Source organism: Cellvibrio sp. UBA7661, from assembly GCA_002483365.1.
Lineage (GTDB): Bacteria > Pseudomonadota > Gammaproteobacteria > Pseudomonadales > Cellvibrionaceae > Cellvibrio.
This window is the reverse complement of sequence record DLHT01000018.1, coordinates 251,425-482,110: the sequence shown is the minus strand read 5'-3', so window position 1 is coordinate 482,110 and position 230,686 is coordinate 251,425. Positions and strand designations below refer to the sequence as shown.

At 45.7% G+C, this 230,686-nt stretch carries 200 protein-coding genes and 3 tRNA genes (2 of these 203 running past the window's edge); 156 read left to right on the top strand and 47 right to left on the bottom strand.

Translation table 11 applies throughout. The features are described from left to right. The 6 genes from cysB to B2739_RS17260 form a co-directional block, all read left to right on the top strand. Positions 1–3 carry the 3' portion of an HTH-type transcriptional regulator CysB gene (gene cysB, locus B2739_RS17285; protein ID WP_331347082.1) on the top strand. The gene continues 972 nt to the left of window position 1, outside the view, so the window shows 3 of its 975 coding nt (coding positions 973–975); the start codon falls outside the window, past its left edge; it ends in the stop codon at positions 1–3. A 247-nt stretch (positions 4–250) separates the two neighbouring features. Then, a complete protein-coding gene (locus B2739_RS17280) occupies positions 251–1,210 on the top strand; it encodes a DUF523 and DUF1722 domain-containing protein (RefSeq protein ID WP_331347081.1) in 960 nt (319 codons plus the stop codon). Continuing rightward, positions 1,210–2,133 (top strand): MerR family transcriptional regulator, encoded by a 924-nt coding sequence (locus B2739_RS17275; protein WP_331347080.1) that lies wholly within the window; start codon positions 1,210–1,212, stop codon positions 2,131–2,133. The genes B2739_RS17280 and B2739_RS17275 overlap by 1 nt, the downstream gene beginning before the upstream one ends. 9 nt (positions 2,134–2,142) lie before the next feature. Next, a complete protein-coding gene (locus tag B2739_RS17270) occupies positions 2,143–2,577 on the top strand; it encodes a nuclear transport factor 2 family protein (protein ID WP_331347079.1) in 435 nt (144 codons plus the stop codon). Then, a complete protein-coding gene (gene phrB, locus B2739_RS17265; RefSeq protein ID WP_331347078.1) occupies positions 2,574–4,004 on the top strand; it encodes a deoxyribodipyrimidine photo-lyase in 1,431 nt (476 codons plus the stop codon). The genes B2739_RS17270 and phrB overlap by 4 nt, the downstream gene beginning before the upstream one ends. Before the next feature lie 118 nt (positions 4,005–4,122). After that, entirely contained in the window at positions 4,123–4,878 is a 756-nt protein-coding gene (locus B2739_RS17260) for a hypothetical protein (protein ID WP_331347077.1), read from the top strand. 90 nt (positions 4,879–4,968) lie between these two features. Here the strand turns inward: B2739_RS17260 and B2739_RS17255 are convergent, their stop codons facing one another. The 3 genes from B2739_RS17255 to B2739_RS17245 all read right to left on the bottom strand — a co-directional run bounded on the left by B2739_RS17255 (position 4,969) and on the right by B2739_RS17245 (position 8,107). Beyond that, positions 4,969–5,769: a sulfurtransferase gene (locus B2739_RS17255; RefSeq protein ID WP_331347076.1), complete on the bottom strand. Its 801-nt coding sequence runs from the start codon at positions 5,767–5,769 to the stop codon at positions 4,969–4,971. A 180-nt stretch (positions 5,770–5,949) separates the two neighbouring features. Then, complete coding sequence (locus B2739_RS17250) at positions 5,950–6,237, bottom strand: EscU/YscU/HrcU family type III secretion system export apparatus switch protein (protein ID WP_049632227.1); 288 nt, start codon at positions 6,235–6,237, stop codon at positions 5,950–5,952. Between the two features lie 7 nt (positions 6,238–6,244). Then, entirely contained in the window at positions 6,245–8,107 is a 1,863-nt protein-coding gene (locus tag B2739_RS17245; protein ID WP_331347075.1) for a flagellar hook-length control protein FliK, read from the bottom strand. Between the two features lie 259 nt (positions 8,108–8,366). Here B2739_RS17245 and ccmA point away from each other — a divergent pair, with 259 nt between their 5' ends. From ccmA to B2739_RS17210, 7 genes are read left to right on the top strand one after another with little or no spacing between them, the layout of a single operon-like run. Next, positions 8,367–9,095 (top strand): cytochrome c biogenesis heme-transporting ATPase CcmA, encoded by a 729-nt coding sequence (gene ccmA / locus B2739_RS17240; protein ID WP_331347074.1) that lies wholly within the window; start codon positions 8,367–8,369, stop codon positions 9,093–9,095. Further along, complete coding sequence (ccmB, locus tag B2739_RS17235; protein WP_331347073.1) at positions 9,088–9,786, top strand: heme exporter protein CcmB; 699 nt, start codon at positions 9,088–9,090, stop codon at positions 9,784–9,786. Before ccmA ends, ccmB begins: the two co-directional genes overlap by 8 nt. A 55-nt stretch (positions 9,787–9,841) precedes the next feature. Next, complete coding sequence (locus B2739_RS17230; RefSeq protein ID WP_331347072.1) at positions 9,842–10,594, top strand: heme ABC transporter permease; 753 nt, start codon at positions 9,842–9,844, stop codon at positions 10,592–10,594. A 2-nt stretch (positions 10,595–10,596) separates the two neighbouring features. Then, entirely contained in the window at positions 10,597–10,803 is a 207-nt protein-coding gene (ccmD, locus tag B2739_RS17225; RefSeq protein WP_331347071.1) for a heme exporter protein CcmD, read from the top strand. Positions 10,804–10,835: 32 nt separating this feature from the next. Further along, the gene (gene ccmE, locus B2739_RS17220; RefSeq protein ID WP_331347070.1) at positions 10,836–11,300 is read left to right on the top strand and encodes a cytochrome c maturation protein CcmE; all 465 of its coding nucleotides are present in this window, start codon (positions 10,836–10,838) and stop codon (positions 11,298–11,300) included. 10 nt (positions 11,301–11,310) lie between these two features. Further along, positions 11,311–13,296: a heme lyase CcmF/NrfE family subunit gene (locus tag B2739_RS17215; RefSeq protein ID WP_414633241.1), complete on the top strand. Its 1,986-nt coding sequence runs from the start codon at positions 11,311–11,313 to the stop codon at positions 13,294–13,296. Then, positions 13,289–13,834 carry a DsbE family thiol:disulfide interchange protein gene (locus B2739_RS17210; protein ID WP_331347068.1) on the top strand — a complete coding sequence of 182 codons (546 nt, stop codon included), beginning with the start codon at positions 13,289–13,291 and terminating at the stop codon, positions 13,832–13,834. Before B2739_RS17215 ends, B2739_RS17210 begins: the two co-directional genes overlap by 8 nt. 335 nt (positions 13,835–14,169) lie before the next feature. Here the strand turns inward: B2739_RS17210 and B2739_RS17205 are convergent. Together B2739_RS17205 and B2739_RS17200 are read right to left on the bottom strand one after the other, a co-directional pair. Next, positions 14,170–14,246: transfer RNA gene (locus tag B2739_RS17205), tRNA-Asp, on the bottom strand. A 38-nt stretch (positions 14,247–14,284) separates the two neighbouring features. Next, positions 14,285–14,360 (bottom strand) — tRNA-Val (locus B2739_RS17200). 246 nt (positions 14,361–14,606) lie between these two features. Between B2739_RS17200 and B2739_RS17195 the strand changes: the two genes are divergently transcribed. The 12 genes from B2739_RS17195 to B2739_RS17140 all read left to right on the top strand — a co-directional run bounded on the left by B2739_RS17195 (position 14,607) and on the right by B2739_RS17140 (position 32,050). Further along, positions 14,607–15,125, top strand: coding sequence for a cytochrome c-type biogenesis protein (locus tag B2739_RS17195; RefSeq protein ID WP_331347067.1), 519 nt, complete (start codon positions 14,607–14,609; stop codon positions 15,123–15,125). Further along, positions 15,122–16,402 (top strand): c-type cytochrome biogenesis protein CcmI, encoded by a 1,281-nt coding sequence (ccmI, locus tag B2739_RS17190; protein WP_331347066.1) that lies wholly within the window; start codon positions 15,122–15,124, stop codon positions 16,400–16,402. Before B2739_RS17195 ends, ccmI begins: the two co-directional genes overlap by 4 nt. A gap of 297 nt (positions 16,403–16,699) precedes the next feature. Next, positions 16,700–20,209 carry a chromosome segregation protein SMC gene (gene smc / locus B2739_RS17185; protein ID WP_331347065.1) on the top strand — a complete coding sequence of 1,170 codons (3,510 nt, stop codon included), beginning with the start codon at positions 16,700–16,702 and terminating at the stop codon, positions 20,207–20,209. Positions 20,210–20,239: 30 nt separating this feature from the next. Next, the gene (zipA, locus tag B2739_RS17180) at positions 20,240–21,436 is read left to right on the top strand and encodes a cell division protein ZipA (protein WP_331347064.1); all 1,197 of its coding nucleotides are present in this window, start codon (positions 20,240–20,242) and stop codon (positions 21,434–21,436) included. A 106-nt stretch (positions 21,437–21,542) separates the two neighbouring features. After that, on the top strand, positions 21,543–23,597 hold the full coding sequence (gene ligA, locus B2739_RS17175; protein ID WP_331347063.1) for an NAD-dependent DNA ligase LigA: 2,055 nt from the start codon (positions 21,543–21,545) through the stop codon (positions 23,595–23,597). Between the two features lies 1 nt (position 23,598). Next, complete coding sequence (locus B2739_RS17170; RefSeq protein WP_331347062.1) at positions 23,599–24,207, top strand: transglycosylase SLT domain-containing protein; 609 nt, start codon at positions 23,599–23,601, stop codon at positions 24,205–24,207. A gap of 47 nt (positions 24,208–24,254) precedes the next feature. Beyond that, the gene (locus B2739_RS17165) at positions 24,255–24,680 is read left to right on the top strand and encodes a hypothetical protein (RefSeq protein WP_331347061.1); all 426 of its coding nucleotides are present in this window, start codon (positions 24,255–24,257) and stop codon (positions 24,678–24,680) included. Between the two features lie 21 nt (positions 24,681–24,701). After that, positions 24,702–25,676, top strand: coding sequence for a porphobilinogen synthase (hemB, locus tag B2739_RS17160; RefSeq protein ID WP_331347060.1), 975 nt, complete (start codon positions 24,702–24,704; stop codon positions 25,674–25,676). A 55-nt stretch (positions 25,677–25,731) separates the two neighbouring features. Further along, the gene (locus B2739_RS17155; RefSeq protein WP_331347059.1) at positions 25,732–26,103 is read left to right on the top strand and encodes a DUF3012 domain-containing protein; all 372 of its coding nucleotides are present in this window, start codon (positions 25,732–25,734) and stop codon (positions 26,101–26,103) included. 25 nt (positions 26,104–26,128) lie between these two features. After that, positions 26,129–27,649, top strand: coding sequence for a Wadjet anti-phage system protein JetA family protein (locus B2739_RS17150; protein WP_414633235.1), 1,521 nt, complete (start codon positions 26,129–26,131; stop codon positions 27,647–27,649). Then, a complete protein-coding gene (locus tag B2739_RS17145; protein WP_331347057.1) occupies positions 27,642–28,394 on the top strand; it encodes a DUF4194 domain-containing protein in 753 nt (250 codons plus the stop codon). Before B2739_RS17150 ends, B2739_RS17145 begins: the two co-directional genes overlap by 8 nt. A 2-nt stretch (positions 28,395–28,396) precedes the next feature. Then, a complete protein-coding gene (locus B2739_RS17140; RefSeq protein WP_331347056.1) occupies positions 28,397–32,050 on the top strand; it encodes an ATP-binding protein in 3,654 nt (1,217 codons plus the stop codon). A 92-nt stretch (positions 32,051–32,142) separates the two neighbouring features. On the opposite strand, the gene B2739_RS17135 is transcribed toward B2739_RS17140, so the two are convergent. Further along, a complete protein-coding gene (locus B2739_RS17135; RefSeq protein WP_331347055.1) occupies positions 32,143–32,799 on the bottom strand; it encodes a response regulator in 657 nt (218 codons plus the stop codon). Positions 32,800–32,917: 118 nt separating this feature from the next. Here B2739_RS17135 and B2739_RS17130 point away from each other — a divergent pair, with 118 nt between their 5' ends. The 5 genes from B2739_RS17130 (at position 32,918) to B2739_RS17110 (ending at position 39,148) form a co-directional block, all read left to right on the top strand. Continuing rightward, complete coding sequence (locus tag B2739_RS17130) at positions 32,918–33,778, top strand: ATP-binding protein (protein ID WP_331347054.1); 861 nt, start codon at positions 32,918–32,920, stop codon at positions 33,776–33,778. Positions 33,779–33,910: 132 nt separating this feature from the next. Then, the gene (gene ovoA / locus B2739_RS17125; RefSeq protein ID WP_331347053.1) at positions 33,911–36,115 is read left to right on the top strand and encodes a 5-histidylcysteine sulfoxide synthase; all 2,205 of its coding nucleotides are present in this window, start codon (positions 33,911–33,913) and stop codon (positions 36,113–36,115) included. Beyond that, positions 36,115–36,561 carry a hypothetical protein gene (locus B2739_RS17120; RefSeq protein WP_331347052.1) on the top strand — a complete coding sequence of 149 codons (447 nt, stop codon included), beginning with the start codon at positions 36,115–36,117 and terminating at the stop codon, positions 36,559–36,561. Before ovoA ends, B2739_RS17120 begins: the two co-directional genes overlap by 1 nt. 268 nt (positions 36,562–36,829) lie before the next feature. Beyond that, positions 36,830–37,996, top strand: a complete 1,167-nt coding sequence (locus B2739_RS17115; RefSeq protein ID WP_331347051.1) for a glycerol-3-phosphate dehydrogenase/oxidase — start codon at positions 36,830–36,832, stop codon at positions 37,994–37,996. Positions 37,997–38,131: 135 nt separating this feature from the next. Continuing rightward, positions 38,132–39,148 (top strand): aspartate carbamoyltransferase, encoded by a 1,017-nt coding sequence (locus tag B2739_RS17110; RefSeq protein WP_331347050.1) that lies wholly within the window; start codon positions 38,132–38,134, stop codon positions 39,146–39,148. 95 nt (positions 39,149–39,243) lie between these two features. On the opposite strand, the gene B2739_RS17105 is transcribed toward B2739_RS17110, so the two are convergent. Together B2739_RS17105 and B2739_RS17100 are read right to left on the bottom strand one after the other, a co-directional pair. Next, on the bottom strand, positions 39,244–40,527 hold the full coding sequence (locus B2739_RS17105; RefSeq protein WP_331347049.1) for a diguanylate cyclase: 1,284 nt from the start codon (positions 40,525–40,527) through the stop codon (positions 39,244–39,246). Positions 40,528–40,806: 279 nt separating this feature from the next. Further along, positions 40,807–41,226, bottom strand: a complete 420-nt coding sequence (locus B2739_RS17100) for a YchJ family protein (RefSeq protein ID WP_331347048.1) — start codon at positions 41,224–41,226, stop codon at positions 40,807–40,809. 130 nt (positions 41,227–41,356) lie between these two features. Here B2739_RS17100 and B2739_RS17095 point away from each other — a divergent pair, with 130 nt between their 5' ends. The 5 genes from B2739_RS17095 to B2739_RS17075 all read left to right on the top strand — a co-directional run bounded on the left by B2739_RS17095 (position 41,357) and on the right by B2739_RS17075 (position 46,589). Further along, positions 41,357–42,508: a 1-acyl-sn-glycerol-3-phosphate acyltransferase gene (locus tag B2739_RS17095; protein ID WP_331347047.1), complete on the top strand. Its 1,152-nt coding sequence runs from the start codon at positions 41,357–41,359 to the stop codon at positions 42,506–42,508. Continuing rightward, complete coding sequence (dinG, locus tag B2739_RS17090) at positions 42,502–44,640, top strand: ATP-dependent DNA helicase DinG (RefSeq protein WP_331347046.1); 2,139 nt, start codon at positions 42,502–42,504, stop codon at positions 44,638–44,640. Before B2739_RS17095 ends, dinG begins: the two co-directional genes overlap by 7 nt. Before the next feature lie 26 nt (positions 44,641–44,666). Continuing rightward, complete coding sequence (locus tag B2739_RS17085; RefSeq protein WP_331347045.1) at positions 44,667–44,993, top strand: YqcC family protein; 327 nt, start codon at positions 44,667–44,669, stop codon at positions 44,991–44,993. 469 nt (positions 44,994–45,462) lie between these two features. After that, entirely contained in the window at positions 45,463–46,164 is a 702-nt protein-coding gene (locus tag B2739_RS17080) for a hypothetical protein (RefSeq protein WP_331347044.1), read from the top strand. Between the two features lie 32 nt (positions 46,165–46,196). After that, complete coding sequence (locus B2739_RS17075) at positions 46,197–46,589, top strand: hypothetical protein (RefSeq protein WP_331347043.1); 393 nt, start codon at positions 46,197–46,199, stop codon at positions 46,587–46,589. Positions 46,590–46,807: 218 nt separating this feature from the next. Here the strand turns inward: B2739_RS17075 and gcvP are convergent, their stop codons facing one another. Beyond that, positions 46,808–49,717 carry an aminomethyl-transferring glycine dehydrogenase gene (gene gcvP / locus B2739_RS17070; protein WP_331347042.1) on the bottom strand — a complete coding sequence of 970 codons (2,910 nt, stop codon included), beginning with the start codon at positions 49,715–49,717 and terminating at the stop codon, positions 46,808–46,810. Between the two features lie 199 nt (positions 49,718–49,916). After that, complete coding sequence (gene ltrA, locus B2739_RS17065; protein WP_331347041.1) at positions 49,917–51,653, bottom strand: group II intron reverse transcriptase/maturase; 1,737 nt, start codon at positions 51,651–51,653, stop codon at positions 49,917–49,919. Positions 51,654–52,714: 1,061 nt separating this feature from the next. Here ltrA and B2739_RS17060 point away from each other — a divergent pair. Further along, a complete protein-coding gene (locus B2739_RS17060; RefSeq protein ID WP_331347040.1) occupies positions 52,715–54,409 on the top strand; it encodes an ExeA family protein in 1,695 nt (564 codons plus the stop codon). Positions 54,410–54,411: 2 nt separating this feature from the next. Then, positions 54,412–55,296: a general secretion pathway protein GspB gene (locus B2739_RS17055; RefSeq protein ID WP_331347039.1), complete on the top strand. Its 885-nt coding sequence runs from the start codon at positions 54,412–54,414 to the stop codon at positions 55,294–55,296. Between the two features lie 99 nt (positions 55,297–55,395). Here B2739_RS17055 and bfr read toward each other — a convergent pair whose 3' ends face one another. After that, positions 55,396–55,872 (bottom strand): bacterioferritin, encoded by a 477-nt coding sequence (gene bfr, locus B2739_RS17050; RefSeq protein WP_331347038.1) that lies wholly within the window; start codon positions 55,870–55,872, stop codon positions 55,396–55,398. A gap of 152 nt (positions 55,873–56,024) precedes the next feature. Beyond that, positions 56,025–56,237, bottom strand: coding sequence for a bacterioferritin-associated ferredoxin (locus tag B2739_RS17045; RefSeq protein WP_331347037.1), 213 nt, complete (start codon positions 56,235–56,237; stop codon positions 56,025–56,027). 372 nt (positions 56,238–56,609) lie between these two features. On the opposite strand from B2739_RS17045, the gene B2739_RS17040 reads away from it, so the two are divergent. The 7 genes from B2739_RS17040 to B2739_RS17010 all read left to right on the top strand — a co-directional run bounded on the left by B2739_RS17040 (position 56,610) and on the right by B2739_RS17010 (position 66,370). Then, entirely contained in the window at positions 56,610–57,212 is a 603-nt protein-coding gene (locus B2739_RS17040; RefSeq protein WP_331347036.1) for a peroxiredoxin C, read from the top strand. A 72-nt stretch (positions 57,213–57,284) separates the two neighbouring features. Then, positions 57,285–57,974: a uracil-DNA glycosylase gene (gene ung / locus B2739_RS17035; RefSeq protein WP_331347035.1), complete on the top strand. Its 690-nt coding sequence runs from the start codon at positions 57,285–57,287 to the stop codon at positions 57,972–57,974. A 357-nt stretch (positions 57,975–58,331) separates the two neighbouring features. After that, complete coding sequence (locus tag B2739_RS17030; protein ID WP_331347034.1) at positions 58,332–61,322, top strand: TonB-dependent receptor; 2,991 nt, start codon at positions 58,332–58,334, stop codon at positions 61,320–61,322. 83 nt (positions 61,323–61,405) lie between these two features. Continuing rightward, entirely contained in the window at positions 61,406–62,119 is a 714-nt protein-coding gene (locus B2739_RS17025) for a SapC family protein (RefSeq protein ID WP_331347033.1), read from the top strand. Positions 62,120–62,174: 55 nt separating this feature from the next. Next, entirely contained in the window at positions 62,175–63,665 is a 1,491-nt protein-coding gene (locus B2739_RS17020) for a tryptophan halogenase family protein (protein ID WP_331347032.1), read from the top strand. A gap of 101 nt (positions 63,666–63,766) precedes the next feature. Further along, complete coding sequence (locus B2739_RS17015) at positions 63,767–65,326, top strand: tryptophan halogenase family protein (RefSeq protein WP_331347031.1); 1,560 nt, start codon at positions 63,767–63,769, stop codon at positions 65,324–65,326. A gap of 12 nt (positions 65,327–65,338) precedes the next feature. Further along, complete coding sequence (locus tag B2739_RS17010) at positions 65,339–66,370, top strand: cupin-like domain-containing protein (RefSeq protein WP_331347030.1); 1,032 nt, start codon at positions 65,339–65,341, stop codon at positions 66,368–66,370. Positions 66,371–66,470: 100 nt separating this feature from the next. On the opposite strand, the gene B2739_RS17005 is transcribed toward B2739_RS17010, so the two are convergent. Continuing rightward, entirely contained in the window at positions 66,471–67,325 is an 855-nt protein-coding gene (locus tag B2739_RS17005; RefSeq protein WP_049629953.1) for a pirin family protein, read from the bottom strand. Between the two features lie 59 nt (positions 67,326–67,384). Then, complete coding sequence (locus B2739_RS17000) at positions 67,385–67,984, bottom strand: FMN-dependent NADH-azoreductase (protein ID WP_331347029.1); 600 nt, start codon at positions 67,982–67,984, stop codon at positions 67,385–67,387. Positions 67,985–68,122: 138 nt separating this feature from the next. On the opposite strand from B2739_RS17000, the gene B2739_RS16995 reads away from it, so the two are divergent. Then, positions 68,123–69,061 carry a LysR family transcriptional regulator gene (locus B2739_RS16995; RefSeq protein ID WP_331347028.1) on the top strand — a complete coding sequence of 313 codons (939 nt, stop codon included), beginning with the start codon at positions 68,123–68,125 and terminating at the stop codon, positions 69,059–69,061. Between the two features lie 58 nt (positions 69,062–69,119). Here B2739_RS16995 and xthA read toward each other — a convergent pair whose 3' ends face one another. The 4 genes from xthA to B2739_RS16975 form a co-directional block, all read right to left on the bottom strand. Next, positions 69,120–69,929 (bottom strand): exodeoxyribonuclease III, encoded by an 810-nt coding sequence (gene xthA, locus B2739_RS16990; protein WP_331347027.1) that lies wholly within the window; start codon positions 69,927–69,929, stop codon positions 69,120–69,122. Between the two features lie 97 nt (positions 69,930–70,026). Next, positions 70,027–72,129, bottom strand: a complete 2,103-nt coding sequence (locus B2739_RS16985) for a carboxy terminal-processing peptidase (protein WP_331347026.1) — start codon at positions 72,127–72,129, stop codon at positions 70,027–70,029. A gap of 306 nt (positions 72,130–72,435) precedes the next feature. After that, positions 72,436–72,834, bottom strand: coding sequence for a hypothetical protein (locus tag B2739_RS16980; protein WP_331347025.1), 399 nt, complete (start codon positions 72,832–72,834; stop codon positions 72,436–72,438). 236 nt (positions 72,835–73,070) lie between these two features. Beyond that, entirely contained in the window at positions 73,071–74,147 is a 1,077-nt protein-coding gene (locus B2739_RS16975) for a 3-deoxy-7-phosphoheptulonate synthase (RefSeq protein ID WP_331347024.1), read from the bottom strand. Positions 74,148–74,533: 386 nt separating this feature from the next. On the opposite strand from B2739_RS16975, the gene B2739_RS16970 reads away from it, so the two are divergent. The 3 genes from B2739_RS16970 (at position 74,534) to B2739_RS16960 (ending at position 80,790) form a co-directional block, all read left to right on the top strand. Next, the gene (locus B2739_RS16970; protein WP_331347023.1) at positions 74,534–76,756 is read left to right on the top strand and encodes a patatin-like phospholipase family protein; all 2,223 of its coding nucleotides are present in this window, start codon (positions 74,534–74,536) and stop codon (positions 76,754–76,756) included. 345 nt (positions 76,757–77,101) lie between these two features. Further along, positions 77,102–79,993, top strand: coding sequence for a di-heme oxidoredictase family protein (locus tag B2739_RS16965; protein ID WP_331347022.1), 2,892 nt, complete (start codon positions 77,102–77,104; stop codon positions 79,991–79,993). A gap of 98 nt (positions 79,994–80,091) precedes the next feature. Continuing rightward, a complete protein-coding gene (locus tag B2739_RS16960; RefSeq protein WP_331347021.1) occupies positions 80,092–80,790 on the top strand; it encodes a PEP-CTERM sorting domain-containing protein in 699 nt (232 codons plus the stop codon). A 131-nt stretch (positions 80,791–80,921) separates the two neighbouring features. On the opposite strand, the gene B2739_RS16955 is transcribed toward B2739_RS16960, so the two are convergent. Continuing rightward, positions 80,922–81,854: a D-hexose-6-phosphate mutarotase gene (locus tag B2739_RS16955; protein WP_331347020.1), complete on the bottom strand. Its 933-nt coding sequence runs from the start codon at positions 81,852–81,854 to the stop codon at positions 80,922–80,924. 166 nt (positions 81,855–82,020) lie between these two features. Here B2739_RS16955 and rapA point away from each other — a divergent pair, with 166 nt between their 5' ends. Both rapA and B2739_RS16945 read left to right on the top strand, forming a co-directional pair. Beyond that, complete coding sequence (rapA, locus tag B2739_RS16950) at positions 82,021–84,969, top strand: RNA polymerase-associated protein RapA (RefSeq protein WP_331347019.1); 2,949 nt, start codon at positions 82,021–82,023, stop codon at positions 84,967–84,969. A gap of 15 nt (positions 84,970–84,984) precedes the next feature. Beyond that, complete coding sequence (locus tag B2739_RS16945; RefSeq protein WP_331347018.1) at positions 84,985–85,266, top strand: hypothetical protein; 282 nt, start codon at positions 84,985–84,987, stop codon at positions 85,264–85,266. A gap of 103 nt (positions 85,267–85,369) precedes the next feature. Here the strand turns inward: B2739_RS16945 and B2739_RS16940 are convergent, their stop codons facing one another. After that, complete coding sequence (locus tag B2739_RS16940) at positions 85,370–87,802, bottom strand: TonB-dependent receptor (RefSeq protein ID WP_331347017.1); 2,433 nt, start codon at positions 87,800–87,802, stop codon at positions 85,370–85,372. 304 nt (positions 87,803–88,106) lie between these two features. Here B2739_RS16940 and B2739_RS16935 point away from each other — a divergent pair, with 304 nt between their 5' ends. Beyond that, on the top strand, positions 88,107–88,886 hold the full coding sequence (locus tag B2739_RS16935) for a hypothetical protein (RefSeq protein ID WP_331347016.1): 780 nt from the start codon (positions 88,107–88,109) through the stop codon (positions 88,884–88,886). A 121-nt stretch (positions 88,887–89,007) separates the two neighbouring features. Here B2739_RS16935 and B2739_RS16930 read toward each other — a convergent pair whose 3' ends face one another. Next, positions 89,008–90,825, bottom strand: coding sequence for a DEAD/DEAH box helicase (locus B2739_RS16930; RefSeq protein ID WP_331347015.1), 1,818 nt, complete (start codon positions 90,823–90,825; stop codon positions 89,008–89,010). 567 nt (positions 90,826–91,392) lie between these two features. Here B2739_RS16930 and B2739_RS16925 point away from each other — a divergent pair. Genes B2739_RS16925 through B2739_RS16915 form a run of 3 tightly spaced genes read left to right on the top strand, consistent with a single transcriptional unit; the run spans position 91,393 to position 93,442 of the window. Further along, a complete protein-coding gene (locus tag B2739_RS16925) occupies positions 91,393–92,250 on the top strand; it encodes a 4-alpha-glucanotransferase (RefSeq protein WP_331347014.1) in 858 nt (285 codons plus the stop codon). Between the two features lie 22 nt (positions 92,251–92,272). After that, positions 92,273–92,692 carry an HIT family protein gene (locus B2739_RS16920; protein ID WP_331347013.1) on the top strand — a complete coding sequence of 140 codons (420 nt, stop codon included), beginning with the start codon at positions 92,273–92,275 and terminating at the stop codon, positions 92,690–92,692. Between the two features lie 42 nt (positions 92,693–92,734). Continuing rightward, the gene (locus tag B2739_RS16915) at positions 92,735–93,442 is read left to right on the top strand and encodes a hypothetical protein (RefSeq protein ID WP_331347012.1); all 708 of its coding nucleotides are present in this window, start codon (positions 92,735–92,737) and stop codon (positions 93,440–93,442) included. A 29-nt stretch (positions 93,443–93,471) separates the two neighbouring features. Here the strand turns inward: B2739_RS16915 and B2739_RS16910 are convergent, their stop codons facing one another. Then, positions 93,472–94,044 carry a TMEM165/GDT1 family protein gene (locus B2739_RS16910; protein WP_331347011.1) on the bottom strand — a complete coding sequence of 191 codons (573 nt, stop codon included), beginning with the start codon at positions 94,042–94,044 and terminating at the stop codon, positions 93,472–93,474. A 472-nt stretch (positions 94,045–94,516) separates the two neighbouring features. On the opposite strand from B2739_RS16910, the gene B2739_RS16905 reads away from it, so the two are divergent. Together B2739_RS16905 and B2739_RS16900 are read left to right on the top strand one after the other, a co-directional pair. Then, the gene (locus B2739_RS16905; RefSeq protein ID WP_331347010.1) at positions 94,517–95,917 is read left to right on the top strand and encodes a sensor histidine kinase; all 1,401 of its coding nucleotides are present in this window, start codon (positions 94,517–94,519) and stop codon (positions 95,915–95,917) included. Positions 95,918–95,963: 46 nt separating this feature from the next. Further along, positions 95,964–97,523, top strand: coding sequence for a sigma-54 dependent transcriptional regulator (locus tag B2739_RS16900; RefSeq protein WP_331347009.1), 1,560 nt, complete (start codon positions 95,964–95,966; stop codon positions 97,521–97,523). A 145-nt stretch (positions 97,524–97,668) separates the two neighbouring features. Here the strand turns inward: B2739_RS16900 and B2739_RS16895 are convergent, their stop codons facing one another. Both B2739_RS16895 and B2739_RS16890 read right to left on the bottom strand, forming a co-directional pair. Continuing rightward, positions 97,669–98,271, bottom strand: coding sequence for a hypothetical protein (locus tag B2739_RS16895; RefSeq protein ID WP_331347008.1), 603 nt, complete (start codon positions 98,269–98,271; stop codon positions 97,669–97,671). An 85-nt stretch (positions 98,272–98,356) separates the two neighbouring features. Further along, the gene (locus B2739_RS16890; RefSeq protein WP_331347007.1) at positions 98,357–98,557 is read right to left on the bottom strand and encodes a hypothetical protein; all 201 of its coding nucleotides are present in this window, start codon (positions 98,555–98,557) and stop codon (positions 98,357–98,359) included. Positions 98,558–98,795: 238 nt separating this feature from the next. Between B2739_RS16890 and fliE the strand changes: the two genes are divergently transcribed. From fliE to B2739_RS16730, 32 genes are all read left to right on the top strand, one after another. Further along, entirely contained in the window at positions 98,796–99,173 is a 378-nt protein-coding gene (gene fliE, locus B2739_RS16885; protein ID WP_331347006.1) for a flagellar hook-basal body complex protein FliE, read from the top strand. A 93-nt stretch (positions 99,174–99,266) separates the two neighbouring features. After that, positions 99,267–100,970 carry a flagellar basal-body MS-ring/collar protein FliF gene (gene fliF, locus B2739_RS16880; protein WP_331347005.1) on the top strand — a complete coding sequence of 568 codons (1,704 nt, stop codon included), beginning with the start codon at positions 99,267–99,269 and terminating at the stop codon, positions 100,968–100,970. After that, complete coding sequence (gene fliG / locus B2739_RS16875; RefSeq protein ID WP_331347004.1) at positions 100,963–101,997, top strand: flagellar motor switch protein FliG; 1,035 nt, start codon at positions 100,963–100,965, stop codon at positions 101,995–101,997. Before fliF ends, fliG begins: the two co-directional genes overlap by 8 nt. A gap of 47 nt (positions 101,998–102,044) precedes the next feature. After that, the gene (locus B2739_RS16870) at positions 102,045–102,923 is read left to right on the top strand and encodes a flagellar assembly protein FliH (RefSeq protein WP_331347003.1); all 879 of its coding nucleotides are present in this window, start codon (positions 102,045–102,047) and stop codon (positions 102,921–102,923) included. Between the two features lie 2 nt (positions 102,924–102,925). Then, positions 102,926–104,311 (top strand): flagellar protein export ATPase FliI, encoded by a 1,386-nt coding sequence (gene fliI, locus B2739_RS16865; protein WP_331347002.1) that lies wholly within the window; start codon positions 102,926–102,928, stop codon positions 104,309–104,311. A gap of 14 nt (positions 104,312–104,325) precedes the next feature. Then, positions 104,326–104,781 carry a flagellar export protein FliJ gene (gene fliJ / locus B2739_RS16860; protein ID WP_049629926.1) on the top strand — a complete coding sequence of 152 codons (456 nt, stop codon included), beginning with the start codon at positions 104,326–104,328 and terminating at the stop codon, positions 104,779–104,781. Between the two features lie 101 nt (positions 104,782–104,882). Next, positions 104,883–105,188, top strand: coding sequence for an STAS domain-containing protein (locus B2739_RS16855; RefSeq protein WP_331347001.1), 306 nt, complete (start codon positions 104,883–104,885; stop codon positions 105,186–105,188). Between the two features lie 114 nt (positions 105,189–105,302). After that, on the top strand, positions 105,303–107,012 hold the full coding sequence (locus B2739_RS16850) for a fused response regulator/phosphatase (RefSeq protein ID WP_331347000.1): 1,710 nt from the start codon (positions 105,303–105,305) through the stop codon (positions 107,010–107,012). A gap of 80 nt (positions 107,013–107,092) precedes the next feature. Then, complete coding sequence (locus tag B2739_RS16845; RefSeq protein ID WP_331346999.1) at positions 107,093–107,425, top strand: Hpt domain-containing protein; 333 nt, start codon at positions 107,093–107,095, stop codon at positions 107,423–107,425. A gap of 115 nt (positions 107,426–107,540) precedes the next feature. Next, entirely contained in the window at positions 107,541–109,106 is a 1,566-nt protein-coding gene (locus B2739_RS16840) for a flagellar hook-length control protein FliK (protein ID WP_331346998.1), read from the top strand. Between the two features lie 237 nt (positions 109,107–109,343). Then, entirely contained in the window at positions 109,344–109,898 is a 555-nt protein-coding gene (locus tag B2739_RS16835) for a flagellar basal body-associated FliL family protein (RefSeq protein WP_331346997.1), read from the top strand. Between the two features lie 10 nt (positions 109,899–109,908). Continuing rightward, positions 109,909–110,985, top strand: a complete 1,077-nt coding sequence (gene fliM / locus B2739_RS16830; protein WP_331346996.1) for a flagellar motor switch protein FliM — start codon at positions 109,909–109,911, stop codon at positions 110,983–110,985. Beyond that, the gene (gene fliN / locus B2739_RS16825; protein ID WP_331346995.1) at positions 110,975–111,379 is read left to right on the top strand and encodes a flagellar motor switch protein FliN; all 405 of its coding nucleotides are present in this window, start codon (positions 110,975–110,977) and stop codon (positions 111,377–111,379) included. The genes fliM and fliN overlap by 11 nt, the downstream gene beginning before the upstream one ends. A 15-nt stretch (positions 111,380–111,394) precedes the next feature. Next, the gene (gene fliO / locus B2739_RS16820) at positions 111,395–112,093 is read left to right on the top strand and encodes a flagellar biosynthetic protein FliO (protein ID WP_331346994.1); all 699 of its coding nucleotides are present in this window, start codon (positions 111,395–111,397) and stop codon (positions 112,091–112,093) included. A 182-nt stretch (positions 112,094–112,275) separates the two neighbouring features. Beyond that, positions 112,276–112,974 carry a flagellar type III secretion system pore protein FliP gene (gene fliP / locus B2739_RS16815; RefSeq protein WP_197085589.1) on the top strand — a complete coding sequence of 233 codons (699 nt, stop codon included), beginning with the start codon at positions 112,276–112,278 and terminating at the stop codon, positions 112,972–112,974. A 13-nt stretch (positions 112,975–112,987) separates the two neighbouring features. After that, positions 112,988–113,257, top strand: coding sequence for a flagellar biosynthesis protein FliQ (gene fliQ / locus B2739_RS16810; RefSeq protein ID WP_049629918.1), 270 nt, complete (start codon positions 112,988–112,990; stop codon positions 113,255–113,257). Positions 113,258–113,275: 18 nt separating this feature from the next. After that, complete coding sequence (gene fliR / locus B2739_RS16805; RefSeq protein WP_331346993.1) at positions 113,276–114,061, top strand: flagellar biosynthetic protein FliR; 786 nt, start codon at positions 113,276–113,278, stop codon at positions 114,059–114,061. A gap of 17 nt (positions 114,062–114,078) precedes the next feature. After that, positions 114,079–115,233, top strand: coding sequence for a flagellar biosynthesis protein FlhB (flhB, locus tag B2739_RS16800; RefSeq protein WP_331346992.1), 1,155 nt, complete (start codon positions 114,079–114,081; stop codon positions 115,231–115,233). A 109-nt stretch (positions 115,234–115,342) separates the two neighbouring features. Beyond that, positions 115,343–117,571 (top strand): flagellar biosynthesis protein FlhA, encoded by a 2,229-nt coding sequence (flhA, locus tag B2739_RS16795; protein ID WP_331346991.1) that lies wholly within the window; start codon positions 115,343–115,345, stop codon positions 117,569–117,571. 21 nt (positions 117,572–117,592) lie between these two features. Then, positions 117,593–119,242 carry a flagellar biosynthesis protein FlhF gene (gene flhF, locus B2739_RS16790; protein ID WP_331346990.1) on the top strand — a complete coding sequence of 550 codons (1,650 nt, stop codon included), beginning with the start codon at positions 117,593–117,595 and terminating at the stop codon, positions 119,240–119,242. 173 nt (positions 119,243–119,415) lie between these two features. Then, positions 119,416–120,240, top strand: coding sequence for a MinD/ParA family protein (locus B2739_RS16785; protein ID WP_331346989.1), 825 nt, complete (start codon positions 119,416–119,418; stop codon positions 120,238–120,240). 115 nt (positions 120,241–120,355) lie between these two features. Beyond that, on the top strand, positions 120,356–121,075 hold the full coding sequence (locus B2739_RS16780) for an RNA polymerase sigma factor FliA (RefSeq protein ID WP_304413532.1): 720 nt from the start codon (positions 120,356–120,358) through the stop codon (positions 121,073–121,075). 199 nt (positions 121,076–121,274) lie between these two features. Then, complete coding sequence (gene cheY / locus B2739_RS16775) at positions 121,275–121,658, top strand: chemotaxis response regulator CheY (protein ID WP_039914554.1); 384 nt, start codon at positions 121,275–121,277, stop codon at positions 121,656–121,658. Between the two features lie 34 nt (positions 121,659–121,692). Further along, positions 121,693–122,496 carry a protein phosphatase CheZ gene (locus B2739_RS16770; RefSeq protein WP_331346988.1) on the top strand — a complete coding sequence of 268 codons (804 nt, stop codon included), beginning with the start codon at positions 121,693–121,695 and terminating at the stop codon, positions 122,494–122,496. A 26-nt stretch (positions 122,497–122,522) separates the two neighbouring features. Further along, the gene (locus B2739_RS16765; protein WP_331346987.1) at positions 122,523–124,847 is read left to right on the top strand and encodes a chemotaxis protein CheA; all 2,325 of its coding nucleotides are present in this window, start codon (positions 122,523–122,525) and stop codon (positions 124,845–124,847) included. 80 nt (positions 124,848–124,927) lie between these two features. Beyond that, positions 124,928–126,061: a chemotaxis response regulator protein-glutamate methylesterase gene (locus B2739_RS16760; protein WP_331346986.1), complete on the top strand. Its 1,134-nt coding sequence runs from the start codon at positions 124,928–124,930 to the stop codon at positions 126,059–126,061. Next, positions 126,061–126,807 carry a flagellar motor protein gene (locus B2739_RS16755; protein WP_331346985.1) on the top strand — a complete coding sequence of 249 codons (747 nt, stop codon included), beginning with the start codon at positions 126,061–126,063 and terminating at the stop codon, positions 126,805–126,807. The genes B2739_RS16760 and B2739_RS16755 overlap by 1 nt, the downstream gene beginning before the upstream one ends. A gap of 41 nt (positions 126,808–126,848) precedes the next feature. Continuing rightward, a complete protein-coding gene (gene motD / locus B2739_RS16750) occupies positions 126,849–127,736 on the top strand; it encodes a flagellar motor protein MotD (protein ID WP_331346984.1) in 888 nt (295 codons plus the stop codon). A gap of 188 nt (positions 127,737–127,924) precedes the next feature. Then, a complete protein-coding gene (locus tag B2739_RS16745; RefSeq protein ID WP_331346983.1) occupies positions 127,925–128,761 on the top strand; it encodes a ParA family protein in 837 nt (278 codons plus the stop codon). Next, positions 128,758–129,756, top strand: coding sequence for a chemotaxis protein CheW (locus B2739_RS16740; RefSeq protein WP_331346982.1), 999 nt, complete (start codon positions 128,758–128,760; stop codon positions 129,754–129,756). Before B2739_RS16745 ends, B2739_RS16740 begins: the two co-directional genes overlap by 4 nt. A gap of 93 nt (positions 129,757–129,849) precedes the next feature. Next, positions 129,850–130,335, top strand: coding sequence for a chemotaxis protein CheW (locus tag B2739_RS16735; RefSeq protein ID WP_331346981.1), 486 nt, complete (start codon positions 129,850–129,852; stop codon positions 130,333–130,335). Between the two features lie 52 nt (positions 130,336–130,387). Beyond that, positions 130,388–130,774, top strand: coding sequence for a DUF2802 domain-containing protein (locus B2739_RS16730; protein WP_331346980.1), 387 nt, complete (start codon positions 130,388–130,390; stop codon positions 130,772–130,774). An 84-nt stretch (positions 130,775–130,858) separates the two neighbouring features. Here the strand turns inward: B2739_RS16730 and B2739_RS16725 are convergent, their stop codons facing one another. Genes B2739_RS16725 through B2739_RS16710 form a run of 4 tightly spaced genes read right to left on the bottom strand, consistent with a single transcriptional unit; the run spans position 130,859 to position 134,385 of the window. Beyond that, a complete protein-coding gene (locus B2739_RS16725; protein ID WP_331346979.1) occupies positions 130,859–131,611 on the bottom strand; it encodes a YciK family oxidoreductase in 753 nt (250 codons plus the stop codon). Positions 131,612–131,652: 41 nt separating this feature from the next. Further along, on the bottom strand, positions 131,653–132,327 hold the full coding sequence (locus B2739_RS16720) for an HAD-IA family hydrolase (protein ID WP_331346978.1): 675 nt from the start codon (positions 132,325–132,327) through the stop codon (positions 131,653–131,655). Continuing rightward, positions 132,327–133,031: a bifunctional 2-polyprenyl-6-hydroxyphenol methylase/3-demethylubiquinol 3-O-methyltransferase UbiG gene (gene ubiG / locus B2739_RS16715; RefSeq protein ID WP_331346977.1), complete on the bottom strand. Its 705-nt coding sequence runs from the start codon at positions 133,029–133,031 to the stop codon at positions 132,327–132,329. Before ubiG ends, B2739_RS16720 begins: the two co-directional genes overlap by 1 nt. Before the next feature lie 28 nt (positions 133,032–133,059). Continuing rightward, the gene (locus B2739_RS16710) at positions 133,060–134,385 is read right to left on the bottom strand and encodes a TRZ/ATZ family hydrolase (protein WP_414633234.1); all 1,326 of its coding nucleotides are present in this window, start codon (positions 134,383–134,385) and stop codon (positions 133,060–133,062) included. 363 nt (positions 134,386–134,748) lie between these two features. On the opposite strand from B2739_RS16710, the gene gyrA reads away from it, so the two are divergent. The 15 genes from gyrA to B2739_RS16635 all read left to right on the top strand — a co-directional run bounded on the left by gyrA (position 134,749) and on the right by B2739_RS16635 (position 153,667). Further along, a complete protein-coding gene (gyrA, locus tag B2739_RS16705) occupies positions 134,749–137,388 on the top strand; it encodes a DNA gyrase subunit A (protein ID WP_331346976.1) in 2,640 nt (879 codons plus the stop codon). Positions 137,389–137,407: 19 nt separating this feature from the next. Then, positions 137,408–138,517 (top strand): prephenate dehydratase, encoded by a 1,110-nt coding sequence (pheA, locus tag B2739_RS16700; protein WP_331346975.1) that lies wholly within the window; start codon positions 137,408–137,410, stop codon positions 138,515–138,517. A 6-nt stretch (positions 138,518–138,523) separates the two neighbouring features. Next, positions 138,524–139,438 (top strand): prephenate dehydrogenase/arogenate dehydrogenase family protein, encoded by a 915-nt coding sequence (locus tag B2739_RS16695; RefSeq protein ID WP_331346974.1) that lies wholly within the window; start codon positions 138,524–138,526, stop codon positions 139,436–139,438. 138 nt (positions 139,439–139,576) lie between these two features. After that, entirely contained in the window at positions 139,577–140,485 is a 909-nt protein-coding gene (gene cysD, locus B2739_RS16690) for a sulfate adenylyltransferase subunit CysD (protein ID WP_331346973.1), read from the top strand. Positions 140,486–140,531: 46 nt separating this feature from the next. Beyond that, positions 140,532–141,953, top strand: a complete 1,422-nt coding sequence (gene cysN, locus B2739_RS16685; protein WP_331346972.1) for a sulfate adenylyltransferase subunit CysN — start codon at positions 140,532–140,534, stop codon at positions 141,951–141,953. Positions 141,954–142,128: 175 nt separating this feature from the next. After that, complete coding sequence (locus tag B2739_RS16680; RefSeq protein WP_331346971.1) at positions 142,129–142,446, top strand: ComEA family DNA-binding protein; 318 nt, start codon at positions 142,129–142,131, stop codon at positions 142,444–142,446. A 112-nt stretch (positions 142,447–142,558) separates the two neighbouring features. Then, positions 142,559–143,260, top strand: a complete 702-nt coding sequence (pyrF, locus tag B2739_RS16675; RefSeq protein WP_331346970.1) for an orotidine-5'-phosphate decarboxylase — start codon at positions 142,559–142,561, stop codon at positions 143,258–143,260. Between the two features lie 33 nt (positions 143,261–143,293). After that, on the top strand, positions 143,294–143,965 hold the full coding sequence (gene cmk, locus B2739_RS16670) for a (d)CMP kinase (RefSeq protein ID WP_331346969.1): 672 nt from the start codon (positions 143,294–143,296) through the stop codon (positions 143,963–143,965). Between the two features lie 126 nt (positions 143,966–144,091). Beyond that, complete coding sequence (locus tag B2739_RS16665) at positions 144,092–145,444, top strand: phosphomannomutase CpsG (RefSeq protein WP_331346968.1); 1,353 nt, start codon at positions 144,092–144,094, stop codon at positions 145,442–145,444. Between the two features lie 24 nt (positions 145,445–145,468). Continuing rightward, positions 145,469–146,353 carry a UTP--glucose-1-phosphate uridylyltransferase GalU gene (gene galU / locus B2739_RS16660; protein ID WP_331346967.1) on the top strand — a complete coding sequence of 295 codons (885 nt, stop codon included), beginning with the start codon at positions 145,469–145,471 and terminating at the stop codon, positions 146,351–146,353. A 98-nt stretch (positions 146,354–146,451) separates the two neighbouring features. Further along, a complete protein-coding gene (locus B2739_RS16655; protein WP_331346966.1) occupies positions 146,452–147,864 on the top strand; it encodes a mannose-1-phosphate guanylyltransferase/mannose-6-phosphate isomerase in 1,413 nt (470 codons plus the stop codon). A gap of 26 nt (positions 147,865–147,890) precedes the next feature. Further along, positions 147,891–149,231 (top strand): UDP-glucose/GDP-mannose dehydrogenase family protein, encoded by a 1,341-nt coding sequence (locus B2739_RS16650; protein ID WP_331346965.1) that lies wholly within the window; start codon positions 147,891–147,893, stop codon positions 149,229–149,231. A gap of 298 nt (positions 149,232–149,529) precedes the next feature. After that, complete coding sequence (gene rpsA, locus B2739_RS16645) at positions 149,530–151,209, top strand: 30S ribosomal protein S1 (RefSeq protein ID WP_049632213.1); 1,680 nt, start codon at positions 149,530–149,532, stop codon at positions 151,207–151,209. 159 nt (positions 151,210–151,368) lie between these two features. Then, the gene (gene ihfB, locus B2739_RS16640; protein ID WP_331346964.1) at positions 151,369–151,662 is read left to right on the top strand and encodes an integration host factor subunit beta; all 294 of its coding nucleotides are present in this window, start codon (positions 151,369–151,371) and stop codon (positions 151,660–151,662) included. A gap of 118 nt (positions 151,663–151,780) precedes the next feature. After that, positions 151,781–153,667 carry a nucleoside-diphosphate sugar epimerase/dehydratase gene (locus B2739_RS16635; protein WP_331346963.1) on the top strand — a complete coding sequence of 629 codons (1,887 nt, stop codon included), beginning with the start codon at positions 151,781–151,783 and terminating at the stop codon, positions 153,665–153,667. On the opposite strand, the gene B2739_RS16630 is transcribed toward B2739_RS16635, so the two are convergent. Continuing rightward, positions 153,668–154,672 (bottom strand): glycosyltransferase family 4 protein, encoded by a 1,005-nt coding sequence (locus B2739_RS16630; RefSeq protein ID WP_331346962.1) that lies wholly within the window; start codon positions 154,670–154,672, stop codon positions 153,668–153,670. Positions 154,673–155,067: 395 nt separating this feature from the next. On the opposite strand from B2739_RS16630, the gene B2739_RS16625 reads away from it, so the two are divergent. After that, positions 155,068–156,354 (top strand): ammonium transporter, encoded by a 1,287-nt coding sequence (locus B2739_RS16625; protein WP_331347113.1) that lies wholly within the window; start codon positions 155,068–155,070, stop codon positions 156,352–156,354. A 74-nt stretch (positions 156,355–156,428) separates the two neighbouring features. On the opposite strand, the gene rlmB is transcribed toward B2739_RS16625, so the two are convergent. From rlmB to B2739_RS16595, 6 genes are read right to left on the bottom strand one after another with little or no spacing between them, the layout of a single operon-like run. Continuing rightward, the gene (gene rlmB / locus B2739_RS16620; RefSeq protein ID WP_331346961.1) at positions 156,429–157,205 is read right to left on the bottom strand and encodes a 23S rRNA (guanosine(2251)-2'-O)-methyltransferase RlmB; all 777 of its coding nucleotides are present in this window, start codon (positions 157,203–157,205) and stop codon (positions 156,429–156,431) included. A 28-nt stretch (positions 157,206–157,233) separates the two neighbouring features. Beyond that, on the bottom strand, positions 157,234–158,004 hold the full coding sequence (locus B2739_RS16615) for a pyridoxine 5'-phosphate synthase (RefSeq protein WP_331346960.1): 771 nt from the start codon (positions 158,002–158,004) through the stop codon (positions 157,234–157,236). Then, on the bottom strand, positions 158,001–158,648 hold the full coding sequence (locus tag B2739_RS16610) for a peptidylprolyl isomerase (RefSeq protein ID WP_331346959.1): 648 nt from the start codon (positions 158,646–158,648) through the stop codon (positions 158,001–158,003). The genes B2739_RS16615 and B2739_RS16610 overlap by 4 nt, the downstream gene beginning before the upstream one ends. A 15-nt stretch (positions 158,649–158,663) precedes the next feature. Next, entirely contained in the window at positions 158,664–159,323 is a 660-nt protein-coding gene (locus tag B2739_RS16605) for a TIGR04211 family SH3 domain-containing protein (RefSeq protein WP_331346958.1), read from the bottom strand. 53 nt (positions 159,324–159,376) lie between these two features. Then, positions 159,377–159,676 carry a YciI family protein gene (locus B2739_RS16600; protein WP_331346957.1) on the bottom strand — a complete coding sequence of 100 codons (300 nt, stop codon included), beginning with the start codon at positions 159,674–159,676 and terminating at the stop codon, positions 159,377–159,379. Positions 159,677–159,722: 46 nt separating this feature from the next. Then, on the bottom strand, positions 159,723–160,460 hold the full coding sequence (locus B2739_RS16595; protein WP_414633240.1) for a VC0807 family protein: 738 nt from the start codon (positions 160,458–160,460) through the stop codon (positions 159,723–159,725). A gap of 66 nt (positions 160,461–160,526) precedes the next feature. Between B2739_RS16595 and B2739_RS16590 the strand changes: the two genes are divergently transcribed. From B2739_RS16590 to rluB, 5 genes are all read left to right on the top strand, one after another. After that, on the top strand, positions 160,527–161,363 hold the full coding sequence (locus B2739_RS16590; RefSeq protein WP_331346955.1) for a PHP domain-containing protein: 837 nt from the start codon (positions 160,527–160,529) through the stop codon (positions 161,361–161,363). A gap of 70 nt (positions 161,364–161,433) precedes the next feature. Then, the gene (locus B2739_RS16585; protein ID WP_331346954.1) at positions 161,434–162,060 is read left to right on the top strand and encodes an L-threonylcarbamoyladenylate synthase; all 627 of its coding nucleotides are present in this window, start codon (positions 161,434–161,436) and stop codon (positions 162,058–162,060) included. Positions 162,061–162,261: 201 nt separating this feature from the next. Then, a complete protein-coding gene (locus B2739_RS16580) occupies positions 162,262–163,101 on the top strand; it encodes a ScpA family protein (protein WP_331347112.1) in 840 nt (279 codons plus the stop codon). Beyond that, the gene (scpB, locus tag B2739_RS16575; RefSeq protein ID WP_331346953.1) at positions 163,098–164,042 is read left to right on the top strand and encodes an SMC-Scp complex subunit ScpB; all 945 of its coding nucleotides are present in this window, start codon (positions 163,098–163,100) and stop codon (positions 164,040–164,042) included. Before B2739_RS16580 ends, scpB begins: the two co-directional genes overlap by 4 nt. A 286-nt stretch (positions 164,043–164,328) precedes the next feature. Further along, on the top strand, positions 164,329–165,219 hold the full coding sequence (gene rluB / locus B2739_RS16570; RefSeq protein ID WP_331347111.1) for a 23S rRNA pseudouridine(2605) synthase RluB: 891 nt from the start codon (positions 164,329–164,331) through the stop codon (positions 165,217–165,219). Positions 165,220–165,332: 113 nt separating this feature from the next. Here rluB and acnB read toward each other — a convergent pair whose 3' ends face one another. Further along, positions 165,333–167,951: a bifunctional aconitate hydratase 2/2-methylisocitrate dehydratase gene (gene acnB / locus B2739_RS16565; RefSeq protein ID WP_331346952.1), complete on the bottom strand. Its 2,619-nt coding sequence runs from the start codon at positions 167,949–167,951 to the stop codon at positions 165,333–165,335. Between the two features lie 394 nt (positions 167,952–168,345). Between acnB and B2739_RS16560 the strand changes: the two genes are divergently transcribed. The 5 genes from B2739_RS16560 (at position 168,346) to B2739_RS16540 (ending at position 173,675) form a co-directional block, all read left to right on the top strand. After that, positions 168,346–169,398 (top strand): SMP-30/gluconolactonase/LRE family protein, encoded by a 1,053-nt coding sequence (locus tag B2739_RS16560; RefSeq protein ID WP_331346951.1) that lies wholly within the window; start codon positions 168,346–168,348, stop codon positions 169,396–169,398. 57 nt (positions 169,399–169,455) lie between these two features. Next, complete coding sequence (locus B2739_RS16555; RefSeq protein ID WP_331346950.1) at positions 169,456–169,938, top strand: DUF1289 domain-containing protein; 483 nt, start codon at positions 169,456–169,458, stop codon at positions 169,936–169,938. 10 nt (positions 169,939–169,948) lie between these two features. Continuing rightward, positions 169,949–170,566, top strand: coding sequence for a tRNA-(ms[2]io[6]A)-hydroxylase (locus tag B2739_RS16550; RefSeq protein ID WP_331346949.1), 618 nt, complete (start codon positions 169,949–169,951; stop codon positions 170,564–170,566). A gap of 100 nt (positions 170,567–170,666) precedes the next feature. Continuing rightward, a complete protein-coding gene (locus B2739_RS16545) occupies positions 170,667–173,165 on the top strand; it encodes a glycoside hydrolase family 9 protein (protein ID WP_331346948.1) in 2,499 nt (832 codons plus the stop codon). 120 nt (positions 173,166–173,285) lie between these two features. Further along, positions 173,286–173,675, top strand: a complete 390-nt coding sequence (locus B2739_RS16540; RefSeq protein WP_331346947.1) for a LiaF transmembrane domain-containing protein — start codon at positions 173,286–173,288, stop codon at positions 173,673–173,675. A 70-nt stretch (positions 173,676–173,745) separates the two neighbouring features. On the opposite strand, the gene B2739_RS16535 is transcribed toward B2739_RS16540, so the two are convergent. Genes B2739_RS16535 through B2739_RS16525 form a run of 3 tightly spaced genes read right to left on the bottom strand, consistent with a single transcriptional unit; the run spans position 173,746 to position 176,838 of the window. Continuing rightward, entirely contained in the window at positions 173,746–175,545 is a 1,800-nt protein-coding gene (locus B2739_RS16535; protein ID WP_331346946.1) for a class I SAM-dependent methyltransferase, read from the bottom strand. Positions 175,546–175,584: 39 nt separating this feature from the next. Then, positions 175,585–176,307, bottom strand: coding sequence for a UDP-2,3-diacylglucosamine diphosphatase (lpxH, locus tag B2739_RS16530; protein WP_331346945.1), 723 nt, complete (start codon positions 176,305–176,307; stop codon positions 175,585–175,587). 39 nt (positions 176,308–176,346) lie between these two features. Continuing rightward, positions 176,347–176,838: a peptidylprolyl isomerase gene (locus B2739_RS16525; protein ID WP_049629872.1), complete on the bottom strand. Its 492-nt coding sequence runs from the start codon at positions 176,836–176,838 to the stop codon at positions 176,347–176,349. 121 nt (positions 176,839–176,959) lie between these two features. Between B2739_RS16525 and tmk the strand changes: the two genes are divergently transcribed. Continuing rightward, positions 176,960–177,583, top strand: coding sequence for a dTMP kinase (gene tmk / locus B2739_RS16520; protein ID WP_331346944.1), 624 nt, complete (start codon positions 176,960–176,962; stop codon positions 177,581–177,583). A 10-nt stretch (positions 177,584–177,593) separates the two neighbouring features. Here tmk and B2739_RS16515 read toward each other — a convergent pair whose 3' ends face one another. Further along, the gene (locus tag B2739_RS16515; RefSeq protein ID WP_331346943.1) at positions 177,594–178,232 is read right to left on the bottom strand and encodes a pseudouridine synthase; all 639 of its coding nucleotides are present in this window, start codon (positions 178,230–178,232) and stop codon (positions 177,594–177,596) included. A 95-nt stretch (positions 178,233–178,327) separates the two neighbouring features. Between B2739_RS16515 and B2739_RS16510 the strand changes: the two genes are divergently transcribed. The 6 genes from B2739_RS16510 to B2739_RS16485 all read left to right on the top strand — a co-directional run bounded on the left by B2739_RS16510 (position 178,328) and on the right by B2739_RS16485 (position 184,439). Next, positions 178,328–179,353 (top strand): DNA polymerase III subunit delta', encoded by a 1,026-nt coding sequence (locus B2739_RS16510; RefSeq protein WP_331346942.1) that lies wholly within the window; start codon positions 178,328–178,330, stop codon positions 179,351–179,353. A 68-nt stretch (positions 179,354–179,421) separates the two neighbouring features. Next, entirely contained in the window at positions 179,422–179,775 is a 354-nt protein-coding gene (locus B2739_RS16505; RefSeq protein ID WP_049629868.1) for a PilZ domain-containing protein, read from the top strand. 91 nt (positions 179,776–179,866) lie between these two features. Further along, complete coding sequence (locus tag B2739_RS16500) at positions 179,867–180,658, top strand: TatD family hydrolase (RefSeq protein WP_331346941.1); 792 nt, start codon at positions 179,867–179,869, stop codon at positions 180,656–180,658. A gap of 56 nt (positions 180,659–180,714) precedes the next feature. After that, positions 180,715–181,332: a dUTP diphosphatase gene (locus tag B2739_RS16495; protein ID WP_331346940.1), complete on the top strand. Its 618-nt coding sequence runs from the start codon at positions 180,715–180,717 to the stop codon at positions 181,330–181,332. Between the two features lie 447 nt (positions 181,333–181,779). After that, positions 181,780–183,246, top strand: a complete 1,467-nt coding sequence (locus B2739_RS16490) for a dihydrolipoyl dehydrogenase (protein WP_331346939.1) — start codon at positions 181,780–181,782, stop codon at positions 183,244–183,246. Positions 183,247–183,455: 209 nt separating this feature from the next. Further along, the gene (locus tag B2739_RS16485) at positions 183,456–184,439 is read left to right on the top strand and encodes a malate dehydrogenase (RefSeq protein WP_049629864.1); all 984 of its coding nucleotides are present in this window, start codon (positions 183,456–183,458) and stop codon (positions 184,437–184,439) included. Between the two features lie 86 nt (positions 184,440–184,525). Here the strand turns inward: B2739_RS16485 and B2739_RS16480 are convergent, their stop codons facing one another. Both B2739_RS16480 and B2739_RS16475 read right to left on the bottom strand, forming a co-directional pair. Continuing rightward, positions 184,526–185,284 carry a TIGR04219 family outer membrane beta-barrel protein gene (locus B2739_RS16480; RefSeq protein WP_331346938.1) on the bottom strand — a complete coding sequence of 253 codons (759 nt, stop codon included), beginning with the start codon at positions 185,282–185,284 and terminating at the stop codon, positions 184,526–184,528. Positions 185,285–185,395: 111 nt separating this feature from the next. After that, a complete protein-coding gene (locus B2739_RS16475) occupies positions 185,396–186,271 on the bottom strand; it encodes a LysR family transcriptional regulator (protein ID WP_331346937.1) in 876 nt (291 codons plus the stop codon). Between the two features lie 154 nt (positions 186,272–186,425). On the opposite strand from B2739_RS16475, the gene leuC reads away from it, so the two are divergent. From leuC to B2739_RS16380, 19 genes are all read left to right on the top strand, one after another. Beyond that, positions 186,426–187,844 (top strand): 3-isopropylmalate dehydratase large subunit, encoded by a 1,419-nt coding sequence (leuC, locus tag B2739_RS16470; protein ID WP_331346936.1) that lies wholly within the window; start codon positions 186,426–186,428, stop codon positions 187,842–187,844. A 15-nt stretch (positions 187,845–187,859) separates the two neighbouring features. Next, positions 187,860–188,507, top strand: a complete 648-nt coding sequence (gene leuD / locus B2739_RS16465; RefSeq protein ID WP_331346935.1) for a 3-isopropylmalate dehydratase small subunit — start codon at positions 187,860–187,862, stop codon at positions 188,505–188,507. A gap of 48 nt (positions 188,508–188,555) precedes the next feature. Beyond that, positions 188,556–189,632 (top strand): 3-isopropylmalate dehydrogenase, encoded by a 1,077-nt coding sequence (gene leuB / locus B2739_RS16460; protein WP_331346934.1) that lies wholly within the window; start codon positions 188,556–188,558, stop codon positions 189,630–189,632. 31 nt (positions 189,633–189,663) lie between these two features. Continuing rightward, positions 189,664–190,770 (top strand): aspartate-semialdehyde dehydrogenase, encoded by a 1,107-nt coding sequence (asd, locus tag B2739_RS16455; protein ID WP_049629858.1) that lies wholly within the window; start codon positions 189,664–189,666, stop codon positions 190,768–190,770. A gap of 373 nt (positions 190,771–191,143) precedes the next feature. Continuing rightward, positions 191,144–194,338, top strand: a complete 3,195-nt coding sequence (locus tag B2739_RS16450; protein WP_331346933.1) for a FimV/HubP family polar landmark protein — start codon at positions 191,144–191,146, stop codon at positions 194,336–194,338. 85 nt (positions 194,339–194,423) lie between these two features. Then, positions 194,424–195,311, top strand: a complete 888-nt coding sequence (truA, locus tag B2739_RS16445; RefSeq protein ID WP_331346932.1) for a tRNA pseudouridine(38-40) synthase TruA — start codon at positions 194,424–194,426, stop codon at positions 195,309–195,311. A gap of 137 nt (positions 195,312–195,448) precedes the next feature. After that, entirely contained in the window at positions 195,449–196,075 is a 627-nt protein-coding gene (locus tag B2739_RS16440; RefSeq protein ID WP_331346931.1) for a phosphoribosylanthranilate isomerase, read from the top strand. A 37-nt stretch (positions 196,076–196,112) separates the two neighbouring features. Beyond that, on the top strand, positions 196,113–197,339 hold the full coding sequence (gene trpB, locus B2739_RS16435) for a tryptophan synthase subunit beta (RefSeq protein WP_331346930.1): 1,227 nt from the start codon (positions 196,113–196,115) through the stop codon (positions 197,337–197,339). A gap of 64 nt (positions 197,340–197,403) precedes the next feature. Then, positions 197,404–198,213 carry a tryptophan synthase subunit alpha gene (gene trpA / locus B2739_RS16430; RefSeq protein ID WP_331346929.1) on the top strand — a complete coding sequence of 270 codons (810 nt, stop codon included), beginning with the start codon at positions 197,404–197,406 and terminating at the stop codon, positions 198,211–198,213. A 78-nt stretch (positions 198,214–198,291) separates the two neighbouring features. Beyond that, positions 198,292–199,152 carry an acetyl-CoA carboxylase, carboxyltransferase subunit beta gene (accD, locus tag B2739_RS16425; protein ID WP_331346928.1) on the top strand — a complete coding sequence of 287 codons (861 nt, stop codon included), beginning with the start codon at positions 198,292–198,294 and terminating at the stop codon, positions 199,150–199,152. Positions 199,153–199,162: 10 nt separating this feature from the next. Next, a complete protein-coding gene (folC, locus tag B2739_RS16420) occupies positions 199,163–200,446 on the top strand; it encodes a bifunctional tetrahydrofolate synthase/dihydrofolate synthase (RefSeq protein ID WP_331346927.1) in 1,284 nt (427 codons plus the stop codon). Between the two features lie 46 nt (positions 200,447–200,492). Further along, on the top strand, positions 200,493–201,086 hold the full coding sequence (locus B2739_RS16415; RefSeq protein ID WP_331346926.1) for an SPOR domain-containing protein: 594 nt from the start codon (positions 200,493–200,495) through the stop codon (positions 201,084–201,086). Positions 201,087–201,161: 75 nt separating this feature from the next. Next, positions 201,162–201,683, top strand: coding sequence for a CvpA family protein (locus tag B2739_RS16410; protein WP_331346925.1), 522 nt, complete (start codon positions 201,162–201,164; stop codon positions 201,681–201,683). Positions 201,684–201,731: 48 nt separating this feature from the next. After that, positions 201,732–203,261, top strand: coding sequence for an amidophosphoribosyltransferase (gene purF / locus B2739_RS16405; protein ID WP_331346924.1), 1,530 nt, complete (start codon positions 201,732–201,734; stop codon positions 203,259–203,261). 37 nt (positions 203,262–203,298) lie between these two features. After that, the gene (locus B2739_RS16400; protein WP_331346923.1) at positions 203,299–204,510 is read left to right on the top strand and encodes an O-succinylhomoserine sulfhydrylase; all 1,212 of its coding nucleotides are present in this window, start codon (positions 203,299–203,301) and stop codon (positions 204,508–204,510) included. A 101-nt stretch (positions 204,511–204,611) separates the two neighbouring features. Further along, positions 204,612–204,688, top strand: a tRNA-Val gene (locus tag B2739_RS16395). Between the two features lie 175 nt (positions 204,689–204,863). After that, positions 204,864–206,765, top strand: a complete 1,902-nt coding sequence (htpG, locus tag B2739_RS16390) for a molecular chaperone HtpG (RefSeq protein WP_331346922.1) — start codon at positions 204,864–204,866, stop codon at positions 206,763–206,765. Positions 206,766–206,889: 124 nt separating this feature from the next. Beyond that, positions 206,890–207,351, top strand: coding sequence for a methylglyoxal synthase (locus B2739_RS16385; RefSeq protein ID WP_331346921.1), 462 nt, complete (start codon positions 206,890–206,892; stop codon positions 207,349–207,351). A 222-nt stretch (positions 207,352–207,573) separates the two neighbouring features. Then, positions 207,574–207,789 (top strand): cold-shock protein, encoded by a 216-nt coding sequence (locus B2739_RS16380; protein ID WP_049629846.1) that lies wholly within the window; start codon positions 207,574–207,576, stop codon positions 207,787–207,789. 61 nt (positions 207,790–207,850) lie between these two features. Here B2739_RS16380 and B2739_RS16375 read toward each other — a convergent pair whose 3' ends face one another. Both B2739_RS16375 and mfd read right to left on the bottom strand, forming a co-directional pair. Next, on the bottom strand, positions 207,851–208,762 hold the full coding sequence (locus B2739_RS16375; RefSeq protein ID WP_331346920.1) for a CsiV family protein: 912 nt from the start codon (positions 208,760–208,762) through the stop codon (positions 207,851–207,853). Positions 208,763–208,793: 31 nt separating this feature from the next. After that, a complete protein-coding gene (gene mfd / locus B2739_RS16370; protein WP_331346919.1) occupies positions 208,794–212,252 on the bottom strand; it encodes a transcription-repair coupling factor in 3,459 nt (1,152 codons plus the stop codon). 571 nt (positions 212,253–212,823) lie between these two features. Here mfd and B2739_RS16365 point away from each other — a divergent pair. The 8 genes from B2739_RS16365 to sthA all read left to right on the top strand — a co-directional run bounded on the left by B2739_RS16365 (position 212,824) and on the right by sthA (position 220,494). Then, positions 212,824–214,167: a Na(+)-translocating NADH-quinone reductase subunit A gene (locus B2739_RS16365; protein WP_331346918.1), complete on the top strand. Its 1,344-nt coding sequence runs from the start codon at positions 212,824–212,826 to the stop codon at positions 214,165–214,167. Positions 214,168–214,170: 3 nt separating this feature from the next. Beyond that, entirely contained in the window at positions 214,171–215,373 is a 1,203-nt protein-coding gene (locus B2739_RS16360; RefSeq protein ID WP_331346917.1) for an NADH:ubiquinone reductase (Na(+)-transporting) subunit B, read from the top strand. Further along, the gene (locus B2739_RS16355) at positions 215,366–216,145 is read left to right on the top strand and encodes a Na(+)-translocating NADH-quinone reductase subunit C (protein WP_331346916.1); all 780 of its coding nucleotides are present in this window, start codon (positions 215,366–215,368) and stop codon (positions 216,143–216,145) included. The genes B2739_RS16360 and B2739_RS16355 overlap by 8 nt, the downstream gene beginning before the upstream one ends. 2 nt (positions 216,146–216,147) lie before the next feature. Then, positions 216,148–216,816: an NADH:ubiquinone reductase (Na(+)-transporting) subunit D gene (locus B2739_RS16350; protein ID WP_049629841.1), complete on the top strand. Its 669-nt coding sequence runs from the start codon at positions 216,148–216,150 to the stop codon at positions 216,814–216,816. Beyond that, complete coding sequence (gene nqrE, locus B2739_RS16345; RefSeq protein ID WP_049629840.1) at positions 216,816–217,424, top strand: NADH:ubiquinone reductase (Na(+)-transporting) subunit E; 609 nt, start codon at positions 216,816–216,818, stop codon at positions 217,422–217,424. The genes B2739_RS16350 and nqrE overlap by 1 nt, the downstream gene beginning before the upstream one ends. Positions 217,425–217,446: 22 nt before the next feature. After that, a complete protein-coding gene (gene nqrF, locus B2739_RS16340) occupies positions 217,447–218,670 on the top strand; it encodes an NADH:ubiquinone reductase (Na(+)-transporting) subunit F (protein WP_331346915.1) in 1,224 nt (407 codons plus the stop codon). Positions 218,671–218,759: 89 nt separating this feature from the next. Next, a complete protein-coding gene (gene nqrM / locus B2739_RS16335; RefSeq protein WP_331346914.1) occupies positions 218,760–219,014 on the top strand; it encodes a (Na+)-NQR maturation NqrM in 255 nt (84 codons plus the stop codon). Between the two features lie 64 nt (positions 219,015–219,078). Further along, positions 219,079–220,494, top strand: coding sequence for a Si-specific NAD(P)(+) transhydrogenase (sthA, locus tag B2739_RS16330; protein ID WP_331346913.1), 1,416 nt, complete (start codon positions 219,079–219,081; stop codon positions 220,492–220,494). Positions 220,495–220,544: 50 nt separating this feature from the next. Here the strand turns inward: sthA and B2739_RS16325 are convergent, their stop codons facing one another. Further along, complete coding sequence (locus B2739_RS16325; protein ID WP_331346912.1) at positions 220,545–220,901, bottom strand: hypothetical protein; 357 nt, start codon at positions 220,899–220,901, stop codon at positions 220,545–220,547. Between the two features lie 15 nt (positions 220,902–220,916). Next, complete coding sequence (locus B2739_RS16320) at positions 220,917–221,489, bottom strand: PilZ domain-containing protein (RefSeq protein ID WP_331346911.1); 573 nt, start codon at positions 221,487–221,489, stop codon at positions 220,917–220,919. 151 nt (positions 221,490–221,640) lie between these two features. Between B2739_RS16320 and B2739_RS16315 the strand changes: the two genes are divergently transcribed. The 3 genes from B2739_RS16315 to B2739_RS16305 are packed head-to-tail and all read left to right on the top strand — an operon-like array spanning position 221,641 to position 224,824. Then, positions 221,641–222,879, top strand: coding sequence for a lipoprotein-releasing ABC transporter permease subunit (locus B2739_RS16315; protein ID WP_331346910.1), 1,239 nt, complete (start codon positions 221,641–221,643; stop codon positions 222,877–222,879). Positions 222,880–222,915: 36 nt separating this feature from the next. Next, positions 222,916–223,602, top strand: a complete 687-nt coding sequence (lolD, locus tag B2739_RS16310) for a lipoprotein-releasing ABC transporter ATP-binding protein LolD (RefSeq protein ID WP_331346909.1) — start codon at positions 222,916–222,918, stop codon at positions 223,600–223,602. Continuing rightward, positions 223,595–224,824, top strand: coding sequence for a lipoprotein-releasing ABC transporter permease subunit (locus B2739_RS16305; RefSeq protein WP_331346908.1), 1,230 nt, complete (start codon positions 223,595–223,597; stop codon positions 224,822–224,824). Before lolD ends, B2739_RS16305 begins: the two co-directional genes overlap by 8 nt. Before the next feature lie 77 nt (positions 224,825–224,901). Here the strand turns inward: B2739_RS16305 and B2739_RS16300 are convergent, their stop codons facing one another. Continuing rightward, a complete protein-coding gene (locus B2739_RS16300; protein WP_331346907.1) occupies positions 224,902–225,435 on the bottom strand; it encodes a DUF2062 domain-containing protein in 534 nt (177 codons plus the stop codon). Positions 225,436–225,624: 189 nt separating this feature from the next. Between B2739_RS16300 and B2739_RS16295 the strand changes: the two genes are divergently transcribed. From B2739_RS16295 to kdsB, 5 genes are all read left to right on the top strand, one after another. Continuing rightward, the gene (locus B2739_RS16295; protein WP_331346906.1) at positions 225,625–228,015 is read left to right on the top strand and encodes a DNA internalization-related competence protein ComEC/Rec2; all 2,391 of its coding nucleotides are present in this window, start codon (positions 225,625–225,627) and stop codon (positions 228,013–228,015) included. 170 nt (positions 228,016–228,185) lie between these two features. Beyond that, positions 228,186–228,779: a MotA/TolQ/ExbB proton channel family protein gene (locus tag B2739_RS16290; RefSeq protein WP_369799055.1), complete on the top strand. Its 594-nt coding sequence runs from the start codon at positions 228,186–228,188 to the stop codon at positions 228,777–228,779. Positions 228,780–228,796: 17 nt separating this feature from the next. Then, the gene (locus B2739_RS16285) at positions 228,797–229,219 is read left to right on the top strand and encodes a biopolymer transporter ExbD (protein WP_331346905.1); all 423 of its coding nucleotides are present in this window, start codon (positions 228,797–228,799) and stop codon (positions 229,217–229,219) included. A 94-nt stretch (positions 229,220–229,313) separates the two neighbouring features. Then, positions 229,314–230,378 carry a tetraacyldisaccharide 4'-kinase gene (lpxK, locus tag B2739_RS16280; protein ID WP_331346904.1) on the top strand — a complete coding sequence of 355 codons (1,065 nt, stop codon included), beginning with the start codon at positions 229,314–229,316 and terminating at the stop codon, positions 230,376–230,378. Positions 230,379–230,404: 26 nt separating this feature from the next. Then, positions 230,405–230,686, top strand: the 5' portion of a protein-coding gene (kdsB, locus tag B2739_RS16275) for a 3-deoxy-manno-octulosonate cytidylyltransferase (protein ID WP_331346903.1). Its footprint extends 480 nt past the window's final position; the window shows 282 of its 762 coding nt (coding positions 1–282); it begins with the start codon at positions 230,405–230,407; the stop codon falls past the right edge of the window.

The following is a 230,686-nucleotide window of genomic DNA, read 5'->3' as shown; positions in this document are numbered from 1 at the left end:
TAACTGCGGTGCCTAAAAAAGCCGGACAAATGTCCGGCTTTTTTATTGTTAAGTGTTTTATTATCAATGAGTTACCGATACTTTCTCACTTATTCCCAAGGTTTTCCCTCTGCTATTTCAATCGCCCACTAAGCGGCGATCCCCCAGTAAGGTATTCATTGCTCTGAAAATATTTGTACAAAATATTTGTGATGTATAACTTTGTGGGCAATACTTATACAGTCTTAAAAAAATGTATAGGTTTTTATATATGGGCAAGATTCCTGTGGGTGTAAGTCAGTGTCTTTTGGGTGAAAAGGTTCGCTTTGATGGTGGCCATAAACGCAGCCGTTATCTGACAGATGTATTGGGCGAATATATGGAATTCCGGCCGGTATGCCCTGAAGTCGCTATTGGCTTGGGAATCCCGCGCAAACCTATTCGACTTGTGGTGATTGGCGATGAAACACGTGTGCGCGGTGTTGAAAATCCGGATCTTGATGTGACCGATGCGCTGGTCGCACAGGCAGAAGCAGCTGCGCAGCAAATGCCGGATATCTGTGGCTATGTGTTCATGCAGAATTCCCCGAGTTGCGGTGCCTACGGTATGAAACGCTATCGCACTAATGGATATTCGATGGATAACAAAGGGCGTGGCGCTTACGCCAAACGCTTTATGGAGTTAATGCCGCTTTTGCCCGTGGAAGAAGCGGGGCGGTTAAATGACGCGGGCTTGCGTGATAACTTCCTCTCGCGAGTGTTTGCTTACCATGATTTTAAAACCCATGTCGCACCTGCGCCGACCGCTAAAAAGTTGATCGAATTTTATTCCCGCTACAAATATCAGGTAATGGCGCACCACGTACCCAGCTATTTTTCGATTGGCCGTTATCTTTCCAATCTTGCTGGCCATGACATCCAGGCAAGTAGCGAAGAGTTTTTCCGCCTGTTTATGGAGGCTTTATCCCACCACGCCACGCGCAAAGGCAACACCAACGCGATGATGCATTTACGTGGTTATCTGAAAGAAGTCATCAGCACGGTAGAAAAACAGGAATTGTCGCAGTTGATCGATTCTTACAAAGCTGGTCTTGTGCCTTTGGTGGTGCCTTTAACTTTGCTGAAGCATCACTTGCTCAAGCTCGATAACCCTTACTTGAAATCGCAAACTTTCTGGTCTCCGCATCCAGAACGTCTGGGTTTACGTAATCACATTATCGAGAACGTCTGATGTCCGCAGCAGATAAAAAAATTGCATCGCCAGCGCAAGACGATTGGGTACCTATTCGGGAGATTTCGCGCGTGACCGGTGTGAATACTGTGACATTGCGTGCATGGGAGCGGCGTTATGGTTTGTTGGTGCCACGCCGCACGGAGAAAGGGCATAGGTTGTATAACCGCGATGATATTTTGCGTGTCCAGGAAATTCAGCGTTGGCTCGGGCGCGGTTTGGCGATTGGTAAAGTGAAAGCGCTGTTAGCTAATGCGGAGCGGGAACACGAATTTCCGCCTATCGACTCTGTGTGGTTAACGTTAGTAGAGCAATTTTATATCGCATTGGGGAATTTCCAGCGTCATTCGCTGGAGCGTTTGATCGAGGAAACCTTCGCGTTGTATCCAACCGAAATGCTGGCTGATTATGTGGTGCAACCAGTGTTGCAGGCGCTTCAGGGGGATGAGCCGGGCAAGGCTGCGCAGCGAGCGTTTTTTACTGCTGTTTTGCAGGAGTATCTTGTGGCAGGGCAGCAGCGTTTGCGCCAGTCGGCACAGCGTGCTGGTGTCGTGTTGGTTTCGATTGGTGCCAATGAGAATCCCTTGTTGCTGCATACCCTCAATTACAGTTTGCTTGTTCATCAGTATCAGGCCGAATATCTGGGATATCTTGAATGGCGTGATATCCAGATATGTACAGAGGCGTTAAGTGCAAAAATACTTGTGATTATCGGCTATGAAAACCTGAATGCTGGCGGTCTCAAGCTACAATTAGAGGTATGGCGGGAAAGATCCGGTATTCCTGTGATTGTGGCTGGTAATTTGGCGCAGGTGTTTGATACGTCGGTTACTGACCCGGTTTCAGGAGTATTGACCTGTGAACATCATCAACAGGTGCTGGCCGCCATAAAACAATTATTAAAAGCTGATCAAAAGGGATGAGTCATTTATATGGCGCTCACTGTTCCGCAAAAGGTACGTAATTTGTACCAACGTTTTGATAAGAAAATTCTCAAAACGATGCCGGATGTCTACAGCAACGATATCCAATTCCGCGATCCTCTCCATGCATTGAATGGCTTGTCCAATCTCACTGAGTATCTCTCAGGCATGATGGATGATTTGCTCGAGTGTCGTTTTGAGTTTCATCACTCAATGGAACTTCCCGAGCGTGGAGAGGCGTTATTATTTTGGACGATGCACTATCGCCATAAAAAATTAGCGGGAGGGAAGCAATTGGAGCTCACCGGTAATACGCATATTTTATTTAAGGATAAAGTTTATTATCACCGCGATTATTTTGATGCGGGCTCAATGTTATATGAGCATCTTCCGGTAATGGGTTTTGCTATCCGACAAATTAAGAAAAAAGTAGGCGCTAAATGACGGCATTGGTGTGGCTGAGGCATGACTTGCGTGTGCGGGATAATCCTGCGTTATTCAAAGCAGCAGAGTTAGGTCAGGGCGTTGTGGCAGTGTATGTACATTGCGAAGCCTATGTGCGTTTGCACACTGTTGCGCCAGTGCAGTTGGATTTTATTCGCCGCCATTTGCATGTTATGGCAAACAGTTTGGCAGAGCTTAATATTCCCCTCGAATTAATCTGCGTTAAATCGCCAAAAGACATTGCGCCTGCATTGCTACAGCTCGCGCGCAAATGGAAAGTGGAACATTGTTTTTTTAATGCGGAATATCCGGTTAATGAATTAAATCGCGATCTGGCAGTGAATCAACTTTTACGCGATGAAGGTATTTTGGTTAAGCGATGTCATGACCGTTGTGTTGTACCGCCGGGCATGATCCGCAATGGACAAGGCGAGCCTTATAAAGTCTTTACTGCGTTTAAAAAGAAATGGCTGCAAACGGTGATGCCAGTGAGCATGGCTCCGCTGGGTTTGCCAGCAGTCCAGTCCGGTGTATCTGTTAAGCCGCACGTTATTTCTGTTGCTGAAATTGATGCGTTATTTGCAGCGCATGAGTTGCGCGACTTGTCATCCCTGTGGCCAGCTGGCGAACAGGAAGCGAATCAACGGTTGGATTTTTTTATCGAAAGCGCAATCAATCATTATCAAGAGCGGCGTGATTTTCCGGCAATTGCTGGAACATCCAGCCTTTCACCGTATTTTGCTGTAGGTTCGCTGTCGCCGCGTCAGGCGATATCCGCTGTGCTTGTGCACACACAAGGGGAGTGGGAGGGCGGAAATGCTGGCGCGAGTTGCTGGATCAGTGAGTTGATCTGGCGCGAGTTTTATCAGCATGTGGTGGTGGATTATCCCAAAGTCTGTAAACGCAACGCCATGCAAAGCCATACAGAAGCATTTCCCTGGCAATATGACAAAGCGTTGTTTGCCGCATGGTGTGAGGGTAAAACCGGAATTCCGATTGTTGACGCCGCCATGCGTCAGCTAAATGCGACAGGTTGGATGCACAATCGCCTGCGCATGGTGGTAGCGATGTTCCTGACCAAGAACTGCCAGATTGATTGGCGTTGGGGTGAAGACTATTTTATGTCGCAATTAATTGATGGCGACTTCGCAGCCAACAACGGTGGTTGGCAGTGGAGTGCTTCCACCGGGACAGACGCCGCGCCGTATTTCCGCATTTTTAATCCTATTAGCCAATCAGAGCGCTTTGATCCTGAGGGGGCGTTTATTCGCACTTGGGTTCCCGAGTTAGCGCATCTGTCAAACAAACAGATCCATAATCCACCTAAACAGCTGCATTATCCTGCGCCTATAGTGGATTTATCGGCAACGAGAAAATCTACCATCGCATTGTTTGCGCAATTGCCACCTGAACGAGTAGCTGAATAAGCGGCATTAGCGCTGGCTTGATTGTTAAGCTTCTTTTTATAATAGCCAAGTTCTTAAACAGCGGTTTTATTCGCTAGCGCACCAGCAAACCGTTGTTCCTGATATGAGGATGCCTATTATGTTGACATTATTGCAGTTGAATTGTGCGTTTCGGGTTCGCCGTTCTTTTTTGTGGGTGAACAGTTTGCTGTTGTGTTGTGCTGTTGGTGCCCATGCACAAGATAATTATGTAACGGCAGGTACCGCTTACAGCCTTAATACCAATGAATTACTTTATCGCGAATTATTCACTGGATTGGATGAAAACAAAGCGGTGCGGGTTGATTACACATCACCAGATGGCAATGTATTTGCTTCCAAGACCCTGGTTTTTCAGGGCGAACCGTTCCAGCCAACAGTGAATCTGGAAGATAGCCGCGATAATGAATTCGCCTCTGCGCAATTTCAGGGCGCGCGTTTGGTGTTGACGCACGGAATGAATAATGACCAAAACGAAAAAATTATTTATGACAATGCACGCACCGTAATTGATGCAGGCTTTGATGCGTATATCCAATTAAATTGGGACAAATTAATAGCGGGTAAACAATTAAAGTTTGATTATGTAGCACCTGCCAGCTTGAGCAGCACACAGTTGGAAGTGCGTAAATTAAAATCGACCAGCTCTCCGCTGTACAATGCCGACTATGGGCGTAACTGGATTTATTTCCGCATCACGCCAGCGAAAAAAATATCGTCATTATTTTCGGATGCAACCTATCTTGCGTACGACCCTAATGGAAAATACCTGATGCGCTATCAGGGCCGCGCGAATATTGATGATGATCGCGGCGGTCCGTGGGATGTACGGATCGAATACGAATATACCAATTGATCTGTGCGTATTTGAGTATCGAAAAAAAGGGCAATCAAATGATTGCCCTTTTTTTTGGTAAAAAATAGTGATGAGTGCAAATGCTGTTTGTTATTTAGGAAGATACGAACACCAATCACTCCAACTGCCGGGGTAAAGTACAGCGTCTATTCCACTTGCCTCCAGCGAAAGCAAATTGACGCATGCGGTGACACCTGATCCGCAATAGACCGCAATTTTTTTGTCTCTCGGTAAATCAATCCAGCGCTGTTGTTGTTCGCTTTTTGATTTGAAAAATCCTTTTTCATCGGTTGCATCTTGCCAGAAAAAATTTAATGCGCCGGGAATATGCCCTGCGACAGGATCAATGGGTTCTTCTTCCCCGCGATAGCGCTTACTGTCGCGCGAATCAATGAGTGTGAGTTGTTCTGCTTGCGCACAAATTGCATCGCGATCCAGGGTCCAATCTTGCTGCACGGTTGCTTTGAAATTTCCCTGCTTGATGGCAGGCTCACGCCTATCGATGGCGCCACCAGCATTGACCCAGCCCGTGTATCCGCCATCCAGAATGAATATATTTTGATGGCCACAGAAGCGTAATAGCCACCATGCACGTGCGGCATACGCCATGCGTGAATCGTCGTAAACCACAATAGTGGATTGCTGATTAACACCCGCTGCACGCAGTTTTTTACTGAAGGTTTCGATATCGGGTAGCGGATGTCGGCCGCCATGCTGGCTTACCTCTCCAGAAAGATCTTGTTCAAGATCCAGATAATACGCACCGGGAATATGTCCGGCGCGATATTGTTCGCTGCCCACTGTTTTATTCATGAGATGGAAACGGCAGTCAAAGATAACGACTTTGCCCAGCTGTAACTTGAGGTTTTCGCTTGTGATGAGGTGATTCATTGAGGTTGGTTGCGATATTGGATTGTCGGAAAAATCGTTATTAGTGACTGATACTTAATGAGGGCTTTAAGATCGTCAAAAAAGTGACGTCATAATCGCATTAATTGCCTGACGTTGGGAAGGGTGATAACTGAGCGGTTTGTGTGTTTTTTGTAAAACTTTGCGCGAGTTTGTTCAGGTTTATTGCCAGGCGTCGGGCACTTTTCCTTCCAATTGGTAAGCAAATGCGATGATGTAGGCGACGGCGATATACAGGTTTTCGGGAATTTCATCACCTAATTCCAGGGTTACCAACAAATCAACCAGCGAAGGGTTATCGCACAGTGGAACGCCGTGCTCTTCAGCTATTGCGATAATCTGTTCGGCAACTGCCCCTGTGCCTTTGGCGCTGACATGAGGTGCGTTGGTACCGTCGTAATAGAGGGCGACGGCTTTTTGTAATGCATGTGGCGGGTAATCGGAACTCATATGCGCCTCAGGTTTTAACATCGACTAATGAATAACTCAGGTTCAGTTTGGGCTTGGGTGGCAAGCCGGGAATACATTGCATTTGTGTCACGTGAATTCCCTCTCGCTCTAATTGTGTTTTGAGTTCATCCATTTTGTTTTTTGCGGCGACCAAAGTGTTTTCATTTTCCGCCCAAAAGCGGGTGGATAATTGATCGCCCAGTAGGGTGAGTTGCGCATAAAACTGGCCAATTACGGGCAAGTTAAATCCCAGCATCACATTCCATTGGCGCACGCGTGTTGCTGTTTGTGCTTTCTCGTCGGATTGGTCTTCAATCCATTGCTGTTCAAGATGGATCTGCAGTGGCGTGACGTCTTGCCCTGATCGAACCGGTATTTCAAATTGCCAGGATTGTGTTGGCTGCGCGATGTCATTGCCTTGGGTAATTTGATGATTGAGCGTGTGAGCTTGTTGTAATTGAATTTTTGCAAGGCTTCCCAGCGTGTATTGGTGCATTAGCATGACTAATTGTGTGCGCAATTGCTTTTGACTTAACTCGCCTTGCTGTCTGTGCATGAGCATGCCTAAAAATTGCGGCAGAACGTTGGCAAGTTGTGTTTTGCTGAGTTCGCTGGACGTACTGATACTTGTTGCTAGCGGAGAGGTAGTTTCCAATTCTCCATCCAGTTGATGCAAAACGCTTAGCAGCGCACCTTTTAAGTCCTGATTGGCGATGTGTGCAACGGGCTTTTGACCCATTAACTTTTGTTCAAGCGCGGCTTGTGATAGCACATTTTTCTGAATCTGGTTGGTTAAACCTGACGTTACTCCCGCAGTAGGCGTATTGGTTTTCGAGGTGGATGCAGTGGCAGTAGATGAGGTTCCTGTCGCTGCAGTGGCGGCTGCCTCCGGACTTTTAATCGCCAATTGCGCCAGTTTGTGTTCAAAACCTTGACCATTGTTTTTTAATGCCATTTCAACCAACTTTGGATTGCTCAATTGGTCGGCGGTACGTATATGGTTTGCTAATGTTTTTAGCGATTGTTGTAGCTGGTTTGATATCCATTCCTTGCGTTCAGCAATGGGCAATTGCTGGATAAATTGGGTGATTTTCGGCAGGGCAGTCATTAAATCCTGCCCTTGGTCTTTTTGAGGTAATAGTCGGCGTAAAGTATCGCCAATGGCCTCCATCGCTTGAGGTGATACAGCCGGTTTGGCTGTCACTGTGTTGTTATCACCATGTTGAAGCGGGTTGACTGGAGGGCTGCTTGCCATACCTGCCAGAGTGTAGGTCAATGTTCCAGTTGTTGATGGCGAAGAAGTCCCCGCAGGAAGATTCACAGGGGAGGGTGTAGATAAGAGTGCTGTGCCAGCCGATGCGCCCTGTGGATTGCTGGTTTGCAAAAGAGTGGCAACAGCGGCGGCTTCTGATTTAGTGAGGACTTGCAATATTTGCAAGCGCTGGCTGTCTGCAAGTTGCATCAGAAGTGTTTGGCCTGACTGCAGTGGCAGGCTGGTGTAGCTGAGTAATTGTATGGGTACCGCCGGTGTTGTTGCGGTATTGGGAGCTGATGTGGTTGGCGCGGTGATTGTCAGATTAACCAGCTTAACCCCTGGGGTTTGCGCGAGATTTTTCTGCTCCAATAACTGGTTTACCAGCGCTTTAATCGCAGGTGCGGCTGAGTTTCGGTTGACTTGTGCCAGATTTGCCTCGATCGCCTTCACTAACTGCGCGCGCTCTTCTGGTGAGGCTTGGGTTGCTTTGCCCACATCGGCCAGGAACTGGCTGCCAGTTTTTAACCCCAGTACTTTGGTTATCGCCACTATGGACTCAACCTGCGCACGCTGGAGGTTTTGTACCAGTTTGTCAGTGATTGAACTCAGTTCCATGACGTGTCCTGGGGTGGCAATAATGGCGATATTAAGTTGATCAAAAGCGTAAATAGAGGTGCGATGCAGCGCGGCAGACCGCTATAATCGCGAGCGTTTTTAGCTGCTCCAGCACGGTGCGATTGCCAATTTATCCGGTATCACGCTTGGCGATGTGTTGAGTATAGCGGCTGCTAGTCGATTTCCTGTAGCTGTACTCATTGGGCGATTAATTAATGGTAATGGTTCTGAACGCTGGAACGAAAGGCAAACAATAAGCATGTCTGAATCGCTTGATGCGGCATCTGAGCCGTTACTTGAACTTCTTGGGCTTGGATGTGAGCGCGATGAGCGTTTGCTTTTCTCGGGTCTTGATCTGCGTCTTTTTGCCGGTGATGTGGTTCAAATCGGTGGGCCTAACGGCGCTGGCAAAACCACCTTGCTGCGCGCCATCGCGGGTATCAGCACGGATTATCATGGGCAAGTCCGCTACCTCGGCCAGGCCTTGCCGGCAGCAGCGTGGGAATTTGCGGGCGATAGTCTTTATTTGGGGCATTTGCCCGGCATCAAAAAAAGCCTTACACCAGCTGAAAATCTTGCTTGGTACCAAGCGCAAACTGGCGCTGTGGTGTCAATTGATGAGGCTCTGCGGTTGGTCGGTCTGTATGGCTATGAAGATACACCTTGTTACCAGCTATCGGCAGGGCAGTTGCGCCGTGTTGCCTTGGCTCGCCTGCATTTAAGTCGCGCGCGTATCTGGATTTTGGATGAACCTTTCACTGCCATCGACAAGCTCGGCGTGAGTCAATTGGAGTCTTTGATTGCGCAGCAATCATCAAAAGGAGGCGTTGTAATACTGACCTCCCATCAGGATCTGAACTTGCCGCGGCTGCGTTTGGTCAACTTGCAAGATTATCAATCAGGTTTATCCGGAGCGGGGCTATCTGTAACAGATCTGTCTGGGCGTGCAGTTTCGGATGGGCAGCAGCAGGTGCAGTATCATGGCTGATCTATCTCCGGCAGCAGGTTTGTTCGGTGGATTTGTCGCCAGCTTCCGGCGCGATCTGCTTATTGCTGCGCGCCACAAGACTGAACTTGCTAATCCACTGGTGTTCTTCCTGATCGCTGTAACCTTGATCCCATTGGGGGTCAGCCCCGAAAAAAATGTATTAGCATTGCTCGCCCCCGGAATTGTGTGGGTGATGGCATTGCTCGCGACACTTTTATCGTTGGATGGCTTGTTTCGCAGCGATTACGATGACGGCTCTCTGGAACAAATGCTGATCAGTCCCCAATCGCTCTATTTCACAGTGATGGCAAAAGTGCTGGTGCACTGGTTGGTGTCTGGGCTGCCTGTCACGTTGCTTGCGCCTCTGTTGGGGCTCATGTTGAGTTTGCCAATCGAGGGTTATTTACCTTTGTTGATTTCGCTTGCGTTAGGAACAGCTTCCATGAGTTTGATCGGTGCTGTGGGAGCTGCTCTGACAGTTTCATTGCGTAAAGGCGGATTGTTGCTGTCACTCATCGTGATGCCGCTGTATATTCCGGTGCTGATATTTGGCGCAAGCGCAGTACAGACGGCTATTCAGGGTGGGGCAATTGGTATGCAAATCGCAGTGTTGGGAGCATTTCTTGCGTTAGCGCTGGTTCTTGCTCCGATTGCAGCACTGGGTGCTTTGCGAATCAGCACTGATGGTTAATTTATATCAATAATAACGAGATTTTTGATCACAACAGCGAAAGGTCTTCACTACTATGTCATGGCAATGGTTTCATCGTTTGGGTTCGCCCCGCTGGTTTTATGAAAAAACCACCCCTTGGTTACCTTGGTTAACGGTATTCAGTTTTGCATTGATTATTACCTCGGCTATTTGGGGGTTGGCATTTGCACCAACCGATTTCAAGCAGGGCAACAGTTATCGCATTATCTACATCCATGTACCGGCTGCGTTTTTGGCGCTGGCGGGCTATTACATCATGGCCATCTCCGGGGCTGTCGGCCTTATTTGGAAAATGAAATTACCGTTTATGGTGATGAAATCTGCTGCGCCCATAGGTGCATTGCTCACGTTTGTGTCGTTGGTGACCGGCTCTATCTGGGGTAAGCCTACATGGGGTACATGGTGGGAATGGGATGCCCGTATTACCTCTATGTTGATTTTGTTCTTTTTATATCTAGGCATGATCGCTCTGCAACAAGCGTTTATGCATCGCGATACCGCTGATAAGGCCAGTGCAGTTCTCGCATTAGTAGGGATGGTGAACATCCCGATCATTTATAAGTCTGTCGATTGGTGGAATACCTTGCATCAACCCGCCACGATCAAATTCACAAGCAAGTCCACCATCGATCCTTCTATGTTATATCCACTATTGCTAATGGTGATTGGATTTTATTGTTTTTACGCGCTGGTGTTATTGCTATACACCCGCGTGGAAATTTTACGTCGTGAACATCGTACCCAATGGGTAAATGATTTAATCAGCGCATCAGATAAACGAGGTTGATCATGAAGTTTCAATTTGAATCTTTTGCAGAGTTTATGGCGATGAATGGCCATGGCCCGTTTGTATGGTCGGCTTATGCGATCACATTTGCAGTGATGGTGTTTTTATTTGTTAGTCCCATTCTGCAAAAGAAAGCATTCATTAAACAGCAGAGAAAACAGCAAAAGTTGGCGCAGACCAATAGTGCCAGTAATGGCGTAAGCAATTAAGTTTTTACCATTAGCCGAAGAGCGCAATATCCATGCATCCGTTACGTAAACAGCGTTTAATGATAGTCGTATTCATCGTGGTGTTTTCCAGCTTGGCCGTTGGGCTTATGGCCTATGCGTTGCGCGAAAATATCAATTTGTTTTATCCCCCAAGCAAAATTGCATCGGGTGACGTGCCACACAACACTCGTATTCGGGCGGGTGGATGCGTAAAGCCAGGTAGTGTCCAACGCGCAACGGATTCACTGCAAATTCATTTTTTGATTACAGACGGCACGGCAGATGTCAAAGTGAATTTTAATGGCATTTTGCCTGATCTTTTTGCCGAAGGCGAAGCGGCAGTCATTAATGGAATCGTCACTGAATCAGGCGAAATTAACGCAAGTGAGGTGCTTGCCAAGCATGATGAAAATTATGTTCCACCAGAGGTCGCTGAAGCGATGAAAGACAAAGGTGAGCATCAAAAAACCTGCGAGGGATTAAAGTATGGTGTTTGATCTCGTTCAGCTGGCTCCAGAGCTTGGCCAATTCGCATTAATTTTGTCGCTATGCTTAAGCGCTGCGTTATTTGTATTGCCATTGATTGGTGCTCACTACGGTAGCCACGTGTTGATGCAGTCTGGCCGTTCTCTTGCAACCGGATTTTTTGTTTTCGTTTTTTTCTCATTTTTGTGTTTGGTTTACTCCTTCATCAATGATGACTTTTCGGTAAGTTATGTTGCATCCAACTCCAACTCACTGTTGCCGGTTTATTACAAAATCAGTGCGGTATGGGGCGGACATGAAGGCTCCTTATTGTTGTGGATTTTAATGCTGGCAGGTTGGACCTTGGCGGTGGCGGTATTCAGCCGTTCATTACCACTGGATATGCAGGCGCGAGTGCTTGCTATCATGGGGTTTGTTGCGGTCGGGTTTTTATCTTTTATCTTGTTTACCTCCAATCCGTTTGATCGAATATTGCCTGTACCTCCTACAGATGGCAGCGATTTAAATCCACTGTTGCAGGATATCGGGTTGATTATTCACCCGCCTGTTCTGTACATGGGATACGTTGGTTTCAGTGTGTGTTTTGCCTTTGCAATTGCTGCTTTGTTAACAGGCCGTCTCGATAGTGCATGGGCGCGCTGGTCTCGTCCATGGGCAACAATGGCTTGGGGCTTTTTATCGGTTGGTATTGCGCTGGGCAGCTGGTGGGCCTATTACGAATTGGGTTGGGGCGGCTGGTGGTTTTGGGATCCGGTTGAAAATGCCTCTTTCTTGCCCTGGTTAATTGGCACTGCGTTAATTCACTCGCTTGCTGTTACGGAGAAGCGCGGTTTGTTCAAGAGCTGGACAATTCTGCTCGCAATTTTTACCTTCTCCCTGAGTTTGCTCGGTACTTTCCTTGTTCGTTCCGGTGTTCTTACATCAGTGCATGCTTTTGCCAATGATCCGGAGCGCGGCGTATTTATTCTTGGCTTTTTATTATTGGTGGTTGGTGGGTCGCTCACGCTGTATGCGTTGCGTGCACCTGTTGTAAAAAGTTCAGTCGGATTTAGCTTGTTATCGCGTGAGGCATTATTGTTGGGCAATAATATTTTGCTCACCATTATCATGATCATGGTGTTGCTGGGTACTTTGTATCCATTAGTCGCCGATGCATTGGGATTGGGAAAAATATCGGTAGGCCCACCGTACTTCAATATGTTCTTTTTGCCCTTGATGGGATTGCTGTGTTTGTTGATGGCATTTGGGCCGATATCAAATTGGAAACGCACATCCACTTCCCAGTTTATCGCCTTGTTGTGGAAACCTTGGGTAATTAGTTTGGTAATTGCATTGATATTCCCGCTTGTGTATCGCGATAAATATGAAATTCTTGCTGCAGTTACCGTATTTGTTGCGTCATGGATTGTCACTGCGCAATTAGCTGACCTGATTTATCGTTTACGCAATAGTGATTCGTTCTTACAGGGCCTTAAAAAATTAAGCTTGAGTTACTACGCCATGCTTATTGCCCACGCGGGAATAGCGGTTACTACCGTTGGTGTGGGTTTGACGAGCATCTATACCGAGCAGCGCGATGTGCGTATGGAAATAGGGCAGCATGTCACAGTTGTGGAATATGAATTTATCCTCAACGAGTTGGTGCATATTGATGGCCCTAATTACACCGCCGAACAAGCCAATATCACTGTGCTAAAAAATGGACAATTTTTGCGTGAAATGAAACCCCAGAAACGCCGTTATCTGGCGTCGGGTAGCGTTATGACAGAAGTGGAATTGGATGTAGGGCTTTTCCGTGATTTGTACGTCGCTATGGGGGAACCATTGACGGAAACAGCATGGGCAATGCGCGTGCATTTAAAACCTTTCGTGCGCTGGATTTGGTTGGGCGCTTTGATGATGGCGTTTGGTGCTGTGCTTGCAGTTGCTGATAAGCGTTATCGCAAAATCCAAAAACAGGAATCACCTGTGGTTGAGGCAGTAGCAGGAAAATTAGCAAATGAATAAAAAGCGGTTGTTTCTATTTGTACCTTTGGCGATTTTTATTGTGCTGGCAGTATTATTTTGGCGCGGACTTTCGTTGGATCCGACTGAAATGCCATCGGCCTTATTGAATAAACCTGTACCAGTATTTGAATTGCCTGTATTGCCAGCGCCAGAAAATCCGGCGGGTCTCTCGGTCGCAAATCAGGATGTATTTAAAGGGAAGGTCAGTTTGCTGAATGTGTGGGCGACCTGGTGCGTGACCTGTCGCCAGGAACATGAATTTTTAAATCGCCTGAAAGCCCAGGGTGTACCGATTTATGGTATCAATTACAAAGATAATACCGAGGATGCGCAGCAGTGGCTTGCGGAATTGCATAATCCTTATGTGTTCAGTGTGATTGATTTGGACGGCCGCTTGGGGCTTAACTTGGGTGTATTTGGTGCACCCGAAACCTATGTGATCGATAAAGGCGGTGTTATCCGTTATAAACATATCGGCGATGTAAACGCTCGTGTGTGGCAAGAAACGATTAAACCAATTTTCGACAGCCTTAAATAAACAACAGATAGTTCTCCTAAGTTGCACAAAACAGCGGGGCTTGATCAAGATCAACTCCCGTTTTTTCCTCTGGCGTAAACTGAATCTATCAGGACAAACGTGGAGGCTCCTATGTACATTGATTCAATCGTTCTTTATGGTTTAGTGATAGTGACCCTGACATGCATCATGTTGGCTTACGTGGGATTCTATGCTTACAGACACATCAAAGAAGATTCAGCAAAAGCTGATGAGGGTGCAAAAAACAACACTGTGTGATGTTATTGGGAAGGCGATAGGCGATACAAGCATGCATAAAAAAAGCCCCAGATGTGGGGCTTTTTCATTTCAAATAATGGCGGACCGGACGGGGCTCGAACCCGCGACCTCCGGCGTGACAGGCCGGCATTCTAACCAACTGAACTACCGGTCCGCGGCAGTCAAAAACCACGATTACCTTATGAGTAAGAGTGGTGGGCGGTACAAGACTCGAACTTGTGACCCATGCCTTGTAAGGGCATTGCTCTACCAACTGAGCTAACCGCCCAAGATTTCACGCTTTTCAGCGCTCACCTTGTTGGTGGCGCGTATTCTAATCATGTAAACGTCTCGGTCAACCTTTTTTTAAAAGAAATTTATCTTTTTTGTTTTAAATGCAGAAAAAGGTTGGAAAACAAACACTTGTGAACGGTTTTTGTTCATCCGGGCAAAGTTACCCGCAGCTGCATATGAGTTGTTATACTCGCGTCAATTTTTTGATCCCATAGGTACTCATTCTATGTGTGCAGCTTTCATGCGATTTTGTATTCGCTTTTGTATGTGTTTAAGTGTGTTGATTCCGTTATCGAGCTTTGCTGCGATTGAAGTGCATGAGTTCGATAATGAGCTTGATCGTAAGCGTTACCAAAGTTTTATCGAAGAAATGCGTTGTCCTAAATGCCAAAATCAGAATCTTGCCGGCACTAATTCGCCTATCGCGGTGGACTTGCGCCGTGAACTTGAAATGATGATTAAAGAAGGTAAGTCCGATAAAGAAATTATCGACTTCATGGTGGAGCGTTATGGGGAATTCATTTTGTATCGCCCACGATTGTCATCTTCGACCATTTTGCTATGGTCTGCGCCGATTATTTTATTATTGCTTGGCGTGATGACGTTGCTGTTGATTGTACGCAAGCGTCGTCGCATTGAAGCTGACATGGGTTTGTCATCGGAAGAGAAAGAGCGCTTGGCGAATTTATTGTCCTCATCAGAAGATCGTTTTGCGGTTAAAAAAAATAACGAAGCGGGCTCGCAGGAGAAAGTTCAATGATGTCCTTATGGATGGGGGTAATGCTTCTGTGTATTTTGGCGGTGGCATTTGTTTTATGGCCATTTGTTCGTTACGGCAGTCGTGTGACTGAAAATACAGAAGAACAGACCGCAGATCGTTTAGCTGAAAATATCCGTCTGTTCCATGAGCATATTGCGGAGTTGGAGCTGCAATTGGCTGCAGGTCGTATTGATCAGGGGCAATTTGACCTACTGAAGTTGGAACAAGAGCGGGCTTTACTTGCGGATGAAGCGGATATTCGCACACTAAAACACAATCGCATCGTGCGTGTTGGATTCAAAACATTATCAGTCATTGCGATTGTAGTTATCGCGGTAGCATGGGGTCTTTATGGGCATCTGGGAAGTAGTGCAGATGTTGAAATTCGTCAGGCGCAAGAGCGCAAGCTCGCCCTTGATGAGGCGGATTATAAGGCCGGTCGTACCCCAGACCCTGTGCGCGCGCGCGAATTGGCACGCTTGATTAAGGAGCGTTTGGCGGATAATCCTGAGCAGCTGCAATACTGGTTCTTTCTTGCGCGTATGCAAATGGAAGTCAATGATTTTGCCTCTGCAGTAGAGGCATACCAGCAGGTACTGGCTCGTGATCAGGAGTCACCTATGGTGATGGCGGAACTTGCACAGGCTACGTTTCTGCGTGATGGTAATAAAATGAGCCCGGCTGTAAGTGATCTGGTTGTAAAGGTGCTTAGAGTAGACCCAAACAACACCATGGCTCTTGGTCTTGCTGGAATAGAAGCATTCGGCAAACAAGATTACATAGGTGCGATTAAATCTTGGCAGCGCACTATCCATCTAACAGGTGCGGACACCTCTGGTAGTCAAGCGCTGCAGGCGGGTATAGAGCGGGCTACTGGGCTTTATCTTGCTGCGGGTGGGACAAAAGAATCCTTGGTCGAAGCGCTTGCAGGTCGTCAGGTGATTGTTAGCGTCAGCCTTGGTGATGGTGTTGATGTCCATCCGGATCAGGTGGTGTTTGTGTACGCGCGTGCATGGCAAGGCGCCAAAATGCCGTTGGCGATTACACGTGTAAAAGTGTCTGAGTTGCCCAAACAAGTCCTGCTAACTGAGTCAATGGCGATGACGCCTGAAATGAGTCTTGCTTCGGTTGATTCAGTAGAAGTGGTTGCTCGTATCTCCCAAAACGCCTCGGCCATTGCCCAGCCAGGAGATTGGCAAGGTTCATTTGGCCCAGTTGATATGAAATCTTCATCTGATGTGGTGAGTGTGAAAATCGACCAAAAACTAACGCAGTAACATCAAATAACTGCCACATAAAAGGTAAGCTGATTTTGAGTGGTGATTGAAAGTTGGTCAGTCTTGACGGGGCAGTTATTTTTGCATGACAGGGCGGGTGTAAAGCGCTACGCAAATGTGTAGAATCCACGCCTTAATGGTTTTTTTGACGGCAAGCCAATATTAATTAATCTCAAAAATACCAAGAAAATCAAACAGCTGGATGGCAAGTGCCGCCAGACATAATTTTTTGAACAGGCAAGTCGGGGAGGGCGCTCCAACTGTATAAGCCTGCAGCAATATGAGTGATATGGATCTATGCGGCTAAAGTGCATCAAGCTGGCTGGCTTTAAATCGTTTGTTGATCCTACAACGGTCAACTTTCCCAGCAACCTATGCGCTGTTGTTGGCCCAAATGGCTGTGGGAAGTCCAATATTATTGACGCTGTTCGCTGGGTTATGGGGGAATCCTCCGCTAAAAACCTGCGCGGCGAGAATATGACTGACGTTATTTTTAACGGTTCAAGCGGTCGCAAGCCGGTTGGTCAAGCCTCTATCGAATTGGTATTCGATAACTCGGACGGCACCCTTCTAGGGGAATACGCAGCCTTCACTGAAATCAGCATCAAACGTAAAGTTTCCCGCGATGGCGATAACAGCTATTACTTGAATGGCACCAAATGTCGCCGCCGGGATATTACCGACATTTTCCTTGGCACAGGTCTTGGCCCTCGCAGTTACGCGATTATCGAGCAGGGGATGATCTCTAAACTGATTGAGGCCAAACCGGAAGATCTTCGTGTCTATATCGAAGAGGCGGCAGGCATCTCCAAATACAAGGAGCGTCGTCGTGATACCGAAAGCCGCATGCGTCGCACCCAGGAAAACCTTGAGCGTTTGACTGATATCCGCGATGAGCTTGAGCGCCAGCTTGCGCGTTTGCAGCGTCAGGCTCAGGCAGCTGAGAAATATGCAGAATATAAAAAAGAAGAGCGCTTACTCAAAGCACAATTACAAGCTCTTAAGTACCAACAGTTGGATCTGCAAGCCAAGGCTAAACAGGCCGGTATTCGCGATCTTGAATTGCGCATGGAATCCTTTGTTACTGATCAGGTTAACAAAGACACCCAAATCGAAAAGTACCGCAGCCAGTACACTGAGCTTGGCGATAAATTCAATGAGGTTCAAGGTCGCTATTATGCGATAGGTGCAGAAATTGCCCGTCTTGAACAAAGCATTCAGCACGCAAATGAGCGTGCTCGCCAGTTGCAATCTGATTTGGATCAAACCACGCGCGATAGCAAAGAAGCTGAAGAAAATTTATTAATTGACACGCAAAAAACCGAAGCTTGGGAAGCTGAACTTTTAGAGCTTGAGCCGGAATTGGAATTGGTTAAAGCGGCTGAAGAAACTTCTGGGGAATCGTTAATCGATGCGGAAGAGGCAATGCAGCGCTGGCAAAACGACTGGGATAGTTTTAATCAGCGAGCGGCTGAGCCACGTCAACGGGCTGAGGTTCAGCAGTCACGTATTCAGCATCTTGAGCAGGTGCAGCAGCGTTTATTGCAGCGCATAGAGAAATTGCGCGAAGAAAAAAATAACTTACAAGACGCTAATGAAGATGACTCTATCGCCCAATTGACAGAGCAGCTTGCTGAACTGGATCTTGTTGCTGATGAAAAGCGTATGCAGTTGGATACGTTTACAGAGCAACTGGATACTACTCGCAATACTAACAACCAGTTAATTAATGAGCTTGACCAAGCACGCAGCAAGCTTCAAACCATGCGTGGCCGACATGCTTCGCTTGAAGCTTTGCAGCAAGCTGCACTAGGTGAGAAAAACAAAGCGGTTACCCAATGGCTCGAACACAATAATTTAACCGGCAATTCACGTTTGGCCGAGTCAGTTTCTGTTGCAGATGGCTGGGATAAAGCATTGGAAACTGTACTCGGTAACACGCTGCAAGCGGTTTGTATCGATCAAGTAGATGCTGTTGCCGGCTTGTTAGAAAATCTTACGCAAGGCGAAGTGGTATTGTTTGATACCCACGCTCAATCTGCAGTAGAAGCATCCACCAAAAGTACGTTATTAAGCTCGAAAGTGACTGCTACCTGGGATGTCAAAGGATTGTTAGCCGGCATTTATATTGTCGATGATTTGTCTGCAGCACTTTCATTGCGTAAACAGCTTTCTGCCAATGAATCGGTTATTACCCGTGATGGTATTTGGATTAGTCCGCATTGGGTTCGCGTTACGCGTGACACCGATGCGAGTTCAGGCGTGATTGCTCGCCGTCAGGAATTGGAAGAGTTGAGTGCATCGATTGCTGATGCGGAACAAGAGATCGAGTTGTTAAGTGAACAGCTCGAAGAAGGGCGTACAGCAATCAAGCGTTTGGAACAAGACCGCGAAAACCTACGCCGCGATGTAGATGAGCAAAACCGTAAACACGGCGAACTGCGTTCACAGTTAAGTGCCAAGCAAGTGCGCATCGAACAAATGAACATGCGTCGCGAACGTGCAGATAATGAAATCCGTGAAGCGCGTGAGCAAATGGAGCAGGAAGCAGAGCATCTATCTGAAGCACGGATGATCCTTAGCGAAGCGATTGAAATGATGGAGCAGGACACGGATTTGCGTGAATCGCTTTTGCAGCAGCGCGACGACATCCGTACCGGCTTGGATAGCGCCCGTCAGCGCGCCCGACATGACAAAGACAAAGCGCACGAAATTGCAATGCGCTACCAGTCTGTTAAAACTCAATTGGATTCTATCCGTTTAGGTATTGGGCGGCTGCGTGAGCAGACATCGCGTTTACAAGAGCGTCGCGAACAACTTCTTGCGAATATTGCTGATAATCGTGATCCAGTTGAAGAATATAAGCTGGAATTGGAAGCGTCTTTGGCAAAACGCCTTTCCGTTGAGGCATCGCTTACCGAAGCGCGCCGTGCGCTTGAAACGGTGGAGCATGAGCTGCGTAATTCAGAGCAGGCACGTAATCGTGCAGAACAAGAAGTCCAAGCCGTCCGCGCGCATTTGGAGCAAGAGCGTTTGGCTGCACAAATGTTCGAAGTTCAGCGTGCCGGTATTGTTGAGCAGCTTGAGGAAGAAGAGCTAAATCTGGATCTTATTTTGGCGGAAATGCCGGACGGTACGGAAGTAAAACCGCTGGAAGAAGAGCTTGAAAGTCTTGCCGGTAAGATTGCTCGTTTGGGGCCGATTAACCTGGCGGCAATTGATGAATATAAAACAGAGTCCGAGCGGAAAAATTATCTTGATGCACAAAATGCAGATTTGATGGAAGCGCTTGAGACTTTGGAAAATGCGATAAAGCGTATTGATCGTGAAACCCGTACTCGCTTTAAAGAAACTTTTGATCAGGTTAACAAAAGTTTGCAGGAATTATTTCCTAAAGTATTCGGCGGCGGTCATGCTTATTTGGAATTGACCGGAGAGGAGTTGCTCGATACTGGCATTACGATTATGGCTCGTCCACCGGGCAAGCGTAATAGCACCATTCATTTATTATCGGGTGGTGAAAAAGCATTGACTGCGATTGCGTTGGTGTTTTCAATTTTCCGTTTGAATCCAGCACCTTTCTGTATGCTGGATGAAGTAGATGCGCCATTAGATGATGCGAACGTAGGTCGCTATGCACGCATGGTTGAAGAAATGTCATCGCAAGTGCAGTTCATTTACATCACACACAATAAAAATGCGATGGAAATGGCTCACCAGCTATTAGGCGTTACTATGCACGAGCCTGGTGTTTCGCGTTTGGTAACAGTAGATGTGGATGAAGCTGCAGAATTGGCTGCGGTTTAACATTGAACTCATTTTATTACGGATAACCTTATGAAAGATTTGGTCATCATCATAGGTACCTTGCTAATCCTGTTGATACTGGTGGACGGGATCAGGCGTAAGCGCAATGAGCGTAATGGCAACATCAAAGTTTCCCGTTCATTGAAGAAAAATATAAAGCAGCCATCAGATTATGATGACGCAGATGAAGAGGCTCCCAGTTATACCAGTGAGCTTCCTAACGGTGGTGCCAGAGTGATTGGCAAGCGTGACATATCATCACCAATTCCTAGTATTGAAAAAAAAGCGCAAGCCAAATCTTATTTGGAAAAGCGTCAGTCAAAAGAGCAAGATGTTATTGCTCCTCGTGTACAGCGTGAGCCGCAACAAACCAGTTTAAATCTGGGGCAGGCAGTGCCTATGTTGATGGAGTCGGTTGATGACAACAAAAACCGCTCTCTGCCATTGCAAGATCGTATTGAGCCGAGTTTTTCTGCTGATCGGGAAGCTGATCTTGAAGAAGATTATGATGATCAAGAAGATGACGTGCAAAATCGTTATGAAGCTGAAGATTATGATGAAGAGTATCGTGAAGATTACGATAGCAATGCTGAATATGAGCAAGATGACGAGATTGATGATGATCTGGACGATACAGAAGTATTGAATCCAGAAGATGATGATGGTTATGAAGATGATGGTTACGATGAGGACGAATATGATGATGAAGAATATTCGGAAGATCGCGAGTATGAGCATGCTTCTGGTAATTCATCGCAACAACAATTTGCAGAAAAGCAACCCGCTGAACCGGAAGAAGTACTCATCATTAATGTTATGGCTCACAAAGGTGGGATGTTCAATGGTGGTGAGCTGTTAGATATTGTTTTGAAATGTGGTATGCGCTACGGCAGCATGGATATTTTTCATCGTCACAGTGATACAAAAGGTGAGGGTGCATTGTTGTTCAGTATGGCGAATATGGTTAAGCCCGGCACGTTTGATCTTGACGCTATGGATGACTTTGAAACACCGGGTGTTAGTCTGTTTATGACATTGCCAATTAATGCAGACTCAATGCAATCATTTGATTTGATGGCGGATACAGCTCGTGCTATTGCAGAAACACTCAATGGTGAATTAAAGGACGAGCAACGTAGTGTAATGACTCGTCAAACCTTGGAACATTGCAGGCAACGTATTCGCGACTTTGAGCGTATGCGTTTATTCCGTCGGCCGCCTCGTTAATTCATTACATATGAACTTTTATCGTCACAAGGAGGTGCGAGAAAAATTGCAAGCTAAGGCATGAATCGCGCATCGCCCCAAGCCGAATCATCAGGTATTTTTATTCATGTCTACTCTCTCATTATTTGACAACATTCCCACTGGCATTGAGCAGGAAATTGCGGATTTACGCAAACAACTCCAACATCACAATTACCGCTACTACGCGCTTGACGATCCCCAAATTACCGATGCTGAATACGACCGTATGATGCAGCGGTTGCGCGAATTGGAGGAGCAATATCCTGATGCGGTGACTCCGGATTCTCCCACACAACGAGTCGGTGCAGCACCTTTGTCTGCATTCCAGACAGTTATTCATGAAATGCCTATGTTGTCTCTCGACAACGCCTTTGATGATGAAGAGTTATTGGCATTTAACCAGCGCATTTTAGATCGATTGAAAATTACGGGCGATATTGAGTATGCCTGTGAATTAAAACTCGATGGTATTGCGGTGAGTTTGCTGTATCGCGATGGTGTACTTGTCCGTGGTGCTACGCGTGGCGATGGTACAAATGGCGAGGACATTACCCAGAATGTCCGTACGATTAATTCAATTCCGCTTCGCTTGATGGGAGATGGCTTTCCTTCTGTATTGGAAGTTCGTGGCGAAATTTACATGCCTAAAGCAGGCTTCAATGCGCTGAATGAAAAAGCCCGTGCTGCAAATGAAAAGCTTTTTGTAAATCCACGTAATGCTGCTGCAGGTGCACTGCGCCAACTGGATTCAAAAATTACCGCAAGTCGCCCCTTGGAAATGTGTGCTTACTCTGTTGGCTGGGTAGAGAATGGCCAGCTACCTGATACCCATAGTGGTGTATTGGCATCATTAAAAGCATGGGGTTTTTTGACCAATCGCGAAACAGAAGTCGCTAATAATATCCAGCAAGCGATGGAGTTCTATCGCCGTGTTGGGGATAAGCGTGATCAGTTGCCATACGACATTGATGGTATTGTTTTTAAAGTCAATTCGCGCAAGTTGCAAGAAGAGTTAGGTTTTATTTCCCGCGCACCTCGTTGGGCGATTGCTTACAAATTTCCAGCACAGGAAGAATCAACCATTCTGCTGGATGTTGAGTTTCAAGTGGGAAGAACGGGCGCTGTAACCCCTGTTGCACGGTTGCAGCCAGTGTTTGTTGGTGGTGTAACTGTTTCCAATGCAACCTTGCATAATCGTGATGAAATCCAACGCTTGGGTTTAAAAATTGGCGATACTGTTATCGTACGTCGCGCAGGTGATGTAATTCCACAAATCGTCCAAACAATTGAATCAAAACGTCCCGAATATGCTCGCGATATTGTGTTTCCCGAACGTTGTCCTGTTTGTAATTCTCCCGTGGAGACAGTTGCTGATGAAGCTGTAGCACGTTGTTCCGGTGGTTTGGTGTGTGCCGCACAACGTAAAGAAGCAATAAAGCATTTCGCAGCCAGAAAGGCGATGAACGTTGAGGGGCTTGGCGATAAGTTAGTTGAGCAGTTGGTAGATTTGGGGTTGGTGAATACGCTTGCTGATCTTTATTCTCTGACGCGAGAACAATTGGCTGCGCTTGATCGCATGGGCGAAAAGTCGGCTGATAATATTCTGCTTGCACTCGAAAACACTAAAAAAACAACTCTGGCAAAATTTATTTTTGCGTTGGGCATTCGAGAAGTTGGTGAAGCAACTGCGCGCAATTTTGCTAATTATTTTGGCAGCCTTGAGGCGCTTGCGGCAGCTGACCAGGAAGCACTACAGAAAGTGCCTGATGTGGGGCCGGTGGTTGCGCATTTTGTCGCTGAGTTTTTTTCACAAGAATCCAATCAAATAGCGGTGAAGAAACTACGTGATGCCGGAATACATTGGGATAATATTGATGTTGCATTACCAGAAGAGCTACCACTTAATGGTTTGACCTATGTTTTAACAGGGACACTTGAATCTATGTCGCGCGATGATGCAAAAGCGCATTTGCTTGCATTAGGAGCAAAAGTCGCTGGCAGTGTATCGGCAAAAACAGATTATGTTGTCGCAGGTCCCGGGGCGGGCTCCAAACTGACAAAAGCAGAAGAGTTAGGTTTAAATATAATGGACGAAGCAGCGCTACTTGAATTGCTGCATGAGTATGGCCGGGTAATTTAAGATGTATTTAATTGCCAAATTATTATTGGTTGTTAGTTTGTTAGCGGTTGTGGGTTGTTCAACCACCAGACCATCAAATCCTAATAACTTATGCGATATTTTTGACGATAAACCATCCTGGTATAAAGATTCCAAAAAAGCGGAAAAGCGTTGGGGATCTTCTGTACCGGTTATGATGTCCATCATGTATCAAGAATCGCAATTCAAACACAATGCGCGTACACCGCGTACCAAAATATTGTGGGTGATACCAGGGCCGCGCAAAAGTGATGCCTATGGTTACCCACAAGCAAAAGATAATGTGTGGAATGAGTATCAGGATCAGAGTGGTAATGGTTGGTCGAGACGCGATAATTTTGCTGATGCGATTGATTTTATTGGCTGGTATAACAAACAAAGCCAGAAACGCAGCGGTATAGGCTTGAATGATAGTTATAACTTGTATTTGGCTTACCACGAAGGACATGGTGGATATAACAGGGCAACCTACCGTCAAAAAAACTGGTTGATGAATACGGCAAGCAAAGTAGAAAGTCGCGCGCAGCAATATCAGGCGCAATTGCAAACATGTGAAGAGCGCTTTAAAGGAAGTTGGTGGTGGCCATTTTAACTGGCAGTGATTAACGATTTTATTGCAAAGCAAATAGCGGAGTGATTATGGATCAAGAATCAATTGTTTACGGTTGTATCAAGGATATATCACCGTCTATGGTGGAGTCAGAGCGTATCCGGACAAATCGTGAAGCAATGTTGTCATTACCTCATGCAGATGAGTGGCCATTTTTAAGCCAAGAAATGTTTTCGATTCCCAGTGTGGATTCTCCGTTGTTTAATTATCAAACGGAGGTCATGCACTTTGGTGCATCTTATAAAGCAGTAGAATACGAATGGGATCAATGGATTGCCCAGTTTGAATCGTTGTTGAGCCGTATGTATTGGGTGTCTGCTACTGTGCATTTGGAAACTGAATTGTCAGGTACACACACATTTACGTGGGAGGCGAGTGGCAGTTACCACAAGCCCGGATCGGGTGATATGCGCGTACGATGTGAATGGAGCCATGAAGGCTCGTTGAATATTTAATTAATTTTCCAGGTTTTCTCTATGTTAATAACACCGGATTTCCGTTTTCGTCGTTTGCGTAAAACCACCGCTTTACGCGCGTTGGTACGCGAAACCCAAGTGTCGATGAATGATTTTATTTTGCCTGTCTTTATTGAAGAGGGAATTACTGCACCAGTCGCCATTAAATCGATGCCTGATGTATATCGCTACCCTGAGTCACACTTGGCAGAAATTGTTACCCGTGCATGGAGCAAAGGTATTAAGGCGGTTATTTTATTTGGTGTATCAACCCATAAAGATCATGAAGGTTCCGACACCTGGTGTGAACACGGGTTGTTGGCGCGCATGATACGCATCGCGAAACAAGCACAGCCGGATATGCTGGTGATAAGTGATAATTGTTTTTGCGAGTACACCGAGCACGGGCATTGTGGTGTGGTTTATGACAATGATGTCGATAACGATAAAACGCTTGTGAATTTGCAAAAACAAGTTGTGCAAGCTGCTAAGGCAGGAGCTGACATGATTGCACCATCGGGCATGATGGATGGAATGATCAGTGCTATCCGTCAGGCATTGGATGATGCCGGTTATACACATATACCCGTTATGTCTTATTCCACCAAATTTGCGTCAGCTTTTTATGGGCCATTCAGGGATGCGGTCGATAGCAGTTTCAAAGGCACACGCAACACTTATCAAATGGACCCTGCTAATGGGCGCGAAGCTCTCGCTGAGTCTTTGCAGGATGAAGCAGAAGGCGCTGACATTTTAATGGTCAAGCCTGGTATTGCCTATTTGGATGTGCTCGCGCATATCCGGGCAAACTCTGCTCGTCCATTGGCGGTTTATCATGTGAGTGGCGAATACGTCATGATTAAAGCTGGTGCAGCAGCTGGTGTGATTGATGAAAAAGCTATTGTGCTCGAAACCATGACAGCATTTAAACGTGCGGGTGCCGATTTGATTATTACCTATTACGCTGAAAAATTGGCTGATTGGTTGCCGGCATAAATACCGTCATTATTTTCTTCTTAGATTTTCCACTGTTCTTTATTTCGGATTCCCTATGTTAAATTTTTTTCGTGAAAACAAGCTTATTGCAGCATTGTTTATCAGTAGTTTTCTGGTCATTCTCCTTGGCGTTGCTTTGCTAATGTATTCAAAGTATCAAATAGAGCAGCAAGAGAAAGCGGAAGTCCAACTGCAAACGCTAACAAAAATTGCACAAGAAGCTGAATCACATTTAATGCAAACTGTCGCGAATCCTGATGTGCCTATCGCCGATGTTATTCCAGAAGAGTCAGTTGCCAAAGTTGAGGCAATGAAGAATAAAAACCCGGAAGCGGGGGCTGCTGACTGGTGTGAAGTGATGATGGTAAAGCCATCCAAAGAATGGACTGTTGATGAGCAAAAAGTCTTTGCTCAACACTGCATTTAATTGTTTGTCGTTGTGACAAGTCCTGATGTTTTTTAGCGATTCTCGCCAGCATTTTTTTAATCCGCTCACAGGCAAATATCGTGAGTTGGTTTCTGAGTGCTTACGGCTATTATACCAACGACTCTATACTGATTTGCGCGATTATGGTCATGCTATGAATCGCGAACAATTGGTGGATATCTTCAAAGAAGCTATTGCGCGCGCGCCGATCCTTGACGCAGACACTGATACGGAGTCAGGTGAAAGTGAAGATGCCAACGAAGGCCGATTCAAAACCCAGCGCGATCTTGCCAGTTTTATTATCAATCGCTTGATTGAAAATGGCTGGCTGGAAAAACAGGTCGATGAAACCAGCTTGCAAAGTAGCTATGGTTTCAGCCGTATGGGGCGTTTGTTTACGCAGCCCTTTGCCGATAACGATGCCAACCAATTCCGTACGCGTAATCGCAACACCCGCAATACCCGCAACAGTTTGCAGGCATTTTATGATCAAGGTGAAATAAATGACTTGCTCGATGCCTATGAATATTCAGAACGCATTATTAGCGACTTCACGGATGTAATTGCCGAATTAGAAGAGCGCAAGCGTCAATTGGTGCGTGAGGTTGAGTCTCGCCAACTGATTCAACAGGCGAGCGATGAATTTTTTGATTTTATGGAAACCGTGTTCAAGCCGGATCTTGAGGTACGTTTATCAGCAGATAGTGTTGAAAAGTACCGAGATCAAATCGCGGATATCATCACTAAAATTCGTCGCAAACGTAAATACGGTCAAGGTGATGCAGAGACAGCGGCAAAAGATTGGCGTGCTGTTATGGAAATTCGTCTGCGCAAGGCTCTTCCACAAAAAGTCGTTCCTGGTATTTCCCTTTTGGAAACGCTACTGCAAACCATTGATTCGCGTTTAAAAAATGCATGCGACATTATGTTGCCGGCACTGCGTCGCGCCCTTAATACATTTACCCAGCGTGCCGATATCATCATTCGCCAGCTCAGTTACATTAACAGCCGTGGGCAAGATGATTTAATGGATATATATCATGTATTAGGAAAATTAAGTGGCGAACAACAAGATCAATTGTTACTTGAACAGGGTGAATCGATTGCGAGTATTAATATCGGTTTTGTTGATCCTGCACAAATTCAATTGCGTGCACCGCGAACCATTCATGTGGTGCGCTCGATGCTGGATGATGATAAAGCCTTGGATGTCGAAGCACAGAAAAACCTGTTTATCCAGCAGGCGTTGGATAAGGCGTTTATTTTACAGTCCAGCAGTTTGCGTGATTATGTGCATGCCGCACTTATTGAGAAAGGGCATATTCGCAGTAGCGAGTTAAAAGCGAATTCTATGCAAGAACTATTAAATTTATCCCATGCGATAGAAGTGGGTGCTGCTGCGAACCTTTCATCGCGTTATCGTTTTGAAGTTGATCAACAGGCTTCGTGGTTACAAGGATCGCCACTAGTTTCGACGGATAATTATTTTACACAGCGCGATGAATTTATTATTCGTCTGATTGATGATGGTGCAGATCATGAGTAACCCATTAAGTGTATTGCTACAGGAGCAGCTGGATAAACATAATTTGAGTCTGGATAACTGGCGCGAGCTGGTTCAGCGTCTTTTGGATTATGGTGTGTTGTGTCGTGATGATAGCCAAGTCGAAGCAGAATTATATGACCGTTTTGTGCGTATTCCTGAGTTGATCAATGATTATTTTAGTCTGATGGGAATTCGCTTCCAGCATGACAGCCATTTCCGCTTTGTGCGGGTTCTCCCGCCTGGAGCGCGCCTTCCAGGTATGGATGATGAAGCAGATGAGTCATTTAATACCGGTCTGCGCAGCCGATTGAATCAACATGAAGTGGCATTGGTGTTGGTGTTGCGGGCGGAATATGACAAGGCTTTACGCGAGGGCAGTATTGATGAGCAGGGGTGTGCCACCTTGTCATTGGAAGCAATTGCCTTAGCGATGAAAAGTTTATTGCGCCGTAGCTTGCCTGAAAATATAGGTGAGCGCCGCCAGGCTTTTAAACGTTTACGTCAACTGCGTTTGATCAATTTTTTTGCCGAAGCTGACATTGATTCCGGGGAAAGCTGGATCAAAATTCGCCCATTGATTATCAGCTTGGTGAGTAATGAATGGCTTGAGCAAATTCGTAATCATCTTGCCGGAAATTTGTTGCTGGTAGACGAAGAAACTGATGAACAACAAGACAATAGCTCGCCATCTTCAAAAAAATCATCTCCTCATTTAAATCGTTCGCTTTTTGCAGCGGAAGAATAATTATGTATTTGAAAAAATTTATCTATGTGAACTGGGGAAATGTTCCCAATACAGAATTTGATTTTGGTCCAATCAATTTGTTTTCGGGCGGTAACGGATCTGGAAAAACAACAGCAGCTGATGCTATCCAGACGGTGATGACGGCAGCGCATGATAATTTATTTCATTTTAACCCCGGGCAGGATGAATCCAGCCAGCGTGGGCGCGGCGGAAAGCTCGTCCGTACACTGGCTTCTTATGTATTGGGTTGTGACGATGGTGCGTATGCGCGGCCACAGGGTTGTGATGGCTATTTGGCGGCGGTTTTTTATCCTACTCAAGGTGAAAACAGTGAGCCATTTACCGCATTAATTGGCATGCGTGCATTTTTGGAAACCGCAGGGCAAGGTACATCACTGCAAAAAGTGGCGCGTCTGGATGATACTCAATTCTATATTTTGAGTGATGTCGCGCTCAGCCTTAATGATCTTCTAAAAGAAGAAAAAAAGCATAAATATGTAGTGCCGCTTGATAAGCTTTATGCAGGGTTACGTCGTCAATACGGACAACAACAAGTCGAAAAATACGATAAGAAAAAAACTTACTTATGTCGTCTATACGGCATTCTGCGTGGTAAAAAAGACGCCGTATCCGAGCGCGAAGCCATGAATGCTGCACGTGCATTTTCCCGTTTTATGGCATACAAACCCATTAAAGGTATAGATGAGTTTGTTGCCAATGAAATCCTGGAGTATCGCGATTTAGGTGAAGCTATTCGTACGGTATCCACCATGCTTAAACGTATCCACATGATGGAGGCGGATGCGCGCACTTTACGCCAAGGTATTGAGCGTATGGCGCAAGGGCGTGAGCAAGCAGATAAATTTATTGCTAGTTGGCTTGAGCAACAGGTACTGCAATATTCATTAGCTAAACGGCGCTACAGCGAATCGCAAAAACTGTATTTGGAGGCAAAACATAAACAACAATTGTTGCGCGAGGCCTCAGCAGCACATCAACAGACATTGGCTACATGCGAAGCGCAACGTGAAGAGATTAATCAACTCATCCTTGCAGCAACAGCCCGTCGTTTGGGGGTACCTGCGCTGCGCGATAAAGACCAACTTGAGCAGGAAAAAAATAATCAAGAAAAGCAGCTGCAAGCTTTAGTGCCTGAATTACGTAAACAACATCAGCAAATGCTGGTTAATCTGGATGCTGCACAGCAATTTTCCCTGGCACTGCGTCAGACATCTATTGCTCTTGAAGTGCCTGCATTAAAAGAAGCTGGTTTGTCTGCGCTAGTGAAAGATCTTTGTTCGGAAACAGAATTATTAGACATCCATCAGCTGTTAAATCGCGATTTGATTGATGTCAGCCCATTGGAGCCGCAACTCAAAAAAGTAATCGCAATACAAAAAAACCATAACGCTTTTGTCGCTCATTTGTTTGATATTGATGCCAGTGCCATGCGCGCCAATTTGCGCGATCAACTTGCACAAGAGCGCGATAAACGAAAAACACAAGCAGAACGCTTGCAGAAGCAGACAGATACGAAACGGCGCGAAATACAAATATTGGAATCACATCAGGTGAGTTATCCCGGTTTTGTGCGTGCTGCATTGGACGCAATTGCGGCCCAGTGCCCCAAAGCTGATGCACGGGTTTTATGTGATTATGTCGATGTGGTTGATCGTGAATGGCAAGCGGCTATAGAAGGTTACATAGGTGCAGCGCGTTTTGGCATTATTGTTGAGCCTGCCTTTGAGGCAGAAGCGATTGCAATAGTACGTAACATGGCGGGGCAGGGGAATCGTGCGCGTATTATTCAGGGAGAAAAGGCGCGTAAAGATTTGGATAAATCAGGTGAGATTGCGCCCAATTCTATCATTCAAGTCATGAATTTTTCCCATGCAACGGCTGAGGCCTATATCAAAGCCAGCTATGCCAATGTGCAGCGAGTTGATAATGCCAAAGAATTAAAGAACACCCGTCGTGGTATTACCAAAGATGCGATGGGTTCCGGTAATTATGCGATGTTTCGCTGTGATATGGCCGATTCTGACTTGGTGTTTGGGCAAGGTGCGCGCGAGCGTGCGTTAGAGGCCAAACGTAACGAGTTTCACCATCAGGTCAGTGAATGGCAGGCCGCTGCGAAATTCGCGGAAGAAGCGCAAGATCTTCTTATTGCATTGGATAAATTAAAACCGCTGCAATATGCCGATGTTTTACAGTCAATGTTTGCGACACAAAATAAAATTCAAGCAATAGATTCCAAATTGCAGCAGCTGGATCTGACAGATACCAAGGCACTTGAATTGGAGTTAGAGCAATTACAAATACGTTTGCAAACGCAGAACCAGGAATATGCACGTCTGAATAATACGCAGGTAGATTGCCGGGCAGAATTAAAACTTGCTGATAACTTATGCCAAAAACTCGACACCGAACAAGAAAAAACACTTGAACAAGCTGATATATGTGAGTCGAATGTTCAAGGTATTGCTGCCTACTGGCCTGACTTTGATGCAGATGTGCGATTGCAGGCCGCAGATGAATCTGTGCATGTACATGGAACAGCATATTACGAAGCGCAATTGGCTGGCGTTAATGCAGAATTGAAAACTATATTGCATCGTCTTCAGCAGGCAGCGATGGTTCACAACCAATTTTGCTCGACCAGCGACTCTATTCTGGTTGATCTTGATTACACGGATGATTTGGGTAGTGAGAACTTTCGTGCAATCTGTGATATGCGTCGCCAGTTTGATGCGCTTTACAATCGCGACAAAAATCATATTTTGGCGCAGCGCCATCAAGAGATTGAATCCTTACGTGAAAGTTTTAATAACGCGTTTGTAACCAATTTGTGCCATTCCATTTATCAAGCGATTAACGATGGTAAAAAAATTCTTGAAGATTTGAATAAAGAACTGGAGCACCATCGATTTGGTGCTGACCGTGAGAGCTTCCGCTTTGACTGGGAATGGGTGCCAGAATTTAAAGAGTACTGGCAATTTTTCAAAGCCGTTATTGATAGCCCTAGTCTTGATGAAGGCGAAAACCTGTTCAACATGAAGCTGGATGATAAGCACCAGCGCGTCCGCGAACGTTTAATGAATATGTTGCTTGATGAAGATGAGCAAAAAGCGCTGCGCGAACTAACGCGTATTGCAGATTATCGCAACTATCGCCGGTATGAAATTTTCAAGGAACCTGAGGGTAAAGCACCCATCGCGCTCAGCCAATACGGAACAGGGTCGGGTGGTCAGCTGGAAACGCCAGCGTATATTATTCGGAGTGCTGCAATTACTTCAGCATTTCGCTTTAATGAAGGCAACAGTCATTTACGCATGGTATTGGTAGACGAAGCGTTCTCGAAAATGGATGAGCATCGGTCGCGCGAAGTCATCAATTATCTAACCGAAAGTTTGGGCTTGCAGTTGAACTTTATTATGCCAAGCAGTAAGTCCGGCCCCTTTATGGATTTGATTTCAAACCAGTTTGTTTTTAGTAAATGCCCAACAGTAGAACCAGTAGGTGAATTGAAAACGCGTGTGATGTTAGATCGGCAAGTATGTGATCAGGAGAAAATTAAAAAGCTGATGGCCAATCATCGCCGTGCGATACGCCAACAGGCGGCATTGGATTTTATGGCAGAAGTTGAAGTGGGTTAAATATAAATTTTTGCATGAGGGCTTGCTCGCGCAAGCTCTTTGTATGTTTTTCCCGATCTATTCCATTGTTTTCAAGCCAGAGTTTTAAGCGTTTATTGTTCAAGCTTTACTTGTGGAAAAAACCGGGCAATTTTTTTAATTAACTTATCATGCTCAATCGGTTTCACCACGTAATCATCTACGCCATCTTCGATGGCCGAGCGGATCTGTTTGGCTTGGCTTACGGCGGTTACCAGCATAAAAACTGTACCCAGATATCGTTCTGCTGCACGCATTGCATTATGAACCTCTATGCCTGATTTGCCGGGCATATTCCAATCGCACAGCACCAGATCATAAATTGGGTTGGTGTCATACAGCATGCTAATACCTCGCATGCCATCGTTGGCGAAATCAATTAAGTAAATTCCTGCAGTATTTAGATAGGCTGCCACCAATTCACATATCACCTGATCATCATCAACCAGCAGCACGCGGATTTGCCCTGGGGCTAACTCTTGCCGACGCCCAAAAGCGGCTTGGCGGATAGGGGAAACCGATTTTTCTGAAATGTAGTGGTTAACAGTATTTTTATCGGCGGCAGGTGCTTTGAATTGTGTCGATATTTTTTGTAAAACCGATTCAATTGTTTGAAGGCTTTGCTCCAACTCGGCTTTATTCAGCTCGCTATTGTTGATGTTTTTAGTGATCCAAGCGCGCTTTTGAGCCAGCGTTTGACCAATCACTTGTAATTCCTGTTTAGTAAACATACATACCCTAAACTTGTGCATCAAAGAAACTTCTTACAATATAGACCAGTCTCTCTTCTTGGCTAATAACCTTTTATTAGCGTAAGTCTTATTTTTTTATAACATTAGGAATTTTAGCGTGTCAGATTTTGAGCAATTCATTTCCCGGCTTGAGCAACTGGTTGATCGTGTAGAAGCTGTTCTACCTGCCCCCACAAAAGCACCTGATTGGTCTGCCAGTGCTTTTCGTTGGCGTGTGCAAACCAATGGTTCTGGCTATTTGCAAGCCGTTAAACATCCTCATTATGTAGACTTGGATGCCTTGAAAAATATCGATACCCAAAAGGATTCTATGGTGCGTAATACCCGCCAATTTGTGGCAGGGCGGCAGGCTAATAACGTATTGCTCACCGGTGCGAGAGGGACGGGTAAATCGACTCTGGTGAAAGCGGTATGGACAGCCTTTGCAAAAGAAGGTCTGAAGATTATTGAGGTTGATAAAACCGACCTGTTGCATTTGGCCGACATCGTGGATCTGGTGGGAGAGCGACCTGAAAAGTTCATCATCTTTTGCGATGATTTATCGTTTGAAGAAGGTGAGATCAGCTATAAAGCATTGAAATCTGTATTGGATGGATCTATTTCTGCGCCGACTGCGAATATGTTGTTCTATGCCACGAGCAACCGCCGCCATCTGCTCCCGCAGAAGATGCGTGATAACCTCGATGTGGTCAGTTACGAGGATGGCGAAGTCCGCCCTAATGACAGTATCGAAGAGAAGGTATCACTGTCAGAACGTTTTGGTCTCTGGTTAAGTTTTTATCCCTTTTCCCAAGACGATTATTTGACGGCTGCCCAATATTGGGTGACAGAACTTGGCGGAGCCTGGGACGATAATGCCCGTGATGCAGCGCTCTTGTGGCATAGAACGCGCGGTGCACGCAGTGGCCGGGTTGCATGGCAATTTGCCAGAGATTATGTGGGCCGTTATCAGGCCTGATAATGTTGCTGTCTTGCTTTTGTAACTTTGGGGTTGTGCTGCATCTTTATCACTTGTGGGGCGATGTCATTGCCGAGGCGGCTTTCTCCCCTTATGTCACCTAACGAATAGGAACAGATCAGGAGCTTAACGATGTATTCAGGACAATCCTTGCGTAAAACTGCCCAGTCCCCATCACCACAATTGATGTCGTGCGTTGAATTTGTTCATGGGGATAAACCGTTGTTGTCGCGCAATCCGCTATTTTCCCGAACTCCGAATTTACGTGATGGTGATGAGACCAGTATGCGCAACAGTTTGCGCAATTATTTTTTAGATACGTTCACCACTTACGAATCCTTGTTTGAATGCCTTGCTAACGAGCAGGCGTTTTACACCAAGCCGATTACTCTGCGCCATCCACTCATTTTTTATTACGGCCACACTGCGACATTTTTTGTTAACAAATTATTACTCACGCGCATGATCAGTGAGCGGTTGAATCACCGCTTTGAATCCATGTTTGCAGTAGGCGTGGATGAAATGAGTTGGGATGACCTGAATGATGCGAATTATCAATGGCCTACACCTGCAGAAGTAAAATCGTACCGTGACCAAGTGCGTGCAATGGTGTTGGATCTGATTGATAACGCGCCGCTGCAATTACCAGTTGACTGGAATAACCCCTGGTGGGCGATCATCATGGGTATTGAACATGAGCGGATTCATTTAGAAACATCATCTGTATTGATTCGCCAGCACAAACTTGAGTTTGTTAAGAGCTCACCCGACTGGAAACCCAATCGCATTAGTGGTGTTGCGCCGGAAAATACGCTAGTGAATGTTAGTGCAGGGCAAGTGCGCCTCGCTAAAGATAAAACCGATGCGTTTTATGGTTGGGATAATGAGTACGGTACTCATACGGCAGATGTGCCTGCATTTGAAGCAGCGAAATTTTTGGTGAGCAATCAAGAGTTTTTGCAATTCGTAGAAGCAGGCGGTTATTTGAATTCTCATAACTGGGAAGAAGAGGGTAAAGGCTGGCTTGCTTACACTAAAGCGCAATATCCAACATTTTGGGTAAAAAAAACCAATGGTTGGTATTTACGATTAATGACAGAAGAAGTGCCTATGCCGTGGGATTGGCCGGTAGAAGTGAATTACCACGAAGCAAAAGCATTTTGCAATTGGAAAAAATCTGAAACCGGTTTGGCTGTACGTTTGCCAACGGAAGACGAATGGTATCGTCTGTATGATGCTGCTGGTTTGCAGGATGTATCTGGCAATGCAGCTGACGCCAATATCCATTTGGATCACGGCGCGTCGTCATGTCCGGTAAATTACTTTGCCCACGGTGATTTTTTTGATGTGGTAGGTAATGTATGGCAATGGACTGAAACACCTATTTATCCTTTTGACGGTTTTGAAGTTCATGCAATTTACGATGATTTCACTACACCCACATTCGATGAGCGCCACAATCTGATCAAAGGTGGTTCATGGATTTCCTGCGGCAACGAAAGTTTGCGTTCATCGCGCTATGCATTTCGTCGCCATTTTTTCCAACATGCGGGGTTCCGTTATGTTGTTTCCGGAGAAATAAAACCTGTGCCAAATTCTTATTATGAAACCGATAAATTAGTATCGGAATATGCCGAATTTCATTACGGTGATGAATATTTTGGCGTGCCGAATTTTTCCAAAGCATTGGTGGATTTAGCTGTAACCCAGTTGATTGATAAACCCAAGCGCAAAGCGCTGGATCTTGGTTGTGCTACTGGCCGTGCATCATTTGAATTGGCAAAACATTTTGACAGAGTGACAGGTGTTGATTTTTCGGCGCGCTTTATAAATGTGGGCGTGCAGCTCGCTGCCGGAGAAATCCTGCGCTATACATTGGCACATGAAGGTGAACTTGTATCCTATAAGTCACGCTCATTGGCTGAGTTGGGTTTGACTGAAGTCAAAGATAAGGTGGAGTTCTCACAAGGCGATGCCTGTAATTTGAAATCTGTTTTTACCGATTATGATTTTATTCTCGCCGCTAATTTAATTGATCGCCTCTACAATCCTGCAAAATTCCTTAGTTCTATCCATGAGCGTTTACAGGTGGGTGGCATTCTTATGCTGACATCACCTTATACCTGGCTCGCTGAACATACACCGCGTGAAGACTGGATTGGTGGGTTTAAAAAAGATGGTGAAAGTTTCACGACGCTTGACGGGCTACACTTCCATCTTGGAAAACATTTCCGTCTGATAAACGGCCCGCAAGAAGTGCCTTTTGTGATCCGCGAGACCAAGCGCAAGTTCCAGCATACGTTGTCGGAAGTGACGATGTGGGAACGGATTCGATAATGAGTTATGAAGCACTGGATGCTATTGCGGATACCTATATTCCACTTTTATTAATTGTATTTTTACTGGGTGTTTTTGGAAAAACCTATCGCTTGTGGCCTGATTATCGCGGGCCACTTACCGGTTTCCTCTATTTTGCAGGCTTGTTGGTTATCGCTTACGGTTTGATGTTTTTTGATAAGGCTGTGGGCCTCTGGCCGACGCTGGGATTGGATTACAGCACCCACACCGCAGTGGCACTATCTTTGGTATTTGCACTTTGCAATATTTTTCCCGATCGCTGGCGGTGGCTTGTAGTTTCCATGTTGGCTTATGCTGGTTTAATGCTGTACCAGCAGTACCACTCTTTGCTTGATATTATCTCCACATCGGTAGTTCTTGCTGCTATTGCTTTGCTCTTTAATCGGTATATTGCCAGGCAAAAAACAATAAAAAGCTTCATGTAATTATTTTGCTATATCTGGCGCTGCGCAAAGACGTTTCTGCTATAGGCTTATCTACTCCTGCACTCTTTCTTGTCGAACATTTTTACAACCCTGATCTATACTTCCGATGTCTTTCCTCGTGAGCATCAAACATGACAGCGGAATATCAAATATCAGTGGCGCTACGAGACACAACAAGAAATGCGGAACAACGAAAAAACACGGAACAACGAGAAAACACGGAACAACAAAAAATGCGGAACAACAAAAAAAGCGCGGAACCACAAGAATGAAATATGACATTGTCGTCATCGGGGCTGGGATTCAGGGAGCAGGAGTTGCTCAAGCGGCAGCTGCAGCTGGTTATTCGGTGTTAGTTGTCGAGCAAACAGCACCAGCGGCAGGTACGTCGAGCAAGTCTTCAAAACTGATTCACGGCGGTTTGCGCTACCTGGAATCTGGCCAATTTGGATTGGTACATGAAAGCCTGCGTGAGCGTACACTGCTGTTGAAGTTGGCTCCTGAGTTAGTAAAGTTGCAACCATTGCACATTCCCATCTATGAAAACTCCTCTCGTTCGGCTTTGACCATCCGTGCAGGTCTTAGTCTGTATGCGTTACTGGCTGGTTTAAACAGTAATTCTTTATTCCGTCAGTTATCCCGTAAGGAATGGCAAGGCCTTGAAGGCTTGCGTCAGGATAACCTCAAGGCAGTGTTTCGCTATCAAGAAGCGCAGACCGATGATGCAGCACTGACTCGCGCTGTTTTGCAGTCCGCTATTGTTTTAGGGGCTGATGTAATGATGCCGGCTAAATTTCTGGGGGCAGAGCGTAATGGTCAATGTTGTAAAGTTGATGTTGAAGGTGCAAGCGGCATCCAATCAATCAGTTGCCGCGTATTGGTCAATTGCGCAGGACCATGGGTAAATCAAGTATTGGCAAAAGTAACACCGGCTTTGCCATTGCCTGCAATTGAGTTAGTGCAGGGGAGCCATCTGCTGTTGCCTCCCTTGTTGGATCAATACTTTTACGTGGAGGCCCCGCAGGACAAGCGCGCTGTGTTTGTGTTGCCGTGGGAGGGTAAGTTAATGGTGGGCACCACAGAGAAAGTCCATCAGGGCGCTCCGGAGCAAGCGGCGTGTTCGGAGGATGAAAAGCGTTATTTAGTGGCAACCCTGTCGCATTACTTCCCACATCTGTCGATTCCAACAGAGGTTGAGTCATTTGCGGGTTTAAGGGTGTTGCCCAAGAGTGATAAAACAGCATTCTCACGTCCGCGTGAGGTCATGTTTTCAGTGGATGATGAGGCAAAACCGCGGGTTTTGTCGATCATGGGGGGAAAGCTCACCACGTATCGTGCGACGGCAGCGGCGGCTATGGCTCGTCTTATGCCATCCCTGCCAACCAAAGAACGGCGTGCAGATACTGAACTGATAACACTGATTCCACTCGATTAGGCGTTTTTTTTCGTCGATGCCGTTGGTATCGCTTCACTCTGCCGCTAAAATGTCGCCCGTTTTATCTCTTACCTGTTTGTTTTCTACCTTGGGCTAATGCCTTTCCTGGCCAGCGGTCTCCGCTAAGGAATTCTTGTGAATTTTACCGGCGCACATATTCTCTCTATTACCCAGTTTGAGCGTGCTGATATCCAGCGCATTTTTGATGTGGCAGATGCCATGGAGCCCTATGCCTTACGCCGCAAGGTGACGCGGGTGTTGGAGGGTGCCATTCTGGGGAATATGTTTTTTGAGCCTAGCACCCGCACCCGGGTGAGTTTTGGCTCAGCGTTTAATCTTTTAGGCGGAAACGTCAGGGAAACAACCGGGTTTGAAAGCTCATCGCTCACTAAAGGCGAATCATTGTTTGATACCGCACGCGTGCTATCGGGGTACAGCGATGTGATTTGCATGCGCCATCCGCAATCCGGCTCAGTGGCTGAATTTGCCGAGGGCAGCCGTGTTCCAGTGATTAATGGCGGCGATGGAGCTAATGAGCATCCCACTCAAGCCCTGCTGGATTTGTATACCATCCGCAAAGAGCTGCGCTCAAAAAATCGCACCATTGATGGTTTGCGTATTGCGATGATTGGCGATTTAAAACATGGACGTACTGTGCATTCGCTGTGCAAATTATTGTGTGTATTTAACAATATCAGTTTGACTTTGGTGTCTCCCAAAGAGTTGGCGATGCCCGAGTACATTGTTGAATATTTACGTAAAGCAGGGCACTCTGTGGTGATTACCGATGACTTGCACAAAAGCATTGGCAGTATCGATATTGCTTATTCAACCCGAATTCAGGAAGAACGTTTTGCGAGCAAAGATGAAGCTGATTTGTATCGCGGCCGTTTTCGTTTGAACCAATCGATTTACACTCAGTACTGCGAACCGAATACCGTCATTATGCATCCGTTGCCGCGTGACTCGCGTGCCGATGCAAATGAATTGGATAATGATCTAAATGCAAATCCCAATCTCGCAATTTTCCGTCAAACGGATAATGGTGTTTTGGTGCGCATGGCATTGTTTGCATTGGTATTGGATGTGGCAGATCAAGTCGATAAATTTTCACGCGATGTCAATTGGTATAACTCGCTACGTTCCAAATAAGATCAGTAAAAATAATCTATAAAAAAATCCGCCGTCACTGGGTGACAGCGGATTTTTTTATTTCTTGTCTGTGAGTAGTTATTCGGCTGGGATTGCTAACGCAATATTTGAATTATTTTATTCAGCAGCGCAGGTCCGGTCATTTGCTTGTTAAGGTGATGCTCAATACCAATATGTTTTCCTAGTTCGATATCTTGGGGCGTTGTTAATTCACTGACCAACGATAATGTAATACTCGCGGTTTTGGGAGTTCGTGCCAAAATTTTGCACAGTTCAGCACCTGCTTCAGTATTGGCAATCCCTGTGCCCAATAAAATTAAATCCGGGTGCAACTCGACTGCCAACTCCAGGCATTCACGCTGTGAATCGGCAACAAGCAAATTAAAATGGGTTTGTAAATGATTGCTGAAATAACTAACCAAATCCTGATTGTTATCGGCTAATAACAAGGTTTTGTGTGTAGCTACTTCATCCACCCAACTGCGATTTCGCCCTGCACGTTTGGCTTTATAAAGTGCCCGGTCGGCATTCTTGATTAGCTCTTCCAAATCATGGCCTGTGGTACGCAAACAGGTAGCGCCGCCAATACTCGCAGTCACAAATTGGCTGGTGGGAGAAACGTCGTGGCGAAGTTCCAAGGTTTCCAGCGCTTCGCCGATGGATTGTGCAACACGCATTGCACCTTTGGCGTCGGTTTCGGGCAAGAGCACGATAAATTCTTCGCCGCCATAGCGCCCCAAAATATCGGTACTTCTATGTAAACAGCTTTTGATTGCCTGCGTGACCTTCTTTAAACAGGCATCGCCTGCAGGGTGGCCATAGTGATCATTAAATAATTTGAAATGATCAACATCAATCATCAGGGCGCTAATGGATTGTTGGTGACGTTTTGTCTGCATCCATTGTTGTTGTGCCAATTCATTGAAGGTGCGGCGATTATAAATTTGCGTCAGGCTGTCTAGTTGGCTTAATGCTTCCAACTCAGCATTGAGCTGATTCAATTGGTCGCGCATTTCTGCAATACGTTCCATTGCACGAATTTTCGCCTTTATGATCATGAAGCTAACAGGTTTGATTAAATAATCGTCTCCGCCTGCTTCGATCCCCTCGCGATAATCTTCATCTTCATTCAAACCGGTGACGAAAATAATGGGTATCCAATGACCAGCGAGCCACTCGCGGATCAAGCGTGTAGTTTCAAAACCATTTAGCCCCGGCATTTCAACATCCATGATGATCATATCGACAGGCGTATTTTCTAATAGCTGTAACGCTTCTTCACCACTGCGCGCCAATAAAGGTTCGTGGCCCGCATCAATAATGTAATTGCGCATGGCATAACGGAGTGTTGCACTGTCTTCTACCAGAAGAATTTTCATAGGCGTGATATGGATACTGATTTGCGATAGAAATAAAAATGAGTTTAGCCTTTTTTATTGGATTTGCTGCGCTCAGGCAGCAGTTATGGCTTGGCGCGCAGTGTAAGTAGAGACGGCCTGTGAGTCGAATACCCAAATCGCATAACGGTGTTTTTTTGTCCGGATCGTTGCTTATGTCACATTCTCTTGTGTTATATCAAACAGCTATCCAACAAAGAACCATCTACTAAAAAGCTAGCAAATACTGGAAATTGGCCGCGAAAGAAATTAAGAGCAGTCTTACGCTTGGTGATCGACATACAGCCATTTGCCCAATACTTTCCTGAACAAGGAGCGTTCATGATGTTGCTGTAACTGCCCTTGGCTACGGAAAACAGCAATAAACTCAACGATTCCAGTATCATCTTCTGCGCTTCCTTTTTCAGTAGACAATATCTGTAGCCCCATCCATTCACAGCTTTCAGCCCAGGCTTGTATATCGTTTGGCGATGAGCGCAAGCGTTGCTCCGGGCTCCAGGTATTCCAAAGATAATCAATCGCCAGCACGACATGGGCGCTATAGCGCGAGCGCATCAACTGCTCGGCACTATCCGGCGCGCGCTGTCCATCAATAAAAGGGCGGCAGCATTCGCCATAGGTTTTCTGCGAGCCGCAAGGGCATAATGAGGTGGCAGCGTGAATCCGTGTTTTTGGTGGCATTTTCGGGCTCTTTTCGGTATTTTGTGCGCCTATTTTCTCTGGCTAAGGCCAGTATGCCAAGCCTGTTTTACAGGTATGTTATCGCGCTTGGTCGCCTGTGTTGTTTCACCTTCGAGTAATGATCTCCGCTATGACTGAATTTGATGATATTCGCCCTTATCGCGACGACGAAGTTCGTCCAACCCTGGACCGCCTGCTGGCCGATCAGGAGTTTATCGATGCGGTTACCCGCCTGAAGTTTCCCGCACTGCATAGTTGGTTGGGGTGGTTATTAAAACCATTGGTGCGCAGCAAATTGACCCAACAGTTGTCAGGCATTCAGGATGTACAGGGATTCCAATCGGTCGTAGAAAAGTACATGTCCAATATGATGGAAACCTGTGTAAAAGAGCTGACATTTTCCGGCTTGGAAAAATTGGACAAACACAGTGCGTATTTATTTATCAGCAACCATCGTGATATTGCGATGGATCCTGCATTTGTGAATTGGGTGCTTTACCACAATGGCTGCAATACCTTGCGCATTGCGATTGGCGACAATTTGCTGACTAAACCGTTTGCTTCTGATCTGATGCGCCTTAACAAAAGTTTTATTGTTAACCGTTCCGCCAAAGCACCGCGTGAAAAATTAAAAGCAGCAAAACATTTATCGGCTTACATACATCATTCGATTGTGAATGAAAACTCAAACATCTGGATTGCGCAGCGTGAAGGGCGTGCTAAAGATGGTAATGACAAAACCAACTCGGCAGTGTTGGGGATGTTGATGCTGAATAAGCCTAAAACAGAAGAATTGGCAGATTACGTCAAAAAATTGCGCATTGTGCCTGTGTCCATTTCTTATGAGCTTGACCCGTGTGATGCAGCCAAAGCGCGCGAGCTGTATTTGCACCGCACCGAAGGCAGTTATCAAAAAGAAGAACACGAAGATGTGCGCAGCATTGCAATGGGAATTGCCGGTAACAAAGGTAATATCCATTTGGCTTTTGGTGATGTGCTGAATGACGATTATCAGAATGCCGATGAATTAGTTGCTGCATTGGATCATCAAATTCTGGGCAATTATGTATTGCATGCAACGAATTGCATCGCCTATGAAATGGTATACGGTAGAGTGCCTGCGGTTAATTATGGCGCAAACAATACTCCCTATGATCCAACAAAACTGATAGCAGAACGCACAGCGTTTGAGGTGCGTATGAATGCAATTCCTTCCGGACAGCGTGAAATTGCGCTGGGTATCTATGCTAACCCCGTTGTGAGCAAACTGGCCGAATGCTAACCGATGCGCTGAAGAAACAAATTCAAGGCGCATACAGCCAGTTTCTTGAAAGCAAGGGGCTCAAACCCCGTTATGGCCAAAAATTGATGATTGCCGAGATTGCAAAAACACTTGGCAATATTTCATTGGATGATGAAAACCATCGCATTCCCGATGAACATGCGGGCAAGCATATTTGTGTAGTAGAGGCGGGCACAGGTACAGGAAAAACCATTGCTTATTTGTTGCCCGCTATTGTTATGGCCAAAGCGCTGGGTAAAAAACTCGTCGTCTCTACTGCAACCGTCGCGCTACAAGAACAAATCGTCAATAAAGACTTACCGGAGTTACATCGCAATAGCGGTTTGTCATTTACCTTCACGCTTGCCAAAGGCCGCGGCCGTTATTTGTGTTTAAGCAAACTGGATAATTTGATTGCGGAATATCAAAGCGGATTGAATCCAACACGTGCGCTTTATGAGGACGAATATCCAAGCGTATCAGCACACAGCTTTAAACTTTACGAATCCATGGTGGATGCGTTGGCTTCCAATAAGTGGAACGGCGAGCGCGATACCTGGCCGCAAGCGTTGGAACAAAATGAATGGCAAATTATCACCACTGACCATCGTCAATGTACTGGCCGTCGCTGTTCCAATGTATCGGCATGCAGCTTTTTTAAAGCGCGTGATTCCATGCACTCGGTGGATTGCATTGTCACTAATCACGATTTAGTGCTTGCTGATTTAGCTTTGGGTGGTGGCGCAATATTGCCAGCACCGGAAGATACTATTTTTGTTTTTGATGAGGGGCATCACTTGCCGCAAAAGGCACTTAGCCATTTTGCGCATCACAGCCGCATGCTTTCTACCAGCAAATGGCTGGACCAATGCAATAAATCGCTTGGCGCTATGCTCGGTGTTATCAGTGGCGCGGGAAATGTGGATCGCTTTGGTGAGCAGTTACCTGCCGCGCTCATCGATTGCAAACAGCGTTTGGATCAGTTGTATCCTGTATTTGAGTCACTGGCGCAGGCGATTGCGCTTGATGACCGCCAATCGCATTACCGTTTTGATGGTGGAGTGGTGCCACACGATTTACTTGTGCCCTGTGTCGAGCTGTATAAGGGTTTTGATCGCCTGACAGATTTATTGAAAAAAATGATCGATGAAATTAGTCAGGCAATGGAAGATATGCATTGTCCCGTACCAAAAGTCGATCTGGAAAATCATTATCCCATTCTGGGCGCGTGGCAAACGCGTGCAGAAGCCAACCGTGATTTATGGGCAAGTTTTGCTACGCCCGATTCTGCGAATAGTGTACCGAAAGCCCGCTGGTTAACGCCGGTGGATAACAGCGGTAACATGGATCTTGAAGTGTGCTCCAGCCCCATTTTAGCGGCTAAAACATTGGAGTTCAGTCTGTGGGAAAAAGTCTGTGGTGCGGTGATCACCTCGGCTACTTTAACCGCGCTGGGAAATTTTTACCGTTTCCAAATGCGTGCAGGTACTCCATCTGATTCAAATTACCAGGTTGTGCCCAGTCCCTTTAATTTTCAACAAGCGACATTGGAGATTCCGGCGCGCACGGTTGAGGCAACCAATGCCGATGCGCACACGCTGGCCATTATTGATGACTTACCTAATTTAATTAATTCGTCAGAAGGTACGCTTGTGCTTTTTTCATCGCGTAAGCAAATGCTCGATGTGTTTGAAGAAATGCCGCAAGATCTGCGCGATATTATTTTAGTGCAGGGCGATAACTCCAAACAGGAAATGTTGACCCAGCATAAAAAACGAATCGACGCAGGTGAGGGCAGTGTGCTCTTTGGTTTGGCAAGTTTTGCTGAAGGTGTGGATTTACCTGGAAAATATTGCACGCACGTTATTATTGCCAAATTACCTTTTGCTGTACCGGACGATCCAATTGAAGCGGCGTTATCGGAATGGGTTGAGGCACGTGGCGGTAATGCGTTTATGGAAATCACTGTGCCGGATGCATCGCTCAAATTAATCCAGGCCTGTGGGCGTTTATTGCGCACTGAAACGGATACGGGGAAAATCAGTCTGCTTGATAGGCGCATCATTACCAAACGCTATGGCAAGGCGATCCTGAACTCTTTGCCACCATTTACCCATGTTATCCATAAGTAACATGACTACTTTTATTGATTACCATCATGAGCCAACTTCATATTTCAATTGCTGAAACATTAATCGATATTGAAAAAGAATTGCGCGACTTGCGCTTGTGGGAAGCTGAGATGATTTCAGAGTCTGCCTTGGCCAGTGTTCAACCTTTCGCGGTGGATACCATGACTTTTCCACAATGGTTGCAATTTATATTTTTACCTAAGATGTATATGTTGATCGAGCAACAGGCGCCTTTACCTTCCAGTTGCAGTGTCTCACCTATGGCAGAGCATTACTTTTCAGTCATGCGTTTACCTACGGTTGCGTTGCTGGATCATTTGAAAAACATAGATGCTTTGTTGTCGCAACAATAAAGCGATAATAAAAATCCATTAAAGTCAATTTCATTAAAATAAATACCCTTAAAATAAAAAAGGATGCCAGTTTTGCTGGCATCCTTTTTTAAATGTGAAAATAAGCCTTGTAAGGGGACAATTAAAAGCCAGACAAAACGTCTTTAAAGCCCCTGGTTTTTTGGTCTAGTTTAGGGGCTTTCAATGCATTAAAAAATCAGACAATTATAAATTTCTGATTTATAAGGAAAAAATATATTTATGCTTTGTTTGAAAATTTTGGTGTCTGTTGTTGAATTTCGCCTGCTTGTAAGAAGGGGAGCATGAATAATTTATTGCAAGGAAGTGAGCGATATTGTGAGTAAAAACACCTAGCCGCTCTAAGCACTGCTCAAAAACGATAAGTGTTGGCATTTTTGGGGCTGTGACCCTAGGTGAATCCAAAACAGCCAGCGCGGCCCATTAAATATTCAGAATAAAGGAGATAGCTATGCGTTTAATAAATCTATTAAGTTTGTGTTTGTTGTTTATTGCGGCTCTATCGGGGTGTAGTGATAACCAAGTTAAAAAAGATATGGAGTTTTCTAAGGCAAGCCCTGATTCATTATTGGTGTTTGGGTTGTTGTTAAATACACCGTTTCCAAATCCTGAATTTACGTTTAGAAAGTACGATCCATTGACAGGGACGCCATCGTTAAAGGAAACATTCAAGGCTCAACCACTGGGTAGTAATTGGTTGGCAAGTGGCGGTATTGGGCAGTACAACGTGCAAAGTTATTTCGTGCTTAATATGCCTGCTGGGCACTGGTTTCTAGAATGTATTAGGGTCGGCAAAGTGGATAGCGTGAGTAGCTACAACCATATACTTTGCCCAAGTAATGACACGTTAGCATTCAAGCTTATCCCGGGTGAGACCAGTTATATTGGTGAGTATTATTTTTATGCGGAGACAATGGGAATTATACAGTTTGATTTAATCGGAAGTGATGTTGAACGAGCGAATCAAAAAATTGGTGAATATAAAAATATTACATCATCATTAACGGTTCAAGTACCTAATTCAGCTAAATATAATTGCGTGAAAAAACGTGTTGGGCTGATTGGTTATGAGTGCGATATGAAAGTTGCCTCTGTGAAAGAAAGTGGGTTGAAAACTGTTCGTCAGCCTAGAGATTTTGATAAAAAACATTAAGTTTAAATTGATTCGTAAAATGGAGGTTTCTGATGCTGATTAGAACGATTTTTTTAATTTTTTTTCTATTCCCGGCTACTTGCTATTCATACAGCGGGGATCTTCCTCGTTATTTTGCCATTTTTGCAGGAGAAAAACTGGTTCAACTTGGTGAGTGTGATGACATTGAGCATTGTAGGAATAATCGACGCGTTCTATTTAGCGAGGGATCGGAGGGCTTTCATTTAACCTTTTATGGGGTTAGTGATGTAAAAAAAATCCAATCCTTAATTGCATTAATGGTTGATGAATACGATAAAAAAGCTCTAAAAATAAAAATGAGCATCTCATTTAGTAAAGAAATGCATATGCCGAATAAGGGCTTTTTGACATTCAAGCAACGAAAACAACCATATATCTATTTTGTAATCAATCAAGGAGCTTAAGATGAATCAGCCTACATATGAGATTTTTGTGGATGTAATTGAAGCACCAACTGGAGGTAATTCCCAATTACACATCCGTCAGCCACGAACTTTATTAAATTCCCATAAGATTGTCCGGCTTTTAATGTTCTAAAAACAGAAAACCCCAGCTTTGCGCCGGGGTTGGTCTGATTTTTAATGTATTTGTCCGGTTTTGTAATATCCGATTACACCTGCATTTATTCCATATATGTATCGATACTTGGGCATGAGCAAACGAGATTGCGGTCGCCATACACGTTATCGATGCGATTTACGCTAGGCCATACTTTATGGTTTTTCAGCCAGCTCGCGGGGCGGCCAGCAACTTCGCGTGAATAAGCGCGCGTCCAATTTTCTTCCAGTACGTCATCTTGAGTGTGCGGTGCATTGTGTAATGCACTGGCTTCCACACTGATTTCACCATTGATGACCTGGTCGATCTCTTTACGGATAATCAGCATCGCTTCGATAAATTTATCCAGCTCGATTTTGGATTCTGATTCAGTTGGCTCAATCATGAGTGTGCCCGCCACCGGGAATGACATAGTGGGTGCGTGGAAACCAAAATCCATCAAACGTTTGGCAATGTCTTCTTCGCTGATGCCGCTGGCTTCTTTCAATGGACGCAAATCCAACAAGCATTCGTGCGCAACAAAACCGTTAGTGCCTTTGTATAAAATCGGGTAAGCCGCTTCCAGTTTTTTTGCGACGTAGTTTGCATTGAGCATCGCAAATTCAGTCGCTTGGCGCATCCCAACCGCGCCCATCATTTTGATGTACATCCAGCTAATCGGAAGAATGCTTGCAGAACCCCAAGGTGCCGCAGAAATAGTGCCGTTGTTGACATCAGTGCCCGGAACTGCCTGCACCGGGTGCGCCGCGAGGAAAGGTTCCAGGTGTTTGCCTACACCGATTGGCCCCATGCCTGGGCCGCCACCGCCGTGTGGAATACAGAAAGTTTTGTGCAAATTTAAATGGGATACATCGCCACCGAATTTACCCGGTGCAGCAACGCCTACGAGCGCATTCATGTTCGCACCGTCGATATACACTTGGGCACCTACCGCATGAATCATATCGCACAGTTGGGTGATGCCTTCTTCAAATACGCCGTGCGTGGATGGGTAAGTCACCATGATGCAGGCAATTTGTTTGTCGTAGGTTGCGATCTTTGCAGCGAGATCTTCAAGATCAACGTTACCTTTGTTATCGCAGGAAACCACGACGACTTTATAACTCACCATTTGTGCAGAGGCAGGGTTGGTGCCGTGCGCAGATGCTGGAATTAAACAAATATCACGCTGGGTTTCGCCTTTGCTTTCAAAATATTTTTTGATCGCAACAAGGCCTGCGTATTCACCCTGCGAACCGGCGTTAGGTTGCAAGCTGATAGCATCGTAACCGGTACAGGCTTTGAGCATCTCTTGCAATTCTTCGAATAATTGTTTGTAACCTTCTGCTTGATCAATTGGTGCGAACGGATGCAGCTTGCCAAATTCCGGCCAGGTGACGGGAATCATTTCGGCGGTAGCATTTAATTTCATGGTGCAAGAGCCGAGTGGAATCATCGCGTTGTTCAGGGCGATATCTTTAGATTCCAATCGTTTCAAATAGCGCAACATTTCGGTTTCGCTGTGATAGGTATTGAACACGGGGTGCGTCAGTACCGCATCGCTGCGCAACAAATCGGTTGGGATTGCATTATTTGCAGTGATATTTTTTCCGGCGAGAATTTGCTCATCAATCGATGCCAATTCAATTCCGCTAACACCAAATACAGCAAGCAATGCTTCCAGATCAGCAGCAGACGTTGTTTCATTGAGGCTGATACCTAATGAATCACTGCCTACCAAACGTAAATTGATTTCGGCATGTAATGCAGTTTGGTAAATGGCTTTCTGGTTATCGCCCACATTGACGGTAAAGGTGTCAAAGAACTGGCTGTTAGCGATACCGAAACCTTTTGCTTTTAATGCGGCTGCAGTAATCGCAGTCAAGCGGTGAATGCGGTTAGCGATACGTTTCAGTCCATCCGGGCCGTGATAAATCGCATAGAACACACTCATGACTGCCAGCAATACTTGTGAGGTACAAATGTTGGAGTTGGCTTTCTCACGGCGGATATGTTGCTCACGGGTTTGCATTGCCATGCGCAATGCCTGTTTGCCGCGCGCATCAATTGATACACCAATAATGCGGCCGGGGGCTGAGCGTTTGTAGGCATCGCGGAAAGCAAAGAAACCGGCGTGTGGGCCACCAAAGCCCATAGGCACACCAAAACGTTGGCTGGTGCCCACAACAACATCAGCACCCATAGCGCCCGGCGATTTGAGCAGCATCAGCGACATCAAATCCGAGGCAACTGTCACCAGTGCATTGTTGTTGTGTGCGGTTTCGATTAATGCCGTCAAATCGCGCACCTGACCACTAGAGCCAGGATAAGAGAGCAGGGCACCGAAGTAATCACCATTGGCGAGTTCATCCGCTTTGGCGACAGTCACTTCAAAGCCAAAATGTTCGGCGCGGGTTTTCACTACCGCGATGGTTTGCGGGTGGGTATCGGCATCCACAAAAAATACATCGGATCTGCTCTTTTTGTTTTGACGCTTACACATCGCCATGGCTTCGGCGGCGGCGGTACCTTCGTCCAACACCGAGGCGTTGGCCATTTCCATGCCGGTGAGGTCGATGATCATTTGTTGGTAATTCAGCAGCGCTTCCAGGCGACCTTGGGCGATTTCTGGTTGGTAGGGCGTATAAGCAGTGTACCAACCGGGATTTTCCAGCACGTTGCGCAAAACGACGAGTGGCACATGGGTGTCGTGGTAGCCCATGCCGATGTAGTTCTTGAATATCTTGTTTTTACTGGCGATAGCTTTGAGCTGTGCCAGTGCGTTTGATTCGCTAACCGCACCGCCTAAATCGAGTTCAGTTTTCAGGCGGATATTGTCTGGCACTGTTTTATCGATCAGCTCCTTGACTGAGCTGACGCCCAGCGTTGCCAGCATCGCGGCAGTTTGTTGGGCATCCGGGCCGATATGACGTTGTACAAATTCGTCATGATTGGCCAATAAGGATAGGGAAGCTGAACGAAAATCAACTGACATAGAAACTCTCTATAGTGTGGAAAGTGATCAAATTGGCGGGGAACTACAGTCAGGCGGTGCCTGTTTAAGTCGGGTAGGAACAGGTCATTACTGACCCATTCCCCCCTAAGAACCGTGCGTGCGACTTTCATCGCACACGGCTCAAGCTTACATCAAGCCAGATTCGTTCTGGCCAGCGACAACAGCAAAAGCGCGAATTTTACGTTTCCATGCCACTGTATTGCAACTTATCTGTACAGCCTCGGCTATGAACCAAGGCATGACAGTTAGGGTGAAGCAAAACACGGTTATCTTTGCGATCTGACCCGCCATCAACACGTCTTACGAGGTGATGATCATGCCAGCCACTTTGCATTGATATTCCGCCGCCACAGTAAGCACACAAGCCCAGTTGTCTGGCAAATAGCGACCAGACTTCTTTGCGGTAGCGCAGTTTATGCCGCATCCGCTGGAATCGTAGAGCCTCCCATTTTTCCTCGTGCTCCGTGTCATAGGGCTGATACTCGCCCGGCAAACGTTTATGTCGCACGATAGGGGTGCTCGCTAACCCATAGAGTCGGCGATACCTCACCTCACCTGATTGCAGTATTTTGGCTGAACCAAAGACCCAACTTTGCCCATTAATAGATTTGAAGTATCGCTTCCTAATCCATTCGAGGGATTTGTTGGGGTGTCTGTGTTTTGCCCACCGCCATATTCGCCAGAAAATAAGATGCTCCAGCTTGCTGAAGGTTTGCTTTGCCACCACCGGAGAATGGTATTCCGCCCATCCCCGCAACACCGGATTCAATTGGCCAATTAACGCATCCTGCGTCAGTGCTCCGCTGTTGTTAATTATCGCTGCCACTTTCTGATAAAACGCTTGCGCATTTTTCTTGGATGGCTTGATAAACAGCTTGGCCTTTCGATACGGTGACTTGGGTACATACTTTCTGAAGTTCCACCCCAGAAAATCAAAGCCGGTGTTGATGTGAGTAATACGCGTTTTCTCCTTTGATAATTGAACCCCTCGTACCGACAAGAATTCCTCTACCCAAGGCTTCACTTCGTTTTCCAGCAATTCTTTCGAATAAGCTGTAATCACAAAGTCATCCGCATATCTCACCACCTGTAACCCAAGCCGCTTGGATTTGGTTAACCCAACCTTGGCTACAAAATGAGCCTTTAGTTTGACCTCCAATCCATTCAGTGTGGCGTTAGCCAAGCAGGGCGAAATTATCCCACCCTGCGGTGTTCCTGCCTTCGTTTCTGCAAACTGGTGCTTGTCGATCACACCGGCCTTTAACCATTTGTTTAACACCGATTTGTTCATGGGAACATTACGGCACAGCCACTCGTGGTTAATGTTGTCAAAGAAGCCCTTGATGTCACCTTCCAAAATCCAAACCGGCGCCGTTTGGGGCGCCAGCAAGTGGAAAAGCTCCACCATCGCATCAGTGGTTGATCGGTCAGGCCGGAAGCCATAACTTTTCGGGTCGCTGGTGCTTTCTACAACAGGCTCCAATCCTTGCAGGTAGAGCGCTTGCATTGCCCGATCCAACATCGTCGGGATGCCTAGCGGACGCTTTTCTTGCTTGCCGGGTTTGGGTATCCATACCCGTTTTAGCGGTTTTGGTTGATAACCCCGCTTATGTGACAAACGCTTCACGGCATTCCATTTGGCGGTTGGCGTACTCCATGTTTCACCATCCACGCCCGGTGTCTTGCGACCCCGGTTCTCCGTTACCCGCTTGACGGCCATACAGCGTCCGTAAAACGAGTGAGCCAGCAATCGTTGAAGTCGAAATACTCTTCGCCAATCACCAGCTTGTGTCGCCTGCGCGATTTTCAATTGCGTCTTCCGAACAAAACGATAAGCCTTTCCCCAGTTGATCTGGTGCCAGCCTGTCGTCTCGCCGGAGGACGCAGCGTGCATCGTTTCCGATGGTAGATTCATACAGTCCTCCTGAGTGGATAGAAATAACTACCCGTCAAGCGGACTACTCCCCCGAAGGGCAGTGTCTACCCTTCAGGTGAGTTAATAGATTGAAATCAGCAAACGTTCACGCGCGTGTAAACCAGATGTACGTCAGCCAGGGTTGCCCCAGTCGGTAATATTTCAACCGCTATACCCCTCATTACAAGGAGTCATTCGCTTCTTACATCCTCCCATTCCCCACACCCATCAGCACCCCTTGCGAGTTGCCTGCCTGTACCGATGTTCTGGCCGTTGGCGAGTGGTCGGGATTGCCACGTTCCCCGTTTCGTACCGATTCCCTGTTTAGGCTTCATCTTTCCCCCGGTAGTTGTCTGGTGCCGCTACACATGCCCTTATTGTGTAGACCAACTACGATGCCGTTTTGGCTGGGGCCAATAATTGCCGTAGGCCCGTTCATTGTCACGAGGGTTATAACGATGATTCACTTAGGTTAGCCATGCAGGTATTGTCACTAGCCTCTTCAAATCCGTGCAATTCGGACTTAAACCAATCTTGTTGCCAAGATTCAGCACCAGCGAGCTGGTAGAAACATTGTCAATCGAGCTTCACACGCAGGAGTTAGCCTCCGACGCATGTCGATCTAGTGAGCTGACAGACACATGTCAGGCTTGATACTCCGATATTCTGGAGCCAAGCATTACGAAACGAGACATTCTCATGCCTCCGTAGATTGAAGATGGGCAGGAACTGTTAAATAACAGCAAGCTCTTGTGGATACCTCTCTCGCTTGTATGCGGGAGAGCCGGACCCGTGCGGGCAGACTCCCGCAGGGGTGGATATTTGAAGGTAGGATCAGGCTTTCGCCTCGCTACCTAAGAGTAAAAACTCCGCAGACCTGTGGGTAGCATTTCAAGGGAGACACGTCAGACGTGTCGCACAAAGGCGGCAATGGTATCAATTTGGGGCTTTTCGGGCAATCGCTCTGGTGCATGGAACAAGAGAGTAACGGCGCGATCTCAGGCCTGTTATGATTCAGCACCGCTCAAGGCGGCATCCTAATAACAGTGTGTTGATTAGCTATGTACCACGAATTTTTCGGGCTTAAAGAGCCTGCATTTTCCATCGCCGTAAACCCGCGCTATCTCTTTATGAGTGACCAACATCGAGAGGCGTTGGCGCATTTACTCTATGGTATCCAGAATGGCGGTTTTGTGATGCTGACAGGCGAGGTCGGCACCGGCAAAACGACAATCATCCGCTGCTTATTAGAGCAACTGCCGTCTAACACTGATATTGCCATTATTCTTAATCCGATGGGCAGTGCCCCGGAACTGTTATCAACCATTTGCGATGAGTTGGGTGTGGTTTATATCGCAGATGAATTGACTGTTAAAAATTTGACCGATGCACTTAATCAATTCCTGTTGGAAAATCATCGCAAAGGGCGCAAGACCGTTTTGTTAATTGATGAAGCACAATTATTGAAAGTGCCGGTGTTGGAGCAGATCCGGTTATTGACCAATCTTGAAACCACTACTGAAAAATTATTGCAAATTATGTTGGTAGGCCAACCAGAGTTAAAAAAATTATTGGCCAGACCCGCATTGCGACAATTATCACAGAGAATTACCGCGCGTTTTCATCTTGAAGCCTTAAATTTGGCAGAGACAAAAGCGTATATAACGCATCGCCTTAAAGTGGCGGGTTTGCCTGAACATGTGCGGCCGTTTAGCGATTCAATGATCAAAAAAATACACCGCTTTAGCGGTGGCGTTCCCCGATTGATTAATGTGCTTTGTGAGCGATTATTATTGGGCGCTTATGCACAAAACCAGCATCATATTGATAAATCTATTTTTGCTGCTGCAATCAAAGAAGTTGCGGGTACCAATACGCAACAGGAAGAAAAATTGGCAGCGTCGCGCACATCCTGGCACGCACTGTTCGTTGTGGCGGTGGTTGCTATCATGCTTACCGTTTGGTTTTGGGTTCCGGATGAAGCATCCACTTCGGTAGCGCCTGTTGCTGTTCAGAGTTCATCAACGCCCGCTTCAGTATCTGCATCATCAAACAGTTCTGCCGTGGTAGTACATTCCCTCAGTGAAATGCGCACTCTTGCCAAACCTCCTGTGCCAGAAGTTATCAATTTGGCGACGCGGGATTTAGCGGCGGCACAGTTAGGGTTGCTTAGCTATCTTGGGTTGACGGCCAGGAATAATAACTCTCCTTGCCTGCTTGCCCAGGGAGCCAATTATGTTTGCGAAAAAGTCCGTATTCATTCGTGGGATGAGCTGAAAGAAATTAATCGCCCAGGACTTGTTACGCTGGCTACACCCGATAAAAAATGGGTCTATGGCTTACTGATTGGTTTGAGTGAAAATCAGGTCATGCTGCTGGTCAATGGTGAGTATAAAACCTTGCCATGGAATGATATCGCTGATTTATGGAATGGGGATTTTTTGTATATGTGGTCGCGACCGCAAGATTTTAATAGTGATTTGCGCGTGGGTGATAAAAGTGATCTGGTGACCTGGATTGCAGAGCAGTTCGCACAACTTGATCAGCAACCAGCGCCTCTGACGCGGCAATTTTTTACTGATCGCCTGAAAAAACGCGTAGAACTTTTTCAATCGACACACAACATACTTCCGGATGGCGTTATCAATGCACAGACATTGCGTCGTTTGAATGAAGCATTGGGGATTGATAAATCGCTCATTGAATTAAACGAAGGGCAACCGGTTGTTGCTCCATTGGATATGCAGGGGCTGTAGTAATGTCGTTAATATTAGATGCCCTGAATCGCGCTGAAAGTGAACGGAAAAACCAAAATGCAGTTCCAGATATTAGCACCCTACATATGTCAGGTGAGTTGGTTCGTGCATCGAACTCACCCCGTTACAAGCGGATATCAATTGTTGCAGTGTTGATTGTTTTCTTATCATTTATTGCTGCAGCACTGTGGTGGTTTAAGCGGAGTGATGCATCATTAACTATTACACAAACGGAGCCGGTTGCTGTTATAGAGCCAACTGTTGCTCCGATAAGTGTAAATGAACAAAATGCATCCCAACTACCAGTGCCTACGAAAGACGCTCTGAGTTCTGTACAAAATCAATCCATTGCAGCAGAGTTAGCGACTACAACACAATCAACAACTACAACATCAACACCTGCTGTAGCTAATGCTAATACTGGTGCAGCAGTGAGCGCCGACGTGAATCAACTCTATGAAACGCCAGAGGTGGCGGCACCAGGAATTGATGCTGATGTAAATGAGCTGTATGCGGCTGAATCTTCAACTGGTTCCGCTTCTGTTGTTGATCCATTTGCAACAGAGGAAAACGTAAGTAATGTTGTGGCTGAGGAGACAGAATCGGATATTCCACCGCGCACCTTCGCGAGTATTACCAATATTCCTGACTTCAATGCGCTACCTTGGAATATGCGCCAGTCGATCCCAACAATTACTTATTTGCGGCATAACTTTCTAGCGAATGGTGTCAGCAGTGTGGTTATTAATAACCAGACTGCGGGTGTAGGAAATATTATTTCTGTTGGACAATTTGTGGTGCAGGAAATTTATGTCGATGGGGTAGTGTTAAAACACGGCAATACCCAATTCAAATTGCGTGCATTAAATGGTTGGATCAATATGTAATGGCTGACGCCTATTTTTTTATCGCTCTAAAAATGCACCGACAATAAAAAAGGAACTTGTAGTTCCTTTTTTATTGTCTCGCTGAAAAGCATTGTCAGATCAAGACGAGGATGCCATTTTCGATTGCAGATAATTTTGAATACCTACTTTATCGATCAGTGATAATTGGGTTTCAAGCCAATCAACATGTTCCTCTTCTGATTCAAGAATGCTCTTCAGTAAATCGCGGCTTACAAAATCGCGCACACTTTCACAAACCAAGATGCCATCGCGCAAATCCGGAATCGCTTTTAATTCGAGCTTCAGATCGGATTTCAACATTTCCTGTGTATCTTCGCCTATGTGCAATTTGCCGAGATCTTGCAAATTCGGTAGCCCTTCCAGAAACAAAATGCGCTCGACCAACGCATCTGCGTGTTTCATTTCATCAATTGATTCATGGTACTCATGGTCTGCCAGTTCTTTCAGTCCCCAATCTTTGTACATGCGTGAATGAAGGAAATACTGGTTAATTGCTACCAGCTCGTTGCCCAGGACTTTATTTAATACGGCTATTACTTGCGGATCACCTTTCATAGTGTTCTCCTTTTTGCTTCATGAGAAAGAAATTGGAGGAGTGTGATCCTGAACGGGTGGGGTGTCAAGCAGAGAGGTTTTTATAAGTTGTTGATGTATAAAGAAATTTAGATAAAAATAACAATGATTTTAATTTCTATTCGGTTTATGGCTCAGGCCACAGCGTAGAACTGCGGCAAGCCATTAATCATAGGTGCTTCACTGTTAAGTGCTTCATCCAGAATTTCGCGGGTCATTGATGCGCATTTACCGCATTGACTTGCAACGCCTAATGCTTTGCGCAGCTGTCCAATAGAGCTGGCACCATTATCGATAGCAGCTTTGATTTGACGGTCAGTGATAGCTTTGCATAGACAAACGTACATGAGAAATAACCTGAATTGCGTGTTGTTTAACCGAAAATCATATGATCAAAATTTAATGCTAATGATAATTTATGTCAACAACTTTTGATATGGATTCTCATTTGAAATGTCTTTGTGTTCGTTAATATAACCTAAGTGATAAAAATAACGTGCGAGATCAACTTTTAGCCATAGCGATAGTCTTTGGAGGGTTATATAGAAAATCAATAGGACACTCTCCCTTGGCTGTGTATGATAGCGGCGCACTATCGATAAATATCAGCCGATCAATAACTGGCCATAAAATATTCATACAAATTGAATATATTCGTGGTCGCTGAAAGCGGGTATTTGTTCCCACCGATTAACCTATCAACCATCAGGAGTATTGTTATGGGCGTATTAGTAGGTAAAAAAGCACCGGATTTCACTGCAGCAGCAGTATTGGCGAGTGGCGAAATCGTAGACGGTTACAACTTTGCAGCTGCCACCAAAGGTAAAAAAGCAGTTGTGTTCTTCTATCCATTGGACTTCACCTTTGTATGTCCATCTGAGTTGTTGGCATTTGACCACCGTGTAGAAGAGTTCAAAAAGCGCAACGTCGAAGTGATCGGTGTGTCAATTGACTCTCAATTTACGCACAACGCATGGCGCAACACCCCTGTCAATGAAGGTGGTATTGGTCCAGTAAAATACACGTTGGTAGCTGACGTGAAGCACGAAATTGCTAAAGCATTCGACGTAGAGTCAGCTGATGGCGTGGCTTTCCGTGGTACTTTCATCATTGATGAAGCTGGCGTAGTTCGTTCACAAATCGTTAACGATCTGCCAATCGGCCGTAACATCGATGAAACCATCCGCACCGTTGATGCGTTGATTTTCCACGAGCAGCACGGTGAAGTGTGCCCAGCTGGTTGGAAAGATGGCGACAAGGGTATGGATGCATCACCTGCTGGTGTTGCTAAATATCTGGCAGAAAACGCTGACAAGCTTTAAGTTTTACTTTTATCGCTTAGTCTTGTAAAAAGCCCGGCTCAATGCCGGGTTTTTTATTTGTGGGAAATAAATATGTCTGCTGTCACCAAAAAAATAGATCTCCATCCCAGTTGGTTAGTCCATCTTTCCAGTGAGTTTGAGCAGCCTTATATGCAACAGCTCAAGGCATTTTTGTTGGCAGAAAAACAGCAGGGCAAGATGATTTATCCTGCGGCTAAAAACATTTTCAATGCGTTCAACAGCACACCGTTGGATCAGGTCAAAGTCGTCATCCTGGGGCAGGATCCTTATCACGGACCTAATCAAGCGCATGGATTATGTTTTTCCGTACAGCAAGGCGTTCCAACACCACCTTCGTTACAGAATATGTATAAAGAGCTACAAAGAGATTTGGGGCTTCCTATTCCTGCGCACGGATGTTTGCAGTCGTGGGCAAATCAGGGCGTTTTGCTACTTAATGCAACCTTGACCGTTGAACAGGCGAGGGCGGGCTCTCATCAAGGGCGAGGTTGGGAGACATTTACTGATAGGGCTATCAAATTGGTAAATGATCAATGTAGCAATGTTGTTTTTTTATTGTGGGGAAGTTATGCACAAAAAAAAGCGGCATTTCTTGACGCTCAAAAACATCTTGTTCTGAAAGCACCTCATCCATCCCCATTGTCTGCACACCGCGGATTTATTGGTTGCGGCCACTTTTCTACAGCAAATCAATACTTGCAAAAGCAAGGCAAAAATCCAGTTGATTGGCGAATCTTATAGTCAAAAAGACTGAATTTATATTGTTTTTTTGACTATAACTTGCGTTTGGTTTTTCCCGCTTGTCTTTACAACATTTCTATTTTTAAGCTATTGACAGCGCTGTCATATGGGGGTAGTTTTGCGCGAAAATTGCTTCGTGGAGGTGCGGGTCTTTGCGTGGCAATCAAAGTGGACAACAAAAAAATATCGCAAGGATGTTTGGGCTTGCCCTTAATAAATAACGAAAAACAAGAGTGCTTTAGAGAATTCATCTTCGTCATTGAAGGTGATCATATTTGGATAAAAACCTTCATGGTTTTTATCCAGGTATGCGTGTACCGGAAAACATAATTCCTGACGATAAAAAAGGAGAGCTTCATGTACAAAACGATAAGCTTTAAGAAAAAACTTCTGGCCACTGCAGTCACAGCTGCAGCAGCCAGTCTCAGCGGCATGACTTACGCACAAGACGATTCTGTAGAAGAAGTAATGGTTACAGGTATTCGTGCATCTGTGGCTCAGGCAATGGACACCAAGCGCAATGCTGTAGGTGTTGTTGATGCCATCTCGGCCGAAGATATTGGCAAGATGCCTGACTCCAACCTTGCTGAATCACTGCAGCGCATTTCAGGTCTCTCGATCAATCGTTCCGATGGCGAAGGTTCACAAGTGACTGCTCGTGGTATCGGTGCGGAATTGAACATGGTGACCTTAAATGGACGCGTGATGCCAGCAGTTGCCAACAGCAATACTGGTGATTCATCAACGCGCGCCTACGATTTTGCCAACCTCGCTTCTGAATCAGTATTCGGCGTAGAAGTGTACAAAACTGGTCGCGCCGACGTTGCAACTGGTGGCTTGGGTGCAACGATCAATATCAAAACCCTTCGTCCTCTGGAAGCAGGTAGCCGCGCATCTATTGGTGTAAAAGCCATTCAGGATGAAACAGTACGCTCTGGTGCCGGTGATGAAATTACCCCTGAAGTATCTGGCATGGGCTCCTGGGTAAATGACGAAGATACGTTTGGTGTAGCTCTGAGCGGATCGTATCAGCGTCGTGACAGTTCCAATGCGAATAACTTTGTGAACAACTGGGCGAATTTGAATACCTGGGATGATACGTCTACAAGTCGTTTCAAAAATGGTGTTGTAATCAATAATGCGCCTAACAATGGCGACTTATACGCATTACCAACAGATCTTCGCTACGAAGTTCAGGATAACAAGCGTGAGCGCACTAATGCCCAAGCGGTTATTCAATTTAAGCCAACCGAGCGTTTAACCGCAACTCTGGACTACACCTTCTCTGAGCTTGATCGTGTTTCTGAGCGTGCACAGCAATCAGTATGGTTTAACGTAGATGCGATCTCTGAGCTCACCTTTGATAACGGTGCAGTACGCACTCCTGTTATTTATCGCGAGTCTTACCTCACCAACGGTGTTAGCCGCTTGAAGGACGTGTCTTTTGCGGCGGGTCATGTTGACTCATTAACACAAAATAACTCTTTGGGCCTGAATGTTGCCTTTGAAGTAAATGATCAGTTGAAATTAACGCTTGATCATCACAACTCAAGCGCCAACAACAATAGTCAGGGAATCGAAGTTGGTTTGAACGCTAACATCATCACTAGCGAATATGTGGATTGGTCTAAAGACATGCCGCTGATGAGTGTGACTACTGACGATTGTATTTTGCGTCAACGCGCTCCTCGCGATGATTATTACAGTGGTAACTGTAATGGTGTCGTTGACGGCGGTGACGTCAGTGGCGCTATGACTAACAATCCTCGTTCGCACACTCGCACTGAAATCGAACAAACTCAATTGATTGGAGAATTTCAATTCAATGGCAGTGGTTTCTTTGAAAATGCTGGCCTGAAATTTGGTATTGAACAGCGCAAAGATCTGAACAGCAGTCGTGCATCAGGCGACAACCGCCAAGGTGTAGGTAACTGGGATGGTATAGATCCAGCAGAGTTCCCTGATCAATACTTCGAAAGCCGCGATTTTGGTAAAGACTTCCCTGATTACGGTTCAACCACTAAAGATGATTTGTTCTTCGTTGGTGTTGATGCGAACTTGCCAAAAATTATCGAGACTGCCGAAGCTATCAATGCCAGTGGAAAGTATCCACAAGATTTCTATGGCTTTGTGAATGGCAAAGTTCAGTGGAATGGCATTTACACAACTAACCGTACTATTGAAGAAGAAAGTAAATCTGCGTTCACTCAATTCAATTCTAATTTTGAATTAGGTGGGTTGGAATCAAATTTGGTAGTTGGTTTGCGTTATGAAGAGACTGATGTAACTTCATCGTCATTGGTCAATGAACCAACCATTTTGTGGTGGGAAAGTGACAACGATTGGTCAGTTGTTTACGCGGCTGAAAAAACGCAACAAAGAAAAACCGGTTCTTATGATTATCTGTTGCCAAATGTGGACTTTGACATAAGCCCGACAGATTCACTGAAATTGCGTTTCTCTTACAGTGAAACTATTGGTCGTCCGAGCTACGCGGATTTGCGTCCTGATGTTGGTTTGAACAGTTTATTGCAGCGCACTGCTAACGCTGGTGATGCTGGCTTGAAACCAATGGAATCGCAAAACGTTGATGTGTCTGCGGAATGGTATTACACCGATGACAGCTACGTGTCATTGGGTTATTTCCGTAAAGATGTCGATGGATTTATTGGTACCCAGATTTTTAATGAAACTGCCTACGGCCTGCGTGACGTACGTTTGGGTCAAACTGCAATTGCCAGCGGTATTCCTCAAGTGAACGAAGAAGCGCTGCATACTTACGTATTGGCAAATTCAGATCCTGCGTTCATTTCATCAAATGGTCGTTGGGTTCGTGCTGACAATGATGACCCGCTGTTGATTTGGCAAGTAAACAAACCAGTAAACGACAAATCAGCAGTAATTGATGGTCTTGAAGTTGCTGCACAGCATTGGTTTGGTGAGTCTGGTTTTGGTGTACAGGCTAACTATACTATGGTGGATTCGGATGTTGAGTTCGACAACCTCACCACTGCTGGTCAGTTTGCGATGACAGGTTTGTCGGATACAGCCAACGTTGTTGGTTTCTACGATAAAGATGCATGGCAAATTCGTGTGGCATACAACTGGCGTGACAGCTTCTTGTTGAGCCGTACCGCAGGTGGTGGTAATCAGCCACAATACGTCGAAGCCTACTCACAAATCGATTTATCTATCGGTTATGAGTTCAGTGATAACCTGACCTTTACTGCAGAAGGTATCAATGTCACTGGTGAGAACTATCGTACTCATGGTCGTTCAGAGGCACAGTTGTTGTCGCTGGAAGATTTGGGTGCTCGTTATCAAGTTGGCTTCCGTTACACTTTCTAATTGGTAGGAAGTTTGTAGCAAAAAGACACACAAAGCCGCTGGTAACAGCGGCTTTGTTTTTTGTCAAAGCAGTGAGGTTTTTTATGGCTCAATATGAATTATTAAATAATATTGCGCATAAAGATTTGCGTATTGTCACTCGTCGTGGTGCAGATTTAGGTGATGCGATCGGTGGGTGCGCTGTCTATCCAACGGAATTTAATGAATTACAAAAATATTACCCGATATTGTTTCAGCGCACAGAAGATGGCTCCTGGTTAACGATTGTATTGTTTGGTTTTGAGGCAAATGAAAATCTATTTTTATCAGGCGATCAGTGGCTTGTGCCTTATATTCCAGCGGTAATTGACCGTGAACCTTTTATTATTGGGATGCAGAAGTGCTCTTCGGGTGCGGTTGAGCCTGTCGTTTATGTGGATTTGAATAGCCCTCGTATTGCCCAGGATGGGCAAGGTGAACCCGTGTTTTTGCATTATGGTGGCAATTCACCTTATCTGGAAAAAATAACAAATGTACTTTCTGTTGTGCATGAGGGAGTTGCAGAAGCTGAAAGGATGTTGGCGGAATTTACCCGTTTGGATTTGATTGAAGAAATCAAGATAGAAGTTAATTTTTCCGGTGGGGCGCATTATGAAAATAATCGCTATGCAACTATCAGCAAAGAAAAGTTGATGGCGCTACCAGATGCCGAAGTTATTACGTTGCATCGTTCCGGTTTATTGCGATATGCCTATTTAATCATTGGTTCAATCAGCAATATCCAACAAATGGTGGATATTAAAAATAAGCGAATCTGATAAAAACGACGATTGTTTCGGAATTATCAAGCTGCATTATTTGGAATAAAAGGCCATGCAAATAATAAAACGGGTTGTCATTGTGGGTGGTGGTACCGCAGGCTGGTTGGCGGCAGCGGCGATAGGAAAAATATATCAGGGAAAAGTCAGTGTTACCTTGCTTGAATCTGATGCAATTGGAACTGTTGGTGTTGGTGAGGCGACTATCCCGACTATGATTGCCTTTCATAAACTGATAGGCATACCTGAAATGGACATGATGCGCGCCACCAATGCGACATTTAAATTAGGGATCAACTTCAAAAATTGGGGTGAAATAGGCGAAGACTATATTCATGCGTTTGGTCAGGTAGGGAGAATTTTTTGGGCAGGCGAATTCCAACATTTTTGGGCACGCGCAAAAGCTTTGGGGGACACAACCCCTTTTGGTGCTTATTGTTTTGAACATGAAGCCGCGCGTGCGGGTAAGTTTGCAATATGTGAGAGCCCTGCATTGAATTATGCATTCCATTTTGATGCAGGCCTTTACGCGAAGTATTTACGGAGTTTTAGTGAGCCGCTTGGCGTGGTTCGCCAAGAGGGAAAAGTGGATCGAGTTGAACAAGATGCGGAGTCCGGTTTTATTACTCGTTTGCACCTTGATGATGGAAAAGTTCTTGAAGGTGATTTTTTTATTGATTGCACCGGTTTCCGGGGGCTGCTCATTGAAGAAACACTTAAAACAGGATACGAAAATTGGCAACACTGGTTACCTTGTGACTCTGCTCTTGCGGTGCAAACCCACAAGACTGCACCTGCCACTGCGTACACAAGTTCAACCGCGCATGCATTTGGGTGGCAATGGCGTATTCCATTGCAAAATCGCACTGGCAATGGTGTTGTTTATTCCAGCCAATTTGCTGATCGCGGTTGGGCCGACAAAACACTCGCCTCTAATTTAGATGGAGCTATGTTAACAGAGCCTCGCTTGATCCAGTTTAAAACAGGCCGGCGCAAATTAGGTTGGAATAAAAATTGTGTCGCACTTGGACTGGCTTCAGGTTTTCTTGAGCCATTGGAGTCAACCAGTATTCATATGGTGACATCGGGTTTGATCCGTTTGCTGCGCTTGTTTCCGCTGCGCGGGGTGCAACCTGTATTGGTTGAGGAATATAACCGGCAATCGCGTGAAGAAGCAGAAAGTATCCGTGACTTCATTATCCTCCACTATCATGCGACACGACGCAATGACAGTGAATTTTGGAATTATGTCCGTACTATGCCAGTACCCGATACGCTTCGCCATCGCATGGAGATGTTTAGTGAAAGTGGAATGGTATTTTTGGGCGGGGATGAGTTATTCAGAACCAATGGTTGGGCTCAAGTGCTTATTGGCCAGGGTATAACACCAAGAAGTTATCAACCCATTATCGATAATATGGCGGATGATGAGTTTAAAAATTATATGAAAGGATTTCGAAATCACATTGCAAAAAATCTGGAATTACTTCCGCGCCATGAAGAATTTATAGCGCAATATTGCGCTATAAAAAATGACCTTCTATAAAAGTTACCTTCTAAAAAAATAAAGCGTTATGCAAAGATGATGCATGAGCTGTGAAAAAATATACTCTGTGGTGGCAGTGCGTTAATTAAAAGATATTGATTATGAATAGTTATATTGAACAAATCATTATTGTGGGTGGCGGCACTGCCGGTTGGTTGTCCGCAGGTTTGTTGGCGGCTGAGTTCAAGAAAAATAATTCTCCTATCAAGGTTACCTTAATTGAATCGCCGGATGTCAGTTCTATTGGTGTGGGTGAGGGCACTTGGCCTTCCATGCGTGCAACGCTGCGGAGAATAGGAATTTCCGAGACCGACTTGGTGCGTGAATGCTTTGCATCTTTCAAGCAGGGTTCGAAATTTGTTGGCTGGCGAACCGGTTCGGAAAACGATTTTTACTACCACCCATTCTCAATGCCGATTGGTAATAGTTTGGCTGAGAGTGTTGCTATGTGGAAAACGTTTTTTCCTCACCGGCGATACGATGAAATCACCAACATACAAGCGCGGATTTGCGAAGAAGGGTTGGCTCCCAAACAATTATCGACCCCTGAATATGCCGGTGTATTGAATTATGGATACCATCTTGATGCAGGGAAATTCGCGGATTTATTAAAGTCACACTGTATTAATAATCTTGGTGTGACTCATATCCGTGATCATGTAGTTGCTATTAATTCTGCTGAAAATGGTGATGTGGCATCGCTCAACACCCATCACAATGGGACAATTGCCGGGGACTTTTTTATCGATTGTAGCGGCACCCATTGTCTGTTGATTGGTGAGCATTTCAACATTCCTTTTGTTGATGTCAGTACCCATTCAATAAATGATAGGGCACTTGCTGTACAAGTTCCTTATACAACTCCTGACGCTCCTGTTGCTAGTGCAACAATTGCGACGGCTCAGCTTGCAGGTTGGACATGGGATATCGGCTTGTCGAACCGCCGCGGTATTGGTTATGTCTATTCATCCTCGCATGCCAGTGATGAACAAGCGAGCGATTCACTTGTTGCCTACCTACGTCAATCCGTTGATGAGTCCGTTATAACGTCATTGGCTTTTCGCTCCCTCACCATAAAGCCGGGATATCGGCAGAAATTTTGGCATCGCAATTGTGTTGCTGTTGGTATGGCTGCCGGTTTTATTGAGCCGTTAGAGGCTTCGGCACTGGCGTTGGTTGAACTGTCTGTTTCCATGATCAGGGACGAACTACCTCAAAGCGCTGCTGCAATGGATATTGTGGCACGACGGTTCAATCAGATTTTTACCTATCGCTGGAAGAGAATTATCGAGTTTCTTAAATTGCATTATGTTCTGACGGAACGACGTGATTCTGAGTATTGGTGTGATGCTGTGAATCCAGCGGGTACTCCTGATGGGTTAAAAGAATTTCTGGAGTTGTGGCGTAAGCGCACTCCCTATGAGCGCGACCTTTTACATACAGAAGAAATATTTCCTGCTGCGAGTTATTTATATGTGCTCTACGGTATGGGCTTTTCTACCGAATTAACCCTGGGCGGCAGTGCATTGTTCGAGCTGGAAAAATCCAAATTTCTGTTCGATGACGACTATAAAAAATTCGATCGTTATGCTGTGGCTGTCTCGTCAACGCGAGAGTTATTGTCTGCGGTCATTCAGTCTGGATTGAAAAAATCCAATTGACAGGAAGAGTCTATGTTAGATCCCCTAAAAGAAACCACCAGCCTTAGAAAAACCCTTTCTATTGAAAATGTGAAGCCTGAAAATATGTTGGCTGCGTTAGGTAATGCCGGGCAGCCTATTATTCTTAAAGGGCTTGTGAGTCATTGGCCTGTTGTACAAAAAGCACTGGAATCTGACCAGGCAATTTGTGATTACTTGTTATCGTTTTATCAAGGACAGTCAGTATTATTTTATGAGGCAACATCGGAATCAGGCGGGCGTTTCGCATACACCAATGATGGTAAAAGCCTTGATTTCAAAACCCAACGTGCGCCGTTGAATTACATATTTGATCATCTTCTGAGTGCCAAGCAACAGGTTGATCCCAATATTGTTTATGTTGGTTCTACAACGGTTGACCGCTATTTGCCGGGAATGCGTGAGCATAATGATTTGCCTTTACAGGATTTGAATCCTTTGGTCAGTATTTGGCTGGGGAACCGCACAAAAGCGGCAACCCATTTTGACTCGCCCAATAACATTGCATGTTGTATTGCAGGCCGCCGCGTATTTACCTTGTTTCCCCCAGACCAATTAGAAAATTTGTACATCGGTCCATTGCATCTCACCCCTTCAGGGCAAGCGATCAGTTTGGTTGATTTTGATAATCCTGATTTTGAAAAATTTCCGCGCTTTCGTCACGCGCTTGAACATGCACAGGTGGCAGAGTTGGAGCCCGGTGATGCGCTGTTTGTTCCTTCTATGTGGTGGCATCAGGTTGAATCAAAACAGGATCTCAATGTGTTGATCAATTATTGGTGGCGCAACGATAAGCCTTTTATGGATTCGCCTTTGAATGCATTGTTTCATGCAATTCTTTCTATTCGCGATCTTTCACAAAAAGAAAAAGATGCATGGAAAGGTTTGTTTGATTATTACATTTTTTCGGAGCAAGCTGAAAAGTACAACCATATTGCGGAAGGTACACGAGGATTTTTAGACCCTTTGGATGAAGTCTCGGCGAGAAAATTGCGCGCGATTATTAATAATAATCTGAATAAATAATTTACTTTTCGTCCAGAGGACGCTTGCCAGTATAAAAAATACGGCAAGCCGTTGTTACTAGCTTGCCGCGTAAAAAGGTAAAACAAAAAAGAGACAATGATTACTCTGCTGCAAGCGTTCCTGCACGATAATCCTGAATGGCTTGCTCTATTTCATCCGTCGTATTCATGACAAAAGGGCCGTATTGCACTATGGGTTCTTTAATGGGCTTGCCTGAGATCACCAGAAATCGTGTGTCATCACTGAGCGCCTGAACACTCAACTGATCGCCTTTGCCCAGTAATCCTGCATTACCTTTGGTGAGTTTGCGTTTATCTTCACCAATCGCAACTTCACCTTCGTACACATACAAAAATGTATTGTGATCTTCGGGTAACGCGTGGTGGAACTCAACCTGATCCGGCAAGTGCACATCCCAATAAATTGCTTCGGTTGTTAACCCTTGTATGGGACCACTGATGACCTTCCCGTTAATAAAGGCAGTATTGGCAATCACTTTGATTTGCCCACCGTTAGGTAAATTCGCAACGGGAATTTCCGCAGAAGGGATATCGCGGTAATGTGCCGGTTTCATTTTCTCGGCTGCAGGCAAGTTCAACCACAACTGAAAGCCACGCATTAGTCCGTGTTCTTGTTGCGGCATTTCCGAGTGAATAATGCCTCGTCCTGCTGTCATCCACTGTACATCACCATTGCGCAGATGGCCTTTGTTGCCCATGTGGTCTTCATGCAACATGTGGCCTTCAAGCATGTAAGTGACTGTCTCAAAACCACGATGAGGGTGTGCAGGAAAACCGGCAATGTAATCATCGGCGCTGGAACTGCCGAATTCATCGAGCATTAAAAATGGGTCAAAGCGCGCATGCTGATGTTGGCCAAGGCTGCGTTTTATGCGCACACCAGCACCGTCACTGGTCTCGCGGCCTTGCAGGATTTGCTGTAACTGGCGTTGCATAAAAAAATCTCCTCTGTTGTTACATTGTCGGAATATTGCGTAACAAAATATCGGCTAAATCAAACAGCAACCTCATGAGCAATTTCTTCTTTTGCTGCACTAAATGCCTGCTCTTTTTGCCCCATGTTCAGGCCTTCGGCATAAATAAAATGCACATCTTTCAAGCCAACAAAACCAAGAAAATTTGTCAAGAATTGGCTTTGGGTATCACTTGGTTGGCCTTTGTGCACACCACCGCGCGCTGCGATGATGTAAACAGGTTTGTTGGTGAGTAAACCCACGGGGCCTGTCTCGGTATATTTAAATGTTACACCGGCGCGCGCAATGTGGTCGAAGTAAGCTTTTAGTGTCGATGGTACGCCAAAGTTGTACAGGGGAACGCCGATCACGATCGCATCAGCTGATTCTATTTCAGCGATAATCTTGTCGGAGTAGTCCACAACTGCTTGTTGTTCTGCTGTGCGGTCTTCTGCAGGTGTAAACAGCGCCTGTACACGGCTTGCGTCCAAATGTGGCACAACCTCTTTGGAAAAGTCGCGCACGATGACATCGCCGGTTGGGTTTTGTGCTTTCCAGCGCTGTACAAACTCCTGGCTCAACACACTGGAGTTACCATTGTCGCCAAACAAGCTGCTATTGATTTGTAAAAGAGTGGCCATGCTTTAATCCTCATCATTTAAGTGGCTTGATCGCCATGGAGCTATTAAATGATTTGACCATCGAATGATAAATAGCGATATTTAGCGATATATGATCGAATTATTGAATGTGTTGGCTATTTTTCTGAGAGGATAAGGATGAAGCAAGCGACAAATACATCGGCCGCTGTGGCGATTGCCGAGAATAAGGTGACTCTTGAACAATGGCGGGCGCTGCTGGCGGTTATTGATGCCGGGGGCTATGCAAAGGCAGCCGAGTTGCTCAATAAAAGCCAATCTGCGGTTTCTTATGCTATTTCCCAATTGGAAACGGCTTTGGATGTAAAAGTCTTTCATCTCCAGGGGCGTAAAGCGGTGCCAACTCCCGCGGGGGAGCTGCTGTACCGCAGGGCAAAGCAGTTATTAGAACAGGCCGGGCGGTTGGAGAAGTCTGCTGCATGCTTATCTGTACATGTTGAGCCGCTGGTGAAAATCGCCGCTGATATTATTATCCCTCCAATTTTTATCTTGCAGTGTCTGGAGATTTTTGCAAAAGCCTTTCCAGATACCCGTGTAGAAATATTTGAGTCTGTGCTGAGTGGAACAGAGGATGCGCTTCTGCAGCGACAAGTTGACTTGGCCATCGGGGGGCGTGTTCCACCGGGGTTTATGGGGGAAAAGCTGGTGACGGTGATGATGCATGGTGTGGCAAGCCCCGTGCATCCCTTACTGCAGTTGGGGCGGCCAGTGAATCATGAGGATATGCGCCAACATCGCCAGATTATTGTGCGTGATTCCGGTCAATATCGCCGCCGCACCGAGGGCTGGCAGGAAGCTGACCAGCGTTGGACGGTAAGCCATATCAAAACATCTATTGATGCTATACGTATGGGGTTAGGCTATGCCTGGTTACCTGATGCCTATACCCACGATGACATTGCTGCGGGACGGTTGAAATATTTACCCGTTGAAGTTGGTTCAGCCAGAGAAGTGACTACGTATCTAACCTTTGCTGACCGCGACTTTGCTGGGCCAGCTACACGGCATTTGGCAGAGGTTCTCAAAGAAAATCTACCGAAAATGTGCAGTTTTTCATGAATAGGTGCGCGCAAACGATGGGTAAAAAAATCGGCTATGCGCCGATTTTTTTATTTTTCTATTTTAATTCGACCCAAATAGGGCAGTGATCAGATGGTTTTTCCATTCCACGAATGTCGTAATCGATGCCTGTGTCGACACATTTATCGAGCAAACTTTGTGTCATTAAAATTAAATCAATGCGCAGACCGCGCTTCGGGGTATCCTCAAAGCCACCACTACGGTAATCGAACCAACTAAAAAAGCCATTGCAGTCAGGATTTTTCTCCCGGTAACTATCTTTTAATCCCCACGCCAATAAATCATTTAGCCATTCGCGCTCTTCAGGTAAAAAACTGCATTTTCCGGTACGCAACCAGCGTTTACGATTTTCTTCGCCAATACCGATATCCAGATCTTGATGGGAGATGTTCATATCGCCCATCACAATAATGTGTTTTTTCGGATTTTCTTCTGTTGTTAGATACTGCAGTAAATCGGCATAAAACTTCCGTTTGGCTGGAAATTTGACGGCATGATCACGACTTTCGCCTTGAGGAAAATAACCATTCAGGACAGTAATTTCTCCAAGAGGAGTATCAAAAACTCCCCCAATAAAACGACGCTGTGCATCGTCCGAATCGCCGGGGAATCCTTTGATGACTTTTTTGAACGGATAACGTGAGAGGAGGGCGACGCCGTAATGGGTTTTTTGGCCAAAGTATTCAACATCGTAGCCTAATGCGTTGATGCTCTCTAAAGGGAAATCCGGATCGTTGACTTTGGTTTCTTGTAGGCCAATAAAATCTGGCCGATGTTTTTCAACAACTTCTTCCAGTTGATGCATTCGAGTACGGATACTATTCACGTTGAAAGAAACTGCAATCATAGTTGAGCCTTGTATATTTTGAGAAAAACACCCGAGCATTGCTGATCGGGTGCATAGTTGGAAATAAATGATTATGAAGCTAGCGTAACTTCACCAATTATTGAGTGGCGACTTTCTTTTCTGGTGTTTTTATTTGACCAATAAAATCCGCAAGTACGTGGCCTGCTTCCGTTAAATAAGGATCTTCTTTTGGATTAATTTCTTTATCTTTTTCGGGTGTATCTTCTTCCTCGTCACCACCGTTCGCCGCTTTTAATGCTGCATAGTCTGCGTAGGGTTTTTCACCTTTGGCTATTCGCTTTTGATTTTCCATATCCAGCGCGCGTTTTTCCATTTGTTTTTGTTCTTCTTGACGCGTTGCCAGCCGTAACGAAAAGGTTTTCTTTTCGGAGGCTTCTTTGAACATTGCGCTTTGTTTATTCAGGAAAATAAAGTCCGGATCTTTCGCCATGCGCTCCTGATGCTTGGTTTCAATGGTCGGTAAATATTTGCTGATGTTGTAATATTTTTGATGTGGGGCAGGGTGGATGCGATCCCAGGGTAAGGCATTGTCATAGCTGCTTTCGCCGATTTCAGATGGGTCGAGCAGGCTTGGTAGTTGTACATCGGGAATCACGCCGCGATGTTGGGTGCTATCGCCAGAGATGCGATAAAATTTTGCCTCAGTAATTTTCAGACGGCCGTGTTTTAAATCGACAAGATTTTGTACCGAGCCTTTTCCAAACGTGGTTGAACCAATAATAATTCCACGTCCGTAATCCTGAATGGCACCAGCAAAAATTTCAGAGGCGGAAGCGCTCAGACGGTTAATCAACACTGCAACAGGTGCGCGGTATACAGCGGGTTGGTATGCGCGGTAGTTGCGGGAGATGGTGTCGTCACTTTGACGGATTTGAACCACAGGACCTGGATCAACAAACAAATCCGTTAACATGGCTGCTTCCGGTAGTGAACCACCACCGTTATCGCGCAAGTCAATAATGACACCATCGACTTTTTCTTTATTAAGCTCATTCAATAAATTGTAGACATCGCGTGTGGTACTTTTATAGTTTGGATCACCCTTTTGATAGGCTTCAAAGTTCATATAGAAAGTAGGGATGTCAATAACACCAATTTTAAATACTTTGTCACCCTCTTTGACTTTAAAGACTGCTTTTTTAGCAGCCTGGTCTTCGAGTTTTACGGTTTCACGTTTGATAGTGATTTGTTTATTAGCAGTTGCTGTCGGATCGGCTGGAATCACTTCCAGACGGACAATCGTACCCTTGGGGCCGCGAATCAGTTTTACTACTTCATCTAAACGCCAGCCTACGACATCAACAAATTCACCATCGGCACCTTGCGCTATGGAAACAATTTTATCATTCGGTTTTAGCTGGCCTTGCTTTTGGGCCGGACCTCCCGCTACCAGACTGCTGACTTTGGTGTAATCATCGTCACTTTGCAATACAGCACCAATACCTTGCAGTTCAAGTGACATACTGATGTCAAAGTTTTCAGCGTTTTCTGGTGATAAATAATTAGTATGTGGATCGTATAGCGTAGTCAGTGAGTTCATCATTACGCTAAAGGCTTCTTCTGCTGTTTGCTGTTTCAGACGGCGCAGCTGATTTGCGTAGCGTTTACGCAAATTTGTTTTGCTTTCTTCGTAGGTTTTGCCAGAGAGCATTGAATTCAATAAATTGGATTTTAAGTATTTTTGCCATAACTGATCCGCTTCTACGGCGTTGGCTGGCCATTGTGCTTTTTCCCGATCAGTTTCAATTGATTCTTCTACGTCAAAGTTGAATTTGTTTTGTTTATCATCCAGTGTTTTGATGACCTTATCGAGGCGCGAGATCATGCGTTCATTGAAACGATTGAAAATAGCAAAACTGTTGTCCAGATTTCCTTTTTTGAAATCGTCATCAAATGTTTTACGGTATTTTTCAAATTCAGCGATATCTGATTGAAGAAAGAAGTTTTTGGCGCTGTCGAGCGATTCCAGATATTCATCAAAAAATCGTGATGAAAGTGCATCATTAAACTCTTGGTCGCGATAGTGTTCTCGATCAAGCTTTTGCACCAGATCAATTGCTGCTTTACTTTGCTCACTGGTAGGTTTGAGCACCAGGATTTGGTCGGCAAAACTCAGGGAGGAAAGGCTAAAAAGGAGGCTGAACAGCGTAAATTTCAGTGATCTAACAACAATTTGCATAAGGTGTGTCTCAACAAAGTCAAAAGCATGCAGTGCACTTGCGTCAGGTTATAAAGTCATCAAAAGTAGCCTGATATTAACCCGGCCTCAAGGATAGGAGGCGTATCTGTGTGTGGCTTACTATAGCGGAATTGCACAAGTAAAGGCAGGTTTGGAACGGATTCCTGTGTTCTTTTCCATCCGTATTCTTTTCTATGATTGCTACGTTGTGATGTTTCTTTAGACGAAAAGTTTCATCCGTCCTCTATGTTAAGTCTTGGTCTCAAAGAGGAGTGGGTTGAGTTGCACCATTTGCAGTGATAGCGGTTAGCAGGTTGTACTGCAGTCAAACATCATTTGCATAAAATCTGCTTGGTCGGGACTGGTAATCAGGGTGGGGGCGACTTGCGTAACTTGACGGTTTTCCCATTTGTAGTCGTAACGAGTAAATACCAGCTTACCGTCCGCAAGTTCGTCTGCGCTGACAACCATGCTTTGATAAGGAGATGTTTCAAGAATATCCAGAAGCTCCCGGATGGTGATTTCAAGCCGGTTAGATCCAAGTAATTCATGAGCGCCTTTGTGGCTGACAAAAATGTAGTCGCAACCCAGCATGGTACTCAGACTAAGTACAAACTCACCTCGTTCGACAGCTTGTGCCACATCAAAAGTGTGAGTGTTTTGCGATCGCGAAGTAGATTGTTGGGTTGGTAAAGGAGAGGCCATTTTTTGCTCCGTAGCTGTAGGTTATTGTTTTATTGCATCCAGCGACTACTGGCTGTCCTGAGCCATAAAAATCTAACAGCCACTTGCTTAAAAGACCATAGCCTGAAGTGGGTAAATGTCGATAAATTTAACAGTTTTGTGGTGTGGTGGTTCTCAAAAATGAAATAAAAAAGCGGCCGTTGGACGCTTTTTTATTTTTTTATCAATAAGTTGCAATAAATATTTAATGCAACCTATTAAGAGCTTGCTCTGATTTGTAGCGCGGCTTTAATAGTGTCTCGCATTTTAAGCAAGGCTTTTTCTGTAGTTTCCCAGTCGATACAAGCGTCTGTAACTGATACACCGTATTTAAGATCGCACAGGTTGGCCGGAATACTTTGGTTTCCTGCTCCAATGTTGCTTTCTACCATCAGGCCGATAATAGATTTGTTGCCTTCAAGGATCTGATTGGCCACATTCTCCATTACCAGTGTTTGCAATTCATGGTTCTTGTTGGAGTTTGCATGGCTGCAATCCACCATGATGTTGGGAACCACTTTAGCTTTTGCCAGTTCTTGCTCGCACAGTGCGACACTGACGGAATCGTAATTGGGTTTGCCATTACCACCGCGCAATACTACATGGCCGTAGCTGTTGCCGCGTGTGTGGATAATCGCAACTTGGCCTTCAGTATTAATACCCAGGAAACGATGTGGTTTTGATACTGACTGCAGGGCGTTAATAGCCACAGTCAGGCCCCCATCGGTACCATTCTTAAAGCCTACCGCAGATGAAAGACCGCTCGCCATCTCACGATGTGTTTGCGATTCAGTGGTGCGAGCACCAATAGCGGACCAGCTGATCAAGTCATGCAAGTATTGTGGTGAAATAGGGTCGAGCGCTTCGGTTGCTGCAGGCAATCCCATCTCTGAGATATCCAATAGCAACTGGCGGCCGATGTGCAGACCTTCTTCGATTTTGAAAGAATCGTCCAGGTATGGATCATTAATCAAACCTTTCCAGCCCACAGTCGTGCGGGGTTTTTCGAAGTAGACGCGCATGACCACATAGATGGTGTCGCTGACTTCGTCCGCCAATTTTTTCAGGCGTTGGGCGTAATCTTTAGCCGCTGCAACATCGTGAATAGAGCAGGGGCCAATCACGACAAAAATACGATGGTCTTTGCGATCGAGAATATTGCGCACTACTTCGCGCCCGTTAGTGACAACCTCACGGGCTTTTTCTGTCAACGGGATTTTTTTCTTGAGTTCTGCCGGAGAGATCAGCAGTTCTTGTGAGACCACATTCAGGTCATCGACTTGGATATTAGACATGATTTATTCCTGAGAAAAACGATACTAGGCAATTCTAACGAAAAACAACTAAAAAGTGGGATGAAATTTTTAATAAGATAGATAAATAAAGACAATTTTGCTTTGTTTTGGTGTTTTTTGAGGTTATTAATATGTTTTATCGACTAAAAGTGCAAATTTATATCACTCTATTCCATAAAACAGCTTTTTTAGAAATAAATGTCCTCTTAATTCTTTTATTTAAAGTGGCAGGGCCATCTAAAAGGTATTTTATTAGGTTAAAAAATGAACTGGTGTGATCGCAGAGGTAAGTATAAAGGCGGAAATTCTTATCGGATCTTGTGTTAGGTAGATTGTTGTACCAATCTCATTGGTAGTTTATTGACTGGGAATATAAAGGACGCATTGTGCATAAACATAGCTTTGTTTGGATGATTTTTTTTCTGGTGCTCGCTTCTAACCAAGGTGCATATGCTGGCCAAGGTGTTTATGAAGCGCTAGCGGAGCAGCAGGACAATATCCCACGCACAGCACTGGTGTTGGGCGGAGGAGGTGCCAGGGGGGCTGCTCATATAGGCGTGTTGGAGGTTCTGGAGCGCGAGCGTATCCCCGTTGATTGCGTTGTTGGTACCAGTATGGGCGGGTTGGTTGCCGGGTCTTATGCAGCTGGGTTATCACCCAAGCGGATGCGTAAAAAGCTTGCTGAAGCGGATTGGACGGATATTTTTCTGGATATCGCTGATTACTCGCAATTGAGTTATCGCAAAAAACAGGTCAGCCAACGCTATTTGCCGGGCACTGAATTGGGGTTGACGGAGAGGGGGCTTCAATTGCAATCGGGTGTGGTTGCAGGGGAAAAGATAAAGCTCTTCTTTAATCAATTAGTAGATGCTGATTTAGGTGAGCGCGAAATCCAGCAACTTTCCATGCCGTTGGCCATAGTGGCGACAGATATAGGCACCGGAGAGCGGGTTGTATTTCGCGAGGGAAGTTTGACCCAGGCGATGCGCGCGAGCATGTCCGTGCCAGGTTTAATGGCTCCTGTAGAGTATGAGGGGCGCAAGCTGGTAGACGGTGGATTGGTTGATAACTTACCCATAGGTGTAGCCCGTGAGTTGTGCGGAGCCACGCGGGTGATTGCCGTGAACGTCGGTTCTCCTTTGCGCTCACCGGATAACATAGGTTCCCTGCTGAGCGTGACTGTGCAGATGATCGGCATTTTGACCAAGCAAAATGTTGAGCGGTCATTAACAAGTCTGACAGGCAATGACATTTATATAGCGCCTGAGTTAGGTGATATTAAATCATCTGATTTTGCCCGATATGAGGAGGCGGCCGATATTGGCAAGGTTGCTGCTGAACAACAGCTGGCTGTTTTAAAGCAATGGTCAGTCAGCGAACAGGAATACCGCGCATGGAAACGCGAATATAAGGAGCAAGATGTGCCGGCTGTGCATATCGATGAGATTGCGATAGCGCCGCTCCAGCGCATCCATCCTGACTTTGTGATGCGACAAATACATCAAGAAGCAAATCAGCCTTTGGATCGCGTGTCATTGGAGCGCGATCTGATCCGTACCTACGGAGATGGTTACTATGAAAATGTTGATTATCGGATAGTAAAAGAAAACGATCGGCACGTCCTTGAGATCAATGCCCGTGAAAAACCACAGGGGTCGGATTATTTCATTTTTGGATTTTCGATCGATAACGAATATCGATTAGGCTCCAACTTTAATTTTCGCGGTGCTTACCGCAACACCTGGCTAAACGCATACGGAGGCGAGTTTTTTGCCACCATGGATTTGGGGGGCAGGCCTTCAATAAAACTGGATTTCTACCAGCCGTTAAATTATCGACAAAGCTATTTTGTCGAGCCCGTTTATTTCAGTAGTAGGGATGACATCAGTATTTTTATTGATGATGACCGCATCGCCGATTATCGACTGGATACGGCTTATGCAGAGCTGATGCTGGGGCGCAATTTGGGAAGCTTTGGTCAGGCCAAGCTGGGGTGGCGTGAGTATGATGTAGATGGTAAGGCGGATCTTAGTGCTGTCCTTTTACCTGATGTCAGTAGTATTTATGGTGGCGCGTTATTTCAAATCAATCTGGATCGCCGCAATCGGCTGTATTTCCCCTCTCATGGTTGGCGTGCGGACATCACTTATTTTGAAACCCATCAGGATGTTGAGGCCTATAAAAAATTAACCTTCGATCTGGGTGGTGCCTATAAGTTGGACCAATTTGTATTGGGTGCCCGCACTTCCTATATCACTTCTTTATCCGGCCAGTTGCCTATTTATGATGCTGTGATGCTGGGCGGCTTTTTAAATATGTCTGGATATGCGCGCAACCAGATTTTGGGTGACGATGCATTGTATGCGCACCTGCGTGCCGAGCGGATTGTTGGTCGTATGCCATTGGGGTTGAACGGTGATATGCGCTTGGGGTTAGGTCTGGAGGCTGCAAGACTGGAAACAAATTACACCATAACAGCGGAGGATGATTGGCTGAATTCTGCTGTGATTTATTTAGGTGGTGAAACCCCATTGGGTCCTTTGTATTTGGGATACGGCTTTACTCTGGAGGGCGATTTCAACTTTTATTTACAGCTAGGGGCTCTTTAAGCAGCATAAATTGCCTTTATCTGGTCTTTAGCTGTCTCAAACTATGATTTTCATGCCATGCAACCTTGTGCCACTTTTTTATTGGGTGGTATTTACACAGAGTTAGTAACACCTGAAGGTTGAATAACGCTATGAAAAATAAGCCATTTCTTCATTGTCTTCCCACTTGCTAAATATTGTTGGTTTCATGCGATGCTGCGACGTTGAATGAGACGACAAAAAAATATTGGCTGTTAGCATGAAACTGTGAAAGCAGTCTCGGTGGCGCATCCTCTCTTACTCCCTGCCTGCTGTCACGTTTACGACATTCCCTGTTAATAACGACATAAGGCACCGGGGTAATTTATGAATAGGTTATTAGTCAATCGCAAAAAACTGTCTTTGGGTGGTTTGGCCCTGATCGCTACCGTTGCGTGCGCAACAGGATTCGCCCCCATCGTTTCAGCTCAAGCCAATAATTCCAGTATTGCTTCGTCGGTTGCCAGTGTGACTGGTATTTCCCAGACGGGTACAACAGCCGCCCAACTGTATGTGAATACGACTCATTGGGCTGATGCGCATTACATCATCAACGGTGGCGGCCAGCTCAATGTGGCTATGGTGTTACAAGATGGTCGCAGGGTTGTAAATCTATCCAATTTACCCGCCGGTGCGACGATCCAATATCGTTTTACGTATTTTAATGGCAGTTTTGCGGTGGATTCGCCTTGGGCAACTTTTACTCTGGGTAGCTCATCTTCCAGCTCAGTACCTTCTTCTGTAACGAGTTCGTCAGCTCCCAGTTCGATAGCTCTCAGTTCAATAGCACCGCCCAGCTCAGTGGCACCTTCCAGCTCTGTAGCACCAAGTTCAGTGGCTCCCTCCAGTGCAAGCGCAGTTTCAAGCAGTTCGGCTGCGAACGGCATTTGCCAAATCCAGCAAACCGGCGCGAGCAGTGCCACCGTTAATGTGGCAACCAGCGGTTGGGCAACCTTGCATTACTCGGTCAATGGCGGTGGTCAGCTAAATGTGAGCATGAACCAATCCGGCGGCAATAATACTTATGTCATCAGCGGGCTCAGTGCGGGTAATCAAATCAGTTATCGCTGTACTTACTGGGATACTGCAGCTGGTTTTGCACGCGAAACCACAATGGCCAGTTTTACGTTTGGAGCCTTGAGTTCATCTTCCCAGCCAAGCAGTGCTGTACCAAGCTCCAGCAGTATCGCACCAAGTTCCAGTAGTGTACCCAGTTCCAGTGTTGCGCCGAGCTCAAGTCCTGTTGCAAGCAGCTCAAGCAGCGTGGCGAGCAGCATCGCTCTGGGTAACATCACTCCGTTATTCAACCAGAACACAGCGCTTGAACCGGTCATTCAATATGATCGTGGCGATGCGTTGGTAACGCGTATTAGCGACCGTGGCCGCGACCGTCACGCGAAAGAAAATCACTTCCAGGCATACGATCATTACCTGACTTTCTACTGGGAGCAGCGCACTGCAGCGATTGAGATCGTCGATTACGTTGCCAAAGGTGGTACCAAAATCGCCATGAATGTGCGCGCTGAAGGCTTGCTCGATAATGCCCAAGCAGAAAACCGCTGGTGGTATGTGGGGCGCAATACGCTAGCCGAATATTGTGGCAATGGTGTCATGCAGCGCGTCAACGTGCCCGGTGATAGCCGCTTCCACTACTACAAAGAAGATAGCTGGAACTGCCGCGAAGGTCGCGCTATCCAGATGGGCGACAAAATGGAATTTGAAATCAGCCAGTTCCTCGATAAAAACGGTGTATTGCGTGGCCGTGATAACTACTACGGTACTACCTATCTTTACATCGTAGGCCAAGGCCTGGTTCCCTGGGATGTCACTGATCGCAATGCATTTGTGGGCGGCTTGTTCAAACAACGCGACTCTATCCCGCTGCCAGTCAGCGCCCGCCTGGGTGGCGATACCACATTGCATGTGCAGATGACCGCTGAGCCAGACGGCCACTTCCAACAAATGGCCAACAATTTGGGTTACGAGAATGGCCAGCCATTTGTACTGGGTCGCCGGGTACATCACACGTCTTTTGTTGATGGCACTCACGATGAAAGCAGCGAGAACGGTGTTTTTGCTGAAATGGTCGGCAAAGCCGGTAACCGTTACATCAATGATCGTTGTGCCGACTGTCACGAGCGCAATGGCCGTGCTGAAGTAGCGAGCATTGGGCAGTCTTTGGATAGGTGGGTGTTCAAAGTAGGCGATCAGCTGGGTAACGCTCATCCGTTATTGGGCAAGGTGCTCCAGCCTTTGGCAAATGGCGGTGCAACCAGCGAAGGTGCTGCCGTTATTGCTTCCTGGACCGAAATGAACGGTCTGCGTAAGCCTAACTATCAATTCACTGGTGTACAGCCAGAGACTTTCTCTGCTCGTCTTGCTCCCCAGTTGGTCGGTATGGGGTTGCTTGAGGCGATTCCCGAATCAGCCATTCTCGCGAATGAAGATGTCAATGACAGCAACAACGATGGCATTTCCGGTAAAGCACAACGGGTAATTGACCCTGTGACCGGTGAAACCCGTCTTGGCCGGTTTGGTTACAAAGCAGGGGCGGGCAGCCTCAAACACCAAATTGCTGCTGCGTTTAATACCGATATGGGGGTAATGACCAGCGTAATGCCGAATCCTGATTGTGGTTCCAGCCAAACCAATTGTGGTTCGAGTGGGTCAGAGCTCGCCAATCAGCATCTGGATAACCTCGTCAAATACATTGCGCTGTTAGGTGTTCGCGGCCAACGCGATTACAACAAGCCTGAAGTTATCCAAGGGAAGACGTTGTTTGAGTCGATTGGCTGTCAAGGCTGCCACACGCCCAGCTATGTAACCAGCCAATATGCGGCTTTCGCCGAATTGCGCAGTCAGGCTATCCAGCCATACACCGACTTGTTGTTGCATGACATGGGTCCTGAAATGGCCGATAACCTTGGCGAAGGTGAGGCATCGGGTGCTGAGTGGCGTACTGCGCCTTTGTGGGGATTGGGTGTGTCGGCCTGTGTAACCGGTGGTGTGACTGGTTTGCGTGGCAATGCGCCAGCTTTCGGTCTGGATGGGCAGGAAGTGTGTGTACCTAAAGAAAGCTACTTACACGATGGCCGCGCACGCACTATCGATGAGGCTATCCAGTGGCATGGTGGTGAGGGAACTAACGCCCGCGCCAACTACAACGCACTTTCGCCAACCCAAAAAGCAGCCGTACAAGCATTTTTGAAATCGCTATAGGGTTCGTGCTGTTGAGGAGTCTGACTCCTCGCTTGTGGGGCTTCGGCCCCTTTTTTAAGTGTTTTATCAACCAAAACTAGATCTATCGGGTAGGGCTTATGAAAATGAAGAAACTGTTTGCCGCATTTGCACTAAGTGCATGTGCTTTAGACGCCTCGGCGTGGATGGTCACCTTCTCGGGAACCATTGATTATGGATTTGATAATACGGGGGTATTTGGAACCCCCGATCTGAATCTGGCGGGGTTGTCATTTACCCAATCCATCACTGCCAATACCGATCCAACCCAATGGACAATTGCTTCGGGTAATTCGTTTTTTCAGGAGATGTCCGGCTTCGGTCCAGCATTTACCAACACGGTTACGGTCAATGGCTACAGTGTGACTTTCGATATTGATTCGACATCTTATGGTCGCCAAACCCTGTTTGATCAGCTATTCACCCAAAATGCCGGACAGGATTTGCTCTGGACTGAGCAGAGAGGCTTGGCCGATAACGGTGATGTGGTGTGGGGCCAACAATATGCATTCAGCAATACCAGTCCATTTGTGCCCAGTTTGGATTTCAACCAGTCGATTGATCACTCTGGTACAGGGCTGACATCCTATGCACACTTCACCATTACAGGTGCTCGAAACGCGCATTTCTATTCCTACAACAATTCGTTTGTAATCAACGATATTCCGGTGGTTAATCCACCTGTAGATGTACCCGAACCTTCAGTGCTCGGGTTGTTTATGGGGGCATTGGGTCTGGTAGGGTTGGTGAGATTGCGTAAATCGCGCAAGACCGTTTAAGCAGTTTTTGTTCGCGTTGATCAACAGGGAGGTGGTTGCCAGAAAAGTGGCCGGCAAGGATGTAACAAGCAGGGCAGCAATGCCCTGCAATCATGGTATGTTGAAATAGTATGTTGAAATAGTATGTTGAATTAATCGATTTGCTTGAATTCCATCCACGCTGATTGGCTTGTGCCAGCAGGCAGATGCCATTTCTCCCCCAACACCGCACCACGCTCTACACAGATATAAAATTGCTCATTCCCCGCACCTATATCTTTGATATCCGCAGCCGCTTCTGCCCCCGGGTTCCAGGTGACAACACTTGGGCAATTGTGATGGGTGATTTCGATTGAAGGCGAGCCTTTGATGATTACCGGGTTTTCTACCGCAGGATAAACACGGTCTACCGGCGTAAGAAAACTGACATCGCCGGTTTGGTGTTTTTTAGCGTGTTGCTCAAAATTATCGAAATAATCCCTGTCGGCCAGACCCAACACACGCACATCCGCTAAAGTGCGCACGCGGTGATAATTGTGCATCGCCCAACTGCAGTCAAAATCTTCAGTATCGGTATTGTTGATCGTGAGCTCCAGTCTCGCGCTCTTGCCTAAGGTCATGCGCAGCTCTGCAGAAAAATCGTACGGGAAAAGGTTGTTTGCGTCGCTTAAAAATAAAAATTCCAGCTCGACTGAACCATCACTTAAAAGATGAGCATCGCCCAAAGACCAATAGTTATTCCGCGCAAATCCGTGTTTGGGTTTGGTCGGGTCAGTTTGGTTTACACCAAACCAAGGCAGGCACAAAGGAACCCCGCCGCGCAGTGCTACGCCGGGGGTGAAATCACAATTTGGGCTCAGCCACAGTAACGGGTCGCCGTCAGTGGTTTTGAATTCAAGTAAATGCGCACCTTGCAGTGCGATAACCGCACTGCACAATCCCGTTTCTACTACCAGTAATGGAAGCCCTGCACCGGGATAATCAGGGTACTGGGCTTTGCTGGTGGTCAAACGCAAAAAGCTGGATTTGGCCACTAATTGTTCGAGGTAGAGTGTACTTTGGGCATCGGGCATAGTGATGTGCATAAGGGCTACCATTTGTGTGATTAATAAGGGGATTCTATAGAAAAGCCCCGTAGCAAACAGCCAAATTTTTTGGTTTTGTGGCCTCTAAAACAGTATCATGCGCGCCTTTTTAACATTTTGAATTTTCCTTGAGCAATGCTCGTGTATTCGATAAGTAGGTATTTGAGTGAGTAAGTCGCAGTCAACAGGTGGGTTTGTTATCGGTCAGCGTTGGATCAGTGAATCTGAAGCGGATTTGGGGTTGGGAATTGTTCTGGATGTGTCTAACCGTCGCTTGACGTTAAGTTTTCCTGCGGCGGGCGAGCGGCGCACTTATGCAATGGATAATGCACCTGTCAGCCGCGTGAAATATGAAGTGGGCGAAAAAGTACGTCATCAGGACGGCACAAAAATAACCATCACCCGAATTGTCGAACAAGCGGGATGTTTGATGTATGTGGGCCTCACCAAAGACGATACAGAGCTGGCCATCCCCGAGTTTGAACTCGACAGCTTTGTACAATTCAGCACGCCGCGCGACCGTTTATTTGCTGGGCAAATCGATAGACACGAACATTTCACCCTGCGCTACCAAACACTGCATTATCAAAACTTGCATCGCCAATCATCGATTTTTGGATTGGCGGGGCCGCGCGTGCAATTGCTTCCACATCAGTTATATATCGCGAGTGAAGTATCACAACGCCACGCACCGCGGGTGTTGCTCGCCGATGAAGTGGGCTTGGGTAAAACTATCGAGGCAGGGTTGGTGTTGCACCAACAATTAATGAGTGGCCGTGTCAAACGTGCGCTCGTGGTAGTGCCCGCAAGTTTGCAATACCAGTGGTTGGTTGAAATGCTGCGCCGTTTTAATTTGGCATTTACTCTGTTGGATGAAGCGCGTTGCAATGCCTTGGTTGGTTTGGATAGTGTTGAAGAATCGGTCGATTACATCGATGATTTTGAAGATGATATTGAAAAAGCAGCCGACAACAGCAATCCATTTGAAACCGCACAATTAATTATTTGTTCACTCGATTTTCTCACCAAAAATAATTATCGCTACGAGCAAGCAGTGCAAACGGAGTGGGATTTATTGTTGGTAGATGAAGCCCACCATTTGCAATGGTCAGAAAAAAAGCCGAGCAAGGCTTACACTTGCATAGAAGGTTTGGCAAAAAAAGCCAAAGGTTTATTGCTGCTGACCGCAACGCCGGAACAGCTCGGGTTGGAAAGTCATTTTGCGCGTTTGCGTTTGCTCGATCCGGATCGTTATTACAACCTGGAAAAATTTATTGCCGAACAAAAAGCCTATCAACCATTAAATGATTTGGTGCAGCAATTGTTACAGCAAGGACAAGAGCGTCCTGCTGACATTCCAGCTTCCATTGTCAACGCATTAGCGGATTATTTACCGCCAGAAACCTTGAGTGAATTACAAGGTGTTGCAACAAGCCAGAGCTTGTCTGCTGCATTGAATACCGCAGTCAGTTATTTGCTGGATCGCCACGGCACAGGCCGTGTGTTGTTCCGCAATACGCGCAATTCAGTTGCCGGTTTTCCCGAGCGTAAACTGCATCCACATGTATTAAAGCTGGAGCAAGACGATGTTGCGGCGCTGCAAGCGCAACCATTGTCCGCGCAAATTTGCGCCGAGCAATATTGGCAGCAAAAAATCGATAGCGATTGGTGGGTGCAAGATCCTCGCGTAACCTGGCTTGCTGAATGGTTGCGTCAACATCGCCGTAAAAAAACCGTCGTGATTTGTGCTAACGCCGATACCGCACAAACACTTGAAGAATATTTGCGCTTGCGTAAAGGATTCACAACAGCGGTATTTCACGAAGGGTTGAGCCTGATTGAACGCGACCGCGCTGCTGCTTACTTTGCCGAGGCGGAAGATGGTGCCCAGGTATTGGTGTGTTCTGAAATTGGCAGCGAAGGGCGCAACTTCCAATTTGCGCAAGATTTGGTGTTATTTGACTTACCCACTAATCCGGATTTATTGGAACAGCGTATCGGCCGTTTGGATCGCATCGGCCAAACTGCCACCGTGAATGTACATGTGCCTTACTACCAGCATTCTGCGCAAGAAAAATTATTGGATTGGTATCACCAAGGGCTTAATGCCTTTGAAAAAACCTGTGCGATTGGGCAGGCCGTTTATGTGCAGTTTGCCGAACGTTTATTACCTGCATTGGTGAGTAATGATGAGCCCGCATTTGCAGCGCTCACCGCCGAAACCCGCACATTTGCCAATAATTTGGTTGAACAATTGCAACAGGGGCGTGATCGTTTACTTGAGTTGAATTCATGCAAGCCCGCGCAGGCGCAAGCCTTGGTGGATGCACTGTCTGATAACGACATCAACACAGCGCTGCCCAATTATATGGAGCAGGTGTTTGACAGCTTTGGCATCGATTATGAAAAACACAGCGAAAAGAGTTTGGTGCTGCACCCGAGCGATCATATGCGCATCGCAGAGTTTCCCGGATTACCCGAGAGTGGATTAACGATTACCTATGATCGCCAACAAGCACTTTCCCGAGAAGACATGCAATTCCTGACTTGGGAACACCCGTTGGTTTATGGTGCGCAGGATTTAATTTCACTGAGTGAATTTGGCAATACAGCGTTTTGTACCCTGAAGTTGCCTCCGCTCAAACCTGGCACTTTGATGCTGGAAGCGCTTTTTGTGTTGCATTGTCCGGCACCGGCTGAGTTGCAGTTGTTCCGCTATATGCCACAATCGTTATTGCGTGTGCTGCTGGATGATAAAGGCAAAGATTTATCTAACGTGCTTGGCATTACTCAATTAAGTAAGCTGTTGCAGAAAGTGCCGCGTAATAATGCGCAGGATCTGGTTCGCCATGCGCGCCCGACGCTGACAACAATGGTACAAAAAGCAGAAGAAATTACCGCTGCAAAACAAGCGGAATTAATTGCTGAAGCAACTGCCAAAGTGACGGAGCAATTGAATGGTGAATTGTCGCGCATGAAAGCGCTGAAAGCGGTAAACCCCAATGTGCGCCAGGAAGAAATTGATTATTTGCAACAGCGCTTGACGGCAAGTCAACACTTTTTGGGGCAAGCCAAAATCCGCTTGGATGCATTACGTGTCGTAATGACCATCTAATTATAGGAACCGACTATGTATATTTTTTCCGTTAACGGCCGAGCTAAAAAAGCGTTTGATGATATTAAAGAGGGCCAAATGGTGCCTTTTATTGTGTATATCAATTTCAAAGATTTATTCGGCGCAGAACATTTGTGTAAGCTGTATTTGATGCGCGCCGGGTTCACTGACATTGATATTGAAAACCGTAAGTTGGTGCCGAGTAATTTAACCAGCGATCCGCGGGTAGTGGCGGCTGATAAAGCGATGGCTGAAGCCTTAAAAGATGGCTATATGATCCAGATGTTTGATGAGTAACCCGATTTTTTAGAAACATAGTTTTTATCCTATCCAGCGGTTTACTGCTGCCCCTTGTTAGATTGGCCGCTGATTAAACCGCTGGATAGTTAATTCTGTAATGTCACCACTCAAACATTAACCCAATAATTGGAAAGGCTTCTCCCTCCTCAATCTCCTCGATTCCAGTGCGTTCGTTAAAATCAGAATTGCCAGGGTTTTCCGAGCCAAGCACATTAATTACATCGATAAACGCAATTACATTGGTTTGGCCAAACGTGCGTAAATAATCCGCGCGGAAATTCAGCGAACTGTAGCTGTCGTACCTGTCTGTGTTGGTAGCGATAGTCTCACGTGAATAGCGTAGCGGTTGTCCATCACCCAATACATTACTGTGAATGATGTAAGCGTCGTTGGGCTTTCCAGATGCCCATTTCCAACGCGATGATAATTTCCAACGTTGGTTGATTTCCCATACACCGCCGATGCTCACAATATGTGGGCGATTGAAATCGGCATCGTATTCTGTTGCGCTTGGGTAATCGCGTACACGCGCATCGTTGTAGGAATAATTGATGCTCGCTGACCAGCCATTATCAAACAGCCGTGTAATCCCTGTATCAACGCCATAAGATTTTCCTTCACCTGTATTGCCCAGTGTTTGATTAACACTGTCTCCTTTTACCACCAGATTGTGCAAATCCTGATAGTAGGGTTCTACCAACAATTCAATATTGTTGTCCCAGCGATAAGCAAATCCGATGCTGAATTGATCGATTACCTCGTTTTCCAGTTGATTGTTGTTTGCATCGCTCGCGCGATCATTAAATCGTGGAGACTGAAAATAACGTCCGGCAGTAGTGGTAATGCGCAGTTTGTTATTGAACAACCAAGTCGCGCCCGCGCGCGGCGACACCAGATCTTTATTGGAAAAATTATCGCGGTCATAGCGGGCACCTGCGCGGAAGCTCCAGTCACCGAGCGTGAATTCCTGATTGGCATAGAGTGCGTAATTGGTTTCAGTTTGTGTGTAGCGGTTGTTAATTGCCTCTGGCGTGAGCACGACATATTTTTGCTCAGGATTTACACGGTAATCATTTTGATCGTAAGTGTAGCGAATCCATTCATCTGCCAAATTCAGGGAGAATGCCAGATCAACTTGGGTGATGCGCAGGCCACTCGATAGACGCCCGAATCTATTGTTTATTTCAATATCCGTTTGTAACCCGAGTTCTTTTTCTTCTGCTTCTGAACGAAGAATATTATTGCGCACCGGGATAGTGTCGAGTGGGGGATCCATTCCTTCCAAATCGACATCAACCAAATCCGGGTAGGCCTCACCGGTGGTACTGCGCTCATCATAATTGCGCATATAAATCTGGTTGGTGAGTTCACCGTCGCTTCCGATCAGGCGAGTCCAGGTTAATGCAATAAGGCTGTTGTCGGCCTCACTATCGACCAGCTCCACATCTTCATAATTACCTGGCTCATCCTCATCCGAGGCGAGTACGTTATCGAGCGCGCGTTGATATTCTTCCGGAGCGTAAATTGCCAGAAAACTTAATTGGTCGTTATCGCCAAGTTCACTGGTAGATTTAAAAATCACATCGGTGAGTTTAGGTGTGCCTATGTCATCCAGGCCGATAGTTTCAAACAAGCGGCCGAAGTCGTAATTTCGCGCGGAAAACAAAATAGAGGTTTGGTCATGAAATCCGCTGGGGCCATCGTAACCAATTTCGATACCGGCAATATCCAGGCGTGCGCGATAGGATGGAGTGTCGGGATTACCTTCGGCGACATTTAATTTTAATAAAGAACCAGCCCGGCCGCCGTAGGCAGGATTCCAACCGCCGGGTTGAAATTCCGCAGTGGCAATAGTGTTCGGTGCAAATACTGAATAGCGCCCACCGCCTTCAATTTCTTCTAGCTCGCCAAAGCTATCGCTAAAGTGCACCACTTTATCAAAGGGAATTCCATCTACCAGAATCAAATTGTCGCGCGGGCCATTGCCACGCACGGTAAAGCTGGAGAATTCACCATCGCCAAATAAACCAGGTAAACCATCCAGCGAACGCAAGACATCGCTACCACTGCCAGCAGCGCTGTTTAACGCTTCCTGATCAATAAAACTGGTTCCTGCAGGGTTGAGTGGATTGCCTGCCATGGTTTTTCGAACGACCAATAACTCTTCCACCCCAGTGCTAACGCCAGCCAGTTTGGTTTCTATCGGCGTTGTTTTGTTATCCAGCACTCTCACACGTGGCAAGCGCACAGGTTGGTAATTCGGGTGATTGATGAGCAGGGTATAAAGTCCGGCATCCAGCGTATCAACCTGCAGTATCCCCTGTTCGTTCGCTCTGGTTTCTGTCGCCTTACCGGTGCGCGGTACTATGGTGATCGCGGCATTGGGAATAGGGCGCTGGGTAGTAGCGTCAATCACCGTCAGGCGAATTTTTCCGGTATCGGCGTAGGTGTTGGATACATAGCCTGCAAGTATCAACGGCAAGAGCGCACGGGTGAATCTATGTAATGGATTGATGGGCTGGTGAAACATCATTGAAACTCCTGAGGTGCCTGCGCGGTGTAAGGGAACGAAGAAATGATCATTCATATACGTAGCTACTTCAGTTTTATTTCACTGGCTAACAGGAAATGTTGATCTTTTTTATCAAATGCCAGTGTGAAATGGATTGTTTTGTTCAATCTGTTTGTGCCACAGCAGAGGTAACTCCTGCAGCTTTGCGTAGAGTGAAGTGAATAGGTGACAGTGCACGAACTTTTAACCTGCTTGTGTGTCTAGAGATCAGCCGTTGTCACTGGATTTCTTTTTTAGGCGCTTCGCGCTTATTGGCACTACAAGTATGTTAGCTACCATTCCTGACGAAAGGGACGTTGATCTCTCTCACTTATCTGCTCAGGTCGCAGATGCGATTTCACCAGAAGTGTCGCAAGCGACAAAAAAATCGCTGCGCTATTTGGTGCTGGCGCTTATTGCATCTTGCGCAATCCATGCATTGATGTTGTTAGTGAATTGGAGGCAAGGTGTTACAGCGCTTAAAAAACCTGAGTCAATAACGCTAACAATTCAGCTGCAAGCATTGCCCAAACCAGAGCCTTTAGTTGAGCCGGCCGCAACGCCAAAACCTGTGGTAATGGAGACTGCTAAACCTATTCCGGATGCTGTACCCGCTCAAGCTCAACAAGCCTCTTCTGTGGACTCACCACCGGCAGAAGTCAATGCGCCAGAAGTCAATGCGCCAGAAGTGAGCGCCCCGGTTATTCAACCACTGAATACAGAAGAGCTGCGCGATATTATTCAAAGCTACAAAAGTGTTAAAAAAGTTGCGCCAACAAGCGGGATTGCTGCCAATGTATTTCATCCTGTATTACGGCAGCGTTTACAAGAGGAAGAGCGTAAGCCTGAATTGCAGCGTGCAGATACAGGGCCGAAAACCTATACCGATCCATCTGGTGCAACTATCGTCGATTTGGGAGGAGGGACGTGTTTGCGTTCATCAGTACCCAAAGTGCGTGAAGTGCAAAATTGGTATATGACATCCTGCGGTGGAAAATCTGAATCCGAGCAAATAATGGAGCGTGTTAACAACGCGGTGAATGGAAAATTGCGGTTTGAAGAATAAAAAAATCGCCATGGCATTTGCATGCGATGGCGACAAGGGAGTTTAAGTTGTCAGGTTTGTAGCCTGACAACTTAACAAGAAACGGTTTTAATCAACGCGTTCAATTAATTACATTTTTTGGTTAATCAAACTTCTTTGGACGGTAGCCGGATTTTTTGCTGGCGTTGTCGCGATCGTTAAAGCGTGGCTTGTCACGGCCACCACCTTCTCTTGGGCCAAAATCACGTTTGGATTTTCCGCGCGGAAAATCATCGCTACCACGCGGACCGGTATCCAAAGAAATTTCCAATGGGCGGTTACGTACGCGCACTTTTTTCAGTTTGGCGATAATGTCTTTTGAAATGCCGGTTGGTAAGTCAACGGTCGAAAATTCATCGTGCAATTTGATGTGGCCAATGTAACGGCTTTCAATTCCCGCTTCGTTAGCGATTGCACCCACAATGTCGCCCGGGCGAGCTTCGTGGTTGCGGCCCACTTCAATGCGGTAGCGATCCATATTTTCATCGCCACGGTCACGGCGTGGGCGGTCTTCACGTGGACCGCGATCACGGCCGTTGCGATCATCGCGTCCGCCGCGGTCATCACGATCACGGCGTTCGCTGCGCTCGGGTTTCACATCGGTGAATTTAACTTGTAATGGACGCTCGCGCTGTAACAAGAAGGCGAGGGCAGACGCAATTTGCTCTGGTGAGACATCATTTTTGTGGCTGTATTCGGCCAGCAGATCGTTGAAGAAACTTAAATCCGCTTGCGCTTGCAAGGTATCGGTAATTTGTTGAGTGAATTGATCGATACGATGTTTGGTAACAGTTGCACCGCTCGGCAATTCCATCAACGTAATAGGCTTTTTAGTGGCCTTTTCGATGGTGTAAAGCAAACGTTTTTCACGTGGTGCAACAAACAAAATTGCTTTACCGCTGCGGCCAGCACGACCGGTACGGCCAATACGGTGAACGTAAGCTTCGCTATCGTAAGGGATATCGTAGTTCACAACGTGGCTTACACGCTCAACGTCGATACCGCGCGCAGCAACATCAGTTGCAATCACGATATCAAGTTTGTTGGTTTTCAAACGCTCGATAGTGCGCTCACGCAATTGTTGATTCATATCGCCATTGAGTGCAGACGCCGAATAACCGCGTGCTTCCAATTTTTCGGCGAGTTCAACGGTGGCAGTTTTAGTGCGCACGAAAATAATCATACCGTCGAAAGGTTCAACCTCTAGAATGCGGGTGAGCGCATCGAGTTTGTTGGTGCCGCTTACCATCCAATAAACCTGCTCAATATTGGCATCGGTTGATTGGCTACTGGCAATTTTAATTTCAGTGGCGTTGTTCAAATAGTTGTTGCACACATGACGAATTTCTTTGGGCATGGTGGCAGAGAACAATGCGGTCTGGCGGGTTTTTGGGGTGTGTTCCAAAATCCATTCAACGTCATCAATAAAGCCCATACGCAGCATTTCGTCGGCTTCGTCGAGTACCAATGCCTTCAAATTGTTGAGGTTCAAACTACCGCGACGTAAGTGATCCATCACCCGGCCTGGTGTCCCTACAACCACGTGGGCACCGCGTTTTAAAGAGCGTAATTGGGGGGTCATTTCCTGGCCGCCGTAAATCGGCAACACATGGAAGCCAGGAATTTCACTGGCGTATTTTTGGAAAGCTTCGGCAACTTGAATCGCGAGTTCGCGCGTGGGTGCCAATACCAAAATTTGTGGATCTGCTTGTTTGGTGTCAATGCGTGACAGCAAAGGCAATGCAAATGCCGCCGTTTTACCGGTGCCAGTCTGTGCCATGCCGAGAATATCGCCACCTGCAAGAAGCACGGGAATTGCTGCTGCTTGAATGGGGGAAGGCTGCTCGTAGCCAACTTTTTGGATGGCGCGCATAACGGGTTCAGAAAGGGCTAAATCGGAAAACATAATAGGGTCAGACATGTATTAACCTGTACATAAACATAAAAAACCGGCACAACACTTCGCGTACACAATGCAAGGCAATGCCTGGCGTTATGGGTACCCAAGAAGTAAATGTGATAGTTTTTATTCGTTTTTTAATGGGTGTTTGCGAAAAGCATTACCTTGGATCAGGTAATAGTGAATGTGCAAACACATAAAGTGGGGGCGATGATCGGATCGCTGTGCGTATGGCGTGCATACAAAGTTTCGGCTGCGTGTGAAGTTAGCTTAAAAGCCAGGGCACGAATGCAGTCGTAAAGGGCGATTTAATCAACGGAATCCCGTGTTATCTGCCGGGCAGATGCTGTTGCAACCAGCGAACTCCAGTTCGCGTAAACAAGTTGCATATCAGTCACCCCAAGGCAAGACATTCACGATCAAGAGAGGGGGCTACTGAAAGAGCGCGAAGTATAGGCGTTTGTGGCTTTTAAGGCCAGATAAATTTTGATGTGTGTCGCAAATACTGATGAGGTAAATCCTGAAGAAAGGGTCTATGCCTTGTTGCGTATGCTGGTTAAACTCTCGGTTCGATTGAAGGATTTCATCATGGCTGAACGACATATTTCTACTAAGGCATTGTCCACTACCGCACTTGCGCGCCTGATCGGCAAAGAAAGCAAAGAGCTGTTTATCCTGCTAACCACAGGAGGTTGGATTGTGAAAGTGGATAATCACTGGCAATTGACCGAAAAGGGAAAATTTGAAGGAGGTATTTACGTTAACCATCCCAAATACGGTGAATACATCGCCTGGCCGGAATCCATCCAGCACCATCCTTTATTAAAATTATTACCAGATGCGCCTTTAAGTGCGACCAACCTTGCGCACAAATGGGATATTCCCGCGCGCTTGGTGAATTTATTGTTGGCCGAAAAAAACCTGATCAAAAAACATATTCGCGGCTGGTTGATAACGGCCAAAGGCAAGCAGCTTGGCGGAAAGCAGCAGGAAGCAGAATCGGGCATTCCGTTTGTCACTTGGCCGGAAACCATTTTGGATGAGCCTGAGCTTATTGCATCGCTGTTGCAAATTACGGGTGATGATGGTTTGGCTGGCCATGCAACTCTGGATGGCCACCGTGTGAATAATAATGTGCAGCGCCGGATCGATAACTGGTTGTACCTGACCCGTGTAATTCATGCGCGCGACTACACCATGCTCTGGGATCTTGATTCTGCAGTTGCCGATTTTTATGTGCCCGACGCCGAACTTTGTATTGAATGTTGGGCTGATGAGCTCGGGTTGGAAAATAACCGTGCTGCAGTGATTGGTGGTGAGTTGGAAAAAAACCTGCTCTACAAAAAACACAAAGTTGCTTACGTCGAATTCCGCGATGAAAACATCCATCAAATTGATGAAATACTTGCGCGTGAATTATTGCGGCGCGGCATTGCTGTGTATTAAACATTATTTTTAGGAGTGACCTATGGCCAGTGTATTTACCATGATTATGGAAGGAAAAATCCCCGGGAACTTTGTCTGGAAGGACGATAAGGCAGTTGCGATTTTAACGATTCAGCCTATCCGCCAAGGACATGTATTGGTGATTCCGCGTGAAGAAGTTGATCAGTGGAGCGATTTGCCGCTCGATCTTGCTGCACATCTTATGCAAGTAAGCCACAACATTGCCAACGCGTTAAAAATTGCTTATCCGGCAACTCGCGTGGGATTGATGATTGCCGGCCTTGAAGTGCCACATACTCACATTCACTTGGTACCCATGGATTCAATGGATGATTTGAGTTTTGCCTTTGCCAAGCAGGCTGATGGTGAAGTGCTCAAGCAAACAGCAGAAAAAATTCGCAGTGTTCTGGTTGGGCAAGGGTTTTCTGAGGCTCATCATTAATAGATGATTTGCGCCCGCATTCACGGGCGCCTGGTTACCACGATGAATTTATTGCTGCCACCAAATCCACTGCTTTTTTGGCTATCGGTTTGTATTTCCCTCCCCATTTTATTGTTGGCAATTCGCTATGCACCTTGGCGACATCTTTTGGCGAGCCAAACACGTCAACATGCTTTTTTCGGCAGTGTTCTTGCGCTTGCGCTGTTGTGGTTATTGCAAGTGTCTGTGCAAGATACCTTGGCGATCCATCCTTTATTGATGACGGTCATTGCCATGGTGTTTGGATGGAGCTTTGCAACCTTGATGGGAGCGGCAGCCTTGGTGGTACTGGAAATCTATCAGATTCCGCTGCGTGCACTGAGTTTGGATTGGGATGTATCGATTGCGCAATTTGATTTAAGCACCTTGCCCGTTGATTTTTGTTTAAGCGTAGTGGTGCCGGTCGGATGGGCGTGGTGTGTGTTGTGGTTGGTTGATCGCTGGAAATTTAAAAATCCGTTTACCTATTTTTGGGGTGTGGGATTTTTTGGCGCCATGCTGAGTTGCATTTGGTTGGGTTTGGCAGCACTGTTGCTGTTTTCAGTCAGCGACAGTTATTTGCAGCTGGCAACAGTACAAGAGAATTTTATTTTGTTTGTGCTGATGACGTTTCCTGAAGGTTTCGTCAATGGGCTTATTGCGACGGTTATGACCGTTTTGTATCCCGACATGGTGAAAACTTATCGCGATGATTGGTATTTAAAAGACTGACACCCATCATCGCGATAGCCAACCGCGTTTTAATTCACTCCCACCAATGTGGCAACACCCAAAACAATAAACAAAACACAAGCGGCTTTGTGCGCAAGCCCGAGCGGCAATTTATCCATTAGCCATTTGCCTGCGAAAATCACTGGAACGTTTGCCAGCAGCATTCCAAATGTCGTACCGGCAATAACAGCCAGAGTCATCCACATATCTGCACTGAATTTCGCGGCCAAAATGACGGTGGCGATTTGCGTTTTATCGCCAATTTCTGCTAGAAAAAATAACACCAGGGTGGCCACAAATGGGCCGTAGTTGGCAAAGCCGCCCATGCTGTCATCTTCTTTGTCCGGGATCAGAAGCCACAAACCTATTGCAATGAAGCTTCCACCGACCAGCCATTTGATCCATTCAGCAGGAATCACATCGGCAAGTACTGCACCTAACCAGGCAGAGAGTGCGTGGTTGACCAATGTCGCAATCAAAACACCCAGGCTGATAACGTAGGGGCGGCCATAGCGCGCCGCAAGGAAAAGTGCGAGCAATTGGGTTTTATCACCAATTTCTGCAATGGCGACGGCGAACGTAGAACTGAGGAAAGCTTCCATAAAAATTACCAAGGCGGGATGAATAACATGAGATACGACCACAGTCCCGCCGGGGCTGTAGTGGTATCTCAGGTCTCATCAATCCGATGTGTGCAACATAAGGCACGACAGAGGACGCTTTTGCCATGCCGTAAATGCGTTGGCTGCTGACCGGAACGCGGCAAGTTTGTTGACAAAAGCCCTCAATATACGGGATGCAGGCATCCTGAATACTGGAGCAGATTACTCCCCTGAGAGAGTGCGCGCATTATAGGGAGCTGTGATTCTGACGACAACTCAAAAATAGCCAAGAGCCAAATGTTTGACCTTGTGCACCACCTTTAATCAATAAGTTATTGAATAATATAGAAATTATTTTTTGGCACTGCGATTGCAAATACCCCTGTGTATCGGTCTTTTTCAGCAAATTGATGTGGTTTTATTGACGCTTTGGTTTGTTGCTTAAGGGCTCAGTCACAACTTCGGGGTTTTTATGACGCAAGCGGCTTCCCATCTACTTGAGGTATCTGGCAATGCATTATCGGGCGATGCAGCTGATGCATTGACCAATCACAAGCCGGTTATCAAAACATCATCCGCGTTAACTGTGTCCAAGCCGCGCTCCGGCTTATTGGCTGCACAAGCGGGCAGTGTGCTTGCACCTTCTCTTGCCTTTGGTTCCTCCTCCGATAAAAACGGTATTGCCGAGAAAGGGCAAGATTTAAAAAGCGCATTTGAACTCTTTAACCAGATGTCAGAACAGCTGGCGGATTCCTATCATCTGCTGGAAAACCGCGTTGCAGAATTGAATGAAGAATTATCAACACTCAGCGACCGCCGTTTGGTCGAGTTGGCGGAAAAAGAAAAACTCGCCCATCGCTTGGAAAGCCTGCTGAATTTTTTACCCGGTGGTGTTGTAGTGCTGGATTCGTCTGGCCGGGTTTCCGAGTCCAACCCTGCGGCGATTGAACTCTTGGGTGAACCCTTACAGGGTGAATTGTGGCGCGATGTCATTAAGCGTTGTTTTGCGCCGCGTCAGGACGATGGTCATGAAGTGTCATTACACGATGGCCGCCGCATCAGTATCCAAACCCGTAACCTGGGGGCGGATGGCCAAATCATTTTATTAACCGACCAAACCGAAACCCGTCGTTTGCAAAGCGAGTTAAGCCGCCACGAGCGGTTATCTGCGTTGGGCAAAATGATGGGGGCACTCGCACACCAAATCCGCACACCTTTGTCATCCGCCATGTTGTATGCCGGCCATTTATGCAGCGGCAAATTGGATGATGAACGTCGCCAGCAGTTTTCCGAAAAAATTCTTGGGCGTTTGAACAATATTGAACGCCAGATTCAAGACATGCTGTTTTACGTCAAAGGCGAATTGGCGTTGAACGATGTGATCAGTGTGGCGCAATTGCAATCCGATCTGGCAGAAGCAATGGAAGTACCGCTGATGACGAGTGAGTCCACCTGCGAGTGGGTCATTCATTGCCGTGAAGAGTTTATCCAATGCAACCGCGAGGCATTGATCGGCGCGCTATTAAATCTGGTCAATAACGCAATCCAGGCGGTAGAGCGCAAGGCGCAATTACGAATTGAATTTAACCGTTTTCCGCAAGCGTTGGGTGATGCCAAATCGACAGCGGATATTGCGGCAGAGGAGCAGCGTCTGTGGATTCGCGTATGCGACAAAGGACCAGGGATGTCGGCGGAATTGTTGTCCAGTGTGGGTGATTTATTTGTCACCACTAAAGCGCAGGGTACAGGTTTGGGTTTAAGTGTGGTGAAGGCGGTCGCGCGCGCACATCACGGAAAATTTTTATTGCAATCAACGCTCGGCAAAGGCACTTGTGCCAGTGTGTTAATGCCGTTTGCGAATTTTGCGTCTTAATCTTTTTTATATTTTTAGTTCAGGTAAAAACCTCAGGGGAACAATCATGGCTGTAGCATTGCAACAGGCTGACTTTGAACATGCACTCAAAGTGTTGGTGGTTGAAGATGACAACAACCTGCGTGAAGCATTAACCGATACGCTGCAATTGGCAGACTATGCGGTTATTGCAGTAAACAGTGGCGAAGAAGCGCTAAAACAATTGGCGCTATCCAGTGATATACGCATGATTGTTTCTGATGTGAACATGGGTGGAATGAGCGGTCACGATTTATTGCGCAACGTGAAGCAGGATTATCCACACATTCCAATGATGTTAATTACTGCCTATGCAAGTATCAGTGAATCGGTAGATGCAATGAAGCAGGGTGCTGTTGATTATTTGGTAAAACCTTTTGCGCCACAGACGTTGGTAGAAACGGTTGCGCGGCATTTAGGTGTGGCGCAAATTTCTGGCGATGAACCTGTTGCAATAGCGCCATCAAGCCAGCAGTTATTGAAACTGGCACAACGTGTTGCACAATCGGATTCAACCGTATTGGTTGTTGGTGAGTCTGGTACCGGTAAAGAAGTGCTAGCGCGTTATATTCATGATCATTCAAGACGCCGCAACCAACCCTTTATTGCCATTAACTGCGCAGCTATTCCTGAAAACATGTTGGAAGCGATGTTGTTCGGCCATGAAAAAGGAGCCTATACCGGCGCGCACACCAGCAGCCCGGGTAAATTTGAGCAAGCCAACGGCGGTACTTTATTGCTGGATGAAATTTCAGAAATGGATATTGGCCTGCAAGCAAAATTGTTGCGCGTATTACAAGAGCGTGAAGTTGAGCGTTTGGGCGGGCGTAAAACAATTAAGTTGGATGTGCGCGTGATTGCGACATCTAACCGCGATATGCGCAATGAAGTGGTTGCAGGAAAATTCCGTGAAGACTTGTATTACCGTTTAAGTGTATTGCCGTTGCAATGGGCACCGTTACGCGACCGTCTGGAAGATATTATTCCGCTCGCCGAAAAACTGTTGCAAAAACATGCGCACAAACAAAATCGCCGTGGTGTTAGTTTGTCTCCATCAGCACAACAAATGCTGCTCGCATACCCATGGCCGGGCAATGTGCGTGAGTTGGACAACATTATGCAGCGCGCGTTAATTTTGCAGCCAGGAAGATCTATCCAGGCAGAAGATTTAGGGTTAGGTGTAGGCAGTGGTTATTCGCAAAGCCCGGTCAGTTACAGCCAAAAACCGAACCTATTAGAAGCGGCAAATGCTGTTAGCCCTATGGGTGTAGATGCACAGCAAGAGCAACCTTCATTTGCGGCGCAGGCCTTTGCAAATGCCAGTTTCCGCGCAAGCCAATTTTCTGTCGCGGGTGGCGTTAGCGATAATATTGCTTTGTTAAGTGGCCAGTCAGTGCAACATCCATCGCTGAATAATCCTGCGTTGGGTAATGATCTCAAACAGCGCGAATACGAAATTATTATGAATACACTGCGCAATGAACGTGGGAGCCGCAAAAATACCGCTGAGCGCTTGGGGATTAGTGCGCGTACATTGCGTTATAAAATTGCGCGTTTGCGTGAAGAAGGTTACGAAATTACAGAGTGATAGGTGTTGTGAGTATTGTGATGTAATTATTGTGATGTAATGACGCGGTGAATAATCGCTGGTTTGCTTCCAGCGATTATCCGTCATCTGTTTAACTCAGATCAATTGAACATGTAATTGATGTGAACACACTTAATGCGTGTATTTAATGAGTGTGCAATAAATAATTAACGAGGACATGAAGTTTTTGCGTCAGCGCTTGTATCGAGCCGGTAAAGTTCCACTCATCATCAGCGTGAATATCCACCCGATTAGATACCGCACGCAGTTCCAGAAAGCGCTGTTGTTCAGCAATGCACACCTGAAAAAATGCAGCACCTTCCATATTTTCCAAATCAACATTCAGTGTATTGACAAAGGGAGCCATGGCGGCATTCATGGAATTGCTGGTAGCTGTGGGGAAAATATCTTCCGGCAGCACATAAGGGCACTCCCAGTATTTGGCAATATGAAAATCCATATCCAGCGTTAAATCAGCCAGATGAGTGAAACCTTGCGGTGTAAAAAAACCTAAATCCGCTTCATGCTCGCGCGTCACCAAAGCTACATCGCCCACTGCGAATGACGATTGCGGATAAACACCGGCAATGCCAGCGAGTATTAACCAATCGGGGCGATGTTGGGTAATGATTTTGGTTGTGTGATAGGCGGTAGCGCTTAGCCCTACACCACAGAATTCAACCTGCACGAGGGGATGCGAGAAAAACTGCGCTTCAGTTGCAGTGGGAAACAGTACGATAATTTTCATGCATAACTCACCCGTTTGATTTCGCTGGCAAGTTTACTCATTTTCCGGCATTTAGCCCATTTGCTGGGCGAGTGTAGCTTGGCGCTTAGTGCAAATAATCAAACTCATATTCGCATGTGTCGCGCGCGAGTTTTTTGGCTTCCTGCTTTTCTTCCAATTTGCGGCGGCATTCCATGTTGCGGCGTATTTGTTGTTTCTTGCTTTTTGAAACTACGACATCGGCAATAAAGTTAGCCATTGCACTTTCAATAATTTCCAGATCATCCAGCATGTTTTCGGTGCTCATAAAAATCCCCGGTGCGGTAGTGGAAAATGCCGTAAGCATAAAAAAGCGGCGTGACAAAACGGTGAATAATTGGCGACAAACTGATTAAACCTTGAACGTGGTTGGAACCTTTTAAGGCAAGTGTTTGCCAAGCGGCAAAGATTGGCCTGCTTTGTGCAAAATCTCTCCCAGTAACGAATTTTGTGAGTGCAATGCCAAATTATTGTCGCCCACAGGTAAGCAAGTGAGGATTTTGATCATGACTGACCGTGTCGATATCAGCCGTTTGTTGGGCGATATGCGTGCCCTTAAAGCCCAAACACAAGTATTTCAGCGCCCGCAGGGGGTAGGTGATACGCCTGCTCCGGGGATGCGTAATCTTGGCGCTTTGCCGGTAGAAGGTGCGGTGAAAACGCCAAGCTTCGGCGATTTAATGACGCAGGCGGTGAACAAAGTAAATGAAGTGCAAAAGACATCCAGCTCAATGGCCGATGCTTACGAGCGCGGTGTTGCCGGTGTGGATATCACCGATGTGATGATCGCCTCGCAAAAAGCCTCAGTTTCGTTTCAGGCGATGGTGCAGGTGCGCAATAAATTAATTGATGCGTATCGCGATGTAATGAATATGCCGATTTAACCGTGTGGTACTTGATGGGTTTTTAGGGCTTATCGCTGACACATTGGTTACCCCAGCGTTGTTTATCAAAATAAAGTTCAAGGTGTTGTAATTATGGCTACCTCTGCCGCAACTGAATCAGAAAATGCACCAGCCAAACCAAAGTTGGGTGGCGATTTTTTAGAGGGTTTAAGCAGCCTCAACCTGTTACGCCAAATTGGTTTGATGCTCACCTTGGCTGCCAGTGTGGCCATTGGTTTTGCGATTGTGATGTGGATGCAAGGGGAAGATTACCGCCCCTTGTATGGCCGTATGGATAATCTTGACGCTGCCAATGTGGTAGATGTTCTCGAGCAAAATCAAATCAACTTTAAAGTAGACCAAAACAGCGGAGCAATTTTAGTCGCCAGCGAAGATGTTCATATGGCGCGATTGAAATTGGCGGAATTTGGTCTGCCATCCAGCCCAACCCAGGGCTTTGAGCTGATGGATAAAGAGCAGCCTTTGGGTACCAGCCAATTTGTAGAGGGCACGCGCTACCAACGCAGTATTGAGGGTGAACTTGCGCGCACCATTACCAGTATTACCAGCATTCGCAGCGCACGCGTGCATTTGGCCATTCCGAAAAAAACCGTATTTGTACGCGATGCAACCAATCCCACCGCATCTGTTTTTGTTGAAGTGTTTGCTGGCCGGAGTGTTGAACCAGCGCAAGTAAAAGCGATTATGAATTTGGTTGCTTCATCTGTACCGGGCATGAAGACGGCGGATGTCACCGTGGTTGACCAGCATGGCAATTTAATATCCGTTGGTGACGATAATGTCGATTTATTATTGGCTGCAAAACAGCACCAATATTCCAAAGAAGTTGAAAGCAGCGTAATTAAGCGCATTAACGGTATTTTGGAACCGGTTGTAGGCGGTGGTAAATTCCGTGCAGAGGTGAGTGCAGATATTGATTTCACCGCAATTGAGCAAGCAGCAGAAACCTTTAACCCGGATTTGCCCGCTATCCGCTCCGAACAAACACTGAATGAAACGCGCCGTGCAGGTGATGTTGCCGCTGGTATTCCCGGCGCGCTGACTAACCAACCGCCAGGTACTGCAGAGGCGCCGGAACAAATTGATCCAGCGACAGGGCAGCCGGTAGCAGCGGCAGCGCCAACCAATAATCGCGAACAAGCAACGCGCAATTATGAGTTGGATCGCACGGTGAGTTACACCAAACATCAACAAGGCACACTCAAACGTTTGACCGTTGCGGTCGTGGTTGATGACAAAGTAGTCAAAAATGCCGATGGTACTGAGACTCTGGTGCCCTGGACTGAAAACGAATTGGAACGTTTGTCTATACTGGTGAGGGATGCAGTGGGTTTCAGCGCCGTGCGTGGCGATAGTGTGAATGTATTGAACTCACCTTTTGCCAATCGCGTAGTTGATCCGAATGTGGGTGTTGAACTCCCCTGGTGGGAGGTGTGGGTAATGCCCAACATCAAATACATCGCCAGTGTTTTGGTTATTTTGTTGATTATATTTGGCTTGTTGCGCCCAATGTTCAAAAGCCTCTCCAAGCAGGGTGGCAAGTTGGCGGAAGAAGAAGAGGCTCGCCAATTGGCTGCGCTGGAAGCGGCAGGTGGTATGAACGGTTTGGAAAATATGTCCGATGAAACCGTGACACTCACCGGTGGCCACGCACTTATGTTGCCGGGGCCAGAACAAGGTTATGAAGAACAAATTAACGCTATTAAAGGCTTGATTGCCGATGATCCGGGCCGTGTTGCCCAGGTTGTTAAGAAGTGGATAAACCGCGATGACTGATGCAAATGATAAAACGGCCGCCAAGCCGCCCGCACTGAAAATGCGTTACGTGGATCAGGCAGCGATTTTATTGATGTCGCTGGGTGAAGCGGATGCAGCGGAAATCCTCAAGCACATGGGGCCAAAAGAAGTGCAGCGCATTGGTGCTGCCATGACCCAATTACAAAACGTGCAACAGTCAGAAGTGCAGGCCGTACTGGCCAATTTTTTGGATGAAGTGCGCACGTTGACCGGCTTGGGCGTCGGTGCAGACAATTACATCCGCAAAATGTTGGTAACAGCATTAGGCGAAGACAAAGCCAACAGCTTGATTGACCGTATTTTGATTGGCGGCAACACCACCGGTTTGGATACGCTCAAGTGGATGGAGGCGCGCTCCGTTGCCGATATCATCCGCAACGAACACCCGCAGATTCAGGCGATTGTGATTGCGTATCTGGATTCTGACCAATCCGCCGAAATCCTGACGTATTTCCCCGAGAAGGTTCGCCTCGACATTATGATGCGTGTTGCATCGCTCGATACCGTTCAACCCAGCGCACTGCAAGAATTGAATGACATTCTGGAAAAACAATTCTCGGGCAATGCTGCATCGCAAACCAAAGCCATGGGCGGTTACAAAGTGGCGGCGGAAATCATGAACAATTTGGATGGTTCGATCGAAGCGGAATTGATGGAAGGCATCAAAGAAATCGACGAGGACATGGGCAACCAGATTCAGGATCTTATGTTCGTGTTCGAAAACCTCAAAGATGTGGACGACCGTGGAATTCAGGCGCTGTTGCGCGAAGTATCGTCCGATGTACTGGTGGTTGCACTCAAAGGTGCCGACGACGAACTCAAAGAAAAAATCTTCAAAAATATGTCCAAACGTGCGGCGGAATTGCTGCGTGACGATTTGGAAACCAAACCGCCAATGCGCTTGGCCGATGTGGAAGCGGCGCAAAAAGAAATCCTTATTACGGCGCGCCGTATGGCCGATGCTGGCGAAATTATGTTGGGTGGTGGCGGCGACCAAATGGTGTAAACCATTTGGTCTACGCTATAGCACTGCGTTAACGGGATAAATCACCCATGTCCGATAATCATTTGCAAAACCGTATTCCTGCGGAAGCCGCCGAAAGTGTAACCACTTGGGTGCTTCCTCCTATCACTGAGCACGGCAAAATTTTGTCGTCTACTGAAAAAGAAGCGCGTGAACGGCGTGAGCGTTTATTGCGTCGCGAAAAAGAAACCATCGAAGTTGTTGAAATTCCCGAACCGGAACAGCCTGCCCAATTGGGTATGACGGCTGAAGAAATGCAGGCAATTTTTGATGCAGCTGAAAAAGACGGTTTTGAACAGGGGCATAAAGAAGGTTTTAACAAAGGCAATACAGAAGGTTATGAGGCAGGCCGTCAGCAGGGCTTGATGGAAATGCGTGCGCAATTGGTAGCAGAACAGCAGCGCTTCCAAAAATTAGCGCAAGCCTTACTGCAGCCACTGGCTGAACAAGATGACGATACCGAGCATTTATTATTGGATGTGATCTGCACGCTCACCCAAAGTGTTGTACAGCGCGAATTACTCACCGATTCATCACATATTTTAGGTTTGGTAAAAAGTGCGATCGATGCGCTGCCAATCGGCAGTAAAAATATCCGTGTCTGTTTGAATCCGGATGATCTGGCTGCTGTGGAAAACTATGCAGCTGAGCAGCAATTGAATTGGAGTTTTTTTGGTGATACTGAACTCCAACCAGGTGGTTGCCGTATAGAAACGCCAGAAAGCCGCGTCGATTTTTCGGTATCAACGCGCTTGCAAACGGTATTGGAACAATTTCTTACCAAGCAATTAGCGAGTGCGGATGGCGATGAAGAAGATGCTTACCCCGGCGATGCTTATCCGGACGAAACGGATGACGACAAAGGGAACAAACGTGAGCTGTCGTCCGGCGAACAGGATGGGCTTTGATTATGACTGAGCGCCAGTCGATCAATGCCCGTATCCGAAGCTATGCACCGCGCAAGTTGGCAGTCGTTGAACCGCAAGCCGAGGGGCGCATTACCCGTTCGGTTGGCCTGACATTGGAAGCGGTGGGCTTGAATGTATCCGTCGGTCGCCAATGCGAAATTATCAACAGCGACAACCGCCGTATTGAGGCAGAGGTCGTAGGCTTTGCGGGCGATAAAGTGTTTTTAATGCCGGTCAAACGCGTTGAAGGTTTGCAACCCGGCGCGCGCGTTGTGCCTGTCGCCACCCAGATGGGAATGCGTGTTGGCCCGCATTTGCTGGGGCGCGTGGTGAATGGAATTGGCCAACCTCTTGATGGCAAAGGTCCACTCATCGGCGATGAGTTTCTCGATTTTAACCCGCGTGAAATTAACCCGTTGCAGCGTCACCCCATCAGCGAACCGCTGGATGTGGGGGTTCGCGCGATCAACGCGTTGATTACCGTCGGGCGAGGGCAGCGCCTTGGTTTGATGGCGGGTTCCGGCGTGGGTAAAAGTGTGTTGATGGGGATGATGACCCGTTTCACGACCGCCGATGTCGTCGTTGTGGGGTTGATTGGTGAACGCGGCCGTGAAGTAAAAGAATTTATCGACCATATTTTAGGTGAAGAAGGCTTGCGCCGTGCAGTGGTAGTGGCATCGCCTGCCGATGACGCGCCCTTAATGCGTTTGCGCGCGTCGCAGTTGTCGAGCCGGATTGCCGAGTATTACCGCGATCAGGGTTTGAACGTTTTGTTGTTAATGGATTCCCTCACTCGCTATGCCCAGGCGCAACGTGAAATTGCTCTGGCAATTGGTGAGCCGCCTGCAACCAAAGGTTATCCGCCGTCGGTGTTTGCAAAAATCCCGCAGCTGGTGGAGCGCGCCGGTAATGCTGCGGAAGGTGAAGGTTCGATTACGGCATTTTATACCGTATTGACGGAAGGCGATGATTTGCAAGATCCCATCGCCGACTCGGCGCGGGCTATTTTGGATGGCCATGTGGTGCTATCGCGCCGTTTGGCAGAAGAGGGGGTTTATCCTGCTATCGATGTGGAAGCGTCTATCAGCCGTGCGATGCAAAACATCGTAGACGATGAACATTTGAAGTTGATGCAGCGTTTCAAGCAGTTGCTGGCGCGCTATCAACAGAACCGTGATCTGATCGCGATTGGTGCATATACACCGGGGGCTGATCCGGATACGGATCTGGCGATTGAGCGTTTTCCGCAATTGCGCGCGTTTATCCAGCAGGGAATCAAGCAGGGTGTCCGCTTTCCTGAATCGGTTGCCAATCTTAAAGCAGTGCTCAAACCACCGGCCAATACCAAGGCCAATAGCCCATTAGCGGCGCAGCATCGGCAAAAATGACAGTGAGTGACTAAATGGCGGTATCCCGCGCTAAACGTATGCAGGTGGTACTGACTCTGGCGGTGCGCCAGGAGGACGATGCTGCCAAAAAGCTGAGCCAATTTCGCGAGCAGTTAGCGCAGGAAGAGCGCCAGCTAGCGGACTTACGAGATTATGCGGCGCAATATTTGCAGGCACAAAGTGCGTTGCGCGAGGGGGTGCTGGCCCACGAGCTCATCAATTACAGCAGTTTTATTAATCGATTAAATGAAGCATGCCGGGAGCAAGAGGCCAAAGTCGCCCGTTTTTTGGCGATGCAGGAAAACTTGCTCAAGCAGTGGCGGATCAAGCACCAGAAGCGAAAATCGATCGAAGATCTGATTGTTCGTCTGGAGCACGAAGATAACCTGATACTGGAAAAGCGCCTGCAAAAAGAACTGGATGACCTGACTTCGCAACAGCTGCAACGTCAGTCAGATGCAGGCTCGTAATTCCGGTTTTATCAGCTATCCTTAGGTTGAATTACGGGGGCGCGCCTCCGTTGGCCTGTTGCAGGCTTTGGGAATGTTCAGATGTTTTAATGAGGTAAGACATGGCGATCACGTCAACAGTATCCCCTGATGGCAATCAAGTCACTATATTCATACAGGGGCGTTTTGATTTCAGTTCCCACCAGGAATTCCGCGGGGCTTATGAAAAGCTGGCTCATGCGCCTATGCATTACCGTGTCGATTTACAGGGTACCTCCTATCTGGATAGTTCCGCATTGGGCATGTTGCTATTGCTGCGCGATTACGCTGGCGGCGAGCAATCCAATATCCAGATTGTGAATTGCGCACCCGATGTAAAAAAGATATTGCTCATCTCCAACTTCGAACAATTGTTTGATATCCAATAATCATGCTGTGCCGGATGCTGGCGTTCAGTACTCTGACCTCCAATGATGTAGACGTGTTTGCACTCTATGGCGAATGCAGTGGGTTGACGTGGTGCGATGTATGGAAACGATCTTATGAATGAAGTCCGTCGTTTGAAAATTCTGGTCGCGGACGACACGGATTCCGATAGGCTGATACTGGAAAGTATCGTGCGTAAAGAGGGGCATCAAGTTGTTTCTGCTTGCAATGGATTGGAAGCAATTAATGTGTATATCGCTGAGCGCCCTGATATTGTTTTGCTCGATGCATTAATGCCAGAACTTGATGGATTTGATGCAGCACGTCAAATCAAGGAATTGGCTGGCGATGAATTAGTCCCGATTATTTTCCTCACCTCGTTGTCCGATACTGAATCCCTTGTCCAATGCCTCGATGCCGGGGGCGATGATTTTCTCTCCAAGCCGTATAACCGGATTATCCTGCAGGCCAAAATAAAATCGTTTAACCGCATGCGTGAGTTGCATAGCACCATGCGCAACCAACACAAGCAGATTGTGCAATACAACAACCGTTTGTTGCAGGAGCAAACCGTTGCCAAGCATGTGTTTGATAATGTCGCCCACAGCGGTTGTTTAAATGCAAAAAATATACGTTATTTTTTGTCGTCCCTCGCTGTTTTTAATGGTGATGTTTTGGTAGCAGCCATGCGCCCGTCGGGTAGTATGATGGTGTTGTTGGGTGATTTTACCGGGCATGGTTTGCCGGCTGCGATTGGTGCTATGCCGTTGGCGTCAACCTTTTATGGGATGGTGCCAAAAGGCTTTTCGATGACCGATATTTTGCGTGAGATTAATGGCAAATTAAAAAATATTTTGCCAGTCGGCATTTTTTGTTGCGCCACCATGATTGATATTAATTTTCGCAAAAAACGCCTGAAAATTTGGAATGGCGGATTGCCGGATTGTTTTATTTACCACCGTAAAAATGGGCACATTACACCGGTGAAATCGACCCACTTGCCACTGGGTGTGTTATCAAACCGTGCATTCAAAGATAATTGTGAATATTTTGAATTGGAATTGGGTGACAGGATTTTCCTCTGGTCTGATGGGATTCATGAGGCGCGAAATGCAGAGGGAGATATGTTCGGTGAGGAGCGACTAAAAGAGGTTTTTGCACGCAATACCAATCCGGATTATTTATTTACAAATATTCTGGAAAGTGTGCAGCATTTTGTTGGCAGTGGTGAAAAAGATGACGATTTATCGCTGCTGGAAATTCGTATGGATGAGCCTGCGCAGGTCAACAGTTTTTCCAAAGAGGCGAGCGATCGTTTTGGTAATGCTGAAATTGAATGGCAAATGAGTTTTGAGGTAAAACCTACCAGTTTCAAGGTGTTTGATCCCTTGCCGATGTTGCTCAACGTACTCATGGAAGTGCCCAGCTTGCGTGCCTTTAGCAGTACCCTTTATACGATTCTCGCCGAACTCTATACCAATGCACTGGAGCACGGTGTTTTAAAGTTGGATTCAGAGCTGAAAAAAACACCGGATGGTTTCTCTGATTATTACGCGTTACGGGAAGAGCGCATCAATACAGTGACGGAAGGTTTTGTGCGCATCTATATTTTCCACAAAACCAATGAAGACGGTGGTTTATTAAAAGTACGTATTGAAGACAGTGGGGACGGCTTTGACCATAGGTCGCGTGCCACTGATAATCTGGCGAGTTTTGGATATAGCGGGCGCGGCATTGCCTTGGTTGAAAAGCTCTGTGGTACCGTAACTTACCTGGGGTGCGGTAATATCGTTGAAGTGGAATTTTCCTGGATTAGCGATGACTAATCCTGAGCAACGGTAGGGGAAGACAGCTTTATCTTCTACCCGAATACAATATCCTCTCAAGAATGTGGAGATGCTGCTTTATGGAACACCTGGATCTGGATACGTTAAATACGCTCAAGCAAGTGATGGAAGATGATTTTTCCCTTTTGGTTGACACGTTTATTCAGGATTCATCAGACCGTATTGCCAGTTTGCGCCAGCTGATTGAGGGTAGCGATGCCGATCAAATCCGTCGCGCTGCGCACAGTTTTAAAGGCAGCAGCAGTAATGTGGGAGCCGTACAGTTATCTTCGCTGTGCGCTGCCATGGAAAAGAAAGCCTTGGCGGGTAATTTTAATGGTTTGGCCGCAGACCTTTCCCAAATAGAAAGCGAATTCGCCAAAGTGCAAGGTTCGCTCCGCGCATTTGCTTGACCCTGTCTTTTGACGTTTGGCCAGCTTGGCACTCCCCTTGCAATTTCTCTCCTGACCCCCCGTTATTAGCGGCCAAACGGCAAGAGTTTGCCATGGCTTGGAGTAGGAGTAGCAGATGAATAATGGCAACCTTTTGAACAGCTTGTTGGGCGCAACCGGTACCAACTCTGCCGCCGCAAAATCAACCGTACCTAAAAATCGTGCGGATACCACAGAAAAGTTCCAACAGGCGTTTGAACAGGCGCGGCCAGAAGTTGCCGCCCGCAAGCCTGCTGCGCGAAAAGAACCTGATCGCCAGGATGATGCGCGCCCGGTTGCGGCTAAATCGGATAACCGCCCGGAACCGGCAAGCCGCGCAACTGACCACAAAAAAGCAGCCAAATTCGAAGAAAACCGTGGTGCCCCGGTGCGAGATGCATCGACAAAAGAATCGTCTCAACCGTCGCGATCTGCGCGGCAAGAAAAAACGGTTGGCGACAAAGTGGCAGATGAACAATCAACCACGGCTATCGATAGTGCTAATAGCGAAAATCATGCAGCAGATAAAGCATCGAAAGATACTGCCATGCTTGATGCTTCGGGTTTAGTTACAACTGAGCAGGCATTACTGGATTCCGGAGCCGCAATCACTCTACCTATTGGAGTTGCAACCGCTGTAATTCAGTCTGGTCTGGTTCAGCAAGATGAACTGACAGGCACGGAAGAAACGGTATCGCCATTACTAACAGAATTGGGGTTGGGCGAGGGTGACACTGAGCTGGCGTTGGCAACAGACTCAGCTGCGCTACTGACATCAGCTCCTGCGACAGCCATTGTTCCGGTCTCGACATTACCCGATGTGGAAACAGAGGGTGATCTTGCTGCAATAGGTGTGGATATTAGAACGGTAGGGCTTAATTCACTTAATCCTGCGGTTTCTGTTCAGGCAACTGGCAATCAGCCTGTTGTTTCCAATGGTTTATCCCTGGTAGATGATGTGTTGTCCGGATCAACTGCTGCGACTGCACAAACTGAAGCGCTGACGGCCGAAGGAGAAAATAGCGACGCATCCTCTGATCTGGCGGACAATCCGGATTTTGTGCTGCTTAACAGTAAGGCAGGATTAAACAAAATGGCGGAAACCAATCTCACCAGTTTGGACAAGGTGGCTTCAACTATTACAGAACCTGCCAAGCCCGCAGCAGCGGTATTAGGCGCGTTGGAATCCATATCACGCCCGTTGGAGTCGCAATCACCTGCGGCGCGCGCGTTTGTTGTACAGACCGGCGTACCGGTGACAGTAGGATCTCCGCAATGGAGCCAGGCAGTGGGCGATAAAGTCCTGTGGCTGGCAGCACAAAATGTGAGTTCAGCCGAAATCCGTCTTGATCCGCCCGAGCTTGGCCCTATGCAAGTCAAAGTCAGCATCACCCAGGATCAAGCCAGTGTGACTTTCACCAGCCATAATCCGGTTGTGCGCGATGCACTTGACCAGCAGTTGCACCGCTTGCGTGAAATGTTTGCAGAGCAGGGGCTCAATCTGGTCAATGTGGATGTGTCCGATAAATCGTTTGCGCAGCAGCAACGCGATCAGGAGGAGTCTGGTAAATCCCGCTCGCAGGGTGATATTGAAGAGGATGAGTTGATGCCCGTTGCTATGACTTCGGTTGCATCTGTGCGGCTCGTTGATCATTACGCTTAGGAATGCCTGTAGTTCAGGCGGCTCTGTAGAAATACTGATCAATATGATCGGTATTTCTACCTCCTTGTTTTATATCGCTTTTCTTTTCTGTTTTTTTCTATTTTCAATCTCATTTTCTTCCCCCATTTCTGCGTTTCACGCTCGCAAAGCCACTAACCACTGCTAAGCTTTCAAGGGCGATACTGGCATAGGTATTGCTCAAACCCTTTTGGCATTTGAAAGTGACGGAGTTTTGACATGGCGGTAGCCCCTAAAAAAGACGCAGGCAACGCAGACGCGGACGCCGGGAGCAAAAAGAAAAAACTATTCCTGATTATTGGTCTTGCAGTGGCTCTGGTTGCTATTTCAGTAGGTGGAACCGTGGTCGCATTAAAAATGTTGTCGCCCGCACCTGCAGGCGGTGCAGCAGAAGAGCACGCAAAAGAAGCGATATTGGCACCGGCAATTTATTTTGAAATGACCCCCAACTTTACGATCAATTTTAATGTGAATGGTCGTCAGCGGTATTTGCAGGCAGCGATTACATTGTTGTACCGCGACCCTGAACTAGAAAGTTTGTTAACCCTGCATATGCCTGCCATTCGCAATGGTTTGGTGATGTTGCTCAGCAGTAAAAATTTTGATGAATTGCAAACGGAAGAGGGCAAGGAAACCCTAAGGGCAGAGGCATTGGAAATCATTCGCGGACAGTTGCAAAAAGAACGCGAGGCATTAATTGCCAGCGGTAATGGCGACAAAGTGTCTTCCGCAAATGTTGAGCAAGTGTTGTTTACTAATTTTGTAATGCAATAAGGAAACTTCTGTGCAAGATTTACTTTCGCAGGACGAAATCGATGCGCTCTTACACGGTGTTGATGACGGCGACATAGAAACCGAATCGGACGCTGAGCCGGGGGCGGTTAAAACCTATGACCTGACCAGCCAGGATCGTATTGTGCGTGGGCGCATGCCTACGCTGGAAATGATCAATGAGCGTTTTGCCCGTTATACCCGCATCAGTATGTTTAATTTGTTGCGTCGCACCGCCGATGTATCGGTTGGCGGTGTGCAGATCCAGAAATTCGGTGAGTATGTCCACACCCTGTATGTTCCTACCAGTTTGAATATGGTGAAGTTTCGCCCGTTGCGCGGAACTGCATTAATTATTCTTGATGCGCGTTTGGTCTTTAAATTAGTTGATAACTTTTTTGGCGGCGACGGCCGTCATGCAAAAATTGAAGGCCGCGAATTTACGCCCACCGAATTGCGCGTAGTGCAAATGGTATTGAATCAAGCCTTTGTGGATTTAACCGAAGCCTGGAAAGCGGTATTCCCGATTAATTTTGAATACGTCCATTCAGAAGTAAACCCATCGCTTGCCAATATTGTCAGCCCCAGCGAAGTCGTTGTGGTGAGCACATTCCATATTGAATTGGATGGCGGTGGTGGCGAAATGCATATCACCGTTCCTTATTCAATGATTGAACCCATCCGCGAAGTATTGGATGCCGGTTTACAAAGTGATAGTGATGAACACGATGAGCGCTGGGAAAAAGCCCTGCGTGAAGATGTGTTGTCGGCCAGTGTGGATTTGGAGTGCGATATCGTACGGCGCGATATTACCTTGCGCGATATTGTTGAATTGAAAGCGGGCGATATTATTCCAGTAGAATTCCCTGACTATCATGTATTAACTGCCAATGGTGTACCTATGTTCCGTACCCAGTTGGGTCAAAGTAATGGTTTTCTCGCGTTAAAAATCCGCGAATTTATTGATCGCAGCAGTGCCTACAATATTACTGGTACAAAAGTGGACGCGAACAATGCCAAGGTTAATGACGGCGCTGAACAAACCAACGAAAGTGTGAATGAAATAAAAGGTGGAAAAAATGGCAAGTGATGATATTGATCAAGATTCAATGGCGGACGATTGGGCTGCCGCCATGGCGGAACAAGCTGATGCTGATGAGGCCATCGCGAATACCGTGTCATTTGATGAGCTGAAAGATGAAATATCGTCACGCCCGACAGGTAGCCCCGATCTGGATGTAATTCTTGATATTCCTGTGTCCATTTCCATGGAAGTTGGTCGCACTTCAATCACTATCCGTAACTTGCTGCAGTTAAACCAAGGCTCGGTTATTGAGCTTGATCGTTTGGCGGGTGAGCCATTGGATGTATTGGTGAATGGAACCCTGATTGCACACGGTGAAGTGGTGGTGGTCAATGAAAAATTCGGTATCCGTATGACAGATGTAATCAGTCCTGCTGAACGTATTAAAAAGTTACGTTAAGGATTGGTAATCGCTATGTCTGTTTCGCCTGCTGCATTGCGCACTGAACCAAAAAACCTGATAAAAAAATGGAAGCTGGCAGCGCTATTGTTCATCTGCATTATCGCTGCTCCGTGTTATGCAGATGACTCATCGGTATCACAGCAAGCAGCCCAGACAACGTCAATAGATGCACCATCGCCATCATCAACGGCAGAACCAGTCGCATCAACAGCGATGCAACACAACACACAACAAAATACCCAACAAAATACAAGCGCAGCTGCAGTTACCCCTTTTTATGAAAAATCAGCGGCATCGCCAACGGCAATCACAGGTGCGCCGGGTGTAGGTAGTGGAGGGCATTTGCTTAACGTGACACTGGGTTTGTTGTTGATTGTTGGTTTGATTTTTGCGCTTTCATTTTTTGTGAAACGTTTTGGCGCAGGTTCATTCGCAGGTAATGGCCAATTAAAAGTGCTTTCATCAATGCCGCTGGGAACACGTGAGAGAATCGTATTGATTGACGCAGCAGGTCAGCAGTTATTGCTGGGCATCACACCAACCCATATCAATACTTTGCATGTGTTTACTGAGCCTGTCGTGCTCAATAATACAAACACTGCATCATCGGACTTCAGTAAAACATTAATGTCGTTGTTGCAACCCAAAAAAAATGCGGCTAACCCACATTCGGGTTCCCAATCTATCAACAACAATAATCCCGCTGCGTAGGAATTAACATGCCACGTATTTCAGCCCAAACAATGCGCAGTTTCAGCGGTGTTTTTCTGGCAATCATGTGTGTATGTCTACTGGTGTTTGGCAGTGATGTTGTAAATGCACAGACAGCACAACCTATTGTTGCTGACCCGAACGTGAATAGTTTGCCACTGACCCAGACCACACCCACCAATATGGGAAGTTTACCCGCCATTCCCGGGTTGCCCGCGTTAACCGTAAAAACTAATCCGGACGGAACCCAGGAATACACTGTGACGTTACAGATCCTGGCGATCATGACGGCACTGACATTTTTGCCCGCCATCCTGATGATGATGACATCCTTTACCCGCATCATTATTGTGTTTTCTATTTTGCGTCAGGCATTGGGTTTGCAGCAGTCGCCTTCTAACCAGATCTTGATTGGCCTTGCGCTATTTTTGACTTTGTTCATCATGCAGCCGGTGTTGAATAAAGTGAATCAGGATGCGTTGCAGCCCTACATTAATCAACAGATCGGTGCGCAAGAGGCTTTGGCAAAAACCGCTGCACCGTTTCATGCCTTTATGATGGCGCAAACACGCGAATCGGATATCGCATTATTTGTGGGAATTGCCAAGCATCCACCTATCGCGACACCGGAAGAAACGCCGTTTAGCATTCTGGTGCCTGCGTTCATCATCAGTGAATTAAAAACAGCGTTCCAAATTGGCTTCATTATTTTTATTCCGTTTTTGGTGATTGATATTGTTGTATCCAGCGTGCTTATGGCGATGGGTATGATGATGTTGTCGCCATTGATTATTTCGCTTCCCTTTAAAATTATGTTGTTTGTACTGGTAGATGGGTGGGCGATGATTGTAGGTACACTTGCTGCCAGTTATGGCATATGACGGAGGTTTGTATATGACACCCGAAGTCGTGATGGATTTATTTGCAGATGCGTTTTATCTCACTATTTTAATGTTGTTGGTCATTATCGGCCCGGGTCTGATTGTAGGGTTGGTGGTCAGTATGTTTCAGGCGGCCACCCAAATTAACGAGCAAACGTTAAGTTTTCTTCCGCGTTTGATTGTGACCATCATCAGCTTGATGATTGCTGGCCCTTGGTTGCTGACCAAATTCATGGATCTTTTTAACCGGCTTTATTCCAGTGTGCCGAGTTTGATTGGTTAGCGGAGACGAGTCCGGATTATGCAAGAGCTGATCATTTCTGAAGAACAGCTAGCGCAGTTTATCGGCCAATATCTGTGGCCGTTATTGCGTATAGGTGCATTTTATTTTGCTGTTCCCGTGATCGGTGCCCGTACAGTTCCCGCGCGCGTCCGTCTGATTCTAATGCTGTTTACAGCCATCATGATTTCACCCGTGTTGCCGCCTGCACCAACAGTTTCGTTTTTATCGGCACAGGGATTTTCAATGATCATTCAGGAAGTACTGATTGGTCTTGCATTAGGTTTTGCCATGCAAGTGGTGTTGCATGTATTTATTTTGGCGGGCCAATTTATTGCCATGAAAATGGGTTTGGGTTTTGCGGCGATGAACGACCCTTCCAGTGGTGTTAGTGTGACTATTTTGTCGCAGTTTTATTTATTGCTGTCCACATTATTATTTTTGGCCAGTAATGGTCACTTGGTGGTATTGCAATTACTGATCGATAGTTTTACGACCTTTCCCATCGGCGGCGAAGGAATGAATGTGGGGCATTTTATGACCATCGTCGATTTGGGTTCCTGGCTGTTTAGCGCCGCATTGCTAATTACATTGCCGCTTTTTACCTCGCTCATGATTGTGAATATGTCATTCGGCGTAATGAGCCGCTCTGCACCGCAAATGAACGTATTCACGGTGGGTTTTCCCATTACCTTGATTTTCGGTTTTATTCTGATGTGGTTCACGCTCGCTAATTTCCTGCCCGTGTATTTCCAAATTATGGAAGAGGGGATTGGTGTTGTTCGTACTTTGGCTCTTACACCCTAATGCAACAGGAGTGATAAATGGCTGAAGAAGACGACAGCAGCCAGGAAAAAACGGAAGAGGCCAGTGCGCGAAAGATTGAAAAAGCGCGCGAAGAAGGCCAGGTTCCCCGATCCCGCGATTTGACAACAACTGCCGTACTCATGTTGGCGGTAGTCGGTATTTATTTTTTTGCAGAATTTATGGGCCAAAAAATGATTGGCCTGACGCGCGATAATTTTACGATCAGCCGCGCCCATATCTATGACCCCAATGCAATGATCGCCCATTTTGTCAGCGCTATTTATGATGGGCTTATCAGCATTGCCCCGCTTATGGTTATTTTATTGATCGCTTCAATAGTCGGACCCATTGCATTAGGTGGTTGGAACATGAGTTCCAAAGCAATGGAGCCGAAGTTAAGCCGTATGGATCCTATTGCCGGGATCAAACGCATGTTTTCAATGAATTCGTTAATTGAATTGTTAAAAGCCTTGGGAAAAGTATTGATCATTCTGGGGGCAACCGTCTGGCTGTTAAAATTTTATGCGCAGGATATGTTTCGCTTGGTCGATGAAAGCATTGGTAATGCCATTATCCATTCGCTCGAAATTTCTATTTTTGCCACTATCGCGTTATCGGCAACCACCATTTTGATTGCAGCGATTGATGTGCCTTTGCAAATTTATCAATACAACAAAAAATTAAAAATGTCGCGGCAAGACCAAAAAGATGAAGCCAAAGACACCGATGGTAAACCGGAAGTAAAAGGGCGCATTCGTCAATTGCAACGCGAAATGGCGCAACGGCGGATGATGTCCAACGTGCCTCAGGCAGATGTTGTTATTACCAACCCGGAACACTTTTCGGTTGCGCTGAGATACGATCCGGAAACAATGGATACGCCGATCATGATCGCTAAAGGCGGCGATCACACTGCATTAAAAATTCGGGAAATCGCCAATTTACACAAAATTGAAATTATCCAATCCCCTGTGCTTGCGCGCGCTATTTTTTATACCACCGAAGTGGATGAAGAAATTCCATCCAGTTTGTATCTTGCTGTAGCGCAAGTATTGGCTTACGTTTTCCAATTGCGCAATTACCGCAAAGGTAAGGGCGACAAACCTATGTACCCCCGCAACATTTCTGTACCGCGCGATATGCAATACGATGCTTCAGGTAAGCGCACCTAATCTGTTCGTGAAATTGACAATTTATCTGTTAATAAATTGTTTGCTGATAAATAGGTACGCTTCTTGCGATATCACGGAAAAATGACCCAACCGTCAAGAATCCGTACTTATGGCATTACCCACGTTCAACCAACTCAATAACTTTAACGGCAAAGCGGCGCTGGGCTCCTTGCGTTCTATAGGGCAGGGCAATCTGGGTATTCCGGTTTTGTTATTGATGCTGCTGGCAATGATCATATTGCCTATGCCGCCACTGCTGCTGGATGTCTTCTTCACATTCAATATTGCGTTAGCGCTGGTAGTGTTGCTGGTATCCGTTTATGCCATGCGCCCGCTGGATTTTGCTGCCTTCCCAACCATTTTGTTGATCGCCACCTTGCTGCGTTTAGGATTGAACGTAGCATCCACCCGCGTTGTGTTATTGGAAGGTCATCAAGGGGGTGATGCAGCGGGTAAAGTTATCGAAGCATTTGGTCACGTAGTGATCGGCGGTAATTTGGCGGTTGGTATTGTGGTGTTCATTATTCTGATGATCATCAACTTTGTGGTGGTTACCAAAGGTGCTGGCCGTATTTCCGAAGTAAGCGCGCGGTTTACCTTGGATGCCATGCCCGGTAAGCAAATGGCGATTGATGCCGACTTGAACGCCGGGTTGATTGATCAGGATCAGGCGCGTACCCGCCGTCAGGAAGTGGCTGCAGAAGCTGACTTTTACGGCGCGATGGACGGTGCGAGCAAGTTTGTTCGCGGTGATGCCGTTGCGGGCATCATGATTATGGTCATCAATATTTTTGGCGGTTTGGCGATTGGGATGGTTCAACATGATCTGGAATTTGCCGATGCGTTTGAAAAGTACACCATCCTCACTATCGGTGATGGTTTGGTCGCGCAAATTCCCGGCTTGTTGTTATCGGTAGCCTCCGCAATTCTGGTGACCCGTGTGAACAGCTCTGAAGACATGGGCAAGCAAGTGATCGGGCAAATGTTTACATCGCCCAAAGCACTTGCGGTATCTGCACTTATGCTGGTGATCATGGGGCTTGTTCCAGGAATGCCACATATGGCATTCCTGAGTTTGGGGCTGCTGTGTGCGGGTATTGCGTACTACATTCACTGGCGTAAACACCAACCTGCAGTAGTGGAGGAGAATAATTTTATCCCTTCTGGCAGCCGTGTCGCTGGCGATGCAGCACCGTCCTCTGCAGGTGCTGGTGGTGGTGCGAGTATCGCTCCACAGCGCAATGCGCCCGCATTACCACCAGGCATGCCTGAATCCCCTGAGTTGGGTTGGGATGATGTTCAGCCGGTCGATGTGATTGGGTTGGAGGTTGGTTATCGCTTGATTCCCATGGTCGATAAAAATCAGGGTGGGGAGTTGCTTGGGCGCATCAAAGGGGTACGTAAAAAGCTATCGCAAGAGATGGGCTTTTTAATCCCGTCTGTCCATATCCGTGACAATCTCGATCTGAATCCTACCGGTTATCGCATCAGTCTGATGGGGGTTTCCATGGCAGAGGCCGATGTGTATCCGGATCGCGAATTGGCCATTAATCCTGGCCAGGTATTTGGTTCGCTCGATGGCATCAAAACCAAAGATCCCGCCTTTGGTCTGGACGCTATCTGGATCACGCCCAACCAACGCGAGCAGGCACAAACCCTTGGCTATACCGTGGTGGATCCGAGTACGGTTGTTGCGACCCATCTCAACCAGATTTTGCAGCAGCACACTTTTGAATTGCTCGGCCATGAAGACGTCCAGAAATTGCTGGATATGCTGGCCAAGACATCGCCCAAATTGGTGGAAGAGTTGGTGCCCAATACCATGGGAATCAATGTGCTGTTGAAGGTGTTGCAGAACTTGCTGCGCGAAAGGGTGCCTATCCGCGACATCCGCTCTATTGCCGAAGCTTTGGCGGGTACCACCGGAAAGAGTCAAGATCCCGCCGCTTTAACCGCACTGGCGCGGGTGGCGCTGTGCCGGCAAATTGTCCAAAACATCATAGGAAACGAGCGAATCCTGCCTGTTATTACGCTTGAGCCGAGTTTGGAACAGTTATTGCTGAACACTGTCCAGCAGGCACAAAAAGCTGGCGCTGATGACAGTGCCTTTATTGAGCCTGGCCTGGCAGACCGGTTACAGCAGTCGCTGATTGAAGCAGCGCAGAAACAGGAACTGACAGGCAAGCCACTGGTATTGCTGGTTGCTGCGCCCCTAAGGTCAATGTTGTCGCGCTTTGTTCGCCACAGTGTGCCTGATATGCGTGTACTGGCTTATACCGAAGTACCGGACAACAAACAGATCAGCATCGATGCCAATGTCGGTGCCGACAGAAAATAGCCCCCGGGCTAGGAGTTGAATATGCAAGTCAAACGTTTTGTAGCGGCTGATATGCGTCGTGCGTTGGAAATGGTTCGCCAGGAGCTGGGGCCAGACGCCATTATTCTCTCCAGTAACCGCATCCCCGAGGGGGTTGAGTTGCTGACCACCATGGGTTCCGATTACGAACTCCAGCAGCTCCAGAATCGTCCTTTTGCCGACGCGACCTTCTCGCCCAGCGCTCCTCTCTTGAGTGATGGCGATATTTCTCCGCGAGTGCTGGGTAATCCACAACCGCGCAAAACAGCACCGGTAATCAGTAAAGTAGCCGATCACCCTAATGCTGGAAAAACCGGTGCACAGTTGGTGGATGATATTGAAAAAGCACACCAGCGCATGATTGCCGCCAAAAAAGCAGAAGAGTCTGCAAAAGAATTTTTAGTTGGCAAAAATACCGTTGTGAATGCAGGTATTCCCCGCAATGCCGTTATGCCTGAGCAAAAACCGCGTGTGGGTACCAGTGCGGCGGAGCGTTATCCTTTGGTTGATCCAGTTCCTGCACCGGCGCCTGTAACAACGCCAGCTTCAGTATCAACACAAGAACCTGCATCGAAAAGTGGCTCACATCTGAGCCCGGAATCCTTGTCTTTTCGCGATGCGTTGATGAAAGAGGCGCGCATCAAAGAATCCTATTCCAAAGACAGTTTTATTGAGCAATTGAAACAGGAGAAAAAAGCCGAACCTGTTGCTCATCAGGAAGCTGTAGCCCAGAACTCTGTTACCCATGAATCTACTGAGCAAGCGGCCCAGCTTTCCGAGTTGCAGGCAGAAATTGCCGACATGCGCTTCTTGCTTGAACAGCAGTTGGATCGCTTGAGTGGCCAACAATCACCTGTATCTAACTCGCCCATTCTTGCCAGTGTGGCGCGCCGCCTGGAGCGATTGAATCTGCCTCAGGACGTGATTGCAAACGTCATCACGGCGTGTACCAAAACCAAAACGTTGGGCGAGGCTTGGCCAGATGCATTGGCGAACCTGGCGCATCAACTGCCTGTCAATGGCAGCGATATTGTCGATCAGGGTGGCGTGTTCGCATTTGTCGGCCCAACTGGTGTAGGTAAAACGACAACGATTGGTAAATTGGCGGCGCGTTACGTACTGCAACACGGTGCTGACAAAGTCGCCCTGATTACCACCGATACATACCGTATCGCGGCCCACGACCAACTGCGTTCACTCGCACGTATTTTGCGAGTACCGGTGCGTGTTGTCGATGAAACCAATCCGCTCGACAGCGTGCTGCGCAGTTTGCGCCATTGCTCATTGGTATTGATTGATACAGCGGGTTTCCGTCACGGTGATCCGCATCTGAAAGCCCAGTTGCAGGCGCTTGCGGAACAACAGCAAGTGAAAACCTATTTGGTGATGTCATGCAACAGTCAGGCGCAAATGCTGAAAGCGTCTGTACATGCTTATGGCGCTGCCCGTTTACAGGGTTGCATTCTGACCAAACTGGATGAGACCGCCAGCATCGGTGAGGCTTTGGGTGTGGTGATGCAAAATCGCTTACCGATTGTGTACACCACAGATGGACAGGATATTCCCAAGCATTTGGATGTGGCGCGTGCCCATCAGCTTGTCTCAAAAGCCGTCGCATTGCTCAAAACAAATCCGGCAACGGCGGTTTCTTAAGCAATTAATCGTGATAAGCAGGATAAAGTACCGGTGAAACTGAAATTAGTCGGATGAGTTGCCAAACCCTATCTATACTCAGTTCACCATCAGTGTGTCCGGCCAATGTGTCGATCAAATAGACCGAAATGCCCGGTACGCAACGTAAAGAACAGGTTTGGAGTTATGTGTAGATGAGCCAAGTGCGACCAGTACAAGTGATCGCTGTGTCCGGCGGTAAAGGCGGGGTAGGTAAGAGTAATATTTCCGTCAACCTGAGCATTGCATTGGCAGAATTACGCCGTCGCGTGGTGTTATTGGATGCAGACCTCGGGCTCGCCAATGTCGATGTTCTGTTAGGGATTCGCGCCACCCATACGTTGGCAGATGTGCTTGCAGGTACCCATACCCTGGCGGACGTTTTGGTCACCGGGCCAGCAGGTATGAAAATTGTTCCTGCCTCATCTGGTGTACAACGCATGGCTGAATTGAGTTCAGCTGAGCACGCCGGTCTGATCAATGCCTTCAATGAGCTTTCTGATCAAGTCGATATTCTGGTGATAGATACCGCCGCCGGTATTTCCGATACCGTCGTCAGTTTTGTGCGTGCAGCGAATGAAGTCATCATTGTTGTGTGCGATGAGCCATCATCAATTACTGACTCTTATGCGCTGATTAAATTATTAAATAAAGAATACGGAATGCAGCGTTTCCGTGTGGTCGCCAATATGACGCGCACCCCACAGGAAGGCCTGAATATGTTTAACAAACTCAACACCGTGTGTGACCGTTTTTTGGATGTCACTTTGCAGTTTGTTGGCCAAATTCCTTTTGATGAAAATGTTCGCAAAGCGGTGCAAAAGCAAAAGGCCTTGTTGGAGTTTGCTCCATCATCAAAAGCGTCCATTGCAATCCGTGCGTTAGCGCAAGCAGTCGATAAATGGCCGTTGCCCAATTCACCGACCGGGCGCTTGGAATTTTTTGTAGAACGCTTGTTACAAGCAGCAAATTCACGCTGATTGATAATGCAAGCGAACTCTGTGGATCAAAAAGGTTGTGCCACAAGGCTGTTGGAAAAACACCGTATTGTTGTAAAAAAGAAGGTGCTCAATGGTCGCAGTCAATGGTCTAGCCATGTACGATAAAAAAGCATTATGCGATGCACACATTAATATCGAAGACTATGCGCCTTTGGTAAAACGCATCGCTTATCACATGATGTTGCGTATGCCTGCCAGCGTGCAGGTAGATGATCTTATCCAGGCCGGAATGATTGGCCTGATCGAAGCCTCCCAAAAGTACGATGCCTCCCGTGGTGCCAGTTTTGAAACCTATGCAGGAATCCGTATCCGTGGCGCTATTGTGGATGAAATGCGCCGTGGCGATTGGGTGCCACGTTCCGTGCATCGCAATGCCCGCCGTATTTCCCAAGCGGTCGCCGCAGTAGAAGCGCGCACAGGCCGCGATGCAAGCGATAGCGAAGTTGCTGCTGAACTGGGAGTGAGCCTCAACGAATATTTTGAGATGTTGCAAGACTCTAATGGCAGCCGTTTGTTCAGCTACGAAGAAACCTTTGGCGAAGAAGACAGCAATATCGATGCGACTGAACACAGCAGTGCTTTTGCAAGCCCGCTCGATGGCCTTCAGCGGGACGGCATGAAATCCGCTCTGGTCAAAGCGATAGCGCAATTGCCTGAGCGTGAACGGATGGTGTTGGCACTGTATTACGACCAGGAGCTCAACCTGAAAGAGATAGGCTTGGTGTTGGGGGTTAGTGAATCGCGCGTCAGCCAGATCCATAGTCAGGCAGCTGCGCGTTTGCGTAATAAACTGGTTGGATGGCAATCAGCCTGACATCTGTTTAAAAGTTGAGCAAATTGATGTAAGAGCACCTCCAGTAGTGACCGGGCTGGGTAAATACTCTGTGTTTTCAGCGATTTGGGCTATTATTCAAATTAAAAGTTGAGGATTTCCGTGCCGGAGCTGGCCGAAGTTTCAACTCCTACTAGACTATGATTAAACGAAAATCCCGTAAGGGTGTGTGGAGGTTGCGTTGGATAAGAATATGAAAATCTTAATTGTTGATGACTTTTCAACAATGCGACGGATTATTAAAAACTTGCTGCGGGATTTGGGGTTTTCCAATACCCATGAAGCAGATGATGGCGTAACAGCACTGCCAATGTTGAAAAGCGGTGATTTTCAATTTTTGGTCACTGACTGGAACATGCCTGGCATGACAGGTATTGATTTGCTTAAAGCCGTACGTGCGGATGAAAAATTGCGCACTCTTCCGGTGTTGATGGTAACTGCTGAAGCCAAACGCGATCAGATTATTGAGGCGGCGCAAGCGGGTGTAAATGGCTATGTTGTAAAACCATTTACCGCACAAGCGCTCAAGGAAAAAATTGAGAAAATTTTTGATCGCGTTGGTTAATTCGTGCCGATCAAATAATAAATAAGGCGTTGCCATGGCATCAGAACTTCAAACATCTTCCAACGAAGCATTTGTTATCGAATTGAAAGAATGCGCTAAGTTGCTTACTGAAAAATTACAGAGTAATCAATTTGAAGACGCATCAGTGTTGATTCAATCTATCACCCAATCGCGTGATCGCCATATCTTTCAATCAGTAGGGCGCCTAACACGTGGGCTGCACAATGCCATTGTCAACTTTAATGTTGATGCGGATCTTACTAAAGAGCCGCCCAAGATTGAAAACTCCGATATTCATGATGCTTCAAACCGTTTGAATTATGTAATAGAGCTTACCCAAAAAGCAGCAGAGAAAACCATGGATATGGTTGATGAAGCTGCCCCTATTGCAATGAATCTCGGTCAGGAAGCGAGTAGTTTGCGCACTGAGTGGGCGCGCTTGAAACGACGCGAAATGGATGCAAATGAATTTCGCCAACTCTATGAGCGAATGGATGGTTTTCTAGGGCAAATGGTGACTGGAACCGAGCAGCTGAGTAAAAATTTACAAGATATTGTTCTGGAACAAGGCTTTCAGGATTTGACTGGGCAAGTATTGAAGCGCGTGATTGGTCTGATCAACGATGTTGAAAAAGATTTGGTAAGCCTTGTGCGTATTGCTGGTCAAGTTGAAGAAATTACCGGGCTTAGCAGTGATAGTGAAACTATCGCGCACGACATGGAAATTATGCAAAAGCGGAAAACTGAAGCTGAAGGTCCACAAATTAATAAAGAGCGTGCAGATGTAGTGTCCGGTCAAGACGACGTTGATGATTTGTTGTCGAGCCTTGGATTCTAACAAGCGATATACGCGAGGAATGTTGAATGAGTTTTGGTGATGACGAGGATATTCTCCAGGATTTTCTGGTAGAGGCGGGAGAAATCCTGGAACGCCTAAGCCAGCAGTTGGTTGACCTGGAGCAGCGCCCTGAAGATAAAGACTTGCTCAATGCAATCTTTCGCGGTTTTCATACTGTAAAAGGTGGTGCAGGTTTTTTGGCGCTGACACCTATGGTGGAGTGCTGTCACGTCACTGAAAATCTTTTCGATATTTTGCGCAATGGCAAACGCACAGTCACATCCGAATTAATGGATGTAGTACTGCAAGCGTTAGATATGGTTAACCAGCAATTTGAATTGGTATCACAACGTGAAGAGTTGCCACCGGTAGATCCTTCACTAATTACTGCGCTTGAGCGTTTGGTTTCCTGTGAGGATTTACATGAAGCAGAGCCTACGGAGGTCTATGTAGAAACAGTAGAGGAAATTCCCGCTGCGCCTGTAACAGAAGAATCTCCCAGTGGTGATATTACCGATGCGGAATTTGAACAATTGTTGGATGCTATTGCCGGTGCCAATACTGCATCGGCGGCTTCTGCCACTGAATCAATCTCAGCTGCTCCTGCGGCAATTACTGCAGTAACAACTGGCAGCGATGAAATTTCAGAAGATGAATTTGAAGCTTTGCTCGACCAGCTGCATGGTAAGGGCAAGGGACCTGGCGTTCCAGACGGCACAGTGCTGGAAGCTCCATCAGTGTCTGCAGCACCAGCACCGGCCGTAAGTGCTGGCGGTAGCGATGAAATTACTGAAGATGAATTTGAGGCATTACTGGATCAGTTGCATGGTAAAGGAAACGGACCTGGTGTTGCTGCTACAGCTCCAGCTGCCTCCAATCCAACACCAGCTCCGGCTGTGCCAGGTGCAAGCGGCGATTTAATTACCGATGACGAATTTGATGCATTGCTTGATCAATTACATGGTAAGGGCAAAGGCCCCGGCGTAAGTTCGCCTGCTGCAGCTCCATCAACGGCATCTCCTCCACCTGTTGTTAAACCCGCTGCAGAAACTAAACCTGTTGCAGCAAAACCGGCAGCACCGGTAGCGGCTAAAAAAGTAGAAGCACCAAAAGCGCCAACTCCTGCTGCAGCGCCAGCGCCCGTGGCTGAGAAAGATGCGCCTGCCGTAGAGACAACGGTGCGGGTTGATACCCAACGCCTTGATGACATCATGAATATGGTGGGTGAGCTGGTGTTGGTACGCAATCGCCTGGTGCGATTGGGAAATAGTTCAAGTAATGAAGCTTTGGTCAAAGCGGTTGCTAATCTGGATGTTGTGACCGCTGATTTGCAAACATCCGTTATGAAAACCCGGATGCAGCCGATCAAAAAAGTATTTGGCCGTTTTCCGCGTGTAGTGCGCGATCTGGCGCGAAGCTTACGCAAAGAAATTAATCTTGAATTAGTCGGTGAAGAAACCGATCTTGATAAAAATCTAGTGGAAGCTCTTGCTGATCCGCTCGTGCATTTGGTTCGAAACTCAGTTGATCATGGTATTGAGTTTCCTGATATTCGTGAAGCAAATGGTAAGCCGCGTCTAGGGCAGGTCATATTGTCGGCAGAGCAGGAGGGTGATCACATTCTCTTGTCTATTAGCGATGACGGCGCTGGTATGGATCCGGTGAGGTTGCGTTCTATTGCTGTTGAAAAAGGATTGTTTGATGAAGATACAGCGAATCGTTTGTCCGATACAGAAGCGTACAATTTAATTTTTGCGCCGGGTTTTTCCACCAAAAAAGAAATTTCCGACGTATCTGGTCGTGGCGTTGGGATGGATGTGGTGAAAACCAAAATCACTCAATTAAATGGCACCGTTGAAATTAAATCAGAGTTGGGCAAAGGTACACGTTTTATCATCAAAGTGCCTTTGACCTTGGCGATTATGCCTACCTTAATGTTTATGCTGGGCCAGCAAACTTTTGCATTTCCATTGGTCAGCGTAAATGAAATTTTCCATATGGATCTAACCAAGAGTCATATTGTGGATGGGCAGGATTGTGTGGCCATTCGAGACCAAGCGATTCCACTGTTTTATATGAAAGATTGGTTGGTAAAAAATGCTTATGGTGAGCGTCCTGACAATGCCCATGTTGTGATTGTGACCGTTGGAACCCGGCGTGTTGGTTTTGTGGTGGATCAATTGATCGGCCAGGAAGAGGTGGTTATAAAACCGCTAGGGAAAATGTTGCAAGGTACGCCTGGTATGGCGGGTGCAACAATCACAGGTGACGGCACTATTGCGTTGATTTTGGATATTCCTAGTTTATTGCGCCGCTATGCCAAAGGTTCTGCGAGCTGGGGGCATAGTTAACAGCAGTAGCATTGCATGCGCGTGTTTAGCTGTTGTGTACCGAAAATTTTTATAGCAGTTTCGACTGCGGAGTAAGTTAGATGCCTGTCCGGGTATTAGTGGTTGATGATTCCAATTTCTTTCAGCATCGGTTGAAAGACATAATTAATGAGCACCCGGATTTAAAAGTCATCGGCATTGCCAGTAATGGGCGTGAAGCTGTGGAAAAAGCAGCGGAGCTTAAGCCCGATATTATTACCATGGATTTTGAAATGCCGGTGATGGATGGTGTCACCGCGATCAAATTGATCATGGCAAATCGCAAAGTGCCTATCTTAATGTTTTCTTCGCTAACGTATGAAGGCGCTAAAGTGACTTTAGATGCGTTGGCTGCGGGTGCCCTTGATTTTATCCCCAAAGATTTCGCCGAAGTATCGCGCAGTTCTGAATCGCTTAAAAAGAAATTACATGAGCGCCTATTGACGCTAGCTGGCACAAGTGCGCGTCAACCATTTGCGCAGCCAGATAGGCCAGCTGAAAACAAACCTGCTGTTTCACCTTCAACGATACGAACTTCATCAGCTGCCTCCCCTGTGCTTGGGGCTCGTCATCAGTCGCTCGTGGATGATACAAAATCATCAGGACAAGATACGTATCGTTTAAAAAAACAACCTAAGTTATTAGTGATTGGTGCATCTACGGGTGGGCCGGTTGCTTTGGCAGAAGTGTTGGTGACATTGCCTGCAAATTTTCCATTGCCGATTGTGCTGGTGCAGCACATGCCCGAAAACTTTACCAAAGCGTTTGCTGAACGTTTGAATAAACAATGCAACATCAATGTACGCGAAGCTGTCGATGGTGATCAATTGCAACCGGGTTTGGCATTACTTGCACCTGGTGGTAAACAATTGATGCTGGATAAGCGTAATGGCGGGTCAGTGCGTGTGTTGCCTGACGATGAGCGGGTTAACTATAAGCCTTCATTGGATATTACCTTTGGTTCTGCCGCCAATATTTATGGCGATAAAGTTCTGGGTGTGGTGCTAACCGGCATGGGGTCTGATGGTTGCAATGGGGCACGTTTATTAAAAGAGGCGGGTTCTGCTCTATGGTCTCAAGATGAGGCGAGTTGTGTCATTTATGGTATGCCGATGGCTGTAGCCCGTGCGGGTTTAACCGATAAAGTGCTCAGCTTGAAAGATATAGGGCCGCGATTGGTGCGAGAGGTAATGTAATGGATTTGCTGAGCATTATCGGTGTCATTGTTGCTTTTGCTGCAATTATCGGCGGAAATTTTTTAGAAGGCGGTGGTTTGGGTACCTTGGTAAATGGTCCGGCTGCTTTTATTGTTATTGGCGGTACTTTAGGTGCTGCCATGCTGCAAACCTCGAAAAATAATTTGCGACGCGCTCTGAAAATTATTAGTTGGGTATTTAAACCTCCCTATGCTCCTTTTAAGCAGGGCATTCATAACATTGTTCGCTGGGCTACTGCTGCACGCAAAGATGGTCTTTTGGGATTGGAAGAAATTTCGGAGCGTGAAAAAGATAAATTCGCAAAAAAAGGCCTGCAATTATTAGTGGATGGAAACGAGCCTGAAGTTATTCGAAGAATTTTGGAAACAGACTTAATTGTGGATGAGCAGCGCGATTTTGACGCGATTAAATTTTACGAGTCAATGGGTGGCTATGCACCTACGATTGGCATTATTGGTGCCGTGATGGGCTTGATTCATGTGATGAATAATCTTGCTGATCCTGCAACATTGGGGCCCGGAATTGCGATTGCGTTTGTTGCTACTATTTATGGGGTAGCGCTAGCGAATTTGGTGTTTATTCCTATCTCTAACAAGCTGCGTATGTGTGTAAATGAAAACTCCCAATATCGGGAGTTAATTATTGAAGGGATTATCGCCATTGCTGATGGTGAAAATCCACGTTCAATTGAAATGAAATTGAATGGTTATTTGCATCCTCAGTGAATGTAGAGGGGCAACCTGCCAACTGTAACAGTTGTGATCTTATGGTTCGTCGAAGACGGGAAGATGTTCATGTCAATCAAGAACGTTGGCTAATTTCGTATGCCGACTTCATTACACTATTGTTTGCTTTTTTTGTGGTGATGTATTCCATATCCCAAGTGAATGACAGCAAGTATCGTGTACTGTCAGATACCTTCATCGAAGCTTTCAACCAACCTAAAGATACTCAGACTAACGCTGAACCGAACGACCAGTCAGCACCCTCCAATAATGTCATTGTGCCAATCGACTTGGGGAAAACGGCCGTTAGCCCTGAAACTCCTACTGATGAGTCGGCAGTAGTTACCAATCCAGGAGAAAGCCAGCAAACCTCATCGGTGCCAGATGCCGTAACCCAACCAGAACAACCGAAAACGAGTGACGAGTTAACGCAAATTTCTGATCTTGTAACTGAAAAATTCGCCCCACTCATTAATGAGCAAATGATTCAGGTATCCAGCAATGAGTTATGGTTACAAATTGAATTGAAAGACAGCATTTTATTCTCATCCGGGAGCGCGGATACGAGCGAACAGGCCCAGCAGATTTTTGATGAAATAGCGTTAATTTTGAAAAACTACTCAAATCCGGTTCAGGTAGAAGGCTTTACCGATAATATCCCTATTAAAAGCGTTAAATATCCAACTAACTGGGAGCTATCCACTGCTCGCGCCAGTGCGATAGTGAAATATCTCGCAAACAAAGGGGTTGCACCTGAGCGCTTATCCGCGGTGGGGTACGGCGAATATCAGCCCGTTGCCAGTAATGATACCGAGCAGGGGCGAGCACAAAACCGGCGTGTGGCCATTATGGTGGCCAAACGCAAAATGGATCGACCCAAAGCTAATTTGGTTCCCGCGCAATCTTCCTCCCAAGCTCCGGCTCCATAATTTGTATGTAGCATCTATTTTTCCTTTCAGTTTTTATCCGACATTACGCCCGCTTGCAGTTCCTGCTGACTGGGCAATAATTAACATCCAGCCAATTAAAAATGAATGTGGTCTAATAGGCATAGACCTTGCTTTGGTCTGATTAATGTTAGAAGTGTCTGGTGTTTGACGCCAGCGAGGATTAGATCGTGCGTGTTCTGGCAATCGCAAACCAAAAAGGTGGAGTGGGTAAAACCACGACCAGCGTATCTCTCGGCGGCTTGATTGCTGCATCCGGGAAGCGGGTGCTATTGCTTGATATAGATCCTCACGGATCTTTGTCGACTTATTTTCGTCAGGATCCCGACACTCAAACACTTAGCACTTATACGTTATTTCAGGAACGTAGAGAGCTGTCCAGGGATTCAATCCGTCGTTTGATTGTGGAAACAGACTATCCCAACTTGCATTTAATCCCATCTACTACTGCCTTGGCGACATTGGAGCGCCAGGCAATAGGGCAGGATGGTATGGGATTGGTGCTGAGCAGGGCTTTGGCTTATATCGCAGACGATTATGATTATGTACTAATTGATACTCCTCCATTGTTGGGTGTGTTGATGGTAAACGCGTTGGCAGCGTGCCAGTATCTTGTCATTCCGGTGCAAACCGAATTCCTTGCACTCAAAGGTTTGGAGCGCATGGTCAATACACTGAATATGATGTCGCGTTCGCGAAAAAAAGCATTGGGTTATACGATTGTGCCGGTTATGTTTGATCGGCGCACACAGGCATCGGTGACCAGTTTGCGCAGTATCCGTAATAACTATCCCGAACAGGCATGGCCTGGACACATTCCTGTCGATACTCGTTTTCGCGATGCCAGTAAGGCGGGGGTTCCACCGCATTTATTTGATCCCGGTGGTCGAGGCGTAGAGGCTTACACCTCTCTGTGGCATTTTTTGGAAAAAATAATACGTAGCGATGAACTCAAGACAAATGTTGAATCGGTTTCCGTTGCCGGTAGATCGGGTGTGGTGTCGTGAGCAAATCTCCTGACGACATTATCAAGGCACCCGATGATAGCCTGAACAGTTATTTTGATGACTTGCTCAGCGGCGGTGCTTTTGATGATCAAGGTATATCTGATGCTCATCCAATGCCTGTGGCTGCAAATTCTGGAATGGCTCGGGTAGTTGCGTTACCCACTAAAAAAAAGGTGGATGAAAAACCGAAACGGAGCGCTATCCGACCAGAAATAAAACCCCAAAAATTGGTGAAAGCCGAGTTTGTCGAGCCGGAATTAGTACAAAGCAACGAGCAAAAACTCAAGCTGGAAAAACTATTGCAATCGGCAAGAAGCCAATTGCTGGTTGAAACGCCTGTTGCTGAAGTTATTGCGCCTCAAGTACAAACACAAACGGCTTTTGTAACCGACCCCACCGAGATCCAGGAGTGGGATATCGATACTGCGGTTATCGATACAGTGATTAATCCTCCTGAGGATGCAGAAATTGTTGGACAGGAAGTTCAGCTAGCGCACTTCCAGATGGAAGGTTTGGAATGGCTTGAGAATGGCAGACCACAATGGGCACAGTCACGGTTTGATGTGTTGCTATTCAAGGTGTCCGGGCTGACTTTGGCTGTACCACTTATTTCTTTGGGGCAGATACAGCCATTGACAGATGAGTTGACGCCGCTATTTGGTCAAGCAGATTGGTTTATGGGGTTGCAGCCAACCCCCGCAGGCAAGATCCGCACTGTCAATACAGCTAAGTTCGTGATGCCTGAACGCTATGATCCTGCTTTTTTGGAAACCGCAAAGTACGTCATGTCGATCAACGGTGTACCTTGGGGATTGGCAGTGGATTCGGTCAATCAGCCGATTACTTTATTGCCGGAAGATGTAAAGTGGCGCGGTGATCGCAGCAAACGCCCTTGGCTTGCGGGTACGGTTAAAGATCACATGTGTGCACTCCTGGATATTCCGCGCATCGGCCAAATGCTGGTGGATGCTGATAAAAACTTTGTGCTTGGCTGAACAAAAGTGGCATAGGAAAAGTCCTCGTCTATAGTTATAACGACATTTACCCGATTTGCCGCCCACCGGAGGTGGCTCTAGAGGAATTAAAAGATGGCAACTGATGTAGCAAAAAATAAGAGTACTGATGATCCCGTGTTGCAGTGGGTGACATTTCGACTGGATGGTGAAACCTATGGCATTAACGTAATGCAGGTTCAGGAAGTGTTGCGCTATTCAGAAATCGCCCCTGTTCCTGGTGCGCCATCTTATGTGTTGGGAATTATCAATTTACGTGGCAACGTTGTGACTGTTATTGATACTCGCCATCGTTTTAATCTTTCAAGTGGTGAAATTACCGATAATACCCGTATCGTTATTATCGAAACAGATCGTCACGTGATCGGTATTTTGGTGGATAGTGTTGCCGAAGTGGTTTATTTGCGCCAATCTGAAATTGAAACAGCACCTAACGTTGGTAATGAAGAAAGTGCAAAATTTATTCAGGGCGTTTGCCATAAAAACAACGAGTTGTTGATTTTGATTGACTTGAATAAACTTCTGACCAGCGAAGAATGGTCGGAACTGGAAGACGTTTAATCCCTAATGAATACCAGCCACGACTGATAACACCAGACATCAGGAAATTTTCATGACAGTGTTGGAAATTGGTTTATTGGCTTGTGCAATTGTCAGCGTGGTGGCATTAGTGTTCGCACTGATCAGTTTCAGGCGTGTGGGCAAAATCGCGAGTGAAAACGAAAAACTCATTCAGAAACTCATGCGCGAAGTGGCTGCATCAAGTAGTGGCTCTGTTGGTATGGGGCAGCGTTTGTTGGCGATGGAAAAGCGCCTGCAGGCAGCCAGCACCCAAAAACCTGAAAAAATTGATTACTACAATGATGACGAATTTCAGCCATATTCCCAAGCTGCCCAAATGTTCAAGATGGGAATGGATTGTGATGAGGTTGCTCGGCGTTGTGGTTTGTCGCGAGCAGAAGCATCCCTGTTAGAGATGATGCAAAAATCCAGTCGGTGATATTTTGTAAAAATAGAATTTTGCGACATCAATAAAAAAGGAGATCATTCGATCTCCTTTTTTATTGATGTCAATTACCTCTAGTCACTGAGAGTGATGGAATGATTGTCCGCTAATCCCAATTGAATCATCACTTAATAAATATACATAAGCGGGCATTAGGTCCTCTGCGGGTTTTACGGTTTCAGGATCTTCAGCTGGGTAGGCTGCCGCGCGCATAGCCGTGCGTGTCGCACCTGGATTTATGCTATTGGCGCGTATACGCGTAGTGCCTTCGAGTTCATCATGAAGAGTTTGCATAAAATTTTCAGCAGCTGCTTTTGATACTGAATAAGCTCCCCAAAATGCACGGCCTTTGAATGCCACACTTGAACTAGTGAATAAGATGCTGGCATTTCCTGCGCGCTCTAAAAGAGGCAGTAAAGCCTGGGTCATCATAAATGGCGAATTGACATTGACTTGTATGCAGCGAAGCCAGGCACTAACAGAGTAATTGCTAATAGGTGTGCGTTCGCCTAAATCGGCGGCATTAAATAATAATCCATCCAGATGACCAAACGTGTCTTCCAGTGCGTTGCACATGTCGTCGTAATCTTTTTCTGCAGCGCTTTCAAAATTGATCGGATAAATAGCGGGTTGCGGATGGCCGGCAGCTTCGATTTCATCATAAACCGATTCCAGTTTAGCCATCGTGCGACCGCATAACACAACGGTAGCTCCACAGGCAGCAAATGTTTTTGCAGCAACTTTTCCGATGCCATCCCCGGCTCCAGTAACTAAAATAATTTTGCCGCTGAGTGTGTCTGATTTGATTATGTAGTCTTGTGGAATTTGCATGGAATTATCTTCAATAAAAAGGAATGTGAGGCAGGAGGGTTTCAGTGCTGTAAATATTTTTGAATGATCGGCCAGATTTCATTTGCGCTATCCACATAGTGATCTGCATTCCAGTTTAGAGGATTTTCATTTTTTTCCAGATAGCCGTAGGTAACGCCGATGGTGATACAGCCTGCGCTTCTTCCGCAGTCGATATCACGTTTGTGGTCGCCGATATAAATGATCTCTTGTGGTGTGCAGCCCAATTGTGTACTTGCCAAAAATAATGGTTCAGGGTCTGGTTTGGTGTTGCGCACATGGTCGGGACATATCACGCTGGCTGGCGGCGGCTGCATATTTAAGTCAGCCATTAAAGGTAATGTATAGGCGGCAGGTTTATTTGTGGCGATTCCCCATGCAATATTGTTGTCAGCCAGTGTTTGGATGAGTTCAGTAATGCCCGGAAAAGGTTTTGTGAATACGCAGTTGTGGGCCAAATATAATTCCAAAAGGCGTTGGCGCAATGGTTCAAATTGTGAGTCGGTTTCGTCAATTCCAAACGCCAATTTAATAAGTGCTTTTGATCCATTGGAAACGCCTGCGCGAATAACATCGTCCGCGAGATTGGGTTGCTGTTGTTCGCTCAAAAGCTGGTTTACAACCACCACGAAATCAGGAGCTGTATCTAGCAGTGTGCCATCCAGGTCAAACATCACTGCATGAATTGAGTGCGACATTATTTTTCAACCTTTTTTGCGTGCAATAAATAATTTACGCTTACATCGTTGGGATTGAGTTTGTAGTGTTTCGTGAGTGGGTTATAGGTCATGCCTGTCATGGATTGCAATTCCAACCCTGCATCACGCAACCATTTGGCGAGTTCAGAAGGGCGAATAAATTTGCTGTATTCGTGAGTGCCTTTAGGTAGTAGTTTTAAAAAATACTCTGCGCCTAATATCGCAAAAGCATAAGACTTTGGATTACGATTTATAGTTGAGAAATACACATCTCCACCGGTTTTTACTAGAGCCGCACAGGCTTTTACTACTGATGCAGGATCAGGCACGTGTTCCAGCATTTCCATGCAAGTGACAATATCAAACGCTCCTGGTGTTTGTGCTGCTTTATCCTCAGCTGTCATTTGCTCGTAGGTCAATTCAATGCCTGTCTCCAATGCATGCAAACGCGCGACAGATAAAGGGGCTTCTCCCATATCTATACCTGTTACAAATGCGCCTCGCTGTGCTAGGGATTCTGCAAGAATGCCGCCTCCGCAACCAACATCAATCACTTTTTTTTGTGCGACAGGTGAGCGTTCATCAATATAATTTGCTCTTAGTGGATTAATGTCGTGCAAGGGTTTGAATTCGCTGTTTTTATCCCACCAGCGACTGGCGAGAGCTTCAAATTTTGCAATTTCAGCAGTGTCGACGTTAGCCATAAATAAATCTCTTGTGGTGATTTGTGGGTTAATGCGTGGCAATTTGTTTTCGCCACCAATTGGCTTTGCCTAAAATTTCGCGTTCATCCAGCGTTTGTAATTGCCCCGCAGATAATAACGCTTTGCCTGCAACCCACACATGGCTGACACATTGCCCTGAGTGGGTATAAATTAATTGTGATGCTGGGTTGTAAAGTGGTTGCATGCTTAAGTTGCTTAAATCGATGGCGGTAATATCGGCTGCTTTTCCCACCTCAAGGCTGCCAACTTTTTCATCCAGCCCTAAAGCTTTTGCGCCGTTCAAAGTAGCCATGCGCAGTGCAGCGTGAGCGCTCAGTGCAGTTGCATCATTTGCAACTGCTTTGGCTAGTAGCGCCGCTGTTTTTAATTCACTAAATAAATCCAAATCGTTATTACTGGCAGCGCCGTCAGTTCCCAGTGCAACATTAATCCCTGCCTGAAGTAGTTTGTTCACGGGGCAAAATCCGCTGGCCAATTTCAAATTTGACTCAGGGCAGTGAATAACATGAGCACCAGTCTGTTGTAGTGCGATGATGTCATCATCTGAAATTTGTGTCATATGCACACATTGGGTGAGTGGAGATAGTAGCCCTAAATCCACCAATCGCTGGATTGGTCTTTTGCCATATTGTTTTAGCGATTCTTCTATTTCGGGCACGGTTTCATGTAGGTGAATCTGCACCGGCATATCCATCTCTTGTGCGAGTACAGCGATTTTTTGCAGTGGCTCATCTGACACCGTATAGGGGGCGTGAGGGCCAAATGCGATATGGACCAGAGGATTGCCGCGCAGATTGTCGTGTAGCGCAAGGCCTTTACTGAAGTAATCATCTGAATCTATGCCCCCTGCGGTGGCGAAATCAAAAATAGGGAAACTGATTTGGCTGCGCATTTTGGCATCAAGGCACGCTTGTGCTGCTTGCTCGGGATGGAAATACATATCAGCAAAGCAAGTTGTGCCGGTTTTGATCATTTCTGCCATCGCCAGCATTGTTCCATCTCGCACGAACTCTTCACTAACCCAGCGATTTTCGGTCGGCCAGATATGATCGTTAAGCCAGGCATGTAGAGGCTGATCATCTGCATAACCGCGCAACAGGCTCATGGCTCCATGCCCATGCGCATTAATAAGCCCGGGTATCAATATGTGATTGTCTAATATTATGGTTTCGTGGGCATTGAAACGGCGTTCAGCTTCATCGTTTGGGATAATTGCAATGATTTCTCCCTGATGTATAGCAAGCGCACAACGCTCCAGCAAACGATTTTCCGGTACAACCGGGATAATCCAGCGCGCTTTAATGATTAGGTCGATTGGGTTAGGTGTGGGCATAGGCATCTGCATGGCAAATCGCTGTAATGTCACTCGAAAAGGGGGCTCAGTATACTGCAAAGCCGGTTATCGGCCATGGATGAATTGGGGCGGGCTTCTCGTTAAACAATACAGAAAATGCCTGTAAATTCACCAGCATAGCTATCCTCCAAGTGCCTATATTGCATAAATTGTGCTACCATCGCGCCCCTGAATTGTCCTTCAGGCGTATTTTTGGTCAACCCGCTAGTGGGGTAGCCATATTGCGCTTGAATGGTCAGCGCGCCAGATAAGCGCTTTACGCTGTTTGCCTTGGTATCGCCTCAGCAAAAACAGGTTTTTTAAGCCCCTAGCTTTAATATAAGAAAGGAAAGCTGTATTCCCATGGTCGAATTCGCCAAAGAAATTTCACCGGTAAGTATCGAAGACGAACTTAAGCAGTCGTATCTTGATTACGCGATGAGCGTAATTGTCGGTCGTGCTTTGCCTGATGTACGCGATGGATTAAAACCCGTGCATCGTCGTGTGCTCTTCGCAATGAGCGAACTGAATAACGACTGGAATAAACCATACAAAAAGTCTGCCCGTGTGGTGGGTGACGTAATAGGTAAATATCACCCGCATGGCGATTCTGCTGTATACGACACTATTGTACGTATGGCTCAGCCGTTCTCGCTACGCTACATGCTGGTGGATGGTCAGGGTAACTTCGGTTCGATTGATGGTGATAACGCAGCAGCTATGCGTTATACCGAAATCCGTATGGCCAAAATCGCCCATGATTTGCTGGCTGACCTCGACAAAGAAACTGTGGATTTCGTGCCTAACTATGATGGCACTGAGCAAATTCCGGCAGTACTGCCTACCCGTATTCCCAACTTATTAATCAACGGTTCTTCCGGTATTGCCGTTGGTATGGCGACCAACATCCCTCCTCATAATTTAAAAGAGGTGGTGCAGGGGTGTTTGGCTGTTGTTGATAATCCCGATATCACTATCGATGAATTGATGGAATTTATTCCTGGCCCGGATTTTCCTACAGGTGCCATCATTAATGGCCGTGCTGGAATCGTGGAAGCGTATCGCACAGGGCGTGGTCGTGTAGTTATGCGCGCAAAAGCCGACATTGAGCGCGATGATAAGTCTGGCCGCGAAACCATTATCGTGACCGAAATTCCCTATCAGGTTAATAAAGCCAAATTAATTGAGCGTATTGCCGAGCTGGTTAAAGAAAAGAAAATCGAAGGTATTAGCGAATTGCGTGATGAGTCTGACAAAGACGGTATGCGCATTGTTATCGAAGTTAAGAAAACCGAATCGGGCGATGTTCTGCTGAACAATCTGTTTGCTCAAACTCAATTGCAAACCACTTTCGGTGTAAACATCGTTGCTCTTGATGACGGACAGCCAAAAATTCTGAACTTAAAAGAATTGTTGGATGCTTTTATCAAGCATCGTCGCGAAGTTGTTACTCGCCGTACAGTATATTTGCTGCGTAAAGCACGCGAGCGTGGTCATATTTTGGAAGGATGGGCGGTTGCCATCTCCAGTATTGATGAAGTAATTGAATTGATCAAACGTTCTGCATCTCCTGCAGAAGCAAAAGAAGGTTTGATTTCCCGTGGCTGGGATGCGAGCGCAATGGCTCCGTTCGTTGAGCGTGCGGGTAAAGATGCGTGTCGCCCTGAGGATCTTGGTCCTGAGTTTGGCATTCGCGATGGTAAGTACTATTTGTCTGCTGAGCAGGCTCAAGCTATTTTGGATTTACGTTTACATCGCCTCACTGGTATGGAGCACGACAAAATCCTTGCTGAGTATGAAGAAAAGTTGGCGCAAATCGCCGAATTTTTGGAGATTCTTGGCAACGCTGTGCGGTTGATGGAAGTGATCCGCGAAGAACTGACACAAGTAATTGCTGACTATGGTGATGCGCGCCGCACTGAAATTATCGCATCTACATTGGATCTGACAACCGAAGATCTTATCAACGAAGAAGATCGCGTAGTGACTATTTCTCATGGTGGTTACGCGAAGAGCCAACCACTTGCTGATTATCAGGCGCAACGTCGCGGCGGTATGGGTAAATCAGCAACGGCAGTAAAAGATGAAGACTATGTCCAGCACCTGTTGATTGCCAGCACCCACGATACTGTTTTGCTTTTCACCAACGCAGGTAAGGTCTATTGGTTGAAGGTGTATATGATTCCGGTTGCTGGCCGTCAGGCACGAGGCCGTCCTGTGGTGAATTTGTTGCCGCTGGAAGAAGGAGAGCACATCACATCGATTCTGCCTGTTAAATCTTACGATGATGATCATTTTATTTTCATGGCGACCGCAAATGGTACTGTGAAGAAAACCGCACTGACACAATTTTCTCGCCCACGTAGCGTTGGTTTACGCGCAATTGAATTGGATGAAGGTGATACCTTGGTGGGCACTGCGATTACCAATGGTGCATCCGATGTGATTCTTTTCTCCAGTTCAGGTAAAGCTGCTCGATTCCGTGAATCACAAGTACGTGCAATGGGGCGCACGTCGCGCGGTGTCCGCGGTATTCGTCTGGCAGAAGGTCAACGTGTAGTAAGTATGGTAATTCCACTGGCCGGTGGTCAGGTGCTGACCGTCAGCGAAAATGGTTACGGCAAACGTACGGAAGTGGGTGAGTTTCCAGCTAAAGGTCGCGGCTCGCAAGGTGTTATCGGTATGCAAACTACCGAGCGAAATGGTCAATTGGTTGGTGCAGTACAAGTGTTTGATGGCGAAGAAATCATGTTGATTTCTGATCAAGGAACTATGGTTCGCACTCGTGTTGATGAGGTTTCAGTATTGAGCCGTAACACTCAAGGTGTTCGTTTGATCAAGTTGAAAGATGGTGAACGCATGCAAGGCCTTGAGCGCATAGAAGAAAGCGCTGATGAAAATGCCAAGCGCGAATTGGCCAATGCCGAAGCTGGCGAAATCGAAGAGTTGCCAGATGATATAGCCGCAGAAGATTCTGTTGGCGAAGAATCTTCTGACGAATAATCAAACGAGGCGATTATTCATGTCATTCGAACAAGCTGAATCTGCAAAGTTACTGGAACTGCGCAATAAAATTGATGCGATAGATGAAGAGATCGGTCGTTTGATATCTGCGCGCGCTGAATGTGCGCAACAAGTTGCCGAGGTTAAAAAAGCAAGCTTGCCAGAAGATGCAAAAGTGTTGTTTTATCGTCCCGAACGAGAAGCTCAGGTATTGCGTAAAGCCATGGAGCGCAATAGGGGGCCATTGAGTAACGAAGAAATCGCTCGTCTGTTTCGTGAAATTATGTCCGCATGCCTGGCATTGGAAAACCCTATAAAGGTTGCTTATCTTGGCCCTGAGGGGACTTTTACCCAGCAAGCATCGTTAAAGCACTTTGGACACTCAGCATTGGTGATGCCATTTGCCGCAATTGATGAGGTGTTTCGTGAGGTTGAAGCTGGCGCAGTAAATTATGGCGTTGTTCCTGTAGAGAACTCGACTGAAGGTGTGGTGAATCATACGCTCGATAATTTTATGGGATCGAACCTGAAAATTTGTGGTGAGGTTGAGCTACGTATTCATCATAATTTAATGGTTTCTGATGTTACTAATATCAGTAGTATTTCACGTATTTATTCGCACTCACAATCTTTGGCGCAATGCCGTAAGTGGTTGGATGCGCATTATCCAAAAGCAGAGCGTATTGCCGTCAGTAGTAATGCGGAAGCTGCCAAGCGTCTCAAGGGAGAATGGAATGCAGCAGCAATTGCTGGTTCAATGGCGGCAGATTTATACAGTTTGAAAATAATTGCCGAAAAAATTGAAGACCAACCTGACAATTCAACACGTTTTCTTATTATAGGCAAGCAGGCTGTGCCCCCAAGTGGTGTGGATAAGACATCTATTGTGGTTGCAACACGCAATGAGCCAGGCGCATTACATAATCTGTTGGAACCATTCCATCGTCACAATATTGATTTAACGCGGGTAGAGACAAGGCCTTCGCGTACAGGTGTTTGGAATTACGTGTTTTTTATTGATTTTGTCGGCCATGTCGACGAGCCTTTAATCAGTGATGTCATGAAAGAAGTGGCCACGCGTTGCGCAGATCTTAAATTGCTAGGCTCTTATCCAAGAGCGGTGTTGTGATTCACTATGACACAACCATTGATTAATAAATTTGTTGTTGTTGGAATTGGCTTAATTGGCGGTAGTCTTGCAACGGCTTTAAAAGCTCGCGGCGCCTGTGCTGAAGTTATAGGTATTGCACGTAAAGCTGAAACTTGCGCAGAGGCAATTACTCATGGTGTGGTTGATAGAGCTTATACATCGCTAGCAGAAATTGCGGATGAACTGACTGCGGGAGATGTTGTTTTTATTGCGGTGCCTACGCTCTCAGTAGTTTCTGTGCTGGAAGAAATTAAATTGCATATTTCCAGTGATGTAACCATTACTGATGGTGCTAGCGTGAAAGGAAGTGTGCGTGCGGCCGCACAAAGAGTGTTTGGTTTTGTGCCAGAACAGTTTGTGTTAGGCCATCCTATCGCTGGATCAGAAAAAAGTGGTGTAACTGCAGCTAACCCTAATCTCTACGAACGTCATCGCGTTATATTGACACCTCTAAACTCCACCGCCCAGTATCACTTCAATCTTGTTGAGTCCATGTGGCAAGCTGTTGGTGCTGAAGTGCTTTCAATGTCAGTTGAGGAGCATGATGAAGTACTTGGCGCTACGTCGCATCTCCCGCATGTAATTGCTTATTCGTTGGTTGATACGCTCGCCCAAGATATCAAAAACCCTAATATTTTTCGTTATGCTGCTGGTGGTTTTCGTGACTTTACACGAATCGCATCGAGCGATCCGGTCATGTGGCATGACATTATGCGTGCAAATAAAGTCGCCATCCTGCAGTCAATGGATCTGTTCATTAATAATCTGACGCGGTTACGTAGCAGCATCGAAAATGAAGATAGTGAAGCGCTGCTAACAGTTTTTAGTCGGGCAAAAGAAGCGCGAGATGAGTTTACTCGTTTGTTGGCAATTCGCCATGCTGCTCCGAGGGAGGATTGATTTACAAAGAGGCCAAACTTAAAGGAATAACCTTAGAAATTTTTGGTTATTAACCTCAGTGTATTAGCTAGATATAATCGCTGTCGTTTTTTCAACATATGTATGGCTGTTGACCGTACTTAATCTGGTAATTACTGCATGTCAAACTACACATTGACTCATCTCAAACAACTTGAAGCTGAGAGCATTCATATCATCCGTGAAGTAGCGGCTGAATTTGATAATCCTGTGATGCTATATTCTATTGGTAAAGACTCAGCTGTCATGATGCATCTCACTATGAAAGCTTTCTACCCTGGTAAGCCGCCGTTTCCGCTTATGCATGTTGACACAACATGGAAATTCCGCGAAATGATTGAGTTTCGTGATCAACGTGTAAAGGAGCTTGGTTGGGATTTGATTGTTCATGTCAACCAAGAGGGAGTGGAGATGGGCGTTGGTCCCTTTACGCATGGTAGCGCCAAGCATACTGATATCATGAAAACCCAAGCACTTAAGCAAGCGTTAAATAAATACGGATTTGATGCAGCTTTTGGTGGTGCTCGTCGTGACGAGGAAAAGTCTCGTGCGAAGGAGCGTGTCTATTCCTTTCGTGATAAAAACCATCGATGGGATCCAAAAAATCAACGACCCGAATTGTGGAATATATACAACGGTCGTGTAGATAAAGGGGAAAGTATTCGCGTTTTCCCTTTATCCAACTGGACTGAATTGGATATTTGGCAATACATTCATTTGGAAAATATCCCCATTGTTCCTTTATATTTTGCCGCCAAGCGTCCTGTAGTAGAACGCGATGGGGTGATGATTATGGTTGATGATGATCGCATGCCTATTGGGCCTGACGATAAAGTCGAAGAAAAAATGGTTCGTTTCCGTACATTGGGTTGTTATCCGCTGACGGGGGCTGTTGAGTCTGAAGCAACCACGCTTCCCGAAATTATTCAGGAAATGTTGTTGACTACTACATCTGAGCGCCAAGGCCGGGTAATTGACCACGACAGTTCCGGTTCAATGGAAAAGAAAAAGCAAGAAGGCTATTTCTAATTTTCTATACGCTTAATTAAATTTTACTGATTGTGAAGAGAACCCTATGAGTCATCAGTCTGAATTGATTGCGCAGGATATTGATGCGTATCTTGCTCAACATGAACAAAAAGAATTGTTGCGTTTTTTAACATGCGGCAGTGTTGATGATGGAAAAAGTACACTGATTGGTCGCTTGTTGCATGACTCTAAAATGATTTACGAAGACCAGTTGGATGCTATACGCTCAGATAGCATTAAGCATGGCACTACTGGAGAAAAAATAGATCTGGCACTTCTGGTTGATGGTCTTCAAGCGGAACGTGAACAAGGTATTACTATTGATGTCGCATATCGTTATTTTTCCACAGCAAAACGTAAATTTATTATTGCAGATACTCCCGGGCATGAGCAGTACACGCGTAACATGGCAACAGGAGCTTCAACCTGCGATCTTGCAATTATTTTGATTGACGCTCGCTATGGTGTTGTTACCCAAACTCGCCGTCATAGTTATATAGCTTCTTTGCTTGGTATCAAGCACATTGTTGTTGCAGTAAACAAAATGGATTTACTTGATTTTGATGAAGCCGTTTTTGAAAAAATCAAACAGGATTATCTTCAATTCTCAGATAAGCTGAAGATGAGTAATGTTATGTTTGTGCCGATTTCGGCCTTAGATGGCGATAACGTTGTAAATCGTTCAGAGCGATCACCTTGGTATAAAGGTCAAACATTGATGGAAATCTTTGAGACCGTACCAATTGCTGAGGATAAAAATTTTTCTGATTTCCGTTTTCCTGTGCAGTACGTTAATCGTCCCAATCTTGATTTTCGCGGTTTTTGTGGGAATGTTGCATCGGGTGTTGTTAAAGTTGGTGATGAAATTCGAGTACTTCCATCAGGAAAAACCAGTCATATAAAATCAATAGTGACATATGAGGGTGAGTTGCAAGAGGCATTTACGGGGCAGGCGATAACATTGACATTGACTACTGAGGTAGATGTCAGTCGAGGCGATATGCTTGTGCTTGCTAGTGATGCTGTACCGCAATCCAACCATTTAAAAGCCCATGTTGTCTGGATGGGAGAAAAGGCTGCGCAAGTTAGTGGTGAATATCTTTTTAAATTTGCCAGTAAATTAGTGGGCGGTTCAATTGATAATATTGATTATCGGATTGATGTAAATACCCAAGTGCATTCTGCTGTCAATCAATTGCAACTAAATGATATCGCGGTTGTTGATTTATTACTTACTCAGCCGGTTGTTGCTGACCAATACGATCATAATCGTGCTACTGGTGCTTTCATTGTGATCGATAGATTAACCAATATTACAGTTGGTGCGGGGATGGTTCTTGAACAATTGGATATTAAAGCCCCAAATCTGTCTAATAGTTATAGTGAATTTGAAATAGAGCTAAATGCACTCATAAGAAAGCATTTCCCTCATTGGAATACGGTAGATCTTAAAATGCTATTGAAGTAAGTAATAAAAAGCCCCGGAAATATCGGGGCTTTTTATTTTGGCACATTTTTTTGTAAGTAATATCGCACATGAAATATGGTAATTCTCTCCTGTTTGATGTGGGTGCTCTCCTTTTAAGATGCTCTGGCACGCACGGATACTTGCGTGTTTATTCAACATCTTTAAGGAGTTATAAATGAAGTACATTTTTGCATTGTTTTCTGTTGTTGTTTTGTCTTTTGGTTCTTCTTTGCTTGCTTTTGCTGCCGAGTCTACTGCAGTAACAGGGCAGTCTAGTAAAGCAGAGTTGGTAATCCCTGATTCAGTGGTGAATATTAATACTGCAGATGTTCAAGAGTTAACCAAGCTTAAGGGAATCGGGGAGAAGAAGGCAGAAGCGATTGTGGCTTGGCGCAAGGCTAATGGCGATTTCAAAACAGTAGAACAATTGCTGGAAGTTAAAGGAATTGGTGAGGCGACGCTGGCAGCAAACAAAGAGAATATTCGTATTTAGCTAGGTGTTGGTGCCTTTAGGTGGCATCAGCGAATGAATTTTACGAGAATATTTGTTTTAATGAGAGCCTGGGTTTTATGACCTAGGCTCTCTTTTTTTGTGAGGTTAATAAATGTCCACATTCGGTCCTCGTATTATTGTTGCTATGGACTTTGATAGTGCAGAGCAATGTCTTTTGATGGCGAAGCGTTTATCTCCTCAATATTGCCGTTTAAAGGTTGGTAAAGAACTCTTTACTGCATGTGGCCCCCAAATCGTTGAGCAATTGATGGAGTTGGGGTTCGAAATTTTTCTTGATTTGAAGTTTCATGATATCCCAAATACGACCAGCAAGGCTGTGAAGGCGGCAGCTAACCTGGGGGTATGGATGGTTAATGTTCATGCTTCTGGCGGTGAACGTATGATGCTTGCGGCTCGAGATATTCTTGAACAGTCGGCGGGTAAGCGCCCCCTGTTAATTGCCGTGACAGTATTAACAAGCATGGAGGCTTCAGATTTGTCAGCTATAGGTATCAATCAAAGCCCCAGGGAACATGTGATGCGGCTAGCCAAATTGACTCATTCGTGCGGCCTTGATGGGATCGTATGTTCTGCGCAGGAAGCGAGCCTAATGCGAGCTGAGTTCGGGAGTGATTTTTGTCTGGTGACGCCAGGTATTCGATTAGATTCTGCCATCACAGATGATCAGCGTCGTACATTAACTCCTGCAGCTGCAATCAGTGCGGGCAGTAGTTATCTTGTCATTGGGCGTCCTATCACTCAGTCCCTGGATCCAGTCGCTACTTGTCAGTTTATTCACCAATCCATTGTTTGATGCTTGAATCTATTAAGGATCATGGTTACAGCTATGAAAAATGTTGCGCCTGTTGTTATTACTATTGATGGTCCGAGCGGTTCAGGTAAGGGAACCTTAAGTCAGATGCTTGCTCGCCATCTTGGGTATCATCTGCTGGATAGTGGTGCGTTGTACCGTCTTGTTGCACTAGCAGCAATTAAAAAAAACATAGACTTGTCGGATGAATTGGCTGTAACTCAGGTTGCAAAAGGATTGGATGTAAAATTTGATGCGAATACCGATAGGTCGGCGCGAATTTTGCTTGAGGGAAGTGATGTCACTGATGCAATACGCACCGAGACAGTTAGCATGGGGGCATCACAAATAGCAGCTTACCCTGATGTGAGGGCTGCCTTGCTTGATCGTCAGCGGGCATTCGCTGCTGCGCCAGGTCTTGTAGCGGATGGGCGCGATATGGGAACTACAGTTTTCCCAAAAGCTCAGACAAAATTATTCTTGACTGCAAGTGCGGAAGCTCGTGCCGAGCGTCGTTGTAAGCAGTTATTGGCCAAAGGAGTATTGGTTGATATTGCGGAGTTAATCGAAGATATTCGGGAGCGCGATCAGCGTGATTCAAGTCGGGCCATTTCTCCGCTAAGGCCTGCTGATTCGGCGGTAATTATTGATAGCACTTTCATGAGTATCGAAGAGGTTTTCTCTAATATGTTGGCCGCGATCAAGTAGGCGTTATTGGGTTGTCAAAAAATCGTAAGGAAAATCAGCTAGGTTCATTAGCGTTGCACATAACAATATAGTAAACACGAGAACATCGGGCTAAACGTTACTATCCACTCAAGATGAGATTACAGTATGACTCTGACTTGCTTTAAAGCCTACGATATTCGTGGAAAATTGGGGGACGAGCTTAATGAAGATATTGCTTACAGAATTGGACGTGCTTATGCGCAATTTCTACGACCGAAAAGTGTAGTTGTTGGTGGGGATGTGCGTTTGACGAGTAAGACGTTAAAGGTTGCGTTAAGCAATGGTTTGCGGGATGAAGGAGTTGATGTCATTGATATTGGCATGACGGGGACGGAGGAAGTTTATTTCGCTACTAGCCATCTAAAAACTGATGGAGGCATAGAAATAACGGCAAGTCATAACCCTATTGATTACAATGGAATGAAGTTGGTGCGTGCAAACTCTAAACCTATTAGTGGTGATACAGGTTTAAATGATATTAAGCGTTTGGCAGAGGAAAATATTTTTTCTCCTGTAGCTTTCTCCTCTCGCGGCAGCATTCATGAGGTCAATATTTTAGACGCGTACGTGCAACACTTACTTTCTTATGTTGATGTATCCCAGTTAAAGCCTTTGAAGTTAGTTGTTAATGCTGGCAATGGTGCTGCAGGTCATGTGATTGATGCGATAGAAAAATACCTGCCATTTGAGTTTATTAAAATCAATCATGAGCCTGATGGTTCGTTTCCGAATGGTATTCCTAATCCGTTGTTGGTTGAAAATCGTGCGGCTACAACAGAGGCAGTTATTGTTCACAAAGCAGACATGGGTATTGCTTGGGATGGTGACTTTGATCGTTGCTTTTTATTTGATGAAACCGGTGCTTTTACGGAAGGGTATTATATTGTAGGTCTCTTGGCTGAAGCATTCTTATTAAAAAACCCGGGGGCTAAAATTATTCATGATCCCAGGTTGACCTGGAATACTTTGGATATCGCACAAAAAAATGGTGGCCATGCGATTCAGTCCAAAACTGGGCATGCCTTTATTAAGGAGCGTATGCGGGAAGAGGATGCGGTCTATGGCGGCGAGATGAGTGCACATCATTATTTTAGAGACTTTTTCTACTGTGATAGCGGAATGATTCCTTGGTTATTAGTATGTGAATTACTTTCCAGGAAGCAAGAGAAATTGTCACGTATGCTTGAGGACAGAATTGCTAAATTTCCATCTCCGGGAGAGATTAATAGTCATGTTGTTGATCCAAAAGCAGCAATTGGTAAAGTTTTCGATCAGTATGTAAATGATGCAAAAGTAATTGATAAAACCGACGGTATTAGTCTTGAGTTTGATGAATGGCGATTTAATTTACGAATGTCCAACACCGAGCCTGTTGTTCGTTTAAATTTGGAGAGCCGTAGCAATCCAGATTTGTTGAACAAAAAAACAACAGAGATTATGACATTGCTCAATAGCTAAAATAAAAACTTTAAAGGTGTGATTATGCAAGTTAAAAAAGCGGTTATTCCAGTTGCAGGGCTTGGAACTCGTATGCTTCCTGCAACTAAAGCTATTCCTAAAGAAATGCTACCTGTTGTTGATAAGCCTTTAATTCAGTATGTAATTGAAGAGGCTGCAGCTGCGGGGATTAAAGAAATTGTTTTGGTGACACATGCTAGTAAAAACGCAATAGAAAATCATTTTGATACAAGTTTTGAATTAGAGGCGCAACTCGAGTCCCGATTAAAGCGCTCATTGCTTGCGGAAGTCCGTTCTATCACCCCGCCAGGGTTGACTGTTATTTCTGTGCGTCAAGCGGAGGCAAAAGGGTTAGGGCATGCAATTCTTTGTGCGAAATCTGTTGTTGGAGATGAGCCATTTGCCGTATTGCTTCCTGATGTGATTGTAGACAACGCAGAATGCAATCTACGACAGGAGAATCTTGCAGGAATGACAAGGCGCTTCGAGGAAACCGGGAATAGTCAAATTTTAGTTGAGCGTGTTCCACCTGAACAAGTTGATAAATATGGTGTTGTGGATTGCGCTGGCGCAGAAATTCCGGCTGGAAAAACAGCCAAAATTAATGCAATGGTGGAAAAGCCGCCTGTAGACGAGGCTCCATCGAATATGGCTATTGTTGGTCGTTATGTTTTATCAAAAACGGTGTGGGAGTTGTTGGCTAAAACTATGCCGGGTGCGGGGGGGGAGATACAGTTAACGGATGCGCTTGATGCATTATTGGCTCAAGAAGTTGTTGAGGCATATCAACTGGTTGGTCGTAGTCATGATTGCGGAACAAAACTTGGATATTTGATGGCGAATGTTATTTATGGTGAGCGGCATCCTGAGATAGGCAAAGCTTTCAAAGCATTTATGGATGCGCGCTAATCCAATAAATTCCGATCTTCTGTGTTAAACGTAGAAAAGTTTTATGTGCTCGTCTGATTCACTGGTTTCGGAATTGACACTTTCATAAGGAGTATTAATTGATTATTCCCGTAATATTGGCTGGTGGTTCTGGGACTCGTCTTTGGCCTTTGTCCCGCAAACATTATCCCAAGCAATTATTAAAACTGTTTGGTGATAAGACAATGTTGCAGCAGACGCTATTGCGTCTTCATGGTGTTCCGAATCTAGCTCCTCCAATTGTCGTATGTAATGAAGAGCATAGATTTATGGTTGCCGAACAATTGCATGAAATTGGGCAAAAAAAGTCATCTATTATTCTGGAGCCTATTGCTCGCAATACAGCTCCAGCACTTGCTCTTGCTGCAATTCATGCGCGGACAATTGACGATAATCCCATTTTATTGGTGTTGTCCGCCGACCATATGATTAAAGATGTTGATGTTTTTCAAGCTGCATTATCAAAAGCGATAAAGGCTGCAAATATCGGACATCTTGCCACCTTTGGTGTGATGCCAACCAGGCCTGAGACAGGTTATGGGTATATAAAAACAGATAGCGCATCAAACGCAACCGACTTTTTTCCTGTGTCTAAATTTGTTGAAAAGCCGGACTTGGCAACAGCAGAAACATACCTTTCTGAGGGCTGTTATTATTGGAACAGCGGTATGTTTGTATTTCAAACAAATGTGTTTTTGCAAGAGTTGCAAACTCAAAGCCCTGATGTAGTAGTTGCTGCTGAACAAGCTAAAGTTTGGGCTGTTCAAGATTTGGATTTTATTCGTGTTGATAAAGAATCGTTTGCGCATGCACCAAATATTTCCATTGATTATGCCTTGATGGAAAAAAGTAAAAATGTAGTTTGTGTTCCTCTGGATGCCGGCTGGAGTGATGTAGGTGATTGGAAGTCTTTTTGGGATCTTTCAGATAAAGATGAAGCAGGTAATAGTTTAATCGGCGATAGTATAGATATAGGTTCGACAAATACCCTTGTATTTTCTCAAGATAAACTAGTGGCCACATTAGGTGTTAATAATTTGATGATTATTAATACACCCGATGCTGTATTGGTCGCTGATAAATCACAAGCCCAACAAGTTAAATCTATCATCACTCAGATAGAAAAACAAAATCGCTCTGAGCATTTACAGCACCGAGAAATTTATCGGCCTTGGGGTTGTTATGATGCCATTGATTCTGGTGATCGATATCAAGTGAATAGAATTCGTGTGAAGCCCGGAGGTAGCTTGTCATTGCAGATCCATCATCATCGCGCGGAACACTGGATTGTGGTAAAAGGAACTGCTTTGGTTCAAAAGGGTGATGAAACGATTTTGCTTTCAGAAAATGAGTCTACTTATATCCCTGTTGGTACAAGGCATCGGTTAACTAACCCGGGGAAAATACCATTAGAAATTATCGAGGTTCAATCAGGGCCGTATCTTCTGGAGGATGATGTTATTCGCTTTGAAGACAGTTATGGGCGCTCTTAAATATTTAAAAAACTAGGGAGTTTCTAATGAAAGTTACTGTATTTGGAACTGGCTATGTTGGTTTGGTAACTGGTGCTTGTCTTGCTGATGTTGGTCACGATGTTTTATGCGTGGATATTGACCAAAAAAAAGTGGATAACCTTAATGCCGGTATAATTCCAATTTATGAGCCTGGTTTAGAGTCTATCGTTAAGCAGGCTGTGCAACACGGCTTGCTGAATTTCACAACCAATATGGACATGGCAGTACAACATGGAGAGCTTCAATTTATCGCTGTTGGTACGCCTTCGGGCGAGGATGGTTCTGCTGATCTTCAGTATGTAGTTGCAGTTGCAGAAACAATTGGCAAAAGAATAACCGATTATCGTGTGGTCGTTAATAAATCAACTGTGCCAATTGGAACCGCTGAAATAGTACGTGATGCTATTGACAAAGAACTCAAAATTCGTGGGTTGAATATCCCGTTTGATGTGGTTTCCAACCCTGAGTTTTTAAAAGAAGGTGCAGCTGTTAATGATTTTATGAAGCCCGACCGAATTGTGGTGGGTACTGATAGTGAGAGAGCTGAGTTACTTCTGCGCGAACTCTATGCGCCCTTTAATCGTAGTCATGACCGAATGATTTTTATGGACGTTCGTTCAGCCGAATTAACCAAGTACGCAGCGAACGCTATGCTTGCTACCAAGATCAGCTTTATTAATGAGATGGCGAATTTAGCTGAATTGCTGGGGGCTGATATTGAAAAAGTCAGAAATGGTATAGGTGCTGATCCGCGTATTGGTTATCACTTTATTTACCCTGGCTGTGGTTACGGAGGTTCGTGCTTCCCCAAGGATGTAAAAGCATTGATCAATATTGCGAAGAATGTTGAATATACAGCGGGACTGATGGAGGCTGTGGATCGTGTAAATCAGGCACAGAAGCAAAAACTATATAGTTATATCGAGCGGCACTTTGGTGGCGATTTGAAAGGGAAGGTTTTTGCCCTGTGGGGATTGGCATTTAAACCTAACACGGATGACATGCGTGAGGCACCTAGCAGGATCTTAATGGAGGCCTTGTGGGCGGCCGGCGCAAAAGTTCAGGCTTATGATCCTGTTGCGATGGATGAAACTCAGCATATCTATGGCCTAAGGGATGATCTGAAACTTGTTGGCACTAAAGAGGCTGCTTTGGAAAGGGCTGATGGCTTGGTTATCTGTACTGAATGGAAAAACTTTCGAGCACCTAATTTCGATGTTGTTAGATCTGCGCTGCGTAATCCGGTTATTTTTGATGGCCGAAATTTGTATGAACCTGATCGCATGACTAATTTAGGTTTCCAGTACTATGCCGTAGGGCGCGGCATGAGTGTTGTGGGTTATTGATTTCAAAAGGGCACCAACAATGTTGGTGCATGCTCTGTTTCTGTGCTGTGACCAGCGTTATTTATATTATATTTGCATATTTCCTAAGCTATTGAAAAATAAAGAGCATTCTGCTACCCTCCTGCGCCTGCTGATTCTTGGTGCTTGGATTCACTGCCTTGATTTGTTAGCAGCGGCGATGGTTGTAAAGCCCAGCCTGAGGGAACCTCGCCTTATATTAACTGACCCGTACGACTGGCCGTGCGGTATAAGCCGATCATTTCGATGATTTGGCTCTTTTATAGGTATCACCATGAGTATGACTGAAAGTTTTGCTGAGTTGTTTGAAGAAAGCCTGAAAACCGTTGATATGGTTCCAGGTACCATCGTTACTGGTGTAGTTATCGATATCGATAAAGATTGGGTGACTGTACACGCTGGTTTGAAATCTGAAGGTGTTATCCCTGCAGAACAATTCCGTAACGAACTGGGTGAGTTGAATCTCCAGATCGGCGACGAAGTCCAAGTAGCCTTGGAAAGCGTGGAAGATGGTTTCGGTGAGACCAAGCTGTCCCGCGAGAAAGCCAAGCGTGCTGAAGCTTGGAAAATCCTTGAAGCAGCTCATGTTGCTGAAGAAGTTATTAAGGGCGTTATCAATGGCAAGGTTAAGGGCGGGTTCACCGTTGACGTTGCTGGCATCCGTGCCTTCCTTCCGGGCTCTCTGGTTGATGTTCGCCCAGTGCGCGAAACTACTCACCTCGAAGGCAAAGAGCTGGAATTCAAAGTTATCAAGCTGGACCAAAAGCGTAACAACGTCGTTGTTTCCCGTCGTGCAGTGCTAGAACAAGCTAACTCTGTTGAGCGCGATGAGCTGTTGGCCACTTTGCAAGAAGGTCAAGCTGTTAAAGGTATCGTTAAAAACCTTACCGACTACGGTGCTTTCGTTGATCTGGGCGGTGTAGATGGTCTGTTGCACATTACTGATATGGCGTGGAAGCGTATAAAGCATCCAGGTGAGATCGTAAACGTTGGTGATGAAATTGACGTTAAAGTTCTGAAGTTTGATCGTGAGCGTAACCGTGTATCTTTGGGCTTGAAACAATTGGGCGAAGACCCATGGTTAGCTATCACCAAGCGTTACCCAGAAGGTGCTCGTGTTAAAGCTAAAGTTACCAACCTGACCGATTACGGTTGCTTTGCTGAGTTGGAAGAGGGTGTTGAAGGTTTGATTCACGTTTCAGAAATGGATTGGACCAACAAGAACATTCATCCATCCAAAGTGGTTCAGTTGGGCGATGAAATCGAAGTTATGGTTCTGGATATCGACGAAGAGCGTCGTCGTATCTCCCTCGGCCTGAAGCAATGTCAGGAAAATCCATGGGATGCGTTTGCACGTACTTGCGCGAAAGGCGACAAGATTAGTGGCAAGATCAAATCAATCACTGACTTTGGTATCTTCATTGGCCTTGATGGTGGCATTGATGGTCTGGTTCACCTTTCTGACATCTCCTGGCACGAAGCTGGTGAAGAAGCTGTTCGAAAGTACAAGAAAGGTGATGAGCTGGAAACTGTGGTGTTGGCTATTGATCCAGAGCGTGAACGCATTTCTCTGGGCATTAAGCAGCTCGAAACTGATCCATTCTCGGAATATGTTTCTGTGAATGATAAGGGAGCCGTAGTTAAAGGTATTGTTAAAGAAGTTGAGGCTAAAGCAGCAGTAATCACATTGGCTGATGACGTTGAAGCAGTACTTAAAGCTTCGGAGCTGAGTCGTGAGAAGGTTGAAGATGCTCGCAACTTACTAAAAGTGGGGGACGAGGTTGAAGCGAAAATTATTGCGGTAGATCGCAAAAATCGTAGTATTAGCCTGTCTGTTAAGTCTAAAGACGTAGAAGATGAGAAGGCTGCAATTAAAGAGCTTTCGGCAAAACAGTCTGATCAGGCGTCGCCTACAACATTGGGTGATTTGATTAAGGCTCAAATGCAAAGTAAAGAATAAGTTTATTTTGCAGGTGCTGTGGCTGGAGATAATCAGCCACAGCCCCCACTGATTATAATAAATGGTGTGTTTCTAGTCCTTTGCATGAGCGTTTGTAATAGTTGTTTGCTTGGTTTTGCTTGAACGTTTTTAAATATTTTAAATAACAGAGAGCAGGTTATGACAAAGTCAGAATTGATTGAATATATTACCGAAAAACAAAATCAGTTGACGGTCAAGGATGTCGAAATGTCAGTCAAGTTATTGCTCGATTATATGTCTGATATTCTTGCTTCTGGAGAGCGGATTGAGATTCGTGGTTTTGGGAGCTTCTCCTTGCACTATCGTGCTCCACGAACAGGTAGAAATCCAAAAACAGGTGACGCTGTTGTACTTGAAGGAAAGTACGTTCCTCACTTCAAGCCAGGTAAAGAAATGCGTGATCGTGTTAATGAAAGTATTGCGAAGCTTTAATTTAATATTTATTTATTCAAGAATAGATAAATAACAGAAACAAAAATATTCCCCTCAGTTCTCAGCCCAGCCCCTCCCATACATTTTTCGTTTTGTGTGCTTCTCCGAGTTACTGTTTATGTTTAGAAGACTATTTGAAGCTTCGCGCCCTGCAAAACGAATGATCTCTCTTGCGTATGATGCTTTAGCGATAACAATTGGTATCTATCTATCTATATGTCTGCGCTTAGGGACATTTGATATTGTTGTTACTCGCAAAGAACTGGCTGCGTTAGCTATTACTATATTCGCAAGTTTGTTTATTTTTATTCGCTTGGGAATGTATCGGGCAATTCTCAGATACATGACCCAGCCAGCAATTATCACTATTGTTATTTGTGTGTTTTTGTCTGGTGCGGTATTGGCAATATCGGGTTTTATGACGTATTCAAAAATTCCTCGGTCTGTCCCTTTTATTTATATTGCTTTGATGATTTTTTTGATTGGTGGGCCAAGATTGTTGGTCAGACAGATTATTTTGATGCTAGGTGCCTTGCCTTCAAAAGAAGCTATTCCTGTCATTGTTTACGGTGCTGGAAGAACTGGCCATCAATTGCTGCAGGCATTGCAGGATACAGGTTATCGTGTTGTAGCATTTGTTGATGACAATAAATTTCTGCATGGTACTTTGCTAGCAAACATTAAAATTTACTCACCAAAATCTATTCCGAAATTAATGTCATCTACTGGAGCCAATAAGTTGTTGTTGGCTCTGGGGCGAGCTTCACATAGCTTAAGGCTTGATATCATAAAAAAACTTGAACGATACCATATCAATGTTCAAACAATACCTGAGTTTTCCGATATTGTTTCCGGAAAGGCTCGCATCGAAAACCTTCGCGACATAGATATTGATGATCTACTTGGGCGTGATAGTGTGCAGCCAATGTCTCATTTAATGGATGGTTCGGTCTTTGATAAGGTTGTGTTAGTGACTGGGGCTGGCGGCTCAATAGGGGGAGAGCTTTGTCGCCAACTTATTGAGCTAAAGCCGAAAAAACTGATTCTTTTTGATCATAACGAATTTAGCCTGTACAGCATTGAGCGTGAGCTTGCTGCAAAAAATATTGATCAGGTCGAGCTTTTGGCTGTTCTTGGTTCGGTGCAAAATGCCTGTCTATTAGCTTCTTTAATGAATAGTCATGTTGTCCAAACGGTATACCACGCCGCTGCTTATAAACATGTCCCACTTGTTGAAAATAATTGTGTCGAGGGAATGAAGAATAATGTTTTCGGCACATTGTATTGTGCAGAGGCGGCGATAAAAACTGGTGTGGAATTGTTGGTACTTATATCCACAGATAAGGCGGTTCGCCCCACAAATATCATGGGTGCATCAAAGCGCTTAGCTGAGTTGATTTTACAAAGTCTGGCCGAAAAGCAAATGAGCACGCGCTTTGTCATGGTTAGGTTTGGTAATGTGCTCGGCTCGTCCGGTTCTGTAGTTCCCGTTTTTCGTCAACAGATTAAGGATGGAGGTCCTGTCACGGTTACTCATCCAGATATCATTCGCTATTTTATGACTATCCGAGAAGCGGCTCAGCTGGTGATTCAGGCGGGAACAATGGGGAAGGGCGGAGATGTTTTTGTTCTGGATATGGGAGAGCCTGTCAAAATAGTCGATCTTGCCCGGCGGATGATTCATCTTTCTGGCTTAAGTGTTCGCGATGAAAATAATCGTAATGGAGATATTAACATTAGTTATACAGGCTTACGGCCAGGAGAGAAATTATTTGAAGAACTGCTCATAGGAGATAATGTTTCACCTACAGAGCACAGCAGAGTTTTCCGTGCAATGGAGCAGTATATTTCATGGCGAGAAATGGAGTCTTTTTTAGCTGAGCTGTCGGCTGCTTGTGAAAAAAACGACATTATTTGGATAAAGTCTTTATTGCTTAAGGTGCCAGTTGGTTATTTAGTCGATTCATTGGAGCCATGTCCTATAAAATCTTTGAGCGCGGTGTAATCAGTCAGGGCGGCCTGCATTATATTTTTTTGCGATAAAAATCAGTGGTGTGTATGCAACCAAAATACCTATCATTGGATGAACAAAATTTACACTGGTTGCTGCGGCTAATGGAAATAACCATAACATGTTTATTGAGACAACAATTAACGTAATGCGTGTGTGTGATTTATAAATACGTGAGCACTTTTGATATGTATGTGATCTGTGTGCCTCTGAAAAGGCTTGTTTTGTGAGAATGCGATAAAATAAGGTGTAACTAGCATCCACAATAAAGGCTCCAAGCATAATCAACCATGCAATAGTTAAGTTATAGTTTTCATTTGCGGGTGCGATAGAAAGAAGGCCAAAAGTTAAACCTAAAAATAAACTTCCAGAGTCTCCCATAAATAATTTTGCAGTTGGGAAATTCCAAAATAAAAAACCACATGTGCATGCAATTATAATTAATAGTGTATATGTGATGTTCTCATCTGCACTGTGCATTGAATAAATCACAATCATACCAGCGCATACACTTATTGCTTCCAGCGCTGCCAAACCATTAATTCCATCCATAAAGTTGTACAAGTTCGTCATCCAGGTGGCGAATAAAATCATCACTACAACCAATGTGCATTCTTGAATCACAGAATATTTCCATGAATCTTCTGTGATAAGAAAAAACACTGCGAACGTAGCTGTCAGCAATTGCGCAATCAAGCGTAACCTAACGCTCAGATTAAAAAAGTCATCACAAATACCAAGGAGTGAAATTAAGCTGATTGGGATGATTAGCCAAAGAAAAATGCGTTCATCTAAATATCCTAAAGCAACGGCGCTCACAGCTGTTATGAGTGTACTGACTAGTATGGCTATGCCGCCGCCTCTAGGCGTAGGAATCTCATGCGAGCTACGCATATTGGGCGCATCTAATAAGCGCCCGCCCAAAAAATGAATAACTGTGCGGGAGAGCACCAAAGATAAGCAAAAAGGAAAAAGAAAAAGAATTAGCCATTCGGTCAAGTGGGGGCTCCATCAAATATCGGGTATAAAGTTAATAGTATCGGCAATTGCATTCAGTTATTGCTGCTTTTTAGTGCCACATATGAACATTTCGCTATTTATTGGTGCGTTGTGGTTTGGTCGATATTTTTAGGTTTTCGATATCCGCATGAAATACATAGAAAAATATTTTATGGCGTGATACTTGCTGTCTCTGCGCGCCTTTTATGTTTTTATTGCTGCCTGCCTTTTTTTGCACCAAAAGTGATCTGCTTTGATGCCGCGATATTTATGTTTGGTCAGCTAATCAACAACTGTTGATTCACAATGAGGCAAGAAGATAAATAGAACTAACCGCTATCTAATCTAAGAATCATCATGGGGTACCTATGAAGACGATGAATTTTCCCACTCAAATGTTATTCGGCGCAATACTGTCGATCTCGGCCCAGAGTGTTTTTGCCCAAGAAGCCTCACTTAATGGTGCTAATACCGCTTGGATATTAACTTCTACGGCTCTTGTATTATTCATGACTCTGCCAGGTTTGGCGCTTTTTTATGGTGGTTTGGTTCGTGTAAAGAATATTCTTTCTGTGTTGATGCAGTGCTTCGCAATTGCTTGTTTGGTTTCGTTGCTTTGGCTCATCGCTGGATATAGTTTGGCCTTTGGCGCAGGTAATGCATGGATCGGTGACTTCAGTATGGTCTTTATGGCAAGTATCTCTGAAGACGCTCTTGCAGGGGATATTCCTTTAAGTCTGCACGCTATGTATCAAATGACGTTTGCCATTATTACCCCCGCATTGATTATTGGGGCTTTTGCGGAACGCATGAAATTTTCATCCATGCTGATTTTTTCGGCGCTCTGGTTGTTTGCTGTTTATATCCCTGTGTGTCATTGGGTCTGGGCTGGATCTGGCTGGTTGTTTGCAAAAGGCTTGCTCGATTTTGCTGGTGGTACTGTGGTGCATATTACGGCGGGTGTGGCTGCGTTGGTTGCAGCGATTGTGCTTGGCAAACGTAGTGGGTTCCCGACAACAGCAATGCCACCACATAATATGACTATGACGGTAACTGGTGCCGGTATGCTCTGGGTGGGTTGGTTTGGATTCAATGCGGGTAGCGCGTTGGCTGCTAACGGTAATGCAGCTATGGCTATGCTTGTGACACATATTTCTGCTGCTGCTGGAGCTTTGGCGTGGATGACTATTGAATGGATGCGTTTTAGGAAGCCAAGCGTTTTGGGTATTGTTACGGGTATGGTTGCAGGCTTAGGGACAATTACTCCCGCTTCTGGTTATGTTGGTCCGGGTGGTGCGTTAATAATTGGTTTGGCCGCCGGCATTATTTGTTTTGTGATGACCCAGTTGGTTAAACGTGCATGGAAAATTGATGACTCGTTGGATGTGTTTCCTGTGCACGGAATAGGAGGGGTTTTGGGGACTATCCTTGCTGGTGTGTTTGCATCAACAGAGCTTGGTGTATTCAGCGGACAAGGTTTTGCAACTGGTATAAACTCAATGGGCGAACAGCTTGGTGTGCAGTTTCTGGGGGTAGCGGTAACTTTTGTTTATACTGCAGTGGTGACATACATTTTGCTCAAATTAACTGGTGTACTTACATCTGGATTGCGTGTAACTAAAGAGGAAGAAACTATAGGTCTTGATCTTAGTTTGCACGAAGAGGATGGTTATAAGCTGTAAGCGAAAAACTGATCCCATAAAAAAAGAGGAGCATAGCTCCTCTTTTTTTATGGGAGTCTGAGTGGTGTTACATATTATTTAAATGCAATTAACGCGGCGGTTACTGCGACATTTAAGGATTCAACGCCATTATTCATGGGGATGCAAATTTTTTCATTGCATAAGTTAAATATTTCTGAAGAGACACCTTCTGATTCATTCCCAAGCACATAGATACATGGAGCATTTGGAGAGAACTGCTTTAGCTCTTTCTTTGCATGTGAGGAGAGGGCACAAATAAGCGCGCCATGCTTTTTAAAATCTAATAGTGCGTGTTCCAAATCCTTGCAGCGCAAGAGTGGTGCGCGAAATACAGTGCCAGCACTTGCCTTTATAACGAGAGGATCAATTTGCGCATTGCCTTTTTGTGGCAATAAAATTCCATCTATGTTTCCAGCGCAAGCTGAACGGATAATCATTCCGAGATTTTGGGGGTTTTGCACTCCATCAAGTGCAAGCAAGGTGTAGTTTTTTTGCGAGTGATTACTCCTTAAGAATTCATCGTAAAGTCTGTACCCGCGTAATTGTAAATCTGCGGCCACGCCCTGATCTTGACTGGCATTCTTGGAAATGCGCGACAAAGCTTGGCGATCGTGAAAAATAATTTCTGCACCTTTGTTTTTTGCGAGCATTATTATTTCATCAAGAATAGATGCTGCTTTATTGCTCTTGGCTAAATGTAATCGATATACGGCAGTAGAGCTATCCTGTAATGCTTCAAGAATTGTTTTTCTTCCATAGATGGTCATCAAGGAATCGAAAAATCGTTTTTTTTCTAAATACTCTGAGCTGTCTTCGCGGGTTTTATTCATGGTGAATACTTGAAGAAAATAAGGAGGGTTAGGCAAGGCAGATGGTTTTGTAAGTGCGCACTGCTTTTGGTAGTCCCATGGCAATGGCATCTACAGTAAGGGCGTGCCCAATGGAAACCTCGAGCAACTGAGGGACTTTACGAAAATGGGCTAGATTTTCTAAATTTAAATCATGGCCTGCATTCAGGCCTATACCAATTTCCTGGGCATGAAGAGCGGCTGTCATATAAGTTTGGAATAGCGCATTAAAACTATCATCATTATTTTTATAGGCCTCTGCATAAGGGCCAGTGTAAAGCTCTATGCGATCTGCGCCCAACTCTTTTGCAAGGCTGATTTGCTCAGGATCTGGATCCATGAATAAACTGACTCGTACACCAATATCATGCAGCTCATGGATGAGAGGTTGCAGTTTTTTTCCCGCAACATGAAGATTAAATCCGTGGTCTGAGGTTAGTTGCTCATTTGAATCTGGCACCAACGTACATTGATGGGGGCGAACATCATGAACCAGTTTAAGGAATCCAGGAAAATCAGCTACAGATTCTGCATATGGGTTCCCTTCGATATTAAATTCAATTCCAGGAAAAGATTTAACCAGATCGCTTAGCTCATATACGTCACGTGGACGAATATGACGTTGGTCTGGTCGTGGATGAACTGTAAGCCCATCCGCCCCCGCTTGAATACACACCTCGCCATGAGTAACTACATTAGGGTAGTTTCCCGGACGAGAATTTCGGATCAATGCAATTTTGTTTAAATTGACACTGAGAGCTGTTTTATTAATATGACTCATTGAATAGGTACCACAGCATCTTTGAAGCTGGATTGTTTGGGAGATTGCTGCGCTTCAATCAAGGTTTTATAGTCGCTACTATTAATACGTGATGCACTTAAAATTCGAACTGCATAATTAGGCGCCTCCGGAAATGCTTTGAACATCCCGCGAGGTTCTTGTGCAATTTTTTCGATGACCTCCATGCCCCACACAACTTTACCAAATACAGTATAACCAGGCTTGGTGTCGGTAGCGTTTAATCCGGTATTGTTGTTTAAGTTTACATAGAACTGGGCAGTTGCGCTGTCTGGATCCTGTTGTCTTGCCATAGCTACGCTTTTATAGTCATTCTTCAATCCATTGATGGATTCATTTGCAATTGGCTCACGGGTTTCCTTTTCGGAAAAATCAAAAGTCATGCCGCCTCCCTGAACAACGAATCCAGGTACGACGCGATGAAATATAGTTCCGTCGTAAAATTTGGAATCGACATACTCTAAAAAATTTTTAACAGTGACCGGTGCTGCTTTTGGCTGGAGCTCAATCACAAAAACACCCAAGTCAGTCTTAATGGCAACCAATGTATTTTGTGCTGTAGCGACGCTCGCTATGAGCGCCAAGCAAAAAGCAGTAAGCAATTTAATAGTTTGTTTCATGGTCATAGTTAAGATCTTCATTTAGCGCCATTCTGATTTGCGTTTACGGCGGCCTAATGCTTGCAGGACAAACGATAAAAAAACGCCTCCAAATACTAATCCGCCACCATATACCCAGTGGTTGAATCGATCTGTGTTCTTTAATTTTTCATTCTCAGCCTTCAGTATGTCAGCATGAGTTTGCAGTAGTTGGTTTTCTTTGACTATTCGTTGGTGCTCTTCTTCCAAATTTAATGCTGTACTTGCAGCCTGACGCATGTCTTCGGTATCGGTTAACAGTTGTTGATGTTCTTGTTGGATTTTTTCAATCTGTTCTTTTAATTGCGTATTTTCCGATTGTAACTCCAGGGTGTTGCGCGAGGCGCTGGAAAGTGCGGCTAGTTGCATTGCGGCTGTTGGTTTATCAGTAATGTTTTGGCTGCGAACCCAGCCTTCGGTGCCATCAGGCGTAATAACCAAGGACCATAAATTGTTATCGCTCCCTGTTTCTTCTCGAATAAAATTTAGTTTGGTGCCACTGGCCAAGCCTTGTTGCAAAATGCTGGCTTGAGGTGTTTTGTCACTTCTGACTGGAATGTAAATGACATCTGAAACGTACTTGTCCGTAGCAAAAGCCGACGTACAAAATTGAGGAGCCATAAATAACGATAAAGCACTACCGTAAAGAAATATTTTTTTCACAGTTGTTGTGGTCCTTATTAAAGAAAATATATTTTAGGTAAATTTAAATAAAATTAAGGTAAGACTTTTTTAAATGGTTTTACTGTAACTTTTGCATAGATTCCGGCCGTAACATAAGGGTCTTTATCTGCCCATGCTTGAGCTTGTTTTAATGAATCAAACTCTGCCACTACCAGGCTTCCACTGAAGCCTGCATCGCCCGGATCATTGTTATCTATGTTAGGATAGGGGCCGGCCAATACCAGCTTTCCTTCATCGTTCAATTGCTGTAAGCGGGCAAGATGTGCGGGTCTTGCGACTTTACGTTTTTCCAAGCTGTTTGGAGTATCTTCACTAATAATTGCGTAGAGCATGTGTATTCCTGAATTTGAAAATGAAATGAGTAAAAAAGATAAGAAATCAGGTATCGCTACCGTCATTGATAATGTCTTCAAGTGTCAGGTGTGTTAGCAACCGTATGCTTCGAAATACGTAAAACAGTGTGCCCATCATAATGATCAGCATGGGAAGTGCGATCACCGGATAACTAAGTGCGGTCATTTTTCCTAGCTCTGCATTGAACTCTGCTGTGCCCGGTTGGCTGATAAGAATCATTTTCGCCAGAATATAATTCAATACTGATGAAAGAAAAAAAGAGCCAGCAATCATAAATGATGCATTATTTAGTGTGCGCTCAAAATTCTTTTTTGTTCCGAATTTTTGTAGCGCGGTATCGACTTTATTAATTTTCAAAACTTTATCGTTATAAATAAATATTTTTACCAAGGGGTGCCGTGTTTTTATTGATATCAATGTGACAAGGCATAAAATGCCCGGAATTGCAGCCTCCTTTATAGCGAAATATTTGGGAGGGAGATGCAATAAAGTTAATCCCCCTGTCAGAAGTACGCTTACAACTCCCAAGGCTGAAAAGACGTTCACTTTTTTGGTAATAATGAAATCGCGAAGACCATAACTGACAGGGAAAGCCAGAGCAATTACTAACCCCCAAACTGCGCCGAGATATTCGTCGTCACTAAGCTTGGTCAAAATAAGTGTTGGAATCACAATGTTCATTAACAAGTTGGCCAAAAAACTTTCTTTTTTGGGCTTGGGTTGAGAATTTGTGGGTTCCGTCTGCGGTTTATCAGCTAACATGTTCGCATTCTTTTCGATGTTGTTGTCCGTCATAACCAATCCAGGTGATGTCTTTTAGGAGATTGTGTGATTTTTGATCTGCACTGTCATACCCATTTTTCCGATGGCGCGCTCAGCCCGGAAGAGGTAGTTGCGCGTGCTGCAGGGCATGGGGTATCTATGTTGGCAATTACGGATCACGATACCATAGCTGGTATTGGGATTGCACAAAAAGCCGCATTGAGCGCAGGTATTGGTTTAATTACCGGCATCGAGTTTTCCAGCCAGTGGGGCAAGGGCGGTGCGCATATTGTCGGTTTGGGGATTGATATTAAATCAACGGCACTTGCGGAAGCTGTGGAATTTCAGGCGCTAGCTCGTGTGACGCGTGCAATGACTATCGCAGAGCGTTTATCCAAAGTAGGCTTCCCTTGTGCGCTGGAAGGTGCAAAAGAAATTGCAGGTAAAGCGGTCCTGGGGCGTCCACATTTTGCGCAGCATCTTGTCAATATTGGTGCGGTAAAAAATGTGAGTGCAGCATTTAAAAAATATCTGGGGGCAGGTAAGCCAGCGGATGTGAAATATCAGTGGCCATTGATGGGTCAAGTAATTGATTGGATTCATGCGGCTGGCGGGGTTGCTGTTTTGGCTCACCCTGCCAAATATGAATTAACCCGAACCAAAATGTGCGCCATGATTGATTCTTTCGTGACAGTTGGTGGTGATGCCATAGAAGTAATTAGTGGTTTACAGCAAGCTGGAGTGACAGAAGATTTGGTTAAAATTGCTAATAGTCGATCACTCTACGTTTCTTGTGGGTCGGATTTTCATTTCCCCGGGCAGCAATGGCAGGAGCTGGGTTGTTTTGGTAACTTGCCTGCGGGTGTAAAACCTGTGTGGGAATTATTGGGTTACACTTCCTGATAGTTAGCAATTATTTCAGATATTCATGGCGGTCGCCGATTAACAGGTAACCAATCAGGGGGGAGTTATTATGGCTCAATTCTTTCAAATCCATCCCGAAAATCCACAGCGGCGATTGATTGTGCAAGCGGCGGATATTATTCGCAAAGGCGGCTTGGTGGTTTATCCCACTGACTCTGCTTATGCTCTTGGTTGTCATATAGGCGATAAAGACGCTCTGGAGCGTATCCGCAGTTTACGCAAACTCGATAAGGATCATAATTTTACATTAATGTGCCGCGACCTTTCCGAATTGGCTGCCTACGCACGTGTGGATAATCAGGTTTTTCGTCTATTGAAAAATCATACGCCAGGCGCGTATACCTTTATCTTGGAGGCTACTGCTGATGTGCCTCGTCGATTAATGCACCCTAAACGAAAAACCATAGGATTGCGGGTTCCAGACAATCTGGTTGCATTGGCGTTGCTGGAGGAGTTGGGTGAGCCATTGATGACTAGCAGTTTATTGTTGCCCGGGGAGGAATTACCCATGACGGACCCCTACGATATCCGCGACACATTGGAGCACTTTGTAGAGTTAGTGATCGATGGTGGATACTGTGGTTTGGAGCCGACCACAGTGATTGATTTGACTGGGGAGGCGCCAGTGCTATTGCGCCAGGGCAAAGGCGATTTCTCACCTTTTAATTATAACTAATTGATTTATAAGTGGTGTTAGCACAATAAACCTGTGCTGTCCGCAGCCATCTTAAATGGCTATAATGCCGCCTTTATTTTCATCGCACCTAAACAATGCGGATTATTATATTAACGACGAGTTATACGAGTGAGCGAAATCCCTGAAACCATAGCAACTGAGGATCTTGCCGCCACAGTCAGTGCTGGACAAGAACTTCAAGTGGATGCGTCAAAAGAAGGCCAGGTTGATCAGGAGTCAGCTCATACCGTAAAACCTCAACAAGGTGAGATGCCCTTTGCCATCGTTCAAGGCAAAGCCTACACCCAGTTACCTCAGGATTTGTATATCCCTCCCGATGCTCTTGAAATATTTCTCGAAGCGTTTGAAGGTCCGCTGGATTTATTGCTTTATCTTATTCGCCGCCAGAATTTGGATATTCTGGATATTAATGTATCGGAGATTACTTCCCAGTACATGGCTTATGTGGAATTGATGGAGTCGCATCAATTCGAATTGGCGGCTGAGTATCTTGTTATGGCTGCCATGTTGGCAGAAATTAAATCGCGGATGTTGTTGCCTCGTTCGTCGGAAGAACAAGAAGAGGACGAAGATCCGCGTGCTTCTTTGATTCGCCGTTTGCAGGAATATGAGCGATTCAAACAGGCAGCCGTAGATCTGGATCAGATTCCGCGAGTTGCAAGAGATGTATTCCCTGTATCGGCTGCTGGTCCAGATCGTAGTCTGACGCGGCTTGATCCTGATGTTGAATTGCAGGAACTGTTGCTAGCGCTTTCAGAAGTGTTGCGTCGTGCTGACATGTTTGAAAGCCATCATGTTTCCAAAGAAAAGCTCTCCACTCGTGAGCGCATGGCGCAGGTACTTGACGCACTGGCACACCAACATTTTGTACCTTTTGTCAGTCTATTTAGAGTAGAAGAGGGACGTCTTGGAGTTGTCGTCACCTTTTTAGCGGTGATGGAATTGATTAAGGAATCGCTGGTTGAAATTGTCCAAAGCGAATCGTTTGCACCTATTCATGTTAAAGCCAGAACACAATGACGAACGCAACTGATAGTAATGATCTACATCCGCTAGTGGATGATGATATTGATAACACTTCAATCGTGGGTGAAGACTCTCGCGATTTGTATGAAGAGACTGATCTCGAAGAGTCAGCCACTGTACCTGTTACGCAAATGCCGGTTGATGCTGCGCTCTTGCGCCAAATTATTGAAGGCGCCATTCTTGCAGCTGGTCAGCCAATGACAGTTGCGCGGTTGCTTGAGTTATTTGATGAAGATGTTGCGCCCACAAAAGAAGATATTTCCGCTGCACTAGCCGATATACAAGCTAGCTGTGAAGGGCATGGTTTTGAATTGAAAGAGGTTGCGTCTGGTTGGCGTTTTCAGGTTCGGGATAACCTTGCGCCTTGGGTGAATCGTTTGTGGGAAGAAAAACCACAAAAATATTCACGCGCACTTTTAGAGACTCTGGCGCTGATTGCGTATCGCCAGCCTATTACGCGTGGCGATATCGAAGAGATTCGTGGTGTAGCGGTTAGCTCCCACATCATGAAAACCTTGTTGGAGCGTGATTGGGTTAAAGTTGTAGGGCACCGCGATGTGCCTGGTCGCCCATCGTTGTTTGCGACGACGCGTCAATTCCTGGATTATTTCAATTTAAAAAATTTGGATGAATTGCCATCCTTAAGTGAAATCCGTGATTTGGATGAGCTGAATCCGGTATTGGATCTGGGTGAAGCAGGGTTAGGAGAAAAGGACACTGATCCACCCATTCCCGATGAAAACGCATCAACAAATGAAGTTCATTCGGATGTGACTGCTGAGATTGCAGATACAGAAACTGTGTTATACGAGGGCGGCTTTGTTGATGGTGAGGAAGCGTTTGTTGATGCTGATAAAATTGCCGATGCGGACTCATCAGTACCAATGAATGATATCGAAAGTAACGATAGTGAAGAAGAACCCCGTAGCAACTAGCTACCAATAACCTATGGTGAAGAAAATCAACCGGGATAATGAAAAACCTACCAAGGCTGTGAAGCCAGTAGTTGCTGGAAAGCTCCAATCTGCTGATAAACAAAAATCAGCTGATAGACGTGCAGCTGATAAAAAAGCAAGCTCAGGTAAAACAGCAAAACAAGGTTCTGTTGCGAAACGCGATCAGAAAACAGTTACAACTAAATCTATCGTAAGTCGTACTGACACTAAACCAACAGCGCCTGCAAAATCGAAAGTATCTCAACAAGCTGTTGATAAAGAGACTATAAATCCTGCGACCAGCAATGATGAAAAGTTGCAAAAAGTACTCGCTCGTGCGGGCATTGGTTCCCGGCGTGAAATGGAGCGGGCAATCGAGGCAGGTCAGGTGAAAGTGAATGACCGTATCGCCAAGCTCGGTGATCGGGTCACTTTGCAAGATAAGGTATTTGTGAATGGCCAGCGTGTTGTATTGCGTACGGAGTTAACTCGTCGTCGCGTGATTTTGTATAACAAACCAGAAGGTGAAATTTGTTCGCGTTCTGATCCGGAGGGTCGTCCAACTGTGTATGACCATCTGCCACCGCTGAAGGGTGAGCGTTGGATTTCGGTGGGGCGTCTGGATTTTAATACGAGCGGTTTATTGTTATTTACTAATGATGGTGAGCTGGCAAATAAGCTCATGCATCCGTCATCTGTAATTGATCGTGAATATTTAGTGCGTATTCAAGGCGAAGTTACGGATGAGATGCGTGCAAGCTTGCTTAAGGGCGTTGAGTTAGATGATGGTGTTGCTCGTTTTACCGACATTGTTGATGGTGCTGGTGAAGGTAAAAACCGTTGGTTTTATTGCGTTGTTATGGAAGGTCGTAACCGTGAGGTTCGCCGTTTGTGGGAATCGCAAGGCGTTAAAGTTAGCCGTTTGAAGCGTGTGCGTTATGCCAATATTTTTATCCCCTCGCATGTGCGAGTTGGTCAATGGACAGATCTTACTGAGAGGGAAATTCAGGATTTGTGTATGACTGCTGGATTCGATAGCTCAACCTATACTCGTATTATGGAGCCTAATCGTGAAGAGCAGTCCCAACGCGAGCGCCACGACCGGAAGTTACGGGCATCTTCAGCGGCTCCAAAACGTGTGAAAGCTCCTGCGCGAAAACGACCGCCAATTGTCTAATCTAAAAATTAGATGCCTCAACGGATATTGGCTGTCTATTTCAACTGTTTGAATTAAAAAGAGTCGCAATAAAAAATCCCGCACCAGGCGGGATTTTTTTTACTTCGTTTTTGTTACAGGGCAACAGTCTGGATTTCCACCGCTGCAATACGCTTGCCTTCATTGGCAGCGTTTTGATAGCTCTCAATTTCATTGAAGTTGAGGTAGCGGTAAATATCGGCAGACATGCTGTCGATCTTTTGTGCGTAGTTCAGGTATTCCTCTGGTGTTGGCAGTTTGCCCAATACTGCAGCGATTGCAGCCAGTTCGGCAGACGCCAGGTACACATCAGCACCTTCACCCAAACGGTTGGGGAAGTTACGGGTAGAGGTTGATACCACAGTCGAGTTCTTCGCAACACGCGCCTGGTTACCCATACACAATGAGCAGCCTGGCATTTCGGTACGAGCACCTTTTACGCCGTAAATGCTGTAGTAGCCTTCTTCCATCAATTGATGCGCGTCCATTTTGGTGGGGGGGGCAATCCACAGGCGAGTGGTTAATGGATCTTTGGTAGCTGCCAACAGTTTACCGGCAGCGCGGAAGTGACCGATGTTGGTCATACAGGAGCCGATGAACACTTCATCAATCTTGGCACCTTGTACGTCAGACAATACTTTCACATCGTCCGGGTCATTCGGGCAAGCGAGGATAGGTTCTTTGATGTCAGCCAGGTCGATGTCAATGATCGCCGCATATTCTGCGTCGGCATCGGCTTCCATCAGCACTGGGTTTGCCAGCCACTCTTCCATTTTGCGTGCGCGACGCTCAATGGTGCGAACATCGCCGTAATCTTGTTCGATCATCCAGCGCAGCATGGTGATGTTGGATTTCAGATACTCGATGATCGGCTCTTTATCCAGCTTGATAGTACAACCAGCAGCAGAGCGCTCAGCAGAAGCGTCAGAGATTTCAAACGCTTGTTCTACCTTCAGGTTAGGCAAGCCTTCTACTTCAAGAATACGGCCAGAGAAAATGTTCTTCTTGCCTTTCTTCTCTACAGTCAACAGGCCTTGCTTGATGGCGTACAGCGGAATGGCGTTAACCAGATCGCGCAAGGTGATGCCGGGTTGCAATTCGCCTTTGAAGCGAACCAGAACTGACTCAGGCATATCCAATGGCATAACGCCGGTAGCCGCCGCAAAAGCAACCAAACCAGAACCGGCTGGGAACGAAATACCAATTGGGAAACGGGTGTGCGAGTCACCGCCAGTACCTACGGTGTCAGGCAGCAACATACGGTTCAACCATGAGTGGATGATGCCGTCACCTGGGCGCAGGGAAACACCGCCGCGCGTCATAATGAAGTCGGGCAGGGTGTGTTGTGTTTCAATATCAACAGGCTTTGGATAAGCTGCTGTGTGGCAGAAAGACTGCATGGTCAAGTCGGCAGAGAAACCCAAACAAGCCAAATCTTTCAGCTCGTCTCGGGTCATTGGGCCGGTGGTATCCTGTGAACCTACGGTAGTCATCTTTGGTTCGCAGTAAGTGCCGGGGCGAATACCTTGTACGCCGCAGGCCTTGCCTACCATTTTTTGCGCGAGGGTATAGCCTTTGCCGGTATCAGCAGGCACTTGTGGCAAACGGAACAAAGTGCTTGGTGGCAAGCCCAGTGATTCACGTGCTTTGCTAGTCAGGCCGCGACCGATAATCAATGGGATACGGCCGCCAGCTTGAACTTCATCTAATAACACCTCTGATTTCAATTCAAATTCAGAAATCACGGTGCCGGTAGTAGCGTTGAGGATCTTGCCTTCGTATGGGCGAATTTCAATTACATCGCCCATGTTCAGTTGATCAACGGGAGCTTCAAATACTAAAGCACCGGCGTCTTCCATGGTGTTGTAGAAAATGGGGGCTACTTTGCCGCCAATGCATACACCACCGGTACGCTTGTTGGGTACGCCCGGAATATCGTCACCGATAAACCAAAGTACGGAGTTAGTAGCAGACTTACGTGAAGAACCGGTACCAACAACATCACCTACAAATGCCAGAGGATAACCTTTGGTTTTCAGTGCTTCGATTTGTTGGATTGGGCCTACAGAGCCCGGTTGATCCGGGGTGATACCGTCACGTGCCATTTTGAACATGGCCAATGCGTGCAGAGGGATGTCGGGGCGTGACCAGGCATCAGGGGCTGGTGACAAGTCATCGGTATTGGTTTCGCCGGTAACTTTGAAAACAGTAAGTTTGGTGCTTTCAGCAACTTTTGGCTTGCTGGTGAACCATTCGGCATCTGCCCAGGATTGCATCAACGCTTTTGCATGGGGATTGCCCGCTTTTACTTTCTCTTCCACATCGTGGAAGGCATCGAACATTAGCAAGGTGTGCTTGAGTTGTTCGGCAGCCAGTGGTGCCAGAGTGGCATCATCGAGCAGGTTTACCAGTGGTTCAATGTTGTAACCGCCGAGCATCATACCGAGCAGTTTAATTGCGAGAGGCTTATCGATCAGGGGGGAAGAGGCTTCGTCTTTGAGAATTGCACTCAGGAACGCGGCTTTTACATAGGCGGCTTCATCAACGCCTGGCGGAACGCGGTTGGTGATCAAATCCAGTAATGCTTCAGCTTCACCAGCGGGGGGATTCTTCAGTAACTCAACCAATCCCGCAACTTGTTCTGCGTTTAATGGTTTTGGTGGGATACCTTCTGCGGCGCGTTCTGCGACCTGTTTACGATAGGCTTCAAGCACGGTTTTATCCTCATTAGTGTGGGGGTTACTCCTTCAACAGGATCTCTGTCTCAGGAGACTATCCATGGCCATCATGGATGCTAAAGGGTGTTTGGAGAAAAAACACTCTTGCGTTGCTCATGAAGAGCGGTAAATCGGGCGCAAAGTATACCCGATGCAATCTCGCCTGTTAATGCGTGTAACGCAACTCTGTCGGTTTGTCGCATCGGTATTTGGTGGGTGATTGTGATAATGTATCGGCCTCTGTTAGGGGAGTTGTAACACTGATATTCCATGCGTGGAATTCACTACCTGACGCTACTCTCCATGGCTACAGAGATAATCTCTCCACGACTACAGCAACAATTAAAAACAGCGATTTAATAACCAGGAAAGCAAAAGGGGAAAAATGGCAATGACTCTCAAATTTAACGGCATACAAACGGTAAGAGTTCGTCGCTCTCGATTGATTAGCGGCATGGTGGTTGGATGTTTTATTGCGCTCAGTGGATGCGAGCAAAAAATAACAGAAACCTCTGTCAATACATCAAGTGCTGCAATCTCATCTTCGGTAGCATCTGAAACAGCTGCAGCTCCCTCTGCCTGTGATGGTACTGTTCCTCAAGGTGATCTTGTGCCTGTCCGTATCGAAGCAGCGAATACTACCCGAACCGAACCGGGATTGTTTGAGGGGCCTGTCTGGATTAATGATTCGCTCTATTTCTCTGATTTCGTATTCACCAATGGTTTTTCATCGCGCATCCAAAAATTAAATGCTGATGGCACAGTGACCACGGCTATTGATGACTCAGGTAGTAATGGATTGGCGGTAGATAACAATGGCCAGTTGGTTGCCGGTACACACAAATATAAAAGTATTTCTCGTTACAATCCGGTCACAGGTGAGCGTGCATCGGTTGCAGAACAATTTAATGGTAATGTATTCAATTCGCCAAATGACATTGCGATAGCTGCTGACGGCACAATTTATTTTACCGATCCTGCGTTCCAGCGTGATGCTGCGCCAGGCGGCCAGGAAAAAACAGGTGTATACCGCGTCGCAACCGATGGCACTATTACATTGGTTGATGACACTATCAGCAATCCAAACGGTATTGCATTATCACCCGCTGAAGATGTGCTTTATGTAAACGGTGGTGGTGAGCAAGGTGTGCTTCGTGCATATTCAATTGTGAATGGAGTTCCTCAGGCAGGTAAGGATTTAGTAACCGGTATTTCGATCCCTGATGGTATGGCAGTAGATTGTTTGGGGAATATTTATTTGACCGAACACCTTGCTCGTCAATTGAGAGTATTCACGCCATCGGGTGAGCAAATTGCTCAAGCGGTCTTCGATGCAAATCTCACCAATGCTGCTTTCGGTGGTGCAGAGGGTAAAACATTGTATCTGACGGGTGCGGGTTCCCTGTGGAAAATTGAATTAAACATCAGCGGTTCTGCCTATTAACCATTATTAAAAAATAGCGAACTATTTAATAAGTGGTTCGCTATATCAATTGATTTTATGTTTGTATTAAAACGCGTTAAAACACCCTGCGTGGGTATTTGCTCTACTGGCATTGGCGATAGTGTTTGCCGTGGTTGCAAGCGATTTGCTCATGAAGTGATTGATTGGAATGCCTATACAAACGAGCAAAAATTATTGATCGCCCAGCGATTGGAAACCTTTCTTGCGCAAATTGTGCAGAATATGATTGCGGTAACTGACCAAAAATTATTGCTCACGCAAATCAAACATCAACAGATTCAATTCAAGCCAGAACAAAATCCCTATTGTTGGGTATTTGATTTATTGCGCGCAGGTGCGAGCCAAATTCAGGATTTATCGCTTTACGGGTTGGCGTTACAGCCTCAGTGGGTGAATACCCCCTTAACTGTTATTCGCGATAATATTGATAAAGATTTTTACGCACTCTCCTGTGCTCACCACGAACGCTATATATCCCCCTGTTTCGTTACTGCTGAAACACTCGATCAACAAAAATAGTCTTTACGTTATGAATGCTCTCACCAAAATTCAACAATTCCTTCATTGCGAAACCCCCGATGCCTGGGTAAAAAATGCTTTGGATAATCAAGCACTCTTACTGCTGGATCACGCCAATTGCGAAAAAAAAGCAGCATCGACAGCAATTAATTTGATGTTCCGCTACGTGGGTGACTTTGACATGATGAATAAAATGTCGCGCCTCGCCCGTGAAGAGTTGCGCCACTATGAACAAGTGATGGCGATTATGGAGGCGAGGGGAGTTGCTTACGAGCAAATCACCCCCGGCCGCTACGCCGGCGAGCTGCGCAAATTGGTGCGCACTTCAGAACCCGGTCGCTACATAGACACACTCATCTGCGGCGCCATTATCGAAGCCCGCTCCTGCGAACGCTTTGCAAAAGTTGCCCCATTTTTAGATGAAGAACTGCAAAAGTTTTATCTCTCCCTCTTAAAATCCGAGTCCCGCCACTACGAAGATTATCTAACCCTCGCCAAACGCGCAGCAGAAGGCGCTGATATTTCTGCACGTGTGCAAGAATTTCTTGCGCTGGAAAAAACCTTGGTTGAAGGTGTGGATGAAGAGTTTCGGTTTCATTCGGGGGTTGTTAATTCGCAAGGCCTTTAGTCACCGTTATTAAGTGTAAATTTGGTATACCGGTTTGTTATGTGTAAATAGACTATAAGTCTGTGTGGTTGGCATTAACATAATAAATCTGGAGATACACATGGCATATCAGCTCGATCAATGGCGGGGTTCGCTCGCTGTTTTTTCGATTTTTCTCTCTTTTTTCTTCTCTATTTCCTTCGCATTGCCCGTTCAGGCAAAAGACGATTTAGCCCTTAATGATAAAGATTATTTCGAAAAACCTGGCTTGAATGTGCTGGTGTTTAGCAATTGGTATGACGGGCTATTTAGCGATTCAAAAACCAGTGGTGTTGAGCTGATCCACCACGGTGAACGTACAGTGACCAATGGTGACGTGCGTTTGAATGCGACGCCGGAGCAGTGGGATTTAACGCCCATGTTTAAGGAGCGAAAAGTTAATCGCGCTGAACAGTCGATTGAAGCATTTTTGCATTATCCTGACCATCAATTTGATTTTTCTATCAAGGTCATTAAAAACACAACAGGTGTGTTGTTAACCGTTAATTTGCCACAACCACTGCCAAAATCCCTTGAAGGAAAGGCAGGTTTTAATTTGGAGTTTTTACCAGCTGCTTATTTTCACAAATCATTTTTGATGGACGATAAAGCTGGTGGTTTTCCGGTTTATCCAACAGGTTTAAAAGAAATTAATGGCAAAGCTGATCCGGTTGCGCTGGCTCAAGGGAAACACTTGGTATTTGCGCCAGAAGATGCTGAGCGCCGTATCATTATTCAATCTGCGGGTACAGCACTTGAGCTTTATGATGGTCGCGGCAAAGCACAAAATGGCTGGTTTGTTGTGCGCAGTAAAATCCCTGCTAATAAAACCGGTGCGGTAATCGAGTGGCAAATTGATGCGGCGACGGTAAAAAACTGGATTCGTAAACCAATGATTGCCCATTCCCAGGTTGGCTATCATCCGGCACAGAAAAAAGTCGCGGTGATTGAGTTGGATGCGCGCGACAAAAAAATCTACAAGGCGAGCTTGGTCAAAATCAACGCTGACGGAACCCGTCAAGCGGTGTTGACTGAAAAACCGAAATCTTGGGGGAAATATCTGCGTTACCAATATCGCCTGTTTGATTTTAGTAAAATTCAAACGCCGGGTTTATATGCCATAACCTATGGCGACCAGCAAACTCACAGTTTCCGCATCGATAAAACGGTTTACCAAGCGGCATGGCACCCTACGCTGGATATGTATTTGCCGGTGCAAATGGATCACGTGACTGTCAATGAATCCTACCGTATATGGCATGGTGCATCGCATTTGGATGACGCGCTGCAAGCGCCAGTGAATCGCGAGCATTTTGATTTGTATGCACAAGGCCCAACGACGGATACAAAATTCAAACCTGGCGAGCATATTCCCGGTTTGAATATTGGTGGTTGGTACGATGCAGGGGATTACGATATTCGCACACAAACGCAATACGATGTTGTGAATACGCTCGTCACCGCATGGGAAACCTTCAACCTAAAACGCGATACCACCAGCGTGGATTACACGAGAAAATTTGTAGATCTGCATACTGCCGATGGCAAGCCCGATGTGTTGCAGCAAATCGAACACGGTACGCTTGCGTTGATCGCTCAACATCGGGCCATCGGGCATGCGATTCCAGGAATCGTAGAGGCGCATATCGATCAGTATCATCATCTGGGTGACGGCATCACCAAAACAGATAACTTGATTTACGATCCAAAAATGGGTGAGCTGGAGACCGATGGTTTCAAAAGCGGAAAGTTTGATGATCGTTGGGCATTTACCAGTAAATCATCTTCATTAAATTACGGTTCTGCTGCGGCACTTGCTGCTGCTAGTAGAGCATTGACCGGATTTAATGATGAGCTTGCCAAAGAATGTTTGGCAACTGCGAAAAAAGTGTGGGCAGAAGAGGCTGCAAAAGCGAAGCCTGATTCGTTTAAACACGGCAATACCACTGGCGGAAAACTTGAGCATGAGCAACTTAAAGCGGCGACTGAGTTGTTGATCACCACAGGTGAAGCCAAGTATGCACATGCTATTAAAAAACTGGCAGCAGAAGTGGACTTTGGAATCAATGCCTCCTGGTTTATTCGCGCGATTCCTTACATGGATGCTGATTTTAAACAGCAACTAAAAAGCAAGGCGCAACTTTATCAAACCGAACTCGCAGCAGCCCAGGCAAAAAATCCATTTGGTGTGCCTATTACCGAAGGTGGTTGGGCGGGCAGTGGCTGGGTTATTCGCCATGCGATCAACAACTATTACATTCACAAGGCTTTTCCGGAATTGGTTAACCGCGAAGCAGTGCTACAAGGTTTGAATTTCCTTTATGGCACTCACCCTGCGCATAATTTGTCGCTGGTATCCAACGTTGGAACCCGCTCCAAAGAAGTGGCCTATGGTATGAACCGTGCGGATTTCTCGTTTATCTCTGGCGGTATTGTTCCGGGCATTTTGGTATTAAAACCGGACTATCCAGAGAATCATGAAGATTGGCCATTTTTCTGGGGTGAAAATGAATATGTGGTTAATTTGGCGGCAAGCTACATCTTTTTGGTGAATGCAGCGGAAGATGTGCTGAGCCATTAAGTCGCCCCTGACAGATGTCAATTGCTTATAGTGACAAGCGTCGCTGGTGGAATGAATCCAAAATTGGTTTTATAGTGTCTCATAGAGGTTATGACTGTCTTCAGTGCCAAGGAGCATACTATGTCGTCCGTTGATGAAAAAACCAAACTGGAAAATCCGGCTTCACCAGTGACTTCCACTAAAACTACTTCATCGGGTTGGATGATGGGTCTGGTGGTGGTTGCGATAGGTGGTTTGCTGTTGGCGAAAAATCTGGGTGTAGATTTATTTTTTCTGGATTTTCATAATTGGTGGGCATTTTTTATATTGTTTGCTGCTGTCGGGCCTTTGCATTTGGCGTATCGCAGTTATAAACGCGAGGGCATCGGTATGGCTATGTTCAACGCGTTAGTGACGGCAGGGACTATTATTTTCATTGCCATGATTTTTTTATTGGGTTTGTCATTCGGAACCTGGTGGCCAGCATTTATCATTATTGGTGGTCTGTATATGATGACTGGCCGACAATAAATTGTGCAGTTATCTAAACAAAAAGCCCTTGTGATAATCACAAGGGCTTTTTGTTGTTGTCGTTTTATCGCTACTTTTCTTTTTGTAACCAGAGCTGATACATGCCCACAAAGGTGTCGGGGAATGCACTTTCAAATTCGTGCCATTTATCCAGATCCAGCAGATCCATTGGGTTAGGGTAACGTTGTTGAAAGGTGTGTTGTGCTTGTGGAGGCACATCAAACCCTACTAACGTTAATTGTAAATCGTTAATGATTGTTTTAAGTTGCGGAAGGGTAAACCTGTGTTCTTTCACATGAAACAACAGATCACGACAACCACTGATGCTATAAAAGTCATCGCTCAATGTGAGCTCCCCTAATGGTGATTGCTGTGGTTGCTGAAAAATATTGTTGCGGAATTTTTTGATGTCTTCAGCTGTGCTCCCTAGCCCTAATTCTTTTATACGTTGATGCGCAAGCGCTACTCGTTTACGTGCGAGTTCGCTATAAAGGCTTATGCGCATAATCCCGCCAGGTTTTACTATGTCGCGCAATACCTGCCATCCTGCTAACGGATTTTCCATGTGATGTAGCACGCCTGTGCTATTGATCAAATCAAACGTTTTATCTAATTTGTGCGCATCCAAAATATTGCCTTGTACAAAATGGATGTTGTTGATTGCTAATGTATTTGCCATGCGCTTGGCGTAGGCAAGGCTGCTACTGCTTAAATCCAGTGCAGTAATGCGTGTACTGTTATCCGTCCGCGCAAGGTCGATAGGTTCGAAGCCTGTGCCGCATCCAGCCACTAAAATATCGATAGTATCCTTGGGTAAAATTGCCCGGTTTACAGCAGGTAGGCACTGCAACATGTCGATGATGGCGACGGGTGTCGGTGCAGGTGGAGTTTGCCAGCGCGGATAGGGGTTTTCCTCATATTGCGATTGCACCTGCGCTGATAAATTTTGTGCGGGGTTATTTGATCGATCACTCTTAATTATTGCAAACGTCTCTTTTAATACATTTTCTTCCTGAAGATCCAGAAGGCTGCGTTTAACTAACAGGCTCCACAAAGATTTGTTATCACGTACAATTTCATTTGCTGTTGCAGCTGTAATATGTTGCTGGCTCAGCTTGAATAGAGGTTTATACAGGCCGAGAAGAGCGAGAAAGTTTTTTGTGTCAGATGCATTTACGCGCTGGTGTTCTTCTTTTTGGTATTCTTCCAGTTGATGCTCTAACCGGTGTACGGCTTGTGATTCTTCTGCTGATACTTCAAAAATATATTCGTTTGCAAAACAGGTAAGTGCGAGTGCGCAGGTGAGATCGCTATGTAATGTTGCTTCCTGTTGCAGCTCTGCTGTGAGTAGCAACATTTTACGAATGTGCGTCAGCCATTGCTCCAGTTGCGCATGAGTGTTGATGCAACGTGATAAATAGCAAAGCAACAAGGCATCGCCATTCAATATATCCAGCAATCCGGCGGTAATAGTCGTTGAATGGTATTTCGCCCACAAAAGCGATGCAGCAACACGAGCGAGTTGCTGATAATCAATATCAGGCTCATCAAAGCAAAGTAATAGATCGTGTTCCAAATCGCTGCTAAAGCTGGATGGTGAAATGGTTGCGAGTAGCGGGATCATTTGTTGGCGCACTATTGAATTATTGGGCTCAATACGCAGTGCGTAACTCAATGCTTGTAACGCATGGTTGTAATTGCCATGCATTTGCAATAATCGCGCGATTCCAGCGTAAGCAGGAACATGCGCAGGATGTTGTTGCGTTACTTGCTGATAGGTGTGTAGTGCTTGTGAATACTCTTTGCGAGAGATCTGCTGTGCTGCAAGAGCGCATAAATCAGTGGCGGTAGGTTGCTTATTATTTTCCATTTGATTGCTTTGCCATGCGATTGCCTGCGTTATATTATTTTAAATTGCCCAGTGTTCCAGCGTTAAGCCCTCAGGCGTAGCATTGATGCACCAACCATATTCATGCCAGTCGCCTAACACTATGCGCTCGGCGGGTTTGCCATTCAGTTCCATTGCGTGGCGGGCAGGGCGATGTGTGTGGCCGTGAATCAGTTGGGCTACGCCTGTTGTGCTCATTTGTGCGATCACTTCGGCCAGTGTGACATCTATAATGTCGTCTGCTTTCAAGCTATTCATGCTTTGGCTTTTTTCGCGCAATTGCGCAGCCAGTGCACGGCGTGTACCCAAAGGCTGGGAAAGAATTTGCTGTTGCCATTGCGCACTGCGGACCATTGCACGGAACTGCTGGTATTCGGAATCACCTGTGCAGAGTTCATCGCCGTGCATAAGTAAAGTGGGTGTGCCATATAGGTCTATAACGATTTGTTCAGGTAGCAGTGTCATGCCGGCTTTATTGGCGTAATCGTTGCCTACTAAAAAATCGCGGTTGCCGTGAATAAAATAGATCGCAACGCCTTGTGTGTGTAACTGGTTTAATTCGTTGGCAACATCTTGTGCGAGTGCGGAATCATCATCATCGCCAACCCAGGCATCAAAGAAGTCACCGAGAATATACAGTGCGTCCGCATGAATGGCGCGAGTCTGCAAGAAATGAAAAAACGCCCGCGTAATGTGCGGGCGTGATTCATGGAGATGTAAATCTGAAATAAAAAGTGTGGACATAAATTGCGTCGATCTAATGACCGGCTCTTTGTGAAACGATTACGCGATAGTCGCTGATTGGATGATGACCGCTTCTTTGGGTACGTCCTGGTGGAAACCTTTGCTGCCAGTTTTAACACCTTTGATTTTGTTAACCACATCCATACCTTCAACCACTTTGCCAAATACGCAGTAGCCCCAACCCGATGAATTTTTACCAGTGTGGTTCAGGAAGCTGTTGTCTTTCACGTTAATAAAAAATTGTGCCGTTGCGCTGTGAGGATCGCTGGTGCGGGCCATAGCCAGTGTGCCGGTCAGGTTTTGCAAACCATTGTCAGCTTCGTTCTCAATCGTTGCGCGGGTTTCTTTTTGTTGAAAATCTTCAGTGAAGCCGCCGCCCTGGATCATAAAACCATCGATGACACGGTGAAAAATAGTGCCGTTATAAAAGCCTTCCTCAACATATTGTTTGAAATTTGCAGCGGTCTTCGGCGCTTTATCAAAATCCAGTTCAATAACGATGTCGCCGTAGTTAGTGTGTAATGTAATCATGGTGAATCTCCCTTGAGATTTAGAGGGTGGTGCGGGAAAAAGCCGGTATGATACGCGCTCCCCCAAGGGGAAGGAATGCGTAGAGGGTTAAATTTAACAGTAGAAAGTACTAGAGAGAGCTATGCAGCGCGGTAAATTTTTGACTATTGAAGGCACTGAAGGTGTCGGAAAAAGCACTAATCTGGCGTTTGTACGCGATTGGTTGGCCGCTCGTGGAGTTGAGGTGATTGTCACCCGTGAGCCAGGCGGCACGCCCTTGGCGGAAGAAATACGGGCGCTGCTGTTGAGTAAGCGTGATGAATCAGTCGATGAAACGGCCGAATTATTGCTGGTGTTTGCAGCGCGCGCGCAACATTTAGCGCGGGTTATCCAGCCTGCGTTGGCGCGTGGTGCCTGGGTGTTAAGCGACCGCTTTACCGATGCAACTTATGCTTATCAAGGTGGCGGCCGCGGCTTGAGTAAATCAACCATCGAGCAGCTTGAGCAGTTGGTTCAAGGAGATTTGCGCCCCGATTTAACGCTTATTCTTGATATTGATGTCGAGCTCGGTTTGAACCGTGCACGCCAGCGGGGTGAACTGGATCGCTTTGAAAGCGAGACAATCGGGTTCTTCGAGCGGGTGAGGGCGGCGTATCGCCAGAGAGCCAATACAGCGCCTGAGCGTTACGCTGTCGTCGATGCCGGTAAAACGCTGGCAGAAGTACAAAAGGAAATCGATTCAGTCTTAACCCGCCTTTTGGGTTAAGACTTGTTCATCAAAACTCAGCGGGTGCCTTTACTCGAATCTCAATTCCGGTAATCGGATGATCAAGCCAAAGCTCCTGCGCATGCAGCAGTAAACGCGGGGCCTTGGCCAGAACAGCTTCCGGTGCATACAGTCCATCACCCAGCATAGGGTGGCCGAGGCTAAGCATATGAACCCGCAGCTGATGAGTGCGGCCGCTTACTGGCTCCAGCAAAACGCGAGTAGTGTGGTTGTCTGCGTTTCTCTCCAACACGTGATAGCGGGTATGGGCAGATTTGCCGTGCTCAAAACACACTTTCTGCAGCGGGCGGTTTGGCCAATCGCAAATCAGTGGCAGTTTTATCTCGCCTTCATCCTCCTCAACCAAACCTTCTACTACGGCGACATAACGTTTATGGATTTCACGCGCTTCGAATTTGTGCGTTAAGTTTTTCAGCGTCAGGTAATTGAGCGGAAACATCACAATGCCGGATGTGCCTTGGTCAAGGCGATGGGCAATGCGTGCATTGGGATTGAATTTAAGCACGCGGTTGAACAGGCAATCTTGTTTTTCCGGCCCTTTGCCGGGCACACAGAGCAAGCCGGCCGGTTTATTGGCGATGAGCAGATCCTCGTCGAGGTACAAAATGTCGAGCAGGGAATCGGTCATGGGCAAGCCTGAAGCAGATTAAGCGGGCGCGGATTATCGCAAATTTGCTAAGCTTGCCCAATCTTTTATTCAGCGATGCTTGATTGAGTGGTTCCATGAGTGATTTTCCTATCCATCCGTACCCGTGGCAATTAAATGATTGGCAGCAGTTGGTGCAGCAAATCGACACACAAAAGTTGCCTCACGCATTGATGATTGCAGGGCCGCGCGGAATCGGTAAGCGTCACTTGGCCGATGCGTTGGCGCAGTTGCTGCTTTGCCAAAGCCCGATTGAAGGCAAAGCCTGTGGGCGCTGCCGTGGTTGCGAATTGAACAAAGCGCAAACGCATCCTGACCTTTTGTGGCTTGAACCAGAGGAAGAGGGCAAGGCGATCAAAGTGGATCAGGTGCGCGAACTGACTGAGTCGCTCGGTAAGACGGCGCAGCAGGGCGGTTATAAAGTGGTGATCATCGAGCCAGCGGAAGCGATGAATGGTAACTCGGCTAATGCCTTGCTCAAATCATTGGAAGAGCCTGCCGCAAATACATTGCTGGTGCTGGTGACGCACAGCCCGGGATCGGTTTTACCGACAATTCGCAGCCGTTGCCAAATGCGTAAATTCCCAATGCCGCGCACCGAGCAGGTCTTGCGCTGGCTATCGCCACTGGTGGTGGGCAGCAATATTGAAGCTGAATCCCTGCTCGCAGCGGCGCGGGGTGCGCCTTTAGTGGCGCTATCGTTATTGCAAGGCGACGCGCTGGAGCAGCGTGAGCAGCAGTTGCAGCAATTAGTGCGCTTGAGCTTGGGGCAGGTATCCGCGATTGAACTGGCCGCGCAATGGCATACGGGCGATGTGCCGGCGTTTGTCGAATGGTTTTTGGGCTTGTTGCATAGCATCGCCCGTTGGCGAGTGGGTGCTGAAGATATCCAAATGCAGCAAGCACCGGTTGAGTGGCGCGAACGTTTGGCTAATCTGGATGTATCGCTGCTGCATCGCTACATTGAAAAAATTTTGCTCTCTAAAAAGCAGTTGTCTAGCGGGGCAAATCCCAATAAGCAATTGTTATTAGAGGAATTATTACTTGATTGGGGAGCATTGTTGCGCGCTAGTGCGAATCGCGCGATGGCGTCTGGACACTAGTGAGCTAATCTATTAGTGTTCCAACTCCGGTATCGCTGCCGGCTAAAAACTTACAAGCAGGATCTGTTATGCAACCGATTGGCGGTGGTGCCCGTAACGGCATACTTTCTCTTACGATCAAAGACAAGGCTGTGCTTTACGCAGCCTACATGCCCTTTGTGAAAAATGGCGGCATGTTTATTCCAACCAACAAGAGTTACAAGTTAGGTGACGAAGTATTTATGTTGCTGAGCTTGATGGATGAGCCAGAGAAAATTCCGGTTGCAGGAAAAGTGGTTTGGGTTACCCCCAAAGGCGCGCAGGGCAATCGCGCAGCGGGGATTGGTGTGCAATTTAGCGATCAGGACAATACCGCGATTACGAAAATTGAAAACTACCTTGCAGGAATGCTCAACTCGGACAAACCTACCCATACCATGTAAAATCCAGACCCACCCAGTTTCCCCTTCGAAGCCAGGTAATACCTGGCTTCGTCATTTTCGTATCGAAAAAAGTAAGAAGGTTTAAGTTCGTATGTTAATTGACTCCCATTGCCATCTGGATCGCATCAAGCTTGATCCCTACAACGGTGATTTAAGTGCAGCTATCGCAGCAGCGCATGAGCGCGGTATCCAGCAAATGCTGTGTATCGGTATTAGTTTGGAGAATATCCAGACAGTTATTGATATTGCCCAAGCTCACCCGCGTGTGGTTGCGTCCGTGGGTGTGCACCCGTGTGATGTAAAAGAGGGTGCTGCTACTGAAGCGCAATTAATCAACTGGGCTGCACAACCCAAAGTGGTTGCTCTGGGCGAAACGGGTTTGGATTATCACTACGAAACAGAAAGCAAAGATATTCAACATGAAAGCTTTGCTTTGCATTTACGTGTGGGTAAACAAATTGGCTTGCCTGTTGTAGTGCACACCCGTGAAGCCAAAGCCGATACGCTTGCGCTAATCAAAGAACATGGCAGCCTCGAACACAGTGGTGTACTGCATTGTTTCACTGAAGATTGGGAGATGGCGAAAGCCGCGCTGGATTTGAATTATTACATTTCGATCTCCGGCATCGTCACTTTCAAAACGGCCGATCAAATCCGCGATGTGGTGCGCAACATGCCGCTCGATCGTTTATTAGTTGAAACCGATTCGCCGTACCTTGCGCCAATTCCTTATCGAGGTAAACCCAACGAGCCAAAATACGTGCGCGAAGTTGCGCAATTCGTTGCCGATGTGCGCGGTATTTCGCTTGAAGAATTAGCGGCAAAAACCACCGATAATTTCTATCGCTTGTTTAATAAAGCCAAACAGTATTTGCCAACTTAACAACTCCTTCGTTATCCCCGCGCAGCGGTGATTCAGTTTTATAAAAGAGAAAAAATATGAACGCTCAACAAATTCAGATCATGCTTGAATTGCAAGATGCTATGAACACCAAGGTTAATGCCAATTGGAAACACCAGGGCTACGAGTGGTACCGCGCCATATGGGTTGAATGTGCCGAGCTATTGGATCACTACGGTTGGAAATGGTGGAAAAAACAATCACCCGATACCGAACAGGTTGCACTTGAATTAATTGATATCTGGCATTTTGGTTTAAGCATTCAATTACAATCAGGCGCTACTCTTGATGAGATTATTGTGAAAATCCAAAACGAACTGGTAATTGCGACTGACGAAAATGACTTTCGTCTGGACTTGGAAAGATTTGCCGGTGCAACACTTGCTGATAAACAATTCCATATTGGTTTATTTGCCCGTCTGATGGCCGGTATCAATATGAGTTTTGATCAGCTCTATCGCGGTTACGTGGGTAAAAACGTATTAAATTTTTTCAGGCAAGATAACGGTTATAAAGATGGAACCTATCGTAAGCATTGGCATGATGGGCGTGAGGATAACGAGCACTTGGTAGAGGCTGTGCAAAGTCTTGATGCTGCAAAGCCAGAATTCAAAGATGAATTGTATCAAGTGTTGGTAATTCGTTATCAACGCTAAGTGTACCCTTTAGATATTTTTTTCATTCTGATTCGCCTGCAAAAAAGCAACAGGGTAGGTCATGGCGATTTACCCTGTTAGCCTCTCTCCCAACGTTTTCTGTTCTCAATAAACGCAATTTGATAACGCACAGTACCCTTTTTTTCAAAATTTTCTCGTGATGAGTTGGTGTTTTAACACGTAGCCTAAAACGGCATATCATTTGCTGAGTGTTAATTTTTCAAATTGCTGCAATTTTTTCAACTATGTGGCTGTTATGTAGCTGTATAGGTGCGTATTTTTTTGTGAAGCAGAAAGCATTTTTTGCTGATGTTTACCGCGTTTTTATCGTTTGGAATTCTTATTGCATTTACGTCTTGAGAAGATGATTTTGGTATTTCTGGTAGATCTTTTCTGCGACTCGTTTTTTGATTGTCAAATGCAAATTTCCAAATCGGAGAGTGTAGGATGCCCAAACGCAAGGTTGATATTGCAATTATTGGGGCGGGTACTGCGGGGCTCAGTGCTTACAGTGCCGCCAAGAAATACACCGACAATATTATTGTAATTGAAGGTGGTGAGCAGGGTACTACCTGCGCGAGGGTAGGTTGCATGCCGAGTAAATTACTTATCGCTGCTGCTGATCATGCCTATCTTGCTCGGCAAGGCGATGAATTTGGCGTTTTTTATTCATCACCGGTGATAAATGGTGCTGCGGTCATGCAACGAATCAGGCGTGAGCGCGATCGTTTCGTTAGTTTAGTGTTGGAATCGGTCGACGCGTTTCCGTTAGAACACAAAATAAAAGGTTATGCGAGATTTCTGTCTGCTTCCGAGCTCGAAATTAAGCATGACGATGGTTCCAGGTCTGAAATCGAAGCTGCAAAAATTATTATTGCAACGGGATCATCTCCTTCGATTCCTGAATTCTTGCATGCTGCAGGTAAGCGTCTGTTAATTAGTGATGATGTTTTTGAATGGAGTGACTTACCCAAGTCCATCGCTATTTTTGGCCCGGGTGTTATTGGGTTGGAGTTGGGGCAGGCGTTAAGTCGGCTGGGGGTACAAGTTGCTGTGTTTGGCAAGAGTGGCGAGTTGGCTGCCATCAAAGATCCTGCTATCAGTCATTGTGCTGATATGGAGTTTAATCGTGAGTTTTATCTGGATCTTAATGCGGCAACTGAAAAGCTTCATGAAAACTCCGATGGTGTTGTGATCAAGTATCACCATCGTGAAAAAGGCATGATCGAAGAACAATTTGATTATGTTTTGGCTGCAACAGGGCGTCGTCCTAATATTGAAAGATTGGATTTGGTGAATGCTGACCTGGCTTTGGATAGTAATGGCATCCCGCTTTATAACAGCTATACAGGCCAGTGCGGAAACTCATCCATTTATATTGCTGGTGATGCATCAAGCGATGCTCCACTGTTGCATGAGGCGGCTGATGAAGGGCGTATTGCAGGAGGCAATGCTGGCCGCTCTTTGCGTAATGCTGATGATGTTCGCGCAAGTACTCGCCGGGTTCCTTTGAGTATTGTGTTCACAGATCCGCAAATAGCCAGTGTTGGGCAAAATTTGGAAAGTGTGAGAAAGGCTTGTTGTAACTGCTATGCGATTGGTAAGGCAAGTTTTGAGGATCAAGGTCGGGCGCGCATTATGAACAAAAACCGGGGTTTGCTGCGTGTATATGGAGAGCAGGGAAGTGGTCTATTGCTTGGGGCAGAAATGTTCGGCCCCGCTGCAGAGCACATCGCCCACCAATTAGCCTGGGTAGTGCAATTGCGCTTAACGGTACAGGAAGTTCTGGAGTTGCCGTTTTATCATCCTGTGCTGGAGGAGGGCGTCAGAACGGCGTTGAAAGACTTGCATTACAAATTGCGTATGGGTGGGTCAAAAGGTAATTCTTGTTTGGATTGCGGGGCAGGTTCCTAATCTTTATGAATAAGAACATCACGTAAATATCCAGTCAAATTTGCGAATCATTCTCAATTTATTTCTCTTTTGAGGGCATTAAGGGGCATTCTCAGGGTGAATTTTCTGGGTAAATGCCTATAATGCCCACCCGTCTATGTACAAACCCTGGCACAAAATGCCGAACTTTCGTTTCCTTCCAATATCACCCGAATAAATGGAGTCTCATCGTGAAAGCACCCGTAAGAGTTACCGTTACCGGCGCCGCTGGTCAAATCAGCTACTCATTATTGTTCCGCATCGCCGCTGGCGACATGCTGGGTAAAGATCAGCCAGTAATCCTGCAATTGCTGGAAATCACCCCGGCTCTAAAAGCCCTGCAAGGTGTTGCAATGGAATTGGACGATTGTGCATTCCCGTTGTTGGCTGGCATTGTGACGACTGATGATCCTGCTGTTGCTTTCAAAGATTCCGACTACGCTTTGCTGGTTGGCGCTCGTCCACGTGGTCCTGGCATGGAGCGTAAAGATTTGCTGGCAGCAAACGCGGCTATTTTCTCTGTACAAGGTAAAGCGATTGATGACCATGCGTCACGTAACATCAAGGTGCTTGTTGTAGGTAACCCTGCAAACACCAACGCACTGATTGCCCAACGCAATGCGCCTAACATCAACCCACGTCAATTCACTGCAATGACCCGTTTGGATCACAACCGTGCCTTGTCACAACTGGCGACCAAAACTGGTACTAGCATCAACAACATCACCAAGGCATTGATCTGGGGTAACCACTCATCTACTCAATATCCAGACCTGCACAACACTCTGGTTGATGGCAAGCCAGCACTGAGCTTGGTTGACCAGGCATGGTATGAAGCAGATTACATTCCAACCGTTCAACAACGCGGCGCTGCAATTATCGCTGCACGTGGTGCGTCTTCTGCTGCTTCTGCAGCTAACGCGGCTATCAACCACATTCGCGATTGGGCACTGGGTACTCCGGCGAACGATTGGGTGAGTATGGGTGTATACAGCGATGGTTCTTACGGCATTGAGAAAGGTCTGATCTACTCTTTCCCATGCGTATGCAAAAACGGCGATTGGGAAATTGTTCAAGGTGTTGAGATCAATGAATTCTCTCGCGCTCGTATGACTGCAACTGAAAAAGAATTGCAAGAAGAACGCGATGCAGTGAAAGAGTTGTTGCCAGCATAATCGTTGTAAACATCACTCTATCTGTAAAATAAAAAAGCCGCTGATTGAACAATCAGCGGCTTTTTTATTTGTGGTCTGACAGTTAATCAAAAGTGAAAAATGGCTGCTGCGTAAGGGCCTTTCAAGTCAAGATTGGTATTGACGCCATCATCATCAATATTGGCTGTGAGAGCGCGGTAACCAACTTCAATTCCCAGGTCCAGTGCTGAATCAAAAAGGTAACTGATTTTTGCGTTGTAGTCTGCCAGATCATTGCCATCATAACTGATGTAATTCCCTTCAAACCCTGCTGAAAATCCAGTTAAAGGGAGATCAAACTGAAAGCGTGCATAAGCTAGTGGAACTGTAATATCGATGTCCATTTTATCGGTTATTTGAAGGCTTTCGGCTTGCAAGTGCCCGCTGTATTTGCGAAGTGTCACGCCCAAATCGAGATTCAGCCAGTTATCAAGCAATTCATAATACAGCGCTGCGTCTGTGTAGCTTAAATCAATATCCGTTGTGACCTTGCTGCCTGCTGGAAAATTAATATTCCCGACGCTGAAGCTGTTATTGATGGTTCCCGTTTGGCGACTAGTGATATCGTTTTGTTGTAATTTGATATTAGGAAAGAATGGAACTGGATGCTCAAGTGCAATGTAATAAAAATTATTGTTGTTGTCCTTTAGTCCTAATTCATTGACGTTAACGGATGGATTTCCTAACTCGCCGCTATAATCTGCTTGCCAAACGCCTGCGCCTGCGTAAACACCAAATACGGTATCTGCTTGGCTATTGCTGCTCATCGCCAATAAAAGTGCGCTGGCAGATAAACTAAAAATAGGGCTGTATTTACGTAATTTCATAATTGATCCAGAGCTGTTAAATAAAAAGACAGTTTAACGATAAGTTAATGACAGTTGTGTGGACTGCGTTGAAGAATACTCAAGCGTTCGTTAGTAAAAAAAGAGAATTAATTAGTGCGGCGTATTATTTTGTAACAGGTCTAAAAAAACCCGTGCGGCATTATTTAATGTTCGTTGGCTGTGATGGATATAGCCTAATGGGCGCATAATCGGAGGGTGATCAACATCCAGAATTACTAATTGCTCATCGATAATTTTGCGTGGTAACACACCCCATCCCAATCCAATACTCAATAGCATTTTAATGGTGTCGAGATGGTTGGAAATCATCGCAATATCAAGGGGCAACTTTTTATCATCAAATAATGTTTTGATGAGTTGTGTGGTGTAGGTGCTTGTATCCGGCATTATCGCCTGATGCGCGCTTAAATCGGCCAACTGAAGATGCGATTGCGTTGCAAGCGCATGGGTTGGCGCAGCGACAAATTCGAGCTGGTCATGCCAGAGGGTTTGGCTTTGGATTCGCGAATCTTGTTGAAGCGCGAGCGTAATAATGGCGATGTCGAATCTGCCTTGGAGTATTTCATGATATGCCTGCTCCGAATCTAAAAAATGTAAATCCAATTTTACTTGTGGGTATCGGGTTGATAGCTCGCGCAAAAAAGGGGGTAAATAGTGCAGGCCTACATGGTGACTTGTAGCAATACTCAGTTTGCCTTGAACATCGCCTTGTAAGTCTGCAATTGCCCGCTGCGCCGCAATTACCTCTCCTAATATTAGCTTCGCTTTACTTAACAGTACCTGACCAGCCTGGGTTAGAGCGACTTGTCTGCCAATCCGGTCAAATAACGACACCTTTAGTTGTTCTTCTAGTAATGCAATTCGCTTACTAATAGCAGGTTGCGTCAAATGGAGCCGTTCTGCTGCTGCAGAGAAAGAGCCATTTTCAGCAATTGCAACGAAAGCCTGTAAGTGTTGGGTATCCATTGGTTTATTTTTATATTATTCCATTTGGTAATGCAATATATAAAAAAGATAAATTTGTTTTATGGATTTGACGGGCGTAGCATGGCTTCATTACTTACTATGAGTTTCGTTTCAACCTGTGGGCTGAGCTTGTAAGGCTTTATTGGAGATCACTATGGCAAAAACCCTTTATGACAAATTATGGGATGCTCACCTCGTCCATCAAAGCGACGACGGTTCCGCACTTATTTACATCGATCGTCACATCGTGCATGAGGTGACTTCACCTCAAGCATTTGACGGATTGCGTATGGCGGGGCGCAAGCCTTGGCGCGTAGATTCAATCCTTGCGACGCCGGATCATAACGTGCCCACCACCCAGAAAGAGCGTGCTCATGGTGTGAGTGGTATTCAGGATCCGGTGTCATTGATCCAAGTGAAAACGCTTGATGATAACTGTGATGAGTTCGGTATTCTCGAATTCAAAATTAATGATGAGCGTCAGGGGATTGTGCATGTGATAGGCCCTGAAACTGGCGCATGTCTGCCCGGTATGACCGTGGTTTGCGGAGATTCCCATACGGCTACCAATGGCGCTTTGGGCGCATTGGCTCACGGTATTGGGACAAGTGAAGTAGAGCATGTCATGGCGACTCAATGTTTGGTTGCCAAAAAAATGAAGAACATGTTGATCAAGGTGGATGGCAAGCTTGGCCTTGGTGTAACTCCGAAAGACGTTGTGCTCGCCATCATCGCTAAAATTGGTACCGCTGGCGGAACTGGTTATGCGATGGAATTTGGCGGTCAGGTATTTCGCGATATGAGCATGGAAGGCCGAATGACTGTATGCAATATGGCAATTGAAGCAGGCGCGCGCGCTGGTATGGTGGCGGTAGACCAAACCACTATCGATTACGTCAAGGGTCGTACCTATGCTCCCAAAGACGATTTGTGGGAGAAGGCTGTCGCCGACTGGAAAAATTATGTCAGCGATGAAGGCGCACATTTTGATGCAGTTGTGGAAATCAACGGCGCGGATATCAAGCCGCAAGTTAGCTGGGGTACATCGCCAGAGATGGTGGTATCGGTTGAAGATAAAGTACCTGATCCGGCCAATGAAGCGGATCCGGTTAAGCGCAACGATATGATTCGCGCGTTGCAATACATGGGGCTGCAGGCCAACCAACCGATCACTTCCATTCATGTGGATCGTGTATTCATCGGTTCCTGCACCAACTCGCGCATTGAAGATATTCGTGCGGCGGCAGCGGTAGTTAAAGGTCGTCAAAAAGCCGATTCAGTAAAAGAAGCGATTGTTGTTCCCGGCTCTGGTGCAGTGAAAGCGCAAGCAGAAGCAGAGGGCTTGGATAAAATTTTCATTGAGGCGGGCATTGAATGGCGTGAGCCAGGCTGCTCTATGTGTTTGGCGATGAATGCGGACAAGCTTGGTGCTGGTGAGCACTGCGCATCTACTTCAAACCGCAACTTTGAAGGGCGTCAGGGGTACGGTGGCCGCACGCATTTGGTAAGTCCAGCGATGGCGGCAGCAGCGGCAATTGCTGGTCATTTTGTTGATGTGCGTACATTTAACTAAGAGTAGGAGAGCGCTATGAAAAGTTTTACTGTCATACAAGGCATTGCTGCTCCTATGGATCGTGCTAATGTCGATACTGATATGATTATCCCAAAACAGTTTTTGAAATCGATCAAGCGAACGGGGTTTGGCAAAAATCTCTTCGACGAGTTGCGTTATCTCGATGAAGGAAAACCGGATCAGAGTTGTGAAGGTCGCCCGATTAACACGGAATTTCCATTAAATTTTCCGCGTTATAAAAATGCCAGCATTTTACTCGCGCGCGAAAACTTTGGTTGTGGTTCCAGTCGTGAACACGCGCCTTGGGCATTGGATGATTATGGCTTTCGCAGTGTAATTGCTCCGAGCTTTGCAGATATTTTCTTCAATAACTGTTTCAAAAATGGTCTGTTGCCAATTATCTTGAGTGAAGAAATTGTCGATAAATTATTTAAGGAAATGTACGCGGCTGAGGGTTATCAATTAACCGTTGATCTTGCGGCGCAAACTGTCACGACGCCATCAGGTGAAAGCTTTGGTTTTGAAATCGATGCGTTCCGCAAACACTGCTTATTAAATGGCTTGGATGATATTGGTTTGACTCTTGAGCAGGCCGATAAAATTCGTGCTTACGAAACCAAGCGCCGTGCAGAAGCGCCCTGGTTGTTTGATGTGGTGAAGTAATCGAGCCAGCAGTAGCGAAAAAGAATTTTTTAAATTTGGAGAATATTTGTGGGTAAGCATATTTTAATTCTGGAAGGCGATGGTATTGGTCCAGAAATTGTTAAAGAAGCGCGTAAGGTGCTGGATGTGGTTAATGCCAAATTTGATTTGGGTTTAACTTTTGAAAATGAATTGATGGGCGGTTGTGCAATTGATGTGCATGGCGTTCCTTTGGCGGATTCAACGCTGGAAAAGGCACGCAAAGCCGATGCAATTTTGTTGGGTGCAGTAGGTGGTCCCAAGTGGGATAAATTGGATCGCGCCATTCGCCCGGAAAAAGGTCTGCTAAAGATTCGTTCACAATTAGGCTTGTATGCAAATTTGCGCCCGGCACTGTTGTATCCACAATTGGTTGATGCATCGTCGCTTAAACCGGAAGTGGTTTCCGGTTTGGACATTTTGATTGTGCGCGAACTTGCGGGCGGCATTTACTTCGGCGAGCCGCGCGGTATTCGCGTATTGGAAAGCGGTGAGCGTGAAGGTTACAACACCTATAAATATTCCGAGAGCGAGATCATCCGCATCGGCCGCACTGCATTTGAAATGGCGCGCAAACGCAACAGTAAAGTCTGCTCGGTCGATAAAGCCAATGTGCTTGAGGCGACTATGTTGTGGCGCGAAGTGATGGATACCCTGCATAAAGAGTATCCTGATGTTGAATTATCACATATGTATGTGGATAACGCCGCTATGCAACTGGTGCGCGCGCCCAAGCAATTCGATGTGTTGGTGACGGGTAACATGTTTGGTGATATTTTGTCCGATGCGGCTGCTATGCTAACTGGCTCTATTGGTATGTTGCCATCGGCTTCACTGGATAAAGATGGTCGCGGTATGTATGAGCCGTGTCACGGTTCTGCACCGGATATCGCTGGACAGGGTATTGCTAACCCGCTGGCGACTATTTTGTCGGTATCCATGATGTTGCGTTATTCGCTCGGTTATCCGCAGGTGGCGGATGCGATTGAAGTGGCAGTGGGTAAGGTGTTGGATCAAGGTTATCGCACCGCCGACATTTATACGGAAGGTAAGATCAAAGTATCTACCTCGCAAATGGGTGATGCCGTCGTTGCGGCTTTGAATTGATTTTCGCTTGAATATTTAAAGAGAGACTGAGATGAAAGTAGGTTTTGTAGGTTGGCGCGGTATGGTGGGTTCCGTATTGATGGAACGTATGCAGTCTGAAAATGACTTTGCAGATATCCAACCAGTATTTTTCACTACCTCCAATGTAGGCGGCGCTGCGCCAGCGGTAGCGGCCGATTTGCCGGCATTGAAAGATGCTTATTCGGTCGATGATCTTAAGCAGCTTGATGTGATTATCACCTGCCAGGGTGGCGATTACACCAGCGAGATTTTCCCAAAGCTGCGTGCTTCCGGCTGGAATGGCTATTGGATCGACGCGGCTTCCAGTCTGCGTATGGAAGACGATGCGGTCATTATTCTTGATCCGGTCAATCGCAATGTGATCGATGCTGCTCTGCAGAAGGGCGTTAAAAACTTTATTGGTGGCAATTGCACTAACTCCATTATGTTGATGGGTGTGGGTGGTTTGTTCCATGCAGGTCTGGTGGATTGGGTTAGTTCCATGACCTATCAAGCAGCTTCGGGCGGTGGTGCTAACCATATGCGCGAACTGTTGAAAGGCATGGGTGTAATCCATAATGCCGTGGCCGATGAGCTGGCAACTCCGGCTTCTGCCATTTTGGATATCGATAGAAAAGTGGCTAGCACTATCCGCAATGATGTGCCGCGCGAATTTTTCCCTGCGCCTTTGGCAGGTGGTCTGATTCCTTGGATCGACAAGCAATTGGATAACGGCCAGTCCAAAGAAGAGTGGAAGGGGCAAGCCGAAGTTAACAAAATTCTGGGTACCGAAAGCACTATTCCTGTCGACGGTTTATGTGTGCGTATCGGCGCTATGCGTTGCCATAGTTTGGCATTGACCATCAAACTGAAAAAAGACCTGCCGCTGGATGAAATTGAGTCCATCATCAAGTCGGGTAATGACTGGGTGAAATTTGTGCCTAATGATCGCAGTATCACCGAGCAAGAACTGACACCGGCGTCTATCACTGGCGGTCTCAAAATTGGTGTGGGCCGCGTGCGCAAGCTCAATATGGGACCTGAGTATGTGTCTGCTTTCGTGATTGGTGATCAGCTATTGTGGGGTGCGGCGGAACCTTTGCGTCGCATGTTGCGTATTTTGAAAGAGTCTAAATAGTTAGTCTTTCAAAAATAGTTGCTCTTTCTAAACAAGAAAGAACGGAAAACCCCGGAGTTAAAATCCCGGGGTTTTTGCTTTATATAACCGTTTTGGTGATAAATAAGGATTTAAATGTCAGTCGTTTTTCACATTTTTGCTAAAACACATGAAAAAATCCGCAAAAAAGCGCCTATGTTGAGCCTTTGTCAAGACCCCAAGTATTGATAAAAACCTATTTATAATGAATACTTACGAACGATACTGAAGATTCATTCGAGGTTTTGCACCTCTCAGGCATAGCGCTTCATACCCTCATAGCGCTGTGTTAATCAACTAAAATGTCTGGCTAACCAAGCTCAATTTAGCCGTGGAATAATAAAAGGATAGCGCTATGCGTCTTCGTCAGTTGGTTTTAGCCTGTGGTCTCACATCTTTTATGCTGTCGCCTTATGCGAGTGCATTGGGATTAGGTGAGGTTACGCTTAAGTCAAGTTTGAATCAGCCTCTTGAGGCTGAGGTTAAGCTGCTTGATACGCGTGATTTAACAGCTGAACAGATTTTGGTGGCTCTTGCATCACCTGCTGATTTTGAACGTAACGGCGTAGACAGACTGTACTTTTATACGGAATTTCAGTTTGAGGTTGTTCTTGATGCTGCCGGTGGACCTAAGGTTATCATTACATCCCGCAGCCCCGTGCGCGAACCTTACTTAAATTTTCTGATTGAGGCGCGTTGGACTGCCGGTCGCTTGTTGCGCGAATATACCTTGTTGATGGATCTGCCCACCTTTGATGAAAATGGTAGTTCGCAATCTGTACAGGCTGCCACCCAATCTGAACCTCAGCCTCAATCTGGTGCTGCTACTGGGTCTAGGTCGACGGTAAAAAGGTCTGAGCCGAGTTATCAAGCTCCTCGCCAATCCGTATCTACATCTAGGGCTAGTCTTGATGGTGATGAATATGAGGTTCGTCAAAACGATACTCTCTGGGATATTGCTTTACGTGCGCGTAATGATTCCAGTGTGTCTGTTCATCAAAGTATGATGGCGCTATATCACGCCAATCCAGATGCGTTTATCAATGGGAATATCAATCGTCTGCGTCGTGGTCAAGTATTGCGTATTCCTGATGTAGAAGAGATGAAATCATTAGGGAAATCCGAGGCGGTAAGTCAATTTGCTCAAGCAACAGGCGAGTCGGATTCGGGCGCTCAACTGAGTGCATCGCGCCGTACATCTGCGCCTCGTGTGGAGCCTACTGAAGCCAGTGGCAGAGTGAAGCTCGCCGCGCCATCATCGGGTGCAAGTGCTGGTCAAGGTAGTGGCGCTAACGATGGTGCCGGGAAGGCACTAGAGTCTGAACTTGCAGTTACGTTGGAAGAGCTGGATAAATCCAAAGCTGAAAATACAGAATTAAATGCACGCGTGAGGGATCTTGAAGAACAAATTCAGACAATGGAGCGTTTGGTTGAGGTCAGTAATGAAAAGCTGCGTGCATTGCAGGTTTCTGCTACAAAAACCGTTGAAGAAACTGAAACTTTGTCTTCAGTTTCTGCTGAACCTGCACCTGTCGTAGCTGCCACTACACCTAGTGCTGTTGCCCAATCTTCACAATCTGTCGCACCTAAGGTTGTCATGCCTTCAGTTCCTGCACCTACGTTGGCAGATAAGGCTATTGAAAATGCTCCATGGATAGGGCTGGGGGTTTTGGGGCTTGTAGGTGCAGGTTTATTTGCGTATCGCCGTCGTAAACAAGCTGAGACTCAACAAGAAGAACAAGAAGATGTTTTCGCCATGGATGATTCTGTGGCAGAGCATGAAGAGCAAGTTTTTGAACATGAAGAGCACCATGCTATAGATGACTCCTCTTTATTCGATGAGAGTGATCAGTCCACAGCGGTTGCTGAAACGGGTGATGTTGTTGGTGAGGCTGATATTTATATTGCGTATGGCAAGTTAGATCAGGCTGAAGAAATGCTGGTCAATGCGTTGCAGAAAGATCCTGAGTCTGCAGATATTCGCATGAAATTGCTTGAAGTTTATGCGCAACAGCAAAATGCTCCAGCTTTTGATAAGCATTATGCTGCGCTTCTGCCACTGGCAAGTGCTGCTGTTTTGGCTCGGGCATCGGAATTGCGCGACGGCATTGCTGGCGCAGGCGAGTTTGACGCTGTAGATGCTTCTTCAAATATGCAGGATGACAGTAATGATAATTTCCTGCTTGATGATTTTAATCTTGATGAAGAGCCGCCTCAAACTGTCGTAACCAATACCGAAAATGCTGACTTCGATTTTTCATTGGACTTTGATGACCATGAAGAAAATCTTGCCTCTGTGCAACAAGATGATGTATTCGCCAAAAATACTGATGATCCGGCAACTGCATCGTTAAATGAATTTGAATTAGATCTGGATGATGATTTTTCGCTTGAATCAGAGCCCGATGACCTATCTGAGCTCTCATCGGCGTTAGATGATTTGAATGCTGATTCGCTGCCGCATGATGTTGAAACAGTTTCTTCTTCTGCGGAAGAAGATTTTAGTTTTGATCTGGATTTGAATGACAATCCTTCGGCCAGTTCATTTGAATCGAATGAATTGGTGTTGGATTTGGAGGCCGAAGGTAATGGGGCTGAACCACTTGATGTAGTGGCTGATGATTTTAATTTAGATATGGATGTTGATGATGTTGATTTGGCTGCGCTTGATCATGAAATGCAAAGTCTCGATTTTGATGTAGAGGGCTTTGATTCTGATCTGGCAGGTGATGTATTTGAAAGCCCGGAAGAAAATAATGAAGCCACTGAACTCAACTCATTGGTTGATTCGAGTGGACTTGATTTGGATGACGATCAAAGCTTTATTGCAGGCGAATTTGATAATTTGTCCGATGACATTTCAACTGCGAATCTTAATCTGACCGATGATCTTGATAAGTTTGATCAAGATGTTATGACTGAGGCTATAGAAGATAAGGTTGATGACATATCCATTGATCTTTCGGATGAATTTGAATTTGATACGAAAGAAATTGCTGAAGATAAGTCTTTGGTAGAGCTTACATCTAACGATGATGTTGATTTTGCTGTGACGGAAGCGTTAGAAAATGAACATGAAGAAGGAGTTGATGAGCTAAATAGCCCTACTGATCTTGCTTTTGTGAGCTCACCCGAGGTGGAGCAGCCTGTCATTGATCTTGAGCTGCAAGATGAGATACCAGCTTCGCATAACTTCATTGATGTTGATACTCCGATTGATGAGAACGTGGCGCTTGAGGAAGTTCATAATGACCATGAAGAGGATCTGTTTACCCAAGCCTTGTCAGACTTTTCTGCTGAAGATGACATTAATTTGAATTCTTTTTCTAGCGACGAAACAGCTTTGGATGATTTATCTGATGAAGAGATGGACGCAGAGCTGGATTTCTTGGCAGATGCTGATGAGGCTGCCACAAAGCTTGATTTGGCGCGAGCTTATATCGATATGGGTGATGCAGATGGAGCAAAGGACATTCTTTCCGAGGTGTTGGGCGAGGGTAACGATGAGCAGCGTAAAGAGGCGAATGAGTTGCTTGCTCGTATAGGCTAAATATTGTTTGTGTAAAAAAGCCTTGCACTAAAGTGCAAGGCTTTTTTTGTTTTGTACTTTCCTAATTTTGGATTAGCTCCTGCATATGAGTGAAAACTATATTCCTGTATCCAAACCATATACTCGAAATGGTGAAATTGTGGCAGATACTATATGGCCAGAAGGAATGAATCGTATCGCCTTATGTGTAGAGTATAAGGGGACGGATTACCATGGGTTTCAGGTTCAGCCGAGTGGAGTAAAAACGGTACAGCATGCTTTGGAAGCGGCACTTTCTAAAGTTGCTAATGAGACTGTCTCATTGGTTTGTGCTGGTCGGACAGATGCTGGCGTTCATGCAACCAGCCAGGTTATTCATTTTGATACTGTCGCTTTGAGGCCTGAAAAGGCGTGGTCGAGAGGCACTCGCCCCTATTTGCCTGATTCTATTAGTGTGCGCTGGGCAAAAATGGTGGAGCCACAGTTTCATGCTCGTTTTAGTGCCTTGAATCGAACATATCGATATTTAATTACTGATGCCAAAGCTCAACCAGGATTGTTGCACGATCAAATCACGTGGTCTTCACGTCCGTTGAATGTTGATTTGATGCGAGATGGAGCATCTTATCTTGTCGGAAAGCACGATTTTACATCTTTCAGGGCTACACAGTGTCAGGCTAAAAGTCCTATTCGCCAGATTAATTATCTGCACATAGTTAGACGAGGTGAGTTGATTATTTTGGAGGTGCAAGCCAACGCATTCTTGCATCACATGGTGCGTAATATGGTTGGTGTATTGATGGCTGTCGGCGCTGGCGATAAACCTCCTGTATGGGTTGCGGAGGTCCTTGCTGCGCGCGATCGTAGCGCAGGAGGTGTGACAGCCAAGCCGTTTGGGCTTTATTTGGTTGGCGTTGAATATCCCTTACATTTTTCTCTGCCGGGTTGTACACCCGGCCCTTTGTTTTTGGCTGATCCGTTAGGAATGCTTTGAAAAACCTGGGAATTGTTGGCTGCAGCATCTTTGCGGCTTTTCGATGTTAACTCTGTTAATATCGCTGCTTATTTTGCTTGCTTCAGTGTTGTCCCGTTCAATATTGATCCGTCTGTAAGCCAGTGGGAGCGTTGGATTTGACCAAAACACGCGTAAAAATCTGTGGTATTACCTCAATCGAAGACGCTCTGGTTGCTGTAGATGCTGGGGCAGACGCATTGGGCTTGGTTTTTTATGAGGCAAGCCCTCGTTCAGTATCAATTTCACAAGCTCGCCAAATTGCCTTGGCCGTAGGCCCCTTTGTAGTTGTTACAGGTTTGTTCGTTGATGCTGATCCGGAATTCGTTAATGCCGTATTAAATGATGTTCCTTTACAGTTGTTGCAATTTCATGGCAATGAATCTCCGGATTACTGTTCTTTCTTTCATCGGCCTTACATAAAAGCCTTGCGTATGCGACCAGAGTTGGATGTTGTTACTAGCATAGATTCTTATCCAAATGCGTCAGGAATTTTATTGGATGCTTATCGACCAGGTGTTCCCGGGGGTACAGGTGAAACATTTGAGTGGACACGTGTTCCAGCTCAATCGTTAAAACCAATAGTGTTAGCGGGAGGACTTACCCCTGACAATGTTGGAGAAGCAATTCGGACAGTTTCGGTCTATGGGGTTGATGTCAGTGGTGGTGTAGAATTGGCGCCAGGGAAAAAAGACCAGAGCAAAGTAACTTCTTTTATCAATAATGCACGGCTTGCCGCGGGTTGATTTATTCCGCCATGCCATTTTTACAGGTGATTAAACGGTGAGTAACACTGAGCAGTATTCTTCTATCGATTACAGTGCCTTTCCGAGTGAGGATGGTCATTTTGGTCCTTATGGTGGGCGTTTTGTATCTGAAACCTTAATCTACGCACTTGATGAGCTTCAATCAATTTATTCAAAATTAAAAGATGATGCTGGCTTTCAAGCCGAGTTTGATAAAGATATGGCGCATTATGTTGGCCGACCTTCGCCTCTTTATCTTGCAGAGCGTTGGACGCGGGAATTAGGTGGTGCACAAATATTCTTAAAACGTGAAGATTTAAACCATACTGGTGCCCATAAAGTAAACAACACAATAGGTCAGGCGCTGCTTGCCAAATTTACCGGTAAGTCGCGTGTAATTGCCGAAACCGGCGCTGGTCAGCATGGTGTTGCAACTGCAACTGTTGCAGCAAGGCTGGGGTTGAAGTGTCGTGTTTATATGGGCGCGGAAGATGTTAAACGCCAAGCTCTTAATGTTTATAGAATGAAATTGCTCGGGGCAGAAGTGTTCCCTGTAACTTCAGGCTCGCGTACATTAAAGGATGCGATGAATGAAGCTATGCGCGATTGGGCAACTAACGTAGATGATACTTTCTATATAATCGGTACTGTTGCTGGACCTCATCCTTATCCGCAATTAGTGCGTGATTTCCAATCAATTATCGGGCGTGAAGCTCGTCGTCAATGTCTTGAGCAAGCTGGCCGTTTACCAGATGCCTTGGTTGCCTGTGTTGGCGGGGGTTCAAACGCTATAGGTCTATTTCATCCCTTCCTAACAGACGCATCAGTCAAAATGTATGGTGTTGAAGCGGGCGGTTTGGGCATTGAAACTGGCAAGCATGCTGCCCCATTAAATAAAGGCGTTCCTGGTGTCTTACATGGTAATCGTACTTACCTAATGGAAGATGAAAACGGCCAGATTATCGAGACTCATTCGGTTTCTGCGGGCTTGGATTATCCGGGAGTTGGCCCTGAACATTCATGGTTAAAAGATATTGGTCGAGTCAACTATGTTGCGATCAATGACGATGAAGCCCTTGCGGCATTTCGCAAGGTGACCAAAACAGAAGGGATTATGCCTGCATTGGAGTCTAGTCATGCTCTGGCATATGTTGAAAAACTGGCACCTACCATGACTAAAGATCAAATTATTATTGCAAACCTTTCGGGGCGTGGTGATAAAGATATCCTTACTGTGGCGGGATTGGATGGCATCACTGTCTAAGAGTGCCTGACCGAATTTTAATGAGCCAAGAAAATGGCTAATGATTGATTATCAGGAATTATTGATGAGTCGTATTTCCCAGCATTTAAGTCAGGCTAAAGCGTCCGGTAAAAAAATTCTGGTTGCTTATATCGTGAATGGTGATCCTTATCCTCAGGCTACCCTAACCACTATGCATGCAATGGTGGAGCAGGGGGTCGATGTTATTGAGTTGGGTGTGCCATTTTCCGATCCGATGGCAGAAGGTCCTGTGATCCAAAAAGGTCATGAGAGGGCATTGGAGCATGGCATTAGCCTGAAGGGAACTTTGGAGCTTGTTAGAGAGTTCCGTAAAACTAATGACACAACACCTGTTGTGTTAATGGGATACGCCAATCCTGTAGAGCGTTTTGGTTATGCTGAATTTGCTCTCGCAGCTTCTGGAGCAGGTGTCGATGGATTATTGACTGTTGATTTGCCGCCAGAAGAAGTGTCGGTTCTAAAAAGCGAATTGGATAGTTGTGGTTTGGATAATATTTTTCTGTTGGCTCCCACTACAACACTTGAGCGGGCAAAAAAGGTTGCTGCGCATGCAAGCGGATTTTTGTATTACGTGTCATTAAAAGGCGTTACTGGAGCAGGGCACCTCGATGTCGATGCAGTTAAAACGAAGTTGGCTGAGTTTGGTCAATTAACAGATTTACCCGTGTGTGTTGGCTTCGGGATCAAAGATCCTCAAACTGCAAAAGCAGTTTCAGCTTTGGCTGATGGAGTGGTGATTGGCAGTGTGCTTGTTGATAAAATGGGCGCGATGGCTGATAAAACGGCAGATGAAATTGCAGCTGCAGTTGGCGATATTGTCAGCGGCATTCGAGTAGCTATTGATTCTATTTGATTATTGAAATTTAGATGAGGCTTTCATTTTTGAAAGGGTCATCATCAATTCATTTAAAAACGAGTAAGAGACGCAACCATGAGTTGGTTAGATAAAATTATTCCCAGCATTTCTCGCACCGATACCAAGCGCAGTAACAAAGTTCCTGAAGGCTTGTGGGAAAAGTGCGTTAAATGTGATGCAGTTTTATATAAGCCTGAAATGGAAAAAACATTGGATGTGTGTCCAAAGTGTGACCATCATATGCGCGTTGGTGCGCGTGCGCGTCTTAATATGTTTCTCGATCCACAGAACCGTCAGGAGTTGGCCACTGAAGTTGAGCCAATCGATCGCTTGAAATTTAAAGATGTCAAAAAATATAAAGACCGTTTAACTACAGCACAAAAAGAGACTGGCGAAAAAGATGCATTGGTTGCTATGCGTGGCGAATTGAAGGGTATGCCGATCGTTGCGGTTGCATTTGAATTTGCCTTCCACGGCGGCTCTATGGGGTATGTTGTGGGCGAACGTTTTACGCGTGCAGCTACTGTCGCTTTGAAAGAAAATATTCCGTTTGTTTGTTTTTCTGCAACAGGAGGTGCTCGCATGCAAGAAGCGTTGATTTCCTTGATGCAAATGGCAAAAACCAGTGCAGTGATTGAGCGTTTGAAAATGCAAGGAACGCCTTACGTTTCTGTTATGACTGACCCTGTATACGGTGGTGTGTCTGCGAGTCTTGCGCTGCTTGGCGATCTCAATATTTGTGAGCCAGGTTCTCGAGCTGGTTTTGCTGGTCCAAGTATTATCGAGCAGACAATTCGTCAGAAATTACCCAAAGGCTTTCAGCGCGCAGAATTTTTATTGGAGCATGGAGCAATCGACATGATTATTCATCGTCGTGATATGCGCGACAAACTTGCATCTCTATTGGCAAAATTTACCCGTAAAGCAGTTGTATAATCGATACGTTATGCAACTTGATTCGTTATCGGCGTGGTTGAAATGGTTGGAGCAAAACCATCCACAGGAAATTGATCTTGGATTAGAACGAGTTTCCTGTATTGCTGCGCGCATGGGTTTATTAAATCCTTCGGCAAAAGTGGTCATTGTAGCCGGAACCAATGGCAAGGGTTCATGCGTAACAGCAACGGCTGCAATGTTATCTGCTGCTGGTTTTTCGGTTGGTGTTTATACATCTCCCCATTTAATTGATTACAACGAGCGTATTGTGGTTAATGGCTCGTCTGCTAATGACAAAGAAATTTGCGATGCTTTTTCTGCAATTTACAATGCATGCCAGCAAGCTTCTGATGATTTTCCTCAGCCAATCAGTTTGACCTATTTTGAGTACGGCACTCTTGCGGCACTGGAAATATTCTCTCATCACGCTGTTGATATGATGGTGCTCGAAGTCGGTTTGGGTGGACGTCTGGATGCTGTCAATATCATTGATGCTGATGTGGCGATCATTACTAATGTTGCGCTTGATCATACGGATTGGCTTGGCGATAACCGAGAAGTTATTGGTTATGAAAAGGCTGGTATTATGCGAACGAGAAAGCCTGTTGTATGCGCCGATTTTGAACCACCGCTTTCAGTCATAAATCGCTCCTCAGTTTTATCTGCTCCTTTATATTTGATTAATCGGGATTTTGGTTATTCCACAGGTTGCACATCTTGGGATTGGTGGAGCTTGGAAATGCGTTTTTCGGCCAATCCATTACCTCAGTTACCTCTGCCTAGTCTTGCAGCTGCTTTGCAAGCTGTTTTGTTATTGGGGGTAGATGTAAAAAATATTAATGTATTTGAAGTTTTGGCCGGTTTGCGTGTGCCTGGGCGTTTTCAGACAATAGACTGGAATCAGAGAGTAGTAATTTTGGATGTTGCGCATAACCCTGCTGCTACATCGTATTTAGCTGAACGCTTGGAGCAGAACGCCTCGTCTTTTTCGCAGGTTCACGCCATCATAGGGATGATGTCAGATAAGGATCGTGCCCAAAGTTTGGGTAATCTCAAAAACTGCGTCGATTATTGGTATCTTGCAGATCTATCATATGTTCCTCGGGCGGCAAGCGTTCAGCAGTTGCGCCAGAATTTGCAAGAGCATGGACAATCGGATGTGTTCTCCGGAAGTGTTGAAAATTGTTTACAGATGGCCTTGAAAAACTCGGCTCCAGGTGACCGCATATTAGTCTGTGGTTCATTTTTTACGGTAGCCGCAGCAATACAAGCATTGGATAAGACAGCTTTTTGATGAATTAATATTATCCTGATCTAGGCTTTTGTTTTAGGGGATTCAAGTGAAAGAGTCGGTAAAGCATCGATTAATTGGCTCTGCGGTATTAGCCGCTGTTGCTGTGTTGTTTTTGCCGAGCTTTTTTAAAGATCGTCAACAATATCAGGTAGATACTCACTCACATATACCAGGACCCCCTAATATTACAGCTGTGGCGTTTGATGAGCCTGTGCAACCAGATAGTATTGAGCCGGCACTTACACCGGAAACCATGTTTTTACCTGATGAGAATGAGCAATCAAGCGTAGCCCCTTCAACTATTGAGCAGCCTATTATCGAAAATACGGTGACAGGTGTAAAAACCTCAGTATCCAATTCATCTTCAGATTCAGTTCCTGGTTTGCCACTGAATACAAAGGGTCTGCCTGATGCCTGGGTGATCCAGGTCGCAAGCTTGGGCTCGCAGGAAGCTGCTAATAAATTGCGTGACCAGCTTCAGGCAGATGGTCATAAAGCCTATGTGCGTGCAGTGCCTAATACAGCCGCTTACCGTGTTTTTATTGGCCCTAAGCAAGATAAAGCTGAAGCGCTTGCGATAAAGTCTCAATTAGACAAGCGCTTAAAAGTGAATTCCATGATTTTACCCTTCAAACCATGAAGCCATAATGACTCACGTCTGGTAGAATGCGCGCCACTGTAAACCTCTCACTTTTCTTCTGGAGCGGTCGGGCGAATGAATTGGGCTGATTGGGCTATTATTGGAATTTTTTTCCTGTCCTGTTTTATCGGTTTGATTCGTGGTTTCGTGCGCGAAGCGCTTTCATTGGTAATTTGGATTTCCGCCGTATTGGTGGCCAGATTATTTGGCGGCCAGCTTGAAACACTGCTAGTTGACCATATAGAAACCCCCTCTGTTCGTTTAATGACAGCCTACGCTGCATTATTTATTTCAACCCTATTGCTTGGCGCTATGGTTAGCTACTTGATTGGTGCACTTGTGCGTGCGACGGGTTTGTCGGGTACGGATCGCTTATTGGGGATGGTATTCGGAGTTGCGCGTGCATTCATCATTATTATGGCGATTGTTATTTTATTGCCCGGATTTATTCCCGTTCATGAAGACCATTGGTGGAAGCAATCGTCATTAATCCCTCACTTTCAATCTTGCGAAAGTTGGGTCGTGGAGATTTATGATCAGATTAGTCAATGGATTCAATCGATCTTCAACAGTACTGAGCCTGCTCAGACTGTGTGAATAACATTTTTTTGTAAATCATTTGTTTAAAGTTATTGAGGCAAATTTATGTGCGGCATTGTAGGTATTGTGAGTAAACGCGATGTAAATGTGCAGATTTACGATGCGTTAACCATTTTGCAACACCGTGGTCAGGATGCCGCTGGTATGGTTACCTGTGATAACGGGCGCATGAGTCAACAAAAAGCTAATGGTCTTGTGCAAGATGTTTTTAGGACGCGTCACATGCAGCGTCTACTCGGCAATATGGGTATCGGCCATGTGCGTTACCCTACCGCAGGCAGTTCAGGTCCTGCGCTTGCCCAGCCTTTTTATGTGAACTCACCTTATGGCATCGCAATGGCACATAACGGCAATTTGACCAATGCCGACAAGCTCAGTGAGGATATTTTTAAAACGGATTTGCGCCATGTAAATACAGATTCAGATTCAGAAGTATTGCTCAATGTGTTTGCTCATGAGTTACAAATGCAAGGAAAGCTAAGTCCGACAGCCGAAGATATGTTTGCTGCCGTTGCGGGGGTGCATAGACGTGTTACTGGTGGTTATTCAGTTGTCGCCTTGATTGCCAATTATGGCCTTGTCGCATTTCGTGATCCTCATGGTATTCGGCCATTAGTGTATGGCAAACGTAATGCGGAAGAGGGTGGTGTTGAGTATATGGTTGCTTCTGAAAGTGTTGCGCTCGATGTGCTGGGCTTTGAATTGATTGATGATGTTGCGCCAGGAGAAGCGATTTATATCACCGAAGAGGGCGAGTTACACCGCCGTCAATGCGCTGAAAATCCGCATCTCAGTCCGTGTATTTTTGAGCATGTGTATTTTGCTCGTCCTGATTCAATTATGGATGGTATTTCAGTTTATAAAGCACGTCTGCGTCAAGGTGAAAAATTGGCAGAAAAAATTCTGCGTGAGCGTCCTGATCATGATATTGATGTCGTTATTCCGATTCCGGATACCAGTCGTGTTGCAGGTCAGGCATTGGCTCAAAAGCTGGGTGTAAAATTCCGTGAAGGATTGGTGAAAAACCGTTATATCGGCCGTACTTTTATCATGCCTGGGCAGCAGCAACGTAAAAAATCTGTGCGGCAGAAACTGAATCCTATTGAGCTGGAGTTCAGAGATAAAGTTGTATTGCTGGTGGATGATTCAATTGTGCGCGGTACTACTTGCCAACAAATAATTCAAATGGTACGCGATGTAGGTGCAAAGAAAGTTTATTTTGCTTCTGCAGCTCCTGCTGTTAAATATCCTAACGTTTATGGTATTGACATGCCGACTACAGCTGAGTTGATTGCTCATGGTCGTAGTGATGAAGAAGTTTGTAAGGAAATTGGGGCTGATTGGTTGATTTATCAGGATTTGGAAGATTTGATCGCTGCTTCAGCAGAAGGTAATAGTAAAGTAAAAGAATTTGATTGTGCTGTATTTAACGGTAAATATTGTGCGGGTGACGTAACTCAAGAGTACCTCGACAAAGTTGCTGCTGCTCGCAACGATAGCGCAAAATCAGGCAAAAAAAACGTTAAGCAAATGGAGCTGCCAATAGGTTTACATAATGGCGCTGCGCGCGGATAACTCTCAATTTCAGTAAGTGCTTAGTGAGTTGATGTTGATGGATAATTTTTCTGGTGACTTTCTTTCCGATGATCCGCTGCTAAATGCAGCCTTGGATACACTAGCTATTCGCGCTGGTCAAACCCGCTCACACGAAGGTGAGCACAGCGAGGCACTATTTTTAACATCCAGTTATGTTTTTGGTAGTGCACAAGAGGCGGCAGAGCGTTTTTCCGGAGCACAAGCGGGCAATGTTTATTCCCGTTACACTAATCCTACAGTGCGCATGTTTGAAGAACGGATTGCAGCTCTTGAGGGCGCAGAAGCTGCTGTTGGTACTTCATCGGGTATGGCGGCAATCCTCTGTACATGTATTGCATTGTTAAAATCGGGCGATCATATTCTTTGCTCTCGCAGTGTGTTTGGTACAACAACAGTATTATTCACAAAGTATTTGCAAAAATTTGGTGTTACAACAACATTCGTGAATCCAGTTAATTTCGACGAGTGGGAGGCTGGCTTTACCGCAAACACTAAATTAGTGTTTGTAGAAACACCATCAAATCCTTTGTGCGATGTAATTGATATCCAGCGTCTTGCGAATTTAACTCACGCACACAGTGCTTTACTGGTTGTTGATAATTGTTTCTGTACTCCTGCATTGCAACAGCCATTAAAGTTTGGAGCAGATTTGATTATTCACTCCGCAACTAAATACATTGATGGTCAAGGACGTTGCCTTGGAGGTGTAGTTGCTGGCGCAAAAATTTTAATAGATGAAGTGCTCGGCTTCATTCGTAGTGCTGGGCCTACTTTGAGTGCATTCAATGCTTGGGTGTTTTTAAAAGGTTTGGAAACCTTGCCCCTGCGTATGGAGGCTCACTCGCGCAATGCACTTGAGCTTGCTCAATGGTTAAACAAGCATCCAGCGGTAGAAACAGTATTCTATGCCGGTTTACCGTCGCATAAGGGGCATGAGCTTGCTGTTAAGCAGCAATCCGCCTTCGGTGGCGTATTGTCTTTTCGCGTCAAAGGTGGCCGTGATGAGGCCTGGAAGGTAATTGACTCAACCCGAATTATGTCGTTGACTGCTAATTTGGGTGATACCAAAACAACAATTGTCCATCCGGCGACCACCACGCACGGTCGTCTATCTTCAGAGCAAAAAGCAGAAGCGGGTATTACTGAGAACCTCATTCGCATTGCTGTTGGCTTGGAAGATGTTGGTGATTTAAAAGCCGATCTTGTGCGCGGTTTGGGTAATCCTTAAACGACTAGTGCAGTAGGCCTCAAAAAAGTCGTTTTGGGGTCTTGTTCTCAGGGGTGTGCCTTGGTAAAGTGCGCGCCCTGTCGCCCAAAAGGGTAACTTTTAGGACTATAGCTCAGTTGGTTAGAGCACCACCTTGACATGGTGGGGGTCAGCAGTTCGAGTCTGCTTAGTCCTACCAATTCCAAAAGCCACTCACAGAGTGGCTTTTTTCTTTATATCTTCTGCTTTCTATCATCTTTCGGGTGAAAACAGTATCACCCCTTGAATTCATGGATGCCCACCCCATTTAGTTTTCACTCGCCTTCGTAGGCTGTATTAATCGTAATTTCGTGCATGTAATCAGGAGTTAGAAAATGACCGTTGATGCCCGCAAAGAAACCCGTGGTTTTCAGACAGAAGCTAAACAATTGCTGCATTTGATGATCCATTCATTGTATTCAAACAAGGAAATTTTCCTGCGTGAGCTGGTTTCTAATGCATCTGATGCGGCGGACAAGTTGCGTTTTGAAGCAGTATCTAATGGTGATTTATATGAAGGTGATGCTGATTTAAAGATTCGCATCAGTTTTGATAAAGAAGCAAAAACCCTCACGATCAGTGATAACGGAATTGGTATGTCGCGTGAAGAGGTTATCGAAAACCTGGGCACCATCGCTAAATCCGGTACTGCACAATTTATGCAGAAATTAACTGGCGATCAAAAGAAAGATTCGCAGTTAATTGGTCAGTTTGGAGTAGGTTTTTATTCGGCGTTTATTGTTGCCGACCGCGTTGTCGTCACTACTCGTCGTGCTGGGCTGTCTGCAGATCAGGCGGTCCGTTGGGAGTGTACTGGGGAAGCAGAGTTCACTGTTGAATCAGTAGAAAAAGCAGAACGCGGCATGACAGTTGAGTTGCATTTGAAAGATGATGCATTGGAGTTTGCTGATCATTGGCGTTTGCGTTCGATTATTAAAAAATATTCTGACCACATTGCGATTCCTGTAGTCATGCAAAAACAAACTCCAGTTGGTGATACTGAGAAAGTTGAGCGGGAGGATGAAGTAATTAATACAGCGACTGCACTTTGGACTCGTTCACGTTCTGATGTGACAGATGAAGAGTACAAAGAGTTTTATAAACACATAAGCCATGATTATGCTGAGCCGCTTAGTTGGAGCCACAATCGTGTTGAAGGTAATCTGGATTACACCAGCTTATTGTATATTCCTGCGCAGGCTCCCTTTGATTTGTACAATCGTGATGCATCGCGTGGTTTAAAGCTTTATGTACAACGCACATTCATTATGGATGATGCAGAGCAATTTTTACCTCTATATCTGCGCTTTATTAAAGGTGTGGTTGATTCAAACGATCTGAGCTTGAACGTTTCGCGTGAAATTTTGCAGAAGGATCCTAATATTGATGCAATGCGCTCCGCACTGACTAAACGTGTGCTGGATATGTTAAGTAAAATGGCGAAAAGTGAGCCGGAAAACTACACCACCTTCTGGAAAGAATTTGGTCAGGTGATTAAAGAAGGGCCAGCAGAAGATTTTTCTAACCGCGAGAAAATTGCCAAGTTGTTGCGTTTTGCATCCACCCATACCGATACAGCAGAGCAAAACCAATCGCTTGAAGACTATGTGGCTCGCATGAAAGATGGCCAGGAAAAAATTTATTACATCGCAGCGGAAAACTTTAATACCGCAAAAAACAGCCCTCATTTGGAGGTATTCCGTAAGAAAGGAATTGAGGTGTTGTTGTTATCGGATCGCGTAGATGAGTGGTTGATGAGTCATTTGCAAGAGTTTGAAGGTAAAAACTTCCAGGACGTAGGAAAAGGCGAGCTTGATTTAGGCAAGCTGGACAGTGACGAAGAAAAACAGACGCAAGAAAAAGTAGCGGAACAACTCAAGCCTTTGCTGGAACGTGTTAAGTCGGCACTTGGCGAAAATGTTTCTGATGTACGCATCACCCACCGCTTGACTGACTCTCCTGCTTGTGTGGTGGTAGGTCAGTTTGACTTGGGTGCGCAGATGCGTCGAATCCTTGAGGCTGCAGGTCAAAAAGTTCCGGAATCAAAACCTATTTTTGAATTGAATCCTGAGCATCCTTTGGTGAAAAAACTTGAAGCAGAGGCTAACGATAGCCGCTTTAGCGATTTAACGCATGTTTTGTTTGATCAAGCTAATTTGGCAGAAGGTGCGCAGCTGCAAGACCCTGCTGCTTATGTGCAGCGTTTAAATAAATTGTTGCTGGAGCTCAGTCACTAATATCTTGTTTTCAGGGTTCTGGATTATTGGTTCCAGATTTTTAGTGAGTTGATGTTATTAAAAATGACCTTGTCTATAATTAGACAGGGTCATTTTTTTTAGTGAATACACAAAGGTCGTTGCTATGGAGTATAAACACATTCTGTTACCTGCTACCAAGTCGATTGCTTTGGTCGCGCATGATAATAGAAAACAAGATTTACTAGCCTGGTGCAAAAAACACCGTGCTGATTTGGAATGTCATAGTTTATTGGGGACTGGAACAACGGGTGCGTTGATTGAACAAGAAACCGGGTTGCATGTTACAAAACTGATTTCCGGGCCTTTGGGAGGGGACCAACAAATAGGATCTTTGATCACCGAAGGCAAGGTAGATATGTTGATCTTTTTTTGGGATCCGTTTGAGCCCATGCCCCATGATCCTGATGTTAAAGCATTGTTACGTATAGCCGCAGTATGGAATATACCTGTTGCGTGTAATCAAAGCTCAGCCGACTTCTTTGTGACATCCAGCCTGTTCAATAGCGATTCAGATCATTTAATACCTGATTATGTGGCCTATATGGCCAAACGAACCTCTTCATAAGCTCCTCCAGAACCATTTTTTGCACAAAAAACCCTCATTTTGGGGTAAATAAGCGCCAAAAACATTCCCTCTTATTCCCAATGTTTGTTAATATCTGTTAACTTGGGTTTTTTGGTTCTATAAACCCGGTTGTGGATAAGAGCTAGCTGTTGTGCTGGCGATCATCGGATGAAGCAAACCGAGCAATAACAATAAAACATCAATGCTGTAGAGGTGTTTCATATGGCAGATCGTGAAATGGGCACAGTTAAATGGTTTAACAACGTGCGTGGATACGGATTTATAACCAGGGGAGAAGGAGGCGAGGATATTTTCGTACACTACAGAAATATCCGTGCGGAAGGTTACCGCTCATTAGCTGAAGGGCAAAGCGTTGAATTTCAGCTACAAAAAGGTGATAAGGGCTTGCAAGCAGAAGATGTTGTTTTGTTGAGCTGATGTAAACTTCACTCAGGGTTAAAAAAACACCGGCATTTGCCGGTGTTTTTATTTGTAGGTTTTATTGTGAGCTGGTGGAGGCAGATGCTGATGAGTAAGGCGTGATTTGGATAATAAGTCCAAGCACTGGATGATCAATATAGTGCACTTCATTACTGCGCATATCGCGCTCTTGCTGTAATAAAATTATTTGTCGTGTGACATATGTATCTGTTACTTCCGGTGCTGAGGTATTGGGATCAAAATTACCATTTGCCCAAGCTGCATTTTCAGTTGCCAGTGCCTGATCAAGTTCCAGCTCTGAGTCCAAAGAGAGCGTACTTAAATTAGTATTTGCATAGTTAGGACGTTTGGGTATTTCTGGCCATTGTTGGGTAATTTCCTGTCCGACGTTAAGATCATATTGTGCGAGCCATAAATTGGTTTGTAGCTCAAGGTAAGTCGCCACACTTAAACGAATACTTCCTTCTAATGATTGATGCTCTCCAAAGGTTTGTCCGCCGTTAATAATAATGGCTTTGGATGATTTTTTATTGGTGATTACTTGTCTCCATGCGTTATGAAATAGCACCTCAAAGTTGGGATTTCGTTGAAGCTTTTGTGCTTGTGCATTGAGATTGCGATCACTAGCGGGCAATAAATAGAACGGTTCCTTGGTTAAATCAATGCTGGTCTGGTTAGTAGAAGTAGCATTATTCATAGTGGTGTCATTGCTTGGGAGGCCAGTCACAGGGGATGTGTCTGCTGGGTCTTTAAGTTCAACCCAATCTCCCGGATAGCGTAGTTTGATATTGTTAGGCCAGTGTTCTTGCCCTGAGTCATCTTTGCGCGCAAAAACGATTAATTCAACTTGATACCACCCCTCATGGTTAGGTTTTGAAATTTGAGCAAAAGCCTGAGCTGCTGACAGTATTGCTGTTGCTCCTAATACGCTTGCCAAAACCTTGTACGATAAACGTGAAATAAATGCCATAGTAATACCCTGAAGTGCTTTCAGTTGTGCGTTAATTTTTTGGTGTCAGATAATCCAGTAAATCGACAACAGCTTGGATGCGCTTTTCGATTGATTCAAGATCCATAGTAAACTTCAACTGATTTGCTCCCTCTAATCTATAAATGCGAGATTGATTTTGTACGAGTTTCACAATTTGTAATGGATCCACCTTGGTATCGCTAGCAAATTCGATTTTGCCTCCTCGCGCATTAGCTTCCAGTTTGGTTATGCCTATAAGCTCAGCACTGATTTTAATTTGCGTCACACGAAACAGGTTTTTGACTGCCTCTGGTAATAAACCGAAACGGTCGATCATTTCCACTTGTAAATCCCTTAACGCTTCATCGTTTTGTGCATTTGCCAAGCGCTTATACATAACCAAACGTGTGTGAACATCCGGCAAATAATCTGATGGGATTAATGCGGGAATACGTAAGTTAATATCAATAGCTTCACTGAGTGCTTTTTCCAGATCGGCTTGCTTGCCTTGGCGAATAGCTTTTACTGCGCGGTCAAGCATATCCATATATAACGAGAAGCCAATAGTCTGGATTTGGCCACTTTGTTCTTCGCCAAGAAGTTCGCCCGCTCCGCGAATTTCCATATCGTAAGTTGCCAGAGTAAAACCTGCCCCCAGATCTTCTGCGGCACTGATGGCTTCTAAACGTTTTACCGCATCGTCAGTCATGGCACGTCGATCGGGGGTTAATAAATAAGCATAAGCCTGATGGTGTGAGCGTCCGACACGGCCGCGCAATTGGTGTAATTGTGCAAGGCCAAATTTATCAGCACGGTTGATGATAATGGTGTTTGCACTGGGAATATCGATACCAGTTTCAATGATAGTAGTGCACACCATGATGTTGAAACGTTTGTGATAAAAATCGCTCATCACCCGTTCAAGATCGCGTTCACGCATTTGACCATGCCCCACAGCTATACGTGCTTCGGGGATGAGTTCTTGTAAATCGCGTGCAGTTTTTTCAATTGTGTCCACTTCGTTGTGCAGGTAATACACTTGGCCGCCACGCAAAATTTCGCGCAGGATTGCCTCTTTAATAGTCGCTTCATCGTAAGTTCGAACGAAGGTTTTCACCGATAAGCGACGAGCTGGCGGTGTAGCGATAATTGATAAATCGCGAATACCCGCCATGGACATATTCAATGTGCGCGGGATGGGTGTTGCCGTAAGTGTGAGAATATCTATTTCGGCGCGCAAAGATTTGATCTGCTCTTTCTGACGAACACCAAAGCGATGTTCTTCGTCGATAATTAACAAACCAAGATTTTTGAATTTAATGTCCGGCTGTAATAATTTGTGTGTGCCAACAACAATATCCACTTTTCCTTCGGCGATACGTTCTAATACCTGATTAACCTCTTTGGTGGTACGAAAGCGTGAGAGCACTTCAACAGTAATGGGCCACTCTGCAAAACGGTCTTTCAGTGATTCGTAATGCTGTTGTGCAAGCAGGGTGGTGGGGGCGAGTATTGCCACTTGTTTACCACCATGACTTGCCACAAAAGCGGCGCGCATTGCGACTTCAGTTTTTCCAAAGCCCACATCGCCGCACACGAGGCGATCCATTGGTTTGTTCGATAGCATATCGCTAATAACAGATTCAATTGCACGCTGTTGATCCGGTGTTTCTTCAAATGGAAAGCTTGCCGCAAATGTGTCATAGGCTGTTTTGGGGGCAGGGAAAGCAAAGCCTTTACGTGCTGCACGGCGCGCGTAAACTTCAAGTAACTCTGCAGCGGTATCGCGAATTTGTTCAGCGGCTTTTTTTCGTGCTTTTTGCCAGGATTCGCTGCCGAGTTTGTGCAAGGGAGCCAAATCGTCTTCGGCACCACTGTATCGGCTAATTAAATGTAAGTTTGTTACAGGAACGTAGAGTTTGGCTTCGTCAGCATACTCCAGCGTTAAAAATTCGTTTGTTTGGTTGTCGATAGTGATAGTTTCCAGGCCGCGGTAACGGCCGACACCATGATCAATATGGACAACAGCCGCACCGACTTTTAATTCGGTGAGGTTTTTTACCACCATATCGGCATTGTCTTGTGTCTGTTTGCGACGGCGTTGCTGCTGGATACGTTCGCCAAATAGCTGGGATTCTGCAATTAAAGCGATTTTTGGCTCGGATAAAGATAACCCTTGTTCAAGTGGGGCAACCGTAATGGCTATATTGTCATTGCTGGTTATAAAATCTTCCCAGCTTTCTACCGTTACAGGCCGAACACGAATTCGGCTTAATAATTCAAGCAGCGTTTCACGGCGACCGGCAGATTCAGCGCAAAATAAAACACGTCGATCGGATTCCAGGAGAAACGATTCAATTGCAGCAAGCGGGTTGTCGGCTTGTGCCCGGATCGGTAATGAGGGGGTTGTGGTAGTGGCAAAGTTGATATTGCCTTCTTTATCATCCAGCGTTGCTGAGCTTACAAAAGTGCGAGAGTAATTTTTGAGGTTACCAAACAATTCGTCGATTGCGAGGTAAATATCTCGCGGAGCTAATAGTGGACGTAATGGATCGACACGTCGGCTTTCGTAGCGGCGCAACAGTTCCACCCAAAAGCTTTCTGCTGACTTTTCGATATCACCCAGTGCATACACTTGTGTATTTTGTGGCAGGTAATCAAATAGAGTGCTGCATGCATCGAAAAATAATGGCAAATAATATTCAATGCCAGGGGGTGAAATTCCAGCGCTTATGTCTTGAAAGACCGGGCAGGCTTTGTGGTTTACATCAAACCGCTCGAGCCATTGTTGTTTGAATAAATTAATTCCTGCTTTATTAAGTGGAAATTCTTTTGCGGGTAGCAATTGAATTTTTTCTACTTTATCAATTGTGAGTTGTGTTTCCGGGTCGAAAGTGCGCAGGCTTTCTATTTCATCATCGAATAAATCAATACGGTAAGGAGTGTTGCTCCCCATTGGAAATAAATCGATCAGTGCGCCGCGCACTGCAAATTCACCATGTTCATAAACTGTATCCACACAGCGATAACCTGCGCGCTCAAGATTGTGGCGCAACTGACCGGTGTCAATCTGCTCACCAACAGACACCATTAGGCTATTACCAATTAAATAGCTGTGCGGCATTAACCGCTGTAGCAAGGTGGTTATAGGTACAACCAAAACACCTTGCTTGATTGAGGGTAACTGATAAAGCGTACGCAAGCGTTCGGAGATGATGTCTTGATGAGGGGAGATCGTATCGTAGGGAAGCGTTTCCCAATCTGCTAATTGCAATACAGGTAAGTCATCTGAAGCTCCGGTGAAAAAAGTTAATTCAGATTCTAACCTTATTGCAGTACTGGTATCTGCGGTTATGACAAGGCTAAGTCCTCGATAAACTTTAGCTGCATTTACAATGGCTGCAGCTTGGGATGCACCATGTAGCTGTCCCCAATATTGGCGGTTACCAGATCGGGAGGATATCGGTGGTTCATTTAGCGAATAAAGCATGAGTAATGTGGTTGCTCTTTAATTAAATGTTGTTATGCACAAGGGGCGGCATTTTACCTGTCCTGATGAGATGACGGTGGCCGTAAGTGCAAAAAAACTATGCGTTTTAACACTACATGTAGGTGTTCATGCACATCACCTAAGTGAGAATGAATTCCATCTTCTGTTGTCACTGAATATGTTCGCCTGAAAAATGCTCGTTTTGGCGAAAAACCCTTGTAAAACATGCATTAATTCGATGCTTTAGTCTGGTGCGTGGACAGGGTGACGTTTATAATTCCCGCGTTTTACTAGGGCTATCCAAAACTTCCTATAAATCAATCTGTTGTGCATGTTTTACAGTTGTGTCCGTAGATCTTGTGCGCTGATTGTATGAAAGTTACTGGCTCAACACGTTGGGAAGTATTGTTTTAATACCTTCCTCGTAAATTGCAACACCGGCACCCCCCAAAATCTCGTTCAATTCCCGCCAGGAAGTAATTGCTCGATGATGGCTGGCACACGCTTGTGTTTGCACCTCATGGCTTGGGAAACCAGGTCTACATCCACTCGAACGACTAGGCAGAGACGTATGATAAAGATCCGTCGAGGGTTGGATTTGCCAATTACAGGCAATCCCAATCAATCTATCGAAGATGGCCCACAGATTCGTCAAGTAGCTTTAATCGGGTTTGATTACCACGGTATGAAGCCAACGATGGCGGTTCAGGTAGGCGATAAAGTCAAACTGGGTCAGGAAGTTTTTTCTGATAAGAAAATCCCTGGCGTTATTTATACTGCGCCAGCGGCAGGTACTGTTGTTGCTATCAATCGCGGTGATCAGCGTGTCTTTCACTCGTTGGTAATTGATGTTGAAGGTGATGAGGCCGTTGAATTCTCCAAATATCCAGTGGGCGAATTGTCTGGTCTGAGCCGCGAGCAGGTACAGGATAATTTAGTAAAGTCTGGTTTGTGGACTGCTTTCCGTACCCGTCCTTACAGTAAAGCTCCTGCGTTGGACTCAAAGCCTAGTTCAATATTTGTTCAGGCTATTGATACCAATCCTCTAGCAGCTGATCCCGCTGTTATTATCACCGCCAAAAAAGAAGCTTTTGCGAATGGTTTGACTCTGCTTGCCCGTTTGACAGAAGGCAAAGTATTTGTATGCCAAGCAGAAGGCGTTGAATTACCGAAAGGCCAAGGTTCAAACATCAGTGTCGAAACTTTTGGTGGTGTTCATCCCGCAGGCAACCCAGGTACGCACATTCATTTTCTTGACCCAGTAAATGCACACAAGTTCGTGTGGACCATCGGTTATCAAGATGTAATTGCAATGGGTGAATTGTTCACTACCGGCAGATTGAACGTTGAGCGCGTCGTTTCACTAGCGGGGCCACAGGTAGAACGTCCTCGTCTTGTGCGTACCCGTATTGGCGCCAACTTGAATGAGCTGACTGCTGACCAAACCAAATCTGGTGAAAACCGCGTTATATCGGGTTCTGTATTTGGTGGTCGTCGATCTCACGGCAATCTGAATTTTCTTGGTCGTTTCCATACCCAGGTTAGTGTTTTGTTAGAAGGGCGCGAGCGCGAAATGCTCCATTATCTTCGCGTTGGTGTTAATAAGTTCTCGGTATTGGGAATTTATATTTCCAAGTTGTTCGGATCTAAAAAGTTTGCTTTCACCACCTCAACTAATGGTTCCGAGCGTGCCATGGTACCGGTAGGTTCATACGAGAAGGTAATGCCGCTGGATATTCTGCCGACGCAATTGCTGCGTTCATTGATTGTTGGCGATACCGAAATGGCACAAAAACTGGGTTGTTTGGAATTGGACGAAGAAGATTTGGCGCTGTGTACTTTTGTGTGCCCCGGCAAATATGAATACGGCCCGATCCTGCGTAACAACCTGACTCGCATTGAAAATGAGGGCTAATAAATGAGTCTGAGAAAATTACTCGACAACATGGAGCCGCATTTCCATAAAGGCGGTAAATATGAAAAGTGGTACGCCTTATATGAAGCGGCAGATACTATTTTTTACAAACCTTCCGATGTAACCAAGTCAACGTCTCACGTGCGTGATGGTGTAGACCTGAAGCGCATCATGATTACGGTGTGGTTGTGCGCATTCCCGGCAATGTTCTTTGGTATGTACAACGTTGGTCTGCAAGCAAATACCATTCTTGCGGCCACGGGTGCTACAGGTATCGATAACTGGCATGGAGTGTTGGTGAGTTGGTTTGCTGGCCACAACCCAGATAGTATTTGGGATAATATCGTTTTAGGTGCAGCGTATTTTCTTCCTATCTATGCAACCGTGTTTATCGTGGGCGGTATATGGGAAGTGTTGTTTGCAATGGTTCGCGGTCACGAAGTGAATGAAGGTTTCTTTGTTACCTCTATCCTTTTTGCCCTGACCTGTCCTCCTGATTTGCCATTGTGGCAGGCTGCTTTGGGCATCAGTTTTGGTGTTGTGATCGGAAAAGAAGTTTTTGGTGGTACTGGTAAAAACTTCCTCAACCCTGCATTGACTGGCCGTGCATTCCTCTTCTTTGCTTATCCTGCTGAAATGTCCGGCGATGCAGTGTGGACGGCAGTGGATGGTTACACTGGTGCAACCTCGCTTTCTATCGCTGCACAAAGCGGTATGGATGCATTGGTGAATCAAGTGAGCTGGTTACATGCATTTATTGGCCTTGAGCATGGGTCAATTGGTGAAACTTCAGCATTAGCAATTATGATTGGCGGTTTGGTGTTGTTGATCATGGGCATTGCGTCGATTCGTATTGTATTGGGGACGTTGATCGGTACTGTATTGACTGTATTGCTTTACAACTGGTTGGGTGCTGATAGCAAAAACACGATGTTCCAAATGCCATTCTGGTGGCACTTGGTTTTAGGTGGATATGCATTTGGCTTATTCTTTATGGCAACCGATCCTGTATCAGCATCGATGACCAATGCGGGCAAGTGGATTTTTGGTGCACTAATTGGATTTATGGTGATCACTATTCGCGTAGTAAACCCTGCTTATCCCGAAGGTATGATGCTGGCAATTTTGTTTGCCAACATGTTTGCGCCGACTATTGACTACTTCGTCGTTCAATCCAACATTAAACGGAGACTGGCTCGTGTCTAATCAAACCGCAAAATACACCATCACCGTCACATTCATTATGTGTTTGGTGGCGTCTGTTCTGGTTGCTGGTTCTGCCGTTATGTTGCGACCACACCAAGAAGCAAATAAGGCCCTCGACTTTCAGAAAAATGTTTTGAAAGTTGCTGGTATGTATCAGGAAGGTGTCCCAGTAAGCGATCAGTTTGCAAAAATTCAGGTGAAAATCGTGGATTTGCAAAGTGGTAAATTTATTGAAGCCGATGCTGCAGATATCGCTAAGTTCGATCAAATCGCTTCAGCTAAGAAGCCTGGGCAATATGATCGTATCAATCCTGAGGATGATATTGCTAAGTTAATTAACCGTGAAAAACGAGCAAAAGTGTTTTTGGTTAATGACGATGCAGGCAATTTAAGTCGAGTTATTCTTCCCGTACGTGGTAAAGGCCTCTGGTCAACTATGGCTGGTTTTATCGCTTTGGATAAGGATTTGAATACTATTCTCGGTTTTGGATTTTATTCTCATGCTGAGACACCTGGTCTTGGTGGAGAAGTGGATAATCCAAAATGGAAATCTATTTGGCTGGAGAAGAAAGTATATTCTGATGCTGGAGACGTTAAAGTTAGCGTGATAAAAGGCCACGTTGATGAGTCAACCCCAGAGGGTGAATATAAAGTTGATGGTTTGGCGGGAGCCACCTTGACCAGTACTGGCGTCAACAATTTAGTTAAATACTGGATGGGCAACAACGGCTTCAAACCTTTCCTCACTAATCTGAAAAATGGAGAGGCATAATTATGAGTAGCAAGACGAAAGATCTCCTTGTAAAGCCAATTGTTGAAAACAATCCGGTTATTCTCCAAATTCTGGGCATTTGCTCGGCACTGGCGGTAACTTCCAGTGTAAAAGTTAGCTTGGTTATGGCAATTGGCCTGACCTTGGTTTCGGCGTTCTCTAACTTTTTTGTGTCACTTGTGCGTAATTATTTACCCAGCAGTGTGCGTATTATTGCGCAGATGATCATTATTTCTGCGCTGGTAATTGTAGTGGACCAAGTACTGAAAGCGGTTGCTTATGACATTAGCAAGCAGCTTTCTGTATTCGTAGGCCTGATTATTACCAACTGTATTGTTATGGGACGTACTGAAGCATTTGCATTGAAAAATCCACCTGTTCCCAGCTTTCTTGATGGTATTGGTCATGGGTTAGGTTATTCGGCGCTTTTGATTGTAATTGCAACTATCCGTGAGATTTTTGGTGCGGGCAAATGGTTTGGTATTCAAATCATGCCAGTGGTTACCGATGGTGGTTGGTATGTTCCTAATGGGTTGCTGTTACTTCCACCGAGTGCGTTCTTTATTATCGGCATGATTATTTGGGGCGTTCGTACTTGGAAGAAAAATCAAGTGGAAAAAGTATCTTTCAAAATTGCGCCTAACTCTGTGAAAACTCAGGAGATCGCATAATGGAACATTTATTAAGTTTATTTGTGCGCTCAGTTTTTATTGAAAATATGGCGCTCGCGTTTTTCTTGGGCATGTGTTCCTTCCTCGCAATGTCCAAAAAAATCAATGCCGCTATTGGTCTTGGTATTGCAGTAATCGTAGTGCAAACCGTAACCGTGCCTGCTAACAATCTTATTTTGACTTATTTGTTGAAGGAAGATGCGCTGGCTTGGGCTGGTGTTACCGGTGTTGATTTGACCTTTCTGAGCTTTATCTCGTTTATTGGTGTAATCGCGGCAATTGTGCAAATCATGGAGATGGTCATGGATAGATTCATGCCCGCGTTATACAACGCGTTGGGCGTGTTTTTGCCATTGATTACTGTGAACTGCGTAATTATGGGCGGCTCTCTTTTCATGGTTGAGCGTGATTACCACTTTGCTGAAAGTGTAATTTATGGCTTGGGGTCAGGTACTGGATGGGCAATCGCGATTGTGTTGCTCGCAGGTATTCTCGAAAAAATGAAATATTCCGACGTACCCGAAGGCTTGCGTGGCTTGGGTATTACCTTTATCACCGTGGGATTGATGTCATTAGGCTTTATGTCTTTTGGCGGCATTTCCCTCTAAGCGAGACGAGGAATAAAATTCAATGAATATCGAGATCGTATTAGGCGTTGTCATGTTCACCGCAATCGTCATCGCGTTAGTGGTGGTGATTTTGATTGCCAAGGCTCAATTAGTGAATAGTGGTGATGTGCAAATTCTCATCAATGATGAGAAAACCATCACCGTGCCAGCAGGCGGTAAATTGCTGCAAACATTGGCTGCCAATAATGTTTTTCTTGCATCAGCCTGTGGTGGTGGTGGTAGTTGTGCGCAATGTAAATGTGTGGTGAATGAAGGTGGCGGCTCTATTCTGCCAACCGAAGAACCACACTTTAATCGTCGCGAGCAAAATGAAGGCTGGCGTTTGAGCTGTCAGGTTCCGGTAAAACAAAATATGAAAATTCATGTGCCGGAAGAAGTGTTTGGCGTTAAACAGTGGGTTACAACCGTTGAGTCAAATCCCAACGTAGCGACCTTTATTAAAGAGCTCACTCTGCGTTTGCCTGAAGGTGAGAGTGTTGACTTCCGTGCGGGCGGTTATGTGCAGTTGGAGTGTCCTCCACATCATGTGAAGTTCTCTGACTTTGATATTGAGCCTGAGTATCGCGGCGACTGGGAACGCTTTGGCTTCTTTAATTTAGAATCAAAAGTAACTGAGCCAGTTATTCGCGCTTATTCCATGGCTAACTATCCTGAAGAGAAAGGTGTAGTTAAGTTCAATATTCGTATTGCAACACCTCCACCAAAATCCCAAGGTATTCCGCCAGGTCAGATGTCATCTTATGTGTTCAGCTTGAAACCGGGCGATAAAATTACCGTATACGGTCCATTTGGTGAATTTTTTGCCAAAAAGACAAATGCCGAGATGGTATTTATCGGTGGTGGTGCGGGTATGGCACCAATGCGTTCACACATTTTCGATCAGCTACGTCGCTTGAAGACTGATCGTAAAATGTCTTTCTGGTACGGTGCGCGCTCCCTGCGTGAGCTGTTCTACAAAGAAGATTACGATATGCTACAAGCCGAAAACCCTAATTTCAAATGGCATGTGGCTCTCTCAGATCCACAACCTGAAGATAATTGGACGGGTTTAACTGGGTTTATTCATAATGTTCTCTATGAGAACTATTTGAAAGATCACCCGGCACCGGAAGATTGCGAGTTTTACATGTGTGGCCCACCAATGATGAATGCTGCCGTGATTAAAATGTTAAAAAGTCTTGGAGTTGAAGACGATAATATTTTACTCGACGACTTCGGTGGTTAATGAATAAGGAAAACGAGGCTGGGAAACCCGCCTCGTTTTTTGCTTTAAGACAATTAATTTTTAATGGCTACTATCTCTTGGAGTGAATCATGGCAGTCCTTCTGGTTACTCTTGTAATAATGTTATTTGTCGCACTTGCACTATCGATTAGTGTGCTAGCTGGCAGAAAGCCGGTTTCTGGTTCATGTGGTGGAGTGGGTAAAGCACTGGGCGACCCTAATTATGTATGTGAATTATGTGGAGGCGATGAAGCCAAATGCGCAGAACAAAAGGTCGCACCATTGCCCTCAAAAGATGACGCAAACAATCTTTCATATGATGCAAGTAGATCATCAAAAGAATAATTTAATAGAAATAATTGTTGCTAGACTCTACATGTGTTCGGTTAGCTAGTGTAAGGGGAATAAATTGAGTGGTCGCAAAAAATCGGCAGATCATAGCTACGACCTTTTGGTTATTGGCTCGGGGCCTTCAGGTGAAAGTGCTGCTATCTCTGCTTCGAAAATTGGGAAGCGTGTGGCAGTGATAGAAAATAGGGCACTGGTGGGAGGGAGTTGTGCGCATAAAGGAACAATCCCTTCCAAATCATTGCGTCATGTTGTTAAGCAAATCATTCAATTTAAAAGCAATAGTTTATTCCGCGAAATTGGCGATAGTCGTCGTTTGACATTTCCTCGTGTTTTGCAATCGGCTGCTAAAGTTATTCCGAAACAAGTGGAAATGCATACCAATTTCTACGTTCGTAATAGGGTTAATGTGCACATTGGACAGGCTTCGTTTATAGATGCAAATACCGTGAGTCTTTCATTGCTGGATGGTGGAATTGAAACTATCCATGCAGGCAAAATTGTAATTGCGACTGGCTCAAGACCCTATAGACCCGTTGATGTTGATTTCAATCATCCCCGGATTTATGACAGTGATACTATTTTGGGAATGGAACATACACCACGCCACATCATCGTATATGGCGCAGGTGTTATCGGCTGTGAGTATGCATCTATTTTTTCCGGGCTGGGCATGCGTGTTGATTTGATCAATAACCGTGAGCGTTTGCTTTCATTTTTGGATGATGAAATCTCAGATGCTTTGAGTTATCACCTTCGGGATAGCGGCGTGACGGTCCGCCATGGCGAAGAGTTTGAAGCTATTGAAGCAAGCGATTGCAGCGTAACTTTATTCTTGAAGTCTGGTAAGCGATTAAAAGCGGATGCAATTCTTTGGTGTAATGGCCGTAGCGGTAACACAGATGGATTAAATTTAGATGCGGTTGGCTTAAAGGCTGATCATCGCGGTAATTTAAAGGTAGATGATTCATATTGCACAGAGGTGGAAAATATCTATGCAGTAGGTGATGTCATAGGTTGGCCAAGTTTGGCGAGTGCTTCCTATGGACAAGGGCGCGCTGTAACAGGTGGTATTTTTGGTGATCAATGCCAATTAGTGCACGATGTTCCAACAGGAATTTATACCTTGCCGGAGATTAGCTCAGTCGGTAAAACGGAAGCTGAATTGACTCAAGCAAAAGTGCCTTATGAAGTGGGGCGCGCCTTGTTTAAAAATACTGCAAGAGGACAGATTAGTGGTGAAGATGTCGGCATGTTAAAGATATTATTTCATGTCGATACGCTAGAAATTCTTGGGGTTCATTGTTTTGGTGCTGAAGCTGCTGAAATTGTCCACATTGGTCAGGCGATTATGAAGCAGGCAGGTGAGGGTAATAACATCCACTATTTCCTTAATAATATTTTTAATTACCCTACCATGGCTGAAGCGTATCGTATTGCTGCACTGGATGGTATTAACCGTATTAGTCGCCGTTGATGTTGGTGCATATGCAACAAAAGGGCGTAATAAAGTGCGCCCTTAATACTTTATTTTCCTAAATTATTTTCGGCTGATTTAGAATCTTTGGCTGGTTCTTCATTTGGTTGAAAATTTCTGACGCTGTGTATGACCACGTCGCTATCAAAATACACAGTAAAGTTTTTATATTTCCAGCGGGAAATAGGTGGTGTTCCTTTAGCTGGAATATCCTCCTCAGGCTTGCCGAATAAATCCCTGACTTTCTCCTTGCTCATACCTTTAGTTGGCATATCGACGCTGGCCATATCTTGCGCTTGCTGGCCAACAGGAATACGAAGCTCATCTGAATATGCAAAAGACGGTGTACAGGCAAAACCAATGACCAGTAATGCTTGCGTTATCTGACAAACAATTTTTTTGATCATAAGCGTCACTGGGGGTTATTGTAAGGAGTACTGGCTTTTGCGGCGTTCTGCCATTTGCGCACGCATAATCTGTTGTCCGATAAGCTGTTGTTGAGCTTCAGTTGCGCGGTGAAATTTTGCTGCAATTTGGTATTCCCCTGTATTACTTGGTTCGCAGCGAATAATCTTGGCAAATAACACAAGTCCTGCATTACTAGGCAAAAAAATAAGTCTAAGTGCAATATGCGAATTTGCCTCTAATGGTCGTGAGCTTCCAAAGGCGATACCTCCCTCGCTTAGGTTTACTTGTTTAATGGTTTTTGATGGGGGGAGCGGCTTTGTGTCTGCCATGAGTTGCTGGCTGACAATATCAATCTTGCGGTTAAGATTGTGCAGGTATTCGCCTAATGCCCGGCTGGTTTCCTTGATTTGATGGAAAAGATGGGCATTGTCATTATCTATTTTTCGCAGCTCAGCAAAGAGTTTGAGTGAGGCAGTATTGGGGAATTGCAACTCGGGGGCTGCTGTGTTTGCGGTAATTTCTTCCACTTCTTTGAATTCAATGGCGATACTTTCATCGATCCGAAAGTAGCTGCGGCGTTCACTCATGACCAGATTCTTCCAAAGTATTCCAAAACGGTTTACTAAACATAGCACATGCTGGAAATAAGTGGCGCTGCTTATCTGTTATTGGGATGGATTTACTTAAGTAGAATTGGGTTTTACTTGAGCAATCGCGGTCAATTGGGTTTAATGCGCCATGCTTAAAAATATTCCTCTCTACATCGGCCTACGCTATACCCGCGCCAAGCGCCGTAACCAGTTTATCTCTTTTATCAGCGCCTTTTCCCTGATTGGTATGGCTCTTGGCGTTATGGCTTTAATCGTTGTACTTTCAGTTATGAATGGTTTTGACCGTGAGATGAAAGAGAGAATTCTCAGTATTATTCCTCATGGCTTTGTCGACCAGCTGCCGGCTGTTAATGATTGGCAATCTTTATCAGAAAAGATTGAGAGGCACCCAAAAGTAATCGCATCTGCACCTTATATATCCAGTAGCGCAATGGTGACGTATGCAGGTGGTGTTGAGGTTATAGAGCTTCAGGGTATCCTACCCGAAGCGGAAGCAAAGGTATCAGTTGTTGACCAACGCATGATTGTAGGTGATGTAGCTCAGTTGCAGCCGGGTGATTATGGAATTGTAATGGGGCGTTTATTGGCCAGTCGTTTAATGTTGGCACCTGGCGATAAGATCCGAATCACCTCTCCCGAGATTAATATTACCCCTATGGGAGCTTTTACTCGCTCACGCAGTTTTACCTTGGTAGGGGTGTTTGAAGTAGGGGCTCAAGTTGATAGTACGCTCGCATTGATTCATCTACATGATGCACAAAAGTTTTTGCGCCGCACGGGAGCACAAGGATTACACGTCAAAACAGAGGATATGTTCGCGGCAGCACAGGTGATGCGTGAATTGCGCGATCAATTAGGCGATGGATATCGTGTGAAAGATTGGAGCCAAACTCAGGGGAGTTTATTTCAGGCAGTGAAAATGGAAAAAATAGTAGTGGGTTCGCTACTGATGATCATTATTGCTGTTGCTGCTTTTAATATTGTTTCAAGTTTGGTGTTGATGGTAGCCGATAAGCGCTCCGATATTGCTGTACTGCGTACTATGGGCGTAAGCGCGCGACAAATTATGGCAATTTTTATTGTGCAGGGTAGTGCTATTGGTTTTTTTGGTACATTTATCGGAATAGTTATTGGATGTATTGTTGCATTAACACTCACTTCAATCATGAGTGGCATTGAAGCATTACTGGGGCTGCATGTACTGGATCCAGATGTGTATTTTATTAGCCAATTGCCGTCGGTTTTATTGTGGCAAGATGTTGTGTTTATTGGATTTGTTGCACTCCTATTAAGTTTTATTGCAACGCTTTATCCCGCGTATCGTGCGGCCCGGATTGAGCCGGCAGAAGCTTTGCGATATGAATAAAAAGATCTTTTTGCATTAACACCTTAGGCTAGGTTTATGAGTAATGTTTCTCCTGTTTTGATTTGTCACAATGTCAGCAAATCGTATCACCAAGGTACATTGGCTGTTGATGTGCTTCGCGGTGTCGATTTTCACATCAATGCTCGAGAGAGGGTGGCAATTGTTGGTGCTTCTGGTTCAGGTAAATCTACGCTGTTGAATATCTTGGGTGGATTGGATATCCCTGACAGTGGTGAGGTCATTGTAGCTGGTGAATGTTTATCAGAGTTGAGTGCCGATGAGCGCGGTCGTTTGCGGAATCGCAGTTTGGGTTTTGTTTATCAATTTCACCATTTATTACCTGAGTTTACTGCTCTGGAAAATGTGGCAATGCCGTTGCTGATTGGCAAAGAATCTATCGCTACTGCAAAACAAAAAGCACGTGCTTTACTAGAGCGGGTCGGTTTGGGTAAGCGAGTCGAACATAAGCCATCTGAATTATCCGGCGGTGAGCGTCAACGGGTAGCTATAGCTAGAGCATTGGTTACAAATCCAGCATGTGTGTTGATGGATGAGCCTACGGGTAATCTGGATACGCATGCAGCGGATTCAATCCAGGAGTTAATGCTGGAATTAAATCAATCAATCGGTACCAGTTTTGTTGTGGTGACTCATGACCCAAGGCTTGCTGCGCGCATGGATCGTACCTTGACCCTCTCCGATGGTGCGTTAGTGAATGTTTAGCCACTATGCTTTTCTGGTTGGTACCCGTTACGGTATTTCACGACGTCACAGTCATTTAGTGTCGTTTATTTCGCGCCTCTCCACGGCAGGATTGATTATTGGTGTCGCCTTGTTAATTTTGGTGATGTCGATCATGAACGGTTTTGATAAGGAGTTGCGTGAAAACATTTTAGGGGTAATGCCACAAGCGACGATTTATCACCAGCGATCAATTGCTGACCCTGCTTCTTTGGTTGCTGAGCTAAAACGGCATCCACATGTTGTAGCAGCATCCCCATTTGTTCAGCTACAAGGTCTGCTGAGTCATCAAAAACGGGTATCACCTGTAAATATATTCGGTATTGATGGCACGCAAGAATACACAACATCCAAGTTGCCAGAATTTTTACCTGCCGGTACTTTGGAGGGGTTGGCAAAAAGCCATTCTGCAATTGTGATTGGTCGTGGTATTGCTGAAAAGTTACAAGTCACCCAAGGCGACAGTATGAGTTTGATAATCCCCATTGAGGGCAACTCATCACCGCGCATAAAAGTGGTGGAAATTACTGCAATTCTGGATACTCATACCGATATTGATAATGTGTTGGCGTTAATGGATATCAATACAGCTGCTGATGTGTCAGGTTACCCAGGACATGTAACGGGTATTCGTTTAAAAGTGGATGATTTATTTGCCGCCCCCGCGGTTGTGCGCGACATTATGGCGACTCTACCGCCGGAGTATTTGGGATCCAGTTGGATGCGAACACACGGTCCTATTTACCATTCTATCCAGATGTCAAAAAACATGGTCGGCATGTTGCTGTTTTTGATTATCGCAATTGCAGCGTTTAATTTGGTTTCGACATTAATAATGGTGGTTGTGGACAAGCAGGGTGATATTGCCATATTGCGTACAATGGGGGCATCTACGGCAGATATTATGGCTATTTTTATGGTGCAGGGCGGTTTGATTGGTCTTATTGGCACATCGATTGGATTATTACTGGGAATAACTCTCTCTCATATTGTTACACCATTGGTGCAGTGGATTGAGAAAATATTGGGTGTTCAGTTCCTGCATTCCGATGTTTACCCGATTACCTATCTGCCCTCTGAGGTTGTCATGGCAGATGTCGCTAAAGTGGTAGTGACGGCGTTGTTAATCAGTTTTTTCGTGAGTCTTTATCCTGCGTGGCGCGCCAGCAAAATCCAACCTGCGGATGCGCTACGTTATGAATAGCGGCATAAAAAAGTGTTTATTACCCATAAAAAAACCTGCCATGAGCAGGTTTTTTTATGGAAATATGAATACTCATTCTATGAATTGGATTTTTCTGCGCGCGTTTTTTGGCGTTTTTTCCAATTGTGATTGACATGCCAGCGCCAATAAAGCTGCATGCCAAAGTAGCCCAATCCACCGAAAAGTAAGCCTGTCAGTACTGAACCTGCAAGCAAAGGTTTCCATAAGTGGCCGAATTCATTAGAGAGCCAATCCCAGCTTAACTCTGGTGTTGTAAGAGCAATCGGATCTGTTTGTAAAATAAGTCTTCCGGTCTGATATGTGATGAAAAAGAAAAAGGGCATAGTGAATGGATTGGTAATCCAGGTCAGGGCAACAGTCAGTGGCAAATTACAGCGGAACATCAATGCAGCGGCTGCGGCGACAGGCATTTGACCCGGAATAGGAAGCAAGGCAACAAACAGCCCCCAAAACATAGCTACTGAAACAGAGTGGCGATTTAAGTGAAAAATATTGGGGTCATGCAACAAATCGCCCAGAAAATGGAGCGCGGGGTTGCTTTTTATTGCAGCAGGGGTAGGGATGAATCGTTTGAGTAAATTGCGCGCCATGCTTTAAACCAGAGTACTACCAAAAATGATCCGGCATTATGCCTTTAATTTCACCTCAAGACTATTAGAGCCTCAGTCCTGGCCGCTTGTGCGGGTGGACACTATGCCATAAGCTGCACGACAGTCTGATGACAGGTGTTTTTTGCTTAACCGTTTGACAGTCAACTATCAGGTAAAAGGATTCTTACCGTGCCGCTCCATCTTTTATTGTTCTCCTTCTCGGTTGTCGCCTGCAGTATTTTGCCCGGCCTTCCGCCTCTATGGTGTTTGTACATCCTTTTTCCATCGATGTATTTGTTGCGTTGGCGATACGGAAGCTATTGTTTTGCGCTCTTGTTGGGGTGTGCTTGGGGGATTTATAGCGGCCATAAAATATTAGCAATATCGCTTACAGACAAATGGGTTGGGCAGGATCTATTGGTACTGGGCTCTATTCAGGGGTTACCTGAGCAAGATGATCGTCGCGTGCGTTTTAATTTTCGTGTCACTGCAGCATCAACCGCATCAGGAGCCTCGATACCCCTCACCAGCTTCCCTTCAAAGTTGCAACTAAGCTGGTACCAGTATCGACGTGATCAAAAACCTATATCTATCCCGGAAATATCAATAGGCGACCAATGGCAGTTACGTGTGCGCCTCAAGCGCCCGCGAGGATTTGTTAACCCTGGCGGATTTGATTATCAAGCATGGTTATTACGGCAGGGAATAGGGGCGACCGGGTATGTAGTGGAACATGAGCAAAATCACCACCAACTTCAGATTGACTCGCCGTTCTTATGGAGTGACTGGATCGATAAACAGCGATATCAATTACAGCAATGGATTTTGGATCATAGTGATAGCAGTGAGCGCGGCATATTAGTCGCATTACTCATTGGTGATTCTGCGCTGGTTGAAAAGGATCAGTGGCTGCGCATGCAACAAACAGGTACCAGTCATCTAATTGCAATTTCAGGATTGCATGTTGGTTTTTTGGCGATTTTTGGATTTTACATCGGCCTATGGTTGGGAAAATGTATTCAATTGTTGTGGCACCCTTGTCCAGCACTAATGATTGCCTGGTTGTGCGCTATTGTTTGCGCCGGGTTTTATTCGGCTTTGGCAGGTTTCAATATCCCAACGATCCGTACACTTATTATGCTATGGCTTTTTTACAGTGCTTGTTTGTGGCGGCGGAGTGTTCGAATAATAGATATTTTTTGTTTCGCATTGGTAATTGTTGTCGTACTGGATCCTCTTGCCGCATTTGACATGGGTTTTTGGCTATCGTTTGGAGCAGTTGCGTTGTTGTTGTTTTATTTTTCTGGTCGTCGCATCGCTAAAGCCGATACGACCCAGTGGCATGGTTACTCCGTTGCCCATCTAGTAGTTGGCTTTATTCGTTCCCAATGGGTGATGTTTATTGGTTTAATCATCCCTTTAAGTCTTTTAGTCAGTAGTGTTTCTCTTGTTGCCCCCCTTGCAAATGCTATTGCCATCCCACTGATTACATTTTTTGTTGTTCCTTTATTGTTAATTGGGGCTGCGTTAAATGAGTCAGTTTTGTGGCTTAGTCACTTTTTGCTTGATAGCAGTGGTGCGGCATTAGAGTTGCTAAGTATCGTATTACAAAAAATGCTTGATATTACGGGTAAATATGCCAGTCCTGTTGTTGCTTTTTCTCCTGCACTGTCGTTATTGATTGGATTGGGCTGTCTTGTGCTTCTGATGCCCAAAGGAATTTTTCCTCGCAGAATCGGTTGGATCGCTTTAGTTGTCAGTGCAATTTTTTCATTTGTGCTTGAACAACCAAATAGCCCCGATTTAAAAGTCAGTATTATGGATGTAGGACAAGGAGCGGCAGTGGTTGTGCAAGTGAACCATAAGACGTTGTTGTACGATACTGGCCCTAAATTTACCGATAGTTTCGATGCTGGCAGCGCTATTCTTGCCCCTTATTTATATTCGCAAGGTATAACGCATGTGGATGTGTTGGTCGTCAGTCATAATGATCTGGATCATGCAGGTGGTATGAGTGGGTTATTGGAAAAAGTCTCCACAGAAAAAATATTGCTGAGTGAATTAGTAGGTGTCGATACCAACAAATATAACCCGTCTTCGGTCAGTAATTGTCATCAGGAACAGGCTTGGACATGGGATGGTATCAGGTTTGAGTTTTTACCCGTGTTTATATCAAGTCATACCAGTGATAATAATAAATCCTGCGTTTTGTTAATTAGCTATCGGGATCAGTATGTGTTGTTACCTGGCGACATAGAAACTCGCGTAGAGAATCAGTTACTTGACGAACAAAAAATTCCACAAAATCTAACATTATTGTTGGCAGCACATCATGGTAGTCGCTCTTCATCTGGGATCAGGTTTGCTAACTTTACCAAACCTGCATATGTTGTTTATTCGGCGGGATATCGCAGTCAACATGGGCATCCTCATCCGATCATACAAGAGCGTTTTCACCTGCAGCAGAGCAGGGCGTTCAATACGGCAGAATCAGGCGCACTGATATTTGAGTGGTATAAAAATAATAAAACACCTGTTATTGAGGAGTATCGAAAAATACAGCGCCGTTATTGGTTTTAACGGCAACTTTTTCACACAATAAAGGACAAAGAAGCTTCCCCCATGTCAATCGGAGTTGCTTGTGGTATGTTACGCCGCATTTACAATGACCTATCGTAAATTATGGGATTAGCCCAAAAAATAAGAGGAAGTTGCCTGTGATCGATATTTTTTTAGCTGGCGGTATATTGATGTGGCCAATTTTGGTCTGCTCGTTGATTGTTATCGCCATCAGTGCTGAACGTTATTGGACGCTAAACCCCGGTAAAATTGCTCCCAAAACCTTATTGGCACAAGTCTGGACCTGGATTAAAAATAATCAACTGGATGCAACCAAGTTGCGTGAGCTGAAACAATCTTCACCGCTTGGGCAAATCCTTGCTGCGGGTTTAAGTAATTCCAAGCACGGACGTGAAGTCATGAAAGATTCCGTACAGGAGGCTGCCAATCAAGTCATCCACGAGCTGGAGCGTTACGTCAATATTCTGGGGACTATTGCCAATATCGCCCCTCTATTAGGTTTACTGGGAACTGTGTTTGGTATGATTGAAGTGTTCAACTCTATCATGATCCAAGGTACTGGTAATACCGGTGTATTGGCGGGCGGTATTTCGGTAGCACTCTATACCACTGCAGCAGGCTTGATTGTGGCTATTCCGGCGATGATTGCTCATCGATTTTTCCAGCGTCGGATTGATTCTATTGTGGTCACAATGGAAGAAGAAGCCATCAAGTTAGTTGATGCATTACACAGCGACCGTCGTGTTGATGTGAAAGTTGTTTAAGGCGGGAGTGCTGCATAGTGAAATTCCATCGCCAGAAAGTTGAAGATCAAGGGATCAACCTGACTCCGCTCATCGATGTGGTATTTTTATTGCTGATTTTCTTTATGGTCTCCACCACATTCACCAAAGAAACGCATTTAAGTATCGATTTACCAGAGGCAGTTGGTGAGCAAAGTAGTGAGTTACCTGAACAAATCGAAATTTTGATCAGTGCAGAGGGTAGTTACTCGATCAATGGCAAGGCTTTGGTGAATTCGAAAGCGGCAACCTTAAAATCTGCATTGGAAAAAACCTCGGAAGGTAATAACAAAATTCCTCTAGTGATTACTGCCGATGCCAAAACCCCCCATCAGGCAGTAGTGCAAGCCATGGATGCTGCGGGTCAATTGGGTTTTACGCACCTAAGTATAACCACTCGCCAACCCGAGCCTGAAAAATAATAGTAACTCGGTTACAATTCTCGCTGGTTAATAATGGACTTTTATGGATGTAATACATCTGCAAAAGTCCTTTTGTTTTTATAGGCCGTCCAAATTGAGATCTCAATCCTCCTCCATACAGCAGAACGATCCGCAGCGTACTTGGCTTGATGCCTGGTATGGCTCTTCTCGCTGGACATTGTGGCTGTTGCCATTGAATTGGCTATTTGTTCTCTTGGCTGGTTTGCGGCGTTTTATGGTGCTTCGTTATCAGCAAAAAACCTTGCCGACTCCCGTCATTGTTGTCGGTAATATATCGGTAGGCGGAACAGGTAAAACGCCACTGATTATTGCGCTTGTACGTTGGCTGAAACAACAAGGTTATACCCCCGGCGTAATAAGCCGTGGTTATGGCGGTCATGCTCCCGTGTATCCATATTTGTTGGACGCAAGTAGCTTGGCCAGTGAGGCGGGCGATGAGCCTTTGGCTATTTTTCAACAAACCAATGTTCCTATTGTGGTTGGTGCAGACCGTATTGCCAGCGGTAAATTATTGGAAGATCAAGGCTGTAATGTTTTATTAAGTGATGATGGTTTACAACATTATCGTTTGGGGCGTGATATCGAGATTGCCGTAGTCGATGGCTTGCGTGGGCTTGGTAATGGATGGCGATTACCGGTTGGTCCGCTTAGGGAATCTGCGGCAAGATTAAAAACAGTTGATTGGGTGGTGGTGAACTCCCCACCTGATAATTTTGAATTAAAAAATTTGGATTCAGCTCCTTTTTTTTATGTGCCGATGCATATCCGTCCTGCAGAATTGATTGAACTAAAAACCGGTAAAGTAATAGCGCCTGCTACCTTGCCTAGAGAAGTTAATGCGGTAGCAGGTATTGGTAATCCGCAGCGTTTTTGCAATACGCTGCAGTCTATGGGGTTTCATCCTGCGCTGCATTCTTTTCCTGACCATTACTCATTCGCGCCCAATGATTTGGTGTTTGCCGATCAATTGCCCGTTATTATGACGGAGAAAGATGCAGTTAAATGTCGTGATTTCGCTCAGGAGAATTGGTTTTACTTATCCATTTGTGCAGAGTTGCCTGAATCTTTTTGGAATGCATTTTCACAAAAACTGGAGCGGGTTGTTGAGCAGAAAAAATCCCGTTCCCTATTAAAATAAATTTCCGATTAGCGTGGATATAAATTATGGGCTTTTATGTTGTGATTCCTGCACGTTATGCATCTACACGGTTGCCTGCCAAGCCACTTAAGGACATTGCTGGAAAGCCGATGATCCAACATGTGTATGAGCGCGCATGCCAAAGTGATGCAACTAAAGTGATTATTGCAACCGATGATCTGCGCATTGAAGCTGTAGCTAAACGTTTTGGTGCTCAGATCTGCATGACGTCGGCTACCCACAATTCAGGTACAGATCGTTTGCAAGAAGTTGCAGCACAATTAGGACTTGGTGCTGATGACATTGTT

Bases quoted from the DNA above. Each gene is read 5' to 3' on its own strand.
- B2739_RS17280 (WP_331347081.1), top strand. From the start codon at position 251: ATGGGCAAGATTCCTGTGGGTGTAAGTCAGTGTCTTTTGGGTGAAAAG.
- B2739_RS17275 (WP_331347080.1), top strand. From the start codon at position 1,210: ATGTCCGCAGCAGATAAAAAAATTGCATCGCCAGCGCAAGACGATTGG.
- B2739_RS17270 (WP_331347079.1), top strand. From the start codon at position 2,143: ATGGCGCTCACTGTTCCGCAAAAGGTACGTAATTTGTACCAACGTTTT.
- phrB (WP_331347078.1), top strand. From the start codon at position 2,574: ATGACGGCATTGGTGTGGCTGAGGCATGACTTGCGTGTGCGGGATAAT.
- B2739_RS17260 (WP_331347077.1), top strand. From the start codon at position 4,123: ATGTTGACATTATTGCAGTTGAATTGTGCGTTTCGGGTTCGCCGTTCT.
- B2739_RS17255 (WP_331347076.1), bottom strand. From the start codon at position 5,769: ATGAATCACCTCATCACAAGCGAAAACCTCAAGTTACAGCTGGGCAAA.
- B2739_RS17250 (WP_049632227.1), bottom strand. From the start codon at position 6,237: ATGAGTTCCGATTACCCGCCACATGCATTACAAAAAGCCGTCGCCCTC.
- B2739_RS17245 (WP_331347075.1), bottom strand. From the start codon at position 8,107: ATGGAACTGAGTTCAATCACTGACAAACTGGTACAAAACCTCCAGCGT.
- ccmA (WP_331347074.1), top strand. From the start codon at position 8,367: ATGTCTGAATCGCTTGATGCGGCATCTGAGCCGTTACTTGAACTTCTT.
- ccmB (WP_331347073.1), top strand. From the start codon at position 9,088: ATGGCTGATCTATCTCCGGCAGCAGGTTTGTTCGGTGGATTTGTCGCC.
- B2739_RS17230 (WP_331347072.1), top strand. From the start codon at position 9,842: ATGTCATGGCAATGGTTTCATCGTTTGGGTTCGCCCCGCTGGTTTTAT.
- ccmD (WP_331347071.1), top strand. From the start codon at position 10,597: ATGAAGTTTCAATTTGAATCTTTTGCAGAGTTTATGGCGATGAATGGC.
- ccmE (WP_331347070.1), top strand. From the start codon at position 10,836: ATGCATCCGTTACGTAAACAGCGTTTAATGATAGTCGTATTCATCGTG.
- B2739_RS17210 (WP_331347068.1), top strand. From the start codon at position 13,289: ATGAATAAAAAGCGGTTGTTTCTATTTGTACCTTTGGCGATTTTTATT.
- B2739_RS17195 (WP_331347067.1), top strand. From the start codon at position 14,607: ATGCGATTTTGTATTCGCTTTTGTATGTGTTTAAGTGTGTTGATTCCG.
- ccmI (WP_331347066.1), top strand. From the start codon at position 15,122: ATGATGTCCTTATGGATGGGGGTAATGCTTCTGTGTATTTTGGCGGTG.
- smc (WP_331347065.1), top strand. From the start codon at position 16,700: ATGCGGCTAAAGTGCATCAAGCTGGCTGGCTTTAAATCGTTTGTTGAT.
- zipA (WP_331347064.1), top strand. From the start codon at position 20,240: ATGAAAGATTTGGTCATCATCATAGGTACCTTGCTAATCCTGTTGATA.
- ligA (WP_331347063.1), top strand. From the start codon at position 21,543: ATGTCTACTCTCTCATTATTTGACAACATTCCCACTGGCATTGAGCAG.
- B2739_RS17170 (WP_331347062.1), top strand. From the start codon at position 23,599: ATGTATTTAATTGCCAAATTATTATTGGTTGTTAGTTTGTTAGCGGTT.
- B2739_RS17165 (WP_331347061.1), top strand. From the start codon at position 24,255: ATGGATCAAGAATCAATTGTTTACGGTTGTATCAAGGATATATCACCG.
- hemB (WP_331347060.1), top strand. From the start codon at position 24,702: ATGTTAATAACACCGGATTTCCGTTTTCGTCGTTTGCGTAAAACCACC.
- B2739_RS17155 (WP_331347059.1), top strand. From the start codon at position 25,732: ATGTTAAATTTTTTTCGTGAAAACAAGCTTATTGCAGCATTGTTTATC.
- B2739_RS17150 (WP_414633235.1), top strand. From the start codon at position 26,129: ATGTTTTTTAGCGATTCTCGCCAGCATTTTTTTAATCCGCTCACAGGC.
- B2739_RS17145 (WP_331347057.1), top strand. From the start codon at position 27,642: ATGAGTAACCCATTAAGTGTATTGCTACAGGAGCAGCTGGATAAACAT.
- B2739_RS17140 (WP_331347056.1), top strand. From the start codon at position 28,397: ATGTATTTGAAAAAATTTATCTATGTGAACTGGGGAAATGTTCCCAAT.
- B2739_RS17135 (WP_331347055.1), bottom strand. From the start codon at position 32,799: ATGTTTACTAAACAGGAATTACAAGTGATTGGTCAAACGCTGGCTCAA.
- ovoA (WP_331347053.1), top strand. From the start codon at position 33,911: ATGTATTCAGGACAATCCTTGCGTAAAACTGCCCAGTCCCCATCACCA.
- B2739_RS17120 (WP_331347052.1), top strand. From the start codon at position 36,115: ATGAGTTATGAAGCACTGGATGCTATTGCGGATACCTATATTCCACTT.
- B2739_RS17115 (WP_331347051.1), top strand. From the start codon at position 36,830: ATGAAATATGACATTGTCGTCATCGGGGCTGGGATTCAGGGAGCAGGA.
- B2739_RS17105 (WP_331347049.1), bottom strand. From the start codon at position 40,527: ATGAAAATTCTTCTGGTAGAAGACAGTGCAACACTCCGTTATGCCATG.
- B2739_RS17100 (WP_331347048.1), bottom strand. From the start codon at position 41,226: ATGCCACCAAAAACACGGATTCACGCTGCCACCTCATTATGCCCTTGC.
- B2739_RS17095 (WP_331347047.1), top strand. From the start codon at position 41,357: ATGACTGAATTTGATGATATTCGCCCTTATCGCGACGACGAAGTTCGT.
- dinG (WP_331347046.1), top strand. From the start codon at position 42,502: ATGCTAACCGATGCGCTGAAGAAACAAATTCAAGGCGCATACAGCCAG.
- B2739_RS17085 (WP_331347045.1), top strand. From the start codon at position 44,667: ATGAGCCAACTTCATATTTCAATTGCTGAAACATTAATCGATATTGAA.
- B2739_RS17080 (WP_331347044.1), top strand. From the start codon at position 45,463: ATGCGTTTAATAAATCTATTAAGTTTGTGTTTGTTGTTTATTGCGGCT.
- B2739_RS17075 (WP_331347043.1), top strand. From the start codon at position 46,197: ATGCTGATTAGAACGATTTTTTTAATTTTTTTTCTATTCCCGGCTACT.
- gcvP (WP_331347042.1), bottom strand. From the start codon at position 49,717: ATGTCAGTTGATTTTCGTTCAGCTTCCCTATCCTTATTGGCCAATCAT.
- ltrA (WP_331347041.1), bottom strand. From the start codon at position 51,653: ATGAATCTACCATCGGAAACGATGCACGCTGCGTCCTCCGGCGAGACG.
- B2739_RS17060 (WP_331347040.1), top strand. From the start codon at position 52,715: ATGTACCACGAATTTTTCGGGCTTAAAGAGCCTGCATTTTCCATCGCC.
- B2739_RS17055 (WP_331347039.1), top strand. From the start codon at position 54,412: ATGTCGTTAATATTAGATGCCCTGAATCGCGCTGAAAGTGAACGGAAA.
- bfr (WP_331347038.1), bottom strand. From the start codon at position 55,872: ATGAAAGGTGATCCGCAAGTAATAGCCGTATTAAATAAAGTCCTGGGC.
- B2739_RS17045 (WP_331347037.1), bottom strand. From the start codon at position 56,237: ATGTACGTTTGTCTATGCAAAGCTATCACTGACCGTCAAATCAAAGCT.
- B2739_RS17040 (WP_331347036.1), top strand. From the start codon at position 56,610: ATGGGCGTATTAGTAGGTAAAAAAGCACCGGATTTCACTGCAGCAGCA.
- ung (WP_331347035.1), top strand. From the start codon at position 57,285: ATGTCTGCTGTCACCAAAAAAATAGATCTCCATCCCAGTTGGTTAGTC.
- B2739_RS17030 (WP_331347034.1), top strand. From the start codon at position 58,332: ATGTACAAAACGATAAGCTTTAAGAAAAAACTTCTGGCCACTGCAGTC.
- B2739_RS17025 (WP_331347033.1), top strand. From the start codon at position 61,406: ATGGCTCAATATGAATTATTAAATAATATTGCGCATAAAGATTTGCGT.
- B2739_RS17020 (WP_331347032.1), top strand. From the start codon at position 62,175: ATGCAAATAATAAAACGGGTTGTCATTGTGGGTGGTGGTACCGCAGGC.
- B2739_RS17015 (WP_331347031.1), top strand. From the start codon at position 63,767: ATGAATAGTTATATTGAACAAATCATTATTGTGGGTGGCGGCACTGCC.
- B2739_RS17010 (WP_331347030.1), top strand. From the start codon at position 65,339: ATGTTAGATCCCCTAAAAGAAACCACCAGCCTTAGAAAAACCCTTTCT.
- B2739_RS17005 (WP_049629953.1), bottom strand. From the start codon at position 67,325: ATGCAACGCCAGTTACAGCAAATCCTGCAAGGCCGCGAGACCAGTGAC.
- B2739_RS17000 (WP_331347029.1), bottom strand. From the start codon at position 67,984: ATGGCCACTCTTTTACAAATCAATAGCAGCTTGTTTGGCGACAATGGT.
- B2739_RS16995 (WP_331347028.1), top strand. From the start codon at position 68,123: ATGAAGCAAGCGACAAATACATCGGCCGCTGTGGCGATTGCCGAGAAT.
- xthA (WP_331347027.1), bottom strand. From the start codon at position 69,929: ATGATTGCAGTTTCTTTCAACGTGAATAGTATCCGTACTCGAATGCAT.
- B2739_RS16985 (WP_331347026.1), bottom strand. From the start codon at position 72,129: ATGCAAATTGTTGTTAGATCACTGAAATTTACGCTGTTCAGCCTCCTT.
- B2739_RS16980 (WP_331347025.1), bottom strand. From the start codon at position 72,834: ATGGCCTCTCCTTTACCAACCCAACAATCTACTTCGCGATCGCAAAAC.
- B2739_RS16975 (WP_331347024.1), bottom strand. From the start codon at position 74,147: ATGTCTAATATCCAAGTCGATGACCTGAATGTGGTCTCACAAGAACTG.
- B2739_RS16965 (WP_331347022.1), top strand. From the start codon at position 77,102: ATGAATAGGTTATTAGTCAATCGCAAAAAACTGTCTTTGGGTGGTTTG.
- B2739_RS16960 (WP_331347021.1), top strand. From the start codon at position 80,092: ATGAAAATGAAGAAACTGTTTGCCGCATTTGCACTAAGTGCATGTGCT.
- B2739_RS16955 (WP_331347020.1), bottom strand. From the start codon at position 81,854: ATGCACATCACTATGCCCGATGCCCAAAGTACACTCTACCTCGAACAA.
- B2739_RS16945 (WP_331347018.1), top strand. From the start codon at position 84,985: ATGTATATTTTTTCCGTTAACGGCCGAGCTAAAAAAGCGTTTGATGAT.
- B2739_RS16940 (WP_331347017.1), bottom strand. From the start codon at position 87,802: ATGATGTTTCACCAGCCCATCAATCCATTACATAGATTCACCCGTGCG.
- B2739_RS16935 (WP_331347016.1), top strand. From the start codon at position 88,107: ATGTTAGCTACCATTCCTGACGAAAGGGACGTTGATCTCTCTCACTTA.
- B2739_RS16930 (WP_331347015.1), bottom strand. From the start codon at position 90,825: ATGTCTGACCCTATTATGTTTTCCGATTTAGCCCTTTCTGAACCCGTT.
- B2739_RS16925 (WP_331347014.1), top strand. From the start codon at position 91,393: ATGGCTGAACGACATATTTCTACTAAGGCATTGTCCACTACCGCACTT.
- B2739_RS16920 (WP_331347013.1), top strand. From the start codon at position 92,273: ATGGCCAGTGTATTTACCATGATTATGGAAGGAAAAATCCCCGGGAAC.
- B2739_RS16915 (WP_331347012.1), top strand. From the start codon at position 92,735: ATGAATTTATTGCTGCCACCAAATCCACTGCTTTTTTGGCTATCGGTT.
- B2739_RS16910 (WP_331347011.1), bottom strand. From the start codon at position 94,044: ATGGAAGCTTTCCTCAGTTCTACGTTCGCCGTCGCCATTGCAGAAATT.
- B2739_RS16905 (WP_331347010.1), top strand. From the start codon at position 94,517: ATGACGCAAGCGGCTTCCCATCTACTTGAGGTATCTGGCAATGCATTA.
- B2739_RS16900 (WP_331347009.1), top strand. From the start codon at position 95,964: ATGGCTGTAGCATTGCAACAGGCTGACTTTGAACATGCACTCAAAGTG.
- B2739_RS16895 (WP_331347008.1), bottom strand. From the start codon at position 98,271: ATGAAAATTATCGTACTGTTTCCCACTGCAACTGAAGCGCAGTTTTTC.
- B2739_RS16890 (WP_331347007.1), bottom strand. From the start codon at position 98,557: ATGAGCACCGAAAACATGCTGGATGATCTGGAAATTATTGAAAGTGCA.
- fliE (WP_331347006.1), top strand. From the start codon at position 98,796: ATGACTGACCGTGTCGATATCAGCCGTTTGTTGGGCGATATGCGTGCC.
- fliF (WP_331347005.1), top strand. From the start codon at position 99,267: ATGGCTACCTCTGCCGCAACTGAATCAGAAAATGCACCAGCCAAACCA.
- fliG (WP_331347004.1), top strand. From the start codon at position 100,963: ATGACTGATGCAAATGATAAAACGGCCGCCAAGCCGCCCGCACTGAAA.
- B2739_RS16870 (WP_331347003.1), top strand. From the start codon at position 102,045: ATGTCCGATAATCATTTGCAAAACCGTATTCCTGCGGAAGCCGCCGAA.
- fliI (WP_331347002.1), top strand. From the start codon at position 102,926: ATGACTGAGCGCCAGTCGATCAATGCCCGTATCCGAAGCTATGCACCG.
- fliJ (WP_049629926.1), top strand. From the start codon at position 104,326: ATGGCGGTATCCCGCGCTAAACGTATGCAGGTGGTACTGACTCTGGCG.
- B2739_RS16855 (WP_331347001.1), top strand. From the start codon at position 104,883: ATGGCGATCACGTCAACAGTATCCCCTGATGGCAATCAAGTCACTATA.
- B2739_RS16850 (WP_331347000.1), top strand. From the start codon at position 105,303: ATGAATGAAGTCCGTCGTTTGAAAATTCTGGTCGCGGACGACACGGAT.
- B2739_RS16845 (WP_331346999.1), top strand. From the start codon at position 107,093: ATGGAACACCTGGATCTGGATACGTTAAATACGCTCAAGCAAGTGATG.
- B2739_RS16840 (WP_331346998.1), top strand. From the start codon at position 107,541: ATGAATAATGGCAACCTTTTGAACAGCTTGTTGGGCGCAACCGGTACC.
- B2739_RS16835 (WP_331346997.1), top strand. From the start codon at position 109,344: ATGGCGGTAGCCCCTAAAAAAGACGCAGGCAACGCAGACGCGGACGCC.
- fliN (WP_331346995.1), top strand. From the start codon at position 110,975: ATGGCAAGTGATGATATTGATCAAGATTCAATGGCGGACGATTGGGCT.
- fliO (WP_331346994.1), top strand. From the start codon at position 111,395: ATGTCTGTTTCGCCTGCTGCATTGCGCACTGAACCAAAAAACCTGATA.
- fliP (WP_197085589.1), top strand. From the start codon at position 112,276: ATGGGAAGTTTACCCGCCATTCCCGGGTTGCCCGCGTTAACCGTAAAA.
- fliQ (WP_049629918.1), top strand. From the start codon at position 112,988: ATGACACCCGAAGTCGTGATGGATTTATTTGCAGATGCGTTTTATCTC.
- fliR (WP_331346993.1), top strand. From the start codon at position 113,276: ATGCAAGAGCTGATCATTTCTGAAGAACAGCTAGCGCAGTTTATCGGC.
- flhB (WP_331346992.1), top strand. From the start codon at position 114,079: ATGGCTGAAGAAGACGACAGCAGCCAGGAAAAAACGGAAGAGGCCAGT.
- flhA (WP_331346991.1), top strand. From the start codon at position 115,343: ATGGCATTACCCACGTTCAACCAACTCAATAACTTTAACGGCAAAGCG.
- flhF (WP_331346990.1), top strand. From the start codon at position 117,593: ATGCAAGTCAAACGTTTTGTAGCGGCTGATATGCGTCGTGCGTTGGAA.
- B2739_RS16785 (WP_331346989.1), top strand. From the start codon at position 119,416: ATGAGCCAAGTGCGACCAGTACAAGTGATCGCTGTGTCCGGCGGTAAA.
- B2739_RS16780 (WP_304413532.1), top strand. From the start codon at position 120,356: ATGTACGATAAAAAAGCATTATGCGATGCACACATTAATATCGAAGAC.
- B2739_RS16770 (WP_331346988.1), top strand. From the start codon at position 121,693: ATGGCATCAGAACTTCAAACATCTTCCAACGAAGCATTTGTTATCGAA.
- B2739_RS16765 (WP_331346987.1), top strand. From the start codon at position 122,523: ATGAGTTTTGGTGATGACGAGGATATTCTCCAGGATTTTCTGGTAGAG.
- B2739_RS16760 (WP_331346986.1), top strand. From the start codon at position 124,928: ATGCCTGTCCGGGTATTAGTGGTTGATGATTCCAATTTCTTTCAGCAT.
- B2739_RS16755 (WP_331346985.1), top strand. From the start codon at position 126,061: ATGGATTTGCTGAGCATTATCGGTGTCATTGTTGCTTTTGCTGCAATT.
- motD (WP_331346984.1), top strand. From the start codon at position 126,849: ATGGTTCGTCGAAGACGGGAAGATGTTCATGTCAATCAAGAACGTTGG.
- B2739_RS16735 (WP_331346981.1), top strand. From the start codon at position 129,850: ATGGCAACTGATGTAGCAAAAAATAAGAGTACTGATGATCCCGTGTTG.
- B2739_RS16730 (WP_331346980.1), top strand. From the start codon at position 130,388: ATGACAGTGTTGGAAATTGGTTTATTGGCTTGTGCAATTGTCAGCGTG.
- B2739_RS16725 (WP_331346979.1), bottom strand. From the start codon at position 131,611: ATGCAAATTCCACAAGACTACATAATCAAATCAGACACACTCAGCGGC.
- B2739_RS16720 (WP_331346978.1), bottom strand. From the start codon at position 132,327: ATGTCGCACTCAATTCATGCAGTGATGTTTGACCTGGATGGCACACTG.
- ubiG (WP_331346977.1), bottom strand. From the start codon at position 133,031: ATGGCTAACGTCGACACTGCTGAAATTGCAAAATTTGAAGCTCTCGCC.
- B2739_RS16710 (WP_414633234.1), bottom strand. From the start codon at position 134,385: ATGCCCACACCTAACCCAATCGACCTAATCATTAAAGCGCGCTGGATT.
- gyrA (WP_331346976.1), top strand. From the start codon at position 134,749: ATGGTCGAATTCGCCAAAGAAATTTCACCGGTAAGTATCGAAGACGAA.
- pheA (WP_331346975.1), top strand. From the start codon at position 137,408: ATGTCATTCGAACAAGCTGAATCTGCAAAGTTACTGGAACTGCGCAAT.
- B2739_RS16695 (WP_331346974.1), top strand. From the start codon at position 138,524: ATGACACAACCATTGATTAATAAATTTGTTGTTGTTGGAATTGGCTTA.
- cysD (WP_331346973.1), top strand. From the start codon at position 139,577: ATGTCAAACTACACATTGACTCATCTCAAACAACTTGAAGCTGAGAGC.
- cysN (WP_331346972.1), top strand. From the start codon at position 140,532: ATGAGTCATCAGTCTGAATTGATTGCGCAGGATATTGATGCGTATCTT.
- B2739_RS16680 (WP_331346971.1), top strand. From the start codon at position 142,129: ATGAAGTACATTTTTGCATTGTTTTCTGTTGTTGTTTTGTCTTTTGGT.
- pyrF (WP_331346970.1), top strand. From the start codon at position 142,559: ATGTCCACATTCGGTCCTCGTATTATTGTTGCTATGGACTTTGATAGT.
- cmk (WP_331346969.1), top strand. From the start codon at position 143,294: ATGAAAAATGTTGCGCCTGTTGTTATTACTATTGATGGTCCGAGCGGT.
- B2739_RS16665 (WP_331346968.1), top strand. From the start codon at position 144,092: ATGACTCTGACTTGCTTTAAAGCCTACGATATTCGTGGAAAATTGGGG.
- galU (WP_331346967.1), top strand. From the start codon at position 145,469: ATGCAAGTTAAAAAAGCGGTTATTCCAGTTGCAGGGCTTGGAACTCGT.
- B2739_RS16650 (WP_331346965.1), top strand. From the start codon at position 147,891: ATGAAAGTTACTGTATTTGGAACTGGCTATGTTGGTTTGGTAACTGGT.
- rpsA (WP_049632213.1), top strand. From the start codon at position 149,530: ATGACTGAAAGTTTTGCTGAGTTGTTTGAAGAAAGCCTGAAAACCGTT.
- ihfB (WP_331346964.1), top strand. From the start codon at position 151,369: ATGACAAAGTCAGAATTGATTGAATATATTACCGAAAAACAAAATCAG.
- B2739_RS16635 (WP_331346963.1), top strand. From the start codon at position 151,781: ATGTTTAGAAGACTATTTGAAGCTTCGCGCCCTGCAAAACGAATGATC.
- B2739_RS16625 (WP_331347113.1), top strand. From the start codon at position 155,068: ATGTTATTCGGCGCAATACTGTCGATCTCGGCCCAGAGTGTTTTTGCC.
- rlmB (WP_331346961.1), bottom strand. From the start codon at position 157,205: ATGAATAAAACCCGCGAAGACAGCTCAGAGTATTTAGAAAAAAAACGA.
- B2739_RS16615 (WP_331346960.1), bottom strand. From the start codon at position 158,004: ATGAGTCATATTAATAAAACAGCTCTCAGTGTCAATTTAAACAAAATT.
- B2739_RS16610 (WP_331346959.1), bottom strand. From the start codon at position 158,648: ATGACCATGAAACAAACTATTAAATTGCTTACTGCTTTTTGCTTGGCG.
- B2739_RS16600 (WP_331346957.1), bottom strand. From the start codon at position 159,676: ATGCTCTACGCAATTATTAGTGAAGATACTCCAAACAGCTTGGAAAAA.
- B2739_RS16595 (WP_414633240.1), bottom strand. From the start codon at position 160,460: ATGTTAGCTGATAAACCGCAGACGGAACCCACAAATTCTCAACCCAAG.
- B2739_RS16585 (WP_331346954.1), top strand. From the start codon at position 161,434: ATGGCTCAATTCTTTCAAATCCATCCCGAAAATCCACAGCGGCGATTG.
- scpB (WP_331346953.1), top strand. From the start codon at position 163,098: ATGACGAACGCAACTGATAGTAATGATCTACATCCGCTAGTGGATGAT.
- B2739_RS16560 (WP_331346951.1), top strand. From the start codon at position 168,346: ATGACTCTCAAATTTAACGGCATACAAACGGTAAGAGTTCGTCGCTCT.
- B2739_RS16555 (WP_331346950.1), top strand. From the start codon at position 169,456: ATGTTTGTATTAAAACGCGTTAAAACACCCTGCGTGGGTATTTGCTCT.
- B2739_RS16550 (WP_331346949.1), top strand. From the start codon at position 169,949: ATGAATGCTCTCACCAAAATTCAACAATTCCTTCATTGCGAAACCCCC.
- B2739_RS16545 (WP_331346948.1), top strand. From the start codon at position 170,667: ATGGCATATCAGCTCGATCAATGGCGGGGTTCGCTCGCTGTTTTTTCG.
- B2739_RS16540 (WP_331346947.1), top strand. From the start codon at position 173,286: ATGTCGTCCGTTGATGAAAAAACCAAACTGGAAAATCCGGCTTCACCA.
- B2739_RS16535 (WP_331346946.1), bottom strand. From the start codon at position 175,545: ATGGAAAATAATAAGCAACCTACCGCCACTGATTTATGCGCTCTTGCA.
- lpxH (WP_331346945.1), bottom strand. From the start codon at position 176,307: ATGTCCACACTTTTTATTTCAGATTTACATCTCCATGAATCACGCCCG.
- B2739_RS16525 (WP_049629872.1), bottom strand. From the start codon at position 176,838: ATGATTACATTACACACTAACTACGGCGACATCGTTATTGAACTGGAT.
- tmk (WP_331346944.1), top strand. From the start codon at position 176,960: ATGCAGCGCGGTAAATTTTTGACTATTGAAGGCACTGAAGGTGTCGGA.
- B2739_RS16515 (WP_331346943.1), bottom strand. From the start codon at position 178,232: ATGACCGATTCCCTGCTCGACATTTTGTACCTCGACGAGGATCTGCTC.
- B2739_RS16510 (WP_331346942.1), top strand. From the start codon at position 178,328: ATGAGTGATTTTCCTATCCATCCGTACCCGTGGCAATTAAATGATTGG.
- B2739_RS16505 (WP_049629868.1), top strand. From the start codon at position 179,422: ATGCAACCGATTGGCGGTGGTGCCCGTAACGGCATACTTTCTCTTACG.
- B2739_RS16500 (WP_331346941.1), top strand. From the start codon at position 179,867: ATGTTAATTGACTCCCATTGCCATCTGGATCGCATCAAGCTTGATCCC.
- B2739_RS16495 (WP_331346940.1), top strand. From the start codon at position 180,715: ATGAACGCTCAACAAATTCAGATCATGCTTGAATTGCAAGATGCTATG.
- B2739_RS16490 (WP_331346939.1), top strand. From the start codon at position 181,780: ATGCCCAAACGCAAGGTTGATATTGCAATTATTGGGGCGGGTACTGCG.
- B2739_RS16480 (WP_331346938.1), bottom strand. From the start codon at position 185,284: ATGAAATTACGTAAATACAGCCCTATTTTTAGTTTATCTGCCAGCGCA.
- B2739_RS16475 (WP_331346937.1), bottom strand. From the start codon at position 186,271: ATGGATACCCAACACTTACAGGCTTTCGTTGCAATTGCTGAAAATGGC.
- leuC (WP_331346936.1), top strand. From the start codon at position 186,426: ATGGCAAAAACCCTTTATGACAAATTATGGGATGCTCACCTCGTCCAT.
- leuD (WP_331346935.1), top strand. From the start codon at position 187,860: ATGAAAAGTTTTACTGTCATACAAGGCATTGCTGCTCCTATGGATCGT.
- asd (WP_049629858.1), top strand. From the start codon at position 189,664: ATGAAAGTAGGTTTTGTAGGTTGGCGCGGTATGGTGGGTTCCGTATTG.
- B2739_RS16450 (WP_331346933.1), top strand. From the start codon at position 191,144: ATGCGTCTTCGTCAGTTGGTTTTAGCCTGTGGTCTCACATCTTTTATG.
- truA (WP_331346932.1), top strand. From the start codon at position 194,424: ATGAGTGAAAACTATATTCCTGTATCCAAACCATATACTCGAAATGGT.
- trpA (WP_331346929.1), top strand. From the start codon at position 197,404: ATGAGTCGTATTTCCCAGCATTTAAGTCAGGCTAAAGCGTCCGGTAAA.
- accD (WP_331346928.1), top strand. From the start codon at position 198,292: ATGAGTTGGTTAGATAAAATTATTCCCAGCATTTCTCGCACCGATACC.
- folC (WP_331346927.1), top strand. From the start codon at position 199,163: ATGCAACTTGATTCGTTATCGGCGTGGTTGAAATGGTTGGAGCAAAAC.
- B2739_RS16410 (WP_331346925.1), top strand. From the start codon at position 201,162: ATGAATTGGGCTGATTGGGCTATTATTGGAATTTTTTTCCTGTCCTGT.
- purF (WP_331346924.1), top strand. From the start codon at position 201,732: ATGTGCGGCATTGTAGGTATTGTGAGTAAACGCGATGTAAATGTGCAG.
- B2739_RS16400 (WP_331346923.1), top strand. From the start codon at position 203,299: ATGGATAATTTTTCTGGTGACTTTCTTTCCGATGATCCGCTGCTAAAT.
- htpG (WP_331346922.1), top strand. From the start codon at position 204,864: ATGACCGTTGATGCCCGCAAAGAAACCCGTGGTTTTCAGACAGAAGCT.
- B2739_RS16385 (WP_331346921.1), top strand. From the start codon at position 206,890: ATGGAGTATAAACACATTCTGTTACCTGCTACCAAGTCGATTGCTTTG.
- B2739_RS16380 (WP_049629846.1), top strand. From the start codon at position 207,574: ATGGCAGATCGTGAAATGGGCACAGTTAAATGGTTTAACAACGTGCGT.
- B2739_RS16375 (WP_331346920.1), bottom strand. From the start codon at position 208,762: ATGGCATTTATTTCACGTTTATCGTACAAGGTTTTGGCAAGCGTATTA.
- mfd (WP_331346919.1), bottom strand. From the start codon at position 212,252: ATGCTTTATTCGCTAAATGAACCACCGATATCCTCCCGATCTGGTAAC.
- B2739_RS16365 (WP_331346918.1), top strand. From the start codon at position 212,824: ATGATAAAGATCCGTCGAGGGTTGGATTTGCCAATTACAGGCAATCCC.
- B2739_RS16360 (WP_331346917.1), top strand. From the start codon at position 214,171: ATGAGTCTGAGAAAATTACTCGACAACATGGAGCCGCATTTCCATAAA.
- B2739_RS16350 (WP_049629841.1), top strand. From the start codon at position 216,148: ATGAGTAGCAAGACGAAAGATCTCCTTGTAAAGCCAATTGTTGAAAAC.
- nqrE (WP_049629840.1), top strand. From the start codon at position 216,816: ATGGAACATTTATTAAGTTTATTTGTGCGCTCAGTTTTTATTGAAAAT.
- nqrF (WP_331346915.1), top strand. From the start codon at position 217,447: ATGAATATCGAGATCGTATTAGGCGTTGTCATGTTCACCGCAATCGTC.
- nqrM (WP_331346914.1), top strand. From the start codon at position 218,760: ATGGCAGTCCTTCTGGTTACTCTTGTAATAATGTTATTTGTCGCACTT.
- B2739_RS16325 (WP_331346912.1), bottom strand. From the start codon at position 220,901: ATGATCAAAAAAATTGTTTGTCAGATAACGCAAGCATTACTGGTCATT.
- B2739_RS16320 (WP_331346911.1), bottom strand. From the start codon at position 221,489: ATGAGTGAACGCCGCAGCTACTTTCGGATCGATGAAAGTATCGCCATT.
- B2739_RS16315 (WP_331346910.1), top strand. From the start codon at position 221,641: ATGCTTAAAAATATTCCTCTCTACATCGGCCTACGCTATACCCGCGCC.
- lolD (WP_331346909.1), top strand. From the start codon at position 222,916: ATGAGTAATGTTTCTCCTGTTTTGATTTGTCACAATGTCAGCAAATCG.
- B2739_RS16305 (WP_331346908.1), top strand. From the start codon at position 223,595: ATGTTTAGCCACTATGCTTTTCTGGTTGGTACCCGTTACGGTATTTCA.
- B2739_RS16300 (WP_331346907.1), bottom strand. From the start codon at position 225,435: ATGGCGCGCAATTTACTCAAACGATTCATCCCTACCCCTGCTGCAATA.
- B2739_RS16290 (WP_369799055.1), top strand. From the start codon at position 228,186: ATGTGGCCAATTTTGGTCTGCTCGTTGATTGTTATCGCCATCAGTGCT.